This window comes from Halotia branconii CENA392, from assembly GCF_029953635.1.
Taxonomy (GTDB): Bacteria; Cyanobacteriota; Cyanobacteriia; order Cyanobacteriales; family Nostocaceae; genus Halotia; species Halotia branconii.
Genome location: NZ_CP124543.1, coordinates 1,557,133 through 1,787,818 on the forward strand (window position 1 = coordinate 1,557,133; position 230,686 = coordinate 1,787,818).

Annotated in this window: 197 protein-coding genes, 1 tRNA gene, 1 other RNA gene and 1 pseudogene (1 of these 200 cut by a window edge); 93 read left to right on the forward strand and 107 right to left on the reverse strand. The window is 40.7% G+C overall.

The window, feature by feature from the left end; all coding sequences use genetic code 11:
- The 3 genes from treY to treZ form a co-directional block, all read right to left on the reverse strand.
- Positions 1–1,924: the 5' portion of a malto-oligosyltrehalose synthase gene (gene treY / locus QI031_RS06910; protein ID WP_281484453.1), read on the reverse strand. 899 nt of this gene lie to the left of the window's left edge; the window shows 1,924 of its 2,823 coding nt (coding positions 1–1,924); the start codon lies at positions 1,922–1,924; its stop codon lies off the left edge, out of view.
- 45 nt (positions 1,925–1,969) lie between these two features.
- Positions 1,970–2,233 (reverse strand): hypothetical protein, encoded by a 264-nt coding sequence (locus QI031_RS06915; protein WP_281484454.1) that lies wholly within the window; start codon positions 2,231–2,233, stop codon positions 1,970–1,972.
- A 67-nt stretch (positions 2,234–2,300) separates the two neighbouring features.
- Entirely contained in the window at positions 2,301–4,145 is a 1,845-nt protein-coding gene (gene treZ / locus QI031_RS06920; protein WP_281484455.1) for a malto-oligosyltrehalose trehalohydrolase, read from the reverse strand.
- Between the two features lie 547 nt (positions 4,146–4,692).
- Here treZ and QI031_RS06925 point away from each other — a divergent pair.
- Positions 4,693–5,370: a class I SAM-dependent methyltransferase gene (locus QI031_RS06925; protein ID WP_281484456.1), complete on the forward strand. Its 678-nt coding sequence runs from the start codon at positions 4,693–4,695 to the stop codon at positions 5,368–5,370.
- Here the strand turns inward: QI031_RS06925 and trhO are convergent.
- Positions 5,300–6,253, reverse strand: coding sequence for an oxygen-dependent tRNA uridine(34) hydroxylase TrhO (gene trhO / locus QI031_RS06930; RefSeq protein ID WP_281485949.1), 954 nt, complete (start codon positions 6,251–6,253; stop codon positions 5,300–5,302). The genes QI031_RS06925 and trhO overlap by 71 nt on opposite strands.
- A 67-nt stretch (positions 6,254–6,320) precedes the next feature.
- On the opposite strand from trhO, the gene QI031_RS06935 reads away from it, so the two are divergent.
- Positions 6,321–6,393, forward strand: a tRNA-Ala gene (locus QI031_RS06935).
- Here the strand turns inward: QI031_RS06935 and QI031_RS06940 are convergent.
- Entirely contained in the window at positions 6,384–7,031 is a 648-nt protein-coding gene (locus QI031_RS06940; protein WP_281484457.1) for a DUF938 domain-containing protein, read from the reverse strand. The two genes, QI031_RS06935 and QI031_RS06940, sit on opposite strands and share 10 nt — an antisense overlap.
- A gap of 176 nt (positions 7,032–7,207) precedes the next feature.
- Between QI031_RS06940 and QI031_RS06945 the strand changes: the two genes are divergently transcribed.
- Positions 7,208–8,614, forward strand: a complete 1,407-nt coding sequence (locus QI031_RS06945; protein ID WP_281484458.1) for a lysophospholipid acyltransferase family protein — start codon at positions 7,208–7,210, stop codon at positions 8,612–8,614.
- Positions 8,611–9,567, forward strand: coding sequence for an Rpn family recombination-promoting nuclease/putative transposase (locus QI031_RS06950; RefSeq protein WP_281484459.1), 957 nt, complete (start codon positions 8,611–8,613; stop codon positions 9,565–9,567). Before QI031_RS06945 ends, QI031_RS06950 begins: the two co-directional genes overlap by 4 nt.
- An 87-nt stretch (positions 9,568–9,654) precedes the next feature.
- Here QI031_RS06950 and leuD read toward each other — a convergent pair whose 3' ends face one another.
- On the reverse strand, positions 9,655–10,263 hold the full coding sequence (leuD, locus tag QI031_RS06955) for a 3-isopropylmalate dehydratase small subunit (RefSeq protein WP_281484460.1): 609 nt from the start codon (positions 10,261–10,263) through the stop codon (positions 9,655–9,657).
- A gap of 178 nt (positions 10,264–10,441) precedes the next feature.
- On the reverse strand, positions 10,442–11,845 hold the full coding sequence (leuC, locus tag QI031_RS06960; protein WP_281484461.1) for a 3-isopropylmalate dehydratase large subunit: 1,404 nt from the start codon (positions 11,843–11,845) through the stop codon (positions 10,442–10,444).
- Positions 11,846–12,168: 323 nt separating this feature from the next.
- On the opposite strand from leuC, the gene QI031_RS06965 reads away from it, so the two are divergent.
- Positions 12,169–12,444: a UPF0175 family protein gene (locus QI031_RS06965; RefSeq protein ID WP_281484462.1), complete on the forward strand. Its 276-nt coding sequence runs from the start codon at positions 12,169–12,171 to the stop codon at positions 12,442–12,444.
- A gap of 9 nt (positions 12,445–12,453) precedes the next feature.
- Positions 12,454–12,948, forward strand: a pseudogene (locus QI031_RS31865) (PIN domain-containing protein).
- 187 nt (positions 12,949–13,135) lie between these two features.
- Here the strand turns inward: QI031_RS31865 and QI031_RS06980 are convergent.
- Complete coding sequence (locus tag QI031_RS06980) at positions 13,136–13,975, reverse strand: prephenate/arogenate dehydrogenase (protein ID WP_281484465.1); 840 nt, start codon at positions 13,973–13,975, stop codon at positions 13,136–13,138.
- Between the two features lie 82 nt (positions 13,976–14,057).
- Here QI031_RS06980 and QI031_RS06985 point away from each other — a divergent pair, with 82 nt between their 5' ends.
- The 3 genes from QI031_RS06985 (at position 14,058) to QI031_RS06995 (ending at position 17,322) form a co-directional block, all read left to right on the forward strand.
- Positions 14,058–15,623: a pentapeptide repeat-containing protein gene (locus tag QI031_RS06985; RefSeq protein ID WP_281484466.1), complete on the forward strand. Its 1,566-nt coding sequence runs from the start codon at positions 14,058–14,060 to the stop codon at positions 15,621–15,623.
- A gap of 180 nt (positions 15,624–15,803) precedes the next feature.
- Positions 15,804–16,394, forward strand: coding sequence for a DUF1517 domain-containing protein (locus QI031_RS06990; RefSeq protein ID WP_281484467.1), 591 nt, complete (start codon positions 15,804–15,806; stop codon positions 16,392–16,394).
- Positions 16,395–16,464: 70 nt separating this feature from the next.
- Positions 16,465–17,322 carry a hypothetical protein gene (locus QI031_RS06995; RefSeq protein ID WP_281484468.1) on the forward strand — a complete coding sequence of 286 codons (858 nt, stop codon included), beginning with the start codon at positions 16,465–16,467 and terminating at the stop codon, positions 17,320–17,322.
- A gap of 72 nt (positions 17,323–17,394) precedes the next feature.
- Here the strand turns inward: QI031_RS06995 and QI031_RS07000 are convergent, their stop codons facing one another.
- Both QI031_RS07000 and QI031_RS07005 read right to left on the reverse strand, forming a co-directional pair.
- The gene (locus QI031_RS07000) at positions 17,395–18,666 is read right to left on the reverse strand and encodes a TPR domain-containing glycosyltransferase (RefSeq protein WP_281484469.1); all 1,272 of its coding nucleotides are present in this window, start codon (positions 18,664–18,666) and stop codon (positions 17,395–17,397) included.
- Positions 18,667–18,688: 22 nt separating this feature from the next.
- Positions 18,689–19,105 carry a hypothetical protein gene (locus QI031_RS07005; protein WP_281484470.1) on the reverse strand — a complete coding sequence of 139 codons (417 nt, stop codon included), beginning with the start codon at positions 19,103–19,105 and terminating at the stop codon, positions 18,689–18,691.
- Positions 19,106–19,300: 195 nt separating this feature from the next.
- On the opposite strand from QI031_RS07005, the gene fdhD reads away from it, so the two are divergent.
- The 3 genes from fdhD (at position 19,301) to ylqF (ending at position 21,488) form a co-directional block, all read left to right on the forward strand.
- Positions 19,301–20,122, forward strand: a complete 822-nt coding sequence (gene fdhD / locus QI031_RS07010) for a formate dehydrogenase accessory sulfurtransferase FdhD (RefSeq protein ID WP_281484471.1) — start codon at positions 19,301–19,303, stop codon at positions 20,120–20,122.
- 94 nt (positions 20,123–20,216) lie between these two features.
- Positions 20,217–20,600 carry a VOC family protein gene (locus tag QI031_RS07015; RefSeq protein WP_425526013.1) on the forward strand — a complete coding sequence of 128 codons (384 nt, stop codon included), beginning with the start codon at positions 20,217–20,219 and terminating at the stop codon, positions 20,598–20,600.
- Between the two features lie 6 nt (positions 20,601–20,606).
- Positions 20,607–21,488, forward strand: coding sequence for a ribosome biogenesis GTPase YlqF (gene ylqF / locus QI031_RS07020; protein ID WP_281484472.1), 882 nt, complete (start codon positions 20,607–20,609; stop codon positions 21,486–21,488).
- A gap of 61 nt (positions 21,489–21,549) precedes the next feature.
- Here the strand turns inward: ylqF and aroA are convergent, their stop codons facing one another.
- On the reverse strand, positions 21,550–22,899 hold the full coding sequence (gene aroA, locus QI031_RS07025; RefSeq protein ID WP_281484473.1) for a 3-phosphoshikimate 1-carboxyvinyltransferase: 1,350 nt from the start codon (positions 22,897–22,899) through the stop codon (positions 21,550–21,552).
- 471 nt (positions 22,900–23,370) lie between these two features.
- Here aroA and QI031_RS07030 point away from each other — a divergent pair, with 471 nt between their 5' ends.
- A complete protein-coding gene (locus QI031_RS07030) occupies positions 23,371–23,883 on the forward strand; it encodes a hypothetical protein (protein WP_281484474.1) in 513 nt (170 codons plus the stop codon).
- Positions 23,884–23,945: 62 nt separating this feature from the next.
- On the opposite strand, the gene QI031_RS07035 is transcribed toward QI031_RS07030, so the two are convergent.
- The 3 genes from QI031_RS07035 to QI031_RS07045 form a co-directional block, all read right to left on the reverse strand.
- Positions 23,946–24,527, reverse strand: a complete 582-nt coding sequence (locus tag QI031_RS07035; RefSeq protein WP_281485951.1) for a thioredoxin family protein — start codon at positions 24,525–24,527, stop codon at positions 23,946–23,948.
- A 119-nt stretch (positions 24,528–24,646) separates the two neighbouring features.
- Positions 24,647–24,862, reverse strand: a complete 216-nt coding sequence (locus QI031_RS07040) for a chlorophyll a/b-binding protein (protein ID WP_281484475.1) — start codon at positions 24,860–24,862, stop codon at positions 24,647–24,649.
- A gap of 218 nt (positions 24,863–25,080) precedes the next feature.
- Entirely contained in the window at positions 25,081–26,217 is a 1,137-nt protein-coding gene (locus tag QI031_RS07045) for an NF038130 family PEP-CTERM protein (RefSeq protein WP_281484476.1), read from the reverse strand.
- A gap of 501 nt (positions 26,218–26,718) precedes the next feature.
- On the opposite strand from QI031_RS07045, the gene QI031_RS07050 reads away from it, so the two are divergent.
- Complete coding sequence (locus tag QI031_RS07050) at positions 26,719–29,271, forward strand: chloride channel protein (RefSeq protein WP_281485952.1); 2,553 nt, start codon at positions 26,719–26,721, stop codon at positions 29,269–29,271.
- Positions 29,272–29,550: 279 nt separating this feature from the next.
- On the opposite strand, the gene QI031_RS07055 is transcribed toward QI031_RS07050, so the two are convergent.
- The 9 genes from QI031_RS07055 to QI031_RS07095 form a co-directional block, all read right to left on the reverse strand.
- Positions 29,551–31,335 carry a M61 family metallopeptidase gene (locus QI031_RS07055; protein WP_281484477.1) on the reverse strand — a complete coding sequence of 595 codons (1,785 nt, stop codon included), beginning with the start codon at positions 31,333–31,335 and terminating at the stop codon, positions 29,551–29,553.
- Between the two features lie 141 nt (positions 31,336–31,476).
- Positions 31,477–32,160, reverse strand: a complete 684-nt coding sequence (locus tag QI031_RS07060; protein ID WP_281484478.1) for a Crp/Fnr family transcriptional regulator — start codon at positions 32,158–32,160, stop codon at positions 31,477–31,479.
- 198 nt (positions 32,161–32,358) lie between these two features.
- A complete protein-coding gene (locus QI031_RS07065) occupies positions 32,359–33,543 on the reverse strand; it encodes a pilus assembly protein PilB (protein ID WP_281484479.1) in 1,185 nt (394 codons plus the stop codon).
- A gap of 762 nt (positions 33,544–34,305) precedes the next feature.
- Positions 34,306–34,713 (reverse strand): hypothetical protein, encoded by a 408-nt coding sequence (locus QI031_RS07070; RefSeq protein ID WP_281484480.1) that lies wholly within the window; start codon positions 34,711–34,713, stop codon positions 34,306–34,308.
- A 10-nt stretch (positions 34,714–34,723) separates the two neighbouring features.
- Positions 34,724–34,927 (reverse strand): hypothetical protein, encoded by a 204-nt coding sequence (locus QI031_RS07075; protein ID WP_281484481.1) that lies wholly within the window; start codon positions 34,925–34,927, stop codon positions 34,724–34,726.
- A 344-nt stretch (positions 34,928–35,271) separates the two neighbouring features.
- Positions 35,272–35,613 (reverse strand): type II toxin-antitoxin system RelE/ParE family toxin, encoded by a 342-nt coding sequence (locus QI031_RS07080; protein WP_281484482.1) that lies wholly within the window; start codon positions 35,611–35,613, stop codon positions 35,272–35,274.
- The gene (locus QI031_RS07085) at positions 35,610–35,864 is read right to left on the reverse strand and encodes a hypothetical protein (protein WP_281484483.1); all 255 of its coding nucleotides are present in this window, start codon (positions 35,862–35,864) and stop codon (positions 35,610–35,612) included. The genes QI031_RS07080 and QI031_RS07085 overlap by 4 nt, the downstream gene beginning before the upstream one ends.
- Positions 35,865–36,176: 312 nt before the next feature.
- Complete coding sequence (locus QI031_RS07090) at positions 36,177–36,455, reverse strand: DUF433 domain-containing protein (protein WP_281484484.1); 279 nt, start codon at positions 36,453–36,455, stop codon at positions 36,177–36,179.
- A 377-nt stretch (positions 36,456–36,832) separates the two neighbouring features.
- Positions 36,833–37,501, reverse strand: a complete 669-nt coding sequence (locus tag QI031_RS07095) for a DUF1294 domain-containing protein (RefSeq protein ID WP_281484485.1) — start codon at positions 37,499–37,501, stop codon at positions 36,833–36,835.
- Positions 37,502–37,858: 357 nt separating this feature from the next.
- On the opposite strand from QI031_RS07095, the gene QI031_RS07100 reads away from it, so the two are divergent.
- Entirely contained in the window at positions 37,859–38,281 is a 423-nt protein-coding gene (locus QI031_RS07100; RefSeq protein ID WP_281484486.1) for a hypothetical protein, read from the forward strand.
- Between the two features lie 136 nt (positions 38,282–38,417).
- Here the strand turns inward: QI031_RS07100 and QI031_RS07105 are convergent, their stop codons facing one another.
- A complete protein-coding gene (locus tag QI031_RS07105) occupies positions 38,418–39,434 on the reverse strand; it encodes a ribose-phosphate pyrophosphokinase (protein ID WP_281484487.1) in 1,017 nt (338 codons plus the stop codon).
- A 931-nt stretch (positions 39,435–40,365) separates the two neighbouring features.
- On the opposite strand from QI031_RS07105, the gene QI031_RS07110 reads away from it, so the two are divergent.
- Positions 40,366–42,045 (forward strand): protein kinase domain-containing protein, encoded by a 1,680-nt coding sequence (locus QI031_RS07110; RefSeq protein ID WP_281484488.1) that lies wholly within the window; start codon positions 40,366–40,368, stop codon positions 42,043–42,045.
- A gap of 2 nt (positions 42,046–42,047) precedes the next feature.
- Here QI031_RS07110 and QI031_RS07115 read toward each other — a convergent pair whose 3' ends face one another.
- Positions 42,048–42,443, reverse strand: coding sequence for a hypothetical protein (locus tag QI031_RS07115; RefSeq protein WP_281484489.1), 396 nt, complete (start codon positions 42,441–42,443; stop codon positions 42,048–42,050).
- Between the two features lie 145 nt (positions 42,444–42,588).
- Here QI031_RS07115 and bioD point away from each other — a divergent pair, with 145 nt between their 5' ends.
- Positions 42,589–43,275, forward strand: coding sequence for a dethiobiotin synthase (gene bioD / locus QI031_RS07120; RefSeq protein WP_281484490.1), 687 nt, complete (start codon positions 42,589–42,591; stop codon positions 43,273–43,275).
- 116 nt (positions 43,276–43,391) lie between these two features.
- Here bioD and QI031_RS07125 read toward each other — a convergent pair whose 3' ends face one another.
- On the reverse strand, positions 43,392–43,700 hold the full coding sequence (locus tag QI031_RS07125; protein ID WP_281484491.1) for a DUF3067 family protein: 309 nt from the start codon (positions 43,698–43,700) through the stop codon (positions 43,392–43,394).
- A 229-nt stretch (positions 43,701–43,929) separates the two neighbouring features.
- On the opposite strand from QI031_RS07125, the gene petC reads away from it, so the two are divergent.
- From petC to QI031_RS07145, 4 genes are all read left to right on the forward strand, one after another.
- Entirely contained in the window at positions 43,930–44,469 is a 540-nt protein-coding gene (gene petC / locus QI031_RS07130) for a cytochrome b6-f complex iron-sulfur subunit (protein ID WP_281484492.1), read from the forward strand.
- Between the two features lie 111 nt (positions 44,470–44,580).
- Positions 44,581–45,582 (forward strand): cytochrome f, encoded by a 1,002-nt coding sequence (petA, locus tag QI031_RS07135; protein WP_281484493.1) that lies wholly within the window; start codon positions 44,581–44,583, stop codon positions 45,580–45,582.
- Positions 45,583–45,734: 152 nt separating this feature from the next.
- Positions 45,735–47,228, forward strand: coding sequence for a thymidylate synthase (locus tag QI031_RS07140; protein WP_281484494.1), 1,494 nt, complete (start codon positions 45,735–45,737; stop codon positions 47,226–47,228).
- Between the two features lie 20 nt (positions 47,229–47,248).
- A complete protein-coding gene (locus tag QI031_RS07145; RefSeq protein WP_281484495.1) occupies positions 47,249–47,821 on the forward strand; it encodes a deoxycytidylate deaminase in 573 nt (190 codons plus the stop codon).
- Between the two features lie 131 nt (positions 47,822–47,952).
- Here the strand turns inward: QI031_RS07145 and QI031_RS07150 are convergent, their stop codons facing one another.
- The gene (locus QI031_RS07150; RefSeq protein WP_281484496.1) at positions 47,953–48,489 is read right to left on the reverse strand and encodes a P-loop NTPase family protein; all 537 of its coding nucleotides are present in this window, start codon (positions 48,487–48,489) and stop codon (positions 47,953–47,955) included.
- A gap of 555 nt (positions 48,490–49,044) precedes the next feature.
- On the opposite strand from QI031_RS07150, the gene QI031_RS07155 reads away from it, so the two are divergent.
- From QI031_RS07155 to QI031_RS07165, 3 genes are all read left to right on the forward strand, one after another.
- On the forward strand, positions 49,045–49,659 hold the full coding sequence (locus QI031_RS07155) for an adenylate kinase family protein (protein WP_281484497.1): 615 nt from the start codon (positions 49,045–49,047) through the stop codon (positions 49,657–49,659).
- Between the two features lie 108 nt (positions 49,660–49,767).
- Positions 49,768–50,331: a peptide deformylase gene (gene def, locus QI031_RS07160; RefSeq protein ID WP_281484498.1), complete on the forward strand. Its 564-nt coding sequence runs from the start codon at positions 49,768–49,770 to the stop codon at positions 50,329–50,331.
- Positions 50,332–50,341: 10 nt separating this feature from the next.
- On the forward strand, positions 50,342–50,545 hold the full coding sequence (locus tag QI031_RS07165; protein WP_281484499.1) for a hypothetical protein: 204 nt from the start codon (positions 50,342–50,344) through the stop codon (positions 50,543–50,545).
- 189 nt (positions 50,546–50,734) lie between these two features.
- Here QI031_RS07165 and QI031_RS07170 read toward each other — a convergent pair whose 3' ends face one another.
- Positions 50,735–54,271, reverse strand: coding sequence for a WD40 domain-containing protein (locus tag QI031_RS07170; protein WP_281484500.1), 3,537 nt, complete (start codon positions 54,269–54,271; stop codon positions 50,735–50,737).
- A 297-nt stretch (positions 54,272–54,568) separates the two neighbouring features.
- On the opposite strand from QI031_RS07170, the gene QI031_RS07175 reads away from it, so the two are divergent.
- From QI031_RS07175 to QI031_RS07190, 4 genes are all read left to right on the forward strand, one after another.
- Positions 54,569–54,811 (forward strand): hypothetical protein, encoded by a 243-nt coding sequence (locus QI031_RS07175; protein WP_281484501.1) that lies wholly within the window; start codon positions 54,569–54,571, stop codon positions 54,809–54,811.
- A 25-nt stretch (positions 54,812–54,836) separates the two neighbouring features.
- The gene (locus tag QI031_RS07180) at positions 54,837–55,079 is read left to right on the forward strand and encodes a hypothetical protein (protein WP_281484502.1); all 243 of its coding nucleotides are present in this window, start codon (positions 54,837–54,839) and stop codon (positions 55,077–55,079) included.
- A gap of 114 nt (positions 55,080–55,193) precedes the next feature.
- Positions 55,194–55,412, forward strand: a complete 219-nt coding sequence (locus QI031_RS07185) for a hypothetical protein (protein ID WP_281484503.1) — start codon at positions 55,194–55,196, stop codon at positions 55,410–55,412.
- A 113-nt stretch (positions 55,413–55,525) separates the two neighbouring features.
- Positions 55,526–56,326 carry a PD-(D/E)XK nuclease family protein gene (locus tag QI031_RS07190; RefSeq protein WP_281484504.1) on the forward strand — a complete coding sequence of 267 codons (801 nt, stop codon included), beginning with the start codon at positions 55,526–55,528 and terminating at the stop codon, positions 56,324–56,326.
- A 187-nt stretch (positions 56,327–56,513) separates the two neighbouring features.
- On the opposite strand, the gene QI031_RS07195 is transcribed toward QI031_RS07190, so the two are convergent.
- Positions 56,514–56,897 carry a hypothetical protein gene (locus QI031_RS07195; RefSeq protein WP_281484505.1) on the reverse strand — a complete coding sequence of 128 codons (384 nt, stop codon included), beginning with the start codon at positions 56,895–56,897 and terminating at the stop codon, positions 56,514–56,516.
- A gap of 683 nt (positions 56,898–57,580) precedes the next feature.
- Between QI031_RS07195 and QI031_RS07200 the strand changes: the two genes are divergently transcribed.
- Positions 57,581–57,826, forward strand: a complete 246-nt coding sequence (locus tag QI031_RS07200; RefSeq protein ID WP_281484506.1) for a hypothetical protein — start codon at positions 57,581–57,583, stop codon at positions 57,824–57,826.
- On the forward strand, positions 57,826–58,089 hold the full coding sequence (locus QI031_RS07205; protein WP_281484507.1) for a type II toxin-antitoxin system RelE family toxin: 264 nt from the start codon (positions 57,826–57,828) through the stop codon (positions 58,087–58,089). Before QI031_RS07200 ends, QI031_RS07205 begins: the two co-directional genes overlap by 1 nt.
- Positions 58,090–58,302: 213 nt before the next feature.
- On the opposite strand, the gene QI031_RS07210 is transcribed toward QI031_RS07205, so the two are convergent.
- The 4 genes from QI031_RS07210 to QI031_RS07225 all read right to left on the reverse strand — a co-directional run bounded on the left by QI031_RS07210 (position 58,303) and on the right by QI031_RS07225 (position 59,694).
- On the reverse strand, positions 58,303–58,452 hold the full coding sequence (locus QI031_RS07210; RefSeq protein WP_281484508.1) for a hypothetical protein: 150 nt from the start codon (positions 58,450–58,452) through the stop codon (positions 58,303–58,305).
- Positions 58,453–58,472: 20 nt separating this feature from the next.
- Complete coding sequence (locus tag QI031_RS07215; RefSeq protein WP_281484509.1) at positions 58,473–58,787, reverse strand: hypothetical protein; 315 nt, start codon at positions 58,785–58,787, stop codon at positions 58,473–58,475.
- A gap of 174 nt (positions 58,788–58,961) precedes the next feature.
- Entirely contained in the window at positions 58,962–59,429 is a 468-nt protein-coding gene (locus QI031_RS07220; protein ID WP_281484510.1) for a PIN domain-containing protein, read from the reverse strand.
- A gap of 10 nt (positions 59,430–59,439) precedes the next feature.
- The gene (locus QI031_RS07225) at positions 59,440–59,694 is read right to left on the reverse strand and encodes a UPF0175 family protein (protein ID WP_281484511.1); all 255 of its coding nucleotides are present in this window, start codon (positions 59,692–59,694) and stop codon (positions 59,440–59,442) included.
- A gap of 246 nt (positions 59,695–59,940) precedes the next feature.
- Here QI031_RS07225 and QI031_RS07230 point away from each other — a divergent pair, with 246 nt between their 5' ends.
- Positions 59,941–60,168 carry an antitoxin gene (locus tag QI031_RS07230; RefSeq protein WP_281484512.1) on the forward strand — a complete coding sequence of 76 codons (228 nt, stop codon included), beginning with the start codon at positions 59,941–59,943 and terminating at the stop codon, positions 60,166–60,168.
- A gap of 127 nt (positions 60,169–60,295) precedes the next feature.
- On the opposite strand, the gene QI031_RS07235 is transcribed toward QI031_RS07230, so the two are convergent.
- The 3 genes from QI031_RS07235 to QI031_RS07245 all read right to left on the reverse strand — a co-directional run bounded on the left by QI031_RS07235 (position 60,296) and on the right by QI031_RS07245 (position 65,026).
- Entirely contained in the window at positions 60,296–63,997 is a 3,702-nt protein-coding gene (locus tag QI031_RS07235; protein ID WP_281484513.1) for an NB-ARC domain-containing protein, read from the reverse strand.
- Positions 63,994–64,377 (reverse strand): toll/interleukin-1 receptor domain-containing protein, encoded by a 384-nt coding sequence (locus QI031_RS07240; protein ID WP_281484514.1) that lies wholly within the window; start codon positions 64,375–64,377, stop codon positions 63,994–63,996. The genes QI031_RS07235 and QI031_RS07240 overlap by 4 nt, the downstream gene beginning before the upstream one ends.
- A gap of 106 nt (positions 64,378–64,483) precedes the next feature.
- The gene (locus QI031_RS07245; protein ID WP_281484515.1) at positions 64,484–65,026 is read right to left on the reverse strand and encodes a 2'-5' RNA ligase family protein; all 543 of its coding nucleotides are present in this window, start codon (positions 65,024–65,026) and stop codon (positions 64,484–64,486) included.
- A 293-nt stretch (positions 65,027–65,319) separates the two neighbouring features.
- Between QI031_RS07245 and QI031_RS07250 the strand changes: the two genes are divergently transcribed.
- The 6 genes from QI031_RS07250 to QI031_RS07275 all read left to right on the forward strand — a co-directional run bounded on the left by QI031_RS07250 (position 65,320) and on the right by QI031_RS07275 (position 67,750).
- A complete protein-coding gene (locus QI031_RS07250) occupies positions 65,320–65,586 on the forward strand; it encodes a YciI family protein (RefSeq protein WP_281484516.1) in 267 nt (88 codons plus the stop codon).
- Between the two features lie 38 nt (positions 65,587–65,624).
- Positions 65,625–65,721, forward strand: an RNA gene (gene ffs, locus QI031_RS07255) — signal recognition particle sRNA small type.
- A gap of 26 nt (positions 65,722–65,747) precedes the next feature.
- The gene (locus QI031_RS07260; RefSeq protein ID WP_281484517.1) at positions 65,748–66,128 is read left to right on the forward strand and encodes a phasin family protein; all 381 of its coding nucleotides are present in this window, start codon (positions 65,748–65,750) and stop codon (positions 66,126–66,128) included.
- 141 nt (positions 66,129–66,269) lie between these two features.
- Positions 66,270–66,668, forward strand: coding sequence for a hypothetical protein (locus tag QI031_RS07265; RefSeq protein WP_281484518.1), 399 nt, complete (start codon positions 66,270–66,272; stop codon positions 66,666–66,668).
- A gap of 103 nt (positions 66,669–66,771) precedes the next feature.
- The gene (queF, locus tag QI031_RS07270; RefSeq protein WP_281484519.1) at positions 66,772–67,188 is read left to right on the forward strand and encodes a preQ(1) synthase; all 417 of its coding nucleotides are present in this window, start codon (positions 66,772–66,774) and stop codon (positions 67,186–67,188) included.
- A gap of 31 nt (positions 67,189–67,219) precedes the next feature.
- Positions 67,220–67,750 carry a P-loop NTPase family protein gene (locus QI031_RS07275; protein ID WP_281484520.1) on the forward strand — a complete coding sequence of 177 codons (531 nt, stop codon included), beginning with the start codon at positions 67,220–67,222 and terminating at the stop codon, positions 67,748–67,750.
- A gap of 81 nt (positions 67,751–67,831) precedes the next feature.
- Here QI031_RS07275 and pstS read toward each other — a convergent pair whose 3' ends face one another.
- The 3 genes from pstS to QI031_RS07290 all read right to left on the reverse strand — a co-directional run bounded on the left by pstS (position 67,832) and on the right by QI031_RS07290 (position 71,165).
- Positions 67,832–68,884, reverse strand: coding sequence for a phosphate ABC transporter substrate-binding protein PstS (pstS, locus tag QI031_RS07280; RefSeq protein ID WP_281484521.1), 1,053 nt, complete (start codon positions 68,882–68,884; stop codon positions 67,832–67,834).
- A gap of 121 nt (positions 68,885–69,005) precedes the next feature.
- Positions 69,006–70,421, reverse strand: a complete 1,416-nt coding sequence (locus QI031_RS07285) for a cytochrome c biogenesis protein (protein WP_281484522.1) — start codon at positions 70,419–70,421, stop codon at positions 69,006–69,008.
- A 3-nt stretch (positions 70,422–70,424) separates the two neighbouring features.
- Positions 70,425–71,165, reverse strand: coding sequence for a cytochrome c biogenesis protein CcdA (locus QI031_RS07290; protein ID WP_281484523.1), 741 nt, complete (start codon positions 71,163–71,165; stop codon positions 70,425–70,427).
- Positions 71,166–71,571: 406 nt separating this feature from the next.
- Here QI031_RS07290 and glpX point away from each other — a divergent pair, with 406 nt between their 5' ends.
- Together glpX and QI031_RS07300 are read left to right on the forward strand one after the other, a co-directional pair.
- Entirely contained in the window at positions 71,572–72,609 is a 1,038-nt protein-coding gene (gene glpX, locus QI031_RS07295; RefSeq protein WP_281484524.1) for a class II fructose-bisphosphatase, read from the forward strand.
- Positions 72,610–72,925: 316 nt separating this feature from the next.
- Positions 72,926–74,212, forward strand: coding sequence for a glutamyl-tRNA reductase (locus QI031_RS07300; protein WP_281484525.1), 1,287 nt, complete (start codon positions 72,926–72,928; stop codon positions 74,210–74,212).
- 122 nt (positions 74,213–74,334) lie between these two features.
- Here QI031_RS07300 and QI031_RS07305 read toward each other — a convergent pair whose 3' ends face one another.
- Positions 74,335–75,465, reverse strand: a complete 1,131-nt coding sequence (locus tag QI031_RS07305; RefSeq protein WP_281484526.1) for an aldo/keto reductase — start codon at positions 75,463–75,465, stop codon at positions 74,335–74,337.
- A gap of 144 nt (positions 75,466–75,609) precedes the next feature.
- A complete protein-coding gene (locus tag QI031_RS07310; protein WP_281484527.1) occupies positions 75,610–76,107 on the reverse strand; it encodes a bifunctional nuclease family protein in 498 nt (165 codons plus the stop codon).
- A 338-nt stretch (positions 76,108–76,445) separates the two neighbouring features.
- Here QI031_RS07310 and QI031_RS07315 point away from each other — a divergent pair, with 338 nt between their 5' ends.
- Entirely contained in the window at positions 76,446–77,105 is a 660-nt protein-coding gene (locus QI031_RS07315; RefSeq protein WP_281484528.1) for a riboflavin synthase, read from the forward strand.
- 132 nt (positions 77,106–77,237) lie between these two features.
- Here the strand turns inward: QI031_RS07315 and QI031_RS07320 are convergent, their stop codons facing one another.
- Complete coding sequence (locus QI031_RS07320; RefSeq protein WP_281484529.1) at positions 77,238–78,923, reverse strand: M23 family metallopeptidase; 1,686 nt, start codon at positions 78,921–78,923, stop codon at positions 77,238–77,240.
- A 225-nt stretch (positions 78,924–79,148) separates the two neighbouring features.
- Positions 79,149–79,961, reverse strand: a complete 813-nt coding sequence (locus QI031_RS07325) for a biotin--[acetyl-CoA-carboxylase] ligase (RefSeq protein WP_281484530.1) — start codon at positions 79,959–79,961, stop codon at positions 79,149–79,151.
- Between the two features lie 76 nt (positions 79,962–80,037).
- Between QI031_RS07325 and pgeF the strand changes: the two genes are divergently transcribed.
- From pgeF to QI031_RS07350, 5 genes are all read left to right on the forward strand, one after another.
- Positions 80,038–80,820, forward strand: coding sequence for a peptidoglycan editing factor PgeF (pgeF, locus tag QI031_RS07330; RefSeq protein WP_281484531.1), 783 nt, complete (start codon positions 80,038–80,040; stop codon positions 80,818–80,820).
- Between the two features lie 155 nt (positions 80,821–80,975).
- Positions 80,976–81,245 carry a hypothetical protein gene (locus QI031_RS07335; RefSeq protein ID WP_281484532.1) on the forward strand — a complete coding sequence of 90 codons (270 nt, stop codon included), beginning with the start codon at positions 80,976–80,978 and terminating at the stop codon, positions 81,243–81,245.
- 96 nt (positions 81,246–81,341) lie between these two features.
- Complete coding sequence (gene def, locus QI031_RS07340; protein WP_281484533.1) at positions 81,342–81,875, forward strand: peptide deformylase; 534 nt, start codon at positions 81,342–81,344, stop codon at positions 81,873–81,875.
- Between the two features lie 238 nt (positions 81,876–82,113).
- A complete protein-coding gene (gene dhaK, locus QI031_RS07345; protein ID WP_281484534.1) occupies positions 82,114–83,181 on the forward strand; it encodes a dihydroxyacetone kinase subunit DhaK in 1,068 nt (355 codons plus the stop codon).
- Between the two features lie 402 nt (positions 83,182–83,583).
- Positions 83,584–83,964 (forward strand): hypothetical protein, encoded by a 381-nt coding sequence (locus QI031_RS07350; protein ID WP_281484535.1) that lies wholly within the window; start codon positions 83,584–83,586, stop codon positions 83,962–83,964.
- 466 nt (positions 83,965–84,430) lie between these two features.
- Here the strand turns inward: QI031_RS07350 and QI031_RS07355 are convergent, their stop codons facing one another.
- Positions 84,431–85,000, reverse strand: a complete 570-nt coding sequence (locus tag QI031_RS07355; RefSeq protein ID WP_281484536.1) for a Uma2 family endonuclease — start codon at positions 84,998–85,000, stop codon at positions 84,431–84,433.
- 229 nt (positions 85,001–85,229) lie between these two features.
- Here QI031_RS07355 and QI031_RS07360 point away from each other — a divergent pair, with 229 nt between their 5' ends.
- Together QI031_RS07360 and QI031_RS07365 are read left to right on the forward strand one after the other, a co-directional pair.
- Positions 85,230–86,735: a bifunctional metallophosphatase/5'-nucleotidase gene (locus QI031_RS07360; protein WP_281484537.1), complete on the forward strand. Its 1,506-nt coding sequence runs from the start codon at positions 85,230–85,232 to the stop codon at positions 86,733–86,735.
- 451 nt (positions 86,736–87,186) lie between these two features.
- Positions 87,187–88,749, forward strand: coding sequence for a hypothetical protein (locus tag QI031_RS07365; protein WP_281484538.1), 1,563 nt, complete (start codon positions 87,187–87,189; stop codon positions 88,747–88,749).
- Positions 88,750–88,813: 64 nt separating this feature from the next.
- Here the strand turns inward: QI031_RS07365 and psbA are convergent, their stop codons facing one another.
- The 3 genes from psbA to QI031_RS07380 all read right to left on the reverse strand — a co-directional run bounded on the left by psbA (position 88,814) and on the right by QI031_RS07380 (position 94,799).
- Positions 88,814–89,896, reverse strand: a complete 1,083-nt coding sequence (gene psbA / locus QI031_RS07370; RefSeq protein ID WP_281481055.1) for a photosystem II q(b) protein — start codon at positions 89,894–89,896, stop codon at positions 88,814–88,816.
- A gap of 194 nt (positions 89,897–90,090) precedes the next feature.
- Entirely contained in the window at positions 90,091–91,590 is a 1,500-nt protein-coding gene (locus QI031_RS07375) for an MBOAT family O-acyltransferase (RefSeq protein WP_281484539.1), read from the reverse strand.
- A gap of 218 nt (positions 91,591–91,808) precedes the next feature.
- Positions 91,809–94,799: a DUF1574 family protein gene (locus tag QI031_RS07380; RefSeq protein WP_281484540.1), complete on the reverse strand. Its 2,991-nt coding sequence runs from the start codon at positions 94,797–94,799 to the stop codon at positions 91,809–91,811.
- Positions 94,800–95,012: 213 nt separating this feature from the next.
- Here QI031_RS07380 and QI031_RS07385 point away from each other — a divergent pair, with 213 nt between their 5' ends.
- The 5 genes from QI031_RS07385 to QI031_RS07405 all read left to right on the forward strand — a co-directional run bounded on the left by QI031_RS07385 (position 95,013) and on the right by QI031_RS07405 (position 99,725).
- Positions 95,013–95,243 (forward strand): hypothetical protein, encoded by a 231-nt coding sequence (locus QI031_RS07385; RefSeq protein ID WP_281484541.1) that lies wholly within the window; start codon positions 95,013–95,015, stop codon positions 95,241–95,243.
- A gap of 107 nt (positions 95,244–95,350) precedes the next feature.
- Positions 95,351–98,473, forward strand: a complete 3,123-nt coding sequence (locus QI031_RS07390) for a phosphoenolpyruvate carboxylase (RefSeq protein WP_281484542.1) — start codon at positions 95,351–95,353, stop codon at positions 98,471–98,473.
- A gap of 146 nt (positions 98,474–98,619) precedes the next feature.
- The gene (locus QI031_RS07395; protein ID WP_281484543.1) at positions 98,620–98,877 is read left to right on the forward strand and encodes a 2TM domain-containing protein; all 258 of its coding nucleotides are present in this window, start codon (positions 98,620–98,622) and stop codon (positions 98,875–98,877) included.
- Between the two features lie 122 nt (positions 98,878–98,999).
- Positions 99,000–99,308 (forward strand): DUF3181 family protein, encoded by a 309-nt coding sequence (locus QI031_RS07400; RefSeq protein WP_281484544.1) that lies wholly within the window; start codon positions 99,000–99,002, stop codon positions 99,306–99,308.
- Between the two features lie 207 nt (positions 99,309–99,515).
- Positions 99,516–99,725: an acetyltransferase gene (locus tag QI031_RS07405; protein ID WP_281484545.1), complete on the forward strand. Its 210-nt coding sequence runs from the start codon at positions 99,516–99,518 to the stop codon at positions 99,723–99,725.
- A 94-nt stretch (positions 99,726–99,819) separates the two neighbouring features.
- Here QI031_RS07405 and cobW read toward each other — a convergent pair whose 3' ends face one another.
- Together cobW and QI031_RS07415 are read right to left on the reverse strand one after the other, a co-directional pair.
- Complete coding sequence (gene cobW, locus QI031_RS07410; protein WP_281484546.1) at positions 99,820–100,860, reverse strand: cobalamin biosynthesis protein CobW; 1,041 nt, start codon at positions 100,858–100,860, stop codon at positions 99,820–99,822.
- Between the two features lie 169 nt (positions 100,861–101,029).
- On the reverse strand, positions 101,030–101,746 hold the full coding sequence (locus QI031_RS07415) for a biliverdin-producing heme oxygenase (protein WP_281484547.1): 717 nt from the start codon (positions 101,744–101,746) through the stop codon (positions 101,030–101,032).
- 762 nt (positions 101,747–102,508) lie between these two features.
- Between QI031_RS07415 and glmM the strand changes: the two genes are divergently transcribed.
- Positions 102,509–103,972 (forward strand): phosphoglucosamine mutase, encoded by a 1,464-nt coding sequence (gene glmM / locus QI031_RS07420; RefSeq protein ID WP_281484548.1) that lies wholly within the window; start codon positions 102,509–102,511, stop codon positions 103,970–103,972.
- A 68-nt stretch (positions 103,973–104,040) separates the two neighbouring features.
- Here glmM and QI031_RS07425 read toward each other — a convergent pair whose 3' ends face one another.
- From QI031_RS07425 to surE, 5 genes are all read right to left on the reverse strand, one after another.
- On the reverse strand, positions 104,041–104,193 hold the full coding sequence (locus QI031_RS07425; RefSeq protein ID WP_281484549.1) for a hypothetical protein: 153 nt from the start codon (positions 104,191–104,193) through the stop codon (positions 104,041–104,043).
- A 284-nt stretch (positions 104,194–104,477) separates the two neighbouring features.
- Complete coding sequence (locus QI031_RS07430) at positions 104,478–105,386, reverse strand: AAA family ATPase (RefSeq protein ID WP_281484550.1); 909 nt, start codon at positions 105,384–105,386, stop codon at positions 104,478–104,480.
- 110 nt (positions 105,387–105,496) lie between these two features.
- Positions 105,497–106,528, reverse strand: a complete 1,032-nt coding sequence (locus tag QI031_RS07435) for a bifunctional riboflavin kinase/FAD synthetase (RefSeq protein ID WP_281484551.1) — start codon at positions 106,526–106,528, stop codon at positions 105,497–105,499.
- Between the two features lie 153 nt (positions 106,529–106,681).
- Entirely contained in the window at positions 106,682–107,578 is an 897-nt protein-coding gene (locus QI031_RS07440) for an MBL fold metallo-hydrolase (RefSeq protein WP_281484552.1), read from the reverse strand.
- Positions 107,579–107,846: 268 nt separating this feature from the next.
- The gene (gene surE / locus QI031_RS07445) at positions 107,847–108,644 is read right to left on the reverse strand and encodes a 5'/3'-nucleotidase SurE (protein ID WP_281484553.1); all 798 of its coding nucleotides are present in this window, start codon (positions 108,642–108,644) and stop codon (positions 107,847–107,849) included.
- Positions 108,645–108,859: 215 nt separating this feature from the next.
- On the opposite strand from surE, the gene QI031_RS07450 reads away from it, so the two are divergent.
- Complete coding sequence (locus QI031_RS07450) at positions 108,860–109,069, forward strand: hypothetical protein (RefSeq protein WP_281484554.1); 210 nt, start codon at positions 108,860–108,862, stop codon at positions 109,067–109,069.
- Between the two features lie 20 nt (positions 109,070–109,089).
- A complete protein-coding gene (pheS, locus tag QI031_RS07455) occupies positions 109,090–110,082 on the forward strand; it encodes a phenylalanine--tRNA ligase subunit alpha (protein WP_281484555.1) in 993 nt (330 codons plus the stop codon).
- Here pheS and QI031_RS07460 read toward each other — a convergent pair.
- Positions 110,079–110,210, reverse strand: a complete 132-nt coding sequence (locus QI031_RS07460) for a hypothetical protein (RefSeq protein ID WP_281484556.1) — start codon at positions 110,208–110,210, stop codon at positions 110,079–110,081. The genes pheS and QI031_RS07460 overlap by 4 nt on opposite strands.
- Before the next feature lie 17 nt (positions 110,211–110,227).
- Here QI031_RS07460 and QI031_RS07465 point away from each other — a divergent pair, with 17 nt between their 5' ends.
- The 3 genes from QI031_RS07465 to QI031_RS07475 are packed head-to-tail and all read left to right on the forward strand — an operon-like array spanning position 110,228 to position 111,163.
- Complete coding sequence (locus QI031_RS07465; RefSeq protein WP_281484557.1) at positions 110,228–110,458, forward strand: addiction module protein; 231 nt, start codon at positions 110,228–110,230, stop codon at positions 110,456–110,458.
- Complete coding sequence (locus QI031_RS07470; RefSeq protein WP_281484558.1) at positions 110,455–110,751, forward strand: type II toxin-antitoxin system RelE/ParE family toxin; 297 nt, start codon at positions 110,455–110,457, stop codon at positions 110,749–110,751. The genes QI031_RS07465 and QI031_RS07470 overlap by 4 nt, the downstream gene beginning before the upstream one ends.
- Before the next feature lie 55 nt (positions 110,752–110,806).
- Positions 110,807–111,163, forward strand: coding sequence for a hypothetical protein (locus QI031_RS07475; protein ID WP_281484559.1), 357 nt, complete (start codon positions 110,807–110,809; stop codon positions 111,161–111,163).
- A gap of 96 nt (positions 111,164–111,259) precedes the next feature.
- On the opposite strand, the gene QI031_RS07480 is transcribed toward QI031_RS07475, so the two are convergent.
- The 15 genes from QI031_RS07480 to QI031_RS07550 form a co-directional block, all read right to left on the reverse strand.
- Positions 111,260–111,898, reverse strand: coding sequence for a Uma2 family endonuclease (locus QI031_RS07480; RefSeq protein WP_281484560.1), 639 nt, complete (start codon positions 111,896–111,898; stop codon positions 111,260–111,262).
- A gap of 206 nt (positions 111,899–112,104) precedes the next feature.
- Positions 112,105–112,491 carry a hypothetical protein gene (locus QI031_RS07485; RefSeq protein ID WP_281484561.1) on the reverse strand — a complete coding sequence of 129 codons (387 nt, stop codon included), beginning with the start codon at positions 112,489–112,491 and terminating at the stop codon, positions 112,105–112,107.
- Between the two features lie 347 nt (positions 112,492–112,838).
- Complete coding sequence (nifJ, locus tag QI031_RS07490; protein WP_281484562.1) at positions 112,839–116,423, reverse strand: pyruvate:ferredoxin (flavodoxin) oxidoreductase; 3,585 nt, start codon at positions 116,421–116,423, stop codon at positions 112,839–112,841.
- Positions 116,424–117,394: 971 nt separating this feature from the next.
- Positions 117,395–118,540 (reverse strand): permease, encoded by a 1,146-nt coding sequence (locus QI031_RS07495; RefSeq protein WP_281484563.1) that lies wholly within the window; start codon positions 118,538–118,540, stop codon positions 117,395–117,397.
- Positions 118,541–118,860: 320 nt separating this feature from the next.
- The gene (locus QI031_RS07500; protein ID WP_281484564.1) at positions 118,861–119,835 is read right to left on the reverse strand and encodes a hypothetical protein; all 975 of its coding nucleotides are present in this window, start codon (positions 119,833–119,835) and stop codon (positions 118,861–118,863) included.
- Complete coding sequence (locus tag QI031_RS07505) at positions 119,832–120,419, reverse strand: IS630 family transposase (protein WP_343217867.1); 588 nt, start codon at positions 120,417–120,419, stop codon at positions 119,832–119,834. Before QI031_RS07505 ends, QI031_RS07500 begins: the two co-directional genes overlap by 4 nt.
- Entirely contained in the window at positions 120,404–120,904 is a 501-nt protein-coding gene (locus QI031_RS07510; protein ID WP_281480997.1) for a helix-turn-helix domain-containing protein, read from the reverse strand. The genes QI031_RS07505 and QI031_RS07510 overlap by 16 nt, the downstream gene beginning before the upstream one ends.
- A 624-nt stretch (positions 120,905–121,528) precedes the next feature.
- Positions 121,529–122,563, reverse strand: coding sequence for an Npun_R2821/Npun_R2822 family protein (locus tag QI031_RS07515; protein WP_281484565.1), 1,035 nt, complete (start codon positions 122,561–122,563; stop codon positions 121,529–121,531).
- A 16-nt stretch (positions 122,564–122,579) separates the two neighbouring features.
- Entirely contained in the window at positions 122,580–123,470 is an 891-nt protein-coding gene (locus tag QI031_RS07520) for an Npun_R2821/Npun_R2822 family protein (protein WP_281484566.1), read from the reverse strand.
- Positions 123,471–123,478: 8 nt separating this feature from the next.
- The gene (locus QI031_RS07525) at positions 123,479–124,447 is read right to left on the reverse strand and encodes an Npun_R2821/Npun_R2822 family protein (protein WP_281484567.1); all 969 of its coding nucleotides are present in this window, start codon (positions 124,445–124,447) and stop codon (positions 123,479–123,481) included.
- Between the two features lie 3 nt (positions 124,448–124,450).
- Positions 124,451–125,410, reverse strand: coding sequence for a glycosyltransferase family 10 domain-containing protein (locus tag QI031_RS07530; RefSeq protein WP_281484568.1), 960 nt, complete (start codon positions 125,408–125,410; stop codon positions 124,451–124,453).
- A gap of 5 nt (positions 125,411–125,415) precedes the next feature.
- The gene (locus tag QI031_RS07535; protein WP_281484569.1) at positions 125,416–126,630 is read right to left on the reverse strand and encodes a glycosyltransferase; all 1,215 of its coding nucleotides are present in this window, start codon (positions 126,628–126,630) and stop codon (positions 125,416–125,418) included.
- A 4-nt stretch (positions 126,631–126,634) separates the two neighbouring features.
- Complete coding sequence (locus QI031_RS07540; RefSeq protein WP_281484570.1) at positions 126,635–128,881, reverse strand: ABC transporter ATP-binding protein; 2,247 nt, start codon at positions 128,879–128,881, stop codon at positions 126,635–126,637.
- Positions 128,882–129,075: 194 nt separating this feature from the next.
- Positions 129,076–130,233, reverse strand: a complete 1,158-nt coding sequence (locus QI031_RS07545) for a glycosyltransferase family 4 protein (RefSeq protein WP_281484571.1) — start codon at positions 130,231–130,233, stop codon at positions 129,076–129,078.
- Positions 130,234–130,268: 35 nt separating this feature from the next.
- Positions 130,269–131,285 (reverse strand): glycosyltransferase family 2 protein, encoded by a 1,017-nt coding sequence (locus tag QI031_RS07550; RefSeq protein WP_281484572.1) that lies wholly within the window; start codon positions 131,283–131,285, stop codon positions 130,269–130,271.
- Between the two features lie 491 nt (positions 131,286–131,776).
- Between QI031_RS07550 and gloB the strand changes: the two genes are divergently transcribed.
- A complete protein-coding gene (gloB, locus tag QI031_RS07555) occupies positions 131,777–132,550 on the forward strand; it encodes a hydroxyacylglutathione hydrolase (RefSeq protein ID WP_281484573.1) in 774 nt (257 codons plus the stop codon).
- A gap of 359 nt (positions 132,551–132,909) precedes the next feature.
- On the opposite strand, the gene QI031_RS07560 is transcribed toward gloB, so the two are convergent.
- On the reverse strand, positions 132,910–133,998 hold the full coding sequence (locus tag QI031_RS07560) for an aromatic ring-hydroxylating dioxygenase subunit alpha (protein ID WP_281484574.1): 1,089 nt from the start codon (positions 133,996–133,998) through the stop codon (positions 132,910–132,912).
- A gap of 169 nt (positions 133,999–134,167) precedes the next feature.
- Between QI031_RS07560 and QI031_RS07565 the strand changes: the two genes are divergently transcribed.
- On the forward strand, positions 134,168–134,593 hold the full coding sequence (locus tag QI031_RS07565) for a heavy metal-responsive transcriptional regulator (RefSeq protein ID WP_281484575.1): 426 nt from the start codon (positions 134,168–134,170) through the stop codon (positions 134,591–134,593).
- A gap of 58 nt (positions 134,594–134,651) precedes the next feature.
- On the opposite strand, the gene QI031_RS07570 is transcribed toward QI031_RS07565, so the two are convergent.
- The 4 genes from QI031_RS07570 to rppA all read right to left on the reverse strand — a co-directional run bounded on the left by QI031_RS07570 (position 134,652) and on the right by rppA (position 139,189).
- Entirely contained in the window at positions 134,652–135,161 is a 510-nt protein-coding gene (locus QI031_RS07570; protein WP_281484576.1) for a cupredoxin domain-containing protein, read from the reverse strand.
- 19 nt (positions 135,162–135,180) lie between these two features.
- Positions 135,181–137,442: a heavy metal translocating P-type ATPase gene (locus QI031_RS07575; protein ID WP_281485953.1), complete on the reverse strand. Its 2,262-nt coding sequence runs from the start codon at positions 137,440–137,442 to the stop codon at positions 135,181–135,183.
- Between the two features lie 526 nt (positions 137,443–137,968).
- Entirely contained in the window at positions 137,969–138,163 is a 195-nt protein-coding gene (locus QI031_RS07580) for a heavy-metal-associated domain-containing protein (RefSeq protein ID WP_281484577.1), read from the reverse strand.
- Between the two features lie 327 nt (positions 138,164–138,490).
- Positions 138,491–139,189: a two-component system response regulator RppA gene (gene rppA / locus QI031_RS07585; RefSeq protein ID WP_281484578.1), complete on the reverse strand. Its 699-nt coding sequence runs from the start codon at positions 139,187–139,189 to the stop codon at positions 138,491–138,493.
- 123 nt (positions 139,190–139,312) lie between these two features.
- Here rppA and hisG point away from each other — a divergent pair, with 123 nt between their 5' ends.
- The 4 genes from hisG (at position 139,313) to QI031_RS07605 (ending at position 145,836) form a co-directional block, all read left to right on the forward strand.
- Positions 139,313–139,957 carry an ATP phosphoribosyltransferase gene (gene hisG, locus QI031_RS07590; RefSeq protein ID WP_281484579.1) on the forward strand — a complete coding sequence of 215 codons (645 nt, stop codon included), beginning with the start codon at positions 139,313–139,315 and terminating at the stop codon, positions 139,955–139,957.
- 258 nt (positions 139,958–140,215) lie between these two features.
- Positions 140,216–142,972 (forward strand): GAF domain-containing protein, encoded by a 2,757-nt coding sequence (locus QI031_RS07595; RefSeq protein ID WP_281484580.1) that lies wholly within the window; start codon positions 140,216–140,218, stop codon positions 142,970–142,972.
- A 141-nt stretch (positions 142,973–143,113) separates the two neighbouring features.
- Positions 143,114–143,539: a response regulator gene (locus tag QI031_RS07600; RefSeq protein WP_425526028.1), complete on the forward strand. Its 426-nt coding sequence runs from the start codon at positions 143,114–143,116 to the stop codon at positions 143,537–143,539.
- A 5-nt stretch (positions 143,540–143,544) separates the two neighbouring features.
- Positions 143,545–145,836: a hybrid sensor histidine kinase/response regulator gene (locus QI031_RS07605; RefSeq protein WP_281484582.1), complete on the forward strand. Its 2,292-nt coding sequence runs from the start codon at positions 143,545–143,547 to the stop codon at positions 145,834–145,836.
- A 277-nt stretch (positions 145,837–146,113) separates the two neighbouring features.
- On the opposite strand, the gene QI031_RS07610 is transcribed toward QI031_RS07605, so the two are convergent.
- Together QI031_RS07610 and QI031_RS07615 are read right to left on the reverse strand one after the other, a co-directional pair.
- The gene (locus tag QI031_RS07610; protein ID WP_281484583.1) at positions 146,114–146,620 is read right to left on the reverse strand and encodes an anthrone oxygenase family protein; all 507 of its coding nucleotides are present in this window, start codon (positions 146,618–146,620) and stop codon (positions 146,114–146,116) included.
- 51 nt (positions 146,621–146,671) lie between these two features.
- Positions 146,672–147,094 carry a Fur family transcriptional regulator gene (locus QI031_RS07615; protein WP_281484584.1) on the reverse strand — a complete coding sequence of 141 codons (423 nt, stop codon included), beginning with the start codon at positions 147,092–147,094 and terminating at the stop codon, positions 146,672–146,674.
- 191 nt (positions 147,095–147,285) lie between these two features.
- On the opposite strand from QI031_RS07615, the gene QI031_RS07620 reads away from it, so the two are divergent.
- Both QI031_RS07620 and gor read left to right on the forward strand, forming a co-directional pair.
- Positions 147,286–147,834, forward strand: a complete 549-nt coding sequence (locus QI031_RS07620; protein ID WP_281485954.1) for a peroxiredoxin — start codon at positions 147,286–147,288, stop codon at positions 147,832–147,834.
- A gap of 96 nt (positions 147,835–147,930) precedes the next feature.
- Positions 147,931–149,301 carry a glutathione-disulfide reductase gene (gor, locus tag QI031_RS07625; protein ID WP_281485955.1) on the forward strand — a complete coding sequence of 457 codons (1,371 nt, stop codon included), beginning with the start codon at positions 147,931–147,933 and terminating at the stop codon, positions 149,299–149,301.
- Between the two features lie 82 nt (positions 149,302–149,383).
- On the opposite strand, the gene QI031_RS07630 is transcribed toward gor, so the two are convergent.
- From QI031_RS07630 to QI031_RS07640, 3 genes are all read right to left on the reverse strand, one after another.
- The gene (locus tag QI031_RS07630) at positions 149,384–149,623 is read right to left on the reverse strand and encodes a hypothetical protein (protein ID WP_281484585.1); all 240 of its coding nucleotides are present in this window, start codon (positions 149,621–149,623) and stop codon (positions 149,384–149,386) included.
- A gap of 152 nt (positions 149,624–149,775) precedes the next feature.
- A complete protein-coding gene (locus QI031_RS07635) occupies positions 149,776–151,233 on the reverse strand; it encodes a sensor histidine kinase (protein WP_281484586.1) in 1,458 nt (485 codons plus the stop codon).
- Entirely contained in the window at positions 151,230–151,913 is a 684-nt protein-coding gene (locus QI031_RS07640) for a response regulator transcription factor (RefSeq protein ID WP_281484587.1), read from the reverse strand. The genes QI031_RS07635 and QI031_RS07640 overlap by 4 nt, the downstream gene beginning before the upstream one ends.
- Before the next feature lie 265 nt (positions 151,914–152,178).
- Between QI031_RS07640 and QI031_RS07645 the strand changes: the two genes are divergently transcribed.
- The gene (locus QI031_RS07645; RefSeq protein ID WP_281484588.1) at positions 152,179–152,949 is read left to right on the forward strand and encodes an intradiol ring-cleavage dioxygenase; all 771 of its coding nucleotides are present in this window, start codon (positions 152,179–152,181) and stop codon (positions 152,947–152,949) included.
- A gap of 286 nt (positions 152,950–153,235) precedes the next feature.
- On the opposite strand, the gene QI031_RS07650 is transcribed toward QI031_RS07645, so the two are convergent.
- The 4 genes from QI031_RS07650 to QI031_RS07665 all read right to left on the reverse strand — a co-directional run bounded on the left by QI031_RS07650 (position 153,236) and on the right by QI031_RS07665 (position 161,676).
- Positions 153,236–155,320: a pentapeptide repeat-containing protein gene (locus QI031_RS07650; RefSeq protein WP_281484589.1), complete on the reverse strand. Its 2,085-nt coding sequence runs from the start codon at positions 155,318–155,320 to the stop codon at positions 153,236–153,238.
- 30 nt (positions 155,321–155,350) lie between these two features.
- Positions 155,351–155,650, reverse strand: a complete 300-nt coding sequence (locus QI031_RS07655) for a hypothetical protein (RefSeq protein ID WP_281484590.1) — start codon at positions 155,648–155,650, stop codon at positions 155,351–155,353.
- A gap of 45 nt (positions 155,651–155,695) precedes the next feature.
- Positions 155,696–155,914 (reverse strand): type II toxin-antitoxin system VapB family antitoxin, encoded by a 219-nt coding sequence (gene vapB / locus QI031_RS07660; protein WP_281484591.1) that lies wholly within the window; start codon positions 155,912–155,914, stop codon positions 155,696–155,698.
- A 266-nt stretch (positions 155,915–156,180) separates the two neighbouring features.
- Positions 156,181–161,676, reverse strand: coding sequence for a trifunctional serine/threonine-protein kinase/ATP-binding protein/sensor histidine kinase (locus tag QI031_RS07665; protein WP_281484592.1), 5,496 nt, complete (start codon positions 161,674–161,676; stop codon positions 156,181–156,183).
- A 329-nt stretch (positions 161,677–162,005) separates the two neighbouring features.
- Between QI031_RS07665 and QI031_RS07670 the strand changes: the two genes are divergently transcribed.
- Complete coding sequence (locus QI031_RS07670) at positions 162,006–162,635, forward strand: hypothetical protein (RefSeq protein WP_281484593.1); 630 nt, start codon at positions 162,006–162,008, stop codon at positions 162,633–162,635.
- 509 nt (positions 162,636–163,144) lie between these two features.
- On the forward strand, positions 163,145–164,026 hold the full coding sequence (locus QI031_RS07675; protein ID WP_281484594.1) for a 2OG-Fe(II) oxygenase: 882 nt from the start codon (positions 163,145–163,147) through the stop codon (positions 164,024–164,026).
- Positions 164,027–164,238: 212 nt separating this feature from the next.
- On the opposite strand, the gene QI031_RS07680 is transcribed toward QI031_RS07675, so the two are convergent.
- Together QI031_RS07680 and QI031_RS07685 are read right to left on the reverse strand one after the other, a co-directional pair.
- On the reverse strand, positions 164,239–165,432 hold the full coding sequence (locus tag QI031_RS07680; protein ID WP_281484595.1) for a pyridoxal phosphate-dependent aminotransferase: 1,194 nt from the start codon (positions 165,430–165,432) through the stop codon (positions 164,239–164,241).
- A gap of 9 nt (positions 165,433–165,441) precedes the next feature.
- Entirely contained in the window at positions 165,442–165,780 is a 339-nt protein-coding gene (locus tag QI031_RS07685; RefSeq protein ID WP_281484596.1) for a carbon dioxide-concentrating mechanism protein CcmK, read from the reverse strand.
- Between the two features lie 426 nt (positions 165,781–166,206).
- Here QI031_RS07685 and QI031_RS07690 point away from each other — a divergent pair, with 426 nt between their 5' ends.
- Together QI031_RS07690 and QI031_RS07695 are read left to right on the forward strand one after the other, a co-directional pair.
- Complete coding sequence (locus tag QI031_RS07690; protein ID WP_281484597.1) at positions 166,207–166,770, forward strand: type 1 glutamine amidotransferase domain-containing protein; 564 nt, start codon at positions 166,207–166,209, stop codon at positions 166,768–166,770.
- Positions 166,771–166,934: 164 nt separating this feature from the next.
- Entirely contained in the window at positions 166,935–167,399 is a 465-nt protein-coding gene (locus QI031_RS07695; protein WP_281484598.1) for a YbhB/YbcL family Raf kinase inhibitor-like protein, read from the forward strand.
- 6 nt (positions 167,400–167,405) lie between these two features.
- Here the strand turns inward: QI031_RS07695 and QI031_RS07700 are convergent, their stop codons facing one another.
- The 10 genes from QI031_RS07700 to QI031_RS07745 form a co-directional block, all read right to left on the reverse strand.
- Positions 167,406–168,257 (reverse strand): SDR family oxidoreductase, encoded by an 852-nt coding sequence (locus QI031_RS07700; protein WP_281484599.1) that lies wholly within the window; start codon positions 168,255–168,257, stop codon positions 167,406–167,408.
- 107 nt (positions 168,258–168,364) lie between these two features.
- On the reverse strand, positions 168,365–169,090 hold the full coding sequence (locus QI031_RS07705; protein WP_281484600.1) for a DevA family ABC transporter ATP-binding protein: 726 nt from the start codon (positions 169,088–169,090) through the stop codon (positions 168,365–168,367).
- Between the two features lie 136 nt (positions 169,091–169,226).
- Positions 169,227–170,384, reverse strand: coding sequence for an ABC transporter permease DevC (gene devC / locus QI031_RS07710; RefSeq protein ID WP_281484601.1), 1,158 nt, complete (start codon positions 170,382–170,384; stop codon positions 169,227–169,229).
- A gap of 149 nt (positions 170,385–170,533) precedes the next feature.
- A complete protein-coding gene (locus QI031_RS07715; RefSeq protein ID WP_281484602.1) occupies positions 170,534–171,802 on the reverse strand; it encodes an ABC exporter membrane fusion protein in 1,269 nt (422 codons plus the stop codon).
- A gap of 7 nt (positions 171,803–171,809) precedes the next feature.
- The gene (locus QI031_RS07720; RefSeq protein ID WP_281484603.1) at positions 171,810–172,241 is read right to left on the reverse strand and encodes a reverse transcriptase-like protein; all 432 of its coding nucleotides are present in this window, start codon (positions 172,239–172,241) and stop codon (positions 171,810–171,812) included.
- Positions 172,228–173,637, reverse strand: a complete 1,410-nt coding sequence (locus QI031_RS07725; RefSeq protein ID WP_281484604.1) for an FAD-binding protein — start codon at positions 173,635–173,637, stop codon at positions 172,228–172,230. Before QI031_RS07725 ends, QI031_RS07720 begins: the two co-directional genes overlap by 14 nt.
- A 221-nt stretch (positions 173,638–173,858) precedes the next feature.
- The gene (locus tag QI031_RS07730; protein WP_281484605.1) at positions 173,859–174,497 is read right to left on the reverse strand and encodes a helix-turn-helix domain-containing protein; all 639 of its coding nucleotides are present in this window, start codon (positions 174,495–174,497) and stop codon (positions 173,859–173,861) included.
- Between the two features lie 477 nt (positions 174,498–174,974).
- Positions 174,975–175,979, reverse strand: coding sequence for an oxygen-dependent coproporphyrinogen oxidase (gene hemF, locus QI031_RS07735; protein WP_281484606.1), 1,005 nt, complete (start codon positions 175,977–175,979; stop codon positions 174,975–174,977).
- Between the two features lie 113 nt (positions 175,980–176,092).
- A complete protein-coding gene (locus QI031_RS07740; RefSeq protein ID WP_281484607.1) occupies positions 176,093–177,124 on the reverse strand; it encodes an aromatic ring-hydroxylating dioxygenase subunit alpha in 1,032 nt (343 codons plus the stop codon).
- A 42-nt stretch (positions 177,125–177,166) separates the two neighbouring features.
- Positions 177,167–178,234, reverse strand: a complete 1,068-nt coding sequence (locus tag QI031_RS07745) for an aromatic ring-hydroxylating dioxygenase subunit alpha (protein WP_281484608.1) — start codon at positions 178,232–178,234, stop codon at positions 177,167–177,169.
- A 758-nt stretch (positions 178,235–178,992) separates the two neighbouring features.
- On the opposite strand from QI031_RS07745, the gene QI031_RS07750 reads away from it, so the two are divergent.
- The 3 genes from QI031_RS07750 (at position 178,993) to aspS (ending at position 183,935) form a co-directional block, all read left to right on the forward strand.
- Complete coding sequence (locus QI031_RS07750; protein ID WP_281484609.1) at positions 178,993–179,196, forward strand: plasmid partition protein ParG; 204 nt, start codon at positions 178,993–178,995, stop codon at positions 179,194–179,196.
- Positions 179,197–179,603: 407 nt separating this feature from the next.
- Complete coding sequence (locus tag QI031_RS07755) at positions 179,604–181,916, forward strand: FdhF/YdeP family oxidoreductase (RefSeq protein ID WP_281484610.1); 2,313 nt, start codon at positions 179,604–179,606, stop codon at positions 181,914–181,916.
- A gap of 231 nt (positions 181,917–182,147) precedes the next feature.
- Positions 182,148–183,935 carry an aspartate--tRNA ligase gene (aspS, locus tag QI031_RS07760; protein WP_281484611.1) on the forward strand — a complete coding sequence of 596 codons (1,788 nt, stop codon included), beginning with the start codon at positions 182,148–182,150 and terminating at the stop codon, positions 183,933–183,935.
- A 301-nt stretch (positions 183,936–184,236) separates the two neighbouring features.
- On the opposite strand, the gene QI031_RS07765 is transcribed toward aspS, so the two are convergent.
- Positions 184,237–186,408, reverse strand: a complete 2,172-nt coding sequence (locus QI031_RS07765; RefSeq protein WP_281484612.1) for a recombinase family protein — start codon at positions 186,406–186,408, stop codon at positions 184,237–184,239.
- 77 nt (positions 186,409–186,485) lie between these two features.
- On the opposite strand from QI031_RS07765, the gene QI031_RS07770 reads away from it, so the two are divergent.
- The 5 genes from QI031_RS07770 (at position 186,486) to QI031_RS07790 (ending at position 192,379) form a co-directional block, all read left to right on the forward strand.
- Positions 186,486–187,814 carry a proton extrusion protein PcxA gene (locus tag QI031_RS07770; RefSeq protein ID WP_281485956.1) on the forward strand — a complete coding sequence of 443 codons (1,329 nt, stop codon included), beginning with the start codon at positions 186,486–186,488 and terminating at the stop codon, positions 187,812–187,814.
- A gap of 41 nt (positions 187,815–187,855) precedes the next feature.
- Positions 187,856–189,106: a murein transglycosylase A gene (gene mltA / locus QI031_RS07775; protein WP_281484613.1), complete on the forward strand. Its 1,251-nt coding sequence runs from the start codon at positions 187,856–187,858 to the stop codon at positions 189,104–189,106.
- A gap of 247 nt (positions 189,107–189,353) precedes the next feature.
- Complete coding sequence (locus QI031_RS07780) at positions 189,354–190,562, forward strand: tetratricopeptide repeat protein (RefSeq protein ID WP_281485957.1); 1,209 nt, start codon at positions 189,354–189,356, stop codon at positions 190,560–190,562.
- A 246-nt stretch (positions 190,563–190,808) separates the two neighbouring features.
- Positions 190,809–191,681 carry a helix-turn-helix domain-containing protein gene (locus QI031_RS07785; protein WP_281484614.1) on the forward strand — a complete coding sequence of 291 codons (873 nt, stop codon included), beginning with the start codon at positions 190,809–190,811 and terminating at the stop codon, positions 191,679–191,681.
- Between the two features lie 320 nt (positions 191,682–192,001).
- Complete coding sequence (locus tag QI031_RS07790) at positions 192,002–192,379, forward strand: hypothetical protein (RefSeq protein ID WP_281484615.1); 378 nt, start codon at positions 192,002–192,004, stop codon at positions 192,377–192,379.
- A gap of 148 nt (positions 192,380–192,527) precedes the next feature.
- Here the strand turns inward: QI031_RS07790 and QI031_RS07795 are convergent, their stop codons facing one another.
- The gene (locus tag QI031_RS07795; protein WP_281484616.1) at positions 192,528–193,808 is read right to left on the reverse strand and encodes a glycosyltransferase; all 1,281 of its coding nucleotides are present in this window, start codon (positions 193,806–193,808) and stop codon (positions 192,528–192,530) included.
- A gap of 788 nt (positions 193,809–194,596) precedes the next feature.
- Positions 194,597–195,856 (reverse strand): glycosyltransferase family 2 protein, encoded by a 1,260-nt coding sequence (locus QI031_RS07800; protein WP_281484617.1) that lies wholly within the window; start codon positions 195,854–195,856, stop codon positions 194,597–194,599.
- Positions 195,857–195,964: 108 nt separating this feature from the next.
- Here QI031_RS07800 and QI031_RS07805 point away from each other — a divergent pair, with 108 nt between their 5' ends.
- Entirely contained in the window at positions 195,965–196,114 is a 150-nt protein-coding gene (locus QI031_RS07805; protein WP_281484618.1) for a hypothetical protein, read from the forward strand.
- Positions 196,115–196,318: 204 nt separating this feature from the next.
- On the opposite strand, the gene QI031_RS07810 is transcribed toward QI031_RS07805, so the two are convergent.
- The 5 genes from QI031_RS07810 to QI031_RS07830 form a co-directional block, all read right to left on the reverse strand.
- Positions 196,319–196,786: a DUF2141 domain-containing protein gene (locus QI031_RS07810; RefSeq protein ID WP_281484619.1), complete on the reverse strand. Its 468-nt coding sequence runs from the start codon at positions 196,784–196,786 to the stop codon at positions 196,319–196,321.
- 209 nt (positions 196,787–196,995) lie between these two features.
- Positions 196,996–197,967 carry a glycosyltransferase family 2 protein gene (locus QI031_RS07815; RefSeq protein ID WP_281484620.1) on the reverse strand — a complete coding sequence of 324 codons (972 nt, stop codon included), beginning with the start codon at positions 197,965–197,967 and terminating at the stop codon, positions 196,996–196,998.
- Between the two features lie 49 nt (positions 197,968–198,016).
- Positions 198,017–199,009, reverse strand: coding sequence for an NAD-dependent epimerase/dehydratase family protein (locus QI031_RS07820; protein ID WP_281484621.1), 993 nt, complete (start codon positions 199,007–199,009; stop codon positions 198,017–198,019).
- Between the two features lie 41 nt (positions 199,010–199,050).
- The gene (gene devC / locus QI031_RS07825) at positions 199,051–200,229 is read right to left on the reverse strand and encodes an ABC transporter permease DevC (protein WP_281484622.1); all 1,179 of its coding nucleotides are present in this window, start codon (positions 200,227–200,229) and stop codon (positions 199,051–199,053) included.
- A gap of 183 nt (positions 200,230–200,412) precedes the next feature.
- A complete protein-coding gene (locus tag QI031_RS07830) occupies positions 200,413–201,615 on the reverse strand; it encodes an ABC exporter membrane fusion protein (protein WP_281484623.1) in 1,203 nt (400 codons plus the stop codon).
- Between the two features lie 797 nt (positions 201,616–202,412).
- On the opposite strand from QI031_RS07830, the gene QI031_RS07835 reads away from it, so the two are divergent.
- From QI031_RS07835 to QI031_RS07895, 13 genes are all read left to right on the forward strand, one after another.
- Entirely contained in the window at positions 202,413–203,729 is a 1,317-nt protein-coding gene (locus QI031_RS07835) for a ParB/RepB/Spo0J family partition protein (protein WP_281484624.1), read from the forward strand.
- A gap of 832 nt (positions 203,730–204,561) precedes the next feature.
- A complete protein-coding gene (locus QI031_RS07840; protein WP_281484625.1) occupies positions 204,562–204,858 on the forward strand; it encodes a hypothetical protein in 297 nt (98 codons plus the stop codon).
- 378 nt (positions 204,859–205,236) lie between these two features.
- Complete coding sequence (locus tag QI031_RS07845) at positions 205,237–210,588, forward strand: type I polyketide synthase (protein WP_281484626.1); 5,352 nt, start codon at positions 205,237–205,239, stop codon at positions 210,586–210,588.
- A 236-nt stretch (positions 210,589–210,824) separates the two neighbouring features.
- The gene (locus QI031_RS07850) at positions 210,825–210,965 is read left to right on the forward strand and encodes a hypothetical protein (RefSeq protein WP_281484627.1); all 141 of its coding nucleotides are present in this window, start codon (positions 210,825–210,827) and stop codon (positions 210,963–210,965) included.
- Position 210,966: 1 nt separating this feature from the next.
- On the forward strand, positions 210,967–212,700 hold the full coding sequence (locus tag QI031_RS07855; protein WP_281484628.1) for an SDR family NAD(P)-dependent oxidoreductase: 1,734 nt from the start codon (positions 210,967–210,969) through the stop codon (positions 212,698–212,700).
- A 602-nt stretch (positions 212,701–213,302) separates the two neighbouring features.
- Entirely contained in the window at positions 213,303–214,667 is a 1,365-nt protein-coding gene (locus tag QI031_RS07860; protein ID WP_281484629.1) for a beta-ketoacyl [acyl carrier protein] synthase domain-containing protein, read from the forward strand.
- A gap of 93 nt (positions 214,668–214,760) precedes the next feature.
- Positions 214,761–218,075, forward strand: coding sequence for a type I polyketide synthase (locus QI031_RS07865; RefSeq protein WP_281484630.1), 3,315 nt, complete (start codon positions 214,761–214,763; stop codon positions 218,073–218,075).
- Between the two features lie 421 nt (positions 218,076–218,496).
- On the forward strand, positions 218,497–220,179 hold the full coding sequence (locus QI031_RS07870; RefSeq protein ID WP_281484631.1) for a PfaD family polyunsaturated fatty acid/polyketide biosynthesis protein: 1,683 nt from the start codon (positions 218,497–218,499) through the stop codon (positions 220,177–220,179).
- A gap of 86 nt (positions 220,180–220,265) precedes the next feature.
- Positions 220,266–220,550 (forward strand): phosphopantetheine-binding protein, encoded by a 285-nt coding sequence (locus QI031_RS07875; RefSeq protein ID WP_281484633.1) that lies wholly within the window; start codon positions 220,266–220,268, stop codon positions 220,548–220,550.
- A gap of 69 nt (positions 220,551–220,619) precedes the next feature.
- Positions 220,620–222,509, forward strand: coding sequence for a TubC N-terminal docking domain-related protein (locus QI031_RS07880; protein WP_281484634.1), 1,890 nt, complete (start codon positions 220,620–220,622; stop codon positions 222,507–222,509).
- Positions 222,510–223,052: 543 nt separating this feature from the next.
- Positions 223,053–223,913 carry an SDR family NAD(P)-dependent oxidoreductase gene (locus QI031_RS07885; protein WP_281484635.1) on the forward strand — a complete coding sequence of 287 codons (861 nt, stop codon included), beginning with the start codon at positions 223,053–223,055 and terminating at the stop codon, positions 223,911–223,913.
- A 476-nt stretch (positions 223,914–224,389) separates the two neighbouring features.
- Positions 224,390–225,787, forward strand: a complete 1,398-nt coding sequence (locus QI031_RS07890) for an MBOAT family O-acyltransferase (protein WP_281484636.1) — start codon at positions 224,390–224,392, stop codon at positions 225,785–225,787.
- Between the two features lie 14 nt (positions 225,788–225,801).
- Positions 225,802–226,806: a hypothetical protein gene (locus QI031_RS07895; RefSeq protein WP_281484637.1), complete on the forward strand. Its 1,005-nt coding sequence runs from the start codon at positions 225,802–225,804 to the stop codon at positions 226,804–226,806.
- Between the two features lie 19 nt (positions 226,807–226,825).
- On the opposite strand, the gene hetI is transcribed toward QI031_RS07895, so the two are convergent.
- From hetI to QI031_RS07910, 3 genes are all read right to left on the reverse strand, one after another.
- Complete coding sequence (hetI, locus tag QI031_RS07900) at positions 226,826–227,545, reverse strand: 4'-phosphopantetheinyl transferase HetI (protein WP_281484638.1); 720 nt, start codon at positions 227,543–227,545, stop codon at positions 226,826–226,828.
- Positions 227,546–228,003: 458 nt separating this feature from the next.
- The gene (locus tag QI031_RS07905) at positions 228,004–229,317 is read right to left on the reverse strand and encodes a hypothetical protein (RefSeq protein ID WP_281484639.1); all 1,314 of its coding nucleotides are present in this window, start codon (positions 229,315–229,317) and stop codon (positions 228,004–228,006) included.
- 61 nt (positions 229,318–229,378) lie between these two features.
- Positions 229,379–230,209, reverse strand: a complete 831-nt coding sequence (locus tag QI031_RS07910; RefSeq protein WP_281484640.1) for a hypothetical protein — start codon at positions 230,207–230,209, stop codon at positions 229,379–229,381.
- Positions 230,210–230,686 lie beyond the last annotated feature (477 nt).

Genomic DNA, 230,686 nt, shown 5'->3' on the forward strand with positions numbered 1-230,686 from the left:
TAGCAGAGCGATCGCGGCGATGCTGTTGATTTAAATGGCTCCAAATATTTACTTGCTGTTCCCATTCTTCCGCCATTTCTGACAGTACATTTAATCTCGCCCGCATATCTTCGCCACGCTTAGTATCATGGGTGGCTGTAGCATTCATTGTGTGCGGCCAATGTTCTTGATGCTTATGATTAAATTGATGGAACTGATCTACAGAAATCCCAAAATGACTAGGATTTCCTCCCACTTCATTCAGCGACAATAAACGGTTATAAACATACAGCGTGGTGTCTTCTACACCTTTAGCCATGAGGGGACCGCTATATTGTTGCATCCGTTTCACAAAATATATCCACTGTTCGCGTTCTGTCTGAGTCAAAGATTCATCAAACTCCAGCAGCATTAACTTTTCAATAAAGGTTAACTCATGCTGCAACAGCGGTGTTTGTTCTCTGGCTTGGCGCATTACTTCTTGAATGCAGGCGCGATCGCTTTCTTGAATACCATCGGCAGTGATGTAGGTGCGATAAACAGGAAACAAAATCAAAACTTCTACGATCGCCCGTTTTAGTCCATTCAGGGTAAAGTCATTGCCATAACGATATTTGCTGGAAATATTCTTTAACAAAATCGCTAAATTATCAATGTCACCTGCGAGATTTCTTTCTAATATTAGGTGCTTTTTCTCTTTTACCAGCGAGGGATAGTCTACTCTTGCACCAATAAATCCTTGATAAATATTATTAAACCATGACTCAGTTTCAACTTGACAAAATACACCATTGACATAATTCAAAAAATCATATCCAGATGTACCTTGAATTGGCCAGTTTTCTGGTAAATCTTCGGTCAATTCTAAGATTTTTTCCACGGTGATATAAACGTCACCCATCTTTTCTCGCAGTCTTTCTAAATACTCAATGGGATTATAAAGCCCATCAATATGGTCAATGCGTAAACCTGTGAATTTACCTGAATCAACTAGCTTGTGAATTAAAGAATGAGTGTTATTAAAGACGCGCAGATCTTCTACCTTAACGGAAATAAGTTCGTTAACAGTAAAAAAGCGGCGATAGTTCATTTCTTCAGCCCCAACCTTCCAGAAAGCGAGACGATAAAACTGTTCTCTTAATAACTCATCTAAAAGGTTAAAGCTATCGGGATCACCCACCTTTCCATTGAAGATTTTCAGATTATCCTCAATAAAATCATGGATTGCATCATTTGTAGTGTAAAGTTCCCAAATTAATCCTTTGATAAATGCAATTTGGTCTTGTCGTTGTTTACCAACAACTTCTGAAGGAACATTTTTCAGAACGTAGAGAATCCCTAACAATTTAATGAAATCAGGATGATTGCGTCCTAAGGTACGGGTGATTTTGCCTAAATTGTAGGTAAGAAATTTCGTGTATGATTCTAAGCGCAGTGGTAATTTTAAACTGTAATAATTTATAGATATGCCATTTTGTTCATATTGCAGTTGAATATCTCCTTTTTCTAAGGATGCACCGTAGAAATCTCCTAATAAAGGAGCCAAAATTCGCTCTTGGCGATCGCTAAACGGAGCATTCCACCCTAGATCAAAATAATCGGTATAACTAGAATCTGGGCCGTGTTCCAATACATCCATTAAGTAGTGATTTTCACTACTATATGCCATGTGATTGGGTACAATGTCTTGCAACCAGCCCATACCCAAAGATTGGAGTTCACTGACTAATGCTTCAAATGCCTCAGTACTTCCCAATTGAGGATTAAGTTGAGCCGCATCTACTACATCATAGCCATGCGTACTCCCAGAACGAGCTCGAAAAATAGGGGAAGCATACAAATCAGAAATCCCCAAATCTGCTAGATAAGATGCGATCGCTTGGGCATTTTCAAAGCCAAACTCAGGTGTAAATTGAATCCGATAAGTAGCGTTGGGAACTCGCATGTGTTTTTTTAATGAAATTAGAAGTCAGGAATTGAAAGTTTGAAGTTATAAGCTTGAACTTTGAACCTCTGAAGTCGAAACTTGAACCTCTGAAGTCGAAACTTGAGCTTCTGAAGTCGGAACTTGAACCTCTGAAGTCGGAATTTGAGCTTCTGAAGTCGGAATTTGAGCTTCTGAAGTCGGAATTTGAACCTCCGAAGTCGAAACTTGAGCTTCTGAAGTCGGAACTTGAGCTTCTGAAGTCGGAACTTGAACCTCTGAAGTCGAAACTTGAGTTTTTAACTCTCCCATGAAGTAATTGAGCATCATTAATTCAAATATATTTTTCCATGCCCCATGCCCAATGCCCTATGCCCAATGCCCCATGCCCCATACACTATACTCCTTCATACAACACTAAACTTGTAGGTTGCAGTTGTAATTCTTCTCCCGCAGACAAATATTGTGGTGCTTGAGAACCAGACCCCTGCCATGACAGATCCGCAGAATCCAATAATTTTTCAGCATCATGCAGCACTGGCAAAGTCGTTGTTACGCTTGAGGAACTGAAATTCATCGCAAAGACTAACTCAGTTGATTCGCACCAACGACGCACAATTACTAACTGCTTGTCTTCATCGCTAGTGGCGTGGATGCTGTTACGGTCTTGGTTGAGTAGTACGGGATGGGATTTGCGTAAATTAATTAAATGACGATGCCAATCTAGTAATACTTTGTGCTGACCTTCGTTGCGTAATTCCCAGTTTAGTTGACAACGCAAAAAGGTTTCTGCGGATTCGGGATCTGGTGGATCTTCGTCGTAGTGAAAAGCGGCAAATTCTTGTTTACGTCCGGCGCGAACGGCTTGAATTAAATCAGGATCGGAGTGACTAACAAAGTACATAAAAGGTGCAGTTTCGCCGTATTCTTCCCCCATAAACAATAGCGGTAAGTAAGGTGACAGCAATAAAGCCCCAGCTGCTAACTTCAACCCTTCAAATGATAGACGTTGCCAGAGGCGATCGCCTTTCATTTGATTGCCGATTTGATCGTGATTTTGGATACATACCACAAACTGTGACAAGGGGCGATCGCGGCAATCAATTCCATGAAAGCGCATCCGGTGGGGGGCATATTTCCAATCGTAGACAAAGGTATCTTGATATGCTTTGGCTAAATCAGCACACTGCCCATAATCTTCATAATATCCCTGGCGATCGCCTGTTAAAAGTGCATGTAGTGCATGGTGAAAGTCATCACTCCACTGGGCATCAAGTCCATAGCCACCCAGTTCTGGCGGTCGAATAATTTGGGGATTATTCAAGTCACTTTCGGCAATGAGATGACGTTTCCATGTTTCTCCTTGGCAAAAGCTATGCACTGCTTCGGCTAGTTCCCACAAAAAATGCTTGGCTCCCAAGTCATAAATTGCTTGAATGGCATCAAGGCGTAATGCATCAATGTGAAATTCTCCCAACCAATACAATGCATTTTGGATGAAATAATTTCGCACACCCTGACTTAGGGCATCATCGAAATTCATTGCATTGCCCCAGGGCGTTTTATAGGTTTTGGTAAAGTAAGGAGCAAATTGACCCGTGTAATTACCTTCTGGGCCAAAGTGGTTGTACACCACATCCAGCACTACAGCAATCCCATGTTCGTGGCAAGCATTCACTAGTTGCTTAAGGTCGGCTGGACTGCCGTAAGAATTTTGCACCGCAAAGCAGTAAACACCGTCATAGCCCCAGTTGCGATAAGCTAGGCTAGCTTCAATGTGGGTATCTCCCGGAAACTGAGAGATGGGCATAATTTCAATGGCGTTAATTCCTAGTTCCCTCAAATCTGCTAGGCGGGGAATAATTGCGGTGAAATTTCCTTCTGGGGTAAATGTGCCAACATGAACTTCATAAAAAATCATCGATTCCAATGAAACACCAGTCCACCCTGCATCTGTCCACTCGAAATGATGATCGACAACTTGAGAAGCCCCATGAACTCCTTCTGGTTGATATTGCGAAGCAGGATCGGCAAAGGCGTTTTCATCATTTACGACATATTTGTAAAGCGTGCCTGGGTACACATCACTCACTTTTGCTTGCCAGTATCCCTCTGCTTGAGGTTTGAGGGGAATGACTTGCGGCTCTGGCGTTAAAATTTGCACAGCAACGCTATTTAAGGTTGGAGACCAAACTGTAAACTCGCACTCTCCATTACCTAAGTAGTGAGCGCCAATTTTCATGTAGTTTCCTCCAAATTAGATAATATATTTTGCGAGATCATGGCATAACCGTTAACAAGAGGCAGAGGAGGAGGGAGCAGAAGAAGCAGGGGAGCAGGGAGCAGGGAGACAAGGAGAGAAGTGCGGTCTTGGGGTCTCCCCCTTTGGGTACTCTTCGAGAACTCCTTCGGAGAACGGAAGTTTCAACTCGACGGGAAGCGGAGGCACTCCGTTGGACGGGTTTGCCGGCAGCCGCGGAAGTGCCGTCCAAGACTTGAACTTCCTCACCAAGTGGAGCAACTTCTCCCAAGGGGAGACGCTACGCGCTAAGCGTAGCTATGCCGCAGGCTTTACGGGAGAAAGAGGTAATTTTTCTTCATCCCCCGATCACTGAGCGTAGCCGAAGTAGCCGAAGTGTGCGCCCTGCCCCCTGCCCCTTGTCCTCTTCTCCATGCCCAATACCAGTGTTTACAAACATACCAGCTAGCATCATGGTCGTTCTACCAGACTATTCGCTAGCACCAGAAGACGTATCTTTATAAATATTCACACCGACCTACTTAATCTAATGGCAAATCACAAATCATTAATTGAGCCACAACTGTATAATTATTTACTATCTACTTCTTTGCGAGAAGCAGATATTTTAAGGCAATTGAGGCAAGAAACAGCTAACCATCCCATGAGTAATATGCAGATTGCTCCTGAACAGGGACAATTCATGGCATTGTTAGTGCAATTAATGGGAGCAAAAAAAACTTTAGAAGTAGGTGTATTTACAGGTTATAGTTCTTTAGTGGTAGCATTGGCATTACCGACTGACGGCAAAGTGGTAGCCTGTGATGTTAGTGAAGAGTTTACAGCGATCGCTCGTCGTTATTGGCAGCAAGCAGGGGTAGCAAATAAAATCGACTTGCACATTGCTCCAGCAATGGAAACATTAGATAATTTACTGGCAGCAGGAGCAGCGAACAGTTTTGATTTTGCCTTCATTGATGCCGACAAAAGTAACTATGATGGCTATTATGAGCGATCGCTGTTGCTAGTGCGTCCAGGAGGATTAATTGCGATCGATAATGTCTTATGGTCAGGTAGAGTTGCAGATCCCCAGGAACAAAACAATCGCACCAAAAACATTCGGGCTTTCAATGAAAAACTGCATCAAGACCAACGAATTAATCTGAGTTTAGTGCCGATTGCGGATGGTTTGACTCTGGCTTGGAAACGTCCTGAATCCGTTGATTAGCTAACTGCATTTGTCGCCATTTTTCCTGCTGACGCACTTTTTTATCTTCAGTGAGACTATCAAAGCAGTAAGTACAAGAAATACCTTCTTCATACTTAGGAGATATTTTATCTTCCTCAGAAATCGGACGGCCACAACAAAAGCACAACTCATGACTTCCTAGTGTCAATCCCTGACCGACGGCGACTCGTTCATCAAAAACAAAACATTCACCTTGCCATAAACTCTCTGCGGCTGGGACTGATTCCAAATACTTGAGAATGCCACCTTTGAGATGATACACTTCAGCAAAACCTTGAGCAAGCATCAAAGATGAAGCTTTTTCACAACGAATCCCACCAGTACAAAACAAAGCAACTTTTTTGTGTTGATTGGGGTCAAGGTGGTTACTGACATATTCTGGAAACTCCCGGAATGATTCAGTTTGCGGATTTTGCGCCCTTTTAAAAGTACCGATATTTACCTCATAATCGTTGCGGGTGTCAATCACGGTGACTTCTGGATCAGAAATTAAATCATTCCATTCTTGGGGATTGACATAAGTCCCAACTTGCTTATTAGGATCAACTTCAGGCAACCCTAAAGTGACAATTTCTGATTTTAAACGCACCTTCATCCGTTCAAATGGTGGCGTGTCAGTGTATGATTCTTTGTGTTCTAGGTCAGCTAAACGAGAATCAGAACGTAAAAAAGCAAGAACAGAATCAATTGCTTGCCGAGAACCCGCAATTGTACCATTAATACCTTCTGCTGCTAGCAAAATAGTTCCCTTGACACCCTGCTCTAGGCAGTAAGATAGCAGTTTGTCTTGTTTTTGGGTAAAATCTAGCAGCTTCACAAATTTATAAAAAGCTGCAACAACTTGAGTATTTTCTAGCATTATTCTTTTGGCGATCGCCCAATATTCAGTTACGATAACAATGGCGGCTGATAACTGATAACTGAATTTTGGGGGTTTAGCTCAGTTGGTAGAGCGCCTGCTTTGCAAGCAGGATGTCAGCGGTTCGAGTCCGCTAATCTCCACTACTAGAACGTTGAAATACTATTGAAAGATTATTGGCGGGCATTTGATAAGTTGCTTGCAAAACTAGGTTTTGGGCTTCAGCTGCGGCTACAACGTCTTCTAGGTTACGCACACCCCACTCTGGATTTTGCGCTTGTAAAGATTCGTCAAAAGCTGCGTTACTCGGTGCAGTATGTTCTTGATTTTTTTTGAACGGCCCATACAAATAAAGAATACCACTAGGAGGCAGAATCCGCCCAGCACCCGCCATCAATCCCAAACAAGCTGACCAAGGTGAAATGTGAATCATATTAATGTTGACTATGGCCACAATTGGCGAATCTGGTAAGTTTTCCCTTTTTTCTACTGGCCAAGCTGGCATACTAGCATCAAGTTCCAGCGGTGGATACAAATTATCACAGGGAAATTGTTCAGCCCAAGCTGCAATACTAGATCGTAATTGAGGATTTTGGTCAGAAGGTAGCCATTTACGAGGACTCAGACGTGGGGCAAAAAATACGGCATGTTCACCAGTCCCACTTGCTATTTCTAAAATAGTGCCACTTGCAGGCAGTACTTGTAAAAGCACCTCTATAATGGGTTGACGATTGCGCTGCGTTGCGGGTGCATATTGTCGTGCGTCTTGTGGTGTATTCATATAACAGGGAACGGGGAACAGGTGAGCCAGTGCGGTCTTAATCTTAATTAATTGATATCTACCAACAAGCCCTTAATTATCTACGCTAACTTTTAAAAGTGTCAGAATCAATGGGGCGATCGCATCGCAACTTTGGTAAATTTTATCCTTTGTAGCAAAATAATCTGGAGAGCAACTTGCCTAGATCGATTCAATCTACTCAACCACCACTAAAATTTATTACTCCCCGATTTAACCCGTTTGTACTCCAGATTATGCGGTGGTTACTGCCTTTTATCTTGAGATTCCGGACTAGACCTTGGCTACCTGCTGGTATTGTTCATATTGAAGGCAAGAATGCTGAGATATTAGCCAAACTTTATCAACAATTCCAGGCTGATGAAATTCGCTTTTTAATTGCGTTTCGTCATCCAGAGGTGGAAGATCCTCTTTGTATGCTGTATCTGCTCTCCCGGATTGTACCACGAGTAGCCCGTCAGCAAGGTATAGTGTTGCAACACCCAGTTCATAGCTATTTTGTTTATGACCGAGGTATGACTGTGTGGACTGGTAAATGGTTGGGTTGGTTGTTTTCTCGCATTGGTGGTGTACCGATTCATCGTGGTAGGCGATTAGACAGGCAAGCTATTCAAACAGCACGGGAGTTATTTGTTAACGGTAAATTACCGATCGCAGTTGCACCGGAAGGCGGTAACAATGGTCATAGTGGCATTGTTAGTCCTTTAGAACCCGGTGTCGCCCAAATGGGGTTTTGGTGTGTTGAAGACTTGCACAAAGCCAACCGTTCTGAGACTGTTTTCATTGTGCCAGTCGGCATCCAGTACAGCTACGCCCAACAACCTTGGTCGAAAATAGATTGGCTATTGAGTAAATTAGAAGCTGATAGCGGTTTGCCATTGCAAGAAATCGATGTGTCTGCAAGCCCCAATCAATCAGAAATTTACTATCAACGCATCTGTCGTCTTGGTGAATATTTAATTACTGAGATGGAAGAATTTTATCGTCGCTTTTATCATCAAGACATCCCCAAAACCATCGACTCTACTAACTTTAATCAAGCGTTAATTGATAGACTGCACCACTTAATGGATACGGCTTTAAAAGTTGCCGAACAATATTTTGGAATCCAACCACAGGGTAATTTTATAGATCGCTGTCGCCGTTTAGAAGAAGCAGGTTGGAATTATATTTATCGAGAAGATTTACCAGACATTGATGCTTTACCACCTTTCAAACGTGGACTAGCAGATTGGATTGCTGAAGAAGCAGACTTACGGATGCGACACATGCGTTTAGTAGAAAGTTTTGTTGCAGTTAATTCTACTTATATTCAAGAACAGCCTACTGCTGAAAGATTTGCCGAAACAACGCTGTTGATGTTCGATATGCTTTCTCGAATTAAGGATACAACATTTCCAGGGCGACCCCGTTTAGGTTGGAAAGAAGCGCAGATCACAGTAGGTGAGCCAATTTCAGTCACAGAACGCTGGAAAAATCTTTCAAGCGATCGCCATGCAGTTAGACAGGCGGTAAGTATTTTAACAAATGATTTGCAAGTTGCGTTAGAGAAATTGCTGGGATGATTGACCACGATCGTTTATTTAAAGAATTAATTTCAACGTTTTTTGTCGAATTTTTAGATTTATTTCTGCCACAAATTGCCAAAGATATCGATAAAGATGAAATTCAGTTTTTACCGCAGGAAGTGTTCAATGATGTTACTTCTGGAGAAAAGAAAGAAATTGATTTGTTGGCACAGGTACGTTATCAGCAGCAGGAAACTTATTTTTTAATTCACGTTGAGAATCAATCTTATAGTCAGTCAGAATTTGCCAAGCGGATGTTTAAATATTTTGCTCGACTGTATGAAAAATATGATTTACCAATTTATCCGGTGGTAATTTTCTCTTTTGATGAACCAAAACGTCTTGAACCGAGAAATCACCGTGTTACCTTTCCAGATTTAAACGTACTTGATTTTAATTTTGCTGCAATTCAATTAAATCAGCTAAGTTGGCGGAATTATTTAACGCAGTCAAATCCTGTAGCAGCAGCTTTGATGTCCAAGATGAATATTCCTAAAGAGGAACGTCCGCAGGTGAAAGCGGAATGTTTGCGGTTATTGACAACCTTAAAGCTAGACCCAGCAAGGATGCAATTAATTTCGGGATTTGTGGATGTATATTTAAATTTGAATATGACAGAAGAAGAAGTGTTTAAAGCCAATGTCGATAGAATGGGATTAACCAACGAGGAGGTCTATATGGAAATTGTCACAAGTTGGAAACGAGAAGGTCTTCGAGAAGGTCTTCGAGAAGGTCTTCGAGAAGGTCGTCAGGAAGGTCGTCAGGAAGGTCGTCAGGAAGAACGACGGGCTGGTATTACTAAATTTCTTCAGTTGCGGTTTGGGGAAATAGATGCTCAATTGGAGGCAATTATTCCCCAATTAATGGAGTTATCAACTGATGAATACATGAGTTTGATTTATCAAGCTAGCCGCGACGACTTATTGTCGCGGTTTCACGGCGAATCTTAAATAGTGGGATTTTTCAATGAAACGGTAGATAAAAAACTAGAGTAGCATGAAAAACATTATTTTGTGAAACACTCTGCATTCCCCACTCTAGTTTTTGCTTAACTTGCCCCAACTAACGTAAGGTAATTTTACAGCAGTTGCTCTAACTTGGTCAGCGTTAGCTACTAACTGACCGCAAGCATCCCAAGTTCCAGCAATGAAAGTACTTCTTGTCCCTTCACCGATCGCAACTGGGGCTGTATAATCATCAATTTGCACTTGCAAAGTTTCCAGATTCACTGTCACGGCTGCCTGGGGATTGCTAGCGACTAGTTTTTGGAGTTGTTTAACGGTAACAGCATCAGCTGTTAAACAAGGTATACCCATAGCCACGCAGTTACCAAAAAAGATTTCCGCAAAACTTTCACCGATTAAAGCTTGGATTCCCCATTTAGCGATCGCCTGTGGTGCGTGTTCCCGTGAGGAACCACAACCAAAGTTGCGATTGACAATTAAAATCTTCGCGCCTTGGTATTGGGGTTGGTCAAAAGGATGTTCACCTTTTAGGGCTGTGCGGTCATCAATGAACACACCTTCACCTAATCCATCAAAGGTGATAGCTTTCAGATAACGAGCAGGAATGATGCGATCGGTATCTATATCATTGCCTACCAAAGGTACACCACGCCCTGAAACTGCTTTAACTTCACTTACCATAAATTTTATTTATCACCTAAATGACTATTTGTTAGAAAATTTCGCCCTATTTTTTCAACTAGGACTAGTCACGGAAGAATAAAACAGCAGAGGAGACAGAAGAAAAGAAGTAATTTTTCTTCATCCCCCTTGCACCCCGCACCCTGCCCCAATTCCTCTTCTAATGCCCATTGAAAAATTACATCAATTCGCGCACATCAGACACTTCGCCTTTAATTGCAGCTGTGGCGACCATCGCCGGACTCATCAGTAATGTGCGACCAGAAGACGAACCTTGCCGTCCTTTAAAGTTGCGGTTAGAGGAAGAAGCGCTAATTTGTCTGCCTTGGAGTTTGTCGGGGTTCATAGCTAGGCACATAGAACACCCAGGTTCGCGCCATTCAAATCCCGCTGCTTGGAAGATTTTGTGCAATCCTTCAGCTTCTGCCTCTTGTTTGACGCGTTCTGAACCAGGAACAACAAAGGCTTTGACTCCCTCTGCGACATGGCGACCTTGGGCAATTTTTGCAGCTTCCCGCAAGTCGCTAATTCTACCATTGGTACAGCTACCGATAAAGCAGACATCAATTTTTGTGCCTTTAATTGGCTGACCGGGAAACAAATCCATGTAGCTGTAAGCTTCTTCAGCAATAAACCGATCTTCTTCTAATAAATCTTCCGGTTTGGGAACGAACTGATTAACGCCAATTCCTTGACCGGGAGTGATTCCCCAAGTGACTGTCGGGGGAATTTCGGCAGCGTCGAAAACGACCACATCATCATACTCAGCATCAGCATCACTCTTGATGGATTCCCACCAATTTACAGCTTTGTCCCAATCTGCACCTTTAGGAGCAAAGTCTCTGCCTTGTAAATAATCGTAAGTAACTTGATCGGGATTAACATAACCGCACCTAGCACCACCCTCGATCGCCATATTACAAACGGTCATCCTCTCTTCCATGTTCATTTGCTCAAAGGTAGTGCCTGCAAATTCATAAGCGTAGCCGACACCACCTTTCACGCCAAGGGTGCGGATGATATGCAAAATGACATCTTTAGCGTAAACACCAGGGTTGAGAGTGCCGTTAACTTCAATTTTACGGACTTTCAATTTAGCTAGGGCTAAGGTTTGAGAGGCAAGAACATCCCGCACTTGACTAGTACCGATACCAAAAGCGATCGCCCCAAATGCTCCATGACTAGAAGTATGGCTATCTCCACAGGCGATCGTCATTCCTGGTTGGGTAAGCCCTTGTTCTGGGGCAATCACATGGACTATTCCTTGACTGCCAGAACCAATGTTATAAAAAGTAATATTATTTTCTTGACAATTTTGTTCTAGGGCTTGGATCATATCTTCCGCCAAGCGATCGCTAAAGGGGCGGGCTTGATTTTCTGTCGGTACAATATGATCGACTGTAGCTACAGTTTGTTCTGGGAACAGTACTTTTAATCCCCTCTCGCGTAACATAGCAAAGGCTTGGGGACTGGTCACTTCATGAATTAAATGCAGCCCGATAAACAGTTGCGTTAGCCCTGAAGGAAGTGTACCAACGGTGTGTAAGTCCCAAACTTTATCGAACAAGGTACCTTTGCTCATACGTCAATGCTTATTTAACGAGTCAGAGTTTTTATAGTATCAAAAAACAGTCGGGCTTTGACTATATGAAAAATTCTACCCACAAGGGGATAGAGTTTTGTCAGTGCATCGCTGACAACTGATCCACATAAATAGGTCGATGTCAATAATTATCGTTGGGATAAAGCAGAGAAAGAAAGAGTTTGAGCCTTATTTACTTTTATTCACATAATTTGATTTTATTTCACCGACTTACTTAAGTCTTTAGAAGCGGACATTATGGTGATGTTGGGTGAAGTGGTTTAAGGACTAAAATAAAAATGTAGAGTTGGAATATTTTAGCAATGGTCTTAACAATTTCAGATGAAGACTTGGAAAGTATTCAGCTTTCGGCAGAGGTTCGAGAAAAGGCTTTGCATAAAGCTAAAGAAGGGTATGTAATGGCTTTGTTAGAGGTAGGAGAAATTACTAGTGGCAGGGCAGCAAAAATCCTTGGTATTTCTCGGCTAGAAGTTATCAAAATGATGAGTAAATGGGGTATTTCGCTTTTTGATGATTCGCAGAGTTTGGAGGAACTACGTCAAGAAGTAGAACAGGCGGAATTAATTTTAAATCAGTAAATGTCTTAAATGATTATTGTTTCTGACACTACGCCAATTAGTGAGTTAGCAAAAGTAGATCATCTTGATTTATTGCCAAAGCTTTTTGGTAAAGTTGTGATTTCCCAGGGTGTATTTAATGAATTACAGGTAGGTCAGCATCCAGCAGCAGAATTTGTAGAGAATTTGTCTTGACTGGAGGTTGTAACGGTAGAAAATCAGCAGGTAGTTGAGGAGTTACAAAAGTCCTTTAATTTACATTTGGGAGAATCAGAAGCTATTGCTTTAGCTGAGGAAATTGGTGCTTCTCAATTGTTGATTGATGAAAAGGCTGCTAGGAAAGTAGCTATGGCTCGAAAGTTACCTTTAATTGGTACTGTGGGGATTTTACTGTTAGCAAAACGTCGAGGTTTGTTAACAAGTGTTAAGGATGTTTTGGATGAGATGCAGTTACAGGAAACTAGAATTTCTAAGCGGCTTTATGTGCAGGTTTTGACTTTAGCTGAAGAAAATGAAGGGAAGTAATGATATTAAATCGCTGGAGTCAAGCATGATGATGTTGGGTGAAGTGGTTTAAGGATAAAATAATGAAGAATTTAAAGCAGTTGTATTTGAGAAATTGCTATCCAGTATTTATGAAGGTATCAACAATGAACAGTAATATTAAATATGTATAACTGGTGCGTTAACTGTAGCGTAACGCACCTAAAAATTATTCAACAAATTCAGGTCGCACTTTTTGATTTGACTGGAATTTTTGTTCTAAAGCCGCCCAATTTTCTTGTTCAATTAAGTTAATAAATTCATCAAGGTTATGGCGATATTGTTGTAATGATCTTAACAATGCTTGTCGATTATATTGTGCCATCATCACCCCTAATTCGGGATTGCCACCACCGACACGGCTAGTATCTCGAAAACCAGTACTAGCGAGATTTTTAGCTAGTTGTAAAACTTGAGGATCAGTCTCACCCATGCAAGCGGCAATCAATGAACCGCTGACCATTACAGGTAAGTGAGAAATCCAACTGACAGCGCGGTCATGTTGTTCTGGTTGACAATAATAAATATTAGCCCCAAGCGATCGCACAATTTCTTCTAAAATAGCGATCGCAGTAGTTGGTGTTGTCGCATCTGGTGTCAGTACGTAAGGTCTACCAACAAATAAATTACGTTGTGCAGCTTCAATACCGCTATCTGTTGTACCTGCCATTGGGTGGCCGCCGACAAAATTTTCCCACAGGGGAGCTAAGGCTTTAACTATCGGTGCTTTTACTGAACCAACATCAGTCACAATCGTCGCCGCAGACAGATGGTTAATAAGCTGCTTAAATTGGGGAACAATAAGCCCGATAGGCGTACAGATAAATACAATATCTGCGGCTGCTAACAGGCTCAGATTACAGGATGCCTCATCGATACTACCTAGAGCGATCGCTCTTTGGCAAGTAGAATCACGGCGGCTGACTCCCAAAACATAATGACCTTGCGATCGCAAATCATAGCCGAGAGAACCGCCAATCAGTCCCAGTCCTAAAATACCAATTTTCATTTTTGATTTTGACCGTTTATCTTTTAATTATTTTTTGCATACTTTACCAACTATTAAAGTTGGCATCCGAGGGGTAGCATCCATGACTGTAGAGGAATTGCTAGAACAATATGCGGCAGGAGTCACAAACTTTATTGGTGTTGACCTCTGTGAAGCTAACTTGAGTGGTGTCAAACTCAGTGGTATAAATCTCAGTACAGCCAACTTAAATATCAGTAACCTCAGTGGAGCGAATCTCAACGCCTCTAACTTGAGTTGTGCTAATCTCAATGTGGCTCGGTTAAGTGGTGCAAATCTTGACAGTGCCAATCTTAATAATTCCAGTCTCAATGTCGCTAACTTAATTCGCGCTGATCTCAGTCGCGCTCAACTGCGGAAAGCCTCATTAGTTCGGGCAGAATTAATTCGAGCTGATCTCAGTAAAGCTGATTTGTTTGAGGCTAATCTTAGCAACGCCGACTTGCGAGAAGCAACGCTGCGACAAGCTAATCTCCGTGGTGCTAACTTGAATGAAGCCAGCTTAAAAGGCTGTTCTCTGGCCGGAGCAAACTTAGAAATGGCTAATTTAAACGCTACTAATTTGAGTCGTGCTGACCTTAATAGTGCAAATTTGCGAGAAGCTGAACTTAAACAGGCAAACCTTAGCCATGCTAATCTGAGCGGTGCAGATTTAAGTGGAGCCAATCTCCGTTGGGCTGATTTAAGCGGAGCCAATCTCCGTTGGGCTGATTTAAGCGGAGCCAAATTAAGCGGGACTAACTTAATGGGCGCAGATTTGAGCAATGCCAATTTAACTAATGCCAGCTTGGTATATGCCGATTTGACCCAGGTAACTTTAATTAAAGCAGAGTGGGTAGGTGCAGATTTAACAGGCGCAATTTTAACCGGAGCCAAACTTTACTCTACTTCCCGCTTTGGTTTAAAAACCGAAGGTCTGACTTGTGAATGGGTTGATCTTAGCCCATCAGGCGATCGCTCGATCATTCAAAAATTCGACTTGGAAGATCCAAAGGAATTTTTTAATGAAACTTCACCAACAATTCGGATTATCGTTGATGCTGCTTTAGAACAAGAAGCAAACTTTGCCCTAGCTGGCGCTTATTACCACATTGCTCAAGAATATCGGGTGCTAAAACAACCACCTAGTATGGAAATTAATCGTCGCCGGACTGTTTTTACCTTCCGCGTAGATAGTGACGAAGCCCTATTTCCTACAGCTTGTATGGCGATTTTACCCTTTAGAGATGCCGTTAGTACCCAAAAGAATATTTACAAAATAGTAGAAATGCTGGGTAAAGAAGATCTACCTCAGTTGGGAGAAAAAACCTTCCATCGGCTGAAGCAATTAACGACTCTGACCCAAGAAGCTATTAGTCAGGCGAAGACTATTAGGCAAATGAAAAAAAATCTGGAATTGGCAGCAAAATTAAACTTCTTTAGAATGCCTACGCAGACAATATTAACAAATTCCAGCGCTCAAACGTTGGCAGTGCATTACAACCCAAACTTCGGTAAACGATTTATTGATCCTGCGGATCTCGATGTGGGATTTTTAGCAGATATATCCAGTGAATCTGCTACATCTATATTGCCTTCATTAAATATGATTATGGATTTTGTTAAAAGTTTCCACTATATCAGTCAATAATTAACGGTTAGTCGCAAATAACAACTGACAACTGACCACACTTCGACTACGCGGTAGTTGAGCGCAGTCGAAACTCAGTGCATCGCTGACAACTGACCCCTGACCACTGACAACTGACCACTGACAACTGACCACTGACCACTGACCACTGACAATTAATCAAACTCCAGGAGGAAGCAAATGCGCGCCTTTAATAAAATGATTGGTCGGACTCGCTATGTAGTCTGTCGTTTATTTCTGCATTTAGCTGGGTCAGACGTAGCACCAATTTTAGGAGTATTAAATCGTAACGCACGAGAAGCGATCGATTCTGATGGTGAAATGGAAGTTTTAGAAAAAGGATTGGTAGATCTTTGCGAAACTCTGTTGCGATATGATGAATACTGGCTTTCTTCTGCCAATGAAGGTGATGTATTTTGGGACGAAGGCGAGGCGGCAAATTATGTGGATGATTTATTTACCGACTCCGGCGAACGATATGGTGCTGAACTTGATTTAAATTCTGATTCTGACTTAGAGCAACCCTTATCTATACCTGTTACTCGTAATGTAGTTGTAATGATTACAGTAGCTTATGAGGGAGAAGTTCCAGATCTAGAAACTAATCTGTCTAATGTTCAAGCTTTGAAGGAAGCTTTAAAAGCCTTAATTAGTTTGCATTATAAGAACAAACTGCGGGAAATTTATGTGCATTTTGCACCAGCGCAATTAGGTGATGAACTGACCAACGATCAATTATTACAATATTACCCAGAATTGATCCCTTTGTAATTTGTAGGGTAGACCGTACCTATTACCCACATTGAGAACTTGTTAAGCTCAAAGATAATACAATAGCGCCATGATTATGAATGTACTGCGGAAAATTACAGTTGTTTTTTTAGCCATGACTTTGTGCTTGACAACTGTTGCTTGCGGGGGAGGAAATCAAACTAACTCTTCAGCTAGAAATGTTAGTCAAACTTCTGCTGCTACTAAATTAAGTGATGGGCAGTATCAAGTGCAACAAGCTACTTATGACGATGCCAATGGGGAATACACGCTGTTTTTACTCAACAGTACACCCCCAACCTTTGCAACCGAAAAGTTACAAATGGCACGGCTAACTGATGAAGAAATCAAAGAAGGTAAGAAAACTTATTTAAAAGTTGAGAACGGACAGCCAGTTTTATACTTGACTGAAGACTTTAAAATTGAGTACGTTCACAATGTCACCGAGACAAAAACTAATCCCCAAACTGGTCAACAAGAAACAGTCGTAGTCCGCCGAGAAAATAGCTTTTGGACACCCTTTGCTGGAGCCTTAGCAGGTCAAGCGATTGGTAGTTTGCTATTTAGACCCCAATACTATGTACCTCCAATGTATCAACCAGGAGGGTTATTAACAGGCTTTGGTGGGTATGGTAGAAGCTATGACCAGGCAGTGTCAAATTACCAGACTCGTCATAACACTCCACCCGCAGCTGTGCGAAATCGTAATACTTTACGTACCACGGGATCAATTAGAAGACCAAGTAGTTCCACTGTACGCAGTACAACACCACGCACAAGCACTGGTAGCCGTTCAACTGGTTCTGGTTATGGTAGTGGTACTTTAAGACGCGATAGCAGTACTAGGACTAGACGCGCTCCTAGCAGTAGTAGTTTTGGTAGTAGAAGTAGCTCTCCTAGACGTTCCGGTGGTTTTAGACGGCGTTAATCAAAGGTTTGTTTTTAGTAAGGGCTTTAGCCCTTTTTATTCGCGTCTCATAAGAGAGGACTAAAGTCCTCACTACATACGGGACTTAATTAATCCCATTTCGTATAACCCCTGTCGGAGTCTTTTGGCTTCTGCGGGGTTTTGTTGTTCGTGGAGGGCGATCGCATTTCTAAATGCGATAATACTAGCTTGCTGATTGCCAACTTTTAGCTGCACCACCCCTAAATTCTGATAGGCTTCTGCATAATAGGGGTTTAACTTGATGGCTTTTTGGTAAGAAGCGATCGCATCTGTAAATAAACCCAAAGCTTTTAACATCATCCCCAAATTGTAATGTCCAGCAGCAAAACTAGGATCTATTTTTAAAGCTGTTTCGTAAGCTTTTTTTGCACCGTTAAAATCTTTAGTTGCTTTGAGTAAGTTACCCAGATTGTTATATGCTCCTAATTTGAGCATGGGGTAAATCGGTAATTTAATAGCAGCTTGGTAATGATTAATAGCTTGTTGAGTATTTTGCAAATGACTATAGGCAATGCCTAAATGGTAATGCAGTTCATACAAAATCTCATAGTTTTCCTCTGGTTGTATAATCTCTCGCCTGACAGCATATCCCTGTTGACGGGTTTTGTCTGTGTTGCTGTTACCTCCAGTCGCTTGATTTAATCCTCGTTGTAGCAATTCTAGACCTGGAGTAATTTTGCCGACTTCTACATACAATGCCCCTAGCTTACTGCAAACATAAGGATCATTAGGATGGGTAGACAGAAACTCTGTCATCGCCGCTTGGGCTTTAGCATATTTATTATTTTGGGCGATCGCAGTTTTTTGATATCCTTTATGTAGAATTGCCACTCCTTGTAAATAACCGATTTGCCAATGTGGCTCCTGTTTTAAAATTGCCGATACGCTGTCATCAACCAAGGCATGGTAGGGACGTTCAAAGCGGATATGTGGATGTTTACGAAATAACCGAGAAACTAAAGAATAAGGTGATTGGGCTGCACCAACTTCTTGACGGATGAGGTTAATTAAAAGATATTCTTCACTTTGGATTGCTGACTTGAGTTGCGGCACAATACTTGGTGCAAGAGTTTCATCGGCATCTAATACCAAAATCCAATCACCAGTCACATACTTAAGAGCTGCATTACGAGCTGCACTAAAGTCATTACACCATTGAAAATTATAAATTTTAGCACCAAATTCTTGAGCAATATTAGGAGTGCGATCGCTTGAGCCTGTATCTAGTATTACTATTTCATCTACAACATCTTTAACACTGCTGAGACACTTAGGCAATGCAACTTCTTCGTTTTTTACAATCATGCATAGACTGAGACTCATAAGCTAATTGTCGTTTAATTTTTCAATCTGATATGCAGGTGCAGAACAAGTCTATAATCTTGCCTGTCAGTCCTCCAATGATAATCCCAGCCAACATAGAGGCTAAAACGGTCATCCAAAGGCTCTGAATGTTCAATCTTAAAAGCAAAAAGTACGTAACCGAGCCGAGTACTACATTAACTACAGCCCACAGTCCTGCTGCGGGAACTTGCTTTAGTCGTAGCACACTCCACTGGAACAAACTGACAACCACAATAAAGACAATAATTATTAAAACTATGAGCAGTTCAATGGGATTGCGCAACACATCATAATTAACTACCAAAAGCAAAGTAACGACAAGTGCACTGAAACCACCAACAATTAACCCAATGATATTGACAACAATCCACAGCCAGCTAGCAGAGCGAAGTCGATACCGCATTATCCAGGCTTGCATACTAGCCATTGTGATCCAGAAAATAAGTGTCCAGGGTGTAAAGCGATTAAAAAGCATTGATTATCGGTATATAGCGATTCTGGTTTTGGTGGGGTATATATATCGTTGAAATCAGGGACTAGGGGCTAGAGTTAGAGTACCTTATGTAATTGGGAACTGCTATATAGCGATTCTCATTTAAGTTCGGATTGCTATATGCCAAGTGGAAGCAAAACTAAAACCCAAATTTGGGTAGTCGAGAATAGCAAAAAGCGTCTTCGACAAGATTATCTCACCACCGAAGAACCTTTAGAAATTCGTTTAACATCTCCACGTCGCACAGTAGCTGTAACCATGCGAACACCTGGAGCAGATTTTGAATTAGCTGCTGGTTTCCTTTACGGCGAGGGAGTCATTAACTGTAAACAAGATATCCAACGCATCAGCTATTGTGTAGAGGGTGAACAACGCTACAACATTGTGAATGTGGAACTACGCCAGGGGTTGATACCAGATTTACAACCCTTAGAGCGTCACTTTTACACTAGTAGCGCTTGTGGGGTTTGTGGTAAAGCTAGTTTGGAAGCTTTGCGGCTGCGGGGTTGTCCAGTTGTTGCTTCGAGTTTGATGGTAACTCCTGAAATTATTTATAGTCTCTCCAATCAACTGCGAGCAGCTCAAGGTATTTTTACTGCTACAGGAGGGTTACACGCAGCAGGGTTGTTTGATGCTCAAGGACAACTTTTGCATTTGCGAGAAGATATTGGCCGTCACAATGCTTTAGATAAACTCATTGGTACAGCTTTGCTCAGTGACGAGTTACCTTTAAATAATCATCTGGTGATGGTTAGCGGACGCTCTAGTTTTGAGATTTTGCAAAAATCTACTGCGGCTGGAGTTCCTATTGTTTGTTCTGTTTCTGCACCTAGCAGTTTAGCAGTATCTGTAGCTGAAGAATTTGGGATTACCTTAATTGGTTTTTTGCGGGGGGAACGGTTCAATATTTATACTGGTTCACAGAGAATCAGCGTTGTTTAAAGATGGTTTGGCAATATAAAACTCATATTTGATTTTAGTACGTTTAATACATCTTTTTCTCTGTTCCCTGTTCCCTCCCTACACAGGTAATTTCATGAATCAAATCGAGTTTCTATATACTGAAGCATTCGTCACCATTGCATCAATGAATTTGGTCAATTTGGTGGATTTTTATACTCAATTTTTAGGAGAAAAACCAATTTCTCTAATTCCTAATGTTTATGCTGAGTTTCAGCTTTCTGGTGTGCGGTTAGGCATTTTTCAACCCCAGACAACACAAGAATCTGAATTTAACACCTCAGCTAAAAGTACAATGAGTTTATGTTTAGAGGTGAGTAACTTGGAAGATGCGATCGCTCACCTGAAAACTTTAGGCTATCCACCACTCGAAAACATCTTGATTGCTAGCCACGGTAGAGAAATTTATGCCTACGACCCCGATGGAAATCGTTTAATTTTGCATCAAAAAAATTTGTAATTAATTATGGGTATAACTGAAAACTATAAATTAAATATTATTCAATGGTATCCAGGTCATATTGCCAAAGCTGAAAAAAAGCTCAAAGAACAGCTGACGCGAGTGGATGTGGTATTAGAAGTACGAGATGCGCGGATTCCCTTAGCGACACATCATCCCCAAATCGATGAGTGGGTGGGAAATAAGGGGCGTGTTTTAGTGTTAAATCGCTTAGATATGGTTTCTTCCCAAGTGCGATCGCTATGGGTAGATTGGTTTAAAAGTCAAGGAGAAGTGCCATATTTTACCAACGCCAAACAAGGTCAAGGCGTGGCAGCAATTTCTAAAGCCGCCCAAGCTGCGGGTGTGGAACTCAATCAAAGAAGACGCGATCGCGGTATGTTACCCAGGCCAGTCCGAGCTGTAGTGATTGGTTTTCCCAACGTTGGTAAATCAGCTTTAATTAACCGCCTCTTAGGAAAGCGAGTCGTCGAAAGTGCCGCCCGTCCAGGGGTGACTCGTTCTTTGCGCTGGGTACGAATATCTGACGAGTTAGAATTGCTAGATGCTCCTGGTGTCATCCCCGTGAAGTTGGGAAATCAAGAATCCGCATTGAAATTAGCGATTTGTGATGATATTGGTCAAGCATCTTACGATAATCAACTAGTAGCATCTGCTTTAGTAGATATACTTAATTCTCTCCAAGCTACAGCCCCTAAATTATTACCAAAGCTACCATTGCAGTCACGTTACGAACTCGATTCTACACCCCACACAGGAGAGGCATATTTACACGCTTTAGCAGAGCATCGCTACAAAAAAGATGTAGAACGAGCTGCCAGACAACTTTTAACAGATTTTCGTAAGGGATTATTAGGCACAATCCCATTAGAAATACCCCCTGTGTAGATATCAAGAGTGCTGCTGTACAGCGCTCATGACAGCTATTTAATTGATGGTCTTGTTAAATTCAGCGACAAATTTGTTGTAAGGTAGCCGTGAAGTTGGGATAAGAAATCGCAGCTGCTTCTGCGCGGTGAATCGTGGTGATCCCCTTAGATACCAAAGCCGCGATCGCTAAACTCATGGCAATGCGATGATCTGTATAGCTATCAACATCAGTACCCGTTAAAGAAGTACCACCAGTAATCTCCATACCATCGGGTAATTCGGTGACTTGCGCTCCCATTTTATTGAGTTGTTGCGCCATTACAGTAATGCGATCGCTTTCTTTAACTCGTAATTCCTCTGCATCCCGAATAATGGTTGTACCTTCAGCAAACACCGCCGCTACTGCCAAAATGGGAATTTCATCAATTAATCTAGGGATAATATCCCCTGCAATGGTACAACTTTTTAAACGACTGGAACGCACCCTTAAATCAGCTACTGGTTCCCCAGCTACTTCTCGCTGATTTTCCAGTTGGATATCTGCTCCCATCAGCGCTAAGGCTTCTAAAATGCCTGTGCGCGTAGGGTTAACACCGACATTTTCCACCACCAATTCTGAATTTGGAGCGATCGCCCCAGCTACTAACCAAAAAGCAGCTGAACTGATATCCCCTGGTACAATTACTTTCTGTCCGTATAGTTGAGCAGGACCAGTCACAGTCACGCTGTTGGTTTCCGGCTCGATAGTGAGGTTAGCCCCAAAAGCGCGGAGCATTCGTTCGCTGTGATCACGAGAAAGGGCGGGTTCTGTGACGGTAGTTTGTCCTTCGGTCATTAAACCAGCAAGTAAGATGCAAGATTTAACTTGAGCCGAGGCGATAGGAGAGAAGTAGTGCGTAGGTTCAAGAGCTTGTCCTTGAATTGCTAGGGGTGCTAAAGAATTACCCTTACGTCCCCAAATTTGTGATCCCATTTGTAGTAAAGGTTTTACCACACGGGACATCGGCCGCGATCGTAAAGAACTATCGCCCGTGACAGTAAAAAAGCGTCCTGAATGAGATGCTAAAATTCCCAACATCAGTCGCAGCGTTGTACCAGAGTTACCAGCATTCAACACATCGACTGGTTCTTGCAAATTCCCTAGACCAATACCTTTAACTTTTACCAATTCCGTATTTAGTTCCGAAATTTCCGCACCCAAAGCTTGAAAACAGCTAGCTGTGCTGCGGGGATCTTCTCCCAACAGAAGACCTTGGATTTCAGTCTCACCTTGGGCTAAAGCACCCAACATCAAAGCCCGATGGGAAATAGATTTATCTCCTGGTACTCGAATGCGACCCTGTAACGATAGCCCAACAGAAGGTTGTTGGATGATTAACTTCTGAGAAAGGTCTTCTTGCGTTTCTACGGTAATAACAGCAGCCGACATTAGGATACACTGGCTTTTGAATACATTTAAAGTTTATCAGTAACTTAGTTGACTGTTACCGAAGACTTACTCTTTAGTATGGTATCGGTTTTGATTTTCTAAAATTTAATCAAATTTACCAAAAGTAATTTTAATATTCAGTTATTCTTTGAGCATGTACTTAAGTACTGTTTTGGTCTGCTGCAATGAATTAATTCCTTGACATTATGACTTCGTTTATTCACAAAAGTATAAGGATTCACAAGCTTTACTGACAGCCGACATTTCTGTAGGAAAAGTAAAGTATCGTTTTTAATATCTAGATTAATATTTCACTTGTTTTCATTTTTATTTACCTAGCTTCTTCAATAAGCATATTCAGTTAATATTAAGCATGTTTTATTCTTTTACTTGCTTATCCTGACCTGCTAGAGATACTAAGTGTTTATTGCATCTGCACTTGTTCAATAGCTTTTAGCCCTTATCGCTCCCATGCTGACCCATCACCGCAAGCCCGTGTGCTTATCAGTTATTTCCACTGACCTGCCATTTTGGTCTGTTGTTGAAACTGCCGGGACACTGTATCAAAAAGATACTGACCGCTTCCATTTACTGTTGACTGCACCGCCTTTAATTACTTGTGAACTAACAAGTTCTGTCAGTTCAGAAAATGCATTTCTCCCCAAAATGAGCGATGCTTACGCCCCCAGTAGTCCCAGAGTTTTGTGGCTGGAGATTTCTCCTTACCGGGTAATCATGACCATGCAAGGTAACGGTCAAGTCAGTTACCGTCATTTCTGGGAACAAGGCGTTTATGGCGTTAGCCGTTATTGGTTGCCAACTGAATCATTACAACCTAATAATCCCATCCGTTTACGCAATTTTACGAAAACTTTAATGCTTAATGGCAACCACTTACCAGAGCATCTGCGGGTGGAATACGAATTGTGGGCAGAAAAAGTCCAATTGGGAAGTTACATTCTCAATCTGGAAATTCAGCACTAGATGATCAAATTTTTTCTTCCTCCCCTATGACAATCTGTAATTGGATAGGGGAGGATATTTATTTAACCGAAATAACTAGGTTCGTTCCCTGGTTTCCATTTAATATTGCAACCAACGCTTGGTTTTTGTTCGCTTTCTAAAGGTTTACTCGCTAATACTGCCTCAATCGCTGCCCGTAAATCTGCACCAGTTACAGGTTTACCATTACTAGGACGACTATCATCTAATTGTCCGCGATAAAAAAGTTTGCGTTCGCTATCAAAGAGAAAAAAGTCAGGAGTGCAAGCTGCTGTATAAGCCTTTGCTGTCTCTTGAGTTTCGTCGTAGCATAAAGGAAATTTAAATCCTAGTTCTGTTGCCATTGCCTTTAAAGATTCTGGCGCATCATCTGGGTAATTTTTCGCATCATTGGTACTGATAGCGGCGATCGCCAAATCACTCGCAAAGTAATCTTCTCCTAACTGTGCCAATTCTTTTTGGACGTGTTTCACAAATGGGCAATGCCGACAAATAAACATTACTAATAGTGCTTTTTTATCAGCAAAAGTAGAAAGTGAAATTGTCTTATTAGATACTACTTCCGGTAGATGAAAATCTGGCGCTTTAGTGCCTACAGGTAACATTGTCGAAGCAGTTAAAGCCATAATTCGCCCGATATCCTTATCTTCAAAACGGCTTTTGCTATTAATCACTGCCAAAATAACATAAAAAACTACGCTTACGAGAAGCGTAGTTTTTGGGTATAAAGAATGAAAATCAATTTTTACAAGCTTGTCAAAAGACCAAAGACACCATTTCCTGTCAGTACCTCGAATGCAATCAAACAGACAAAACCAATCATTGCTAAACGACCATTGAGCAGTTCTGCATAGTTCGTGAACCCCGTGCGATTGCCTTGTTCGTCTACATATACCCGTGGCTCAATCGCAAAGTTGTTCAGTTTGCCTTGGTCGTCAACAATAGAAGCATTCGTACGCATAAGATTTTCCCAATTATTTTCCTTGTAACAGATTGTAACAATTATATTAAAATTTGTAAAATTTATGAATCTGTCTAAGGAGATAAGATGAAAAATCAGGTTCATAACTGTCCAATGTCATGGTGATGAAAAACAGCGTCTTCATAAAAAGTCGCTTGGAGGGCAACTCTGCAAGCGACTTTGAATATCACCTAAGTTATGAAATAGATTTGTAGTTTTTAGGAAATTACGGTTTTCCGAACTTTGCGCCTGAGAACAACTAAACCACCGACAACCATTAAACCAACTAATCCAGAAGGTTCAGGTACAGATGCGGTTGTGTAAGTCTTATTCCAGGAATAAATACCAGTGTGAGATGTGTTATCAGTAGTCTTGTTGCGATCGCCTGCGATCGCACCTGAATCTACAGCAGTAAAGCTAAAGGCATAGTCAACTTCGTTATTGAAAGTAACTTTAGCAATTTCACTAATTTGCAATGGTTTCTTTTGCAAAAATGCTGCTTTTGCTAAACTATACACCATCAAATCTAATAACTGATTGCCTGTGGAGTTACGGCTAAAGTTGGGCGAAAACCCTAGATAATTGGGGTTAGGGATACTTTTGTTGTAAGTTGGGTTAGCGACAGTTTTACCACTGATAACAATCGTTTGGCGGGTATCTACAATCGTTTTGCGGGTATCTACATAGTTGCTGGTTACATCCAAGTGTCCAACTAAGTCAAGTTTCAAATTACCAGTTTCTTGATTGTATGTAACATCCCCAATATTGGGATCGCCCGCGGAGTTGAAACCGTTAGTGCTGAGATAGGTGACTAAAGAAGAAAAATTAGAATTAAAATCGTTGAGCAAACTTGAACCACCAGTGGTTGGGATGCTTGACATGATTCCGCTGTAAGCATCACGGAAACCTGTTAGCCATCCTGTTGCTAATGTGCCATCAGCCCAGTCAGCTTTTGTGACACTCTCTATCTTGATGGTTTTATTGCCTAGATTAGCAGTAAACCCAACGTGGTCTGTAACTGTTTCACCTGATGTAAATAGTTCAACGTTAGTAGAACTATCATTATCTGTTAAAGCTGCGATCGCTTTGTTGATATTGCCAGTATTGCTGTAATCGTTTAAAACGTGTCTTTGTACGCCACCGATGCCAGTGCTATCGTACACAGGAGAACCCGGAGCGTAATTCCAGGTATTGATATTAGGCTGATTGGCAGAGGTGTTAGCGACACCATTAGTAGTAAATTGAATATTAGTAGGTCTGGTTAGGTTGACAGCGAAAGCTGGAGCTGTGGCGATCGCACTCATGCTTGCTGCGACTGAAGTACCAATCAACAGTTTTTTGATATATCCTGTCATCTTTATTACTTGTAAATAAACTAACTATTTCATTCGCTACTCTAATTTTTGTTTACTCTAATTGGGTAAAGTTAGAGTGAATTTATAGAAAGTTTTAGTTCAATAAAAGAGCTACAAATACTGACAGTATTTAGTGATTTTACGGAAAGTAGCTCTAAACTAAAGAATAATCATTTAATGCTGTACAAACGTTAAAAACTAAAAGACCGAGATTTAAGAATAATTAATCTATCTTTGAGCGTCAAAGCTATAGATATTAGAACTAGTATTTGATTTTTGAAAACAACTCAGTACATCTCATATCTTTTCTTCTTTGTTCCCTATTGCCTATTGCCTGTTGCCTGTTGCCTTCCTAGACAAGTAACTTCAGGAATCAAATCAGATTCTTATATGATTGAAAACAAGAAATTTGAAGTAGTTTAGACACTGTATCCATTAAAAGTGATTGCTAAAAAAATATTAAGTAGAGGCAAAATTTTTGGGCTGCGATTTTACCGTCAAATGCTTCGCCCCAAGCGTTTAGCTTTTTTTCAAGCTTGCTTGATTGGTTTAGTTTCTGGGCTAGCAGCGGTTCTTCTAGGACAGGCAGTAGAATGGGCGGGAACGTGGCGAGTTAATGAATCTTACCATTGGCCTGCTTACTTAGTATTACCCGCTATTGGTTTAATTGGGGGAATCCTAGCGGGCTGGCTAGTAGAACGTTTTGCACCTGAGGCATCAGGTAGCGGTATGTCTGAAGTTAAAGCAGTACTGGCTCGTGTGCCGATGCCGTTAAATCTGCGGATTGCTCTAGTTAAGCTGATTAGTGCTACCCTTGTGCTGGGTTCTGGAATGCCCTTAGGTCGCGAAGGGCCAACAGTGCAAATTGGGGCAGCTTTAGCAGCTAAACTAAGTAACTGGGTGCCTACTTCGCCAGAGCATCGCCGCCAATTGATTGCCGCCGGAGCCGGAGCCGGGTTGGCTGCTGCTTTTAATGCACCAATCGCTGGTGTTTTATTTGTATTAGAAGAATTACTCCAAGATGTTTCCGGCATTACTCTTGGGACTGCGATCTTAGCTTCTTTGATTGCTTCAGGACTCTCCCGACTTTACGGTAGCCACAGCCTTGATGTTGACCTTAACTTAATTGCTCATCACACAACCTTTTTTGCTCAAGAAATCCCTTTTTACTTAATTTTGGGATTGTTAGCTGGGCTACTAGGAATTTTATTTAATCAATGTGTTCTGGCCAGTTTGGCATTTAACCGTCATGTATTACGTTTGAGTTTGCCTTGGCGAATCGGCATAGCAGGACTGACCACTGGTATAGTCATAGCTCTTTTGCCTCTGGAGTTTCGCAACAATGCCGGATTAAGAGAACTGCTACTTACAGGACAGGCAGATTGGCTGTTTGCAGCGATCGCATTGCTAGTTCAGTTTACCCTTATTGCTGTTTGTTATGGTTCTGGCGCACCAGGAGGTTTATTAGTCCCAACCCTTGTCTTAGGAGCTGCCCTTGGCTATTTAGTAGGTTTTTGCGAGTATAGTTGGCTAGGAGTCGGTGTGGCAACAACTTATGCCCATGTAGGCATGGCAGCGTTTTTTAGTGCCGTTTCCAAAGTACCAATTACGGCAGTTGTCATTGTGTTTGAAATGACGACAGATTTTAATTTAGTGCTACCACTGATGATTGTGTCTGTAGTTGCTTATTTAGTGGCAGAAAAGCTTGACCATAGATCCCTCTACGATCTTCTATTAGAGTGGAAAGGCATTCACATAGAAAAAGAACCAACCACAGAGGGACTTTTAGCACAGCTGAGTGCTATGGATGTCATGCAACGGCGTGTGGAAACTTTATCTAGCCAAATGAGCATTGATGAAGCTGTACAGGCATTTTCTCATTCTCAACATCGCAACTTTCCAGTTTTAAATCGTGGCACGATTGTTGGGGTCGTGACTCAGAAAGATTTAGTCAATCTTGCCTCACAACAATTAGATCAAGATGCAACTATCAGTGAGATCATGACACCAGAGCCAGTAACAGTCAACCCAACAGCTACTTTAGCTTATGTACTGCATTTGCTCAACCGTTATAACCTGAGTTGTTTACCCGTTACAGAAGGTCGCAAACTAGTAGGAATTATTACACGCAGTGATATTATCCGCATAGAAGCAGAGCGACTCAGTGGCAATACAGAACAGGTGGAATGGAAATCTAAACCTTCCTATATAATTTATCAAAATCGCGCTCCTGCCACAGGCAAAGGAAGATTGTTAGTACCACTGTCGCATCCACAGACAACCCATACTTTATTAAAAATGGCAGCAGCGATCGCCAAAGGCAATAATTATGAAATAGAATGTCTGCAAGTAATTATAGTTCCACGTAGCCGCACACCAGCGGAAACCCCAGTACAAACCACTAAAAGTCATCGCCTTTTACAACAGGCTAGGCAGTTGGGAGAAGATTTGCGGATTCCCGTTCACACCCAGATTCGAGTTGCCCATGATGTGGCTGGGGCAATTTTAGAGACTGTAAAAGAGCGACACATTGATTTGGTGTTAATGGGTTGGAAAGGCAGTACTTTTACTCCCGGTAGAGTTTTCAGTCGAGTTGTAGACACTATGCTTCGACAAGCAGCTTGTGATGTTGTATTAGTTAAATTAGATGAGAAAAGAGCCTTTGATCGATGGTTACTCCCGCTAGCAGGTGGGCCTAATTCCAGTCAAGCAGTTGAACTTTTACCTGCCCTGACTTCTTTAAGCTCATCCCCTGAAATAAAGCTATGTCAAGTCTTCCAGCCGACTGAGTCTACTCTAGACACAACATTATTAGACAATTGTGTCCGCTTTTTGCAAACAAGAATCAGCGGTAATGTAGTTGCTAGTCCAGTCTGTGCAAGTTCTGTAACTGAGGCTGTAATTGAATGTGCTGCACAAGACCAAAGTGATGTGATCGTTTTGGGGGCTAGTCGTGAAAGTTTTTTGAAACAGACAATTCAAGGAAATATTCCAGAGAATATCTCTCAAATGAGTAATTGCACAGTTATTTTGGTGCGGAGTGCAACCACATAAATTAACTACATTATATCGTCTTGAGTTTCTTGCTCAACTCAACATGATTGAGAATTTCACCCATGTTATGGCGGTTTTCTGATGAATGAAATACACCACTCTAGCCCCTAGCCTCTAGTTCCTAGCCTCTTTTATTTCTGGAGTGTATTCCATGCAACCGAGAAGCGCTATAAGGTTGAGCAGTTAGCAAAACAGAATTGATAAATGGGTAGAGATGAGGAAATAAGGAAAGCTACGAGACAATAAATCTCCCTTATCCTCCTCAAATCTTGGCGACTATTAACGAAGAGTGACGATCGGCACACCTAGCCATCCCGCGAAGTTTTTTTTCTGTATAGGATCAGGATTCTGGATAGGAATCACTTGATATTTGTTAGGATGTGGTGTAGCCAGAGTCACAGCATAAGTACGCAGTTCATCTTGGTGAAAAACTGTTACTTGGATAATGTCGTTGGGCTGGTAATCTTGAAGGCGATCGCTTAATTGAGTGGCAGTGACTTTAATTCCTGCAATAGCCAACAACTCATCACCTGCATCAATTCCCGCTAGTTGTGCAGGGGAACCCGCTTCAACAAATTTGATGATTTCCCGTCCATGCTCGGTTTTTGCTTTTACACCCAAGTAAGGTTCTTCTTCTTGCTCTGCTGCTAAACGCAAACCAAAAGGTTCCAAATACTGATTAAAGGGTAATTCTTCAGTACCATCAATGTAGCGCTCAAAGAAATCAGCCAAATCTACTTCTGCTATAGATTCAATTACTTCCTGTAATTGTTCTGGAGTATAGCCAATTTCTGCTTGCCCAAATTGCTGCCACATTTGCCGCATTACATCATCTAGGGAACGTTGATTACCATGCCGCGCTCGAATCAGCAAATCTAGCAACAGAGAAACCATTTCTCCTTTCAAATAGTAAGAAATTTGGGAATTGCCACTATTGGCATCTGGACGATAAAGTTTGATCCAAGCATCAAAACTCGATTCAGAAAGGGGTTGCACCTTACGTCCTGGTGTAGTGAGAAACCGAGTAATTTCTTTACCCCAATTATTTAAATACGCTTTAGCATCATAAATTCCAGCCCGTAGAGGAATCAACAAATCGTAGTAACTGGTAGTTCCCTCACAGAACCATAAAGACGGTGTATAATTTTCGCGATCATAATCAAAAACTTCTAAAGCTTTAGGGCGAATACGTTTAACGTTCCATAAGTGAAAAAATTCATGTGCCACCAATTGCAGAAAGCGATCGTATTTATCCTGAGAGCGAAACCCAAAGCGCTGGTAAATTAAAGAACAACTGTTTTTATGCTCCAAACCCCCATAAGCTTGGGCAAATAAATGTAGTAAAAACACATATCGCTCATAAGGCAAGCCGCCAAACATCTGTGCTTCTACTTGAATAATTTTTTCGATATCAGCAATCATTCGCTGGACTTGAACATTTCCCTGTCCCCAAATTGCTAATTCATGGGGTTTGCCCAATACCTCAAAATGATGTAACTGGTGAGAGCCAATTTCAAAGGGACTATCTGCAAGAGTGTCAAAATCAGCAGCTAAGAAACTATTAGTTTGCTCACCAACTGCTGGTAAGGCAGTAGTTACCCGCCATTCTGGTCGTGGTGGTACGATAGTGACACTAGTTGGTAATTTTTCGCAACCTAGTAGTCTAAAAAACAGCGCAGCACCATTAAAATAGCCGTGGGTATTATCTAAGTGATTTGTCCGCACTGTTAACTCATTAGCAAAAACTCGGTAACGCACAGTTAATTCTGAAATACCGCTTTTATTGACTTGCCAGTGATTTTTGCTAATTTTCCGCCAAGGTAAAGGCTTATCCCCCACAAAAACAGCAAAATCTTGTAAGTTCTTGGCATATTCCCGGACTAAGTAGGAACCTGGTGTCCACACTGGCATTTTCAAGTCAAGAAGCGGCGATGAATAGTTAACAAGCTGCAATGTCACTTCAAACAGATGTGTTTCTGGTTGAGGCATTGCCACTTGATAATGAATCGTCGGCACGGTTTCTTGAACGCCAATTTCTAGACGAGGTGCTGTTGCTTCGGTCATCGGTAGTTAGGAGTGATAAATTCTGAGTCGATAGTTAATAGTCAATAGTTGTTAATAGTCAATAGTCAATAGTCAGTAGCAAAAAACTTTGGACTCAGCACTCAAAACTCTATCCTTCAGCACTCAACACCCCACATAGAACTAGACTTTGCCAGCCAAATTAAACAACTGTTTGAAATTGATCAGATAAATGATGTTGTTAGCGTTGTCAATTGCAATCCAACCTTTTTCATGTAGTTTTTCCATGATTTTGGTAGTTTCTTCTACGCCAATTTCTGTCACCTCTGCCAAATCTTTGAAAGGAATGTTAAAAATTTCCCTACCCTTATCTGATTCTAACCCATAGCTTTCACCCAAACTAACCAAAGTATGGGCAAGTTTGACGGCTGGAGGAGAAGTTCTAATTTGTAAGCGCTGGTTAATCTGCCGTAATCGTCGCACCATCAGTTGTAGCATCCGGTGATGTAGCTGCGGGTCTTTGAACAAAATTTGAATAAAACGTTCTCTAGAAATGCTCAGTAACTTGACTGACGACAAGGCAATAACATCGGTTGAACGCGGAGATTCATCCAAAATTGCCATTTCTCCAAAAAAATCACCCCGACCCAAAATTGCAATAGCTACAGAATCATCTCCAGAGGTACGTCGGACTTTAACCCAGCCAGAAACCACAAAGTAAACAGCGTTACCCCAGGCATCTTCCATTAACACAGCTCGTCCAACTGGATATTCATGTTCAATTGCAACGTTAAGTAGCCATTCCAAGGTTTGTGGGTTGGCTGTACTCAGTAAGGGAAAAAGTTCACAAAAAACCTCAGTCTGCATGAAATATCTGCAAAATTAATGAATTGGGGAGTGGAAAAATCAGTTATCTACTATAAGTTTTAAAACCGATTATTAGTATAAATACGGCATTAAAATGTTCTAAGTTAAACCAAAACTCTCAAACAAATAGTTCTGGTATTCATTACAACATAACAATTATGGATCAGATCGAAATCAGCGGTTTTACTGACAGCATTGTTATTCAATGTCTATCGATGACTGGTTATTTGCTGTCACTATCTTGATCTGTTGGTCTAAATTATCTACTAGTTGATTGAGGGTAGCGAAAGCTTCTATTTGCTCAGACTTAGGATTAGGATTAAGCAGAAATCGTTGATGGAGTTCGCGCAACTTTAAGCTTAGTTGTTGAGAAATTCCTAAAGCATCTCGACTGAGACCAGCTAACTGTTGTTGCTGATAAAACTTTAATGCTGCTCCCCGCAAAACTTGTAATGTAGCTTCTTCACCATACATTCCTGGCATTACACGCAGACGTAATAATAAGCGGTTTTGTTGATATAGGCATTCTTGTTCTACTTGTTTCGGTTCTGTAAATCTAGTAACAGGTAGAGCTGCAAATCGTTTTAATTCATTAAGTACGCCTTGAAAAACAAAGAGGGGTAGATTTTCTAGCACAGATTGCAAGACACCATTGTCACTCCAGAGTATTCTACCTTCGTAAGGTTGTCTTTCCAAATATAAACGACCAATTCCTCCGCTTAGTACTCGTCCTAGTAATTCTTCTAATAATTTTTTAGCTGGTAGTGTTGGCAGTGTTTCAATTGGATTGAATAGTTCTGGAACTTGCAGTTGTAAAACACTCAATTGGTTAGGAGATGCTATGTCAAGATAGTTTTCTTCTTTCTCTGCTGTTTGCTGGGAATATTGAGGGGTTTGTATCTGAGCTACAGTCGATTGTGGTTGTTGATTTTGCTTTGATAGGGAGGTTGCAGAGTGAATCAGATTCTCGGCAATGCTATTGGCCTTCTTTTCTAAAGTTAAGTTAGCTTTTAGTTGATTGATTTGTGTGGCATCTGGGCGGAATGTATTTTTATAGTTGAGATAAGCTGAAAGTATCATGCGATGAGTATCGGTGGCAACTTCTTGAGTTGTCATTGTGCAACTTATATAAGACAGTATGCGACTTACGTAATCTAACGCCCCAGTATCTTGGGGATAAACTATACCTAGTAGCAAATGCTTGTCTTCTAATCTAAAGGGAATAATTTGATAGTACAAACAAGCTTCAAAGGACAAGAGGCTATCAATTAATTGAAATATTTGTTGGCGTTCGTGTTCTTGTTCCCAATTTACTGGAGTGTTAGATATTACTTGCTGCCTACTGGCTTTGTTCTTAGATGGTTTGCCCTCTAATGACGACATAGGTTTGATTTTTGAATGTTCCTTGTCTTTATATTTTGCTCTAATTTTAGTTAGCAGTAAATAAAGATACTTTATGAACTTGTTAAAGGTTAAATTAATTACCAATACGTAAAGGGTTATTGCGGGACTGTGGATTAAAAATTTATTTTTAGTCCACAATCAATCATATTTAGCTTGGTGATAGTCATCCAGGGGTGTTTAAGCGACGGGAAACTCCAACCCAAGACCAACCCAAGAGTGGGTGGAGAGGGATAGTCGCACTTCGACTACTTCGGCTACGCTCAGGCTAAACTCAGCACAAGTTCGCTCAGTGGACATCCCGTCGCTTGGGGCTTATGGAATAGGGCATTGGTAACTTCTTCCCTATGACGGCAGTTGCTCATAGGGGAAACCACGCCACTTGCTCCACTTGCTCCACTTGGGGAGACCCCAAGACCGCAGTGGCTCCCCAAGACCGCACTGCCTCCCCCATTTCCTGTTCCATAAGCCCAAAAACTACATCCCCTTGTGGGTGAAGTTTTTTATTTGGTTGCTGTTGCTCAAATAAAGCAAATTGCCAATTTAACTAATGAAAGGCAATGGATTCTCCAGTTTTTTGGTGCTTTTTGTCGAAAATATTATTTTCTTTCTTAACTAACCTGCGGAATGTGGGATACAACCTAACTAGCTACTAATATAGTTTGATATTTTTTGCTAGAAGCGATCGCACACAAAAACCAGCACAGGCGATTAGACAATCTTGCAAGAGCTAAGTTTGGCTGTTCACTCAGACTTTGACTGAATCTCAAATTCAAGTTTGGAACGGTAGAAACACACATCAAACTCAAGGAAAAAGTTAGTCTGTCCTAAAATTAACGGTGTCTTCGCTCTTTTTACCCAAGTCAACACTAATTGAACTGGTGCAAAACCACTAATCTCAGCAGTTGCAAAAAATGGCATTGCTGGAAAATTGCTCAAGTTACCTGCTAATTGAATAATCGCCTTACTGTCATCCCAAATTGCACCTAACTCAATACCAATTTCATAAGGCAAAACATTTACAGTTGCGCCACTGTCCACCAGTCCAAGAACTTCAACAGTTCTATTGCCCTGACAAAGACGTAAAGGAATCCGTGGCAAACTATCAAACTCATTTTGGGAAGGGTTAGTGGTAGAGTATTTGAATCGCATTTGGTCAGACTTATTCTGCTTGTTTTAAAGCTTGCATCAGAATTTCACCTGCACCAAACGAATTGTAGGGTGTAGGTAAATCGTATGTCTTAAATGGTTCAAGAGGCGAAATCTCTTCTTTGATGTCCAATTCTTCCGCTAAGATACGAATTAGCTTAAGTTTTTCTGATACAGAGAGTTTACGAACAGCAGGAAGTAGCTCAGTGAGGGTCATTTTTTGCGCTCCGTTTCTCCAACTAGCACTACTTACAGCTTACTGGATCTGACATTCTTGATAGGAGTCTAAAAAATTAGAGCGATCGCACACAAAAACCAGCACAGGCGATCGCTAGTTGCAAGTTTAATAGCCATACTTTATATAGCTAAAGTTGTTGAAATACTTATAGATTTAACTCACTTTCAACTTAACCGACGGGAAGCACAAGGGTTAATTAAGTTAGCAAAATTTTTATCTTTGCTGCAATTGCGTGGGTGTAACCGTCCGCAGGTATCGCAGCCTTCTAACTAGAAGCATTGTACAGAACCAGCACAGGCGATCGCTTTAACAACTTAATTTAGTTAGTCAGTTTCCTCTGGATTTTCACCAAAAATTTGCTGTACAGAATGACGGATGTACAGAATACGCACTGTAAAGACTTCTGTCCCTTCCAAAATAGTAAAAAGGATTCGGGAAGAATTGCGTCCTCGACCATAAAGTAGTTGTCGAATCTCTTGAGTGAAATACTCGTTATCTCGTGCTAAAGGACAACATTTCGGCATTTGGGACAAGGAATCAATTGCTTGGAGTAATCCTGCATACCATTGACTTGCCTGTGAGGAGGATGTGAGTTGGGATAGTCTTAGAAAAGCACTGTCTGCTTCAGATTCAGCCACACTGGACATTTCGATGTGATATTTCATGAATCCGATGGCAAACTATACTTGCGGCGCTGTTCTTCAGCAAACTCATGAAAAAACCGAAAACGACCTGCATCAAAATCATCTAATCCTTGTTGAATACCCTTTACAGCCTCTTGTGATTCTTGCGCTTCCCACTTTAGAACACTGGCTAGTAACTCAGATGCAACAAGACTAATATCTTGACCTTGGCGAGCAGCTTTATCACGTAGTAATGCTTCTAGTTCTGGGGTAAGGGTAATAACAATTGACATTAAGCTACATCCTTTTTCCAAATGCGACGCATCTGCTCACCAACTGAATAATCTTGCGCCGAAATAATAATACCTGAATGAGTTCTTTTCTCGGTAATGTAGAGACTGTGTAACTGACACAAATCACTAACATTAAATGTGTAAAATACTCTTTGCTGTTGTGTAACGATAGTTAACTGTTTTTCATCATTAAAACCAGTTGTACTTAATTCCCGACAGTTGTAACATCTACCCCTCTTGCTCTTAATGCTCCTACGAATCGATGATCCATCGCATCTTCATCGATTAACAATCGTATTTCGCTCATACTAACTAACCCATCTGGGCAGCAAGTTGTTCATAGTTGGACTTTTCCACAGAAAGATATGCTTCAACTTCTTCTCGATTAGCATGATAGTAAGTCAAGGCTGCATACACTTGTACTAATGCTAAATTACCCATGCGTTCGACAATTTCTTCTGCATTCAAACCCATTTTGTACCAAGCGGCAATTCTTTGTACAGATATTCTGGTTCCTGCAATGCGAGGACGACCGTTAAGAGTTCCAGGTGTGCGAATAATTAATGTGCCAATGTCAGTAATAGTTTGCATACACTAAATTTCTCAGTTTTGCCCTTAATCATAGCTTAGACATGGTTAAGTACTTTGAGAAGAGCGATCGCCTTGGTGGGGCGTAACTTATTGTTCTGCTAATACAGCGCCACTAACTACTAGTATAATTTGATATTTTTGGCTAAAAGCGATCGCACAGAATGACTACAGGCAACTCAGTCGCAACCTCAAAGAACGGCGACAAAAATTGATGACGCAACAGGGAAAATTCACTCTAGTCAGCCTCGTATTGCCAAAGCTAAGAATAGTGATGTTTCGGTTTCTATTGAACTTTTAATACGTGCAATGTTAGCAACAGGTGCAACGCCTCAAGAAATAGGACAAGTAATGGTCAAAATAGGGTGACGAGTGATCAGCTAACTCAATTGAAATAGATTTATCAACGCTCTACTAAAAAGTAGCCACACTAACCAAAATACAATATGAAGAATTACTATCATCCAAAATACAACTTGATAAGAAACTTTACTACTTTTGTGATGTAATTTCCGTTGAGCAACAAACGCACCTAACCAACCACCTATAAATTCGCATAAATGTAAAGTCTTTTCTGATACTCTCCATCGCTTTTGTTTTGCACGAGATTTGTCGCTGGCGTAAAGTGCAAAGGTAATTAAACTCATAACCGGATAAAGGATTAAAGGAATTGGGTTACTAACAGTTATTGCAAAATGGATTGAACCCAACCCAGGTAGTAGAGATAGAAAAAATGTCTCTAACACTAATGATGAAAATTTCGCTATAGGCTTATATTTAAACTCTATCGGTGTAGTAGAAGACGAGGGCTGAAGTATAGGTTTTGATATAATTTTCTCCATTGAAGCATTACACGCGCGTGCCTTGCCGTCTTTATCAACTGTGAGTTGATAATAAATAAAATCACCAACTTGGGGACGACGGTTAAGGTGTTTAAATGCTGTGATGTGAACAAAGACTTCTTGGCTACCATTAGCGGGTTGTATAAAACCAAATCCCCGATCATCTTTCCACTTGGTTAGTTGCCCTTTGTGTAAAACAGGTTTCATAAATAAGTCGTATATCTATACTTATTTTATAGTTTGCCCCTGTTTCCACGGTCAGACAACACTAACTTAACCTTTACATGTTGTACGTAGACGCGCAGCAGCTTGTCGCTAAACATCTTTTTACCCAAATAGTCTGCAATAAGAACTCGCTGCTGTGCAGTTGCGATCGCCAATTGTTTCTCATCAACACAATAATAAAGAGCGATCGCTTTTACCAAAGATAATTTTTATTTGTAATGTCTCAAGATTGAAATATTTCTGCAAAAGCCGTAGCGTAACACACTAAAACTTCTATAAACAGTGCGTTAGGCTTGCCTTAATGCCCTCCAACCAAACAGAAATTTACACGGTAAGCTTGTGTCTGATATAGCGCTACACAAATATCTTTCTCGTCTTCCTGAAGCAGCACTACAAGAATTTATAGAATGGTGTGTTTTAGAGCAATCAAAATTAGCAGGATGTAACTTTACTCCAGATACAAGTAAGTTGAATAACTTACCACCAGCAGACTACATCCCAAAACTTGTTGATCAGTTCATGAAAGTTAAACCAGATCCAATTAAAGCAGGTCTTGTTGCAGCGATCGCTGGCAAGGAAGCTGATCAGCATGGTTTATCAGGTTTGGCGATCGTAGCCGATTTTGTCTCGCTTTATGTCAAGTATTTAATTCCTAAAGAAGGTAATACTCCACAACAAGCAGAAACCATCATCACTCAGGCATCACAAGAGCAATGTGAGAAATTTACTCAAATTGCGACCAAATATGGTGTACAGTTATAGCCTTTTGGGTAATAACTTAATTGCTTGAGAGCTTCTTGAAGGATGATTCGTAATTAATAAAAAATGAAGTATGAAATTTTTCATACTTCATACTTGTTTTTGCAAGACTATAGCAGGAATAACAGTGTTTTCATTTTTAGCGGAACATGCTACTAACTGAGGTATCTTCATGAATCCGCCAGATAGTCTCCCCTAACAGATTAGCTACTGAAAGCACCACTAATTGGGGAAATCGACTGGTTTCTGCTATAGGAATTGTGTTTGTCACAATGACTTCTTCAAATAAGCCACTAGACAAACGCTCAATTGCAGGTGGAGAAAAAACTGCATGAGTTGCACAGGCATATACCCGACTAGCTCCTTCTTCGCGTAGCAACCGCGCTCCTTCGGCAATTGTGCCACCAGTGTCGATCATGTCATCCACTAAAATTGCAGTTTTGCCCTTAACGTCACCGATAACATTCAAGACTTCAGCGACATTGTGAGCTTGACGACGTTTATCAATAATCGCTAGTGGAGCATCATCTAGCTTTTTCGCAAATGCCCTAGCTCGCGCGACACCGCCGACATCGGGAGAAACAACCACAATGTCAGAAAGTTGTTTACTCACTAAATAGTCGAGCAATACTGGCGAACCATAAACATGATCAAAGGGTATATCGAAATAGCCTTGAATTTGAGCCGAGTGCAAATCCATTGCTAGAACGCGGCTAGCGCCTGCTTTAGTAATCAGGTTAGCCACCAGCTTAGCAGTGATTGACTCCCGTCCTGCTGTTTTTCTGTCAGCACGAGCATAGCCGTAATAGGGAACTACTGCGGTGATTTGTCGCGCCGAAGCCCGACGACAGGCATCAACCATAATCAGCAATTCCATTAAGTGATCGTTTACGGGTTGACAAGATGGCTGGATTAAATAGACATCACAACCCCGAATCGATTCTTGGATTTGAACATAAAGTTCTCCATCCGCAAATCTTTTACGAATCATTGGTCCCAAGTCCATGCCCAGATAACGAGCAACTTCTTGAGACAGTTGTAAATTGGCAGAGCCAGAAAATAGCCGCAGGCGTTGATTTTCAGTCAGTCCTGTTGCAACTGGCTGCATTTTTAAAGTTGCAGAACTCAGCACAGCAGATCCTCGATGTGCATTCATGGCAATCCTATCATTAGATATTTAACAGATTGAACTCAAGTAACCTAAAAAAAACATCTGTGAGTTTTGTTAAAACTTTCATACAAACTTTAAACATTTATCTATAAAATTATCATTGGCTCATTTGTAGTCCTTGTGATAAATAACTTATACGATTGCTTAAATGAACATGAAGTTTTAGAGAAGTATTTCCATAGTTGAGATATTTTGGGCAAAGAGACTCTCAAAAACTCGAATCCTTGTAATTTGCTGAGGTAGAGTGTTTTTTCTACCCATTTACACGAGATTGAGAAATTATTGAACAATTACTCATCAAGTATAAACACTCATAAATTAATATCTTACAAAGCATAAGAATGTTAGCTAAATACTCTATAATTTTAGCTGCAAAAATTATAAACTAAGTAAACTATATTAGTAATTGTAAATCACGCAAAAAACTTAAATAACCTGCCGAACTAGCTAAACTCTCACAGTCAGAGGAAAGAGAAAAACCAAGGAAGCAGGAGAAATAAGGGAGAAATTATGGAAATTCATTTTTCTCAAATTAACCTTGCAGTTCTAACTAACGGTGTACCCAATGTGGTTTAGATAAGCTCTTGAACCAAGGGAAGAAAGGAAATTATTGCCTATAGGACTTACGTACTCATAATGAAAACTAAGCCTTTGCGATTACTACTTTTCTGCTTACGGAGATGCTTTGCTTGTAGATGAGGTGAAATCGTAGCCTGTGCATAAGTCTGTCTAGTATTCTTCGCCCCCTGCCCCGCTGCCCCTCTGCTCGCCTCAACAGATCAGTTTGTTAACCAAACAGTGGGGGTGTACCCGTAGGGTAGGGTAGAATATTGCCGCAGGTAACTGTTTGTCGCCGCTGGAACTTATCTTGGGGTTGACTTCCTTCTCAGTTGCCATCACACTAAACTGATCCATCATGCAACCACCTATTACAGTTGGCACTGTCCTGCAAAACCGTTACCGGATAATCCAAATTCTTGGACAAGGAGGATTTGGTAGAACCTATTTAGCAGAAGATCAGAGGCGTTTTAACGAACTGTGTGCGCTCAAAGAATTGATTCCGGCAACAACGGTAGCTTCTGACTGGGAAAAGGCACAGGAGCTTTTTGGACGAGAAGCTACTATTTTGTATCAAATTGAACACCCACAAGTGCCTAAGTTCCGAGAACGATTTGAGCAAGAGCAGCGCTTATTTTTGGTGGAAGACTATGTTGCAGGTAAAAGCTACCGGACTTTATTAAGTGAGCGCCAAGCTATTGGTCAAACTTTCACTGAGACAGAAGTATTACAGCTACTGCGCTCTTTGTTACCTGTACTAGAGCATATCCACAGTCGCGGCATTATTCACAGAGATATTTCACCAGAAAATATTATTTTGCGAGATAGTGATGGTAAACCTGTGTTGATTGACTTTGGGGTAGTCAAAGAATTGGCAACTCGTTTGCAATCTCCAAATAGTACCGCGCCAGTCACCACCGTCGGAAAATTAGGTTACTCTCCCAGTGAACAAATGCAAGCGGGGCAAGCTTATCCCAATAGTGACTTGTATGCACTAGCAGTTACAGCAATTGTTTTATTGACTGGTAAAGAGCCAAGCGAACTATTTGATGAAAACCAACTCACTTGGAATTGGCAAAGGTGGGTTAGTGTCAATCCGCAATTTGCCCAGGTTTTAAATCGGATGTTGCATCGAATACCAAGCGATCGCTATCAAAGTGCTGCGAATGTAGCCCAAGCGTTACAATCTTTAGATCGCCCCAGTATCTCTAGTCCTGAATTATCCAACCTGCAAACAATGGCTGTTGGTCGTCGCCTTGATCCCATACCACCAGTTACACCCAACAAATCGACTCCCGTAATTCCACCAAGCCGTTCTAGTTCAATTTTAGATAGTCCATTGGCAATCGGGGCAATTGGCAGTGCTGTAGTTATTTTGGCGGGATTAGGTTCATGGGCACTGGTCAGTTCTATCCGCAGTCAATCAAAATCACCAGGAGATGAAGCACCACCACAATCTTTTCCTTCGCCAGTCGTGTCTGGTGGCACAACATTTTCTCCCACCCCCACATCCACTACTGATCAACCAGTTATATCTAGTAAACGCTTGGTTATTAAACCAGATAGTACAACCATAGTTGAAGATACTCTCAAAGCAAATCAAGTTATCCAATACACCTTTTTTGGTGAAGAAGGAGCTAAGTTAACTACATTTATTAACCAATCAAACGGCGTATTGCTAACAATTTTAGATGCTAATCAACAACCAATTGATAACAGAACTCAACAAGTAACATCCTACACGGGTTTATTGCCAGCTAGCGGTAGATACACTATTCAGTTAACTCTGGTTCCCGAAATTACTGAAAGCTATTACAGCCTCAATGTTGCACTAGAAAACCCGATCGCACCAACCCCAACGCAAACACCAATACCTACAGAACCATTAACGCCAACCCCAACATTTCCAGAAATCTCAACACCAATACCAACACCAATAGAGACACCTACACAATTCCCAACTTTTGGCGGAGAAAATAACAACCTACCTAATGACAGCACCTTAGATTCAGTTCCTGATCCAAATAGTTCGCCTTAGCTTTAGGGGCAGAGGAGCAGCACTTCGGCTACTTCGACTACGCGGCAATCGAGTTTCGACTTCGCGGCAGTTGAGCGCAGTCGAAACTCGATTGCCGCGCAGCATTGCACTGAGCCTGTCGAAGTGTCGAAATTCAGCACAAGTTCGCTCAGTGACCAGGGGCTAAGGTGTACACACAAGTCATCTAAAACTGCCCCATTGACTAACAATGCGATTGTATCGGCTGACAGTGCCAATGTCTCGACTAACAATGCGATTGTATCGGCTGACAATGCCAATGTCTCGACTAACAATGCGATTGTATCGGCTGACAATGCCAATGTCTCGACTAACAATGCGATTGTATCGGCTGACAATGCCAATGTCTCGACTAACAATGCGATTGTACTGGCCTGCAAAAATTAACCCACCTGACGTTACACAGCAACTCTAAAAGACTTGTGTGTACACGCTAGGTGACCAGGGGAGGCAGGGAGAGTGGATTTGATTATTGGTTTTTGTGAAATGGTATTACTTCAGTAAAATTATCTTGTTTAAAAGAAATTGTTAAAATCACTACTAATTACTGGCACTGATACGGAAGCTGGCAAAACTGTTTTGACAACTGCATTGGCAGCCTATTATCAAAAATATTACCCGCAGCGTAGCTGGGGAATCATGAAACCAATTCAATCGGGAATTGGCGATCGCGAATGGTATCAAAGACTATTTTCTCTCAATCAATCGGCTGAAGAAATTACACCTTTGTACTTTCAAGCACCTCTAGCGCCTCCAGTTGCCGCAGCTAAGGAAAATCGCCGAGTCGATTTAGCTGTGGTTTGGCAAGCTTTATCAGAACTGCAAAAGCGTCGTGATTTTGTTCTTATAGAAGCTTTGGGGGGTTTAGGTTCACCAGTAACTGAGGAATTAACGGTAGCCGATTTAGCCGCAGAATGGCGTTTACCGACAGTATTAGTAGTACCAGTCAAATTGGGAGCGATCGCTCAAGCAGTAGCAAATGTAGCATTAGCGAGACAAAAAAAGATAAATCTCAAAGGCATTGTACTAAACTGCATACAACCCCGTTCCGATGACGAAATAGCCAACTGGACACCAGCAGATTTAATTCAATCGTTAACAAATACACCTGTTTTAGGCTGTTTACCTTATTTAGATAACCTAGATGATTTAGATAAACTCGCCCAAGTAGCATCAAATTTAGATTTAGAAACACTAACCTTGCTCAATTAAAAATTAAAAATTAAAAATTAAAAATTAAAAATTGATTCGATGTCATTTTTCATTCCCGAAAAGATGCCCCATACTTCGGCTACGCTCAGTACAAGTACCCCATGCCCCATGCCCCCTTAAATAATCCATTCTGAAGAACGTTCGCCCAAATCTAGAGGTATGCTGACAGCTTTGCCGAGTCGGGGGCGATCGCGTGTTTGATTAATAAATGTTTGTACTTGTGCTGTCCCACCAAGGGCATGGAGATAATTAGCAATACTATCTAGATGCTCTTGGTATTCTGCCTCACTCAAAGGAAAAGAAGCTTGTTCTAAGTACTTCCACATTATTTGGAGAAAAATTTTCCCCTGTGTCCGCCGAAACTGGACATCATAAGAATATCCCCACTTATCAAGTAACAGTTGGCGTAATTCCTGTCCTGTCATAGTTTTTCTCAATTAGATTTTACATTTAGTTATGATGTTAAGTTCCGTAACTCAAGTATGATAGGGATATAAAGAAATGTAATGCTAACAAAAAGGATGCTAAAAATATCTTGGAATAAAGAAATATGGCATCTTTGTAGGCGTTAGCATTTCAAGTCAGACAGGGGTTGATTAAGTACTGATACTCTTGTCAAAATGCTTAACAAAATACACAAAAAGCGCGTAGATTATGGCTCAATTTTCTGAATCAATGGACGTGCCCGATATGGGTCGTCGTCAGTTCATGAATCTGCTCACTTTTGGCACTGTTACGGGAGTGGCTCTGGGTGCATTGTATCCCGTTGTTAACTACTTTATTCCACCTGCTAGCGGTGGCGCTGGAGGCGGGACAACGGCAAAGGACGAACTGGGCAACGATGTTAATGTCAGTAACTTTCTAGAAGGCCATAATGTAGGCGATCGCACCCTAGTTCAAGGACTAAAAGGCGACCCCACCTATATTGTGGTGGAAAGCAAAGAAGCCATTGCTGATTATGGTATTAATGCTATCTGCACTCATTTAGGTTGTGTAGTTCCCTGGAACGTAGCTGAGAACAAGTTTAAATGCCCTTGTCACGGTTCCCAATACGATGCAACTGGTAAGGTTGTTCGAGGTCCTGCGCCACTGTCTTTAGCTTTAGCCCATGCCCAAGTAAACGACGACAAAATCGTCTTAACTCCTTGGACAGAAACCGACTTCCGCACAGGTGAAGACCCTTGGTGGGCTTAATGATTTTTGTTTTTTGTCCTTAGTTATTTGTCCTCTAATCAGGATTAATGACCAATGACCAATGACCCTTGACTAATTCATCAGAGAATCGTTGTCCTTATCCTTATAGAGATGAGAAATGCTTGTTCAATAGCGAGTTTAACTCGCAGTGCTAAAGCAATAGTCAAAACATTGCTAATAGCGATCGCTACTGTGACTTTTTTCTTCACCAGCGATCTAATTCTTCCTCAATCTGCTGCTGCTTATCCTTTTTGGGCACAGCAAACCTATCCCGAAACTCCTCGTGAACCGACCGGACGAATTGTTTGCGCCAACTGTCACCTAGCAGCCAAACCAGCAGAAGTGGAAGTTCCTCAAGCGGTACTACCTGACACTGTGTTTAAAGCTGTAGTAAAAATCCCCTACGACACCAACGTCCAACAGGTGGGTGCTGATGGTTCTTTAGTTGGTTTGAATGTTGGTGCTGTATTAATGTTACCTGACGGCTTCAAGATTGCTCCTGAAGACCGCATTTCTGAAGAACTGAAAGAAGAAGTCGGCGACACTTACTTCCAAAACTACAGCGAAGATAAAGAAAACGTCGTCATCGTCGGGCCTCTACCTGGTGAACAGTATCAAGAAATTGTCTTCCCTGTTCTTTCTCCTAACCCCGCAACCGACAAAAACATCCACTTTGGTAAATATGCGGTTCATTTGGGTGCTAATCGAGGACGCGGACAAGTTTATCCTACTGGTGAAAAGAGCAATAACTCAGTTTACAGCGCTTCCGCTGCTGGCACGATTAGCAAAATTGCCAAAGATGAAGACGCAGACGGTAACGTCAAATATACAGTGAACATCAAAACTGAGTCTGGTGAAGTTGTTGCTGATACTATTCCTTTAGGCCCAGAGTTGATTGTTTCTGAAGGGCAAGCAGTGAATGCTGGTGACGCTTTAACCAACAATCCCAACGTCGGCGGATTTGGTCAACAAGATGCAGAAATCGTGTTGCAAGATGCCAGTCGAGTGGGATGGATGGTCGCGTTCGTTGCTCTAGTAATGTTAGCTCAAGTGATGCTGGTACTGAAGAAGAAACAAGTTGAGAAAGTCCAAGCTGCCGAAATGAATTTCTAAATTCTTTGGTGAACTATCCATACTTACTGCATCATCAGTAAGTATGGGCTTTTGGTTTCATCGACAGTTACCTAATCATTACTGTAAAACTAGCGCTACTTGAGATTTAATGATATAATAGGAGGCTTTTATTTTTTGACTTGTGGCCAATCATGACAGCAACGGGTAAGGCAACCCAATTCGAGTACAAAGCACTGCACAAGCCTAACCAGCTTATTTATGGGCTAGGTCAGACGGCAGTAATTACAGGATGGACAGTCAAGCAGGCGATCGCTAAACATCTGCAAGTCGAAGATTATGCTGTAATTGGGCAACTTTATTCGCCCACAAGGGGAATAAACTTACTAGTTCGCAATTTGCTGTTTAATCCGCACGTCCATTTTTTGGTTGTTCTCAACGCTACAAAAGAAGACAAGAACGCTGGTGCTGGAGAGTGCTTACTAGACTTTTTTCGTCATGGTGTTGAAGAAGCTGTTAGCGATACTGGGCGCAAAGCATGGGTAATTCGCTCTACTATTCCTGGTTATATTGATATTGAAATTGATATTAATACGCTAGACAAACTACGTCATTCTATAGAGTGTAAAGAAGTAAAATCAATAGAGTCGGCAGTTAGTTTAATTAAATCTTATACAGAATTACAGCCGCTTTTACCTTGGGGAATGCCTGTAGAATTTCCCATGTCTATGGTTGAACCAACTGTTTTACCAGGGTCACGCTATGGACATCGAATAGAAGGCAAAACCATAGCTGAAACTTGGGTAAAAATCATTCATCGAATTAAGACAACAGGAACAATTAGACCAACTGGTTATGATGGGCAATGGCAAGAATTAATTGATTTAATGGCAATTGTCACTGATGAACCTGCCGACTTTTATTTTCCTGAGCCAAATTATTTGCCAATTGACCGTCCTTTTCTGGAAGAATACGTTTCGCAAATTTTAGATGATGCGTCATTAAGAGAAGGGTTGAAATATACTTATGGTCAACGTTTACGTTCCTGGTTTGGACGCGATCAAATTGACCAAGTAATTCATAAATTAATTGGAGAAATTGATGCTGCTAGTGCAGTGATGAATTTATGGGATGTGAAAGATCACGAAAAAGGTGGTAGCCCTTGTCTTAATCATATTTGGTTGAGAGTGGTTGATCGTGAATTATCGCTAACTGCGACTCTTAGAAGTAATGATATGTTTGCCGCATGGCCTGCAAATGCAATGGGATTGAGGGCTTTACAACAACATATTAGAAATGAAATTTATCAGCGTTCTGAGTATGACTTGAAAATGGGGCCACTAATTACTATTAGCCAGTCTGCTCATATTTATGATGATACTTGGGATAATGCAGAAAGGTTAATTACAAATCAATACGCTGCTATTTTTAATCAACGAAGCTATTATGACCCTTCTGGTAATTTCTTAATTGATGTTGATGGTAAAGAGATAGTCGTTACCCATACAACCCCTGGTAGTGGTGAGGTAATTAAGTCTTACCGTGGGAAAAACCCCCTCAACTTACTCAGAGAGATTTGTGCTACCTCTCCAGCGATTCAACCAGAACATACTGGTTATTTAGGTATCGAACTGCAAAAGGCAAGTAATTGTATTAAAAATAATAAGTCTTACATTCAAGATCAATAAAGTTTTAACTTATACAGATTATGCAAGATACTTCCTTAGCCAATGAAAGCCATCAAAGGCCAACATGGGATGAATACTTTTTAATGTTGGCTAAACTTGCAGCAACTCGGTCAACGTGTTTAGCCTTTCCTGTGGGTGCTGTGATTGTAAAAAACAAGCAGGTGGTAGCAACAGGTTATAATGGCTCACCATCGGGTTCGGCTCACTGTACGGCTCAGGGATACTGTTATCCAGGGTTAAATAGCTGTGATGCTAGTAAGACTTTACCATCAAGGGCTGTACACGCAGAAGCAAATGCGATCGCCCAAGCTGCAAAGCATGGAACTTCTACAGATGGTGCAAGTATTTACGTTACCCTAGAACCTTGTTTGTCTTGTTTAAAATTAATTATCTCCGCAGGGATTAAGGAAGTGTTTTATGAAACTTCTTTCAATAGCGGTGAGAAAGTCTTAGTGAGAGATTCCTTTGTCAATGAAGGTTTAGTCGCCCTCAAACAGATTCATTTATCTCAAGTAACCGCACAACAAGCTGCTCAATTTCTCCTCAATCCGACATCTGTTGCTAGAACAGCAAGGTGTGTTCATGAACTCTAACGGTTAACAGTTATCAGTAATGTATCTATCTTGGGTTGAAGTCTTTGACTTTTAACAAGTGGTAGGTTTCATTTGAGGATTTAACCCTGACTGAAACTGTGATAACTGATAACTGGTAATTGATAAATGATTTAAGGTCGATGGCTACGACGGATCTCTGTAATTTGATCTGCTACATCTAGCAGAGTTTTTGGCATTTCTGGCCCTGTAAGAATGATATCAACCTGAGGAGGACGCTTTGTTAAAAAATTTAAAACTTCAGCTTCCGCAACTAAACCAAAGTTAATCGCTAAACTTAATTCATCTAAAACAACGAGAGAATACTTACCTTCATACACTATATGTTGTGTATATTGCCACAATTTTTGTAAAGCTTGATTTTCCGCTTCATCTAAATGTGGTGTATCAATGCAGCGAGGTAAATCGCAGCGAATCCAATCTAAATTTTGTCCTAACTGAATTGGTCGCTCTTGTCCTTGATTGATACCGCCTTTGAGGAACTGCACTACTAAAACTGGTGTACCTTGTCCAGCAATTCTCAGTGCTTGAGCCATAACACTCGTAAAAAAGTTACGGTGCTGGCTAGTGAAAACCTGTACTAGTCCTTCAACTGGATGGGGTAAGCTAAGAGTCGAATTGACATTGGGGGTTTCTAACTGTGCAACCATAGTGGGAAGTTCAAAAAATTACAAAAAATTAAATAGGTTTACAGAGAATAGCTATTGCAAATCTAACTGTATAGTCAATGCTGCTTTAGACGACTGTAGTATATGTGAAAATCTGCTTTATTAGTCAAACACTAGATTTGTGCTGAAGTCAAGAGTAAGTGATATGGGACAAATGGAAAAACGTAGACCGAAGGGCTTGCCGTAGGCTACCGCCAAGGACGCAGCGAAAAGTGTGGTCTTGGGGAGCCAGTCCGTTGCGGGGGTTCCCCCCGTTGAAGGAACTGGCGTGGTTTCCCCCATGAACAACTTTTCAAGACAAAGAACACGAAGTTAAGAGGGTTTTAGGGAGTTATTGCGTAAGTCCCATAAGTGATATTGACATTTTTGTTTTTTGCATGAAACTAGTCATAACAATGAAAATACGTAATTGGTAATTTAATATATTTTCCAAATCTAGAGGTTAAAGATGAAAATAGCTATGTGTTAAATACCCACTCAATATTGGGCAGAACAATATTATGGTGTGATTATTTTTACTAATGAGGAGTAAAGTTTGTGAGATTGGTGATTCTGGGAGGCTCAGGGTCAGGGAAAAGCACTCAAGCACAAAGACTTTGTAGCCATTTGGATATTCCTCAGATTTCCACGGGTGAGATTTTGCGAGAAGCAATGTCTGACAATAAGTTGCTATTTTATCCTGTTAATTCTCCTTTGCAATACAATAACGGCTTTGCTAACGTTAACGATTTAGGTCGTCATGCACAACCTTATATAGCAAAAGGAGAGTTAGTCCCAGACGAAATGATGATTGACTTGATTCGGTTGCGGCTAACAAGACCTGATATCAATTGTGGTTGGGTGTTAGAGGGTTATCCTCGCACTGCCTTCCAAGCCGAAGAATTAGATTTTTTATTGGACAAATTAGGGCAAGAGTTAAACTGGGCAATTTATTTACAAGTACCAGAAGCAGTCATGGTTAGCCGTTCTTTAGGGCGATCGCGTCCCGATGATCAACCCGAAATCGTGCAGCGTCGGGTAGAAGTTTTTTACGATCGCACTGTTCCCATCTTAGAATATTACGACCGTCGCCGTCGTCTGTTGACTATTAACGGTGATCAGTTACCAGACATGGTACAGCAAAACATTTTAACATTGCTCTTAGCTCCTTAACAGTGAACAGTAAACAGTGATAACTGATTTAATGGTATCTGAATGACTACTGACGAGATTGATAGAATGAGATTAGTAGGAATTTTCACAATCTAGCCATCAATAACCATGCCCTCTGAAATTGCTGTAGAGAAGAAAAAATTAAAAAATCCGCCTTTAGAACTGCACTATCTAGGCGATCGCGTGCTACGTCAAGCGGCAAAGCGTATTAGCAAAGTAGATGACGAACTTCGTCAATTGATACGCGAAATGCTACAAACAATGTACAGCAAGGATGGCATTGGTTTGGCTGCTCCTCAAGTGGCAATCCACAAACAATTAATTGTCATCGACTGCGAACCCGATAACGCTGCTAATCAGCCACTAGTGTTGATTAACCCCACCATTAAACAAGTGAGCAAAGAAGTTTGCGTTGCTCAAGAAGGCTGTTTGAGCATTCCCAATGTTTATATCGATGTCAAGCGTCCCGAAGCCGTAGAAATTGCCTACAAAGATGAATATGGTCGCCCCCGGACATTAAAAGCTAATGACTTGTTAAGCCGCTGTATTCAACACGAGATGGATCACCTTAACGGAGTAGTATTTGTAGACCGTGTAGAAAATTCCTTGACTTTGGCACAGGAGTTATCTAAAAATGGCTTCTCGTATCAGGCAGTGAAACCAGTAGCATAGGGGGCTAGTAGTGTATTTAACTCCAAAAAGCGGTTTGTTTTTAGGTGGTTCTTGTGTAACTGCGATCGCAGCGGTAGGTTCAATTTTTGAACTAAGTTACGGAGAACCAGATTTAGGCGTTTTAGCAACTGCAATTATCCTAGGATTGAGCATTCCACTTACAGGATTATTTTTCTTTGCCGCAGTGAGGGACGCACGGGCTAACATGAAGTAAGCATCAGGTACATAAAAAAGGTAAAAGGATGAAGAAAAAAGGCAAAATTCATTCTTTTACCTTTTATTTTTATATTTTCTGCCCTTCTCTTCTCAAAGACACTACAGCAACAAGCAAGTTATCTTCTCTATGCCCAATGCCCCATGCCCCATGCCCCATGCCCTATGCCCCATGCCCCACGCCCTAAAACTATTCCTTTTCCACAGCCCCTAAAGCCAGTAAAGTGTTTTTCTGAGCTACTGTTAACCCTGTTACTCCTGTAATATTCATTCCTTCATAAGGTCTGGGCGGTCTTAGTGTTTTTGAACATTGCCCCGTCACTACATCCCAAACCTTGATCGTCTCATCTTGACTACCACTAACCACAGTTTTACCATCTGCACTGAAGGTCACTGATCTGACCCAACTAGCACCCTGCAAGGTTAATAAACACTGACCTGTGTTGACATCCCATAACTTCACTGTTTGGTCTTCACAGCCACTAGCTAAAGTTTGACCATTGGGACTAAAAGCCAATGACCAGATCCGATTAGTATGTTCTTTTAAAATTAACAGGCATTCACCTGTCTTGACATCCCATAACCTCACTGTTTGATCGTCACAGCCACTAGCTAAAGTTTGACCATTGGGACTGAAAGCTACTGACCTGACTCGATTACCATGACCACGCAAAATTTTCAGACACTTGCTTGTGTGGATATCCCATAACCTTACCCTTTGGTGTTCACTACCACTAGCCAAAGTTCGACCATCAGGACTGAAAGCTATTGACCTCACCCAACTAGTATGTCCTTTCAATGTTTTGAGAAATTCACCTGTGTGGACATCCCATAACTTGATTAGTTGGTCATCACTGCCACTGGCTAAAGTTTGACCATCGGGACTGAATGCTACTATCCTAATGCGACTGCTATGACCGCGCAAGATTTGCAGACAATTACCCCTGTGGACATCCCATAACTTGACTGTTTGGTTTTCACTACCACTGGCTAAAGTTTGACTATCAGGGCTGAATGCTAATGACCTCACCCAACTATTATGTCCCTGCAAAATTTTGAGACACTTACCCGTGTGGACATCCGATAACTTGACTGTTTGCTGTTCACTACCACTAGCTAAAATTTGACCATTAGGGCTAAATGCTACTGTCCTGACCCGATTGCTATTTCCCTGAAAAGTTTTCAGACACTGACCTGTATGGACATCCCATAATTTGACTGTTTGGTTTTCACTACCACTCGCTACAGTTTGATCATCGGGACTAAATGCCACTGACTTAACCCGGTAGGTATGCCCCTTTAAGGTTTTAAGACACTGACCTGTATGGACATCCCATAATTTGACTGTTTGGTCGTCACTACCGCTAGCTAAAATTTGACCATCAGGACTAAATGCTACTGACCATACTCGATTGGTATGCCCTTGCAAAGTTCTAAAAGACTCACCTGTGTAAACATCCCATAATTTGACTGTTTGGTCGTCACTACCGCTAGCTAAAATTTGACCATTAGGACTAAATGCCACTGACCTCACCCAACTGCTATGCTTTTGTAAAGTTTTCAGACACTCGCCTGTGTGGACATCCCATAATTTGATTGTTTGCTTTTCACTACCGCTAGCCAAAATCTGACCATCAGGACTAAAAGCTACTGACCTCACCCGATTAGTATTTTCCTCTAATGTTTTAAAGCAATTACCTGTGTGGACATCCCATAATTTGATTGTTTGGTCTTCACTACCACTAGCCAAAGTTTGACCATCAGGACTAAAAGCTACTGACCTCACCCAATTAGTATGTCCTTGCAAAGTTTTCAGGCAATTACCTGTGTGGACATCCCATAATTTGATTGTTTGGTCATCACTACCACTAGCCAAAATTTGACCATCAGGGCTGAAAGCTACTGACCTCACCCAGATGCTGTGTCCAGTACAAGTAAACAGTAGTTTTCTATCTTCAACTTGCCATAAGTAAGTCTGACCATCAGCATCACCTGTAGCTAAAATTTTTCCATCTGGGCTAAATGCCACCGATGAAATATAAATCAAGTTTTCAGAAAAAACTGATTTAGTTAGATCAGCATCAGCAAAATTGACATGATGTAAATTGACATCTTGTAAATTTGCTTGCCAAACATTGAGACAAGAAAAGTCATAGACGCTTAAATTAGCCTGTAGCTGACAAAGTATATTGAGAATATTTCCGCCAGCATATCCTGGTTCGGGTGGAAATTTTCCTTGCAATTTCGCTAAAATTTGAGCTAGCTGATATTCAATGTTTTGAGGAATGAAAAAAATAGTTAATAATCTATTAATAACTGGTTTAAGTATGAGGTTTATTTGTGCATTCTTAATAAAATCTTTTGCCGTAGCTTCAATCAAAGCATGACTCATGAATAGTTTGATTTTATCTTTGACAATTTCTTGACACACCTCTTCAACCAGCCGCTCAGTCATGTATTCCATGACTACAGGTTGCAGTGTAAACAGTGCAGCATTTTTCTCAATCAAAAATCGTCGCCGTAGAGATGCTAGCGCTTCCAATAATTGCCTTTTTGATAAAGGACTGACAATACTATCTAGTAAGTTTTCTAGCGAAACTGCCTCACGTTTGATTGCAAGCCAATACATAAAGTCTTGTTCTATCGCTGATAAACGTTCAAACTGTTGATCTAATAAATTACGAGTATCACCAAAAATTATTTCTCCTGCTTCCAAAAAAGCGGCAATATCACCACTAAATAGCTCTCGAATTGGCTCAGAAACTAACTTTAATGCTAAAGGATTGCCTGAATAATTCTCAATCAGCTTTGTCCAATCTTGTTTTGAACCAAATAGACCTTTATCTTTAAGAATTTCTTGTCCTTCTATTTCTCCTAAACCAGTTAAAGAAAGGGTTCTAATTAGTGATGTTTCACCTTCTAATGACGCAAGTTCTTGTGGCTTTTCTCTAGAAGTCAAAACCAAGCAACTTTTATGAGGTTCTTCTGCAATGCGTCTAATTAGTTGACCGTAACCTTCGTATTCTTGTTTATAATATCCGGCGCGTAGAGCGATGTCGTTACTGTAGGCATCGCCACCTTGCATAATTGTCTCTACATTATCCAGTACTAAAAGACACCGATGCTTTCGTAAATAATTAATTAGCAGCGTGATTTGATCGTCTAAGGTTTCTGGTAAATCCTTTTCCAGATCATCAGATACAAATCTGATGAAGTTCGCTAATAATTCTTCAATAGGTGGAGCATTGCGGAGGCTTCGCCAAATCAAATACTCAAAATGCTTTGTGACTTCGTCTGCCAATTTTACAGACAAAGCAGTTTTACCAATTCCCCCCATGCCCAAGATTCCCACAAGTCTGTAACTATCTTGGACAATCCATTTCTTCAATCGGGACAGTTCGGCAATTCTTCCATAGAAAACACGCATTTCAGGCGCTTGTCCCCAATCTTGGCGCTTATGAATTATAGGTTTGATGTTTTCTTGATATTCACTAGCGATAACTTGCTGTAACTTAGTGAGTTTTCCGGGACCAGTACCACTGACTTGAAATTTTTTATATACTTCGCTTAATCTTTTGCGTACAGCTTGGGCGCTAATACCCAATTCTTTCGCGGTCAGATTGGGTGATTTGCCTTGGATAGCAAACAATGCTACCTCTAGCTCACTACTAGATAAGCTCCGTTCTTGCGCTAAGTTTAACAGAAAGTCTTCAGGAACGACGCTCATACTCACACCACTCACATTGACACTGATAAAAACTACATTCCCAATGTTATCTCACTATGTGAGAATATAAATCTGTCAAAGTTTGATGACTATTATTTTAGAGTAAAACACCTATTTTAGGCTCTTTGCAGGTAATTTTTGCCTAAGCCTGCCTTGTTACATCTTGACTAGTAACTTACTTGTATATTATGCTTATTCCAGTAACTTAGTGAGAAAAGTTACGATCAACTTGAAAGAAACTTCGTGAATAAGAGGTAAGCTTAAGGCTAAAACCGTTAATTAACCGTTTAGGGGTTGATGCACGTAATTTCCGTTCTACATCATTACGGGCATGAAGCACCTAATTTAAATTTCTTGTTTCACCTTGTAATTGATCTAAGACAATCATTTTCACCATCTGCAAATACTAAGACAACTATTGTTACCATGCAAACTTTACTTAAGTTTGATGGAACTGCTACGTGCCTTGACTCACTAGGAGCAACGCCGTGGGCATTTGCTCCTTCTTTAGAGCAGTTGATGGTGCGTTTGTGCTTTTAATTCAACTCTCAAAAACAGGACAAAAATGATGAAAACAGAGCTTAAAAATAAACAAAACCGACTTTTAAAGTGGGCAAGTAAGGGACTTAAGTACTTTTTACTAGCTTTACTTGGTTGTGCGATCGCTTTTGTTGTCTCTCATGCTTTCAATATTGTCTTCATGATTAAATTACTGCAATCCTTAGAACTATGGACATGGTTTTTCAGGATTGCAGTATTTTTGTTTTGTTTGTTTGCGATCGCCATGATGATTGAGTCTTGGGGTTAATTTTTACCCCACTCATCAGCAGAAAGTTTGCTATTAGATACCCATGACGAATTTAGTCACCTTTGGCTAACTTGCACTTAGCCAGAGGTTTCCCACTAACTAGGAGATTATATCATGTCAAAGCACAAAAGTAACGGTTCTGACGGAGAAAATCTATCGCCAATTTTAGTTATTTTAATCGCAGGGTCAATCTCTTTAGCAATCGTTAATAAAGACAATCATCCTGCTTATTTTGACATTGTGAAAATAGCGATGGCTTATAGCTTTGGCTGTAGTAAGTCTACCCAAAAAACAAAACACTTCCCTGATCAAGATGAGCAAGACCAAAACTAGTTGAGATAGCAGTTTTGGAGGCTATCTATAAAATGTGTTATCCAGTACATAATTTTTATGGATAGACTCCAACAGGTGAGTTATATCTTGGCGATCGCTTCTAAAATATAATCATGGTCTCAACTCCTACTCAACTCTTACGACTGTCTCAAGGACATCTCAATTTACTAGCAACTTGTCCGCGTAAATTCCAACACACTTATCTAGAAAAGCTGCATTCCCCCTCAGACCCCGAACATGAACAAAAGCAGACTTTAGGTAGTCGCTTTCACTTGCTAATGCAGCAACAAGAAATGGGTTTGCCAATTGATAGTTTTTTAGCCACGGATACTCAACTACAAACCTGGATGACGGCCTTTGCTAATGCTGCACCAGAAATTTTAACGCCTGTAACTAATAACCAAACTTTCCGCGAAAGCGAACACTACCGTACTCTACAAGTTCAAGATTATTTACTAATTGTTGTCTACGATTTATTAATTGCCACTCACCAACAGGCACAGATTCTCGACTGGAAAACTTATCCTCAACCACCAAATAAACGCAAGTTAGAGCAGAACTGGCAAACGCGACTTTATTTGTATGTGTTGGCTGAAACGAGTCAATACTTGCCAGAAAATATTTCTATGACTTATTGGTTTGTGCAATCGCAAGGCAAACCAAAAAATACTAAATTCAATTACAATACTCGCCAGCACGAAGAAACGGCAAAAGAACTTAATCAACTGTTGAGTCAGTTAACTAATTGGCTAGAAGCTTATCAACATAACAAGCAATTTCCGCAAGTACGAATAGGTAGTAAAGCTTGTAATTATTGTCAATTTGCCACACGATGCGATCGCACACAAGTCACCGAAGAAATAGTAAAAGATTTGTTGCCTAGTCTTGACAACATCCAAGAAGTATCAATATAAAAAATCCTATCCCCTGGGATAGGATTTTGGGCATAGGGCATAGAGAACTTGTACTGAGTTTAGCCTGAGCGCAGCCGAAGGGCGTAGCCGAAGTATGGGGCATAAGGAAGAATCATCAATGTTTAATGCCCCGTAATATTTTTAGATAAAATTATGCGATCGCGTAGTTGTTAACTACATAATAGTTCTACGCACTTTTAGCATTTTCTTCTGCAACCGCTTTCAAACGGCTAAGGGTGCTTCTACGGATGCGATCGCTTTTACGAACACCACCAGCCATTTCATACTCACGGCTGTCTTTGCCGTATTTTACCGCAACTGCCAGCAGCATTTTTTCAGACAAGGTACTCAAGTTTTTTTCTAGCAGTTCAATATCAGTTCTAGAAGCATCAATCACAGCTAGGGCGGTATTATGAGTATCGAGTTTAGCAGTTAACTGTTCAATTTGTTGTATCATATTTTGCAAGCTATTAGCATCACCAAAATCTATATTTGGATCAATAGCTTTAAGTCCAGAAGCTCTGAGTTGAGCTTTTGCCAGAACGCGAGATGTGCGCTTTGCGCGAGGCATAGATTTACTCCTAATAAAGGTTCTAGTGTTAGCTTGTCTTAAACAAGCTGTAATCTGGCTCAGGGTAAATCACAAAAATTAGTGTTTTAATTAACAAAGCATTTTTTGAAAAATATGTAATTATGCTTAAGCTGCTAGTAGTTGCAACTCACCAAAGAAAACGCAACTATTAACCGCCTATGACAACATCTCAGCACATAAAATCAACACATTGATCACCAATGGGTTGAGGTTTTCTATGTATGAGGTAGCGTTAATAAGAAACTCTGCGTTGTTCGTCACAAATTAGTTAAGGTTTTCTATGTATAAGGTGGCATTAATAAGAAACCTTACGTCGTTCGTCACAAATCAGTTAAAGTTCTCTATGTATGAGGTACTGTTGCTAATGAAAGGTAAAGTTAGCAGTTGCTTCAGCAACGTTGACAGCGATAGTCGTAGGCGTAGGTTGGGTAGAACGTAGACACCCGAAAGGTGGCTTCCCGAAGGGTAGTGAAACCCAACATCTACAGGGTTTTAATGATCTATTTCCAATATGTTTGACAATAACATTGGCTGCGTAGGCGATCGCCTAATATTCTCTAGAAAAATCAAAACCTAAAAACTTTCGGCTTGACAAAAATATAACTGTTAAAATCAGCATAATGGTGTTAAAACGTGAGAAAAAAACACCCAGTAGGAGAAAAATGCCAGCCATTGTTAAACTACAACTCTCCTTAGAAGCATTAGCAGAAGCAATATCTTCTCTTGATTTACAAGAAAAACGTCAACTTCAAGAACTAATTGAGCAACAAATTTTTGAAGCCGAAGAAGCGTTGTACGAAGACGATGCAGAAACACTCGCAGAAATTGAAGGTGTTCGCGCTGAGTATAAAGATGGTGAGTCCGTGACTATAGATGAATATCTTGCTAACCGCTCAGAGCAGAGATAATGAGTTATACAGTCGTTATTTCAAGATCGGTACAAAAGCAGATTGATAATTTAACTGAAGATATTACCCTGCGTGTGATTGAGAAAATTCAAAATCTAGCTGCAAAACCGCGTCCCGATGGAGTTGTCAAGTTAAAAGGTGCTGATAACGAGTATCGTATCCGTATAGGTAATTACAGAGTCCGTTATGAGGTTGACGATGAAAGTCAGCTAGTACAGATTTTGCAGTGTAAGCATCGGAAAGATGTTTATAGAAAAAGTTAACGTTAAATTTAGTAGGAGACACTTAGGAGTATCAGCCTTGGCAACCATTACCGATATTGGCACACTAATTAACCATAACCCAGGTGGTATTTTTGGCGTTGCTGATTAATGGGATGAATTTTGTTTCGCGCAAAGGTGCAAGAAATTTAGGTTTACTATTGGTGAACAAGCTCAATTCATACCGCATTTATGCAATGCGGTATTTTTAAGTACTTAGATTGAGGAATAAGTTGAGCGATCGCATTTTGCCGAGAAGCGATCGCACTCAATACTTTTGAGAATGGAGAAGGCGATCGCATTCCCCAAATCCCAATGCTGTAAGTCCACAAATCCCGCCTGCATCACAAAAGCGTCAAACAGCAAGTGGATTGTTATGTCCCTAACTAACTTTTTTTTTGAGGAATTAGATGAATGAGTGTACGTAGTGCGTGATTTACTGCTTCTGCATTCGGAAAAAATTCTCGAACATCTGGATCGAGCATGATTGCACCTTCTGGCATTGTCAAGTACTGTACTACGGTTGTGCCATCTGCTTGATGAATTGTTACCGTATGTCCTTGTCGATAATCTTGATGATGTTTTCCCCGCACACCACCTGTAAAATCGTATTCAGGTAGCATATCGTTATCTGGGGTTTCAACATGAGAATTATTGTTGTTCATAGGTGCTTCGTTCTCTAGCTGTAGCTTTGTTTTCATCCCATTCAAACTCTAGTGCCACATTACTCCCTACAAGATTTTTATCCTAACTGGAAAATTCCAGATAGTTCTAATGAATTGCGATCGCCCAAACTCTATAATTTCCTAAATCGCCCAAAAATTCCGCCTGCATCACAAATACCGTCGGAATGCGATCGCTCGTCAGTAAATAAACTACTCACCAACAAGTTTCAGTGCTGACTCTACAACTTGTGTACTGACTCTAAAACCAACCTTAACCAGTTGTGTGAAAATCGGTCTAGCTGCTGGTACCTTTCCTTCCCGTTTAGCAAGTAGAATCACACCCAGAGTTCCCCGCACAGGAATCTCTAAAGCAAGTGCCGCAGTTTTTGCAACGCGGTCATCTAAAATTGCTTCAGAACCAGGATGGTGATAAATCCACGAGAGAACGTGACTTTCTCCCAAACCAAGACCCCATGCAGCAATCACCGGATCGACTTGTTCCACATCTTGAATATAGCTAGTTCCTGCATTCAAAATCCAGAGTTTTGCAGGATCATTATCCGGTGCAATACAGATTTCTTGAACAACGCCACTAGGAATAATAACTTGATCGCAAAGTTCAAACAGCAAATTAACTTGATTAATCTTAGTCAGTACAATCAATGGAGAAGTATTCACAACCCATCGTCTAGTCACGCGCTAACTCCTGAGCTAATTCTTCGGGAGTTACTTGAAAAGGTGAAACATTATAGCGATGGAGTGCTTCTAGGAATTGGTGACGGCTAACTCCAGCAATTTCAGCAGCCTTAGATTGAGAAACTGTACCAACTTCATACCACTTGACAGCCGCCGCTAAACGCATTTCTTGAACAAACGTTTCTGGATTACTGCGGAGTGCTGAAAATACATCATTGGGAAGGTCGATGCTAACTTGTATGGTCATAAATTCAGTGGAATTGGCAGTTTGTTTTTAGGCTAAGGCTAACATTACTTTTATTCAATACACAATGTTTAATGGTGATGTTGGTAAAGAAGGCTGATGAATGCGATCGCAGTTTGCAAGAGAAAACGCGTAGACGCAACGCGGCTTGTCGTAGACATCGCCTATTTTGGAATGTGGAGGTATGAAAGCATAGTAGGGTGAGCATTGCTCACCAGAACCCTAAACCAAACTACTATATAAATTCTTATGAACACTGCCAAACTTAGCACTGATGGCACACACCAAATTGTGATTTTGCCCGAAGATTTTCAACTCACTGGCACAGAAGTTTATATTAAAAAAATTGGTAATGCAATTATTCTTATTGCCAAAGATAACCCCTGGCGATCGCTTATTGACAGTCTAGACAATTTCTCTGATGATTTCATGACTAATAGCGATCGGCTACTCATCGACACCAGAGAGAGTTTATAAATGCGATACCTCGCATTCTTGGGCTGTAGTTATTAAAGAACTGGGTTGAGTATCTGTAAACAGGCACTGCACTTTGCCTTAAAACTATAAATACTGTTCTTTAAAATTACGAATTACGAATTACGAATTACTTCCACCATCGCCCTACATCTATAATTGCATGGGCAACTTCTGCCGTTGCAACTTCACCACCTAATGCAAAGATAACTGGAAACAATGCTTTGATATCTGCCAGCAAATTAGGACGAGTGCGAAGAGACAACTCATCAAGTGTATCTTGCCACACAGGGAAAAGTTTAGTATTCGGCATTTTTGACAGACCTGAAGCTAAGGCACCGAGGGCATCGGCACGATGTGACTCATCCTGAATCGCCCTAGCGGCGGTGAGTGCTTCTGGCAAAACCTCTGGCAGTTTGTCGGCTAAGGCACTGAGGGCAGAGGCGCGATATTTTTCATCCTGAATCGCCCTGGCGGCGGTGAGTGCTTCTGGCAAAACCTCTGGCAGTATGTCGGTGGCTAAGGCATTGAGGGCATAAACGCGATGTAACTCATACTGAATCGTCCTGGCGGCAGCGAGTGCTTCTGGCAAAACCTCTGGCAGTTTGTCGGCTAAGGCATTGAGGGCATAAACGCGATGTAACTCATCCTGAATCGCCCTGGCGGCAGCGAGTGCTTCTGGCAAAACCTCTGGCAGTTTGTCGGCTAAGGCATTGAGGGCATAAACGCGATGTGACTCATACTGAATCGTCCTGGCGGCAGCGAGTGCTTTTGGCAACAACTCTGGTGGCAGTTTGTCAGCTAAGGCACTGAGGGCATCGGCGCGATGTGACTCATACTGAATCGCCCTGGCGGCACTGAGTGCTTCTGGCAAAACCTCTGGCAGTTTGTCGGCTAAGGCACTGAGGGCATTGGCACGATATTTTTCATCCTGAATCGCCCTGGCGGCAGCGAGTGCTTCTGGCAAAACCTCTGGCAGTTTGTCGGCTAAGGCACTGAGGGCATTGGCACGATATTTTTCATCCTGAATCGCCCTGGCGGCAGCGAGTGCTTCTGGCAAAACCTCTGGCAGTTTGTCGGCTAAGGCACTGAGGGCATCGGCGCGATGTGACTCATACTGAATCGTCCTGGCGGCAGCGAGTGCTTCTGGCAAAACCTCTGGCAGTTTGTCGGCTAAGGCATTGAGGGCATCGGCGCGATGTGACTCATACTGAATCGTCCTGGCGGCAGCGAGTGCTTCTGGCAAAACCTCTGGCAGTTTGTCGGCTAAGGCATTGAGGGCATAAAGGCGATGTGACTCATCCTCAATCGCCCTGGCGGCAGCGAGTGCTTCTGGCAACAACTCTGGTGGCAGTTTGTCAGCTAAGGCACTGAGAGCATCGGCGCGATGTGACTCATCCTCAATCGCCCTGGCGGCAGCGAGTGCTTCTGGCAAAACCTCTGGCAGTTTGTCGGCTAAGGCACTGAGGGCATCGGCGCGATGTGACTCATCCTGAATCGCCCTGGCGGCAGCGAGTGCTTCTGGCAAAACCTCTGGCAGTTTGTCGGCTAAGGCACTGAGGGCATAAACGCGATGTGACTCATACTGAATCGTCCTGGCGGCAGCGAGTGCTTCTGGCAACAACTCTGGTGGCAGTTTGTCAGCTAAGGCACTGAGGGCATCGGCGCGATGTGACTCATCCTGAATCGTCCTGGCGGCAGCGAGTGCTTCTGGCAAAACCTCTGGCAGTTTGTCAGCTAAGGCACTGAGGGCATCGGCGCGGTCTAACTCATACTGAATCGCCCTGGCGGCACTGAGTGCTTCTGAAAATGCTAGTTTTTCTAAATTTGGTGGCAAATATTTGATTAGCTTTGCTAAGGCTTTGACTTTCCTTTCTAGTTCTGGATTTTGCAAAGCGTAAGCCAGACCTTGTTCAGCAGTCCACAGATTATTTTTGACTAATGCAATCAGCAATTCAACTGGTAAATTAGCTGCCAAACTATTCAGGGATGCAATCATCAAAGCATAGCGACACTGCAAACCCATCACTTGGGGCAATGTTGACTCATTCCAATTCGCTTGGGCTAATTCCCAAGCACGAGAAATATCCGTGATGTAACCTCCTGCTTGCCCCAATTTCTCCCGCATTTCATACCAGCCATTATTCCCACTCGCTGACTCTTCCCGCAATAACGAGTGAATCTCTTCAAAGAGTCCCGCCTTTTCCAAATGCCATACTAAATGCTGATGAATGTAACCATCATCAGCCAAGGTATGCCATAAATTATTGTGGGTTTTCTGGCGATATTTCTCCAAAAAAGCAGCGTGAGCAGCAATCAGATTTAAACCTAACCCTGGCAAATCTCCTGTCTGCCTTGGCTGTGGCGCAGCAGTTAACAAATTACAGGCTAAATCATGGAACAAGTCATGTAACCGATAGGTAGGCGTACCATCAGCAAGGGGTACTCCTGTTAATAACAATGCCTTATTCCGTAAATATTGCAACATCTTGGCAGCATCACGCTCATCCATCTGCCACAGCGTCGCCGCCATCATCCTATTAATGTTGACATCCTCCGGCAACACCCCCAACCAAGCAAAATGCTGTTGCTTTTCTAATGGCATTCGCTTGATACTCAAGTTTAATGATGCCGTTAAACTCAAGCGTTTTAAACTCGCCTCATCGGTAATTTCTTCAGCTTCCGGGCGGTCAAAACTGGTTAATCTCGCTACCTCCTGCCGAATATCCGCCAATAGTTCATCCCAAGTTGTACCACAAGCAACTTCGGCGGCTGCAAGTTCTAATGCCAAGGGGAGATAACCTACACCTTGAGCTAAATTTTGGGCTGACTGACGTTCTACACCTGTAATCTCCCGTCCTAATTTTTTTGTCAGCAATTCCATTGCCTGAGTATCTGTCATGATATCCAGGTTGTAGATGCTAGCTGCTAAGGCATCAGCAATTACCCTTTCACGGGTGGTTACTAAAACTTGACAACGCGACCCACCAACATTAAATGCTTGAGCATCTTGCGTATTCCAAGCATCGTCAACTACCAGTAATACAGCCTTGTCATAAAGCAGTGTCCGCAGATGGGTGGAAGTTGCTTCTACACTGGTAGGTTTAAAGCTATGGTCTCCTAGTTCCTGCACCCAACCACTCAATAAAGAAAGCACATTGGGTTCCTGTCCTAAAATTGCCCACAAGATACCGTCACAAAAGCAAGTTTGGATTGCTTCATCATGGGCTAAAGCCATTGCTAATGTAGATTTACCCACAGAACCCAAGCCGTGAATTGCAGTAATTACTAAAGCACGACTATCTAATGACTCTGTGAGGAGGCGAGTTTTTAAATCATCACTATATTCTGGGCGTTCTACAAAGTGTGTCGGTAAAGGTGGCGCTTGAAAGATACGGTAAGCAGAATGAGCAATATTAGTATTAAGAGGATAGTGCTTTTTAAGCGCAGCAATCAAATCCTCAATTGCTTTTGTAGGGTTTTGCCAGTAGAGAGCAATACATTCATCAAAACTAAATTTCCCGACATCAGCATCCTCTTCCATCTGAAGACAAAAAACCCGCGTTTGTCCACCATAAGTCTGCTGTCTGGCTGCGTTCACAATCTGAGATGCCCAAGTGGTTCCCAAGGCTCTACTCGTCCCACACAATATTACTGCCCCGCCAGCACTCAGAACTTTTGAGACTTCCTCGGTGAATGACTCCCCCACCATTACAGTTCCGCGATGCACTACTTCATAGCCAGCCTCACGGATGGGTGTTGCCAATTCTTCCGCTAAATCTTCTTCCTTTGGGTGATGGGCAATATAAACTTGCCAGTTGCTCTGACTCATTTGATTGCCCGCAGCAGTTCAGATATGCCTTGTGACCAGTCTTTAACTAAATCTGCATACTTAATATCGGCTAGAATAGCTGGTGGTTTTCCTCCTGTGAGCAAAATCGGCAATACTTTTACTTGGTGTCCTGACAACTGTCGGGCTAACACAGACATCCACTCACGGTTTACCCAAGGCGACATCTCAGACGAGGAATAACACAACACTAAATACTTAGACCCTTCTAGCCCTTGGTCAACACGCTCAACAATCGAATCGCCTATGTCTATCTTCCATTCATCAAACCATACTTCATGCCCAGCATCTTTTAATTCATTCGCCAGTCGTTCAGCTTGTTGAGCATCACTTTTACGATGACTGATAAAGACATTAGGCATAAGTAAATTCTTGACTTGAATGATATTAATTTAACAAATATATAGCAGCCCTAAATTATTCGTGAACAACAAACTAGATCCCCGACTTCTTTGAGAAGTCGGGGATCTAGAGTGAAAAACCAAACTCTGATTTAACATTCCAGCGCTTACCGTCGTGTAATAGCAGTGTTAAATTTTCAGCAATAAACTCAAAATGTAACTGACGTTGGGCAAACTCTGGCCAAGCAGCTTTAAAGTTTTGCCGAGTTAAATCTCGAAACGCAATCGTCATGTGAGGAGCAAAAGGGCGCGTTTGAGAAACTTGATCAACAATACTCAACTTACTTTCTGTATACGCCACCAAATCAGCTTGTAAATTCAAAAGCTCTTGACTTCTAATAACATTAATATAGATAACGCGGGGTGCAAAGGCTGCATAACCGCTGAGGGTTATAGGTATTGACTGCTGTTTTGTGGCAAACTCGCTTAAAGATGCTTCTAGTAGTGGCACATCTGCATCTGGCCATTCAAAGGGCGGTTGCAAGGTAATGTGAGGCGGAGATTTTTGGGCAGCGCGACTGCCATAGTTATCAGCAAAGTACTGTTTAACTTGTTTGGCATACTCTTGAATATGCCGAGGCGGTAGAAGGGCAATGAAAAAACGGCTCATCGCATTTCAGTGAACAGTCAAAAGAGGCAGGGGAGCAGGGGGCAGGGAGCAAGGGAGAAAGCAACAGACAAAGCTTGTTACTTTGCCCCAGCAAGAGCGCCCTTTTAGGGCGGGGCTTTATACCCATGTTCTGCTCTGCTCCACGGCTTCGGGCAGGGCTTGCTCCCCTTGTTCCCTGCCTCGACGAATAAATTTAATTTTGTCCAACTACTTATTAGTTTATTTTGAGCAGCGATCGCCTCAAAAATATACAACTATATTTACAATACAAAATTCTCAGAGGTTGCCAGCAGATGCCTTGGTTTGTCAAAATTGAAGCCGGTACAGTCGATAAACCCCTCTTTGACCAATACGTACCCGCCCATAAAGCCTACGTTAAAGAGTTAATTGCCAAAGGACACAAAGCCCGGACAGGTTATTGGGCGCAGTTGGGAGGAGGCATGTTGCTGTTTGAGGCGAACTCAATGGATGAAGCTCAAACGATTGTCGCTGCTGACCCATTGGTAAAAAACGGCTGCGTTGACTATCAACTTTACGAATGGAAAATTGTAGTCGAATAACACACACTTACTGAACTTTTGGTGTTATGCTTTTAGTAGACCTGGATCTATGCGACTGCAACGCCTAAACTTTGTCAGAACCGGAAGGTAGCAGCAATACGGGATGCTTGGGGTAGGCGTAGCCTCCGGGTCGCCCTATTTGTTAGGAGCGTTCAGCAGCAATGGCTGGTTTTGGTGATATTGTTCAAAAAGCTTTTTACCTCGGTGTCGGCTTAGCTTCTTACGCAGGTGAGAAAGCTGGGGGAAAATTAGCAGAACTGCGATCACAAGTCCAAAAACTGGCAGATGAAATGGTGGCAAAGGGCGAAATGAACACCGAAGAAGCCCGCCGCTTCGTCGAAGAAATGATGAAGCAAGCTCAACAGCCCCAACCACCCAGTGAAACCTCAGACAAAACACATCCTTCTGAACCTCGCCGCATCGAAATCTTAGAGGAAGACGAAGAACCAACTGTTAAACAACCCTCAACCGAGAATGTAGATCATTTGCGTCAGCAAGTGTTAGAACTGCAAGAAGAGTTAAAAAAACTGCAAAACGATTAAATCTAAAAGCGACTTTTTAGCTTGAGTGATCGTAGTCAGCAGGGCTTTGGCATGACGCTATGACCAAAGGCTTTATAATATACATTGCCTAGGGTGTACTTACAGTGCTTCACGCCGGGCAGCATTAAAGGCGTAAAGTTTATGGAACAATTGCAGAAAGATTTAACAGAAATTGTAGAAACAGTAGCTGGTGAAGTAGAGCTATTCTTCCTAGGAATGAGTGAAATGGTAGATGCCTTTTTTGATCTGACGGAAGAAATTACTGAACAAGTACAAAGTACTTTTGTCACTGAAGTTGATCAGTATTTACAGGAATTAGCTGAACCGTTTTTTTCGGAAACTTACTGGGAACTAGAAGACATCATGGCAGACTTAGATCCCGGTTTTCCTTACGAAGTTGAACCCACACCCGAAAAAAATGCAGCCTGTATAGGTTGTAATAACTACCACGGTCAAGTGTATGGCGGTAACTTGTTAGTTTGTGCCATGCATCCCCACGGATGGGACGATGAAAGTTGTCCAGACTGGGAACGGGAGTAAGAGGCAGGGGGGCAGGGAGCAGGGAGCAGCACTTCGACTACGCTCAGTGACCGGGGCAGGGGAGATAAATAACTACTGACAACTGACTATTGACAACTAACAAATGACTATTGACAAATCATCCGAAACTGTGTATCAGCCAAATTCAGAAATGAAGTATGGCGAACGGGAAATTGCCGAAGGGCAATTAATTACATTTCCTAATCCCCGTGTGGGCAGACGATACGATATTAGTATTAGTTTGCCGGAATTTACATGCAAATGTCCGTTTTCTGGCTATCCTGACTTTGCCACAATTTATATTACCTACATCCCTGACGAACGGGTAGTAGAGTTAAAGGCGCTTAAACTTTACATTAACAGTTACCGCGATCGTTATATTTCTCACGAAGAATCAGCTAATCAAATTTTGGATGATTTTGTTGCAGCTTGTGACCCTTTAGATGTGACAGTAAAAGCAGATTTTACCCCCCGTGGAAATGTGCATACTGTTGTAGAAGTACGGCATCAAAAGCAATAATTTCATTAACGTTTGTGTGAGGAAACGTTTAATGAATAGGGTCGCTGTATTTGGTAATGCTGGAGGCGGTAAATCTACTCTTAGCAAACGTTTGGCAGAAATGACTGGTTTGCCCTTGGTTGCTATAGACCTTCTAAAATATAAACCAAGCGGTGGAGAAGTCCCATACGAGGAGTATAAAGCTGTTCATGATCAACTCCTTCAGCAAAACCAGTGGATCATTGATGGATACGGTTCATTAGATACAGTGTGGGAACGCCTAGAAATTGCAGATACCTTAGTGTACTTGGATATGCCAGTTCTCCAACATTATTGGTGGGTAACTAAGCGATTCTTGAAAGGATTTCTAGTACCACCAGAAGGTTGGCCTAAGAATAGCCCGCTTTTGCAGGGTACACTGAACAGTTACTATACTGTTTGGCTGTGCAACAAAAAGCTAACTCCTAAGTACCGAGAGTATGTAAATCAAGCAAAAGAAACTAAGAGAGTTTACCATCTTCAGTCTCCTAATGATGTGGAAGAGTTCTACCGGACTATTAAAATAGTGAACAGTGAACAGTGAACAGTTATCAAGTAGCTTTTGACTGAAAACTGATAATTGTTAAAGGAGAACTAGCGAAATCAAGTTGTCGTCTCTTAGCTGCTATTCGGCAATCTTTTTGGTGGCAGACTGTATCTTAACTACAACTTTTTTAGATAGAGGAATATATCCCAGTTCCAGACTAGATTTTTGCCCCTCAGTTACAGCCCAGTTCACAAAGTTTTTTAATGCTTGAGCTTTAACTGGATCTTGATATTGTTTATAAGTTAACAGCCAAGTGTAAGTGACGATGGGATAAGATTGGGCATCTGTAGGATCGGTAATAAAAGCAATTAATTTATCGGCAGGTAATGTCACTGCTTCTAAAGTTTTAGCCGCCGATTCTGGTGTGGGTATGATGTAATTGCCAGATTTATTTTCTAAAGCAGCAATAGGGATTTTATTTTGTGTCGCGTAAGCGTACTCCACATAGCCAATAGCGCCTGAGATTTGCTGAACCTGGGCGGTAACACCTTCATTACCCTTAGCACCAATTCCTACTAACCATGCTATGGATTTACCAGCCCCGACTTTGCGTTTCCATTCTGGGTTGATAGCGCTAAGGTGTTGCGTCAATACGCTTGTAGTACCACTACCATCAGCTCGGTGTACAACTTGAATCGGGAGATTGGGCAAATTTATCCCTGGATTAGCTAAAGCTATTTGAGGATCATGCCAATTTTTAATTTTGCCTAAGAAGATATTTATGTAAACTTGGCGTGATAGCTTTAGGCCAGTTGGTATCTTAGGAAGATTGTAAGCTAAGACGATCGCCCCAGCAGTTACGGGTAAAGCAATTACTCCCTGTTTAATTTTAGCTGCTTGTTCATCGGTAATTGCTACATCACTAGCTGCAAAGTCTACAGTCCCATTGCTGAGTTGCTGCACACCAACGCTGCTCCCTACCGATTGATAGTTAATTTCTACGTTGGGGTTTTGCTGGTTGTAATCTGCAAACCAGCGTTGATATAAAGGTGCAGGAAAACTCGCTCCAGCACCAATCAAGGAAACATTCTTCGTCCTTCTATTTTCAGCCGTGCAGGATGTGATACTCAACAAGATAGCGATTATGCTCAGAAGGCAAGCTCGTCGCTGAAATAAAAGTTGAGCAGACATATAAATCTTTGGTTTCAATGTTTAATAAACAGCCTTTTTAATTCGTAATTCGTACCTCGACTTACTTCGACTACGCTCAGTACAAGTCGCTCGGCAACCTAATTCGTAATTTTTGCCTTTGCTAAAGTGGTGGATTAGATGCTAGAGATTCTGTTGTGTTGGTTTGATCGTCATTTTTTGATGGTGAACTTAGCTGATCTAAAATATCTAAAACTTCCTGTTCAAAAGCCACCTGAGCGCGATTTGTTTTACCGCCGACATACAAGCGATCGCCTTTTTGTAATGCCCAAATTTGTGAATGCGAAAAGTAGCTCATCACTGTACCTAACATCAGCACAGCAAACCCTGAGTAAACCATCGGTATACCTGGGTCGGATTTTATTTGCAAGCCTGTACTACCAATTACATCCACGATTTTGAGATTCACACCATTCACTTTGGCAGCCATGCCAGTACGCACAGTATCAACTAATTTCCCAGTGGCATCATAAATTAACACCATGCCTTGCAAGTCTTTGGCAATTAAAGACACACCCTCACTTAAATCTGGCTTTGTCGGAATCCAACTTCCCCAAATCCGTCCTTGACCGTTAGTGTTTAATAATGCCATTGGTAACTGAAAAATGGGGCTTTTATTAAATTGAATCCTAACTGCTGAAATTCCCCAATCAGTTTGATAGAAAGTTACGCCATGATAACGTAATGGCTGATTCACAAAAATCTTTTTGTGGTCAACTTCTTGTCCTTGATTATTCAAGACAGACATATCTGAATAAAACTGATCAATTCCGCCAGTGGGAGTGTAATCAATCCAAAAACGATTGACGCGCACAGACCAATCTTTCAGCATTTTAGTTGATGCCCAAGGCCCCGCATCGACGATATTTTGTACCTGAAATGTATTGCCACTAGCAACCATTTCCTGAGCCATAAATCCAGTCATTGCGCCCAAAATTCCCCCCAGCAAAATAGTCACAATGCCCACATGGACAATGATGGGGCCGATGCGTCCGACTATTCCTTTGCGGGCATAGAGAATATTACTGTTTTCTTGAAAAATTTTATAGCGGCGCTTTTGTAAGATTTCATTTAGAGAATTGAGAGAACCAGTATCTAATTCTGCGCTCAAAGCTAATTTTTGAAATTGTCGTGGTTCTTCATAATATTTCCAGCGACGGGCAGCTTTTAAGGCTGGTAACTGACGAGTGAAAGTACAAGCAGTTAAGCTAGTGCCGAACAAAATCAGTAATGACAGGAACCACCAAGTACGATACACATGGTCTAACCCGACTACTTGGATGACCTTCCAAGTCAAAAAACCAAATAAGGCAGGATGTTCAGGGTAGTTAGCTTGATAGAATGCGGGTGAGCGACCTTGCTCAATCACAGTACCGCTGATGCTGAACAAAGCGATTAATAACAAAAGGGCGATCGCTAGTCGTAAATTTGTCAGTACAGGCAAAAGCTCTTGCCGTAAAAATCGCCCAGGTATTGACCACCAACGTAACTCTGTGGACGGGGAATCATCTAAAGTCATTGCTTAAAAACTGCCAAAGGGAATGCGAGAAATTAAGGAAAACACGCCAAATCCTACCAACAGCACACCACTAACCGGGTTAATCCATCCAGACCAGCGCCGTAACTCCAGTAACTTTTTGATAGAAGCCGTAAAAGTGCCTGCCAAAATCAAAGGTGCAACATACCCGGCTGTATAAGTCAGCAGCAAAACAGCGCCTAAAATTAAATCTTGGGTGCTAGCAACCCAACCCAACAAACTAGCTAAAACCGGAGTGCTACAAGGAGATGCCACTAAACCAAAAGTCAACCCGATTGAGTAAGAACGCACTCCTGGCGGTAAATCCGGCGAAATCCAATTGGTTTCGCCTAAGGAAGGAAATTGTAGAGGCAATGCTTCTAATAAATTTAGCCCCATCAAAATAGCAATAATGCTGACAATAATTGGTAAACCAATTCCCACTTGACCATAGACTTTACCAACCACAGCCGCCGTAATACCCAATCCTGCTAATGTAGTAGCCAATCCCAAAGCAAACCATGTTGATTGAATCGCAGCTTGCAAGCGGTTTTTTGCTTCGTAACCGCCGATGTAGCCAATAGTAATAGGCAACATGGAAAGCATACAGGGCGTGAGACTAGTGAGTAAGCCAGCTACGAAAATAATACCAATACTCAGTAAACTCAGATGCGTTAATTGGTTCGCAACAAGAGAGTTGGCAAATTGTTCTAATTCGTAAAGTCGAGTTTGCAGATTTTCAAACATGGATATTCTTAAGCAGGAAATGCTTACTCTGCTTGAATTTTAACGTATTTTGTTTAGTTATGGGCATGGGGAAGAAAAGGCAAGGGGGCAGGGTGCGGGGTGCAAGGGGGATAAAGAGGAATTACCTATTTCTCCCTGCTCCCTGCCCCCTGCTCCCCTACCTCCCCTGCCTATTTACCTCGCCCCTAGCTCCTAGCCCCTAGTCCCTTCTAAAATTAGTACAATGTAATTGGTATAAAAGTACTGTTTTGGGCTGGTTTTGTTCACCATTAATATTAATAGCAGCAAAACTTAACACAGGTGTTACTACATAGTATTTCCCACAGGTATCCGCCCTTTGGTAGACTTGAAGACTGAAACGGCCAGATAAAACGACGCAAAAGCAAGCAGTTGAGAGGGCGAGTTTGTGGAAAATACACTTGGGTTAGAGATTATTGAAGTAGTAGAGCAAGCGGCGATCGCTTCCTCGAAGTGGATGGGCAAAGGCGAAAAGAACATTGCTGACCAAGTAGCAGTGGAAGCCATGCGGGAGCGAATGAATAAAATCTATATGCGTGGTCGCATCGTTATTGGCGAAGGCGAACGCGATGAAGCTCCGATGCTCTACATTGGGGAAGAAGTCGGTATTTGTACCCAACCAGATGCTAAAAACTTCTGTAACCCTGATGAACTAATTGAAATTGATATCGCTGTTGACCCTTGTGAAGGAACCAACTTAGTTGCTTACGGTCAAAATGGCTCGATGGCAGTTTTGGCAATTTCCGAAAAAGGCGGTTTGTTTGCTGCGCCTGACTTCTACATGAAGAAACTTGCAGCCCCAGCACCCGCGAAAGGTTTAGTTGACATTAATAAGTCTGCTACTGAAAACCTTAAAATTCTATCTGAGTGCTTAAACCGTTCCATTGAGGAATTGGTAGTTGTGGTAATGGATCGTCCGCGCCACAAAGAACTCATTAAAGAAATCCGTGACGCAGGTGCAAGAGTTAGACTGATCAGTGATGGTGACGTTTCGGCTGCTATCTCTTGTGCTTTTGGTGGCACTAACATCCATGCTTTGATGGGTATCGGTGCAGCGCCTGAAGGAGTGATTTCTGCTGCGGCTATGCGGTGCTTGGGAGGACACTTCCAAGGGCAATTGATCTATGATCCAAGCGTAGTGCAAACAGGTTTGATAGGTGAAAGCAGAGAAGGTAATCTTGCCCGGCTGAAAGAAATGGGTATCAATGACCCCGATAAAGTTTACGATGCCAACGAATTAGCCTCTGGCGAAACTGTTCTATTTGCTGCTTGTGGTATTACCCCCGGCACTCTCATGGAAGGTGTCCGCTTCTTCAACGGTGGTGCAAGGACTCAAAGCTTGGTTATTTCCAACCAGTCCAATACAGCCCGTTTTGTTGATACTATCCATTTGTTTGACGAACCTAAGAATCTGCAATTGCATTAGTACTTAGAGAATAGGAGCTAGGGACTAGGGGCTAGGGGCGAGGGAAATAGGCAGGGGAGGCAGGGGAGGCAGAGGAAGCAAGGGAAGACAAGAGGAAAGGGAGAAAGATTATGAACAAATTCAAGACATTCTTCATTCCCCGATTGCTGAGCGTAGCCGAATGCACCCTGCACCCCGCGCCTCTGCTTTCTTCCCCATGCCCCATGACGGCAGTTGTTACAAGTCGGCAGAGCCGCCCAACGCACTGCCTCCCCAATGCCCCATGCCCCATGCCCAATGCTCAATTTAATTACCCATTACCAATTACCGATAAGAAATGAATATTGCAGTGGTGGGGTTAAGCCATAAAACAGCCCCAGTTGAAATTCGGGAAAAGCTGAGTATTCCAGAAATACAAACTGAAAGCGCGATCGCTCACCTTAGCAGTTATCCCCATATTGATGAAGTCGCAATAGTTAGCACTTGTAACCGCATGGAAATCTACATTGTTACCAGTGAAACCGAGCATGGTATCCGTGAAGTTACCCAGTTTCTTTCGGAATATAGTAAATTACCAATGCTGTCTTTGAGACAACATCTGTTTATGTTGCTACATGATGATGCTGTCATGCATGTGATGCGGGTAGCTGCTGGCTTAGATAGTCTGGTACTTGGAGAAGGTCAAATTCTCGCTCAGATCAAGACAACTCATAAACATGGGCAGCAATACAACGGTATAAAAACAATTTTGAATCGATTATTTAAACAAGCAATTACGGCAGGTAAACGGGTTCGCACTGAAACTAGTATAGGTACTGGTGCTGTTTCTATCAGTTCAGCAGCTGTGGAGTTAGCACAGATGAAAATGGCAAATTTAGCCGCTTGTCGAGCCACAATTTTAGGTGCTGGCAAGATGTCACGGCTGTTAGTACAACACTTGGTTTCTAAAGGTGCTGCACAAATTAATATTGTCAATCGTTCCCGCGATCGCGCCCACGAATTGGCACAACAGTTTCCTGAGCAGCCTATACGTATTCACTTACTATCGGAAATGATGACCGTAATTGCCGATAGCGACTTAGTATTTACTAGTACTTCAGCAACTGAGCCAATACTTGACCGTGCCAAGCTAGAAATAATATTAGAGCCTAACCGTCCTTTAATGTTATTTGATATTTCTGTACCGCGTAATATTCATGGGGATGTGAATGAACTGGCAAATGTACAAGCTTTCAATGTCGATGATTTGAAGGCGGTAGTAGCGCAAAACTACGAAAGCCGTCGGAAAATGGCACAAGAGGCCGAAAGACTTCTAGAGCAAGAAGTAGAAACTTTTGATATCTGGTGGCGTAGTCTAGAAACTGTCTCCACGATTAGCTGTCTGCGGCATAAAATTGAAACCATCCGTGAACAAGAATTAGAAAAGGCTTTATCACGATTGGGGTCAGAGTTTGGTGACAAGCATCAAGAAGTCATCGAAGCCTTAACAAGGGGGATTGTTAACAAAATTTTACATGATCCGATGGTGCAACTGCGAGCGCAGCAGGATGTAGAAGCTAGACAACGTTGTATGCAAACATTGCAAATGTTGTTTAACCTAGATGCAGGCGAGCAATTTAGCTAAACAATCTTAAAAATCTATTAGCCAGAGTCTCAGGTGCGTTAGCTTGCTTTTTAACGCACCTACAATTTTTATTTTGAATTTTTCAAGTTCATACCTCGATTCAGCAACGCCCTATTTTTGAATTATCCCCACAATCTCCTACCTGCTTTGCCATTTAATCTTTCGTGGGTATCTTCTAATAAAGCTGGAATATCTAAATTTTCTGGACATCTAGGCAAGCAATCACCGCATTCTGTACAGCGGTTAGCTTTCATTCCCCCAAACCAGTGTCCGGCATTTTCAAACATTCCATAACGGTATTTTCCGTAGTTAGTCATATCATAAGCTACGGCCAGATTTCGTAATCGCAATACCTCTGGAATATTAATATTTTCTGGGCAGGGTAAACAAGCATAACACTGGCTACACTTATCAGTTCCTAATATAGTTTTTTGGTGATTTTCTAACCGTTCAAATACAGAAATTTCTGTTGGTGTTAACTCAATATCACTATTAGCAACCTGTAAAGGTTCAATTAATTCATTCGGGTTTGCTGGCCCGACACTGAGGGTAGTAATGCGGCTATCATTCAGCAAAAACCGATAATTTAACTCTAAAGGTGAAAACGGCTGACACAGATCTTTTAAAGATTGAGGCGGTGTATAAAGTCTTCCTCCCTTATCAGCAGGGGAAATTATAAAAATGCCCATGTCTTTCTCAGTTGCTAACTGAATCGCTGGTGCATTCCGTTGAAAGAAGTAGTAATAATGTAGATTGACAAATTCAAAAAAATCTGTATTTATTGCTGCTTGAATAACTTCTAATGATCCGTGGGTGGAAAAACCAACGTGTCGCACTCGACCATCAGCAACAGCTTCTTGCACTGCCGCCATGCAGCCATTTTTGGCTTGCACCCACTCTAGATGCTCCCAAGTATTTAAGCCATGAATCCCCAGACAATCTAGATAATCGAGGTTTAATCTTTCTAAAGATTCCCAGATGCACCGACGCATACTATCAGCGTTAGCTGTGGGCGGAATTTTAGTGGTGATGTAAAATTGAGAACGAGATTTTAACAACCCACTTTTAATTGCCTGGCCCAGATACTCCTCACTTTTGCCGTAACCTCTGGCTGTTTCTAGATGATTAATTCCTAGCGCCAAGGCTTGAGCGATTGTCTGCTGAGCATTTTCGACATCAGCCAGATAGCGCATGGTTCCCAAAGAAAAAACCGAGAGGCGTAGATTTGTTTTGCCAAAGCGTCGGTATTGCATCTTAAACAGAGTTAGAAGTTAACAGTTAAAAGTTGAAATCACTCATATAGCGTTTCTCGTTTTAGTGAGGTACATCTCGTTGAGATTAGGGACTATGTACCTCGTGTAATTGGGAACTGCTATAACTTCTAACTTACAACTTTTTTAACTGTCGCCATTACCGAAGCGCTTGATTAAATCTTCAGGACGGAGATTAGAAATAAATTCACGAAAGGCTTCTTGTTCTGCTTCATCCGCATCGCGATCAACAGGGATTGAAGCATCAGCAACGACTTCTTCCATTACCCAAATAGGGGTATTTGTACGGAGAGCGATCGCGATCGCATCGCTAGGACGTGCGTCAATTTCTTTTTTGACTTCACCTTGCTGGATAATTAAAGCTGCATAAAATGTATCCTTTTGTAAAGAATGGATAATGACCTTTTCTAAAGCCATATTCCATGTATCTAACATATTCACAATCAGGTCATGGGTTAAGGGTCTAGGAGGCTTTTGGTTCTCCAGCGCACCCATAATTGCCCTAGCCTGTTCTTGACCAATATAAATTGGCAAAGCGCGCCGATCAGAAGCATCTTTCAAAAGTACGATCGGGCTGCGGGTGATGGCATCTAATGCTATACCAGCGACTTTCATTTCAATCATTGGTTAAGCCTCTACAATCCTTTGAGCGCTTGGGTGCTATGTAACAAATAAAACTCTTTATTGAGCGAGTATGGGACACGAATAAACATAAGCATTGTTCTCTATAATTGCTTCTATTAAACTCCGAACTTGTTGTGAACACCAGAGTAAGTCAAATTGGTTCGTTTAGACAATAAGCTTCTTAACCAAGTATGCCTTGTGAAGGATGCGAATGTGTTATTATTCCTATTACGAATGAGGTCAGAAATTATACTTAGATTTTTGAAATTATTGTGAGAATCACCAGTGGATTTTAGGGAAAATTAAGCAATAAATAGAGTTAGTTTGACAAAAAAGCCGTGTTTACAGGATTAATCCAAGCTTTAGGAACGATGAAACCCTTAGAGGGCGATTCTTGGCAAATTACTTGTGTAAGTCAACCATCTATTGTCATTATGCAGGATCTAGCTTACGGTGACAGTGTTGCTGTAGATGGTGTTTGCCTGACAGTGGAAAAAGTCTTAAAAGACGGATTTATTGCTACTGCCTCACCGGAAACTCTCCGCCGCACTACTTTAGGAGGTGAAAACGTGCAACAGAGATACGTTAACCTAGAAACCTCTCTGCGCGTAGGTAGTAAGGTCGGCGGTCATTTTGTCATGGGTCATGTAGACGGCACAGGTCGATTACTAGAGGTGAAACAAACAGCTAGCTCTTGGGAAATGACTTTTATAGCATCCGAAGCGATCGCACAGTACATTGTCCCTAAAGGTAGCATTGCGGTGAATGGCATCAGCCTGACGGTAGCGGCATACGAGCCAGAAACATCTCAGTTCACAGTAGCAGTAATTCCTATCACTTATGCCGAGACAAATCTTCGTTATCTTGTCCCTGGTAATTGGGTGAATTTAGAAGGGGATATTCTAGGCAAATACGTAGAAAAATTCCTTCATCCTAGCCAAAGCAACCACATAGCCTCAATTACACCTGAATTTTTAGCAGAACACGGGTATCTGTAAAGAGGCAGGGGGCAGGGGAGGCAAGGGAGGCAAGGGAGGCAGGGGAGGCAGGGGAAGCAGGGGAAGCGGGGAGAAATAGGTAATTTTTCTTCATCCCCCTTGCACCCCGCACCCTGCCCCAATTCTTCTTTTCTAAGATCCAGGCTGCTGGGGTAGTTGGGCAGTTTGTAAGGTTTGGACTAACTGGCCAAGGGCAACCTGTAATTGAACTCCTGGGTCAACAGCAACCCAACCGTTTTGTGTGAGGTGACGGACTTCAAAGTGGAGGTGAGGCCCTGTGGAATTGCCAGTACTACCAACTCGCCCAATGACAGTTCCTGGTTGCACCATCTGACCAGGTTGAACAAAGATTTCTGACATGTGACCGTAAAGGGTTTGTTGAGCAGAAGTGTGATTTATGGTAACGGCTAAACCATAGCCACCCATCCAGTCAGCAGTTTCCACCTGACCTTTTTCTGCTGCCAAAACTGGTGTACCTAAAGGCGCACCCAAGTCTGTACCAGCGTGGAAGCGGCGATCGCCTGTAATGGGGTGTACTCGCCAACCAAACAATGAAGTAATCGGAGCAGCTACAGAAAGCGGATACATCATCCCCGAACCGCCACGATAGGCGATCGCACCAGTGTAAGGTATTTGTGGCAATACTGATGCTAAAGCAAAATCGTAAGACACGGTGCTGGGACGAGGAGCAACATTGCCTTCAGCCATTGGTGGGGGCAATGTACCACCACTCGGTGCAATTGGTGCTGCACTCACTCTTGTAGTAGCAAAATCGCTGGGTTTGGGGATAAACCTGTTAGGACGATACGCCGTCTTGGTGACATTAGTAGAATTATTCCCAGTCGCCCGCCATTTGCTGCTGTTGCTAGTAGTAGCCACCTGCCGGACTGGTGGAGTGGTTGCTAATTGGGCAGTTTGACTTTTCTTAAGCCAATTAGGTGCTGATTTTTGATTAGCTAAACGTTGAGTATTAGGTACTTTAGCACAAGCACCACCTGATACAGTTTGCCCTGAAGATAAAGTTGTGCGACAACCACTAGAGCGTTCTGTGAGTACTACCGAGTTAGGTGCTTGATAAGTAGCAGTAGTATCAGTGTTGTAATTGGTGGGGTCAATATAGGCGTTATTATAATCCTTGGTTTTTCCTGTTGTCGCCCTCACAGCGTTATTTGAGTTGTTTGATGGTTGGGCAACTTCAGGAAGTTTCTTAGGTAAAGAGCGAGGAGCAGTGGGTTTAGCTACTTCGGTTTGGGTTTTTTCTTGTCTATCTGCGACGCTTGCTTTGGGTTGAGAAAATTCTACTTGAGGTTTTTCTTCAACATGGACTGGAGCCACTCGCAAGTTTTCTGAGCGTTGGACATCTACAGCAGACTCAGTTTCAACTTTAGGCTTAGATTGTCTAACGGTTGCTGCTGATTGCTCAATTTTAACTTTGGGCTTGGATTGTCTAACGGTTGCTGCTGATTGAGAAACTTCTGATCTGCGAAGTTTCTGGATGAGTTTGGTTTGCCGTTGAGAAACACTCGGCTGCGATCGCACTGATTTAGGGACAGTAGTATCTTTTTTGACAAAATTTGTCGTCGCTGTTGGCTGGGAGTTTTCAATAGTAGGAACGATGTTATCTATTGATGCTTCCGTTTGGGCAAACGCCATGCCACCACTGAGGAAGCTAACACTACTTAATAAATAAAAGCTCTGGGCGGGTAAAGTAGAAAAATAGATCCGGAGCAATTTGCCACAAGAAAAGCGTCTTGTCATCAGATCTTGCTGCTTTGAGTTGTGCAAACGGTTATGGGCAGAGTTATTGCGCTGCGTCATTTGTTCTCTCAGTTGTTTTTAGAGTAATCGAAAGATAGACGTATTTACATTTATGCCAATTCAATTGAAGTTATATGAAGGAAGTATGAAGTCAAGACCCCACTAAAGGAATTTAGGCGGTTTGTATTTCAGACATTTTTGGCTTTTTTCATCCTTTATCCTGCATTTTTTCTTCAATCGGTGGTTTGTCTCGCCCTAAGAGCAAAATTTTAAACAAACCTCTAGTTAAACAGAAGTCTTGCTATATCCCAAACTGATTATACCGGGTTCAACAGAAATTTCTGGTATCGCTAGTTCATTTGTATTATCTATTACCATTTTTAGCCGGAGATTTCCCTGATCTGTTACCCCAACTACAATGCCTGAATGATTATTGACGCATACCCGATCGCCCATATTGGTCAGTAAATTGCAATAGCGAGACAAGAGTATGCTTATTCCTTCTTGGCAAAGGCATTGCACACCGGATTCTATTCCCAGTAAAACCGTGGAGGTGAGCATTTCCAGACAAGAAATAGATTTACTAGCCTGGGAAGCTTGCCATAATTCTAGATTAATTCCAGTTTCTGGTACTGGATTTGCCCAGTTAATACCAACACCGATGACTGCTTGAGTGATGCATCCCTTGTTTACTTTGGTTTCTGTCAAAATGCCGCCTAATTTGCGATTATTTAAGACTAAATCGTTAGGCCATTTAATCCCCACATTCACGCCACACTGACGCAATTGTGAGGCAATTCCCCAAGCAGTTGCTAAAGTTAGTTGGTAACTGGCAGTAGCTTCTAGTTTAGGAGCGATCGCCACCGAAAGATATAATCCTCCGGTGGGAGAAATCCACTGACGACCCCATTGTCCTCTGCCAGCGGTCTGTTGAGTAGCAATTACTACAGAACCACTTTCAGATCCTTGGTGAAGTAAATCCCAGAGAATTTGGTTAGTTGAAGAAACGCTTTCAAAAATGTGTAGAGAAAATGGTAAGAAATTAGACTTACGTCCTTTTTTCAAGGCAATTTCCAAGAGTTGCTGATCAAGTGCCACAATAATTAGCCCAAATTCCGTTGTTCAAGTTAGCATTAATTGGCTGATTTTGATTTCTGTTGAGATTTGGTTAAAGATGCACACTTGGCACTGGCACAATTGGCAAGGACTACCCTACCTGAGTTGTAGTCTTTTAGAACATTGGCATCATGGCTTTTTTACCCAGCAGTTTTGGCCGCGATCGCCACAAGAGTTAACAAACGTGCTGCACCCAGAGGCATCAGTTTATCGTTTAAAACAAGTTCATGGCAATACAGTTTTAACTCCCCAAGAAGTCGATCACCAAGTAAGCACGCTTGAAGATGATTTAGCCTCGGCTGATGGTCTAATTAGTCAACAGCCTCTACAAGCTGTGTGGGTAGCTAGCGCCGATTGTACACCTGTGTTAATTGGGGATGTGACAACTAAACAAGTAGCAGCAGTACATGCAGGTTGGCGGGGTACAGCAGCAAAAATTGTCCCTCAAGCGATCGCCCGACTGCAAGCGCAGGGTAGCAAACTCGATGATTTACGTATTGCAATGGGACCTGCGATCGCTGGGGAAGTTTACCAAGTTTCTGTGGATGTAGCGGCAAAAATTGGGTCTAGCATTGTATCTCACGAAGATGAACAAAAGATTGTCAATGCATTGCACGAGCTACCTAATTCTCCTTTACTTCTAGATCCTAATCCAGGTAAAGTCAAGCTGGATGTGCGGCGAGTAAATGTTTTACAACTAGAAAATTTAGGGATTAGTGCCGAACAATTGGCGATCGCTCCTTATTGTACTTTCCAAACTCCCGATCATTTCTTTTCTTACCGTCGCGAACAAGAGAAAAAAGTGCAGTGGTCAGGAATTGTCAGCGGCAAAATAAGTTAATAGCAGTATAAGTTGTTGGTTTAAAATCATGTCCGCGTAATTAGTCATAATTCCCGCATCTGTACAAAAACCATGAAACCCTCTTTCCCCCTAGTTACCTACCGTGTACACACAAGTCTTTTAGAGTTGCTGTGTAATGTAAGGTGGGTTAATTTTTGCAGGCCAGTACAATCGCATTGTTAGTCGAGACATTGGTATTGTCAGCCGATACAATCGCATTGTTAGTCGAGACATTGGTATTGTTAGTCGAGACATTGGTATTGTCAGCCGATACAATCGCATTGTTAGTCGAGACATTGGTATTGTTAGTCGATACATTGGCATTGTCAGTCGAGACATTGGTGTTGTTAGTCGAGACATTGGCGTTGTTAGTCAATGGGGCAGTTTTAGATGACTTGTGTGTACACCGTAGCCCTAGTTACTGAGCGCAGTCGAAGTATACTCCCTGCTCCCTGCCCCCTGCCCCCTGCGGTCTTAATGACAAGTCTCTAACCGGACACGATATACAAGGAGCTTTTTTCATGACGGAATTAAGGTCAATCATTCAATTAGGCGATCCTCAACTGCGGCAAAAAGCTGCTTGGGTTGAAAATATTCAAGATGAAAGTGTTCAACAATTAATTGATGAATTAATCGCTACAGTTGCTAAAGCTAATGGCGTAGGCATCGCTGCGCCTCAACTAGCACAACCTTATCGTTTATTTATTGTGGCATCCCGTCCTAACCCCAGGTATCCCAATGCCCCAGAAATGGAACCTACCGCCATGATCAATCCTAGGATAGTTAATCATTCGACTGAAGTTATAAAAGGCTGGGAAGGTTGTTTAAGTGTTCCTGGTGTTAGAGGACTAGTTCCCAGGTATCAAGCCATTGAAGTTGAATATAGCGATCGCTACGGTAATTTACAAAAACAAGAACTAACTGATTTTGTCGCGCGCATCTTTCAGCATGAATATGACCATCTTGACGGTATCGTATTTGTAGATCGCCTGGAAACTACTCTCGACATGATCACCGAGCAAGAATATCAAAATCGAGTAGTTAATAATGCTTAAACCAAAATATAGCGCTTCTCGGTTGTGTGCAATACAATCCAGTAAAAAAGGGACTAGGAACTAGAGACTAGGGGCTAGAGTGATGTATTTTATCCATAAAAAAATCGCCATAACACTGAAGCTATTGTTAATCTTGTTTGGTGCAACTACTCGGTTAAATAAGAAAATTATCAGTAACTGAAACCAGACCCGTAGTCATTTATCCTGGTTTTAGCACCTTCTCAACCAGACATAGACCATGAAAAAGCTGATCAACAAGCCAGAAGACTTTGTGCGGGAAAGTCTAGAAGGTATGGCGGCGGCTCATTCAGATATCATTAAAGTCAACTATGACCCGACTTTTGTCTATCGAACCGATGCACCTATACAAGGTAAAGTAGCAATTATTTCTGGTGGTGGCAGCGGACACGACCCGATGCACGCTGGTTTTGTGGGCAAAGGAATGTTAGATGCTGCTTGTCCTGGGGAGGTTTTCACCTCACCGACTCCTGACCAAATGCTGGCGGCTGCCAAACAGGTAGATGGTGGTGCGGGTATTCTTTATATCGTCAAAAATTATAGCGGCGATGTCATGAACTTTGAAATGGCGACGGAAATAGCCCGTACTGAGGGTATCCGAGTGCTAAATATCTTGATTGATGATGATGTGGCTGTAAAAGATAGTCTCTATACCCAAGGTCGCCGGGGTGTGGGAACAACGGTATTAGCAGAAAAAATTTGTGGCGCGGCAGCTGAGCAGGGATATGATTTAGGACGAATAGTAGATTTGTGCCGTCGGGTAAATCTGAATGGGCGGAGTATGGGAATTGCCCTCAGTTCTTGCACAGTACCAGCGAAAGGATCGCCAACATTTACATTAAGCGAAAGCGAAATGGAAATAGGTATTGGGATTCATGGTGAACCAGGTAGAGAACGTATTTCTTTAGAATCAGTTGATCGGATTACTGAAAGATTAGCACAATCAATCATAAATGATGCACCTTATCGCCGTATAGTCAGAGAATGGGACGAAGACCAACAAGAGTGGGTAGACGTGGAACTGATCAATCCATCCTTGCAAAAAGGCGATCGCTTGTTAGCTTTCGTCAACAATATGGGAGGTACTCCTGTTTCTGAGCTATATCTTGTCTATCGCAAACTAGCTAAAATCTGTGAACAACAAGGACTGCAAATTGTCCGAAACTTGATAGGTTCTTACATCACTTCTTTAGAAATGCAAGGTTGCTCAATTACATTACTGAAGTTGGATGATGAGATGATTCAGTTATGGGATGCACCCGTGAAAACAGCAGGTTTACGTTGGTAATCATAAATTTATGAGTTGGTCAGATCTTCCTAATCTTTGGATTCCCCTAGCATTGTTAGGTTTAATTGTTTTGGCTGCGGTGTTTTTCACTCGTAATAGTTAAAGTTCTCTAGGAAGAGTATCCCCCAGCAGACTTTTCGCTGTCTTGAAAAGTTGCTCCTCTTGGGTAGAACCCAAGACCGCACTTTTGGCTACTACTGATCACTGACAAAAATCTATCCCCTTGTGGGTAGAATTTTCAACTGAAAATAACTACATCGCAACTATCTGAGAAAATGCTGAGTTAAAAATTAATATTCTTACTGAATAAATTCAGATAGTTCATAGCTTGGTTTCAGATGAGCTTCAGCAACGGATGAGATGCTTTAGTGAGTCGGGAAACTTAGAGAATGAGAGTCACAAATGAAACTAACATCATCACTACTTGCAAGTACTGCCTTAGCTGGAATATTGACAGTTGGAAATATTCCACTTCAGGTTATAAATCCTTCATTAGTTCAAGCATCAGCCGCAGAAAAGAAAGATGCTACGGGCTTGAGTACACAACAAAAACTGGATATGCTGATCAAAAATAAGGGTCAGTTTGGTAGCGGCGATCAATTACGTCGTTTCTTTTTTGGTGATCTTGAACCGATCGCAGTTCAACCTGGTGGTGCAGGTATGGTAGTTAACCTTTACAATAAGGCCAATGATGTAACAATCTCCTACTGTGCAACTTATGATGTGGTAGTAGCAGTGAAAAAGGGCAAAATAACTAAATTTGCCCCTAGCGAAGTCAAGTAAAAGTATTTCCCAAACAAAGATTATTCAGTATGACCAGTTTTAATTGAATTGACAGGTAGACAAGAGCGATCGCTCTTATCTACCTTTGTAGTATAAAAGATTGATAAGCTTATAATGCTGAGTAATACCAATTCTGTATGAAGATGCGCTCAATTATCTCAGACTTAGTGTAAGAAATCAAAAACGAACCGCCAAGTACGCCAAGTACGCCAAGATTAGGAGTTCAAGAGAGTTTGGCGCAGCTTCACAAAGAAACGGTATAAGTACCCAGACAGAATTAATTACACATATTGTTTTTCTGTTCCCTGTTCTCTGCCTCGACGAATGAATTTAATTTTGTCCAACTATTTATTTGACAAGTTCAGGGACAAAAGAAAAGATGTTTTGCATAAAAAAACTCTATCCCTATCAAAACTAACTCACAACTGACTATTGACAACTGACCCGCGTAGCGTAAATAAACAACTTATTTAACTTTTAACCAACTAAATATATCTACTGGCGAAATTTGCCAATCTGCTAACACACGCAGAACAGGTAATTTATCATCATCATATTTCACCTCTGGCATTTGGTTAGGTTGAAATATCATTACAGATTTATCCTCAGGATCAATTAACCAACCTAGTGTTGTTCCTTGGTTAACACAAAAAATAATTTTATTAATAACGCGGTTAGCAAATTGGTCAGGCGAAAGAATTTCAATTATCCAATCTGGATATATTTCAAATCTATTGGCAATCTCTCCATGTTCATCGACAGGAAGGCGTGACCAATCAAATACAGCAATATCTGGAACTAAAGAACTTTCATCAAATGTACAGCGTAACTCGATTAGCGCTAATGCTTTACGCTCAAATTCACTGAGACTATTAATAGCAGATGATAACTCAGTTCGGATTCTGCTATGCTTTCCTTGAGGCATAGGTTTTTGGTATATTTTCCCATCAATATATTCACTAGCTGGTTTAGTTTCTGGCGACTTAAAAAACTCTGTAAAAGAAGAATTAGACGCTAAATGTGGAGATGAAGTCATAAATAAGTTGGATAAAAGGGGCTAAATTTGTGTATTGTATCCGTAAGAAAATTGCTATATTTCTTCATTCACGATATATGAATGGTCATCCGGGAGTAGTAGAGGGTGGAAAATAATAAATCCCATACTTATTGGTTAAGAATATTAGTTTAAAGTAATTTTTGGACTAGCTTTAATAAACAGTAACGCTTAAAATCGAGTCCGTAGATTACAGTTTTCAAAGCTAAATATGAAACTTATCCAGAAAGGGTTTAGCGTAGTTTTACAGGTGTTAGCGACAGTCACTTTAGCTACTCCTGCATTGGCAGAAATCGTTAATATTAACCTGCTGCAACTCAATGATATTTACGAAATTACTCCTGTAGAAGGGGGAACTCGTGGCGGTTTGGCGCGTGTCGCGACCCTACGACAACAACTTTATAAAGAAAACCCTCGTACTTACACTGTGTTAGCTGGAGATGCTTTTAGTCCTTCGGCTTTAGGAACTGCCAAAATTAATGGTATACCCTTAGCGGGTCAGCAAATGGTAGCTGTAATGAATACCTTAGGATTTGACTATGCAACTTTTGGCAATCATGAATTTGACTTACCAGAAAACCTTTTCTATCAACGATTGCAAGAATCTCGCTTTCGCTGGGTTTCCAGTAATGTATCAAATAGTAAGGGGCAACCTTTCACAGGAGTTCCCCGATCGCTAATATTAAATGTCAAAGGCGATCGTGGTGCTATAGTCAAGGTAGGATTAATTGGTGTCACACTCGGTAGTAATCAGCCTCAGTACGTTAGTTACACTGATCCGATTGCCACAGCTAAGCAGCAAGTACAGGTACTCAAAGGCAAAGTAGATATTATCGTTGCTATTACCCATCTTGCCATTGAAAGCGATCGCCAGCTAGCGGAAACTGTACCAGAAATTGATCTTATTCTCGGTGGTCACGAACACGAAAATATCCAGCAATGGCGAGGCCGGGATTTTACACCGATTTTTAAAGCAGATGCCAATGCTAGAACAGTATACGTTCATCAATTGAGTTACGACACAATTAAGCAAAGTCTTGAGATTAACTCCCGTCTTGTACCAATTACCGACAAAATACCCGACGAACCCAAAACAGCCAAAGTGGTTAAAGAATGGTTAGTACGGGGTTATCAAGCATTTCGCGCCAATGGTTTTGAACCAGAACAGGAAATTGCCAAAATTCCAGATGCTTTGGATGGTTTAGAGTCTAGTGTCCGCAATAAATCTACGAAGTTAACAGAATTAATTACTCAGGCAATGTTAAGGGAAGTACCAGATGCCGATTTAGCAATATTTAACGGCGGTTCAATTCGGATTGATGATGTAATTCCTCCAGGCAGAATTACTCAATATGATGTGATTCGGATACTACCCTTTGGCGGCAAAATAGTAGCAGTAGAAATGAATGGTGCATTGTTGAAAAGAGTATTAGAGCAAGGACAAGCTAATAAAGGCTCTGGTGGATATCTGCAAACAGCCAAAATTACTCAAAAATTTAACTCAGTTAATTGGTTAATTAACGGTAAACTTCTTGACCCTAAACAAACTTACAAAGTTGCTATCAATGACTTCTTACTCAGTGGTAAAGAACAAGGACTAGATTTTTTAAATCTTCAACAACCAGGGATTAAGCTAATTACAGAAAAACGAGATATTCGTTTTGCAGTGATTGACCAATTAAAGAGCCAAGCAGCTGCTAATCAGATTTTAAAATAAGCTGGGGAGATAAAGGCGATCGCCTGTAAAGAATGCGACAGATGTGTAGGTTGGGTTAAGCGCAGTGCAACCCAACATGGATGAAGGTCTTGGGTTTCCTTACGTCAAACGCCACTTACTTTAAGTCGGCAGAGCCGCCCAACGTAGTGGCTCCCCAACCTACATGTACGGCAAATATTTTTTAAATTAGTATGAGTTGAAAGCTGGCAGCTAAGTTAAAAAAGCTTAAAGCAATGTGCGACTTTTCTCAAGTTTTTTGTACTATAGGCATTATCGGCAGCTGCAAGCTATAATCTGAGCCTTTTTAAATTCTCACAATGTTTCTACGATTTGCAGAATTTGCATAAATTACCTTAAAAGAAGTGTGAAATTTATAGCAGTTCTTGTTTAAATGCAAAACGAGTAAACGCTAATAGATTGCAAACATCAAAAATCTTGAAAAACTAAAATTATGAAAATGAAGTACTTATTGATAGTTTGGGTACTTATATTATCATTAGTCATTCCCAGCGAGGCACTTGCCCAAACAAAACAGCCTGATAATTTGATATCTGGACTGGGAACACATCACCATGCAATTTCTACTAGTAATCCTGAAGCACAAAAGTTTTTTGATCAGGGATTAAATTTAATTTACGCTTTTAATCATGATGAAGCAGTACGCTCTTTTAAATATGCTGCTGAACTTGACCCAAAATTGGCGATGGCATATTGGGGAATTGCCCTTGGTGTAGGAGCAAATATTAACTTAGATATAAATCCCGAACGAGAACAAGTCGCCTATCAAGCTATACAACAAGCTTTAGCACTATCCCCCCAAGCACCACCTCCAGAACAGGACTACATCGCCGCTTTAGCAACGCGTTACTCTAATAATCCAGATGCAGATTTGCATCAATTGGCAGTAGACTATGCTAAAGCAATGGCAAATTTAACTCAGCGCTATCCTGATGATTTAGATGCAGCAACACTTTATGCTGAAAGTCTGATGGATTTGCATCCTTGGCAACTCTGGACTAAAGAAGGTAAACCACAGGGCGATACAGGCGAGATTGTAGCTATTTTAGAATCGGTTATGCAACGTGACCCCAATCATCCAGGGGCTAATCATTATTACATTCATGCTGTGGAAGCATCGCCTTTTCCAGAACGTGCCCTCCAGAGTGCTAAACGACTGGAAACTCTAGTTCCCGCAGCTGGACATTTGGTACACATGCCTTCCCATATTTATTTTCGCGTGGGAGATTATCAAGGAGCAATGCTTGCAAACAAGCGGGCGATCGCTCAAGATGATATTTATCTGCGTAATCATCAAGTCGAGGGTATTTATCCCTTGATGTACTACAACCATAATGTACATTTTCTGATGATAGCTAGCAGTATGGCAGGCAAATACCAAGATGCTCTACAAGCTGCCGATAAATTAGTCACAAATGCTGCATCTATTGATCCATATTTACCCATGCTTGAGGGATTTTTGGGCAATAAAATGCTCATTCAGACACGGTTTGGTGATTGGGATAGTGTTTTAAAGACTCCTGCTCCTGATGTCAAATTACCTACTACTACAGCGCTCTGGCATTTCACCCGCGGTATGGCCAATGCAGCTACAGGCAAACTGAAAGATGCAAGAAATGAAAGTCGTGCTTTGCTATCCGCCAAACAGAACATTTCCGCCGAAGCAACTATTGGGTTCACTCCCGCTAATCGCGTTCTAGATATTGCGACAAAATATCTGGATGCCAACATTGCCAAAGCCAACCATGACTATGATTGTGCGATTAATTTATTACAGCAAGCAGTCACACTAGAAGATGCCCTCGATTATGTAGAACCACCCGACTGGTATTTTCCCACACGAGAAGCACTGGGCAATGTGCTATTAGCTAAGGGTGATTATGCAGAAGCAAAGAAAGTATTTCAAGCCGATTTACAGAAGTATCCTCAGAATGGACGTTCTTTGTTTGGTTTGCAGGCAAGTTTGCAAGCACAGGACAAGGTTGAAAATCTCTAAAAACGTAAACAAAAACGCCCCCCATTTGTGGGAGGCGTTTTTTATTCAGCTAAGACTGAGAAGATTAGCCGTTGATTGCAGGCGCAGTTAAAGCAACAGGAGCAACGTCACCAGCAGCCAAGTCTAAGGGGAAGTTGTGAGCATTGCGCTCGTGCATCACTTCCATACCCAAGTTAGCGCGGTTGATCACATCAGCCCAGGTAGCGATAACGCGACCTTGAGAATCAATCACAGACTGATTGAAGTTGAAACCGTTGAGGTTGAACGCCATTGTGCTGATGCCCAATGCGGTGAACCAAATGCCTACCACTGGCCATGCTGCCAAGAAGAAGTGCAGTGAACGGCTGTTGTTGAAAGATGCGTATTGGAAGATTAAACGACCGAAGTAACCGTGAGCAGCTACGATGTTGTAGGTTTCTTCTTCTTGACCGAACTTGTAACCGTAGTTTTGTGATTCGGTTTCGGTGGTTTCACGCACCAAGGAAGAAGTTACCAAACTTCCGTGCATTGCACTGAACAAGCTTCCGCCGAATACACCAGCCACACCTAACATGTGGAAGGGGTGCATCAAGATATTGTGTTCTGCTTGGAACACGATCATGAAGTTGAAGGTTCCGGAGATACCCAAGGGCATACCGTCAGAGAATGAACCTTGTCCTAAGGGGTAGATCAAGAATACTGCGGTAGCTGATGCCAATGGCGCAGAGTAAGCTACACAGATCCAAGGACGCATTCCCAAGCGGTAGGACAATTCCCACTGACGACCTAGGTAGCAAGCGCAACCGATTAGGAAGTGGAAAATTACCAGTTGGTAAGGACCACCGTTGTACAACCACTCATCTAAGGAAGCTGCTTCCCAGATGGGGTAGAAGTGTAAACCGATAGCGTTAGAAGAAGGCACAACTGCACCGGAGATGATGTTGTTGCCGTAAATCAAGGAACCTGCTACTGGTTCGCGGATACCATCGATGTCTACTGGAGGTGCAGCGATGAAGGCGATGATGAAGCAGGTGGTAGCGGCTAGCAAGGTAGGAATCATCAATACGCCGAACCAACCGATGTAAATCCGGTTTTCGGTGCTGGTGATCCACTCGCAGAACCGTTCCCATACATTGGCGCTGGAGCGCTGTTGTAAGGTTGTAGTCATGTTTTTATGAGTGCTTTATGTTTCTTATGAATCAGGTGGATTAATTTCCTGCCTGTATTAACAACCTTAACATGTCTTTACGTATTTTTGAGTAACACTTATCTTATGTATTTTGGATTAGTGATTAAATCTACTTATGGATATCCACTAGATTGAGTAGACATTGCTTACCTTTCTTAGTCAAACCAAGTTTATTAAAAATCAAAGTATATATAAGGTAAGCTGCCTTCAGGAGCTAATAACCAAACAGCGTAGAGGCACAAAGGTACGAAAACAAGCTTGAGAGGCCAGTTTAACTCTAACTTCAACTTTCCATTGAAAGCATAAAGTATACCCATTACGGCAGCTAATATAAACAGCATTTCAGTCAGTTGGTATTGGCTCATGTTCAGGGCTTCTATATAAACCTTTTGAGCAAATTGGGCATCGGCAGCATGACCCCAAAGGTGTTGAATTACTAAAGAAGAGTCTTGGAGGTTGGGTAGACGAAACCAAATCCAAGATGTAAAAACCATTAATTGAGTTAAAAACCAAGCTACAACTATCCCTAAAGGATTTTGCCAGAAATGTGCTAGTTTTTCATAGCGATCGCTCATTGCATCTGTTAATCGATGCACTCCTAAAGCTAATCCGTGGTACGCACCCCAAACCACAAAACCCCAAGCGGAACCGTGCCAGATACCAGCTATTAACATCACAACAAATAAATTCCAGCAAGTGCGAGTCAAGCCTTGACGAGAACCACCTAAAGGAAAATAGACATAGTTACGTAGCCAATCTCCTAAAGTCATGTGCCAACGCCGCCAAAATTCGGCAATGCTGGTGCTGAAGTAGGGAAAGTCAAAATTCTCAGGTAAAACTAAGCCAAAAAGCAAAGCACTACCACGGGCAATGTCTACATAACCACTAAAATCTAAATACAACTGCAAACCATAAGCAAATGTAGCTAACCAAAGATCCGTACTACCCGCCCTTTGCAAATTACCAAAACATAAATCGACAAAAATCCCTAAATGATCTGCAAGTATACCTTTTTTAACTGCACCCCTAGCAATTAACCACATTGCCTCAGCTATTTTGTCAGATGTGGGCAAGTGCCTTGTGTTAAATTGAGTTACTAAATTGTGGTAGCGAGTTATAGGACCTGAAATCAGTTTGGCAAAGAATAATTTATAGGTGGCAAATTTGATAAATTGTTCAGCAGCAGGCGCACCACGATAAACATCTATTAAATAAGCAATGCACTCAAAAGTGAAAAATGAGATTCCTAAAGGTGCAATAAATTTTAAAGAGCCTTCTGGTGAGTTGATTTGCAAATGAAAAAACAACTTTAATATAGCAGGAAGATATTTAAAAATTAGTAATAGTAAAACATTTAAAACTATACCCAACCATAGAAGTTTTAGACGGCGACGATTCCAGTCTGCTTGAGCAAATTGCCACTCTTCATTAGAAATTTGCCAATCAAGAGAATGTTCTCCTGGTGAAGTGTTGTTACCAATTTCTCGTCCTAAGCGAAAGTTAATAAAAGTTAGTGCTAATAGTAAGGGTATGTATTGAACGCTCAAAGATGCATAGAAAACAAGGCTAGCAATTAGCAAAGTCCATAACCGCAAACGCTGACGATCTAAAGACCAATAAATTACTAGTACACTTAGTAAGAATAGTCCGTAAGTAATTGATATAAAGTTCATTGTTTAGTTATTGGGCATGGGGTATAATATCATGTTCGGTAAAAGGCTTATCATTAAGGCCGCAGGGGGGCAGGGAGCATACTTCGGCTACGCGGTAGTTGAATCTCGACTTCGCTCGATTGCCGCGCAGTCGAAACTCAGTAACCAGGGGGAAAGAGATTTTTAATATTTTTGCATGATGCCCGGAATCATAACTAATAAAGCGAACATGGTATAATTTATTTGGTAGACCAAGGAATCATGGGGTCGTTAGCTAACTTTTTCGAGACTTCGTAAGCACCGAAACGATTAAGGTGGCTGGGGTCAGAGAAGTAGTCATTTGCTTTAGGCCAAATTTCGCTTAAGTCTCGATAAATAAAGTTGGGATTGGTAGCTAAACGTAACATGTGTTGCTGAAATTCTTGTTCATGTTTTGTACGTACTGGATCTAAATAATCTGCTGTCAGAGGCATGTTGACAAATACTAAAGAAATTTTCTGAGATTGGGTAAATTGCAGCATTTCTTGAAAGGCTGCATCTTGTATTCCTCCTAATTGGAAAGATTTATAATCGTTGTCATAATTTCCGGTGACTCTGGAGTGCTTTTGATAGTACCTAGTAGGATTAAAACGTACAGATAAAGGTAAAAAACCATCAAAATCAACTGCTTGTTCCAAAGTTTCTGCTTCTAAAGCTTCAGTTTGAGATTGTGTTTGTGATGTCACTGTCTGATGATTACTTACCAAAGGCAAAGATATCAATTGTTTGTGCAGTAAATTTTTCACCTGATCACGATTGGGATAGCTGGCAGAAAGACTGGCTAATGCCTGATTTAATAATTGATTTACGGCCTGATAACTGCTAACCTCTAGTTTTTCTTCTTTCTTAGTTTCTTCGGCAGAGTTTGCAGGTTTTGGCAAGGAGTCATCACTATTTACAGTTGTTGCTGCTTTTTCTAACACTTGTTGATAACCGTTTGAAGCAGCGATCGCATTAAATGTGATATCTTCACGACCGCCGTTAAAAGCACGGGAACCATCTGCCCAAATAATCAGTTTTGGTAGTTCTGATGGTTCTAAAACTTGGCGAATCAAAAAGTCTACAACTTGGGCTGTAGCACCATTAATCCCAAAGTTGAATACATCAATATTTGAATAACCTTGATTGGCTAAAGCTTTAGAAAGGGCAACTGGATCAATTCCTCTTAAGGCGCGGGAAGAACCGACAATCAATACTTGTGGAGGATTACCTTTATTAGCTAGCCGCTGTTTATACAACGCCAACTGCTCATCTAACTGCCTAATATTAAAACTGGGTATTTGCGATCGCGCTGCTAACAAAATCGCTGCGGCGTTAGCTTTTTGTTTCAATGGTGCGGCTGTTAACTTCCGGGATTGGTTTTCACCATCTTGAGTAAAGCCAGAAGCATTAAATCCATCACCTTGACTCTGAGAAGATCTTGTTCTAGTAGTGCTGCTAAAAAATACTTCGCTTTGACTTTGGCTATCTTCAGATTTAAATGATGGAGACGAAACACTGGCTATTTGTGGCAAACTTGGTGTGGTTTGAGCTACAATTCGACCCAAAATCCAATCAGTTTGCAAAGTGAGCAATAATCCCAAAATTCCCCAAACCATTGCCACATTCAGCCCTTGATTATAATGGCTTTGCTGATTTGAGGATTCGGTTTCTGTAAATAATTGGGTTGCTAACAACCATTTTTTCACTTTGGCGGTTGCAGTTGTCGTCCAATCCCGCGCGACTTCTGCAACAAAATTGTGAACTTCTTCAGAAGTCAAATCAGCCCGGAGAATTGGTTCACTAGCCTCAGTACTTAAAAGATCGCTAACGTATTCTGATGTTGCAGCAAATTCTGGGGTAGCTTCTGGAACTAAACGTTGGCGTTGTAATAAATCCACGCCGTGATGCCAAAAAGGCTCTTTATTACCAGCACGGCGGCCGTAGACACGCACTCCTGTAATTCCAGGTAGTTTTAATTGGCGTACAAACTGGGTAACTTTATTGGCTACTTGTTTGCGTGTTGGGCAAACAGGCGCATCACACATAACATGTAATAAATCTTCTTTGCGAAGCAAAAGTACACGGATACCACCTGTTTTCAAACGCCAATCTAGGTCAGAATTAAGTAAACGTTCTAGTAAAAAAACGATCGCTGGTTCATCACCAGTAATCGCTAACTCTAAGGCTGAAGTTGCTAAAGCAGGATGTTCTGCGGCAGGTAAAGACAGCCAATCAATCCATCCTGGTTCTTTTTCGTCTGTTTTTTGTCCGTAAACAGTAGCGGCGAGAATGCCTTGGGGAGCGATCGCTTCTAGTTGAGGTAATATTGCTGCTAGACATTGTTTCTTATCTGGCTCTGGAGAGTCTCCTATTGGGGTGCAAAATAGATGTAAGGTTGATTCTTTCAAAGAAGCTTGCACAGCCACATTTAACTTAGATAATACCTCCGTTAATAGTCTGGCGATCGCTTGGATATCTCCCCAACGCGCCCATTCCTTAAGCATCAATTCTGGCGGCGTTAAATCAATCCGCAGCAGCCAATCGGGTGTGGTTTCACCATTCACTTGTAAGGCAATTACCGCATCCTGGTAGCCAGAGAGTTTGAGATGTCGTAACCGCTGCGCTACAGGTTCTGCTAACAATGAGGCATCAGGACTGTAGCTAGTCTGGCAAAATATCCACAGACGATTGACTTCAGTTTGAGCGCCATCTTGGGGCTGATACTGCTGACTTTTGACATGCACCGACACGCCTAATGGACTGAGAGTTTCGCTGAGATAGCGAGCGATCGCATTTAGGTCTCCTCGCCGTGCCAAACTCTCGTTAGAGACGATTAGCGCCCCGCCTACACCCGTAGACTTTTCTGAGTCTTTTAGGGCTAGTTCTACCTGTTCTATGTGGCGTTCTAGCTGATTTAAATAAACCCGGTGACACCATTTAGGGCGATATTCCCCTTTCTTCCGCCCGTAGACAAATACTTGGTATATTGAGGGTTGTTCTTTACTTGTTAAAACATCCAAGTCTGTTTGCTGTAGGGCGCGAAGCAAGTCAGACAGAGTGCGCCAACGTTGGGGACACTCTAAACCTTCACAAAGAATGTGTAGGTCGTTTCCCCGCAACCGGACTTTCACCCCGAAAGAGTTGATCCCTGTTGCTTGGCTGACCCATTGTACTAAGGATTGCTGGCTATCTGGTAACACTGTTTTCATGGGCAGTTAACTTTACAGGAAGCGAGTATTGGGGGGTAGTGCCTGCACTTGTAAACTAGAAACATAGGTTTATCATACTTTGCAGTTTTTTTTTTAACACTTTTGTTACCTTCTTAGCTTGCAAAATAGACCAAGATAGTCTTGTATGGTTGCAAGTTGTACAGAAATTAAGTTTTGCGTTTCATTTTACTGCCCAACAACTAAGAATTAGCAATGCCTCCTACAAATACAAACTCCTCACAGAACCCCGAACTAAATTTGACTTTTTTTAGCATTCCCCAATTTCTCCTCTCAATGGGTACAGGGTCTATACTACTGCTGCTCACCACCGGAAAAGTCACTGTAAAAGCACTAGATTCTATGGGACAAGCAAGTGAAGAATTGTTTCGAGGCGATCGCTTGCCCATTCTGCCTTTCCCAGATGACAATGAATCGAACCAATAAAGCTAAAAATTATACTTAAAACTTAAGTTATTCAAGGAAAACACTTGAATTTAAATCGCCGAATCTAAGACCTGTAACAATAATCAGCTTTACAACAGCAGAAAAGTATGAGTTCCCTTTTATACTCTTGGTCTCAAGCTGTAAATTTCTATCCCGCGTCGGAATTATTTTTGCGTCGTCGTCTCCAAATAGTGGAGGAATTGTGGGAGTCAGTACTCCGGCAAGAATGTGGCCAAAAGATGGTAGATTTATTGCGGCAATTACGCGATTTGTGTTCACCAGAAGGGCAAGCAACAAATGACCAAGTCGATTCTGTTGTTAAATTAATTGAACAACTGAACATTAACGAAGCAATTAGGGCGGCTCGTGCTTTCGCTTTGTATTTTCAGTTAATTAATATCATGGAGCAGGAATATGAACAACGGCAGCAATTAACCCGCTACTCCGAAACAGAAACAGAACTGGTGCATCAAGAAATTCAATCAAATATTACCTATTCCTCAAATCAAAAAGAAAATGATCCGATTGTCAGTAGAGGTATAGGTGCGGACTTGCTAGCTAAAAGCTGGGTTGCTAAAACCCCTGAAAAACCAAAAGGTACTTTTGCTAACTTGTTTCCTCATTTATTTAAATTGAATGTGCCACCCCAGCAAATTCAACGGCTGATTTCGCAACTAGATGTGCGCTTGGTATTCACAGCTCACCCTACAGAAATTGTCCGTCATACTATCCGCGATAAACAACGGCAAGTAGTAGAACTCCTACAAAAACTAGATGCAGTTGAAAACCACTCCGATGGTAGCTTAGGGGGATATCCTTGGGAATCGGCAGAAATCAGAGAAAAATTACTCGAAGAAATTCGTCTGTGGTGGCGTACAGATGAACTCCATCAATTTAAACCCACAGTTTTAGATGAAGTAGATTATGCTTTGCATTACTTCCAAGAGGTTTTGTTTGATGGTATTCCTCAACTGTATAAGCGTTTCAAGTACGCTCTAAGTCAAACTTTTGCTTGGTTAGAACCGCCGAGTAAAAACTTTTGCTCTTTTGGCTCGTGGGTAGGTTCAGATAGAGACGGTAATCCATCAGTCACACCTGAGACTACTTGGCGAACAGCTTGTTATCAGCGCAAAATGGTTCTGGAGAGATACATCCAGTCAGTAAAACAACTGATTGAATTATTGAGTATATCCATGCACTGGAGCGATGTCTTACCAGACTTGCTGGAGTCTTTAGAGTTAGATCAGTCGCAGTTGAGTGATATTTATGATTCCCTAGCGCTGCGTTATCGCCAAGAACCTTATCGGCTAAAATTGTCTTATATTTTAAGACGACTGGAAAATACCCGCGATCGCAATCTCGCTTTATATGACCGAGAAACACCCACCAATGATGATATACCCATGTATCGGTCGGGGTTAGAGTTTCTGTCAGAACTGCGGTTAATTCATCACAACTTAACTGAAACTGGTCTAAGTTGCAAAGAGTTAGAAAATCTGATTTGTCAGGTAGAAATATTTGACTTTAACCTGACTCAGTTGGATGTCCGCCAGGAATCATCTCGTCACTCTGATACGTTGAATGAAATTCTAGAATATCTGCAAGTACTACCCCAAGCTTATAACGAACTATCAGAAGCACAAAGAGTTGCTTGGCTGACTAGTGAACTGCAAACCCGTAGGCCGTTAATTCCAGCAGAATTACCATTTTCGGAAAAAACCAACGATGTTATTCAAACTTTTCGGGTTGTGCGATCGCTACAACAAGAGTTTGGTATCAACATCTGCCAAACTTACATTATCAGCATGTGCCGCGAAGTCAGCGACGTACTAGAAGTTTTACTCTTAGCCAAAGAAGCAAGACTTTTTGACCCCGCCATTGCTGTAGGCACAATTCAAGTTGTTCCCCTCTTTGAAACGGTAGAAGACTTACAGCGTTCTCGAAGCGTCATGCGCCAGTTGTTTGAACTACCCCTATATCGCGCTTTATTAGCTGGCGGCTACCAAAATATCGAAACAGCACATTCATCCCCCCCTGCCTCCCCTGCCTCCCCTGCCTCCCCTGCTTCCCCTGCTTCCCCTGCCTCCCCTGCCCCCTCTGCCTTTTCCCCCCCCCTCTCCCCCAACTTGCAAGAAGTAATGCTGGGGTATTCTGACAGCAATAAAGACTCTGGCTTTTTAAGCAGCAACTGGGAAATTCATAAAGCTCAAAAATCACTCCAGACAATTGCCGAAGAATACGGTCTAAATCTGCGAATTTTCCACGGACGAGGCGGTTCTGTGGGACGTGGTGGCGGCCCTGCTTATGAGGCGATTTTGGCTCAACCAGGTCACAGTATTAATGGACGCATCAAAATTACCGAACAAGGGGAAGTTTTAGCTTCTAAATACTCTTTGCTAGACTTGGCTTTATACAATTTAGAAACCATTACCACCGCCGTCATTCAAGCTAGTCTTCTACGAACAGGATTTGATGATATCGAACCTTGGAATGAAATTATGGAAGAATTAGCAGCGCGATCGCGTCAACATTATCGTAATTTAATCTACGAGCAACCAGACTTTATTGACTTTTTCCACCAAGTTACCCCAATCGAAGAAATTAGCCAACTACAAATTAGTTCCCGTCCGGCGCGTCGTCCATCTGGTAAAAAAGATTTAAGCAGCCTCAGAGCCATTCCTTGGGTATTTAGCTGGACACAAACACGATTTTTGCTACCTTCTTGGTATGGTATTGGCACAGCTCTACAAGAGTTCTTGAACGAAGAACCAGAAGAACACTTGAAATTACTGCGTTATTTTTATCTCAAATGGCCGTTCTTCAAAATGGTGATTTCTAAAGCAGAGATGACCTTGGCAAAAGTAGATATGCAAATGGCACATCATTACGTTCAAGAACTATCGAACCCTGAAGATATCGACCGATTTGAGAAAGTTTTTGAGCAAATTGCTAACGAATTTTATCTGACAAGGGATTTCGTACTCAAAATCACTGGTCACAATCAGCTTTTAGACGGTGATCCGGTATTACAGCGTTCAGTGCAGTTACGCAATGGCACAATTGTACCACTGGGATTTATCCAAGTTTCCCTACTCAAACGCCTGCGCCAATCCCGGAATATTACTGCTACTTCTGGGGTGATTCACTCTCGTTATAGCAAAGGCGAGTTACTGCGAGGAGCATTGTTAACTATTAATGGTATTGCTGCGGGGATGAGAAATACAGGTTAAATCAGCGAACACTTCGACAAACTCAGTGCATCGCAGTGAATAGTTATCAAGTGGCTTTTGACTGATAACTGGTAACTGATATTAGCAACTACACTCCCAGAAACCTTAGAATAAGTAGAGTGTATTTAAATTTATAACAAGTATTTATGCCTCCTCGCTGGCCTCGTAAACCTGATCGCAAAGACCCAGATTTCCGTAAATTAGATGACCGGATGAATTTTGCTGTGCATGTGGCAGCTGCCTGTGCGGTTAATTCCGGTTTATGGTTTGCCCAAAATTTGCAAGCTACTACTTGGGAGTGGTTGCCTTGGTTAACGGTAAGTTGGATAGTAATATTGTTGGTGCATTTAATTTATATTAATGCGATCGCCAACTACTCACAGACACCACCCAAATCCACCTGAAGATGGACTGCTAAAGCTAGGGCAATTGTAACCTGAGGTAGTTGAGTCAGTCTGATAAATTGAGCAATAATATTCAAGTAACTTGAGAGTTCGCGCTCTGTTCTTGATATAGGGTTATTTTGATGGCTAAAACTAACACCGCAGAACTACTAGAAGCCCTAGCAGCTGAAATTGGCGAAAACGTTTATATAGACATTGCAAAATGGCATCTTTATTTATCTGATGCCAAGTTACATACTGTTGTAGCTGAACAGTTGTATCCCTTAATTACTTCTAATGCTGTCAATGAAGATCGGGTTATCAAAGTATTAGAATCTATTTCAGTAAAAATAGGTGGTGGTAGAAAGGAATTATCTTTAATAGATTTACTACCATTGCAATGTCAGGTCAATTTAGTGGATATACTAGAAAAATATCAACGCGAGATGTAATTTATATCTTCTGAAATTAAATAAAACCACTGATAAACACAGGTTAAGTTGATTACTCTAGTGAAATATCTTTTTGTTTATTTAGATTCATATTTACTTTTAATAATTAAAAAGTTTTAGCATTCCGAACTAAAAAATATTAAATGTGGGCGAGTTTCTATTTCTATCCACGTTCAATTTTCATGCACACCTATGGAGTCTAGGAATATGTTTCTGCAACTTAAAGATACTGAAGATTTGGTAAAAATTCTTGACATTCAAGAATTGCTTGATCCAAATAACGATATTGTACACGCACAAGATCAAGAAGGACAAGAAGAACAGCAGTCTGAGACTTTTAAAAAAGAAAATCTGGTTTTCCCTTCCGGTGAAAAACTGCCACTTTGTTGGTTAGATGCCAACTATAAGAAAGGCTAAAGCTTCTTAATTTATAAATAGAGCTTTTTGTGTCTTAGTGTCTTAGTGGTTGAAGATCTGTTTACCACGAAGACACTAAGGATTTTTAAGTCAATTACAAAGCTACAAGCTGTGATTCTATTTCTGAGGATTTCAAGTCACGACCGATAAAGACTAAGCGAGTTTGTCTTGCTTCTTCTGGCTGCCAAGGGCGATCATAAAATTTATCGAATCGGGTTCCTACTCCTTGCATCACTAAACGCATAGGTTTGTTAAGTACTGCCACAAAACCTTTAATACGGTAAATTTCTTGTTGATTTGCTAATGTCTGCAACTGCTGTTGTAATTTTTCTGGGTCAAAAGCCCGGTCTAAAATGACGTGAGTTGAGGTAATTCCTTCGTCGTGGTCGTGTTCTTCTTCGTTGTCGTGATGACTGGGACGACTGTCTAAGTTGTTTTCGACTGCGGCTTGTAATCCTAATAATATAGATGGATCGAGTCTGCCGCGATCGCTCTCAACAATCTTTACAACTCTGGGCAATTCTTTTTTAATCAACTCTTCTACTTGCGCTAATTCTTGGGCATCTACCAAATCAGTTTTATTCAACACCACTAAGTCTGCACAAGCAAGTTGATCCTCAAATAATTCTTGCAAGGGTGTTTCATGTTCTAGACTATCATCTGCTTGTCGCTGGGCAGCGATCGCTTCTAAATCACTAGCGAAGGTTCCTGTTGCTACTGCTGCACAATCTACTACGGTAATCACTGCATCTACAGTTGCACCGTTACGAATTTCTTGCCAGCGAAAAGCCTTCACCAATGGTTTTGGTAAAGCCAACCCAGAAGTTTCAATAACAATACAATCAATGCTATCTCGCCGCTTTAGTAACTGCTGCATCGTCGGGAAAAATTCTTCCTGCACGGTACAGCATAAGCAGCCGTTAGTTAATTCAAAAATATTATTTTCTGATTCACTACCTTCAGGACAAATTTGACAGGATTGCAAAAGTTCGCCATCAATACCGAGTTCGCCAAATTCGTTGACTAAAACTGCAATGCGTCGTCCTTGATTGTTTTGTAGCAAGTGGCGAATGAGGCTAGTTTTACCACTGCCTAAAAAGCCTGTAATTACTGTAACTGGAATTTTTGTAGCCATTGTTGAGTTGAAGTTTCCCAGAGGTCATGATTTGCACCTCTTTGTATTTTGCCTTAATTGGGTAAACTTAAAAAACAGCAGGGGCAACTTCCATGCGATCGCCTAATTCTACCTCAGACGAACCCAGGGAAATTACCCCAATAATTTACAAAAATTGATTTGTGAAAATTTACTCAGCGGTTGCTAGTTCGGTGCTGCCACGTGTGCGACGGCGTGTTAGGCTGTTGTATACCATCACACCAATCGCTTTGATTAAATTGCCTTCTAATTCTTTGAACAACTTCATGTTCATGCCGAAGGCAGCGTTGGCTTCATCAACAATGCGATCGCTTGTTGCATCATCCAAGGGTAGTTCATCCAAAGCTTGACGATACTTAGCTTTGAATCCCTTTTCGTCAGTAATATCTGCAAATTCATAGAAGGCTGTACCTTGTCCATCAGACAAGTTCATTGCTGTGACAGCAATATTTTTGAGAATTTGTCCTCCAGATAAATCACCCAAATAACGAGTGTAAGAATGGGCAATTAGTAATTCTGGTTCTGTTGCAGATATTTCTCTGATGCGTTTTACATAAGCTTCACCGGCTGGTGATAGTTTAATTTGTTCGCGCCAGTTAGCCCCAAAATAGTAATTCAGGTCTTGCTCTAGGCTATGCTTACGATTGAGTTGAGGAAAGTAAATTTTAGAAACAATTGGGTGCTGACGGTGCTTTTCCATCTCCTCTTCCATTGCCGAATAGACGAAGTAAAAGTTAGCAACTAGCTTCCGGTAAGAGTTTTTCTCTACTACTCCTTTTAAAAAACACTTGACAAAACCCACATTTTCTGCCATCGTGTGTGCTTTTTTAGTGCCTACACGCAACTTGTTTGCTAAATTACTGCTCATACTAAATTTCTCAACTTTAAAGGGTCAACTACCAAAGTTTTGATTTACTAACAGCTACAAAAGGCCATTAAAAAGTTACCTTAAAACTATTTGATGAGAATTTATATTAAAATTTTTTAAGTAAAGGTAATTTGGTATCGTTGCTACCTTGTCATATCCTCTTCGGTGAAAGACTTATCATTTAGACCGCAGGAGGCAGTGAGCGTACTTCGGCTTCGCCCTTCGGCTTGCTTCGACTGCGCGGCAGTTGAGCGAAGTCGAAACTCAGCAACCAACGCTCAGGCTAAACTCAGTACAAGACGCTCAGTAACCAGAGGGAAAGAGGATTTTCCGATTTTTGCACACAAGCGGGAATTATAACTAATTAAGCGGACATGATGTCAAGAAGCAAAAGTTGAGAAACTTTGTGTCTGCGATCGCAGTTACTGCGCTTTTGCCTACAAATCAACAATTTCTATCTTAAAAAGCACCGATTGTTAAAGTCTACTTAGCCTTTGAGTAATTTTGAATTGTGTACCCTAGCGATCGCAATCGCAAGTTAAAGTCAGGAATATCACAGCTAAAGAAATATTTTATCTAAAAAAATATTAACAATAAAGTAGTGATAAATTTCAGTATTTTCACTTAAAAAATCTGTTGACTAACCGATGGGGATCAAAAAAAGCAGTATATAGTACAGATAAACGGTTATCTAACTTGAAATTTTTGAATTAGAGTGTAAAGTGATATTTTCCAGTGTGAGTGTGTGGAGTATTTAAATTTATGGTTTCATCTATAACTCGAACTCAAGGTCATTCTATTTCCAGATATGATGGATCTGAAAAAGGTCTAACAAGTAATTTTGGGCTTAATTTAATCTCTTTACCAGCAACTCCTTTATTTGGCACAGATGGTATTCGCGGCAAAGTCGGAGAATTACTGAATGCGCCCTTAGCATTGCAAGTAGGTTTTTGGACAGGTGTTGTCTTGCGTAATCATGCTGATAAATTAGGGCCAGTAATTCTAGGACAAGATTCTAGAAGCTCTGGTGATATGTTGGCAATGGCCTTGAGTGCTGGCTTAACAGCAGCGGGTTTAGAAGTTTGGCATTTAGGATTATGTCCTACTCCTTGTGTCGCCCATCTAATCAGTTTCAGTGAAGCCATCGGCGGAGTGATGATTTCTGCTAGTCATAATCCACCAGAAGACAACGGGATTAAAATTTTTGGTGGGAATGGTACTAAGTTATCTCAAGCATTACAGGCAGAAATCGAAGCGGGATTGCGTGGCAAAATATCAGATGCAGGTGGGATGAGTAATTGCGGACGGCATTACTCGCGTTTGGAGTTAATTGAACATTACAGCGAGGCATTGCAACAACCCTTTCACAATCAAGTTAATCTTCAGGGATTGAAGATAGTTTTAGATTTAGCATGGGGCGCAGCAGTTGGATTAGCACCAAAAGTATTTACAAAAATGGGAGCAGAAGTAATCTGCTTACATAATGAAGCAGATGGCGATCGCATTAACGTCAATTGCGGTTCTACTCACCTAGATATTTTGCAAGCAACAGTCAAGGAACATAACGCAGATTTGGGCTTTGCCTTTGATGGTGATGCTGATCGCGTGTTAGCTGTAGATCATATCGGACGAGAAGTTAATGGCGATTACATTCTTTATTTATGGGGATGCTATCTTCAACAACAGCACAAATTGCCAGATAACTTAATTGTTTCCACTGTTATGGCCAACTTAGGCTTCGAGAGGGCTTGGCAAGAACAAGGCGGTAATTTGATTCGCACCCCAGTCGGTGATCAATACGTGCAAGCAGAAATGCTGCGGACTGGGGGAATGTTAGGTGGTGAACAATCTGGGCATATTCTTTGCCGTCATTATGGCATTACCGGAGATGGCTTGTTAACAGCGTTACACATAGCAGCTTTAGTTAAACAAGCGGGTGTTTCTCTGAGCGAAATGGTAGACCAAAGCTTTCAGACTTATCCCCAATTATTGCAGAATGTGCGAGTAGTAGACCGCGATCGCCGTTTAGGATGGCAAGATTGTCAACCTTTACAACAAGCGATCGCTCTTGCCGAAGCCGCAATGGGTGATGCTGGTAGAATTTTAGTCAGAGCTTCCGGTACAGAACCACTGATTAGAGTCATGGTAGAAGCCGCTGATGCTGAACTTGCCAACCATTGGACAAATGAATTGGTATCCAAAGTTCAACAACACTTGGCAATCTGAATTAATTAAAAGTAACGCAAAATTCCCCACCCTCAAAGCTTCGTAGAGTGGGGAACTTTCATAATAAATTAGTTGCTCCAGCTTTGAGAGCCAATGCTGTTTAGCCTAGTTCCCGGTGCGAAACAAGCTAACTCTGTTTCTGCTGCTGACCAATCCCTTGGATCTGTTACTGGGTCAAACTCCTCTTCATCTGAGTTGTTTGATTGGCTTTCGTCAGTCATTTAGGCGTTGCATAAATGCGGGATGAATTAAAATTTTTGACCAAAGCAAAAGATTGATTCTTCGCGCCTTTGCGCCTTTGCGCGAAACAAAATTCATCCCTTGATTCAGCAATGCCGTCATTTACCATAATTTTGCCTGTTATTCATTTGGCCTAAGCAGTTGCTATAAAATTATTTCCAGCTTTTCTACAGCAGCATTAGTTAATATTTGATTATCTCGTAATTCAAGTATTACCTCATCAAATACACCATTCTAGCCTCTAGCCCCTTTTCCTACACACTTCTTAGGGAATAGAAACCGATCGCAATAATCGCTCAACCACAGTTCTAGCACTACGCCCACCCCTAGGAATCAGCCGATGGCAAAGAACGTGAGGGACGAGAAACTTTACATCATCGGGAATGGCATAATCACGCCCCAACAAAAACGCTAAGGCTTGGGTTGCCCGTTGTAGCGCCACAGTACCGCGGGGACTAACGCCCAATGTGATTTCTTCATCTTGCCTTGTAGCTCTGACCAACTCTAAGATGTACTGTTGTAAAGATGTTTCTACTCGTACCTGAGAACAGTATTCACGCAATTGAGCCACTTCTGCCAAGGTAATACAAGGTGATAAATCAGCTACTTTGGCACTGTATGTGCGTTTTTGCAGCATTTCTAGTTCTTCCGCCGCCGAAGGATAACCCAAACTCAACGACAACATAAACCGATCCATTTGCGCTTCTGGTAGCGGAAAAGTGCCTTGATACTCTATAGGATTTTGGGTAGCAATCACAAAAAACGGCTGAGGAACTGCACGAGAGACACCATCAACTGTAACTTGATATTCTTCCATCACTTCCAGCAAAGCTGACTGAGTGCGGGGTGTCGCGCGGTTAATTTCATCAGCTAGCAGTACATTAGCAAAGACTGGCCCAGAGAGAAAAGTAAATTCGCCGCTTTTGGGGTTCCAAATATTAGTACCTGTGATGTCAGTTGGCAGTAAATCGGGTGTACATTGTAGCCTTTTAAACTTGCCATCTACTGAACGAGCTAGGGATTTAGCAAGGAGAGTTTTGCCCACTCCAGGGACATCCTCTAATAGGGCATGACCACCACCTAAAAGGGCGACTAGAACTAATTGTATTGCTTCGTTTTTCCCAACGATGGTACGAGCCAGATTTTGAGTCAAAGCATCAATTTTTTCTCTCATGTACCACAGGGTAAGAAATTGATAATGGGGTAATTAAGAAATTGGAATGGAGAATAACCTATGCTTTGCTCTCCATTCCTGGTCTAGTGTTCCCACTTAGCAATCAAAAATCAGCATTCAGTGCGTAAAATTTCTCTAGCAATGGTGCAATCAAGTTGAATTTGTGTTTTCAAAGCTTCTAGATCAGGAAATTTCTGTTCAGGGCGCAAAAATTCGATCAATTGCACAGCTAGTTTTTTGCCATATAAATCATCAAACCAATCAAATAAATGTACTTCCACAGATAAACAAATACCATTTACTGTAGGGCGATCGCCTATGTTCATCACACCCAAGATTTGAGTAGATGTATTAGCATCTGGCGTTTCACTCACAATCAAAACGCGGACAGCATAAACACCTTTGCGGGGTAAAAACTTATCGGTTGGTAATTGCAGGTTAGCGGTAGGAAAACCAATAGTTCTGCCCAATTGTTGACCTTGAACCACAATACCGATCAGAGTGTAAGGTCTCCCTAGTAAAAGGTTGGCGTTTTTAATGTCACCACTTTCTAAAGAGTGGCGGATTAGTGAAGTGCTAATGGGTATATCTTGGGTAGGAGCGTCGTCAGCGTAAGTTTGCAAAGGAACGATGGTGACGGGAATTTGATAATTGGCAGCTAGTAATTGCAAGTCTTTAGCAGTACCACGGCGCTGTTTACCAAAACAAAAATCTTGCCCTACGCTAACTCGCTGGCATTGCAGTTGTTGCACGAGAATCTTTTTAACAAAGTCTTCAGGAGATAAAGCAGATAGTTCTTTGTCGAAGGGCAGTAGTACTAATTGCTCTACCCCAAGCGATCGCAATTGTTCAACTTTTTCATCCAACGGTGTTAATAAAGCCCGGCGCTGTCCCGTAAAAAACTCTTGTGGATGGGGATGAAAAGTTACAACTGTGGAGTATGTATGTTCTTGATTATTATCAGACTGTAGACTACTTTGCACTGACAACTGACCACCAGCATGTAAAACTGGTTGAATGACTCTATGATGGCCAAGATGCACACCATCAAATTTGCCAAGAGCAACAGCAGTTGGTGTTAGCAGCCCTTTGGTCGAAGAAGCAACCCACACAGAACATCCATTTTGAGACAAATTTAGCACTTGGATTCTGGGATTTTAGGTTTATTTAGCCATTAGCCAGAAGCTACCTGATGGAAAGCAAAAGGTAATTACGAATTACGAATTACGCTTTGTCGCTAACAGCTCTTGATCACCAATCTAATCTAAAATTGATGATTGCTTCGATAGCCACCTTTACCCAGAAAACTTGCTGATAGGAAAAGATTCTGATAAAGAAACTGAGCCAAGAACCTGGAGCCGCATTCCTTCTCTTGCCATAACTGCACCAGGAAATTCTTTGGCTGCTTGTTCGCCGACGCAATCTAAAAAGTCATCATTGTGAGCAGGATCGTGGTGATAAATCACTAGAGTTTTGACTTTGGCAGCTTTAGCCATTTTCACTGCTTCTTGCCAAGTAGAATGCCCCCAGCCGATTTTTGGTGATGATGGTGAGTGGTATTCTTCATCAGTGTAAGTGGAATCGTAAATCAAGATGTCCGCATTCCGAGATAACCACAAAATATTTTCATCCAACCGATCTGGAAAATGTTCTGTATCGGTGATATAAACAGCAGCGCCACCGTGCCAGTTAACTCGGTATCCGACAGCTTCACCTGGATGGTTTAACGATGCCGTTTCTATAGTAATATCATTAATATGTATTGGTTGTCCTGGCTTGATGTCGTGGAAATTTAAATTTGCCTGCATAATCTGCAAGGGTACAGGAAAATTTGGGTGAAGCATCTGGTCATTGAGGCGCTGCTCTATGGTAGAACCATCAGGAGCGATCGCACCGTAAATATGAAAATGATTTCCCTTGACAAAACCTGGCACAAAGAAGGGAAAACCCTGCATGTGATCCCAGTGGGAATGAGTAAAAAATATATGACCTTCTATCGGCATTTGGGGCAATAAAGATTGTCCCAAAACATGTAGTCCCGTGCCACCATCAAAAATTAAGCGTTTACCGCCCACTTGCATCTCAACGCAAGGGGTGTTTCCGCCATAACGAAGGGTGTGTGACCCTGGACTGGGGATGCTCCCACGAACGCCCCAAAATTGCACAGTAAATTGGTTCTCTATCCTGGACATGGGTATTGCTTGCTGGATTAAGCGGGCGATCAATAACTTTCTTTTTGGTTAAATCTATGCTGTTTTACTACATTTGAGCGAAAGGGTGTTTATTGGTAAAACAGCATACACTGTTTAAGATTGATTTTGTAAATGCAGGTGAGGTACTGTCAGGCAGTTACCTGTATTTTGCCAATGTAGGTGTATCATTAATATCAATAACGCTCCTACTTTATAGCCTAAATTTTGTGGTAATGCATTTAACTACACTTGATTTAAGGCAAATGATTTAGGGAAGCTGAAACTCCCAATGAGACAATTGCTCCAGTCCATTGGCATAGGTGAGATTGTATTGTAATGGCGTAATGCTAATGTAGTTTTTACGGATTACATGCACATCAATAGGTACGTTTTGCAGCAGATTTAAATTTTCTGGAGGTTCCACATCTTCTAAAACTTCTCCAGTTAACCAGTAGTAAGTTTTGCCACGAGGATCGACTCGTCGATCAAAAACATCAACATAGCGGCGTATTCCCTGACGAGTGAGAGTGACTCCGGCAATTTCTTCCCACTTCACGGCAGGAACATTGACGTTAAGTAACATTAAACTTGGTAAAGGTTTTAGCGTTAGTTGCTCCACCAGAATTTGGGCAAACTTGGCAGCAGATTGAAAGTCTTTAGATGTATGACTAGTAAGACTCAGCGCTATGCTGGGAATACCTTCAATAAGACCTTCCATAGCCGCAGAAACAGTACCGGAATAAAGAATTTCGGTTCCTAAATTTGCACCTTGGTTAATACCAGAGAGAACCAAGTCAGGCGGTGACTCTAGTAAAGCCCACAATGCTAACTTCACACAGTCCGAGGGAGTGCCATCACAAGCCCAAGCCTTAACGGCGGGATGAAAAATCGACTCCATAATTTCGGCGCGAATCGGTTGGTGCATGGTTAATCCATGTCCAGTTGCCGATCGCTCTCGATCTGGACAAACTACAGTTACATGATGACCTGCTTCTGCCAGGCAGTTGGCTAGGGTACGAATACCTAAAGCAGAAATTCCGTCATCATTACTAATGAGTAATTTCATGGATCAATAGTCAACGGTCAACAGTCAATGGTCAACAGTCAAGGGACAATTGTCTGTGTCTGTGATCACAAACATATAAAAAATTATGTTTGGGCATGGGGCATCTCTATCGGGAATTAAAAATTAAAAATTAAAAATTGAATTGATTCAATTTCATTTTTAATTGGGAATGGGGCACTTGTACTGACTTGTGCTGAGTTTCGACTGCGCGGCAATTGAGCGAAGTCGAAACTCAACTACCGCGCAGTCGAAGTAGCGAAGCCGAAGTATTGGGCATTGGGAATCGGGATCAGGTTTTTCACGGTTTTCAATCAAGGAAAAAGCGATCGCAAAACCAGATCACTTCTAAACTGGTAAACAGAAGTATAGTTTTGACTGAGGATTTTCCTGTTGCCCGTTGTCTGTTCCCTTTTAATATTGACTAATGACTATTAATTAATAACTAATGACTAGCAATTTAGAGGCTCAACTTTTAGCACTACGCCAAGAAGGAGAAAAAGCGATCGCCGCCACCGATACCCTAGAACATCTAGAAGAACTCAGAGTTAAATATCTGGGTAAAAAGGGAGAACTGGGGGCATTGCTGCGGAGTATGGGTCAAATGAGTGCGGAGGAACGACCGAAAATTGGGGCGATTGCGAATACTGTCAAAGAATCGCTGCAAACTAGTCTAGACCAGCAACGTGCCGCCTTAGAAGCTGCACAAATTCGCTCCCAGCTAGAAGCAGAAACTTTAGATGTAACAATGCCGGGAATTTTTTCCCCCCAAGGTCGGATTCATCCTCTCAATGGCATTATTGATCGAGCGCTGGATATATTTGTGGGTATGGGCTATACCGTAGCGGAAGGCCCAGAAATGGAAACAGATTATTACAATTTTGAAGCTCTCAACACCCCACCTGACCATCCTGCCCGTGATATGCAGGATACCTTTTACCTGCCAGATGGAAATCTGCTGCGGACTCATACCTCATCTGTACAAATTCGTTACATGGAAAAAGAAGAGCCGCCCATTCGAGTGATTGCTCCGGGGCGAGTTTATCGGCGAGATAATGTAGATGCCACTCACTCGGCAGTTTTCCATCAAATAGAACTTTTAGCAATTGATGAAGGACTAACATTTACAGACCTCAAAGGCACGATTAAGCTATTTTTGCAAGCGATGTTTGGCGAGTTACCAATTCGCTTTCGTGCTAGCTATTTTCCATTTACCGAACCGTCTGCTGAAGTGGATTTGCAGTGGAATGGTCGCTGGTTGGAAGTAATGGGTTGCGGTATGGTTGATCCGAATGTCTTAAAAGCTGTTGGTTATGATCCAGAAGTCTATACAGGCTTTGCTGCTGGCTTTGGTGTAGAACGCTTTGCGATGGTGTTACACCAAATCGATGATATTCGCCGCTTGTACGCTAGCGATTTGCGGTTTTTGCAACAATTTTAATTTTTCAGTATTACTACAACTGCGATCGCACTGCTAAATTTTTTGTCCGCTATTGTGGCTACCTTGGCAGATGCGGCGTGGGAAATTGCTAACCATTCTTTAGTCCAAAGTATAATGCAATTAGTCATCAAATCCTTAAATAGCCATGACACTTGAAAATCTTGAAGCTGAAGTCCTTTTGCTTCCGAGGGACTCTCAAGCAACACTATTAGCTCGACTTTTGGAGCGCTTGGGACAAAGCAATGAGATTGATCAAGAAGTTGCATCTGTCTGGGTTGAAGAGGCTGAACTGCGCGATCAAGCAATGGATGACGATCAAGCCGCTGGAATCCCTGCCGAACAAGTATTTCAGCGGATTCGTGCGTCTTTGCAATGAAAACCGTTGTATTTCATCCATTAGCAGAGCAAGAGTTAATTGATGCCGCAGCCTATCACGAACAGCAAAGACTTGGACTGGGGTTGGAGTATCTAGAAGAAGTAGAACACGCAGTCAACTTTCTCACACGATATCCTGAAGCAGGCTCCAAAGTTCGAGGTTCTGTGCGTCGCCTGACTTTACCTAAGTTCCCCTACTCGCTATTATACCGTGTGTTAGAAGATGCTCAGATTCGTGTTTTAGCAATAGCGCATCACAAGCGTAGACCACAATACTGGCTTGATCGAGAGTAGTTAATGGTGACACTTGCCGTTAGCTTGCAAAAAAGGTCATTTCTTCAAAACTACCATGACTGCGATCGCACTGCTGAGGTTATCGGGGCAGATCTCCAGCTTGAGGGATAAAAGCAATCACACCTGCGGAGTTCTTGAGAGATATTGGAGCATTGTAATGAGTCATCTGAATGTTCAACTTCCTGACTCTCTATACAAAAGCTTGCAGGCATTAGCTGAGCAAGATGGGATTTCGGTTGACCAATTTATCGCGACAGCAGTTGAAGAAAAGCTTGCGGCACTTATGACTGAAACCTACTTGGAAGATTTAGCGAAGCATGGAAATCGGAAGAAATACGAAGCAGTTTTAGCTAAGATACCAAATGTTGAACCGGAACCATACGACCAGTTACCGCCAGCAGAAGAAGTTTAATATTTGTATTATTTGTTAGCTATTTTTACTTTTTAACAAGTTTAGCCTTTTAGCGACGCAGCACAACAAAGCGTTTGTGCGATCGCACTGCTAAGGTTATCTTGGCAGATTTCCAGCTTGAAAAATCTCTTCAGCGGTTAACTTCAACTCCGGGAAAATTGATGATTGGATACGTTCCCCGGAGTTATCACCGCTTCGGAACTGCCTGACTTGGTATTCTCCCTCAACTAACGAGTAAATCGAGATAGTTGGTTGCTTGGGATTGCCGATAAACCGCCTACCACCCAAAGCAGCATAATCTATAATCCAGTATTCTAAAATGCCTACTGTTTCATAGTCAGCTGCTTTTTTTAAATAATCATCTCTCCAATTAGTACTAACTACCTCAATTACTAAGGGAATTGATGCAGTTTGGCTAACAGTTGATTCTTTTTTCCACAAAGGTTCATGTACTAAATTAGGACGGTTTAATATCAGTACATCTGGTGAATAGGCTGACTCACCTGACAATGGTTTGATGAATGCTGTTTTGGGAATAAAGTAGGGAAGTTTTAGTCGTTTGATTTCGGCAGATATTTCTAGCGTCAAAAAACCGACAACTTCTTCATGGTCACCTGTTGGGGGTGGCATTTCAAAAATTACTCCGTCATAAAGCTCATAGCGTCGTTGTGAATTTTCTGGATACCAAGTGATAAACTCATCAAATGTTACTAATTTGCGTAAGGCTTGAGTCATAGTTATTGCCTCTTACCCTTTTTATTCAACTAGATTTCTTATATATTAATTAACTATAGCAGTAGACAGATAGTTTAGAACTATCCCTTTGAAGGTGACTTGTAAAATCTATTTTTCTCTTTGATATTTCTGTGCCTCTGCGGTTTAAAAGTAATTTTTTAATCACAGAGACGCAGCGAAAAGTTTTTAGGATAGTTTTCCTTTTTTTAAAGACTACAACTAATAGATTGAATACCATCATTTGAAACTGAAAAATATACTCTGTACTCTGCTGGGCATGTTTCAATTGAGTTACCGTTTCTAATTTGAGTGTCTTGTGAAAGTCGGCAACTCTGAAACTGTGCTTTTTCATCAAAAGATATATATTCTTTAGCTTGGCAATAAAAATTAGATGAGCCTGAACTAGGGTTGTAAACCTGCACAGTCATATTTTGACCTAGTATACAATTTGCCAATGAACCATTTGAATAATTACTAATTGTCCCTGATTCACATACAATCGATGCTTGAGCAGGTGAAGAAACAGCCAAATTAACTGTAAATAAACTTAGAGAAGAAGTTAATATTGCAAAAGTTTGGTTAGGGAATTTCATAAATGAAAGACTGACTGATTAATTGTAATCATTTTATTAATTTCATTGTTGAAACTCCAATGATTAATTCACCGAAAAAAAGTAAATATAGCTTTAAATTAGTTTAATATTTCCAATTAATCAATTGAGTATTGATGATGAGCTTTAACTGTTCTCAAACCTTACATCAGCAATGTGAGGTTTTACCAACAACAAATAAAATCATGATAAAGGTAAAAACTACGTAGAAAAGCAACCAGTATCAAATAGCATTATTATATTACCTGTATCTACGGATTAAACATTGAGCAGTTGATGTTTCATTCCTATTTTATGCAACACTGAGGCATGAGTAACATCTCTAGCAACTACCTGATTATTTTCCTTTCTGCCAAATATTGATACATTTGCCAACGAGCATCGACTTCAGTTTGTGCTTGTTCTAACAACTGTTGAGCAAGTTCAGGTTTGCTTTTTGTGAGCATTTTGAAGCGATTTTCTTGATACATTGATTGTTCTACTGATTTTGTCGGCGATCGCATATCCAATTGCAAGGGATTTTTTCCTTGTTTGACTAACTCTGGATTGTGACGATACAACAACCACCGTCCTGATTCTATCAGAGCTTTTTGGTGATTCATGCCTGTAGTCATGTTGATCCCGTGGGCTATGCAATGGCTATAAGCAATAATCAACGAAGGACCATCGTAAGCCTCTGCTTCTAAAAATGCTTTCAGGGTATGTTCATCTTTTGCACCGAGGGCTATACTTGCTACGTAGACATTACCGTAGGTCATGGCAATCAAGCCTAAGTCTTTTTTGGGTGCAGGCTTACCACTGGCGGCAAATTTAGCGACTGCGGCGCGTGGTGTGGCTTTGGAAGATTGACCGCCTGTGTTGGAATATACTTCTGTATCCATCACCAAAATATTGACATTACGACCACTGGCAATTACATGATCGATACCGCCAAAATCGATATCATAAGCCCAACCATCACCGCCAATAATCCAGACGCTTTTTTTAACTAAATAATCAGCCAGGGATTTGAGATTAGCGATTTGAGATTTTAAATTGAAGTCTATTTCTGTAGTTAAAATTTGATCTAAATTTTGTTTTAAAAGTTCTACTCTTTCACGCTGTTCCCAAATATCAGCTTCAGATTTTTGTTCAGCAATGAGGATAGAATGAACAAGTTTTTCATCTATTACACTGCTTAATTTTTGTAATAATTCTGCCGCAAATTCTGTTTGTTTATCCACCGAGAGACGAAAGCCTAAACCGAACTCGGCGTTATCTTCAAATAGACTATTCGACCATGCAGGGCCGCGTCCTTCAGTGTTTGTTGTCCAAGGTGTAGTAGGGAGATTACCACCATAAATTGACGAACAGCCTGTAGCGTTGGCAATTACGGAGCGATCGCCAAACAATTGTGTTAATAATTTTAAATAAGGTGTTTCGCCACAACCCGCACACGCGCCAGAAAATTCAAATAAAGGTTCTTGTAATTGTTGTTGCCGAATTTGGTTTAATTTTAATTGTCGTCGGTCAGGATTGGGCAAATTCAAAAAGAAATCCCAGTTTTTGCGCTCTTGCTCTCGTAAAGGCAACTGTTGTGCCATATTAATCGCTTTACGCAATGGCTCATTTTTACTTTTAGCAGGACAAATCGTTACACAAATAGTACACCCCGTACAGTCTTCCGGGGCAACTTGAATCGTAAATTTTTGGTTAGCAAAGTCTTTATCTCTGGTATCGGTTGACTTGAAAGTAGGGGGTGCATTGATCAACTCATTTGGTTGATAAGCCTTAGCCCGGATGGCGCTATGGGGGCAAACCATAACACATTTACCACACTGTACGCAGACATCTGGTTCCCACACAGGTATTTCTTCGGCAACGTTACGTTTTTCCCATTTCGCTGTACCTGTAGGAAAAGTCCCATCGACTGGTAAGGCACTGACAGGCAATGTATCACCTTGCCATTCCATAATTCGCCCTAGCACTTGCTGGACAAATTCGGGGGCATTTACAGAAATAGGAGATTGTTTAATGATAGTGCTGCTGATTTGACTTGGTATGTCTACCTTATGCAAGTTAGCCAGGGTGTTATCCACAGCTTGCAAGTTCATCTGGACAACTTCTGCCCCTTTCTTACCATAAGTCTTTTTGATCGCTTGTTTAATTTTGGCGATCGCTTCTGCTTCTGGCAAGACACCTGCTAAAGCAAAGAAACACACCTGCATAATGGTGTTAATTCTTCCCCCCATGCCGCTTTCGCGGGCAACTTGGCTGGCATCAATAACGTAAAACTTCAGATGCTTATCAATAATTTGCTGCTGTACTTTTAAAGGCAAATATTCCCAGACAGTATCAACATCGTATGGACTGTTAAGGAGCAAAGTTGCCCCATTTGCAGCAGCTTGTAAAACATCAATGCGTTCTAAAAAGCCCCAGTGATGACAACCGATAAAGTTAGCTTTGTCAATCAGGTAAGTAGAACGAATTGGTTGGGGGCCAAAGCGCAGGTGAGAAACAGTGATTGAGCCGGATTTTTTGGAGTCGTAAACGAAGTAACCTTGGGCGTAGTTATCGGTTTGTTCACCAATAATCTTGATCGAGTTTTTGTTAGCCCCAACTGTACCATCAGAACCTAATCCGTAGAACATTGCTCTGACAACGCTATCAGGTTCTGTGGAGAAGTTAGGATCAAATTCTAAAGATGTATGGCTAACGTCGTCATGAATCCCAACGGTAAAGTGATTTTTCGGTTGGGGTTGGTTGAGGTTGTCGAAGACACCCTTCACCATCGCGGGCGTAAATTCTTTGGAAGAAAGACCATAACGACCGCCGACAACTTTGGGAAAACGAGTAATTCTGCCACTTCCCCTTTCATCACATACCTCATGGATAGCGGTTACTATATCTAGATACAATGGTTCGCCGGCGCTACCTGGTTCTTTGGTACGGTCAAGAACAGCGATCGCTTGTACGCTGATAGGCAATGCTGCCATAAATCTGGCAACATCAAAGGGGCGATAAAGTCGCACTTTCATCACTCCCACTTTTTCACCACGAGTGTTGAGATAATCTACTGTTTCATGGACGGTTTCACAGCCTGAACCCATGAGTACAATGACGCGCTTGGCATCAGGTGCGCCGTGGTATTCATAAATTTGATAATGCCTACCTGTAAGTTCTCCAAATCGATCCATAATCCGTTGGACAATCCCCGGACAAGCATTGTAGTAAGGGTTAGCACCTTCACGGGCTTGGAAATAAACATCAGGATTTTGGGCTGTACCGCGCATTACAGGACGGTCTGGGGTGAGAGCGCGATCGCGATGAGCCTGTACTAACTGGTCAGGAATTAGCGATCGTAAATCCTCATCCAAGAGCAATTTCACCTTCTGCACTTCATGGGAGGTACGGAACCCATCAAAGAAGTGCATAAACGATACTCGCGCTTCTAGAGTCGCTGCATGGGCGATGAGAGCAAAGTCTTGACTTTCTTGTACCGAAGCAGAACACAGCAAAGCAAAGCCAGTAGCACGAGCCGCCATCACATCGCTGTGATCACCAAAAATCGAGAGAGCGTGTGTAGCTAAAGAACGCGCAGCCACATGAACCACAGCACTAGTTAGCTCTCCAGCAATTTTATAAAGGTTAGGAATCATCAACAATAATCCCTGAGAAGCTGTAAAGGTGGTACTCAAGGAACCCGTTTGTAATGCTCCATGCACAGCACCAGCAGCTCCCCCTTCACTCTGCATCTGGATGACACTGGGAATTGTCTGCCAGAGGTTGGGACGACCTTCTGCTGACCAAGCATCTGCCCATTCACCCATTGCTGAAGATGGGGTAATAGGATAAATGGCAATTACCTCGTTTAATTTATAAGCAACACGGGCGACAGCCTCATTACCGTCAATGGTTGCAAAGGTTTGGTTCATGATTTTTCTTCCTGTCTCACTTTCTATCAATTGCTTGGTCTTCTAAACTGCGTGAAGAGAAGAGTTAGAAATAGCCAAAGCCAGGAAGTTAGTGTGTTATACCAATTCGTACCTCGGCTTACTTCGACTACGCTCAGTACAAGTCGCTCGGCAACCTAATTCGTAATTCGTAATTACGAGAGTCTGACAGAATCTAGGTTTACAGGTTTGAATCTGTTGCCGAATTTTAGAGAATTGGTGTTTTGTTTTTTACTTTGAAGTGCCAACAGAAAATTGCTGAGTTAAAAAAGGAATCTCTTCCTTAACTCAAGCTTTCTAAAGTTTGCCACAGAGGTAAACTGACACTAGTTGCCTGGGTCAGCAGACCCTCCTACAGCACTGGCTCCTGTTTGCAACTTCTCTCTAGCTTTGGCTATGGAGTAGAACTCAGCACTACTGAAACTCAATATTGACTTAAATGATTTTTTTGAGGGCTTTCGGCTATTAATTGTAATTTCCAGAAATGCGTCTTCCATGAGTGTCTCATCCCTACTAATTCATCTATTAATAAGTATTAATAATGTACTCAAAAGCTGAAGTCTATAAATGATGAGACTTGTAGAAAAATTTTGATTGTTTGTGGGGTAGAGGTTCGGGAATGCTTTAAATTTTTATTTTCTGTGAATAATCAGTTTAGTAATGGTTAAATAAATCAAAAAAAATATATTTTTGTAGCAATTTTATTAAACTTATGAATAATTTAAGATAAATATAGCAATCCGATTTTATGAATGAACATATTTGCATAGGGAGGGAACAGGGAACAGGAAAAAAGGGATTTAGGGGTGTACTGAGTTTTTCCATAAATTAAATATGAATCCTATATTTTGGCATTACTGAGTTTCCTTGCAGGCAGTGCCAAAAAGCTGCCAGAGGTTAATATAACAGGGCATTAACAATTATTTTCCATGCCCAATGCCCCATGCCCCAAATTATCTTATCTGTTCATGTTCATGGTGATGCTGCCCAGAACCTTTATTTTGGTGATTTTGCCAATGTATATACAGTAATACAGCACCAATAATTGCAAAAACTATATTTAGCCAAAATGTGTAGTCTATTTGAAAGCGCACGATTTCAGCTAGATTAGGTCGTTCGCTGGGCAAGATGCCAAAAAAAGCAAATATTCCATGTACAGTTATACCAGCCGCCACCATACAAACATAAAGTAAACCTGAAAGATAAGCCGCATACTTCCAGCCGTAGTATTTAGCTTGCAAATAAACTACAGTCGCTGCTACTAAGTCAGCACCTAAAAAGCTCATTACTCCACCAAATGAAGCATTTTTACTCCAAAGCATGGCGGCTAAAGGGACATTTCCCATTGAGCCAATGAAAGTAAAAAAGGCAATAATCGGTGCGATCGCGGCATTCTCTAAAACTACTAAAAAAGATGGTGAGTTGTTACCTGTGTGCAGAAATAAAGAATCCCAAAAGCTTTGAGGCACAAACACAGAAATAAATCCCGCAACCGTAAAGCCAAATAATATTTCTTTGTATGCCATCTTCCATTCCATGAAAAATGCATCTGCGATCGCTTGCCATCCTGACCGTGAGGTAATTTTGTCCCACCAACTTCTTCTTCCTTCACCAGACATGTCATGATCCATGCCTTCATGGCTTTGCTGTTGTTCAGCATGATCACGAGCAGATTGAGCTAGCTGGTCAGGAAACCAAAATTTGGTAATCAGATAAGCATAGACAATCATTAAGATTCCCAGCAGAAAATTACCAACTACAAAATGCCAACTCAGTAATACCCAAAGAACGATGCCCAGTTCAATTACCAAATTGGTCGAAGCAATTAAAAAAGATAGTGCATTGACTGGATGCGCTCCTTTGGTTAACACCGAACGAGATGCAGCCAGGGCAGCAAATGAGCAAGATGAAGAGACAAAGCCAAAAAAGCTTGCCAATATTGCCCGTTTTGGACCACGCTTACCCAGCAAACGTGCCATTTGTGAACGAGTAATCAGTACTTGAATCCCAGCCGAGATGATGTATCCAAACATCAATGCCCAAAAGGCTTTCCATAAAATTCCGGCGCTGGTCTTTAAGGCTTCAAATACTAGATCCATAGTGCTATTCCCTAACTTTATTTCGTTTATCCCGAATTGCTTAAGGTTTTCTTGTTAAGCTCATCCCACCCCTGGAAGGGGCGGGATTTCGTGTCAGTGGTCAGTAGTCAGTAGTCTAGTTGACGAGTGCTACTGACCACTGACTACTGACACTTGACGGTGGCGGGGCGATGGTTACTGAGCGTAGCCGAAGTACTATCCCGGACACTCCTTGAAGAAGTGAGCTTCCCGTCGCCTTTTGGTGATTTCACTTTTACAGCTGTTGGGACAGTCGCAACATCAGCCTTAATGCAGGTGTGTAGAGAATAGCAAGGTATAGATTATCGATAGTAAAACTTATAATCCTTTAACAGGGTACTGATTTTCAGTCGAACTGCATGATAGAAATATTCGGAATGTTTAGTAAGTTTTTTCAAAACTTTTTGAGAAATTGAATTATGAGAGTTCTCAATTCTTTGCTGGGTTTCAAAGTAATTAAGCTTTGCGTTACGCTGCGATTGTCCTGATGCAATTCTAACTTTTTCAATCCTATCATCGAAAAAGTCAAGTCCTGTCATCACATCATGCCTGACTGAAAAACCAGCTTTTGCAGCTGCTAATCCCATAGCATAAGCTGGATGTTTATGTAGATTATTTAATTCAGCATAAAGTGCTAGTTTTTCCCAGTTTTTGAGAAACTGCACTTCTTTACCAGAATCTCGTGTAACCACAAATAAAAATTCATTGATCCATGTAATATTCTCAGTATCTATATTTAAATTTAATTTTCTAGCCATTTTTTTGAGCATTTCAAATTGTTGAATAACGCTTGCTGGCGGTGGATTTGTTTTATTCATGCGTTCTTGAAAATGCTTTAACATGCTGGTACAACTTCTTGCTGTTATTCCAGGTAGCCATTGCTGATATTGCGGTACTGGGGCGCAGATTCGTACATCCGCATCAAGATACATACATGAATTAAACATTAATAAAGCTTTAGCAATGGCAAATCTGCGCTCATGGTAATGTAAAACTCCTTGTCTATGATGTCCAAATACTAAAATGTTTTGATTAAATTTATATTCGTTAAAATCTTGGGGTCTATCAGTATAAAGTATCACAGGAATATGAGGCGCAAATTTTTCTATATCACTGAGAAGATTTTTTGCTAAAGCACGATAAATCTTCCCCGCAGCATAGGTACAAAAGCAAAAGTTTCTTTCCCCTGAATCCATGTCGAAGATACTCCCGTTTTCAACTGTCAGCCTTTCCCTGTTTAATATTTTGACAGAAATTGGGATGTTATACCATTTCACGAAAAGCCTGATACAAATAAAGCATCCAGAATAAAACCCCAACCTGTAATATTCGCAACAATTGATGTGTTTAATTCCTCAAGACGTTGCCAAATAACTGTTCTTAACTCGTCCAAATTAGCAAAGCATTCCCAACTTAAATTCCTTTTTACTTCTTCCCATAAACGTTCAATGGGATTGACTTGGGGAGTATGTGGAGGTTGAAATAATAAAATAATATTTTCTGGAATTTTAAGAGTCTGGCTTAAATGAAAAGCACCATTGTCTAATTGAAGTATGTGTATATCTTCCGGATACGTAGCTGCAAACTGTTCTAAAAAGATATTGAAGCAAGCTGTGTTGAGATGAGAGAATTCCCAAATATAATACTCACCAGTTAACGGCTCTACTAAACCATATAAATAGAAATTTTCTCGTTTCCATTGCATGATGCCAATAGGTTTAATGCCACAAAGCGTGATCAGTCTTCCTAATTCTGTTTTTAATCCTACACGGCTTTCATCACCACACCAGTATCTAATTTCTTTATGTTTATCTTTTGGCTCTATGACGTGTTTTTTTATAACTTCTAGGTATTGTGGCAGTTTTTTTTAAATTCTAATTCTGCTTCTTCATTGTGTTTTATCCCTACTGCTCTTGGTACTTTTAACTTCGCTTTCATTCGATAGCGTACTGTATCATGTACTACTTTATACGACGCTCTCACACCTTGAACCGCTTTCAACCATGTTCGGATTTCTTCATAGCTTTTAAATCCAAATGGCTGTTCAAGTTCTTTTAAAAGTTGTTCTTTGGTCGAACCATCAATAATTGGCGGTCGCCCTGGACTTTTTTTTGTTGACAATAGACCGTTTATTCCCGACTCTGTATATGTTTTTAACCATCTTTGCACTGTCACTCTTTCTCTGCCTACGACAAAAGCTGCATCCTGTACCGTTCTTACTTGCCCCATTTTCAGTAAATACAAAGCTTGAACTCGTTCACGGCTTGATGCTGTTTTCTGTTTGACGAGCAGTTCATGCAACTGTTGGACTGATTCTTTTATTTCGACTTTGGTGACTCCAACCATTTTTACCCGTTCATATTTATTCCTAATTTATCTGTATCATACTTTTAGTGAATTGGTATTACCAGTCGTTGGGTTGTGAAAAAGCAGGGGAGCATCGGTAAATTTGTCGATGTGTTCGGCAAGTATCATCATATATGAGAGAGATTGTACAACTGAATTATGCCGATTTGATTTTGAGCAAATCTAACGTTTAATGAATAGTTGTAGCGGGGCGATCGCTACACAAGTAATAGCAGTTGCAGTAACAGAAGTATGAGATAGTTTAGCCATTACTTTAAACAAATCATTCTATAAAAATGAATGATGATTAATTTATTAGGGGGTGCATCCCAGTTTTTATTTGACAACAAGAGAATAAGTGTCATTGCGAGGAGGAACGACGAAGCAATCGCATTGACTTGTTTTTAGTCAGAGATTTTGCGATTGCTTCACTCCACTTCGTTACGTTCGCAATGACGTTCAAAAAAGTAGGATGCTCCCTTTATTAGGTCTCTTGCATAAATATTTTTTACCTCACGCAGAGGCGTAGCGAAAAGTTCCTCGAAGCCGGGTTTCCCGGCGTAGGAAACTTTTCAAGACAGAGACGCAGAGAAAAAGTCTAAAATCAGGACTTTTGCAAGAGGTCTATTGAGCGAGTTTATCTTTAAAATTACGATATTTCAGCTTAATGTTACCGACTTTTTTATTGAAAAAATTTGTGCTATTTTTTTGCAGATTCATTAGCAAACTGGGATGCCTAAAACTTTTAGGTCTTTGTTCTGGTGACTTGAAATAACGATAATGTAAAAACACATCTCGATATGGAATATTCATATCTTCACCTAGGCAGAGTTGAGTAAATGCTGATGCACCTATACTCATATAGTGTAGATATGTCAGCCGACGTTCTTGGTCGTATAAAACATTATTTACCACATCAAACTTAGAAGACCAGTGACTACCTGTTGCCTTCTCTAAGTCATGATAAGCAAAGTTATAGTATGAGATACCACTTTGCAATACCATATAGTTAAATAAAGATTGATCTGGCCCTCCCAAAGCCATAACTTCAGCTTCACCAGCCTTTAACTTTTCCAGGAGATTTGCTAATATTTCTTGAGAAAAAACATGTTTTTTGGTCGCAAACCAACCGGCACAAAACACTTTATTTTGTAAGTTTTCTTCAGCAAAAGTCTGGTGTAAAAATTCTAACGGTGCGTCAAAAATATATTTTAAGTCTGATTTATATTGAAAATCGTGTACTACCCAATCAAAGCTATCTAACTTTTCATAAATGTAGTCTATAGGACTCATTAATAAAGTATCGGCATCAAAATAAATAAATTTATCAAAAGAACCATCTAAACCACAAAGTTTGCGGTGCATTGGTAAACGATAAAGTTCTGACAAGCCCCGTTTTCGCCAATTTGTTTGCGCCCTGGGGTAATTTTTCCATACCTGGGTGGCAAAGTCATCCCAATAAGCTATGGAATTAGAATTTTCAAATAGGGTAACATTTTTTCTACAGGCAATTTCTGCCCGCACTTTGTCTAGGCGTTCATCGTAAGGAATTACACAAACCGGAATTTCTCTACCAGCATTAACTTCGATGCTGTTAAGCAAAGCTACTAATTGGTCGTAGACAACATCATTAGCCAGAGTGTAAATACCATTAATCATGGGGATACTCCTAATATCAAGTGCGGGCAACAATAAAGGGAAATAAACGGCGAGTCAGTTTTGGCACAAAGGCGAATTTACCTTCATGTAGATAACGATAGTGTTCCCACAATTCCCAATAGGGACTACCTTTTTTCATCCGCGTTCCAGCCCAGTGGAGATATTTGAGTCGCTGTTCTCGGTCATAAAGGATATATTCTCGCTGCTGAAAATTTCGAGAACCAGCCCAGCTACCAGCACCTCCCCCTGGAATTTTCACGAGATTGCCACGTTTAGCAATCAGTTTGAGAACGAGATAATTAAGAATCGGTTGGTCTGTAACTCCTTCAGAAAAATCAAAATATTCGCGATGTGTAGCACACTCGCACAAAGCATCATCCATTTGTTGTTCGGTAATAGTTCCTTTTTTAGAAGCCCAAAAACCACTGTTAAAAACGTCTTCTAGTTGCTCATCTGTAAATATTTTTTGTTCTTTTACTAGAGGAGAAAAAATGTTTCGCAACTTATCATTAGCATGGTGATAATCACAACAAAAGAAGTCAACTTCTCTTAGTTTGTCTAAATTTTCGGCAATTTTTTCAAAGACAACAATATCTGTGTCGATATAAATAAATTCATCTAACGGGCCAAACCAGGCAACTAGCTTACGCATTTTGTTAGGTAAGGCTAAAAAATCTCGATCAAAAATTTCGCCGATACGATTGGTAAATTTTTCAATTAGTTGGAGGTCAGGAAAAATTTGCACGTTATGTAAAGTTGCCAGCGTATCTAAAACTTTATGATAATTTTCGTTAAATGGAATGAGATAAACTGGAACTTCTGTGTCGTAACAGCGAATACTATTGAGTAGTGCGATCGCATTATCAATTACGCGGTCATTAGCAACTATATAAATTCCCCGATTCATAAATATCCTTAGTTAATCAAGTGGAGTTTCTTTAAAGCTTTAGTTAGCAAACTTGGCGGTGGAGCGTTATAAGGTTTGGGAGGATTTTTAAAGATAGGACGCTTCTGTGGTTCGTGGAGATAACGATAATAAAGAAATAAATCCCGATAGGGAAAATCAATATTTTCTCCGGCACATACTGCTTGATTAACTCTGGGAGGAATACCAATATAATGGATGTAAGTTAATCGATTATCTTGGTCATAAAGAATATTGTCTTTTTCTTGAAAATGATTAGAAGTAACAGAACATCCAGTTATTTGATTACTTGGTAAATGATGAGCCAAGTTATAAACTTGTATACCCGATCTCATAAACATATAGTTGAGAACTGGCTGATCTCCTGTAGGATAAAGTATTTCTTGCTCACCTGCTTTGAGATATGATGATAATTTGGCTATTTGTTCTTCCGGAAAAAGGCCTTTTTTAGAAGCGTAAAATCCTGAACAAAATATTTCTTTTTGAATACGTTCTTCGTCAAAAACTTGGAATAATTTAGATGAATTAACGTTATAAACTTTATCTGGATGTTTAAATTGAAAATCATAAACTACACAATCATATTCATTTAATTTATCAAAAACTAAATCTAGTGAGTTCATCACTAAAGTATCAGCATCCATATAAATAAAGTTATCAAAGGGGGCATCAAAAGCACAAAAGCGCCGATGTCCGCCATAAATTCGGTATTTATCTCTATTCATGCTAGCAGGACTAGCCTCTAACATAAATTTATCCCAGCGATTGATGACATCTTGATCATCGTAAATAAATACATTGGGACGATGAGCTATTTCTTGAGAAATGCGTTGTATTTGCTCATCAAAAGGATAGATACAAACAGGTGTTTTATCTCCTAAAATTGCATCAATGCTGTTAAGCAAAGCCACGAGTTGATCAAAAACATAATCATTACCAAGAGTACAAATACCGTTCATAATTTATGAGTGTTTATCAACAAAGTTTGATAGCCAATTTAAAAGATTAAGTTTGTGTAAAATGATTTGACGTGCTTCCGCGATCGCATCTTTGGCAGCATACCAAGCATCAGGTGTAGCAGTCACTTCTTGAATGTAAGCTATACCTTTGGCATCTAAGCTGGGTAAGCGCAAAAAACTACCAGGTGGTAATAATTTATCAGCTGCTGAACCGCCATAATAAATAGGCAAACACCATGCTAATAATGCATCCCACATTTTCTCACTGACATACCAATTATTTTCGGCATAGTTTTCAATTGCCAAATTGTAATAATAAGGAGCCATACCATACCATTTATTACCTAATTCTCCAGATTTATTTGCCCATTGAGGTAAGTCGCGTCCATACAAATCAAATTTAATCTTGCTGGATTGTACCAATTGTAAAAAGTCTAATCTTTGACGATGATTTGCTGTACGATTAATACCAGAAGTAATCCAACTACAATCAGCAACTTTTTTTGGTGGTGGCATTTCATTTAACTCTCGAAATGAGTTGTTGTGATACCAAATTGCTGGCATATAGTCTGGAATAGAAACAAAATCATCGGGGCCGGAAATATAGCCACAATATTTTTGTGCTTCTTGATAATTGCGTTTATTGATGTCGATGACTTCATCTAAGGGTGGTTCTCGTAAAAGATAAATTACCCGTTCTGGAGGCACACCACGCAGAATAGAATTAATATTAATTTGTGGCTTTTGCTGTTTGCGACGTAATTTATCTAATAAAGATTGCGGCTGAGGAGGTTTAGGAAAATCAAACTGATACATGAGCAGAAAATCTGGTTTGGGCGCGATCGCTTGCATTTGCATATTGCCCCAAACGCCGAATTGATCAGGGGTTTGTTGCCATAACCAATCGGCTCTTTGATCAAGGCTTCGATAGCTGCTAATCATTCCCACAGTTTTTAGATTCATTTGATTCAATTGTCAGTTGTGATCATAGATGGACGTAAAGATTCATCGACATAACTAATAATTTTTTCGGCTCGATTTTCCCAAGAAAATTGCTTAACAAATTCAATAATTTCTGGATATCCGTCTACTTGGCGAGGATAATTTTCTAAAACCCATTGCAGTGCTTCAGCGAATTTGTGGGGATTATCTGGTTCACACCAAGCTGCGATCGCCTGAGTATTTTTAAACTCAGTTAATGAAGAAATTTCTGTAGCCACAATGGGATTTCCAGAGGCTAAATAGTCAAATAATTTCATTGGAGAAGTGAAAGTTGCCGCTTTCCCCGAACAATGGGGATGAGCTAAAACATCGGCTGCTTGTAGTAAAGATGCTAACTCATCATGCAAAATGTAGCCTAAAAATAAAATATTATTAACTTGTTTTTCTTTAGCTAATAGCTGATAATGTTCTACTTCGTGAAGCTTACCACCTGCACAGACAAACTGTACATGTGGCATTTGACTAGCGACATCAATTAAGATATCAATACCTTTAAATTTTTGTAATGCTCCTGCATAGACTACTAAATATTTTTGGTTGTTTTTAAGTAATTTTTCTCGCCATATTACGGCTTTTTGTGGCTGTCTAATTATGAACGATTTATTATAACCATTATGCAGTTTAATTAATTTTTCCGGTGGCATTCCATGTTCAATCATGCTCTCTCGGACTGTATCGGCAACTGTCACAGCAACTTGAAATAGGGGATGATTGACAATTTCTGGCTCGAATTTTTTATCTTCGTGGTGATGATGTTCGTATATCGCTGGGATACCATTTTTAATAGCTGCTTTTACAAAATTCCAGTTCCAAGCATGAACAAGTTTAGTTGTGGCTAAAATATGAAATGGAAAATAATATTTTGTGGTAATGGTATTCGAGTTGGTAAATTTATTTTTGTAATAATCAATTGGCCAGGGCATTGGCAGAGTCGCCACTTTTAATTTATCTTGGAGATTATAATATTTAATGAGATTTTCTGGTACTTTTCGGGGTTGGAAAGGACGCAGTAAATTAAAAGGATTAATCGCTTGAATGCCTTGAGTAGGATATATTAATATAGTTGAATAACCCAAGTTTGCGGCTCCGTTGGCTGCATTTGCCGACTGGATTAAGTGAGCTTCTGGCTTAGGCAATTCTTCTGTGAGAAAGAAATTATAGTTTTTTTGGTTTTTAATCATAATTTTAAACTTTAATAATACTTTCAAATTTTTCTAAATTATTGAGTAAATTAATTGCCGATTGATAAGCTTCGGTAATTAATTCATGTTCTTCTGGTGGCATTTCCATGAGATTTTCAGCTATAGAATTAATAGAAAAACGCATGGGTTTGAGATACTCTTGGAACTTAACAGCGAAGTGAGCAAAGTTTTGATAATGGGTAACACCATTGCGACTTGTACCTGACAATGTGTGTAATTGTGTTTTCATTTGCAGATTAACAAGATCTTCTAAAACATCAATAGCATTGATAATTCTAAAGGCTGATTTATAAGAATCTTCGATTAATTCTTGCCGTTCTTGAGAATTATCGACCATATCATCCAGTAATAAGAGTAGGAAACCAATCATGGAATTAAGCCTTGTCCGAATTTCATGACAGATGCGGACTAAGCTTTGTTGTTGTTTAATGGTAGCTTCTGCCCGATCGCCAAATTGCATCGAGTAGAGGCGTGAGTAGTAACCATTTTTTTGTAAAAGCTCGTCGTGAGTTCCTACTTCTACTACCTGTCCTTGATCTAATACGGCAATTTGATCGGCTTTTTGGACTGTCGAAAGGCGGTGAGCAATTACCAACGTTGTGCGATCGCGACTTAGATCGTCGAGTGCAGCTTGCACTAAACGTTCGGAGACAGTATCTAAAGCGCTGGTAGCTTCATCTAAAATTAAAATATCTGGATTTTGTAGTAAAGCACGAGCGATCGCTAATCTTTGTCTTTGTCCTCCAGACAACATTACACCGCGATCGCCAATTAAAGTATCAAATCCTTGAGGTAATTTACTAATAAACTCATAAGCATTGGCTCGTTTGGCGGCTGAGATAATATCATCTTCAATCGCATCAACTCGTCCGTAGGCGATATTATTTTTTACTGAGTCGTTGAACAAAAAAGTATCTTGACTAACAATTCCCATTTGAGCGCGTAAAGATGTCAAATCGAAGTCGCGCAAATCTTTACCATCGATGGTAATACAGCCAGATAAGGGATCATAAAATCTTGGTAATAAGTCTGCAAGGGTTGACTTTCCAGCCCCAGAACTGCCTACCAAAGCTAAAGTAGTACCATGCGGTAAAAATAGGTCTACCTTTTTTAATACCAACTTTTCGTGACCAGGATAGGCAAAAGATAGAGAATTAAAATGTATTCCTTTTTGTAATTTTGTGTAGGGAACATTACCCCTACTCATTAATGGCTTGTCATAGGGATTTAAAAACTCAGTTACCATTTCTACACTTGTAGAGGTATTAGCAAAGCTACTACGAACAGAATTTAACTGAGAAATTAAAGGTAGCACCCGCAGGAGAATCAATAAATATGTCAGTAATACTGCTGAAAGGGAAGCAATTTGGTTGGCAAAAAAAGTCTTACTTAAAAATACAATTAGTAATAAGGCGGTAATTCCCATCACCTCACTTAAAGGTGCGATCGCTTCGGAATTTACCTGAGATTGAAAATCTGCTTTTTCGCGATCGCGAATTAGTTTTTTGATTCGCAGATATTCTCTTTCTTCGTTTCCTGTGGCTTTGACTAATCGAATCCCATTTAAAGTTTCCAAGACAGCGATTGAATATGCTTTCGACATATCACTAAGCTGCTTACCAAACTTCTTGGAACGGGAGATAGCATATTGATTTATTAATGTCACAAAAGACAACAAAATTGTTGCCGCAATTGTTAACTGCCAAGAAATTGACAGCAACAATCCAATAAATACTAAAATTGTAATTCCTAGAATAATTAACCTAATTGTATTACTTATAGCACTCGCAGCCCGACCTATTTCTCCACCAAGACGGTTGATTAAATCACCAACTTTCATCTTGGCATAATAATCTATATCAACTTCTAGTAATAATTTTAGTCCAGCTTCTCGGATATCTGAGGTCAACATTCTTGATAAAGAACTTGATACCAATGAGCTTGTATAATTAGCCAAGTTTTTTAAACAAATTGTCAATATAATCGCCCCAGCCATCACTAAGATGCGATAATCTTCTGGAATACTATCAAAGGGTTGCATAACAGTTTTAATAATAGGAGGCGCACCAGTTAAATCGACTTCTTGCCCCACAATTCTTAAAACTACTGGCACAATCAAAGCTGTGCTGACCCCATTAAATAAGGCTCCAGAAAATCCTAACAATATAGTTAGTAAAATCCAGCCTGGATAGGGTTTAGCAAATTTTAGTATTAGTTTCCTGGTAGACATGTAGGTAATAAATCGCAATAATGTTTGATATATAAATACTATAAATTGGATATCATTCTAGCCTCTAGCCCCTAGTTCCTAGTCCTTTTCCTTACTGAAGTGTTTGGATATCATTCTAGCCTCTAGCCCCTAGTTCTTTTCTTACTAAAGTGTATTGTACACAACCAAGAAGCGGTATATTAAAAGTCATCTAATTACAGCTGAGAAATTAATAACTCTAAGGTAGAAGCCATCGCCTCTACACTATATTTTTCTAGACATCTTTCTCTAGCTTTTTGACCTCGTTCGTTAGCTAAATCTAAATTTTTAAATATCAAATTAATTTGTTCAGCAATTTGTTCGGGTGCAACAGGTTCAACTAAATAACCAGTATCGCCTAAAATTTCGGGGATATCTCCAACTCGCGTTGATAATACAGGTTTAGCCATTGCCATCCCATCTGTCAACTTTAACGGAAATTGGGCGCGAGCAGTCAAATTATCTCGCTGAGGAACAACTACAATATGAGCCGCTGCTACTACATCAGGCATAGTTTCTACAGGACATTTGGGTAATTTGATAATCCAATGTCCCCATTTTTGAATCAGGCGATCGTCATAATTATCATAAGGACTACCACCGACAATTACTAATCTTAAATCTGGCTGATTTAACTGATCTAAAGCTATTAAAACATCTTCAACTCCTTTATGTGGTCGTGGTGCGCCAGGAAACATCAAAACTCGATAATCAGAAAGACCATAACGCTTTCTACTTTCATCAGCATCATATTTATGGGGATCAAACATGGCAGTATCTTTACCATTAGGTACGTAAACACCACCAAAGCGTTCTTGCAAAAATTGAGTATCTATTGTGATGGCATTGGCACGATTTACTAAACTTTCCATCCACTTAAGATAAAGCGGATGATCGGGAAATCTTAATGCACCATCTTTTTTAAAGAGATCTCTATATAATTGCTTCAAATTGGGGCGATATTTCCAGTCATCACCTCCATACCAACTGAGTTCCCAATCATCCATATCTAAAATTACAGGACGACTGCTACCGAATTTTTTAATTAAAGATAAACCAAAACTTGTAGGCTTAGGTTTTACTGCATAAATAATATCTCCATCTAACTTATTTAAAACTTTTTGAGCTGCTAGAAAAAACTCAGGATATTTTTTGCCATTAATGGAAATAACCGAGATGTTAGCCGGAGGAATCGCATAGAGTTCTTTACCGAATAATAATCCTACAATCTCTACTTGATAATTCAGCTTGTTTAAGACTTGACCTAATAAAAACGCTCGAATTGCACCTCCTCCAGATAAATCACTTACAACTAACGAAACTTTAGTTTTCATTATATTTACTCACTATGGCTATGATTAATCACCTCTTACACAGCTTTTGTTTGCTTTTTAATTCCAGAAAACATAGAGATGATTTTTTTTAACCGTGGGCCTCTATATTGTTCATAGAGTAAAGATTGAGGAATAATTAGTCTAATTAGGTAAATAATTTTAATTAAAATATTATGATTAATTTTAATATTGTTATTTAATAAATAAAAAGGAGGATAAAATATTTTTATAAGTCTATCAAAACTATTTTTATCTTTTTCTTTAATTGCTTCTTTGATTAAAAAAGTAATCCCAGGTTGGCAAAAAGTAATCAAATTTTTATGCTTTTTAGCAACTGTTTCATATAAAATAGTATAATAATTCTTCATGTAAAACCAATTATTAGTTCTGTTAGATTCATGTTTTGTATAAAACGTTCCTACTATAGGTGTATATACAAAATTAACTTCTGCGACTAAAAGATCTAATGTAAAATCTCTATCTTGTAGAGCTTTAAGATCCTCATCAAACATTTTTTTATTGAAAACGCTTCTGTGCATTAATAAACATTGCTGAAGCAAAGGAAATGGAGAATCTGCTAAAAAATCGGGCAGCAGTAAGCGTTGTATCAATTTTTCTTTTGCTAGAGAGGAAATAATGTTAGTTTCTCGCTTAATAATATTCTGATTACTATCTAAATACACTCTTTCATAATCGCAGTAAAATATTGTATTTTCTGCCGCGACGTTGCTTAAATAATTTAATTGAAATCTGGTTTTATCTTCATGAATCCAATCATCAGGATCTAAGCATTGAATCCACTCGCCTTGAGATTTATTAATACCTAAATTTCTGGCAGATGACACTCCTCCATTTTCTTTATAAAAATACTTGACTCGTGAATCTCTACCCACTAAATCTTCACTTACTTGACGAGTGTTATCAGTTGAACCATCATCTATAATCAGACATTCTAAATCAGTTAATGTTTGGTTCAGAACACTTATAACACACTTTTCTAAATAGTTAGCTCGATTAAAGCAAGGTAAAATAAATGAAACTAATGGAGCCATAATAGATAATTTAATCCTTTAACACTTCTCATAAATTAATGTATAAAAATAATAAATTTACCCATTGTTAACTAATTTAAGCTATAGTATTTTTAATTAATTTATGTATGCGATCGCTCCTTGCTAATTGTTGAAATATATAAAAAATTTTTCAATTGAAGGAAACACCTTAAAATGAATAATTCTATCAAAAAGGTATTGTTTTTCTGAGTATTTTGAAAGTAGAAAACGACACAACAAATTTAACTTCATATTTGTTTTTTACCTAGAGAAATTTCACTGATAAATCAAAAAAGGTTTAGCTATTTTTTATTATATTTTAAGTGTAAGTACGGTTGTATATTATCATAGCCAATGGTTAACAGAGTAATAAAATTATACTGAACAACTTATAAGTAGTTAAAATAGCTAGTGAATCTAGTTTAGTTACTTACTGAAGTATACAGTTGTAACGTAATACCGAGTATTTATTGTTAAGGGAGGCAGAAGTAATGCAGGTAATCCGTCTAGCGGTACTTTCAGATAACTACATATTCTTACTGCACGACCGCAAACAAAATATTGCCGCTGTTGTTGATCCAGCAGAAGCTGAACCAGTACTTAAACAGCTGAAAGATTTACAAGCAGAGTTAGTCGCAATTTTCAACACCCACCACCATAGCGATCATGTGGGTGGTAATCGCCAGCTTATAAAACAATTCCCCCAAGTGACAGTTTATGGTGGAGTCGAAGATCAAGGCAGGATTCCTGGACAGCAGGTATTTTTACAACAAGGCGATCGCGTCAAGTTTGGCGATCGCACAGCTGAAATTATTTTTGTTCCCGGACATACCCGCGCTCACATCGCTTACTACTTTCCTGCCGACACATCAGACGAACCAGGGGATTTATTTTGTGGTGATACTCTGTTTGCTGGAGGTTGCGGCCGCTTATTTGAAGGAACACCTACGCAAATGCTGGAATCCTTGAGTAAACTGCGGGCTTTACCAGATAATACCCGTGTTTGGTGCGCCCACGAATATACTTTAAAGAATCTGCAATTTGCCCTAACTGTAGATAGTGAAAACACTAATTTACAAAGGCGCTTTGATGAGGTGAAAACCTGCCGTAGTCAGGGAGAAGCTACTGTTCCTTCACTTTTGGGTGTGGAGAAAGACACCAATCCTTTCTTACGTTGGGAGCAAGCATCATTACAATCTGCTGCCAAAAGTAGCGATCCAGTACAAACATTTGCCCGGATACGGGGAATGAAAGATAAATTCTAGTCAATATGGTTTAGATAAGGCTAAAAACTCAGAATAAGGTAGGTTGGGTTTCCTAACGTCAACCCAACCTACTTTACCAGACTGTGCTGCATACACATTTATTAAAAATACAGTTATTTGCTGGATGGAAACTAGGTTTTTTCATCTAGCAGACAAACATAACAGAGATATCAAAATAATCAGTGTTAGTTTATACTATTTTCAATTTTGATAGTGGTTATACTGATTCTTAGGTTCTACCTGGGAATTAGGAAGTGGCTTTGCCACTTCTTTTTGTAAGTGGACTATTGTACCAAAAAAGAAATCAAAAAACTAAAAAGCAATTGAAGTTTACTTTTTAGTTTCTTGACTTAACTTGATTAATCGTTAGACATTGATTCTCGCCATTTTTCGTGATTTTCTTTGATTTCTCCATGATGCGATCGCACAAAGTTCCAAGTCCCCCATATCAGCGGTTTTTGTCTTTCTAGATGATTGATAAACTGCATAATGGATTGATCTGCTTTGAGTGGAGTTTTCAACTCATACCGAATTGTTTGAAAAATCTTGATATCATCCTGAATAAAGTGGCTACCCACAATTTCAGTTAGCTTTAGCACAATTCGATTGTATAGCCAACCTAAAATTCCTTTACGTTTCTTAATTATTGCCCAGGTCTGAGCTTCTGTTTTTCCTCCTTCGAGGAGACGCATGGCATACATAACATGGATACGCAGAAAATCAACACTAATCGTCACCATGCCAATAGTGCCATACCAATAGCAAATACTACAGGTGACAGGACTTTTAGAAAAAGGACGGATCAGTTTAATCAAAAAAGAATCTTCACCACTGTATGTAGTATTGCTAAAAGTAATAGCATTATGATTCAGTTCCTGTTTCTCAAAAATAATTTCTGATAACATCTTGTGAACTGTACCGAAATGTTGAGCATCAATACCATTAATTGCTACTACATGAGGGTGACAATTCATCACCAACCGGGGGCCAAAACTAACATCACAATCTTTATGTTCTAACTCAGGAAAAAACGGTAGAGGTTGTTGCGGAAATTCTCCAGTCCATACCCAAATCATGCCGTATTTTTCAGCAGTAGGCCATGTTTTTAACTTTATTGGTAACGGCTCATCTAAACAGGGAATATCAATACATATCCCTTCAGCATCAAACTTCCAACGATGGAATAAACAGCGTAATTCATTACCTTCAACTTTACCTTCAGCTAAGTGAGCGCCCATGTGTGGACAGTAAGCATCACAAGTAACTACTCTTCTATCTTTACCACGATAGATTACTAGTTCTCTGCCCAAAAGAGTCATAGGTTTTACTTCACCCACCCGCAGATTTCGAGAAGGTATTACCCAATACCATCCCTCAATAAAACGCTCTGGGTTATTGAAAGTTTTAGATTTACGGGATGAGATAAAAGTCTGCGAGTTGAAATTCATTTTTAAGGTTTCACTTGAAGTGAAGCGGTTGATCTAGAAGTAACATGAGAACTTGATAAAAACAGTTACTTTTAGTACTTAGAGGCTAAGATCCCCGACTTCTTAAAAAAGTCAGGGATCTTGTAGTTGACAATATGTAATAATAGTTACGAGACTTGGGAAATCTGCTATGTTAACTCAAAATGAAAAACCGCTTTTAATTGGTCAAGTTACAGATTTGAGTGGAATCCCTATCAGGACAATTCGCTATTACGAAAGTTTAGGTTTACTCCAGTCTTCAGGACGCACAGAGGGAGGTTTTCGCCAATTTTCGTCTGACGTGATAACTAGGTTAGCTTTCATTAAAAGGGCGCAACATTTAGGTCTGAGTTTAGAAGAAATTGGAGAGATTCTTCAAGTTTATGACCAAGGTCAACCTCCATGCGGTGATATTAAAGAAAAATTAGAAGAAAAGCTTTCACAAATTGATTACCAAATCAATCAACTGCTAACTTTACGGTCTGAAATTGGGGAGTTATTATCTGGCTGGAAATATATAGATGGCAAACAAGATGATACAATTTGTCCGATTATCCAGCCAAATACTAATTCGTAATTCGTAATTACGCTCACGGACTTGCTATTTTTGTTTTTTTGACATTTGTGCAAGAGATTTAATCTTTTACTTCCACGATTCCTCGAAACATATTCATGCCACAGGTAAATTGATATTCTCCTGATTTTAATGGTGTAAATTCAATTGGAGTAACATTATTGAGAGCTAAATCAGAAGCAATTTGAAAATCAGGTAGCAAAACTTTTTCTAGACAACTGCTGGGATCACGTCGCCAAAAATTGAGGCGCACAGGTTGACCTGCTTTGACAACTACACGGGCTGGCTGATAACCTCCGTCTACTGTAATTGTCAATTCTTGAATACCCTGATTTGCTTGTGCTTGTTGTGCTGGCGATTTACTCAAAAGAAACCACCAAAGTTCCATGCCAATTAATGCTAAACCACCGATCGCCACACCAACTTTTAACGCCAAAGGTTGCTCAATCCGGCGAAATTGGCTAGTTGATGCTGATGAAGGGGGTGTTGCTGCTAATGCTGTACTCGATGTAGTTCCTAAAAGTAGCCCTAAACCAGCCAGGCTTCCCCAAAGCGTTTTTTTGTTGAACATTGCCTAAACTCCTCTGCAATTATGAGGTGATCTTTGGTTGAAAATTACGTAATCTTAGAGCATTAGTCACAACGGAGACTGAAGATAAAGCCATCGCCGCCCCAGCAATAATCGGATTGAGTAACCAACCAAAAATCGGGAAAAGAATGCCCGCTGCTACAGGAATGCCGATGATGTTGTAAATAAAAGCAAAAAAGAGATTTTGCTGGATATTACGGATAGTGGCACGGCTGAGTTGAATTGCGGTGATAATTCCTTGCAAGTCTCCAGAAATCAAGGTGATGTCGCTAGCTGCGATCGCTACATCTGTGCCTGTGCCAATAGCAATCCCCACATCTGCCTGGGCTAGTGCTGGGGCATCATTAATCCCATCACCCACCATCGCCACAAGAGATTTCTTTAATCCTTCTTGCTGGAGAGATTGAATCATTGCTGCTTTTTGATCTGGTCGAACTTCTGGAAAAACTCGCTCAATGCCAACTTGTTGAGCGATCGCTTCCGCAGTTTGACGGTTATCACCAGTCAGCATTACTACTTCTAAACCTAACTTCTGCAAAGCTTTTACTGCTGTGGCTGAGGAAGGTTTGAGCGCATCGGCAATACCCATGACTCCTTCGATTTCTTTATCGACGGCAATCAAAATCACTGTTTTACCAGCGGCTTCCCAAGTGTCTTTGTATTGCTGGATTGCATCGGTATTAATTCCCAACTCATTCATCCAGCGTTGTGTGCCAATTTGCACAAGTCGATCTGTAACTACGCCTTGGACACCGCTACCAGCGTTAGCCTCAAAGTTCTTTGCTTGGGTTAAATTCGCTTCTTGAGACTGAGCATACTTCACAACCGCCTCTGCTAGAGGATGCTCAGAATTGCGTTCCACTGAAGCAGCCAACTGTAAAAGCTGCATTTCATTGGCTGTACCATTAACAGCTACAAAATCGGTAACTGTGGGTTTGCCTTGAGTCAAGGTTCCGGTTTTATCCAGCACTATAGTCTGAATTTTGTGCGCTTGTTCTAAACTTTGAGCGCCTTTAATTAAAATGCCATTTTCTGCACCTTTACCAGTTCCCACCATCACAGAAGTCGGAGTAGCTAAACCCAAAGCACAAGGACAAGCAATAATTAAGACACCCACTGTTGTAATTGTGGCGAGGGTAAAGTTACCCATGAAATTAAACCAAATGACAAAAGTAGCGATCGCAATGGCAATAACAACTGGTACAAACCATCCTGTTACTTGATCTGCCAACCGCTGAATTGGTGCTTTAGAACCTTGTGCTTGTTGCACCAGTTTGACGATTTGCGAGAGAAATGTATCCTTGCCGACTCGTGTTACTCGAAACTGAAAACTGCCAGTTTTGTTAATCGTTGCCCCAATAACTTCGTCTCCTGGCTGCTTCTTAACTGCTAAACTTTCACCTGTTACCATCGCTTCATCGACTGTCGAAGTGCCTGTAGTCACTTTGCCATCTACAGGAATTTTTTCACCAGGACGAACCAAAATCACATCGTTGACTTGAACTTCGGCAATGGGAATATCCATTTCCACACCATCGCGGATGACTCTAGCATCTCTAGCTTGTAGTCCAATGAGTTTACGGATGGCTTCAGAAGTTTGTCCTTTAGCACGATTTTCTAATAATCGCCCTAGTAAAATTAAAGTAACTACAGTTGCGGCAATTTCATAATACACATGAGGCTGCAAGCCTTGAGCAATAAAGAATCCAGGGAAAATAGTCACAAACAACGAATATAGATAAGCTGCACCTGTACCTAAAGCAATTAATGTATCCATCGTCGCCGCACGACGTTTAAAAGCTTTCCAGCCATTTTGGTAAAAAGCACCACCACACCAAAATTGCACAGGTGTTGTCAACACTAACTGCACCCAAGGATTATGCAAAAAAGCTGGAATTAGAGGCAAACTCAGACCAGTCATCATCGGTAGTGACCCTAGCATCAGCACAACACTAATTACAGCCCCTACTACAACTTTTAGGGTAAGTTGACGCTGTTCTGCTAGCCTACTCGCCTGTTCAACATCATCTTCCCCCGATCGCATTTCTTCTTGGAGTACAGAAGATGAGTATCCCGCAGCATCAATGGCGGCTTGAATTTTTGTTAAGTTAGTTCGCTGTTGATCGTAACTGATGGTGGCTTGCTCTGCTCCGAAGTTAACATTGGATTCAATTACTCCTGGAACCGAGTTAATTGCTTGTTCAATATTGTTAGCGCAAGAGGCGCAACTCATCCCTCGAAGTTTAAGTGTGAGATTATCCATCATCGGTGAACCCCTGTAACTGATTGAGAAAAGAAATCAATTTACCAAATAAGGCAAAAGTAAAAAGTAAAAAGGCAAAAGAAAGAATCAGGACTTACGCAATAACTCTCTGAAACTCCTATTCCTCTGCGTCGCGCCAGTTGCTACAAGTCGGGGAACCCGCCCAACGCACTGGCTTCTCTGTGTCGCGCCAGTTGCTACAAGTCAGGGAACCCGCCCAACGCACTGGCTTCTCTGCGGTTAGATTTTCCGTTACCTGTGCGTAAGTCCTGAGAATAAGAAAAATAGTTAAAAGCTCGTAAACTTAAACTACGCCCTTCTCCTGTCAAAGACACTGCGCGCTAAGCGTAGCTTATGCCGTAGGCTTTACGACTGCGCCCTTTGGCTTGCTTCAACTGCCGCGTAGTCGAAACTCAGCAACCAACGCTCAGGCTAAACTCAGTACAAGTCAGTGCATCGCTGACAACTGACAACTGATCACTGACACGAAATCCCGCCCCTTCCAGGGGTGGGATGAGCTTAAAAATTAAGTTGCTGGATAACCAGCAGCAGCTAATGCATCCTTGATTGCTGTTGCTGAAGCTTGAGTATCTACACTTACAAGCTTGGTTGTCGGATCAGCTTGAATGATCGCACTAGCATCAATTGTCTTCACTGCATTAGTAATGTTGTTGGCACAAGCAGAACAAGCCATGTTGGGAACTGTGAGTTGGAGTGTCATAGATTTACGTCCGATAAATGTCAGCAGTTGGCGATTTGATAATAACTCCAGCAAATTTGGGAATCTGTGGCTGAGAAGACTTATACGCCATCGCAGACATTTATTCCTGCTGGAAGTCGTCTTAAGTTTTATCCTAATCTCTCTAGTTAACTAGAGAGTCTATTAATATTTACAAATCTTAAACTAAATTTTAAATCTGGCGATCGCATCATCAATAACCGTGTATTTAGTGAGAAAATAACCAGAAAAAAGCGATCGCGTCCAACAATGCTATCAAGAGTTGAACTGCCTACGAAATTTGGTAGTGCTGAGTAATTAAAGAAGAGTTCAAACTAACTCTACTGAAGCAGTGCCGAAGCGATAGCCTTTACCATAGACTGTGTGAATCAGTGGAGTTTCACTACCTACCTCAATCTTGCGACGTAGTAGGCGAATTAATGCTGCTATTACATTGCTACTTGGTTGCTCGCCATCATGCCACAGATTTTGCATAATTTGGGCGTGAGTCAAAAGCTGTCCAGTGTGTTCCATAAAATATTGTAATAACTGGCTTTCCTTTTGAGATAGTTCAATGATCCGTCCTTGGCGATAAGCTATTTGGTTTTCGTAATCAAGTTCTAAGTCAGCTACAGTTAAATGTCCTGTTGGAGTACTGTATACCTCCACACCAGAACGCCGTAATAACGCACGGACTCTAGCTAGTAACTCTCGCAGTTCAAAAGGTTTAACTAAATAGTCATCTGCACCAGCATCTAAACCTTCTACACGGTCATCTAAAGTATCTTTAGCTGTGAGAAACAACACAGGAGTAGCTTTACCTTGGCGACGTAATTCTTGGCAAATTTCCAATCCTGTTTTTCCTGGTAGCATCCAATCTAGAATTAGTAGGTCATAACTGCCTACTTGGACAAGCTCACTGCCACTTGTACCATCATAAGCGGCATCTACAATGTAACCCTCACGAGTTAACACACGACTCAAAGGGTTAGTTAATTCAACTTCATCATCAACTAATAAAATTCTCATGCTGCTTGTGGTAAGCAATCGAGATATTCTCAATATAAATGAACTGCTAAGACAAAGACACTTGCATTTATGGGTTTTTCCGATTGAGCAAAGTGTCCATAGCTAAGGATACCAAGAAAAATAATGCTAACTGTTGCGTTACCAAAAGGGGAACTACTTAAAAATAGCATCCGCCTACTGCAATCTGTAGGATTGGATTTTAGTGCTTTTTTAGATTCAACAAATCGCCAACTGCAAATTACTGATGCTAGTGGGCAAGCTAAAGGCTTACTGGTACGAGGACAAGATGTACCTGTGTATGTAGAATACGGTCAGGCACAACTGGGTATTATCGGTTACGATGTACTGCGAGAGAAAAAGCCGCAAGTTGCACATTTAGTTGATTTGCAATTTGGGTACTGTCGCATGTCAGTAGCAGTCAAAGCATCTAGTGCTTATAAATCGCCTTTAGATTTGCCAGCTCATGGTAGAGTAGCCTCTAAATATGTCAATTGCGCTCGTGAATATTTTCACAGTCTAGATTTACCTGTAGAAATAGTTCCGTTGTATGGTTCAGTAGAACTAGGGCCGATTACAGGAATGTCAGAGGCGATCGTGGATTTGGTTTCTACAGGGCGAACTTTGCGCGAAAATGGCTTAATTGAGATTACAACTTTGTATGAAAGTACAGCACGATTAATTGCCCATCCTCTCAGTTATCGCCTGAATATGGGTAATCTCAGCGATTTAATAGAGAAACTGCGAAAAACAGTTTTAATACCGATTTAACCTTGTTAAAAATATCTCAAGAATCATGGGTCTGCCATGATTCTTGTCTGAAATAATAGTAAACAACTTTTTGATTCAAAGGAGCTAATTAATTTGTTTACACTATAATTGTCCTTATAGCAAAAATTCGGTACTTGCTTAATAAAATTTCAATTTTTTTTTAAATCTATAAATAACAAGATAATTAATCTTTAATTAGATTAATCATCCAAAATACTTACTAAATTTTTTTAACAACTTTTTAATACAAATAAATTAATGGAATTTGAATTTAATAACGAAGAGGTGAGACTTGCAGCTTTGCGCCAGTATCAGATACTTGATACTGAACCCGAAAAAGCTTATGACGATATTGCCCAGTTAGCTGCCTTTATTTGCGGTACACCCATAGCCTTGGTAAATTTTCTTGATGAAAATCGTCAGTGGTTTAAGGCAAAAATAGGGCTGGATGTCCCAGAAATGCCCCGTAGTGTAGGTTTATCTTACCTTTGCCAAGAGCGAAGAGATATCGTTATAGTTCCAGATACGTGGGCTGACAAAAAGTTAGCCATAAATCCAGCAGTAACTGACTATCCGTATATACGATTTTATGCCGGAGTACCATTAATCACTCCTCAAGGAGATATGTTAGGAACTCTCTGCGTAATTGACCATATTCCGCGAGAATTAAACCAAAAACAAATAGATGCACTGCTAGCTTTGAGCCGTCAGGTTATTAGTCAACTAGAGCTAAGGCGAAATTTAGCTGAAGTATGTCATGTTTCTGCGGAACAAAAACAAACAGAAGCACTGCTACAACGCAGTCAGCAAGAACTAAGAGACTTTGTAGACAATGCTACTGTAGGAATGCACTGGGTACAAGCAGATGGCACAATTGCTTGGGCAAACAAAGCAGAATTAGATCTTTTAGGCTACACACCTTCTGAGTATATCGGGCATTCAATTACTGAGTTTCATGTTGATCCAGATGTGATCGATGATATTCTGCAAAGGTTGAACAGAAATGAGATATTACAAAATTATGAGGCTCGGCTGCGATGTAAGGATGGCTCAATTCGCTATGTTTCGATTAACTCGAACGTATTTTGGGAAGATGGTAAATTTATTCATACGCGGTGTTTTACCCGAGACATTACTGAGCGTAGACAAGTAGAAATTGCTTTAAAAGAAAGCGAACAACAATTAAAGTTAGCTTTTCAGGCTGCTAAACTTGGCTCTTGGCAACTAGCTTTACAAACAGGAGAGTTATCTATATCTAATCAGTGCAAAGAAAACTTTGGCTTGTCTTTAGAAGCGGCATATTCATATAATGATTTACTGGCATGTATTTATCCTGACGATCGCTCCTACATGCAAGATTCAGTTAAACAAGCTCTTAAGAATAAGTGTGATTATGAAGCAGAATACCGCAGTATCTGGTCTGATGGTAGTATTCATTGGATATTAGCTAGAGGCCGAGGAATTTATTCCCCTGATGGTAATCCTACCCGCATGATTGGTGTAACAATGGATATCACCGATCGCAAGAGTGCAGAAGAGGAATTAAAACGGCAAAACCTGCGATCGCAATTATTCGCAGAAATTACTCTGAAAATTCGTGAATCTTTACAACTCGAAGAAGTTCTGCAAACCACAGTCACAGAGGTACAAGAACTACTTCAAGCTGACCGAGTTTTAATTTTTCGACTCCAAGCTGATGGTTCAGGAACAGTCGTACAAGAGGCAGTGCTACCTAGTTGGCCTGTAGTTCTAGGACAAAATATTCTCGACCCCTGTTTTCGGCAAGATTATATAAAAAAATACCGTCAAGGAAGAGTCAGTGCCATTGTAGATATTAAACAAGCTGATATCCAAGACTGTCATCGAGAATTTCTTCAGCAGTTTGGTGTCAAGGCTAATTTAGTAGTACCAATTCTTGTAGGGGAAGGTATTTGGGGCTTGCTAATTGCCCATCAATGTGCATCACCCCGGCATTGGAGCAACTTTGAACTAGAACTATTGCAACAGCTAGCAAACCAAATTGGTATTGCTTTATCTCAAGCACAATTATTAGAACGAGAAACTTGTCAACGCCAAGAACTAGCTCGGTCTAATGCCGAATTGGAACAATTTGCTTATGTCGCTTCCCATGATTTGCAAGAGCCGTTGCGAATGGTAACTAGTTATTTGCAGCTATTAGAGCGCAAATACAAAAGTCAGCTAGACAAAAATGCAGAACAGTTTATCAGCTACGCTGTGGACGGGGCGCGGCGGATGCAGTCTCTAATTAACGATTTGTTGAATTATTCCCGTGTTAGTACCCGTGGACAACCCTTCGAGCAAGTCGATTGTACAGCGGTTTTTGAACGGGCGATCGCTAATCTGAAATTTGCTATTGAACAGAGTGAAGCAATCATCACCCACGATCCTTTACCTGTAGTCATGGCCGATCCTACCCAACTGACACAGGTATTTCAAAATCTCATCAGTAATGCAATTAAATTTCGTCAAGAATTGCCACCACAAATTCATATTAAAGCAATAAGAAAAATAAAAGAAGAAGAGCAAGAAAATAAAAAACTTTACCCACAAGGAGATAAAGTTTTCGGGCATAGGCAACAGGGAATGGGGCATGGGGAAGAATTTACCAATGATGCCAGTTGCCTTACGTCGGAAAACCCGCCCACGGCACTGACTCCCCTATGCCCTATGTCCCAAGCGGCGGGAGGAGCAACCTCGACCATCCATGAAGGAATGGAGTTTCCCACCGCTTTCAATGAATGGTTGTTCTCAGTGAGCGATAATGGAATTGGTATAGAAAGCCAATATGCAGAACGTATTTTTGTGATTTTTCAACGTTTACACGGTAGAAGTAAGTACTCAGGCACTGGAATTGGCTTGGCAATTTGTAAGAAAATTGTAGAACGCCACGGCGGTCGTATCTGGGTCGAGTCGAAACAGGGTCAAGGCTCAACTTTTTACTTCACTATTTCAGATCAAGCAGGTCAAACTACTTTACAAGGGATTTGTAATTAGAAACTTCCAAGCAGGTAAGCCAGACCCGCGAAACAGTATGCTGGACTCACCATAAAAAATGCCTAAAATTCTCCCAAAAAGCTAATTACGAATTAAAAATATCCAGTCCGGTTAACAATAGTGAATAATACATCAGCAATTATGCCTATTGAGGTTTTGTTAGTAGAAGATAATCCTGGCGATGCCCAACTCACGCGGATTGCTCTGGAAGATAGCAAAATCTCGGTTAATCTGAATGTGGTTGAAGATGGAGTGGAGGCAATGGCATTTTTGCGAAAACAAGAAAAATATGCTAAAGTTCCACATCCGGATATTGTGCTACTCGATTTAAATCTACCTAGAAAAGATGGACGAGAAGTACTAGCAGAAATCAAAACTGATGCTACTCTCAAGCGAATCCCTGTAGTTGTTTTAACAACTTCCCAGGCCGAAGAAGACATACTCAAAGCTTATAACCTTTCTGCTAACTGTTATATAACCAAACCCGTTGACTTCGATCAATTCGTTAAAATTGTACAGTCCATAGAAGATTTTTGGTTTGCGATTGTAAAACTGCCACCGGAGTAATGGCAATGGCAGGTGAAATTATTAAAGTTTTATTAGTTGAAGATAACCCTGGTGATGTTTTTTTATTGCAAGAGTTATTAAAAGAAGTAACTACTGTGAGGGTGGAGTTGCAGCCAGTCGAGCGACTGTCTGAAGCCCTTGAGTGCTTAGTTAGCAAGAGTTTTGATGTGATGCTGTTAGACCTTTCTTTACCTGATAGCCAGGGAATAGAAACTTTTCTCCAGGCGACTCGCCAGGCGAAAGCAACTCCCATTATTGTACTAACAGGTTTAGATGATGAAACCTTAGCACTCCGGGCAATGCAACAAGGAGCGCAAGATTATTTAGTTAAGGGAAAAGTTACAGGCGACTTGTTAGTGCGTTCTATGCGTTATGCTATCGAGCGTCAGCGGGTAGAAGATGCACTGCGACAAAGTGAAGAACGCTTTCGGGTTGCTCTAAAAAACTCCCCCATTTTTGTTTTCAACCAAGACAAAGATTTAAATTATACCTGGGTTTATAATCCCATTTCTGGATGGACAGTCGAAGAAATGTTAGGTAAACATGATTTCGATTTGATTCCAGCTAAAGATGCTGAGCGTCTAACTGCCATTAAACATAGTGTGCTGATCAATGGTATTAGTACCAGAGAGGAAATATCTATAACTACTCCCCAAGGAATTAAATATTATGATTTGACCGTCGAACCATTACGCAATGAATCACAAGAAATTATCGGCATCACCTGTGCCAGCATTGATATTAGTGAACGTCAAAATGCACAGCGCGATCGCCTATTAGCTGAAGAAAAAATCCGCCAACAAGCAGCACTATTAGATGTCACCACTGATGCTATTTGTTTGCGTGATTTAGAAAATAAAATTATCTTTTGGAACAAAGGTGCAGAAAATCTCTATGGCTGGAAGGCTTACGAGGTTTATGGTAAAAATGCCAGCGAGGTTTTACTTAATGAACCTTCTCCAGAATTTGATGCCGCTTTATTAAATGTGATTACCAAAGGCAAGTGGCAAGGCGAGTTAACAAAAGTTACCAAAACAGGTAGAGAAATATTAGTTGCTAGCCGTTGGAGTTTGGTAAGCGATGCTTGGGAGAAACCTAAATCAATTCTTTCTGTAGATACAGACATTACTGAAAAGAAACAACTAGAAGCACAATTGTTTCGTGCCCAACGCTTGGAAAGTATTGGTACCCTAGCTAGTGGTATTGCTCACGACCTTAACAATATCCTGACACCGATTTTAGCCGGGGCGCAACTTCTACCATTAAAATTCCCCGATGCAGATGAACGAACTCGACATCTTTTGGAGATTTTGGAAATTAATGCCAAACGTGGGTCAGATTTAGTCAAGCAGGTTTTATCGTTTGCAAGGGGTGTAGAAGGTAAGCACATCACCTTGCAAATCAGACATTTAATTACAGAAGTAGCCAAAATTCTCAAAGAAACGTTTCCCAAATCTATCGAAATTTCTATCAATGTTCCGCAAGATTTGTGGCTAGTTTCTGGAGATACTACTCAACTCCATCAAGTGTTGATGAATTTGTGCGTTAATGCCCGTGATGCTATGCCTAATGGTGGTATTTTAACCATCTCTGGGGAAAATCTTTTTATTGACGAAAATTATGTTCGCATGAACCTGGAAGCAAAGATAGGATCATACACAGTGATTACTGTTGCAGATACGGGAATTGGGATTCCTGCTGAAGTTTTAGATAGAATTTTTGAGCCATTCTTCACCACAAAAGATGTGGGACAAGGTACAGGTTTAGGGCTTTCCACTGTACTGGGTATTGTTAAAAGCCACGGTGGTTTTGTAAATGTTTATAGTGAGGTAGGAACTGGAACTTATTTTAAAGTGTACTTACCAGCCGTTAAAGGAACAGAAACATTCAGCACAGAAGTAGCTAAACCACTTTTAGGAGATGGGAAACTGATTTTAGTTGTAGATGATGAGTCTGCAATTCTAGATATCACCAAAACATCCTTACAAACTCACCAATATCAAACTCTGATTGCGAATGATGGTATTGAGGCGATCGCCCAATATGCCCAACATGCAGATAAAATCAGTGCTGTACTCATAGATATCATGTTACCGACATTAGACGGTTTTACTGCGATCCGCACTTTGAAAAAAATTAACCCCCAAGTCAAAATTATTGCTACTAGTGGACTAATGTCCAGCAATAAACTAAAAGTATTGACCGACATTGGTGTAACTACTTTTTTATCAAAACCCTACACTATTAATGAATTATTGCTGACTTTGCAAAAGGCACTCAATCAAAAAAGGCGATAAAAACTTCATCCACAAGGGGATAGAGTTTTGTTAGTGGTCAGTGGTCAGTGGTCAGTTGTCAGTTGTCAGTAGTGTAATAAAGATGTTTTTAATATCATGTCCGCGTAATTAGTTATAATTCCCGCACCTATGTAAAAAGCATGAAACCCTCTTTCCCCCTGCCCCCTGCTCCCTGCTCCCTGCTCCCTGCTCCCTGCTCCCTGCTCCCTGCTCCCTGCTCCCTGCCCCCTGCCCCCTGCGGTCTTAATGGATAAGTCTTTACCCGAACACGATATGATTATTGTCTGCTGAGTGTTTGATTACAGAGGGCGATTGTAAATGCCGTTGCTGCTGCCAGTGCTGCTACTGTGCGGACATGGTTCCAAAATGTCCAATTGGTGAGGTATCTAGCCCACAGGTTAGCACCTTCAACGCTATCTGGTTTAGCGATCGCTAGTGCATCGTTCAGTGGTACATTAAACGCGATCGTCACTAAAATAGTGCCAATTAAATAAAGCAAGCTGCCGATAAGTAAGTAGGTAGCACTAGGTTGATGCCACTTTAATATCGAGTCAATTCCTAGCAAAATGCAAGCTGTAGCCGTTCCAAACAGCGCCACCATAAACAACGGATTAATCGCTGTGATATTAATGGATTGCATCGCAGTAATACCCTCTTTCGGTTCTAATCGTGCAAGGGCATTCATCACGAAAGTCGAAAAGGCAAAGAAGATGCCAGCCACCAACCCACAGCCTAGGGCTGCAAAAAGCGTCACAGGAAAACGCAAATTGTCAACAATCATCATACTTTAGTTTGATTTTAAAGTTGATATTAATTCATCTATCGTAATCAGGAATTAATCAACTATACAGCGATCGCACAAACCCTGAACTGTGACTTCATAAGTCTCACCACGCAAACCAGGGCGGAGATTTTTCATTTCTATACACTGAAAATTATTCCAGGCGATGTCTTCAATAGCACCACATTGGCGACAACAAAAGTGATGATGAGGCTCCACTTTGGCATCATAACGAGAAACCCCTTGCTCTAGCAACACCTCCCGCACCAGACCTACTTCTCGCAATGCCTGCAAAGAACTATAAATCGTCGCCTGCGATGAGACGGGAAAATCTTTATTGAGTTCGGTGAGGATTTGCTCAACTGTAGGATGGTCGGCACGAGATAACAAATTTGCATAGACCGCAAATCGCTGAGGGGTCACTCTCAAACCCCTAGACTTTAAGGTTTGAACAATTGCGCTTGCTTGTTGCTGCATACTTGCTGCTGCATTTGATGATATATTACCTAATTATAATTCATATTAGTAATAAATTAATATTATGTTTAACTTAAAAATATGCTTAAGTATTTATAACTATTGAATATTTATTAAATCAGAATTATTCTGATTTACAAGCTGTAAAACGCAACCACAAGCTAACACACCCATTAATTGAGAGGTTCAATATAGCTATGATCACAAAAGTTCCTAACGTTGTATTTAAAACCCGCGTTCGTGATGAGTCCATTGGTGGATCAAATCCTTTCCGTTGGCAAGATCTCACCACTCAAGAAATTTTCGGTGGTAAGCGTGTTGTTGTATTTTCACTACCTGGAGCTTTTACTCCTACTTGTTCCACCTCACACCTTCCCCGTTATGAAGAACTCTACGCAGATTTTCAAGCTTTAGGGGTGGATCGAGTAATCTGTGTATCTGTGAATGATGCCTTCGTCATGTATCAGTGGGGTAAACAACAAAATGCGAAGAATGTTTTCTTGCTTCCTGATGGCAATGGTGAGTTTACCCGTAAAATGGGGATGTTAGTTGATAAACATAACTTAGGCTTTGGAATGCGCTCTTGGCGTTATTCAATGGTAGTTAACGACGGTAACATCGAAAAAATGTTCGTTGAGCCGGGTTTTGAAGATAGTTGCGCCACAGATCCGTTTGAAGTCTCAGATGCAGACACTATGCTGGCTTACCTCAAAGAAGCTAAGACCGCCGTTGCTGTTTAAACTTTGACAGAATTTAAATACTTTACACGATATCAATAATATGTAGAGGTGTGGCAATGTCGCATCTCTACAAAAAATCTCAACCCTGGTGGATACATGAGTTACGATTTCGACCTATTTGTAATTGGTGCAGGTTCCGGTGGTATTGCGACTGCCAGACGAGCCGCAGAATATGGTGCTAAGGTAGGGATTGCTGAGTTTGACAGACTAGGCGGAACCTGCGTTAATCGTGGCTGTGTTCCTAAAAAGTTAATGGTTTACGCCTCTCATTTTCCTGATTTATTTGAAGATGCCCAAGGCTATGGCTGGAGTCCAGTCAAAAGTACTATGGATTGGGAAAAGATGATTACGGCAGTCAACAATGAGGTGATTCGCCTGAATGGGATTTATCAAAAAATGCTGGATAACTCTAAGGTGGAACTTTTAGAGGGACACGGCAAATTTGTGGATGCTCATACAATTGTAGTTGGCGAACGCCAAGTAACCGCAGATAAAATTTTGATTGCCGTTGGTGGTCATCCCATTAGACCCAATATTTTGGGAATTGAACACGCCATTACTTCCGATGATATTTTTCACCTCAAACAACAGCCCAAACGCATGGTAATTTTGGGAGGAGGTTATATTGGTTCAGAATTTGCCTGCATCTTAAATGGCATGGGAACTGAAGTTACCCAAATAATTCGGAGTGACAAAATTTTGCGTGGCTTCGATGATGATTTGCGGACTGAAATTCAAGAAGGAATGGCTCATCATGGAATCAAGATTGTCCACAACAGCGAACTGATTGCGATCGAAAAAGATTCAGAAGGAATTAAAGTTACAGTCCGCGGGAATGCTAAATCTGAGGAATCCGACGAATTTGAAGAAACAGTTGTGACTGATGCAGTCAGTTTAGCCGCGGTTGGTCGCAAACCAAACACTCACGAATTAGGTTTAGAAAATACCAAAGTCAAGCGTCACGATGGAGCAATTGTAGTTGATAAATACAGTCAAACAACTGAAGAAAATATCTATGCAGTTGGAGATTGTACAAATAACATTAATCTAACTCCAGTAGCAATTAATGAAGGTCGGGCTTTAGCAGACACCTTATTTGGTGGTAAGTCTCGGATCATGAGTTATGAAAATGTCCCTACAGCTATCTTTACAACCCCAGAAGCGGCAACTGTCGGACTAACTGAGGCAGAAGCCAGAGAACAATACGGTGATGCGGTGAAGATTTATAAAAGTCGCTTCCGACCAATGTATTACACCTTAGCTGGTAAAGACGAAAAAACCATGATGAAATTGGTAGTCGATCAAACTACCGATAAGGTGTTAGGAGCGCACATGGTAGGCACAAGTGCCGCAGAGATTATTCAAGGTGTAGCGATCGCTGTTAAAATGGGCGCAACCAAAGCTAACTTTGATGCCACAGTAGGGATACATCCTACTTCTGCTGAAGAATTTGTGACTATGCGATAAGAGCCTGTTGAAACAACTAGGGTTTACACCATTTCACTAAATATTTGAAACAAATGATTGGTCTTTAATTCTTTCCCCCTGGTTACCTACGGTGTACACACAAGTCATCTAAAACTGCCCCATTGACTAACAATGCGATTGTATCGGCTGACAGTGCCAATGTCTCGACTAACAATGCGATTGTATCGGCTGACAATGCCAATGTCTCGACTGACAATGCGATTGTATCGGCTGACAATGCCAATGTCTCGACTAACAATGCGATTGTATCGGCTGACAATGCCAATGTCTCGACTAACAATGCGATTGTACTGGCCTGCAAAAATTAACCCACCTGACGTTACACAGCAACTCTAAAAGACTTGTGTGTACACGCTAGCCCTGGTTACTGAGCGTCTTGTACTGAGCGAAGCCGAAGTAAGTCGAAGTATGCTCCCTGCTCCCCTGCTATCTACTTGTATCAATTTAACGGTATTAGGTCATCGGCAATGTCAAGGTAAATGCGGTTTGCTCGTCAGATATGGAATTTAGGGTAAGATCGCCCCGATGGGCGCGGGCAATTTCACGAGCTAAACTCAGTCCTAGTCCAATTCCTTCAACTTGTCGAGTACGCGCCGGATCGCCGCGATAGAAGCGGTCAAACAGGCGATCGCGATCGCTTTGGGGAATGTTTTTTGATGCATTGGCGATCGTAATCTGGATATTTGTGTGCATTTTCTTTACGTAAATCTTGATCCAGCCGTTGGTAAGATTGTATTTGATGGCATTACTCAACAGATTTTGCAGAACTTGCATGAGTAAATCGCGATCGCCTTGTACCTTTAGTCCAGCAGGAATGTCAGTTTGCAAACTTAAGTGAGGAGCCAACAGTTCCACATCCTCAACCATCTCCATCAGCAACTGAGAAATATCCACTTCAACTAAATACAAGCTCATTTGTCCTGCATCTGCTAGAGATAGCAGCAAGAGTTTCCGTATAATTCCACTCAGGCGGCGTACTTCATCCAAAAGATTGCTTAAGCGCTGTTGCACTTCACTTCCTGAGTCAACTTGTTGCAAAGTTCTTTCTAGTTCGCCTTGCAGAATAGTCAGCGGGGTTTTTAGTTCGTGGGCTGCGTCAGCACTAAAACGGGAAGCTTGAGTAAAACTGCGTTCCAGGCGTGACAGCATTTGGTTAAACACCTGAATCAATTCGACAAACTCAACATCAGTTGTACCAATGGGAATCCGCTGATCTAGCCCTTTAACTGTCACCTGTTGAATTACACCCGTTAATTGAGCGATAGGACGCAAAGCCCCAGCAGAAATTAACCATGCTCCCACCGCAACGAGTAGCAACGCTATCGGAATGGAAACAAAGAAGATATTGCGAATGCTAGCCATCTCTTGATTGACCAATTGCAGGCTCACAGCCAGAGCAACCTGACTATTAGGAAATTTAACGGTTCCAATTCGCCAAGTTGTTTTTGTTGTTTGTAAAGTCACCAATTGCGGAGCAAGTGGGCGAAAGGGCGGTATATCTAAGGATGGATTTGGTCGTTCTCTAGTTGGGGGTGGTGGTATGGGTGTTAATTGAAGACGCTGAAGTAATAGGCGGTTCACCTCACTATCCGCAGGTAAAGAGTTAAATTTATCAACTGTCTTACCGTCGGCATCAAGCACTAACAAGGCGATAGGGGTTTTGGTATTGGTTCCGAAGCCGGGTAATAATTCTGGGCGCAGAGGCGTTAGCGCAGCCTCTCGTAAAGATCGCTTTCTTTCTGGTGGGCGACTAGCGCGCATTAACTGATTTAATAGTTCTGCATCAAGGCGGCTAATCTTGGCATTGTAAATCTGAAACCAGGAGACTGCACCAAACCCAACTAATGTACTGCCAGCCAGAGCCGCAGACAATAGAGCAATTCGGAGTCGAAACGATCGCAGTTGTTTCACAATTGAGATTCTGGTTTGCGAAACCGATAGCCAACACCGCGAATACTTTCAATCCAACTGACTTCATTGATGGGGTCAATTTTTTTACGGATGCGCTGGATACATACATCCACAACATTGGTGTTGGGGTTAAAGTCGTAACCCCAAATATGTTCTAGGATTTGGGTACGGGTAAAAACTCGTCCGGGAGAGCGCATCAGATATTCCAACAAATTAAACTCGCGGCTGGTAAGTTCAATTGCCTTTTGATTGCAAGTAACTTCTCGCGCGATGCGATCAAGTTTGATTGGCCCAACCGCTAAGAGATTTTGGCGTTCTCCCACACTCCGACGCACAACCGCATGAATCCGAGCCGCTAACTCTTCTACAAAAAACGGCTTGGCAATGTAATCATCGGCTCCTAAGTTTAAACCTTCCAGGCGATCATCAAGTTCATTACGAGCCGTCAACAAAATTACTGGAGCATTACGACCTTCTCGCCGCAGTTGTTTGAGAATCGATAATCCATCTTTTCCCGGAACCATAATATCCAGAATAATCGCATCATATTCGTTATCCAATGCTCGCAGATATCCTTCATCACCATTGTCACAGTAGTCTACGACAAATCCCTGCTCCTTCAGCCCAGCCCGGACGAAGTTAGCAATTTTTGCTTCATCTTCAACAAATAGAACGTTCACAAGTATTTATTACTTTATTTATTGCTTTATTTTAAATTGATTACTCTTAAGCTGAAATTACAAAAGTGTAATTGAGAAACTAGGTCAGCTGTCATTTTGGGGTGGCTTAATCAAAAATGTAAACACAATAATTTTTGAGGTCAAAGAAGAGGCAGAGGGGCAGGGAGCGGGGAGCAGGGGAGAAGACCCCATCTATGAATGGAAGGGCTTGGTGGGGATTAAATCCCCGTCCGAGAACAAATTATGAATACTTACAATAGACATCATGAAAAACAAAAATCGCCCATTAAGTAGGATTTTGAGCCGAAGAGAAGCACTCGCTTTATTTAGGGCAGCCGGAACTGCAATACTTGTAGTGGGATGCATACCCAGAAAGTCTGGTTCTACACAAGCCCCATCTGGTGCAACTGTCCTAGCATCATCATCTACACCTGCCTGTGTTGTCAGTCCAGAACAAACTGAAGGGCCATATTTTGTAGACGAAAAGCTCAACCGTTCCGATATCCGTACTGATCCAACGGATGGTTCGGTGAAAGAAGGCGTACCACTACAACTGACGCTGAACGTTTCTCAAGTTGGTAGTAATGGTTGCACACCTTTAGTGGGTGCGATTGTGGATGTTTGGCACTGTGACGCGTTGGGTGTCTATTCGGATGTGACAGACCGCAGTTTTAGCACTGTCGGTAAAAAGTTTCTACGCGGCTATCAAGTAACCGACGCGAAGGGAAATGTGCAATTCACAACCATTTATCCTGGTTGGTATCAAGGTAGAACTGTGCATATCCATTTTAAAGTCCGCACAAATGGTACATCACAACAAGATTACGAATTTACGTCACAGCTATATTTTGATGATGCAATCAGCGATCGCGTGTACACCCAAGCACCCTACGCCAGTAAGGGACAGCGCACACAAAAGAATGCTGATGACGGAATTTTTCAAGATGGTGGCGAACAAATGTTGCTCAAGCTTACCCAGAACGGACAAGGTTATGCAGCGACCTTAAATATTGGGCTTGATACCGTTTCACTTTAAAGTTGATACATTTGGGCAAGCAGGGGGCAGCACTTCGACTACGCGGCAGTTGAGCGTAGTCGAAACTCAGTGACCGGGGCAGAGGAGGCAGGGGGAGCAGGGGAAGCAGGGGGCAAATGGTAATTTTCACGCCTTTATTTTCTAAAATTAAGTAGAACGGCGTAAATAATTAAAGGTTTGTAGTGAGGACTTTAGTCCTCAAAGAAGGGCTTCAGCCCTTACTACGAACTGAATTTTAATTCTTTTATATTGCTTAACATAGTTTGGTTTTTTCTCGCCGACTTACTTATCCCAAACCGAATAGTTGAGAAATTATTGGTAATAATTTATTCGCTTCTTCTACCAATTTAGCGACAGTAGGTAAGCCAGAAAATAAACCTTTCAACATCGTGATGGCTTTTTTTGCTGTCTTTTGCTTAGTGGGTTCTTGTTGCGGATTTTTACCAGCTTCGGCTAGAGTTTGCACTTGTTCTAAAGCATCGGCTTTGTCTTCATCAGATAATTCTGATGACTGAGAAATTGTCGCTTGTAACTGTGTCAGTAATTCTTTAATTCCTGGCTTGTCACCATCTGAGGAATCAGGTAACTCATTAATCGCAATATTCACATTGCCGCTAATTGTTCCCAGATTGGCAACAGAACCACCACCCGCAACACCGCTAACATTACTGCTATTTTGAATATTAATGCCGCTAATATCAGACACTTTATTATCTCCTGCTATATGATATTTGGACTGCTGGAGTGCAGTTGTGAGCATAATTTCTAAACTACGAATGCGATCGTCTTTTTCTATAAGTAGTAATTGCTGACTTTGAGATAAAGCTTTGAGTTGATTATAATCATCAAAATATTCTGCGCTCAATTGTGATTTATTAATTCCTGCCGCAGTTGTGGCGCGGAGTAACAAGTTATCATCGCCGCGTTTCTCCATTGCGACGATTTCTAACTCAGCTTCGGGATGATTTTCAACAAGGTTTTTGAAGGCAATAGCAACAGCGCGGGGGTCAACGCCTTGATTGTGATAAAGGTCGAGGGTGTCAAAAATTGGCTTGATAAATTCTGCAAAGTCGCCGTCTTGAAATACTTCTTGGTGATTATCTGGTTTGCGGAGGGGGTCGGGGTTGGTTTTAGTGGGTAAGCGCATGAAGATATATTCACACCTCACGCCATGCAGTTTAGTTTCATTGGTAATGCCCCAATCTTCAATGAATGCACCTGTGAGGGTTGCGCCTGTGAAATCGGTTGCGTCAAGTTGGGTTTGTTTGAGTTTCGCTCTGGATAAATCAGCATCTTGCAAATTAGCTTCGCTGAGGTCAGCACCGATAAAGCTGGCATCTGCTAGGTTAGCTGATTGTAAGTTGATACCCCGTAGATTTTGGCGATCAAAGTTTTTATCTTGTCCTTGTCCGGTAACTAGCAGTTTACGTACTTGTGAGTTTTGCAGATAAGTTGAACCAGAGCGAACGCGGTCAAGCATTTTGACTTGATGCCAATAGGTAAGGGTAAGGGTGGCGTTGCGGAAATCTGTACTTTTGAGTTTAGCTTGGGTGAAGTCGGCATTGGTCAAGTTAGCGTTACGAAAGCTTGTACCACCTGTAGCGGCGAATGCAATAGCGACATCACGAATTAGGGAATATTTTTCGTTTCCTTTCATCGCTTGCCAAGCGATGTAAATGCTCAATAACATTCCGGCAAAGGCTCCGGCAAAGGCTCCGGTGATGGCGAAGGTGAAGGCGACAGAGAAAGCAAAGGCTCCGGTAAAGGCTCCAGCAAAGGCAAAGGCGACAGCGAAGGCAAAGGCTCCTGCGACAGCTCCGGCAAAGGCAAAGGCTCCGGCGAAAGCAAAGGCTCCTGCGACAGCGAAGGCGATAGCGATAGCGATGGCTCCTGCGACGGCAACGGCGATGGCGATGGCAATGGCTCCTGCGACGGCGACAGCGACGGCAACGGCGATGGCTCCGACGACGGCAACGGCGACGGCAACGGCGACGGCGACGGCAACAGCGACTAAACCAGCTGTTAATCCCTGACGAGTGGTGATGAAGTAGAAGGCAATCAAGACGATTAAAGCAACCCAGCCTGGAATTTGGTTTTCTAGAGATGAGCTAAATACCTGCGACACTAAGAAACCATTAAAAGCCGATAAATATCCTGATAGTTCCGACAATAAAAACGAAACAAGAACTAAACTAATTACCCAACGTTTTTGTAATCCAGCTTGAGAGTAACTGAAGTTTGCATCTGTGAGGTTAGCACCGCTAAAGTTTGCCCCTCGAATATCGGCATAGCTAAAGTTTGCACCTACAAAGTCTTGTCTACCCTTGAAGTTGCGTCCTCGGAGATTTTGACCGGAGAAGTCTAAAGCCATGTGTAGTTTGACGGGGTTGAGCAAATTTTACTACACGCTTAAGTTTGTTAATTCCAATATTTCTCTATTTAGCCTGATTAGTCCTACGTGAAGGCAAGGGAACAGGAGAAATAAAAACAGGCTTATCTGAACTGTATTGACTATTAATACATCGCCTTGCATTGTTAATGTATCGTCCTGCACTGTTAATGTATTGCCCCGCATTGTTAATGCATCACCCCGCATTGTTAATGTATTGCCCCGCAATGTTAATGCATCGCCCCGCATTGTTAATGTATCGCTCTGCATTGTTAATGCATCACCCCGCATTGTTAATGTATCGCTCTGCATTGTTAAATTGAACAAAAATATTTACAGTTATTGCAAACGTCATAGCTACATGCAGTCTTTGAGGTCTTCTAAGGGTGCGTCAAAGTCAGCAGCCATAGTAAACATACCTTTCATGGTTCCCGCTTGGCGATATTTTTGGGGCGGCGTTTCGGAGGGTGATGTCTCAGCATATTTAGCTGCAAGGTATTCGGCATAGTGAAGAATTTCGACTTGGAGATTTGGAGGAAGTTTATCGAGAGTTGCAATTAGTTGAGGTGGGATCATCGGCTTATCTATAGAAGTGTATATATTTTTTATGATGATCGATCTTGCGACGGAGGCTTTAAGAAGCGCCAGCATTGCCTCTACCTAGCTGGGCAAATAGGCGCTAAAACATAAAAATCATTGCGATAGTCAATCTCCCTGTTCATTCTTCCAGTTTGTTCCAAAAGACAAACTTTAGACCTCTTGCAAAAGTCGTTACTTGCGCTCTTTTCTTTGCGCCTTTGCGCCTTTGCGTGAGACAAAAAAATATTTATGCAAGAAGTCTTTTATACAGGAATCTCAATCAAAAATTCTGTCCCTTCACCCAAAACTGAATTGCAACTCAATTTACCAGCATGAGTTTCTTCAACAATTTGTCTGGCTATGGCTAATCCCAATCCCGTCCCTTTACCAACAGCTTTGGTTGTAAACAAGTGGTCAAATATTTTTTGTTGTACTTCTTCACTCATTCCCTTTCCATTATCAGTAATAGCAATTTTCACACCTTCATTCTCTTGGAAGGTTTTAATTGTAATTTGATTGGGATTAGCTTTAATTTCCGGTAAACTTCGACCTATATTTGATTCATCTAAGGCATCAATGGCATTAGCAAGAATATTCATAAATACCTGATTTAACTGCCCAGGAAAACATTTAACTTGGGGTAATTCCCCATAATTAGTTATCACTTCAATTGCTGGGCGTTGTGCATTTGCTTTCAGGCGATGTTTGAGAATTAAAATAGTACTATCGATACCTTCATGAATATTAAATGGCACTTTGTAATCTTTATCAGCGCGGGAGAAAGTTCGTAAACTGGTGCTAATATTTGTTAATCTGTCACACGCCATATTCATGGAATCAATCATCTTGGGTAAATCTTCTAAGCTATAATCCAAGTCGATTTCTTGGGCGTGGTTGATAATTTGATTGCCTGGATTGGGAAAATTTTCTTGATAAAGTTTTAAATGTTCGATAATATCCATCAGGCTGGGTTTTGCTTGTTGCAGACTAGCATAAATAAAACCCAAAGGATTATTCATTTCATGGGCTACCCCTGCTACTAAGTTCCCCAATGCCGACATTTTTTCGCTTTGGACAATTTGTAATTGTGCTTGTTGTAAATCTTGTAATGCTTGCCCGGTTTGTTGATAAAGTTGAGCATTTTCTAAAGATATCGCTGCTTGAGAAGACAGTAAGTTAATTACGCTCAGGCGATCGCCCTTGGCGTTGGCGGAGCGATCGCTGTTAAATACCCCTGGAATCATTTTATTTTCTAAATAGAGAATCCCCAGAAAATGACCTTGATTAATAATCGGAGTACAAAATACACTTTGGGGTTGGTGTAACAACATATATTGGCCAATTAAACCGGGAATATCTGTTTTGCAATTATCTATGACAACTGAATTTTGAGTATTTTTGACGTAATTGATAATATTTACGGGAATATCTGGACAATTATCTAATGGTTGCGCTCGGAGACTTGTTTCAATTTCCTCGTGCTGGATAAAAGTAATTGCTCGTACTTGCCAAATATCGCCGGACACTTGCTTTAACGGGCAGGCAAGTCCATGAGTTGATTTCTCAACTTGAACGGACTGCCCTTGTTCTTGGGGAAGTAGCAATACAGCTTTTCTCGCGCCAGAGTTTTCTAAGATAATCCGGGTGAGACTGGCGATGAGTGTATTTAATTCCAAAGTACTGGAAATAGCTTGAGCCGCTTTCAGGGCAGAGGTAAAATCTAAAACGTCGGAAATATTGGTGCTGTCGGTGCTATTGTTACAGGTAGATAAGAGACTCCCATGAGTAAGAGTTTCTTGAGGGTTGGGGTTGAGTCGTTGCTGTTGCAGAATAAGTTGCAGTAATCGGGGATAGCGTTGTTCTAAATCGGTAACTTTGGCTTTTGCTCCCCACCGGGAATAAGCATAGTAGGCGGCAATTAAATAATCTTTGGCAATGCGTTCTTTGCCCCATTCGAGATAAAATTTGGTGGCGAGTTCGTTGGCGAGAGCTTCTTCATTAATATATTCGTGTTTCTTGGCAAGAGCGATCGCGCGATCATAGTTTTCTATCGCTTTGGCTCTATCTTCCAAGACTCGACAACGTTCTGCAACAATCAAGGTGCAACGGTGAGCTTGATTGCTCGATGCATAAGCTGTCCACCCGTTAAGTTTTTCTAGGTTAGCAGCAACCCGCTCTAGAATACTTGACTGTTCGGTTTCGCTGGCATTTGCATAAAGCGCTAATTGTACTAAGGCATCGTAGAAGTAAAAAAGCGGAACGCTCATCAATCCTGCCATGCCGCGCAAATACGGGGCTGCTAGATTGGCGTTTTCCAACGCTTGTTCGTAGTGTTGAAACAAATAGCAAAGTATCAGCTTATTTAAATAAACTTGGTGCAGTGCCGTTACTTCACCCGTTTTTTGGTAAAGCTGAATCATTTCTCGCTCGTCGCAGTATTCACCAATTAACACCTCTGGCTGGGTTGACTCTCCTAATAAATTCACGACTACCTGATGGTAAAGACTTTGGGTGTGGAGATAAGTATGCTGGCGTAGTTGCTGCATCACGCGGCGATGATCTTCTAGTATTTGCTTGAGGTCAGACAGTTCGCCACCAGTAAAATAAGTATTATGGTCGTACACGAGCAGGCTGAGTGCTGCCAGATTGAAATCACCAACTTCTAATGCACTGGTGTATGCTTGCAGTAGACCTGCTAGAGAAGTTTTTGCAGGTTCTTTCCAATGTTTGAAGAAGCAATTAAAGTCAAACAGGGCTGCGGCTATATGCTTGGGTGACTGGAGGTATTGCAGGAGTTTCATCTCCAGCTGTCCAAAGCAATAGCCCGCTTCAATATTACCCAATATGGCAATCAACATTAACCCATACAAACCGTAGGCATGAATCGATTCTGATGAATTTCCGTACTGCACCGATAGATCGAACTGCGCGAAGACTACTAGAGGCATGAGGTTGGGAGCAGCTTGATAGGCAGGCGACATGATGGTAGACAGAATCATCATTGCTGCTTTTTTGTCCGGCGCAGTCATTGGGGGTAAATGCAACAAAGATTCTATCGCGCGATCGCTTAGTTGAATTTGGGTATGCTGGAGTGCTTGTCCAATGTCGGCTGGGGTGGGCTGCTCTGGCAAATGTACCCCCAGAGGTTCGAGGACTTTTCGCGCCAGTTCCAGGGCTTCTAAAAGTTGGTTTTGCGCCATATAAGCTCGAATCTTCGTGTCGTAAACGTTAATTCGATCAAGCCAAGAACGGGCATGAGCGAGTACAATCTCAGCGAACTGCTCCATTTGTTCAAAGTTAGCGTACAAAAAAGCACAATTAGCTGCACCTTCATAGAGAACGAGGGCGAGGGTATAGTGGTTCTGCCAGCAATCGCCCTTCAATAAAGAAATGCCCGTGTTGAAATAGTCTAAAGCTGCCCCATAAGCCGTTGCACCCTTAGCTTTCTGTCCAGCCATCAAATTTAACTGTACGAGTTCTTGTTGTTCTGTTTCATCCTCAATCAGAGATATCCCCTTGTTGAGATGATTAGCGATCGCAAAAATCTGTTTATCCAGTTCGTTGACACTGGTTGCTTTTTGCAGCAAACGTCCAATCTGGAGGTGAGTAATTTGCTTTTCGGCTTCTGGAATTAGAGAATACGCTGCTTGCTGAACGCGATCGTGCAAAAACTTGTATGTCACAGTCTCTGGAATTTCTGGAGTAACTATTTGACTTTCTTGCCCGACATAAAACTTATAAACTTCACTAATCGGTAAAATCAACCCTTCTTGCAACGCTTTCCACAATTCACCAGCTATTTCTATCTCTGAGTGTTGCGAAACAATTGCCAAAGTTGCTAAATCAAATTGACTACCAATACAAGCAGCTAACTGTAATATGTGTTGAGTAGATGGCGGCAGTTTTCGTAATTGCAATGCCATAAATTCAACAACATCATCTGTAACTGCTTGCTGAGTTACTCGTGCAATATCGCATTGCCAAAACCCTGACTTAAAGTTAAATTCAATCAGTTGCTCTTGATGTAGCGCTTTGAGAAACTGCGTCGCAAAAAACGGATTACCTTGAGTTTTTTGATATATCAATTTAGCAAGAGGCAAGGCTAAATTTTCTGTACATTTGAGCGTGTTAGCAACTAACTGATTCACTTGAGCGTGATTTAGAGGTGCTAAAGTAATCGTATTAATCGCTGCTTGGGTTTTTTGAATATCGCTCAAAGTCAATATTAATGGATGTGCTGGATTAACTTCGTTATCGCGATATGCACCAATTAATAAAAGATGACTTGTATCAGTCATTAATAGCTGCATTAAATTTAGTGATGCCGAATCTGCCCATTGCAAATCGTCTAAAAACATCACTAACGGATGTTCGGCGCTAGTAAAAACTTTAGTAAACTTTTGAAATAATAAATTAAATCTATTTTGGGCGGCAATTTCTGATAATTCTGGCGCAGATGATTGTTCGCCAATAATTCTTGATAATTCGGGGATAACTTCAATAATTACCTGGGCATTTTCTCCCAGTGCTAATAATATTTTGTTTTTCCATTGCTGAATCTGGACATCGCTGAGAGTTAATAATTGTCCCATTAAATCCCGGAATGCTTGCACAAAAGCACTAAAGGGGATATTTCTTTGAAATTGGTCGTATTTACCTTTAATAAAATAACCGTGTTGCCGCACAATTGGTTTATGAACTTCGTTGACAACCGCTGTTTTCCCAACACCTGAAAAACCTGCTACCAGCATTATTTCTGTCGCGCCTTGACTGACACGTTCAAATGCTTGGAGTAGAGTTTCTACTTCGGTTTCTCGTCCATAAAGTTTATCGGGGATGATGAAGCGATCGCACACATCCCTCTGTGCAATTGCAAAACTTTCAATTATGCCAGTTAAACGCAGTTGAGTTAAACAATTCTCTAAATCAAATTTCAGCCCCAATGCACTTTGATATCTATCTTCAGCATTTTTTGCCATCAATTTCATGACGATATCCGAAATCACCTGCGGAATTTCTTCCCCCTGCCCCCTGCCCCCTGCCCCCTTTCCGAACCCCCTTGGTAGTTCCTTAGCGATGTGACAATGCACCATCTCCATCGGATCGTTTGATTGAAAAGGTAACTCTCCTGTGAGTAATTCGTAAAAAGTTACACCCAAAGAATAGAAATCTGTGCGATAGTCTATTCCTCGATTCATTCTGCCAGTTTGCTCTGGTGAAATATAGGCTAACGTCCCTTCTAAAACATTGGGATTGATTAAGATTTGAGTTTCTCTTGGCAGCAAAGATGCAATACTAAAGTCAATTAATTTAACTTGTTTGGTTTCGGGATTAATTAAAATATTGGCAGGTTTAATATCTTTATGAATAATGCGATTGCGGTAGAGTATATCTAAGGTGTCGCAGAGAGCGATCGCAATTTGTAAAAACTCATCTAGAGACGCTATATTATTTTTGTTGGTAAAATAATCTTTCAGAGAAATTCCCCCAAAATCTTCCATCACCAACGCATAGCCATTTTGAAGCGGTTCGAGACTATAAGTTTGGACGATTAAAGGTGAGTTAAGATTTTTGGCAATAGTGTATTGATTACGAAATTGTACTAATTCACTAAAGCTAGGATAAGGATTTTTTAGTAGTTTAATCACTACTTTGAAAAAGTCAGTATCCCGATACCCTCGATAAACCTGAGTTCTCGAACCATTGTAGATTTCTTCACTGATACGATATCCAGGAAGACTGATAAGAGTGCTAACCATACCGTCTAATCTTGATGATTTACAGATTTAGTATTCCCAGATGTATGAAGTGTTTTTATAATCTACAAGGGAATGGGGCATTGGGTACTTGTACTGAGCGAAGTCGAAGTATTGGGCATGGGGAAGAATTTACTAACGCTCTATGCCCCAAGCAACAGGAGGAGCAACCTCGACTATCCATGAAGGGATGGAGTTTCTCGCCGCTTTCAATGGATGGGATAGACCACTAGGCACAAAAGTTACAAAACTGTAATTCACAAGCAAGGCAAACTGTAATTTTGAGTCGGTTAAATCAGAAATATCAACAACTTATCTTTCTGAGGATGACCATGAATATTAATAAAGCAGTAGTCGTAACAGCAATTTCCGTTCTGGCTGGTACATTTGGTTTGATTTCGGTGAATCAGGTAAATGCCGCTAATCCATCTGCTCGGCTTGCCCAAGCTTCACAACAGCCCAATCAGCGACCAGACGGACAACGACGACCACACCATCCTGATTTTAAAGCAGCAGCAGCGAAGTTGGGTGTAACTGAACAACAATTAAAAGATGCACTAGGTGTACCTGCTAATCCTCCTACTCAAGGTGACAGAAGTCAGCGTCCGCCTCGTCCGGATTTTAAAGCAGCAGCAGCGAAGTTGGGTGTGACTGAACAACAATTAAAAGATGCCTTAGGAGTACCTGCTAATCCTCCAGGCGATCGCAATCATCAGCGTCCGCTTCGTCCTGATTTTAAGGCAGCAGCAGCGAAGTTGGGTGTAACTGAACAACAATTAAAAGATGCACTAGGAGTACCTGCTAATCCTCCTACTCAAGGTGATAGAAGTCAACGTCCGCCTCGTCCAGATTTTGAAGCAGCAGCAACGAAGTTGGGCGTGACTGAACAACAATTAAAAGATGCACTGGGTGTACCTGATAATCCTCCTAATAATCGCCCAGAGCCTCCTGCAAATAGATAATACTTCTTGTAGAAGTGGGGAAAAGGCTTCGCCGTAAGCGTTCCCTAAGGATACGGTTGAATGGCACTAAGTTTAATTATTTATTAAGGCAAGCAGAGGGAGCTGAGGAAGCAGGGGGTGCAGGGGGAGACAAAAAACAAGTGTATTCAATGATGTTGCAGTCACAAAAATTACTAGTAATTATTCTTTGCCTCCCCAGCTTTCCCTGCTTTTCTTAGTGCCATTCGGATACGGTTAAAGGTTTTTCTCTACCCTTTCCCCCTCACCCAAAAGCTATTTTATGTGGAATTTGCTGAATGACAATACTGAAAAAGATGTGTTAAAACAATTTACTAATGATACTTCTCTATTTTTAATTAATACAGTAATTATATTTTTTTTGAATCAAGTCTAATAGTAGATGAGATTGAAATTCTGAGCTTGTTATTAATTAACTTTAGAAATACTGTATTAATCTGAAAAAATTTTTAAGTTTTTCTCTGTTATCAACATCATATAACGGAAAATATATGCAACTAGCTTCACAGCAACTTGAGTCGAAAGATGTCAAAGTTCAGCTTCTTTTAGCCGGAGGTTATGAATACACCGTTTATTTAAAATCGGATGCACCTTTACTGCATAGTCTTTTAACAACAGTTGTAGCTCGTGCCTATAATAAAGAAGCTGCTGAGCATAATTTATTTCAAATTCCCATAGATGCAGGTCATTCTGCTTTGTGTTTTTCAAGCGATCGCCTTGTAGGTGTAGTGACAGAACCTCCTGTGTGGATACAGCAAATAGAAGAAGTAAAGCCACCATCTCTTGATATTTTAAATTCTCATTATATACAAATCGAGAATTTCTTACCGCCCCAAGAATACGAGCAATTAATCAACTATGTTCTAGACAAAGAATCAGATTTTGTAGCTACTAGTACTTCCACTAAAGATCAGGATTATCGCCGTTCAATGGTTCTTTATTCTTTTCCCGAATTTACTGAACTGATTGTAAAGCGGATTCAGGAAATAATGGGTGATGTAATAAGTAAGTTAGGATTACCTTCATTTGTAATATCTCAAATCGAATGTCAATTAACAGCACATAATGATGGTAACTATTACAAAATGCATAATGATAATGGCAGTCCAGAAACGGCTACCAGAGAATTAACCTATGTTTATTATTTTAATAAACAACCAAAGGCTTTTTCTGGAGGTGAACTAATAATTTATGACAGTAAAATTGAAAATAATTTTTATGTAAATGCAGAATCTTATAAAAAATTAGAACCACTAAATAACAGTATTGTGTTTTTCATCAGCCGATATATGCATGAAGTTTTACCTGTGATTTGTCCCTCTAAAGCTTTTGCCGATAGTCGTTTTACTATTAACGGCTGGGTACGCCGATAATTTAATTCAGTCTCAAAGCTGAATATTAGTAAATACCTAAGCAGAATTAATTAGGACTTACGCAATAACTCTTTGAAAGTCCTATTTCTCTGTGTTCTCAGCGTCCTCTGCGGTTAGATTTTCCGTTGCCTGTGCGTCAGTTCTGTTAATTACACAGATTGTTTCTCTGTCAATAGTTCCCTCTCTCCACAAATGAATTTAATTTTGCACGACTACTTATAATCAATATTTTCTTTAATACTATTCAATATAGTTTGCAAACCTTGTACTAATCTATTCATACCTTCTTTGGCAGTGTGTTTTTGCAATGCACCATAAGCAACTCTAAGATAACATCCGTTGTTGATGCCAAAGGTTGTACCGGGAATCACTGCTACTTTATATTCTTGAATTAATCTTTTGACTAATTCCAAAGCATCCATTTGAGTGTGAACTTTTAGGAAAAAATAGAAAGCACCATCGGCAGGAGTAATACTACATAAGCTTTTTAATCTATGCAAATCTGCTATTACTAGTTGCCGGACTTCAGCGATCGCACCAATATTTTCTTTTAAATAGTCATCTTTTGCTTGCAATGCCCCTAAAGCCGCATACTGAGAAATTACTGGCGGACAAATCAAAATTGTATCTTGGACTTTTTTGACAGCCACCAGCAGGTGTTGAGGAATCACCATATAGCCAATACGCCAACTAGCAAAACCATAAGCTTTAGAAAGGCTGTAGAGGGAAATTGTATACTTACTACTGCTAGCAAATGCGCCAGGAGAAACGTGTTTGACTTGGTTATAAGTAAAATATTCGTATGCTTCATCGCTAATGTGGTAAATGCCAAGTTCGCCACAAATTTGATTTACTTGGTGTAATGCGGCTTGAGAATAAACAACTCCTGTGGGATTATTAGGAGAAATGGTGACGATCGCTCGTGTTTTGGGTGTAATTGCTTGAGCGATCGCTTCTAGACGTAATTGGTAATTTTCGTCTGTCTCTACTAATACAGCTTGACAACCCGCCATTGCGATCGCCATTTCATGATTGAAATAATAAGGTGTATTGAGAATAATTTCATCGTCTGGGGAAGTTATAGCTAGAATGGCGTTCATAAACCCCATATTGCTACCTGCGGTGACAACAATACAGTTTTCGCTGTTGATTTCAATACCGTTAAAAGTTGACAATTTTGCTGTCAGTGCTGCTAATAAAGGAGGAATACCCTCCACTGGTTGATATAAATTATTCGTGGGTTCGGCGAGAAATTTGGGTAAAAGTTCTATTGCTTCTGGTGGTGGATTATACGAAACTACACCCTGTCCTAAAGATATAGTTCCAGGAGAGTTTTTAATTAATTCCCCAATTATAGGAATAATTGGCGACTGTACCGCCTGCATACGGGAAGTGAAAAATGTCATATCGAATTTTTACGCTGATAAAGGTGGAGGAAACCGGATATCTGCCGCAAATTGCTCCACATTGGCACTGCGATGAATCGGTAAAACATATTCTAAATTTTCATGGGGACGAGGAATAACATGATTGCTCAGTATCTCGCCTCCGTTAACTTGCTTTACTGCTGCCAATCCTGCACTTACAGCCACATTCACCTCACCCACATTTCCCCGAATTAAGACAGTAATTCGTCCCAAATCAGTATTTTCATAACCAACCAAAGTGACACGAGCAGCTTTACACATAGCATCCCCTGCTTCTATTGCTGCGGGAATGCCATAGACTTCAATCATACCTAGTGCCAGTGTCATACCGCAGGTTTTAGGTTGTTGTAATACAATCAAAATCCTATCACCTTATACCGTTTTACTTTAAAGTTGATACATTTGGGCAAGCAGGGGAGGCAGGGGAAGTAAGAAAAGTAATTTGTATCAGTAATTTCGTGAAATGGTATTAGGACTTATACCAATTCTTTAAAATTTAGCAACAATTTAGAAATCAAACCGGATTATTATATGTGTAGATAGATGCCAGATTTATAAAATTATTTAAAGCTTAATAGCCGCATACCGACAGCTTGCCATACTGACTTCTCCACCATGCATGATACTTAATCAGTCGTTTAATAGAAATAAGCGATCGCTACAAACACCCCTGCGCTAGAGGTGACTAATAAAGTATTTTTCTACGATCAAGTAGCATTAAGAACCCTATTTGCAACAAACTCCAGGTGTATCATGCGTGAGCTATCAAATTTACGTGTAGCGGTTATTGCAACCGATGGTTTTGAAGAATCAGAACTTGTTGAGCCAGTGCGTGCTTTGAAAGAAGCTGGTGCAACAGTAGAAATTTTGTCAGCCAAGTCAGGTCAAATTCAAGCATTTCGACATCATGACAAAACCATTATGGTTAATGTTGACCGAGTGCTTGATCAAGCTAAACCCGATGAGTATGATGCTGTACTATTACCAGGAGGCGCTCTGAACGCAGATACCCTCCGCATGGAGTCAGCAGTCCAATCTTTCCTGCGTCAAATACAAGAGGCAAACAAACCAATTGCTGCAATTTGTCATGCTCCGTGGGAGTTAGTTTCCGCTGATTTAGTGCGTGGACGAACGCTGACTAGTTACTATACTATTCAAGACGATATTCGTAACGCAGGCGGCAATTGGGTAGATCAAGAAGTTGTGGTAGATGGCAACTGGGTAACAAGTCGCCAGCCAGATGATATACCCGCATTCAATCGAGAAATGTTAGAGCTATTATCGCGCTTAGTTTCTTCTGGTTCTGGCACTCGCTAAATATAACAGGAGGCAGAGGGCAGGAGGTAAAAACATGACTATATCTTGACTTCACGCTTTTAAAATGTCCTAACCTTTGCTTCCATTGCCATACATCTAAACTTTAGCCAAATCGTTCATCAAAAAACTCTCAAGCTTTTTGTAGAAATATTCCTAACAAAACTATGGAAATTAGAAGCTCAGCTTTTTTTATCGGCAACACTATTCCCTTTAAATACACTTGTGATGGAGATGATATTTCTCCTCCTATACATTGGGAAGCACCACCTCAACAAACAAAGAGTTTTGCCTTGATTGTTGATGACCCTGATGCACCCGACGAAACGTTTACTCATTGGGTTATTTACAATATTCCAGCGGATACTCGCGAATTACCAGAAGATGTTCCTAAGCAGTCTCAACTTCCTGACGGCGTATTGCAAGGAGAAAATAGTTTTGGCAAGGTGGGCTTTGGAGGACCTTGCCCACCAAAAAATGAGACCCATCGCTACTTTTTCAAAATCTATGCGTTAGATCAAATGCTCGATTTGCCAGCAGAAGCAAACAAACAACAGCTACTAGCAGCCATAGATAACCATGTATTGGATAAAGCAGAAGTTATGGGACGCTATGCTAGGGAAATTAAGTAAACACTGTTATAACCAAAACTGTTGATAATTCTCGACATACTGCCGTATATTCAACGGTGAACGATTGAGCAATTGTTCTACATCAGATGTAATGTTGCCTGCCAATCCTAAACGGGTGGTAGTGTAAATTCCTACCATTATTAAAACAAAGTTCATGGGTAATCCCGATGAGTGCATTTGTTGCACAAACTTGAATAAAGAGGGACTATAGCGTACTAGTTTACCTAAAACCGATGTGAAGATGTCTGCAACTTCGTAATAGGTTAAAGCTTCTCCACCTGTAAGCTCATAAGCTTTTGCTTGATGCCCATCTTCCATTAAAGTACGAACTGCAACAGCAGCAACATCCCGCACATCAATGAAACTTGTTTTACCATTACCTGCTGGCATTAGTAATTCACCACGAGTTTTAATGTCTTGGAGGTGGGTGGTATTGAAATTTTGCATGAAAAAGCTAGCCCTTAAAAAGGTGGCAGGAATACCCAATTGTTCGATATAGCGTTCAATTTTAGAGTGGGGCAAAAAACGGTTACGTTCGGCTCCTTGTATTGATAAAAATATGATATGCTCAACGCCAGCAAGTTTTGCAGCATTAAGGACTGGGGCAATTTGTTTGCGAATATTGGCAAGGGCAGGTGGACGTACTAAAAAAAGCTTATTGACTTGAACAAAAGCATTTGCAAAGGTGTCGGGATTGGTAAAATCGAAGGAGACACTTGGGATATTACTGCCTAATATCTGTTTAGCACTGTTGGGATTTCTAACTGCGGCACAGATATGACAATCGTAGGATTGTAGTAAGCGAATAACTTCTTTACCGACATTTCCAGTTGCACCTGTCACTAAAATTTTTAGCATTAATCAGCGATGACTGTTATGACTGAAGTTTATCCTAAATAATTGACTTCAAATCAAAAAATAGAGATGATGATTTTCCTTTACTTTCTTATTCTCAACTTCTAACTTCAATCAACTACTAAATAACCATCTTCCATATAAATAACCCGAAGGGCAATATCTAGAATGCGATTGTCATGAGTCACAAGTAAAATAGTACAGCCTTGTTCTTGGGCGAGATTTTGCATTAGTTCTACTACATCTCGCCCTGATTTCTTATCAAGTGAAGCTGTCGGTTCATCAGCAAGAATAATTTTAGGATTTGCTACTAAGGCACGGGCGATCGCAACTCTTTGTTTTTGACCTCCAGATAAATTTTCTGGATAAGAGTTAATTTGATTTCCTAATCCTACTGCTTGCAGCATTCGTCTTGCTTTTGCCTGTCTTGCTTTCCCAGACGAGTGATTATGTAGTTCCAAAGACAACTCGACATTTTGCCGTGCTGTTAAGCTATCTAAAAGATTATGCCCTTGGAAAATGTAGCCAATCTGTCGTCGCGTTGCGATTAGTTGATTTGGTTTAGCATTGCAGAGTTCTTGACCAATAACTTTTAAGCTGCCGCTACCTGGTTGACAAGAGCGCAATGCCCCAATTAATGATAATAGGGTAGTTTTTCCTGACCCAGAAGGGCCAGTCATAATTACTATTTCGCCTGGATAAATATCTAAATTGATGTTATGTAAAACTTTTTTACGTATGCTGCCTTTACCAAAGTAATGATTAATATTGCGGATGAAAATGACAGGTTCATCAGTTATCAATTGATTTAAATTTCGTCGATTGATTATTTGCATATAATAGTGCTATCTAATTATTAAAAAAATTAGTAAATAAACCGCAGAGGCGCAGAGTAAACAGAGTAAAATGCCCCATGCCCCATGCCCTGACTTGTGCTGAGCGTAGTCGAAGTAAGTCGAAGGGATGCCAAATTTAAAAAATATCTGCTGGGTCTGCTGTGTTCAACTTTCGCATGGCGATCGCTCCAGAAATTAGGCACATAATAATCGTCAATATTAAAACTTGAATAACGCGCTCGGTAGTCATAAATAATGGTAATTTTGTAGCATTCCGAGTTACTGTATACATGCCAAAGGAAATTAAACAGCCAGGAATATAACCAAGCACTGCTATAATTAATGCTTCTTGAAATACAACAGATAATAAGTATCTATTACGAAATCCCATTGCTTTTAATGTGGCGTATTCAGCAATGTGATCCATCACATCACTATAAATAATTTGATAAACAATAATTACACCAACTAAAAAACCGATTGTGACACCTAAAGAAAAAATAAATCCAATTGCACCACTTTCTTGCCAATATTTCTTTTCAAAATCAATAAATTCTTGACGGGTAAGAACTTTCACATCATCTGTAAGGTAAGACTGCAATGCTTTAACTACGATATTGGCATCACTGTGAGGTTTTAGCTTAATTAAACCAAGGTTGACTTTACCTGCTGACTGTGATGAAAAAATTCGTAAAAAGTTTTGGTCACTGGTAATCACACTCGCATTAGCTACAAAAGATGCGCCAACTTCGTATAAACCTTTAATTGTGACTTTATGTCCTTGCATTTCTGTTGTGACAGATTGACCTTGAGTTATAGAGGCGATCGCTTGTTGGTATTTTCCGTTGGCATTACGATCAAATAACAATGTATCTGGATATTTAATTAAATCTAAATTTCTATTGACTTCTGGCAAGTTAAATGCAGGTTGTTCTGGATTAAAACCAATCACCAAAATAGATTCATCCAGCTTAGTCTCTAGACTTTTCCAAACACCTAAGCGGATATATAGGGGATTGACTGATTCAACTTGGGATAAATTTGCAGCTTGAAATAAACGCCGCCGAGGAAAACTACTGAGAAGTCCTAAGTTTTGTGCTTGACGACTAATTATTACTAAGTCTGTTTGTAAAAGCAGATGAAAGCGTGTATTGCTGTCATATAAAGCAGACTGAAAGCCCAACTGCATTAACATGAGAAAGTTAGCAAAAGTAATTCCGCAAAGAGCAACAATAAAACGCCCCCTTTGCTTTTTTAATTGCAACCAAGCTAATGGAATTTTGTGTTTAAACATATAGTAAGAAGTCAGGAAAAGAGACTAGGGGCTAGGGAAAGCAGGGGGGCAGGGAGAAGAGGAAAGAGTGTTAACCACAAATGAATAAATGGGAAGTAGTTTCAAACTCCCCCTTGCACCCCGCGCCCTGCCCCTCTGCCTTTTCTTCCCTATGCCCCATTCCCATTAGTATTAATCTCGACGTTGACTTGAAGGTTGGTTAAGTGAGCTACTTTTTGACTGGCAGCTTTATCTAAACGAATTTTGACTTCAATTACTCTGGCATCTGTTGCAGCTGTGGGATCGCTGTCTAGTACGTCTTTTTTTGCTACTGTTAAGCCAATTTGATCAACAGTGCCGCTTAATTTACCACCAAAAGCATTGCTGGGGCTGGTAATACTGGTAGTTTGACCAGGGCGAATCTTGGTAATATCACTTTCGTAAATCTCTGCGATCGCATACATTTGATTAGTTTGCCCAAGTTCTACCACTCCTTGATCGCCGACTGTTTCTCCGGGATGAGTTTGAATCCGCAGAATTTGGCCAGCTTGTGGCGCTCGGACATAAGCTAATTTCAATTCAGATCGCATTTTACTAACTGTAGCAATGGCACTATCTATTTCTGCCTGGGCTGTTGCTACGTCTGTAGGACGTACCTGGGCTGTTTTTTCCCAGGTGGCTTTGGCTTCTTGAATTTGGGCTGTTAAGGTGCGTTTAGTGCGCTCTAAGTTGGCTTTAGCGCTGTTTAGTTGTTCTTGGGCGGTTGTTAGAGCTAATCTGCGACTATCTAATGTTGCAGCTGCGATCGCTCCTTCATGATAAAGTGCTTGATTGCGCCGAAATTCGATGTCTGCATTCTGTAACTCTGCTTTCGTACGAGCAATGGTGGCTTCTTGGGTTTGGATTTCACCATCTAGTTGGGCTTGTAAGTTTTGCACATTTGCTTGAATAGCCGCTAATTCTGCTGGTTTTGCCCCTGCTTTAACTTGAGCCAAACGATATTGGGCGACTTGAACTTGCTTTTGTGCTTCTATTAAGTTAGCTTGTAGGCGATCGTAATTATCTAAAATAGCAATCACTTGTCCTGCTCGTACCTGATCACCTTGATCTACTAATAATTTCACGACACGGCTACCACTACCAATACTGGGATTCGTAGGAGCAGAAACCTTAATCACTTCACCTGCTGGTTCTAATCTTCCTAACGCATTTACTTTGGAAATGATCGGTTGTTTAACTTGTGTAATTGCTACCGACTTTTTAGTTGTAGCCGATAAACGAGCTAAATATAAAACTCCTATTCCTATCCCCACTATACAAATAAGACCCAAAGCAACTAACCAACGAAATTTAGGTGAAAATAGAAACGCTTCACTAATTTCTTCAGACTCTTGCAACATCTCGACGTTTTTGTGCTTATGTGTGAGTGAGATTTTCATACATTTATTATTTTTCAGTCATGTCCAAAATAGTGCTAAACATCACTTTCATTTCAGACCATGATCTATACTCCAACTTATAAAACTGAAAGCGACTGAGGAGAAGAATTACTTGATGATAAAGTGGCATTAAAGCTAAATCGTCAACCTCACCAAATCCTTGCAATTGATTGATAACTCGCAGATTATTACTACAAAGCATCACATTACGAAAGTTCAATTCTTGGGATTTTTTCAATCCCAAAATAATACTGTGATATTCAGCAATGTTCTTTGGTACATCTCCCAGGTATTGGCGTGTTGTTGCGAGGATTTTTCTATCTAAATTGTACGTGGCAGCAATAGACCAACCTGGATTTTTCTTAGATATGGCATAACAGTAAACAGTAACCTGACTACTCGAAATATGATTAAATCCAGGGTGACTATAATAATGCATGAGATTCATGTTTTTGCTCAACCTCTTCATACTTAAAAAAACCAGGATTTAATATCTTATGAGGGTCATATTTACGCTTAATCTCGTTAACTTTAGACCAATAATCACCATATTGCAGTCGCCATCGTGGTAAATCAAAGTTTGCCCAGGTAGCCATATATCTTTTACCACCCATCTGCAAACCAAGGTCGGTCAAAAAATTTAACTGTTCTATAACATGTTGAATTTGAGATTTAGGGATAGTCGGATATAGCCCTAATCCAATAACTAAATCTTCTTGAGGTAAAGGGAACATAGGCATTTTCATATTGCGAGTAAGTAAGCAAAATGAACCTACGGGTACAGTCCGAAAATCAATGAAAGAAGGTAAGTGTTGGAGAGCAGTATCTATATATTTTTTTGCTATTGAACTCGGCAAAATCACATCTATCCAGGAATTAGCAGTATCTACAGGATGAGATACTTGTGCTATTGGTTGGATAAATTTATTAAAAGTCAGATCTTCAGTGTGAATGTGGCGATAAAAATTCAAACTAGAGAGCAATTCTATCTCATTGATATCATCAATAGAATCTACTTCTAAAGTAATTTGCATCCGATAAAACCACTGAATTAGAGGTTTAATTTTATTTCCATTTGCTCTCGATACTCCTAATAAACAGGGAGAAAATAAAGATACTAAACCATCAATACGTTCTTCTGATGTTAGTAAACGCTGATCATTCAAAAGGATATCTAAATCGTCATAACAAAGAAAATAACTACGAGTCAAAGGACGATATTTTCTTAATCGATTTTGTACTTGAGTAATGATGCCAAATTGACCATAACCACAAAGAACATGATTAAAAAGTTCACTATTTTTTTCTGGCGTACACCAGACTATATCTCCTGTTCCGGTTACAACTTCCAAACCTAGACAATTATCAGCTTGAGAACCGTGACGAAAAGAACTCAATCCCAAACCACCTGCTGAGAGGGTTCCCCCCAAAGTAACTTCAAAGTTATTTGTGAGAACAGGAGGAATCACACCATACAGTAGTGAAGTATCAATAACTTGCTTCCAAGTAACACCAGCATCGGCTTTAAACCAAAGTTTATTTGAGTGAAACTCATGAATTTGATTAAGATTACTCATATCTAAGAGAATGCCATCTTGGTTTAAAGATTGACCACTTAATGTATGTCCTGCTGCTCTTGAAGAAATAGTTAATCCTTGCTTGGCGGCGTATTTAATAGCTTTAGCAACATCATGACAATTTTGAGGACGAACAATTATTTGAGGTTGTTTTTGAATAATTCCACCAAAGTCATGAGAAAGTGCTTCTAACTCTGCTTTTGTATTACTAACTTCACCTTCAATGATGTGTTTTAAATCTGAAAAAATACTGTTCATCTAAATTAAACTATGTTAAACAATTTTAAAAAGCGAAAACAGCTTGTAGTAAGGACTTTAGTCCTGTCTCTTCGCGCAACGTTTTATGGAGAATATTAAGCTAATTGACTATAAACTTTTAACTTAATCAGGACTTACGCAAAAATGACCAAAAAGCTTAATTTATCGAACCGCCAAGATGCCAAGAACGCCAAGAGTTGGTAGAATGTACATAAGTTTTATTAATGTAATAAACGCATTTTTAGCATCTTTATACCAATATTAATAAAACTAGGAATCAATCTAATAACCTCTACAAAGCGATTTATTAAATGAGAATTAACATGTTTTATTTGGCTATTTGATGCTATCACCTGATTTGTAGGTCTTTCATACTTAAATACACAAACACAGTCTCCTTCTGATTGTTTACTCAAAATTTCAGCCTTTATCCCCGGAAAAGCTCTTCTAGTTGCTTCTTGTTCCATTTCACAAAAAACACGACACGGACTATTAAAACCGTATTCTTGAGCTATAGATAATACTGGGCAAACTCTCTGAATTTCTAATGCTGCATCAGTTCCATTTTGAGAAATATCTACTACTTCCATGACAAAGCCCATCAGTCCCAATAAAGGAGACGCTTTTTTGAAACCTTGAGCTAAAGTGTTTTTATCTATGAAAGTACCCATCAGCGCTTTTTGTTGTTGAGGATATTTTTTCATCATCTGTTCAAAAGCAGCAGCTTCACCTAGCTGTTCTACTAAATTTTTGTATCTTTTAAATCTGTTTCTAAACAGTTTTATGGCTTTCGATTCATCAATATTGATGATATCTTCCATCCGGAGATTGCCCGTTACTAAATCAGTTTCTACTTTCATTCTTTTGGTTGTACACTCATTAAAACCAACTAATATAGCAGTCCTAAATCATTTGCGAAAATTATCTATCTCTTTCTTATTTCTTATTTCTTCACTTTGCGTCCTTGGCGTTCCCGCAGGGTAGGGCGGTTAGTTTCTTTATCTATGTTTTTCACAAATCAAATAGGATTGCTATAGTTTTAAAATTCGTCTTTATATACTGGAATACAAGCAAAGACAAATTATCCAAACAAGTATGTATTTACAAGAGTTTAGACAAAGTAATACAAGATCTATTTCGAGTTCACCTGTTACATATTTTTGCCGTCTTATCTTATTATTGGCAAAGCTATTTGCTATTTCATGTAACGGATGTTTGTATGTTTCAGTTCGATTTATCAACATACTTGTGGCTTTGGATTGCCTGACTTTCAGCAATTTTTTCTTCCTCATATCACCAAAAATTATCTGTTATAAAAAACATCAAATACAGACGATTTATAGCCACTCTCTAGGATTTTTTAGTACTTCTTTTAGCATTGCTTCTTTACTACCTGGGACAGGTTGATCATCATATTCCCAACTAGCAGCAGGAGGCATACAATTAAATACACTTTGTTGCTTAACCATGCCGCTTGCCAGACCAAAACGTAGACCGCGATCGCATGACAAGATAAACTCTACATAACGCCCACGCACAAGACGTTGCCAGTATTTATTTTGTTCTGTAAAGTTCATATCTTTGCGTCTTTCGACAATTGGCATATAAGCAGGAAGGAAAGAATTAGCACAATGACTTACAAGCGCCAAAAGTTCTTGGGGATTACCTTGATTTAGATGATCAAAGAAAATTCCACCAATACCTCGGCTTTCACCACGATGTGGGATGTGGAAGTACTCGTCACACGATTTTTTAAAGCGGGGGTAATAAGAAAAATCATACTGATCACAAACTTGTTTATGTACCTGATGAAAATGCACTGCATCTTCTTCAAAAAAGTAAGCTGGTGTAAGATCTGCACCGCCGCCAAACCACCAATAAATGGGTTGGGTATCATGATTGATCTGAAAATAGCGGTAGTTGACATGGGCAGTAGGAGCCATCGGGTTACGGGGATGGATCACAAAGCTAGAACCTGTAGCGAAGAAGCGGTTCCCTTTGTTAGTAGTTATTAAATCTGCTTTTTTCGTGTCCAAAGCCCCTGATTGCTGAAAAGACATCCCAGGAGGTAATTCACCTTCTATTGCGACATAGTTGGCTCCTATTTTTTCTAAGACATTGCCATTGTGCAGAGCGCGATCAATATATACAGCGCCTTCTTTACTTTCACCAACCGTCCAGATATTATGGCGATCGCGGTTCCAAGATTTTTCTTCTAAATCCTTACCCTCTAACACCTCAAGAGCTTGGCAAGTATTTTCAAACATCTGTCTGAAAGTCTTGTCGATTACCCCACGCATTTTTGGTTGTTGTAGCACTGATTTCTCTAGCAAATCTGTCATAACTATCTCCTCACTTCTTAATTCAGTCTTATCCTGTAGCAACTACATTGTTGCTTTGAGATATTGATAGCTTAGGGAACACTTGCAATCATTCCAGTAGGGTATTACCCTACTTACAGAGTTTTCGAGGGTTCATTGACAAAATTGGGCTGCAATGGCGAAGATTGTGCCAAATGCTTTTGAAGTAACTGACGAAAAGTAATATCTAAAGCATCAGCAGCTACATGAAGTTCTGCTGATATTTTGGGCATTGGTTGAGAGTTTAAAGTTGCGACTACTACTGTATCTTCTTGGGCGAGTTTATGGTCAAGCTTTCTAAAAAAACCATCTAACCAAGGTAAGGGGAAAATGTTGCGATATAACACACGTTTGACAACAGTTGTATTGTCATCAATTGGCAGATGAGCAACTAAAATACCAAACTTGATATCAAAGCTTTCATCTCTACCTATACTGATTTCTGCTAAGGTAACATTAGGTAGATATAAACTCAATCTTGTTTTTAATTCTGGTCGCCCACCAAGTAAAAAGTTTAAAACGCTTTTTGATTTTCCTAATGATTCATATTTAACTTTGGCAACTGCACCCCAATCATATTTTTCCACATTATACTTAATAGTTTTATTAATAGGAACTCGTTGACCAAATGATTTTCTATGAACCGCGATTACATGGGTAAAATCAAGATTAGCTTCCATAAGACGGGCATAGTTAGCATTATCTATACCCTGATCGTAAACAGGACGCATAGTCGAAACCATGTATTCTGGAAATATTGGCAAGGCAGGGCGTTGTTCTGCTGGTAAATCTCCGTAAAATATCCAGACAAAACCATATTTTTCTTGGACTGGGTAACTTTCTACATTAGCTTTTTTGGGAATTGATGTTCCAGCTGCATTAGAAGGAATTTCAATACATTGCCCATCAGCTTGAAACTTCCAGCCATGATAAGGACAATGGATACAATCATCTTTAACCCAGCCGAGAGATAAAGCAGCACCACGATGTGGACACTGATCTTTTAAAGCTACGATTTGTCCTTGAGTGTTGCGATAGAGAACAAATCTCTGATTTAACATTACAATTTGCTTGGGCTGATGAGTGACAGCAAAGCTAAATTCACAAGCATACCAGAAGTTTTTCAAGGTATCTGCCTCAAATACAAAATATATCTCTGTAAATACGACTTAGTTAACTAACGAAGCGCAAACAGGTCGTATTTGGTCACAATTAATATTGTTTGATTCACTTTTATTAAACTTCAAACCCCAACCCATAGCCAGATATTTTTGGCGAAGCTGACGATAAGCAATAGTCAAAGCATCAGCCGGAACATGAATTTCATCTGATAAAGTGTCTGGGATAAATTTGGGATATTGAGACTCGGTGACAATTCTATCTTCCCAACCAACTTGATGATGAAATCTCACAAATAAACTATCTGCCCAGGAGTAAGTGAAAAAATTACGAAATTGAATCCGCTTACTAATAGTTGTGTTGGGATTAACAGGTATATGGACAGCGTAATTAATCATCTTGCCACGACCAAAATCACTTTCAATTTTGGTTATGTTAGGCAAATAGAAACTAGTTGTTGCATTCAATTGTGTACGGGCTGGACGAAAGAAAGATTTAAATACTCCATTTTTGGGCTTAGTGTAATTTTTATAGGTAATTTTGGCACTGATACCCCAATTTTCATCTTGAATTACATAGTCTTCTACTCTGGGATCTTGTGCGAATCCTGCCCCAAAAGAATTAGCATGAACTGCATGTAAATGAGCCGGATCAAGAGCGTTTTCTATAACACGAGTATAGTGAGTTTGCATCTCATATTCTAAGTAAATAGGATGCATCGTTGGATCTTCATATTCTGGCAAAGGAGGAATTGGTGGGCATTCTTGAGATGATAAATCCCCATAAAATAGCCAGACAAAGCCATATTTTTCCTGCACTGGATAACTCTCTACATTAGCTCTTTTAGGAATTGGTGTTCCAGTTGCATTAGAAGGAATTTCAATACATTGTCCATCAGCTTGAAATTTCCATCCATGATAAGGACAACGAATACAGTCACCTTCTAGCCAGCCCATAGAAAATGCAGCACCACGATGAGAACATTGGTCTTTCAGCGCTATAACTTGCCCTTGAGAATTGCGATAAAGAACAAATCTCTGATTTAACAACACAATTTGCTTGGGCTTATTAGTAACAGCAAAGCTAAATTCACAAGCATACCAGAAGTTTTTTAGCACACCTAAAGCTCCTCATCCTCAACAAATTAGTTTACTAAAGTAGTTTTTGATACTAAACAAAACAGGAGCATCCCACTTTTTTGAACGTCATTGCGAACGTAACGGAGTGGAGTGAAGCAATCGCAAAATCTCTGACTACAAACAAGTCAATGCGATTGCTTCGTCGTTCCTCCTCGCAATGACACTTATTCTCTTGTTGTCAAATAAAAACTGGGATGCACCCAACAAAACTCTCTGACTCGGTTTTTACGTTCTTAATATTTGACGGTGAATGTAAGTAATAAACAAGGTTTACGCAACTTTAAAGCTTTTTTTATTACCCTTGGTTAAAAAATCACCAACCATGACAGATACATAGATATGTTTAGTTAAAAAAATGTTTTTTGGACAATTGCAGGATAAAAGAAGCTCAAACAGATAGTGAATAATGCGTACAGGCTATTTATTCACTATCTGTTTTGGAAGTATAGTTTGTAGTTTTTTTTGCAAATAATTATCTGGCTCCATGCTGACATCAAAATATTGATTTCATGACAATAAAGCTAATTTAAGCTAAAAAATAGCTCAAATAGCCGATTAGGTATTTGTTTGCCCCCACTGACACTTTCTAGCGTCTATTGCCTTTGTTGCGTGTCTTTCTTCGGGTATAGGTGATACTATACCAATGCACTAGTGCATTAGTCAACCAATGTATAATTTTTCTCTATTAACCATTGCACCAATAAACTAGTGAATAGGTTCATTAGTTGGGGTATAGTGTGGCACAAGGAGAAGCTTCAATCAGGGTTTACCTGTCGCCTGAAACAAAAGACAGGTTTAAAACAATTTGCTTTTTTAAGGGACTCAATATGTCTGACGTTACAGCTGAACTTATTGAAGACTGGTTAGCCAAAAATAATATGGATTTGCCTATTTCGCAAAAAAATGACCCTTCACCTAAAAGCAAAAAGAGTGGAGATTAGGATGATACAAGAACAATTAATATTGTTGCCTTGGAGTCAAAGTACTTTTATTTTGAACTTTTTGACGTTGTTACGTACTAGTGTTCTGTCACACCAACAAAGATGTAATTTTACGATAATTATTCTCAGCCAACAGGAATTGAGGTAATGACGAAATTTATAGCAGGTGATTATATAGCGTCTGGTTAAAAACCTCTTATTAAGATCGCAAGGGATTAGAAAAGAAGGAAAGCAGGGGTGCAGAGAAGAAAATTATTCCCTATTCCCAATGTGTATATAGTGTTTATGTACTATCGCTATTTAGAGATAGTCAATGCTGAGTGTCCAGACTTTTAATTTTTTCTGCTCATTTTCTACTCAAAACGGTAGCCTTAAAGTGGGAGTTTGATTGAGTTATCAACGTCTTTATGTTGCCTAAACCCAAGAAATATTGGACACCTCAGCATTGGGCTAGTTGGAAGCCTTTCGGCATTGGCGAACAGTACCCGAATAACTACTGGGAAGTATTTCGGGCAATTTGGCTGTCTCGTGACCAGCTACCATACACTTGGAATATCCTGAACCAAGGGGTTTGCGATGGTTGCGCCCTCGGAACAACAGGCATGAAAGATTGGACATTAGATGGTATTCATTTGTGTAATGTCCGGCTGCGGTTATTGCGGATGAATACGATGCCAGCTTTTGACCCGGTACTGTTGGCGAATGTTTCCCAATTACAACAGCAAAAAAGCGCTCAATTACGTGATTTGGGAAGACTTCCTTACCCCATGATCCGAGAACGAGGTGAAAAAGGCTTTCGCCGCATCAGTTGGGATCAAGCTTTAGAAGTAATTAGCGATCGCATCCAAGCTACCACACCAGATCGTCTCAGTTTTTACATTACTAGTCGTGGCACTGTTAACGAAACTTATTACGCTACCCAAAAAGCTGTGCGGGCTATGGGATGCAACAATATTGATAATGCTGCCCGAATTTGTCATTCTCCCAGTACGGCAGGATTGAAGGCGGCTCTTGGTGCAGGAGCTACTACTTGTTCTTATAAAGACTGGATCGGTACGGATTTATTAGTTTTCATTGGTTCTAACGTCGCCAACAATCAACCCGTCACCGTTAAGTATTTACATTACGCTAAAAAAGCAGGTACTAAAATTGTCGTCATTAACACCTACCGCGAGCCAGGAATGGAACGGTACTGGATTCCTTCAATTGTCGAAAGTGCCATTTTTGGAACTAAATTTGCTGAAGATTTCTTCTTGGTGAATGCCGGGGGAGACATGGCATTTTTGCATGGCACTATTAAAAATATGATTGCTTACGGCTGGGTAGACCAGTCATTTATTGATCACTATACTACTGGTTTCGAGGAACTTAAGGCATTTTTAGAAAGCCAATCTTGGGAAGAATTAGAGCGCCTTTCTGGCGCTTCTCGTTATGAGATGCACGCTTTTGCCAAAATGGTTAAAGAAGCTAAAACTGCTGTATTTGTATGGAGTATGGGTATTACTCAGCACGAGTACGGCGAAGATAACGTGCGAAGTATTATCAATTTAGCTTTAACCAAAGGTTTTGTCGGTCGGGAAGGCTGCGGTTTAATGCCAATTCGCGGTCATTCTGGAGTACAAGGTGGTGCAGAAATGGGCTGTTATGCCACAGTATTTCCTGGTGGTAAACCTATCACCCCAGAAAATGCTAATTCTTTAAGTCAGCTTTGGGGTTTTGAAGTACCTGCAACTAAAGGTTTAATTGCTCCAGAAATGATTGATGCAGCACATCAAGGGCAATTAGATGTGTTGTGTTCTGTGGGGGGAAATTTCTTAGAAGTACTCCCAGAACCAGATTATGTAGAAGACGCGCTGAAGAAAATACCATTGCGAGTCCATATAGATATTGTTCTCTCCAGCCAGATGCTAGTGGAACCAGCTGAGGTAGTAGTATTGTTACCCGCTACTACTCGCTACGAAATACCAGGAGGAGTTACAGAAACCAATACCGAACGCCGAGTAATTTTCAGCCCCGAAATTCCTGGGCCACGCATTGGTGAGGCGCTTCCAGAGTGGGAGGTGTTTTTAGAATTGGCTAGGCGAGTGCGACCAGATTTAGCAGAGAAGCTGAGTTTTGCCGATACAGCCGCAATGCGCCAAGAAATTGCCCAAGTCATTCCCCAATACGCTGGGATACAACATTTGCAAGTGGCAGGAGATCAATTTCAGTATGGCGGCTCACATTTATGCTTTGGCTGGAACTTTCCCACACCCGACAGCAAAGCTCACTTTGGGGTTTTGTCACTACGCCAAAAAGAATTACCAGAGGGCTGTTTTTTATTAGCAACACGCCGGGGCAAGCAGTTTAATAGTATGGTGCAAGAGCGTAAGGACGCAATTACTGGAGCAGTACGAGAGGCTGTATTCATTAATGCTGGGGATGCTGCTAAATTGGGTTTAAAAAATGGCGATCGCGTTGTGCTGAAAAATGAATTAGGCGAGTTATCAGGACAAGTGTATGTTGCCCCGATTCAGTCAGGCAACTTGCAAGTGCATTGGCCAGAAGGAAATATCCTCCTAGATAAAACTAAGCGATCGCTTGAAGGTGTGCCAGACTATAACGCCGTAGTCCGCCTAGTGGTCTGTCAACCCAAAAATGACGGGTGGAGGCAAGCAGGGGAGGCAGGAGAGGCAGGGAAGGCAGGGAAGGCAGGGGAGGCAGGGGGAGAAAAGAACTGAACTTTTTCCAATTAACCCAGTAAAGTTCCCTTGGCAGAGTACTAGAAAAACAAAGCTAACCACTGACCACTGACAACTAACAACTAACCCACGTAGCGTCAATAAAAAACCTTGTAAAATTATTGCATTTTTTCTGGAACCGGAACTACTACAATTACTATTGATGCTGGATAATGGGAAAGCTTTGACATTTCTTTGCCAATCTAGCCCGGAAGAACACAACTAACACCTATGCGAACTCACTATTGCGGCGAACTCCGAAAATCACATATTGGAGACACTGTTACTTTGTACGGTTGGGTAGACCGTCGCCGCGATCATGGGGGCGTGATATTCTTAGATTTACGCGATCGCTCTGGCATCCTCCAAATTGTCAGCGATCCCCAACGCACCCCAGACTCTTACGAACAAGCAAATGCCCTACGCAATGAATACGTTGTTAAAATCACTGGTAGGGTAACGCAACGTCCTGAAGAATCTCTCAACTCCCGCATCCCTACAGGCGAAGTGGAAATCTACGCCGATAAAATTGTCTTGCTCAATGGCGTTCGTAAACAGTTACCTTTTCAAGTTTCCACCGCCGACACCGAAAATGTCAGGGAAGACTTGCGATTGAAATATCGTTATTTAGATTTGCGACGTGAACGCATGGCAAATAATATGCAACTGCGCCATCAAGTCGTCAAAGCTATGCGTCGCTATTTAGAAGACTTAGAAGGTTTCATTGAAGTCGAAACCCCCATACTTACCCGTTCTACCCCAGAAGGTGCTAGAGATTATATTCTCCCTAGTCGTGTTAACGCTGGTGAATGGTTTGCACTACCACAATCACCCCAGCTGTTTAAACAGATCTTAATGGTATCTGGGTGCGATCGCTATTATCAAATTGCCCGTTGTTTCCGCGATGAAGATTTACGCGCCGATAGACAACCAGAATTTACTCAGTTAGACATGGAAATGAGTTTCATGTCTCAAGCAGAAATTATTGAATTAAATGAAAAGTTAGTTGCTCATATCTTCAAAACCGTTAAAGGCGTTGAGTTAAATCATCCCTTTCCCTGTCTTACTTACGCCGATGCAATGGAACGCTACGGTAGCGATAAACCTGATACTCGCTACGGTTTAGAACTAGTTAATGTTTCAGATATTTTAAAAGACTCTGGCTTCAAAGTCTTTCGAGATGCTGTGGCTAATGGTGGAATCGTCAAAATTTTGCCAATTCCCAACGGCAATGAGGCAATTTCTAATGTTCGTATCAAACCAGGCGGTGACTTATTTAAAGAAGCCAGTGAAGCAGGTGCTAAAGGTTTAGCTTTTATTCGCGTCAGAGAAGATGGTGAAATTGATACCATTGGCGCAATTAAAGATAACCTCAGCGCAGCCCAAAAACAAGAAATTTTCAGCCGCACAGGTGCAAAACCAGGGCATTTACTATTATTTGGCGCAGGTGATGCTGCAACTGTGAATAAAACTTTAGACAGACTACGGCAAGTGGTAGCTAGAGAGTTTGGGTTAATTGATCCAGAAAAAATTAACTTGCTGTGGATTACAGATTTCCCCATGTTCGAGTGGAATGCTGACGAAAAACGCCTCGAAGCATTACATCACCCCTTCACTGCACCTCATCCTGATGATTTACACGATTTGAAGTCTGCACGCGCCCAAGCTTACGACTTAGTTTTTAATGGTTTTGAAGTTGGTGGCGGTAGTCTGCGGATTTATCAGCGGGAAATTCAAGAACAGGTGTTTGAAGCCATAGGGTTGTCTCCCGAAGAAGCACAAAGCAAATTTGGTTTTCTTTTAGAAGCATTTGAATATGGTACACCTCCTCATGGGGGCATCGCCTACGGTTTAGATCGTTTGGTGATGTTGTTAGCTAGAGAAGAATCCATTCGAGATGTTATTGCTTTTCCGAAGACACAACAAGCCCGTTGTTTGCTGACAGATGCACCTTCAAGTGTAGATGCGAAGCAGTTGAAAGAGTTGCATGTTGCTTCGACTTATAAACCAAAGTCTTAGCACAGTGAACAGTTAACAGTAACTGATAAGGTACTCCTGTGGGAACTTGACTGTAGCTTTTAGTGGCTATTTTGAGTGGGACAAATACATTTTCTAAGTTGGGTATTGTTGGGGGACTTGCAGAAATTAAATTATTCAATTGTGAGAGCGAAAACGATTGTAAAATTCCTCCTCCCCTGCTTCCCCTGCTTCCCCTGCTCCCCCTGCTCACCAAAGCGATAAGATATTTTTTTAGTTGGAAGTCCCTAGCGCAAGATTAAATCTCTCTGTTTTCAACTTTTGATAGCGAACATGATATGACTCAAGAATACGGCACACAAGCATGTACTAAAGGTAACAACGGCCCTAGCTGCTCTTGTCCGTTGACGGCCAAATCACTGTGACACAAATATACTTGCTCTGATACACGCGAAAGCAAGTCTACTAAAATTCTTCGCAATCTTTCTTCCTCAGCCAATTTTTCATCTTCGGCTGTCCAAGGTTCGCCTAATCTGTCTTGGAGGAAGAATGGCGCACCAAATAAAGTAGCTGCACCACCTTTTGCCCATAAAGGGGAACCAGCATCCAGCCAAAAATGCCAGCGATGAGATTTTCTACTAGAGCGATATTGAAAGATAGTCGCTAAGGTGATAGCCTTTTTAGCTGGACCAATGGGACTTAGTGGGTATGGGTTGGCGGTGATAGTGCCACGTCGCAATAGTTGAATAAATTCAGCAATGGTAGTGTTGATTTCTGTTCCTACTTGTTTGGGAGATGTTTGTCTTAATCTAGTGTCAATTTCCCAATAGTGTTGGGCTGTTTCTAACAATTCTCGCAGTGCTGCTAATTGGTCGTAGGGAAGATTACTACCATTCCATAAAAAGCGCTGAATTGCCCTATCTAAAAGAGAAATGGGACTAGGAATCAAACGTAATTCTTGTTGCGATCGCTGTTTCTCTAACCACTCTAAGATCTCACTATACGCGGTTGTGGCTGCATAGCCAATTCTATCCCAGCGCTCAAATGCTGTTACGGGCAGCAAGTTGGGATGTTCAGGATGAGGTACGAAGCAGTAATCGGCAATTAATCCTGCCCGTACTGGGTCAATATCAGTCGATGGCTGTGAAGTATTTTGATTACTGGGTTCTATGGAAGTATCTGATTTTTTACTCAATATTACAAGCATTTCTGCCACGGCATCTCGGTCTACTAAGCGTCCCAAACCGGGATACACTAGTGCCAAAATAGTCAGCAATGCCCGAATCACAGGTGAACTAATTAAGGGACGTTGGTCGTTGAGTGATTCGACAAGAATGTTTTGCTTAACCAGGATTTCTACTATGGTATAACGAGCGATCGCATCTAAACCTGGGGCAATAATCGCCACTTCGTCTGCTTCTACTTGTCCTGATTTGATCGCATGAGCAATTACTTCTGCTGTTTGACGCAATAATTGAGCGCGGGAGGTAGTTTGTATTGACTGTACCATCTCTGGTAAACTTAGCATCACCATCGATTCTGTGACTATTTCCACCATTGATGTAGCTAATCTCGGTGCTAAAGATTCCAGGGGCGGCTCACTCAAGCTTTCTACCTGACAACGATTGGCTAACCCTTCTAAATATTTGGGGTCTGCTCCCAATCCCAGGCGCACCGCACCATCGAGATTATAGCTAAACGCTCCTACCGCCCCTTGATCTAAGAGAAAATCGAACAATTCCCGCGCTACCCCTGGATAATCATCGATATCATCTGCTAATATTGCCTGATAGCGTTGAGTTAGATGCTGTTGATAATGGCGATCGCTTAACAAGTTCTGACTATAAAGTTCGGTAATAATACCATAAGTCAGTAATCCTCTTTCTAAGCACCAATTGCGCCAATTTAGTAGTAAAGATGCTAAAAATTCCGGCTCTAAATCTATGGCGTTTTCCTGTAGACCTTTTTGCAAAATCTCAGCAATATCTTCGCAAGGAGTGTTGCTATACGCCGCTAATTGCAATAAGTCCAAGATACGTCTGACCAAACGGTACTCATTTACTCCTGCACGGCGTAAAATTTCTTCGTCTAATTGAGAACGCCAGAGTTTTGTTGCTAATTCCTGCTCTGTTTCTGGACGTAATCTGACTGGAAATTGTGCTTTTAGATTCAACGATTGAATTAATAAAGGCCAAAATAAAATAACTTCATCTTGAAAAAACCCCAGGGGTGTCTTTGCACGAACCGGATATTTTCCTAAAGTAGCTGTAACAATTTTATCTCCTAATATCCGACGATTTGCATCATTGGCAGCTAAAACTAATACTCCTGGTTCTACTTTCGGAAGATACAAGGGTTTTAGCGTATGGTTGTCTGCTTTTTCTTTGCGGTTTTTAGTATAAAATGTTTCTAAAGCATGATTTTCATTTTGTAACCAGCTACAAAAATGCTCTACTAAGCGAGTAGTCTTACCACTGCGGCTAGTGCCAAGAATCCAAACAGAATCAAAAACCACAAATCTTCTCCTTGTAGATTTGCTAGTGTACCTTGTGCGTTAACTTAAGGTTAAGAATTACCACAAATGCTGGATGACTGCCCACAATGAAAACCTCTGTTTTTAGCCAAAAAATTTATCTTTTCTTATTATCTGCTTATCGCTGGTACTTAAAAACTCCAGAGCGTTCCCTAGAAGAAGCTTACAATGCTGCATTACAGATTAAGGCAATAGAAGACGAGCATTTCAATGGTAATAAAATAGACTTCAACTCAGCCATCTATAGCCACAGTGTGATGGATTATTTTGAATCAGAGTTGAAAAAACAATTAAAAATTGTGCGGATGCGATTGACAGAATTTAGAGCTAGCCGTTGGTTCTCAAATGAATCTCATCAAAAAGCTGCTCAGAAAACTGGTATAGAATATCCCAGCCCTGCTTTAATTTTAGAAAAATTACAATTCATCGATGAAATTACAAATAAATACACTAATTTGAATTATGCAATAATTGCTCCAGTTGAAGTTAATCAACCTCAAATGGTTAAAGCTGAACCGATAATTGCTCAACCATTACAACCGAAACTATCAAACACGAATCAAGAAAATATTCCCAAAAAGCGAGGGAAAACTAACACAACAGGTATATTACCTCGATCAATTTTAAGTACTATCAGTCGTTTGCAAGTTGAATTAGATCCTAATTCCGAACAAGACGTTGTTCAAAACTTTCGTCAAACTCAAAAAAGAACAATAATATCTATTAGATTTCTTTTATTACTAATTATTATACCGCTTTTAACTCATCAAATATCTAAAGTTTTATTAGTAGGTCCACTAGTTGAAAACTTTAGAAGTTCTGAAACAGTGCAAATTTTCCTCAATACAGAGATGGAAGAAGAAGCATTGGTAGAACTACAAAGATTTGAAGAAAGAATGAAATTTGAAAATTTGATTAGTGATGCTCCACCTTTATCTTCTGAAGATCTGGAAAATCAAATGAAAGAAAAGGCTGATGAAATTGCTAAACAATTCCGTGTTGAAAGTGCCAATGCAATTAAAAATGTTTTTTCAGATATTTTTTCTGTTGGGGCTTTCATTTGGTTATTACTTGCTAGCAAACCTTCTATAGCAGTAGTAAAAGATTTCTTTGATCATGTTGTTTACGGTCTGAGTGACAGTGCCAAAGCTTTTATTATCATTTTATTTACTGATATATTTGTGGGATTTCACTCTCCTCACGGCTGGGAAGTCATACTAGAAGGAGTATCACGCCATTGGGGTTTACCAGCAAATAGAGATTTTATCTTCTTATTTATTGCCACCTTCCCAGTAATTTTAGATACTATTTTTAAATATTGGATATTCCGCTATTTAAACCGGATATCGCCATCTGCGGTTGCTACTTATCATAATATGAATGAATAGCTCGATTAAGCATTAAAGGATAAAAATTCAAGATTTTTTCCATGACTAAAAAACTTGTATTTATCAGTATTAGTCTAACTGTAATTTTATCAGTTTTTCTCATCCGTATCCAACCTTTAGGACATCTAGCACTTAGTCCACCAGAATGTCGAGTCAAAAAGTGGGATGTACCAGTTGCCGATCAAATAAACATCCCAAATCAATTACTTATCCAGAGATTACCAATTACTTGTTGTCAAGATGATCTATCTTGTTTAGATGAAGTTATTTATGAAGAAAAACTTTCTAAAAAAAGCTTAATTGTTGCAATTGATCGTAGTCTGCAATATTTACAAACAGATAAAGCTACTAAAGCTTATCAAAAGTATCAGGTGGCTGATATTACACGCGATCGCGTCATTAATAGTTTAAAAAGATTTCGCGAATTAATCCTAACAACTAATTCTGCCACAGAACTACATGCAGCCATAGAAAAAGAATTTGTTTTTTACCAATCAGTTGGTAAAGACCAAAAAGGTGGGGTTTTGTTCACCGCTTATTACGAACCTCTTTATTTTGCTAGCCGCTTTCCTACAAGCGAATACCGCTATCCCGTTTATCGATTACCTCCCGATTTAAAATCATGGAATCGACCTCATCCTACACGTCTGGATTTAGAAGGAGCAGACGGTTTGCAAGGTACAAAAGGTAAATTACGAGGATTAGAGTTGTTTTGGTTTCGCGATCGCCTAGAACCATATTTAGCACAAATACAAGGTTCTGCTCGATTACAATTAACTGACGGCAACCAAACCACAATCGGCTACGCTGGTGATACCGCCTATAACTACAAAAGTATTGGTCGAGAATTGGCAAATGATGGCAAATTACCCCTAGAAGGTATGACTATGCCTATTATCCTTGACTATTTTCACAAGCATCCCCAAGCATTAAATATTTATATCCCCCGCGATCCTAGTTTTGTGTTTTTTCAAGAAAACCACGGTGAGCCAGCACAAGGTTCAATTAATGTACCACTTACAGCAGAGCGTTCTATTGCTACAGATAAATCTTTGATGCCTCCTGGCGCTTTAGCGTTGATTCGAGCTGCTATTCCCTTTGCCAAGACGAATAATCAGCTAGAACATCGCATCGTTAGTCGTTATGTACTTGATCAAGATACAGGAGGCGCTATTCAAGGTGCCGGTAGGGTAGATTACTTTTTAGGTACTGGTAAATTGGCAGGCGATCGCGCTGGTGTTACAGTCAGCAATGGACAGTTATACTACTTACTGCTTCAGCCCAAAAATTAAACCGAACCTCTAGTAGTTTACCAACCCAAAATTGCCATGTAGGTCGAGCAGGGGGAGCAGGGGGAGAGAAGGAGCAGGGGGAGCAAGAATTGTTATTCAATCAGGCTTTTACCACCCCTGCCACCCCTGCCGTTCATTATGCAAAGATGACTTGGTGTACTACTAGGTTTTCATAAATCAAATAGGATTGCTATAAGTAATTACTAATGACCAATTTCCCATGCGAGTTATTTTAGGCAAAATACCTATGCTACGGCGCTTAAGTCTTACTATCACTGCGGTTATCCTGTTTAGCGGTTCCTTGACACTGGCAGAGACTAAAGATCAAGATCCTCAACAAGCTGATAAATTTCCTCCTAGCCCCTTAGAAATTACTACACCTGATCCACTGCTGCCAAATTTAACGAATAAACAGCCGTTAACTCTCCAGGAACAGCAAAGATTGGCGGTAGCGCTAGATTTATTAAATCAAGACGCGGCGGCAAAATTGCAAGCAGGAAATAAGGTAGCAGCGTTTGAAATTTGGAACCGGGAACTACGCTTGCGACGCTTTTTAGGTTCTTTGGCAGAAGTACAAGCATTGTCGCGGGTTGGTGCGATCGCCTGGAATGAAAGCGATCGCCAAGAGGTACAATATATTACTCAGCGATTGCAAGCGATTCAAAAACAGACACAATCTCAAAAAGCTGTTGATATCCCACTTTTGCGATCGCTAGGTGAAGCTTACCAAAAAGTGCGATCGCCTCAACCTGCTTTGGAGGTTTATAACCAAGTTTTAGCAGTAGAACGTCAGCAACAAGATACAGCCGCAGTAGTACAAACTCTCAAGACAATTGGAGAACTACATTTAGCTTGGTTTGATTATCCCCAAGCTGCCACTGTCTACGAGGAATTGTTAAGTTTAGATTCAGGCGATCGCTTAAATCAGCTAGCATACTTACAACAGCTAGCTTATATTTACGAACAGTCAAAGCAACCGCAGCAAAGAATAAATATATTAAATAAGCTTGCAGCAATTTACACAAATGAAAATAATCTTACTGAAATACCCGAATTAAAACTAGCGATCGGCTCAAGTTATCAATCATTAGGAAAGACAAATCCTAATTTACTGCGAGAAGCTTTCAATAATTATCAAGAAGCTTATAATACCTCATGGCAATTACAGCAGTACGCTCGTGCTGGCGAAGCTTTGCAAAAGTTAATCGCGCTATATCGTTCTCAAGGACAAACAGAAGAAGCTTTACAAACTAGCCAAATTCTTGTAGAAACACAAGAGCGAGCTGTCAATTTTTACGGGGTAATGCAAGCTTACGATCAAATTGGGCAAATATATGTAGAACGCAAAGATTATCCTCAAGCCCAAACTGCATTTAAAAAAGGATTAGAATTAGCAAAACAATTGAAGCTTGAAGAGTCATATTTTAATCAGCAAATTGAAAAGCTACCAAAATAAATACTAAGTAAGTCGGTGAAATAAAATTAAACTATGTAAATAAAAGTAAATAAGGCTTAAACTCTTTCTCTCCCTGCCCCCTGCCCCCTGCTTTTTTTAGCCTTCAAATTAATGGTTATATACCAATAAAACAGTCAAGGGTCTCTTCTGTCTCTAAATAAGATAAGTTCATCAAATCTTTACGAAATTATCTAAATAGTAGTTGTATTTCCTCATGACACAATTCTTCCGTCTGGAGATTATTTAATGAGTTTTCAACAACACTATAAAGCAATTTCACAGCTTTTTCCTTATCCATCTTTACTTTCGAGCAGTTGGACAACTTGGAAAGGAATTGGTTTGGAACACCTTCAGTTACCATTTGGGGAGACTCCTGAGTATTCTCTTAAACAATTTGTCATTACAATTAATCTTGGTCAGAGTTTTAAGGTAGAACGAACTTTGGATAGGCATCTGCAAACAGGAATAATGTTTACAGGTGCTGTGGCGCTTTGTCCAATGCATACTTCCCAAAGCATCTATTGGGATAAAGATGCTAATATTCTTTGGCTCAGTTTAGAGCATGAATTATTAACTCGTAATTCTATAGAATTATTGGACACAGATGAGTATGAAATATTACCGCACCTGATCACTCAAGATGCACTTATTTACCAAATTGGATTAGGACTGAAAGCACAACTTAAAACCAATGGCTTAGATAGTTGTATGTATGCTGAATCAGCCGCAACTTTTTTGGCTGTCCATCTTTTGCAAAACTACTCAACTCAAAAATCTTCTATACAGGAGTATGCAGGAGGTTTACCTCTGCAAAAGCTAAAACAAGTAGTTGACTATATTCATGATCATTTAGCACAAGAAATTTCTCTTAATGCGATCGCTAATTATGTTGGTATTAGCTGCTATTACTTTTGCCGATTATTCAAGCAATCTACAGGTCTTACCTTACATCAATATGTGATTCAACAACGAGTAGAACGGGCAAAGCAATTATTATTGCAAGGTGAGATGAGTATTGCCGATATTGCTTTAGCCTGTGGCTTTTCTCATCAAAGTCATCTCAATCGTCATTTCAAACGCCTAACTGGGGTTACACCGAAAACCTTAACCAATCGATAGCAAGATTAGGCAAAAACGATAAGAATGTGCAAGACATGTAAGTGTAGTTTTTGTAACCCTAAGTAATACCAATTTGTGAAGCAAATGTACAGTGACCAATTAAACGACGTTGAGACAAATTTGTGTCGTCGAGTTAAGGCTTATCCACTTTAGGCTTGCAACAAAGCCGTGTTGATATAGCTTATAAATTCTCGGTGCTACTTCTTATGCTTAATGCTCTTTGAGTGCAAACTTTACACCCTCAATGACATTAATTTGACGCAGCGACAAATAAAAAGTCACTTTGCAACTCAATTGAAACGTAAGCTGAGGAATAGAAAATGAAATTCAATCTTTTATCTATCGCAACCACTTTCTTTAGTGTATTGGCATCCAATGTTTTACTTGCATCAGGTGCATCAGCCCAGGTTACTGAAGTGTATTCTCCAGGAGCAAGTACAGGTTCAGTCACAGATATTAAGTATTACACCACTCCTTACCTTAATGCTGCACCAGGATCATATTATTATCAAACTTACACTTGTCCTTCTGGTTATGTTGTAGGAGGTGGGTTTCAGACATCTGGTAACTTAGTAGGAAACGATGGACTTACTCTGATAGCTAGTTATCCTAGTACAACTAGACAATGGACATTACGTTATAAAAATACAGATAATGAAAACCGTTTAGTACGGATGTACCTCATTTGTCTAATCTAATCTTTTTTCACTATTTTAGGGATTTCCCGAAAAATAAAATCTCCAAAAAAAGAGTGATAGTAAATAATTGTAACTAAAGTGTTATTTATTACACTCTTAAAAGCAGGTGTGGGGTATTTAGAAGAACAAAATACCCACACCCTGCCTTTTACATACTTCTTGTTAACCCTACTGTTACATCTATCGATTCAGATGCATCTATCAGTTGGTAGAGTTTGTCTTCAAACTTGGTCATACATGCCGACCAGTCAAATTCTAGAATAGATGGACGAGCATGACGAGTTAAATCTGCTTTAAGGTCGGGATTTTCTAGAATTTCAATTACCTTTTGAGCAAAATCTGTGGGGTTATTGGGTTTAGCTAAAAAGCCATTACGACCAGGAAATACTTGTTCAGAAGTCGAGGGGGCAATCACCGCCACTACAGGAGTTCCAGAAGCTAAAGCTTCGTTATTTGTGGTGCAGAAGTTTTCTGTAACAGAGGGGTTAACAAATACATCGGCTCGTGCAAACCAACCCAGTAATTCTGTACCGTGGGACTCACCCCAAATCGTCACACCGGATGCAAATTGTTGGGCGCGCCGCCGAATTTCTTCATCTAAAGGTCCACTACCAACAATGACTAAATGCACGTCAGGAATTTTGGCAGCAATTAACGGGTATGCATCTAGAAGTTGGTCAACATTTTTTTCCGCAGTCACACGTCCGACAAATAAAATAGTCGGTCGATGGTCATCGGGAATCGGGTCATAACAGATATTTTGCGGATGAAATTTATCGCAATCAATACCTTGATAAGGAACGTATTCACTGCGTTGAGATTTCAGACTTGTATATTTAGCAAGCTGTTCTTTAGAAGAAAAGAAATTAGCGTCGTAAGACTCACTAAACTGCTTGATAAAAATTGGCAAAATGGGGCGAAGAAAGCCAAACAAGTAATCTCCCAAGTAATATCGAATATAAGCAACGATATCAGTATGGAAAACAGAGATAATGGGTGTACCTGTGCGCTTACCATATTCAGCTCCCACAGGACGACCATAACCCTGGAGGAAAAGTGAGTAGAAACCTCTCATTGCAGGTGCTTCTTCTACTACCACAACATCAGGCTGAAAATCTAACAGTAATTCTGTATCATCCCAATGCCGATGGTGTAATGGTTCGGGGAGAGACTTGTAAAAAAGCAGAGGTTTTGTGGGATATGCATAGGCAGAAAAGTTGGGATATAACTTTAATTCTGCCAGTCCAGGTACACGGCGATCGCGCACTTCTTGAGGAAATTTGGCGTTAATTTCTGGATGGATGAGAAATACTTCATGTCCTTGCTGTAACAACCAGCGGACTCGTTGATGTACTGCAACTCCTACCCCTGATAAAAACGGAGCATACACTCCTGTCATAATTGCAATGCGAAGTGATTGTTTTTTCATAATTTGAGGAAATCTTTCATGAAAATGCTGGTTGGCAATTTAGGACTTACGCAGCAAATCTTTCATGAAAATCCTGATTTCTGTATCAATTATGAACTGCTGGTGATGGAAAATATACCCAGCTATTCCCAATAATACAGTTGGATTTAGGACTATCTTTGTCAAGGTTTTTCTTAGTGTCTTAGAGAAAAATTAGCTTTTTAACCACTAAGACACAAAGACACCAAGATGAAAAGTCCAAAACTAAGTAAGTTTTTTGGGACTTTACTTATCTTGACAAGGCTAGATTTAGGACTTACGCATTGACCAATGATTTCAACTCTAGATTAGCGAGTGTATGTTTCTCATCTTGATTCCAAAACTTGCAAAACATCAAACTATTTAGCCGCAATTCCCCTTTAAATATTTCTTTAAACCCTTGCTATAATCCAAATACATCTTTATAACTAAACTGTATTTTGATCGAAGCTGAGGTTCTGGCTAATCTGAACTTATTAGCCATCAAATAATATAATTACTGGATATAGTTGTAGAATGCTTAATACTGTAGTTAAGAAAACAGTAGGTTGGGTTAAGCGTAGCGCAACCCAACATGATCAAAACTTGGGCGTTGTCGATTGATGGGATGAGTTGTGTTTCGCGCATACCACTAAGGCGGAACCCGGAAAGTAGGCGCAAAGGCGTGGAAAATCAATCTTGAGTCTTGGTCAAACATCTGTGTTCATCCCGCATTTATACAACGCCAAAACTTGGGATGTAGTTCATAGTTAACGAAGTACTTATTGAGATCAAAGAGAAACTTTGCTATCAACAGGTTGATCCAACAAATCATAAGGATGGTATTCAACCAGTCGGATATTCCAGGGTCCTTGAATGCGATAGATTATGCCGCGCCATTTAACTGTAGAGATCCAAATAGACGATAGCATTGCTAAGCCATATACCCACTGTGTTAGGGGAATTGCTAGCAACATTTTCACTACCGTTGCAACTGACAATTTAGTGACTGGCTGACCTTGGGCAGAAACTACTCGTTGTACTCCTTGTTCTACCATCAGCATTAGTACAAGTAATCCTAGAGTATAAATGCTGTAGGAGGCAAGTAATAGACCAGCCGCTTCCCATTGGGCATCCCCTAACGATATTAGAAACACCAATATAGCCATAGTAGGAAACAGGATGCTAGAAACAGCTTCACTTACTAAAGCTAACCAACGGGGATGATACAACCGAGAATAAAGTACAAGGCGCTTGAGATAGTCTAGTAAGCCCAGTAAATCACATTCTTCACGATTCAACATCACTAGAGAAGGCACAAACTTGATCTGCATCTGATGTTTTTTGAGAACATTGTGCATCATCATATCTTCGCCAAAGGCTTGCCCCCATTTATCTAGTAATTCTGTTTGGTGCAGTACTTCTGTTTTTATTGCTAAAGTCCCGCCCCAAGGAACACCAAATAAATACATCTGCACAATAGTAGAGACATTACCAGCGTACCGTACTAAAGAACCCCAATAATTACCTGTTGGTACATACCAACGATTACCTGTTGTCGCCCCGACTTTGGGGTTAGTTAAAGGACTAACTAATTCACGCAACCAGTTCGGATGGACTACAGTATCGGCATCCACTAAAGCAACTACCTTGTAGGTATCATCCAAGTCTGAAATAGCTTGCACTAAGGCACTACATTTGAGACTGCAATTGTGGCGGATAATTCTCAAATGACTGATTTGGACGTTAGTGACTGCTAGTTTATTGATGGTATCGCTAGCAATTTGCCAAGCAGGATCTTCTTGGCTATCGATGATCAGTTTTAAATCGTATTGTGGGTAATTCTGCTTTAAGAGTGCTTGCAAGCAGTTGGATAGATATGGATCTGCTCCACGTAGGCAAAGAACCACTGCTGTTTTAGGTAACTGCTCATCAGGTAGTGACTTTTTGGGGCGCGATCGCAGATACAATAAAAAAGCTAATGTAATACACGCCTGAATACCCAGCCAACCCAGCAAAGACTTAGACAAAAATATCGCTAACTCTTTCATGAAATCTATAGTCTCCGGCAAATTTGGCTTTGTGTAATACCGATAACCGATATGGGGCATGGGGCATAAGAAAGAGGAATTGGGGCAGGGTGCAGGGTGCAGAGGGGAATGAAGAAGAGGAATTGGGGCAGAAGAGAAGTGCGGTCTTGGGGAGCCAGTCCGTTGGGCGGGTTTCCCGACTTGAAGGAACTGGCGTGTCTCCCCAAGTGGAGCAACTTCGGGGTGCGGGGTGCAGCACTTCGGCTACGCGGCAGTTGAGCGTAGTCGAAACTCAGCAATCGGTGAGTTAAGAAAATGCCTTGAATTTAAAGATGTGTACCTAATCTTTAATCTTTCTCCTTTCCCCCTGCTCCCTGCTGCCTTCCTTCCTCTGCCCCTCTGCCCCAATCACTGAGTGTAGTCGAAGTGCTGCTCCCCTGCTCCCTGCTCCCTGCTCCCTGCTCCCTGCTCCCCTGCTATCTTTTAGGGGTCGAGTGAGTATTTCATGAAAATGTTAACTGTTGTACTTTTAGTCATTGAAAAACTCGACTTGCTAAACTTTGGTGTTCCCGTTGTGATTGATACAGTCGGATTATTGGAAATACCAAAACCTTCTGTAGGAATACCAAAGAAATCTGTGTCAAGTTTCTTATTGCCGTTTTGGTCATCAACTACAGCCACAGCATAATTACCAGATTTCAAGCCATAGAAATCTTTTCTTACAGACGAACCTGTAATTTTAGTGCAGCCACTTTGGACTTCACTAGTATCACTCATCGGAAAGCCTTTTTCACTAGAATATACTCTCAAACAAATCTCACCTTTTTGGTGACGTATACCACCCACTAAAATAGTTAGCTTTGTGGTAGGCTCGGCATGTGCAATGCCAGTACAACTGATACTTAATAAAGTAGTCAATAGAAAACGAGAAAAATGAGCTATTTTCAGCATGATTTATTAGTTATCAACAGGTGATTTTTGTTTTGGCATTGATACTTAATACCAATTTGACAAATATGCGATGCACCTAACTTTTAGTAAAAACTTGACCTCAACTCCTTAGCATTGGCTTTCAAATTTTCAGTAGCCAATGAATCAGGGCAATCTTACAAAAGATTGATCTTAAAAAAACTAGTTTGCCCAGTTTTAAGGACATGTCCTTATTTAACTGATGCTATCTGCCAACGACGTTGCCAAAGTGTTTTAAATACTCTTAGCAAGTCTTTCATTAACAGGTACTCTGTACCTTTCAATTGTATATATAGATTGAGATGACAACGTAATCGCTCATACAAACTTAGTTCAAACAGCCATATTGTGATTGTATATTCCCATAAAACTCTCCAATGTGGTAATAAAATTTTTCCTTCATTTGCTGAGTCAAACCAGATAGAATATGCATAAAAATCAGGAAGTGTTTTTAATGATTCTGTGGGTTTTTTGTTAATAAATGACAGGTAATTATTGGAGATAAACATGCTCATTGATTGTTGTGGATGATATCTGGCAAAAAATAGATATTCAGGAATTTCGTAAAATCGACCAAGTATACCAAGCCTCAACAATAAAATTCCATCAGCAAGAGCATAACTACCCATCGGTGGTATCTTTTTCAAAGCGCTGGCACGGACTACTCCATAAGATTGATAACAAAGATTTTTAGCCAGTAATTCATGAAAACGCTCGTGTGGTTTTGGGGAATCTACCTGAAGTTGGATATCATAGTTTTGAAGAAACTTTCCATGTTCATCAATGAAATATATTTGGGAATAGCACAAGATTATGCCAGGGTCTTGGTCAAGTACTTCAATACATTTGCTAATAAACTCTGGAGCATGTAAATCATCATAAGCAGCCCATTTAAAGTACTCGCCTGAAGATAATTCAAAAACTCGATTAAAGTTACGAGCGCAACCAAGGTTTTTTTCATTACGGTAATAACGTATACGTTTGTCTTGGTTAACGTAGGCTCTACAAATCTCCTCAGTTTTGTCTGTAGAGGCATTATCTGAAATAACTAGCTCAAAATCTTCAAATGTCTGAGCTAACAGTGAATCTATGGCTTCTTTGAGAAATTTTTCACCATTGTATACAGGCAACCCAATACTCAACCGTGGCTGATTGTTACTCATAGGAAGGAAACAACTTTTGGGGAAATTTGTAGACAATTTTATCAATACTTTACTTTTGGATATCAGTTTGTTGCATCCATTCTTTTGTCAGCCTCATTCCTTCTTCCAAATCAATTTTTGGTTTATAATCCAACAGGCTTTGGGCTTTAGCAATCGAATAAGTATAAGGACGAGTCATAAAATCTACAGACTCAGGGAGGATATCGGCTTTTTGGCGAAAAAGTTTTTGTCCTTGATAGCGCAGTCGCAAAAATAACTTCATTTCATCTTTTGGTAAAGACATAGGTGCAGGTAAGTTTTCCATTGCGGCTAAACGCATGAAATACTCTTTCCAAGAGGTGTTTTGTCCATCGGTAATATTAAAAATTTCTCCGTATGTTTCTTTAGCGATCGCGAGAAAAATTCCATCGATTAAATTATCTATATAGACATGATTCATTACTCCTTTGCCTTCATTAGCATAAGCAAATAATTTTTGGCGCATCATCAAAATTGGTTTGACTATCCAAGGCATACTTCCAGGGCCGTAAACATCTCCGGCTCGAATAATAATCACACCAAAATCTGGTGGATTATTTAGAGGTAAAAGTTCTGTTTCGGCTTCAATTTTTGTCTGACAGTAAGGGTTATTATCACTAGCAAGTGGCCCAGATTCGCTAACATCATCAGGATAGTTAAAACCATAAACCATCACACTAGAGAGATGCACAAAAGTTTTGACTCCTGCATTTTTGGCAGCTTTCGCCATATTGACTGCGCCCTTAACATTAACTTCTCGAAAATGCTTCAGTGACCCACCCTCTTGGGTAACTTGCGCTGTATGTAAAACAATGTCTACTCCCTGACAAGCCTTTTGGGCAGTAGTAGGATTGGTGATATCGCCAACAATTACCTCAATACCCAAATGTTGGATTTTTTTGTGGTTGTTAGAACTTTGTAGTCCACGAACCTTCATGCCCTGCGCTATGGCTAACTCGGCTGCACGCAAGCCGATAAATTCATCAATTCCAGTGATTAGGAGGGTTTTATTTTGGAGGTTCATAGAAAATGAAGAATGAAGAGTGAACAATAAAACTTTATTCTTTAGAAAATATCAGCCGGATCTGCGGAACGTAGTTTATTGATAGCAAGTGCGCCAGAAGTCATACACATTAAAACTGCCGACACTAAGACAATTAATGCATTATTAAAAGTCATCATGATGGGTAATTTAGTGGCTTCACTGGCAAAGTCATATAAAATCACAGAAAATAGAAACCCCGGTATATAACTTAGTAATGCCAAGATTAATGCTTGTTGAAAGACCACCTTTAATAAATAGGTATTGGGATATCCAATCGCTTTGAGCGTTGCATAAGCAATAAATTGAGTGGCAATATTGCTGTAAAGAATTTGATAGACAATAACTACACCCACAGCAGAAGCCATCGTCAACATGAGGTTTAGAATAAAACCAATCGGTGTCCTTAAAGACCAATAATTTTTCTCAAAATTAATAAATTGTTGGCGAGTAAAAATTTGCACATCATTAGGTAAACTCGCTTTCAAATTTTTGAGAATGTTTTCTGGATCAACACCTGGTTCTAAGGAGATGACACCTATATCTATCTTCTCTGCGGGACGGGTGTTGGGGTTAATTCTCAGAAACGTTGAATCACTGACAATTAAATTGCCATCTACACCAAAGGAAGGCCCTAAGCTAAATAAGCCACCGACTCGCACTCTGTAACCAATTTGGGCATCAAAGGGAAATATTTCAATTGTTTGCTCGGTATCTCCTTTGTTAAAATTGGCAGCAATTGGGCCAAATTCTGGGCGAGAATCCCGGTCAAAAAGCATGACATCGGGTATTTTGAGTTTGTCTAAATTCTGCTCAACTTCAGGTATATTCATTACAGGTCTGCCCGGATCAAACCCAATCACATAGATTGAATATTTCTCTCCAGAGACAGGATTTTTTAACTTAGCAAATTGCAAATACATGGGGCTAACTGACTCTACGCCATCAAACCCCAAAGCTTGATATAATCGAGTCCGCGAAAAACTTTGACTTGATGTCAAAGATTTATATTGAGAACTGACTAAAAATAATTCACCTCTAAGACTTTGATGCACTGCTGTTGCACTAGAATAAAGAGCATCTTGAAAACCAAGTTGCACAAACATCAAAAGAACAATAAAACCAATCCCAGCTATAGCTACTAAAAAGCGAATTTTTTGCTGGGCTAGTTGTAGCCATGCCAAAGGAATTTTGAAATTCATGGATTAAATTGTTATTTGTTAGTTGTCAGTTGTTAGTTGTCAGTTGTCAGTTGTCAGTTGTTTTTTAGGCGTTGCTGAATTACGCCTACGCTGCAAAAATGCCTAAAGATCTATATGATCAAGAAACATTTATGTAAGAGGTCTATAGCTTCTCACTACTGACTACTGACTACTGACCAATGACTATAGTTGAATGGCAACATCAACCTGCAAATTCGTTAAACGAGCTACCCGTTGACTATCTGCGGAATTATCGATGGATATTTTTACCTCGACTATTCTGCGGTCTGTGTCTGATCTGGGGTTAAGACTAAAGATGTTTTGTTTGTCAACTTGCCAACCAATCTGACGCACGGTTCCATGCAGTTTTCCAGGAAATGCACTGCTAGTAATGATGGCTTTTTGACCTACACGCACTTTCTGTACATCGGTTTGATATACTTCTGCAACCACGTACATTTGAGATATCTTGCCGATTTCAGCGAATCCAGTACTGTCAATTACTTCTCCGGTTCTAGCGTGGATTTTGAGGACTTTGCCATCTATAGGAGACTTAATGTACGTTAATTCCTGGTCGGCTTTTGCTTGTTTAATAGAAGTTACAGCACTCTTAACATCGGCTTGTGCAAGTTCAACATCGACGCTACGCACTTCTTTAACACTGTTAAGTTTGGCTTGAGCTTCTTTGGTTTGGTCTTGGTAGGTGCTTTGAGTCCGGTTGAGAGCTGCTTTGGCTTCTGTTAATTGCTGTTGTGCAGTTTTCAATTGCAAAGCTTTAGTATCTGCTACAGAAGCCGCGATCGCACCTTGCCTGTATAATTGCTGATATCGATTGTTTTCAGTCTGAGCATTTTCTACTTCAGCCTGAAGACGGTTGATTGTAGCTTCTTGAGTAGCAATGTCTCCTTTATATTGAGACTCTAAACTTGCGATCGCAGCTTTTTGAGCATCAATATCTCCCGATTTTGCCCCTGATTTCACCTGTGCTAATTTCGCTTTCGCAATTTGCAGTTTATCTAAAGCTTGTTGTAAGGCAGCTGTAGAACGAGCATAATCTTCTAAATACGCTAATACTTGCCCTTTTTTTACTTGTTCTCCTTCTTGCACCATCAGTCTTTCGACTCGAACACCATTGGTCGAACTGGGAGCAGATAAAGTAGTAACTTCGCCATCAGGTTGCAAACGTCCCAAGGCTGTCACAGCAACTTTAGCAGGAGTAACTGGTATAGGTTTGGCTGGGGGAGTTTCAACTTGAGGACGGAACTTGGTTGGGGGAAAAAGAGACAAATATAAAAGTCCGGTAGCTAAAGTAATAGAAGCTGCCAAAATTATCTGCCACCGACCTAGGGGTTTTGTAAAGAACTGGCGTTCCTTATTTAGTGCCATATTTTCATTCCAATTATGCTATACCAAGGAATAGCCTTGATGGCTAAAGTGCAACTTTGAATTGACGAGTTGAAATAGAACAAGGTAAAAAGTCTGTTTAACAGTTAACAGTTATCAGTTAACTGTTATCAATTTTCAGTCGAAAGACATAGTTGGGTTTAACAGTTATCAGTTACTGTTCACTGGTTTAATTGATTTTGTATGAATTGTTGTGTGCCTTTACGTCTAACGTAAATTAATAATTTGGCGACAAAATTAATGGTGACTTCACTCCAAACTTTCTCAGTTTTACCCTAATTAGACATCGAATCAAGTAGCGTAAAATACGATATCGCTAACTAGAAAGCTCAAATCTCAAGAAGAACGAAGCGTTAATAAAAATGACTGGGAAAAATTTGGATAAACCTGCAATCAAGTATGGCAAAAGACTTTTATTTTGTCAACTAGAATTGGGTATTGGGCAAGTGGGGCATGGGGCATGGAGCTATAGATATTATTATTCTCCTCTGCTCCCCTGCTTTTCCTAGTTCCTAGGCCCTAATTCCTAGCCCCTAATTCCTAGCCCCTAGTTCCTAGCCCCTAGTTCCTAGCCCCTAGTTCCTAGCCCCTAGTTCCTAGCCCCTAGCGAGAAGCGTTACAAGTAGTTTTGATATTATTAAACAATTGCTGTAATCATAGTTGTGTACCATAAGACATTCTCATTGGTTTGTCAGCCAAATTATAATATTGAGCATATATTAGGTGTATCTTAATCGTCTTGTTAGTGTTTTGAGTGACTGCTTTGAAAAATAATAATTATGCCTAGAGTGCCTATAGATAAGATTCAAGTTGGTCTTAACCGCCGTCCAGTTAAGGGCGAAAAAGTTAAAGAGTTAAAAGAGTCAATTAAAACTAATGGTTTATTAAATCCAATTACAGTAGATCAAAAATACAATTTGATTGCCGGGCTACATCGGTTGACTGCCTGTAAGCTGTTAGGGCTTGAGGTGGTAGAGTGTAATGTTGTTAACTATCAAGATTCTGACCAATCTCGTTTAGCGGAGATTGACGAAAATTTAATTCGCAACGAGCTAGAACCGTTGGAGCGTTCGGAACTATGGTTAGAACGAGACCAAATTCTAGATCGTATGGGGCTGAGGGCGAAAGTTGGTGATAATCAGCATACCCTTAAAGGTGGTGAAATGATTTCACCACCTCCCAAGCGAACTTTAGAGTTTGCCAAAGAAGTAGGATACTCTGAGCGCACCTTTCAGCATGGAAAGCAGATTGCTAAAGGCATTCACCCAGAAGTGAAACGAATAATTAAGGGTACTACGATCGCTGACAGTCCTACAGCACTATTAAAGATAGCTAGGGCTGGTAGTAAAGAGCGTACCTTGGCAGAAGCAGCAAAAAAGTCTTTAGAGTTAGCCCAAGCCCAAGGAGACGTTCAAGAAGCCGAGCGACAAACTCAACTAATTGCTGAATTGCAGAATCAGCAAAAAGAGTTACAGACGTTAGCACATAAAAGTGCTTTGGCGCAACGAGAAGCTAAATTAGTTATCAAAAAAAGCCAAACTCAGCCAAGTGAACAAACTGCGATCGCTTTAGTTAAAGTTGACGAAGAATGGATACTCGGTAGACATTTGGTGTATTGTGGCGATACTGCAAGTCAACAATTTCGTAACTTACTACCTTCAAATGCAGCGCTGGCTATCGCTACTCTTTCTCATAACTGGGAGCATAATTACTTAATAGATGAAGCGCGGATTGTGGCTGTGCTGCGTTCTGAGGGTAACATTTATGAATTTTACAGACGTAGTCAGATGCCCTTTCAATATGAATTAATTTTGGGTAATCTTTACGTAGGCATTTTTTCTCACCAATCAATAGCTAAACCACAGACACCAATTAATATTGAAGGAGTGGAGGGTATTGTCAATTACTTGATCAATTTATACACCAGTCAAAATAATTTCGTTATTGCTCCATTTATGGGACACGGCGAAATTCTCGTTGCTTGCGAAAGGATGGGACGTATCTGTTTTATGGGAGATACTCATCCCGAATTGGTGAGTCGTGGTATTTTACGGTGGCAAAAATGGACTGGAAAGCAAGCACAGAAGATTCATTAGGTCATGGATATTGTTATTTATTATTTTCTCCTTACTTTGCTTACTTATATTTGCAAATATGAGTATTTATCTTTAATTTATGACTCATAAAATTACTTGCAAATCTGTAACTTGCTTGTCAAATATGTAATTTTCATTTCTTTAGCTCATACCTTTCTTCCTTTGCGCCTTTGCGCCTTTGCGTGTTAGCGAAGCGGGGCGTAGCCCGATAAAAAAGATGTTGTTTATAACGCACTATTTTACAAATTAAGATTTGCTTTATAAATAACTACTTGTTTCTTGTGAGCATTTTATATTTAAAATTCATCAAATAGGATTGTTTAATTATGATGTTCTGCTGAGAAACCACTACTGATAGTTAATAACTCTAATATGTGTATTTATTTAATTGCTATGTTCTTAACAATATATTTGTCATGCTTGATAAATCAAAGAATAATTGACTTCACAGTCCTAGTTAAATATCGAGTTGATTACTGGTTTAGAGTCATGAATTATACTTGTACTTGATATTTTATTAACGCTTTTCATTAGCAAGTAGTCAGTTTTTTTCTAAAATTACTTTAAATAAATGATTTAGTTTCTATGAAGTATGCTAATCTTTTTATTAATTCAAACGTTTTAAAGCGGCAAGGAAAATTAGTTATTTGATTGAGCATAAAAACGCAAAAACTAACCAAAACCGCCTTGACATCACCTTACAAATGATTGAGTATTTGTTCACAAACATGAACTAATTACAAGTAAAAATGATGTCTTTTCTGTAACGAACTTGTCAACTCTTCTTGGTCAAATTCCATAAAATACATTATCCTGGACGTTGAAACTAGCTATGGCATTTATCAAGATACAGAACGTTGTCATTAACACCAGCTACGTTGCTGCGGTTCGGCTAGATAATCAAACTAGTTTGGGAGAAAAAAGCGTTTCTGTCTTAATAGCTACTCCTAAGTTTCCATTGTTCCAGCAGGATACAATTACTCCAGAAGTTTATCATTACGAATGGACTGAATTTACTGGTCAAGCAGCTAACGCGCTCCAAGACTATTTTACCAGTTTTAACAACGTCATCGACTTGCTGCCACAATATGAAAAAGCAGGGGAGCAGCACTTCGGCTACGCTCAGTGACCAGGGGCAGGGAGCAGGAGATTTTTCACCCATAAGCAATGAGGTTTGTACCTTCTTCTTCCTAGCTTGTGGCAACGCTGACACGAATGCTTTCTGCTTTTTTTATTATCAAGAGTCGAGCGCTGTTTGAAGGATCAAGGATGAAGTGTGAAGTATTAATTTTTATCCTTCTGCTTTGATTATTACTCTGGGATTGTATCTATTTGTTATCGTCTTTTTTGATCCTTTAGCATTAAGCCTTACCTGTGGCGCGCCCGCACCGAAGCGATCGCAGATAAGATAACTAGCTGCTTACAACAAGAGATAGTTCATTTTTAGTAAGCAACAGCAATAACTGTAGCTTCACTATCCACAGTACTCAAGAATAGTCTATGTCCTATGTCTGCTTATTCAATTGATACTGCTTTGGCGGAATTAGAAGCTCAGATCAACAGTTGTGAAAAAGATTTGATTAGGTTTATCGAGGGAAAAAAAATGAAGGTGGAAAAACCAGTGTCAGTCAACAAAATTAACAAACAACTACAACAAAATCCTATAGCGATTGTGGGTATGGCTTCGCTGTTTCCCCAAGCAAGAAACTTACGGGAATACTGGCAAAATATTGTTAACAAACTCGATTGTATTACCGATGTACCTGACACACATTGGAGCGTAGCAGATTACTACGATCCAAATCCCAGAACACCAGAAGATAAAACCTATTGTAAAAGAGGCGGGTTCATTCCAGAGGTGGACTTTAACCCAATGGAGTTTGGTATTCCTCCCAGCATTTTAGAAGTTACAGATGTATCGCAACTATTAAGTTTAGTAGTAGCGAAAGAAGCAATGGAAGATGCTGGCTATGGTGAATCGCGTGAATTTAGCCGCGAGACTACAGGGGTAGTTTTAGGCGTGGCTATGGCCAAGCAATTGGGAATGCCACTTTCAGCTCGTTTAGAATATCCGATTTGGGAAAAAGTCCTCAAAAGCAGTGGCTTATCCGCAGAGGATACCCAAAAAATTATTGAGAAAATCAAAAGCGCCTACGTCAAGTGGGATGAAAACGCTTTTCCGGGGATGTTGGCTAACGTCGTAGCTGGTAGAATTGCCAACCGCTTAAATTTTGGCGGGATGAACTGTGTAGTTGATGCTGCTTGTGCGAGTTCCTTCGGCGCTTTAAAAATGGCGATTAGCGAATTGATAGAACATCGCTCCGATATGATGCTAACTGGTGGTGTAGATACTGACAATACCATCATGGCTTATATCTCTTTCAGTAAAACCCCAGCAGTTTCTCCTAGCGAAAGCGTCAAACCCTTCGATGCTAAGTCTGATGGGATGATGCTAGGTGAAGGTATCGGCATGATTGTGTTGAAGCGTCTAGAAGATGCAGAACGCGACCAAGATAAAATCTACGCCGTCATCAAAGGTATCGGTATTTCTAGCGATGGACGCTACAAGAGCATTTATGCTCCCCGCAAAGAAGGTCAAGTCAAAGCCTTAGAACGTGCTTATGATGATGCCGGTTTTTCTCCCGCCACCGTTGGTTTAATGGAAGCACACGGTACAGGTACGATGGCTGGCGACCCCACCGAATTTGGATCTTTAAAAGATTTCTTTGGTGAACACGACCCCAAAAAACAACACATCGCTTTGGGTAGCGTCAAATCGCAAATTGGCCATACAAAAGCGGCTGCGGGTGCAGCAAGTCTGATTAAAACCGCTTTGGCACTGCATCACAAAATCTTACCAGCCACAATTAATATTACCGAGCCAAACCCCAAACTTAATATTAAAAACTCGGCATTTTATTTGAATACCGAAACCAGACCTTGGATTAAGGCAGAAGGCGATACACCAAGACGTGCTGGTGTAAGTTCTTTTGGCTTCGGCGGTACTAACTATCACGTCATTTTAGAAGAACACGAAACCGAACAAAACCGTCCTTACCGCTTACATAACAGCCTCCGCGAGGTGCTGTTATTTGCTCCTAATGCTGCCCAGCTATTGAGCAAATGCGAAGAAAGTTTAGGTAAGTTGCAATCAGAAAATGGAGATAGGCATTACGCAGAATTAATCCAAGAGTGCCAATCAATAGAAATTCCCTTAGTAGCAGCCAGAGTAGGATTTGTCGCCGAAAGTCTGCAAGAAGCCTGTAAACTGATGCAAGTTAGTATTGACTGGCTCAAACAAAAAGGTGTAGCAGTATCTTGGGAGCATCCCCAAGGAATTTATTATCGCTCCTCTGGTATAGAATTGGGCGGTAAAGTTGTAGCTTTATTCTCTGGGCAAGGTTCGCAATACTTGGAGATGGGGCGGGAATTGGTGATGAACTTTCCCCTGATGCGCCGCCTACATGGCTACATGGATAGCTTGTTAATCAAAGATAACTTACGGCCACTCTCAGAAATTGTTTTTCCCAATCCTGTGTTTGATGAGGCAGAAAAAAATGCCCAAATTGCTGCTCTGCAACGCACCGAATATGCTCAACCTGCCATTGGCATATTGAGCGCCGGACTTTATTCGATATTGCAACAAGCTGGATTCAAATCAGACTTTGTCGCTGGACACAGCTTTGGTGAACTTACAGCATTATGGGCTGCGGGTGTTTTGAATGACCAAGATTATTTATTCTTGGTAAAAGCCAGAGGTCAAGCAATGGCAGCCCCAAAAGACCCCGACCACGATGCGGGTAGTATGTTGGCTGTCAAAGAAGATATCAGCAAAATAGAAGCAGTCCTGCGGCATTATCCCCAAGTTAAAATCGCTAACTTCAATTCTCCCGTGCAGTTCGTCTTGGCAGGGCCAACCGCAGAAATTGCCAAAGTTCGTCAAACTCTGCACGATCAAGGATGCGCGGCTGTATTATTACCCGTCTCCGCCGCTTTCCACACACCGCTGATTGCCTTTGCTCAGAAATCCTTTGCGATCGCAACTAAATCAGTTAAGTTTAATAATCCTCAAATTCCAGTTTTCAGCAACGTTACTGGTAAGCCGTATCCCCAAGAACCCCAAGGGATGCAAAAAATCCTCGAAACTCACCTATCTAACTCGGTGTTGTTTAAACAGGAAATTGAAAACATTTATGCGGCTGGCGGTACTTGCTTCGTCGAATTTGGCCCCCGGAAAATTCTTACCAACTTAGTCAAAGATATCCTGAGCGATCGCCCCCATATTACCGTAGCCTTGAACCCCAGCCCCCAAAAGAACAGCGATCGCTCCCTCAAAGAAGCAGTGGTGCAGTTGCGTGTATTGGGTTTAGATTTGAAAAATCTCGATCCTTATCAAGCTCAACCCGCACTTCCTCCAACCGAGAAAAAGAAAGCGTTGAATGTACGCTTAAACGGCATCAACTATCGCTCCGAAAAAAGCAAAAATGCCTTTGCGGAAGCTTTGCAAAACGGGCATCAAGTTAGTTTACCTGCGGCGAATGTTCCAGCACCATCTAACCCTGAATTTTCTGAAACTGCTGCTCCTACTCAGTCGAGCAAAGAAAGTAATGGTTATAGGCGTGCTACTCCTACACCCATAGTTACCGAACTTTCTGCTAACGCCACCAACTCCTCCGCACCTAGTATTACCACTCTACAAAAGCCTGATATGAATCCTGCGACCCTTTCCCATCAACTAGCCCAGGAGTCAAAGATGCAAACAACACCAGAAAAACCTGTAAATTACCAGCGGATGCTAGAAAGTCTAGAATATCTGCTGACACAGTTTCAGCAAAACCAAGCTGATAATTTACAAGTTCACGGGACTTACCTCAACCATCAGATGGAATACACTAAAACGTTTTTCCAACTGATGCAGCAGCAGCATTCTTTGTTAGCTAACGCTAAATCTTCGGTAGAAACAACGGCGCAACTGAAGCTAGTTGTGAAGGAAAGTGTAGAACGTAGCATGATGCAGTTTCACGCCCAACAAGGTGAAACCCTACGTATTCATGAAAAATATCTTTTGGAACAAGTAGAATACGCCAAAAACTTCTTCCAACTAATTCAACAAGAATATGCTCAGATCCTCTTTGGTGAAGTAACTACTCAACCAGCCGAGACAACAAGCAATCGCCAACAGTTCGTAAATTTCACTGATACACCAGTCACCAACAATGGTTCAAAGGTAGCTGACGAACCTGTAAGTTGGGAAATTCAACCCCAGCCTGTAACTCCCACCCCCGCAACTTGGGAAATTCAGCCAGAGCCTGTAATTGCCGCACCTCCTGTACCAGTTGTAGAAACTCAACCAGAGCCTGTAGTTGCAGCACCAGTTATAGAAACTCAGCCTGAACCTATTGTTTCCTCAGTTCCAGAGACAGTCGCATCCGCACCTGTATCTACGGTTGATATCACTAACTTAAGTGCAAATTTATTAGCCATCACCAGCGATAAAACTGGCTACCCAGTAGAGATGCTGGAAGTAGACATGGACATGGAAGCAGACTTAGGAATTGACTCAATTAAACGAGTGGAAATCCTGGGAGCGCTACAGGAAATGTATCCTGATTTACCTCAGCCCAACCTAGAAGAATTGTCTGAAAAGCGCACCATCGGTCAAGTTGTCGAATATCTGCAATCCACTATTAGTAACAGCGGCTCTGTAAAAGTAGCAGTTTCTCCAACACCTGAAGTAGTTGAAGCATCTATCCCATCTTTAATTTCTACCCCCCCTACGGAAACACTGCCTCAATCTCCAGTCATCATAGAACCAGAAACCATAGATACTAGTGAGTATGCAGACTTAGGTCAAACTCTTTTAGCCATCACCAGTGATAAGACAGGCTACCCAGTAGAAATGCTGGAACTGGAAATGGATATGGAAGCAGACTTAGGAATTGATTCCATCAAGCGGGTGGAAATCTTAGGGGCAATGCAAGAAATGTACCCCAACTTACCCCAACCTAACATCGAAGAACTAGGAGAACTCCGCACCATCGGTCAAATTGTTGATTATCTCCAGAAGTTAGCTGGAGGCGAAAAAAAAAACTCTCAGCCTAAGCTTGACTACCAGCCAGTCCAGATAATCGATAACGTTAGCCGTCGTCCAGCCAAACTGAAATTTCTACCTCCACCAGATAGCTTAGATTTCACGTTACCAGAGGGACACATCGGTTTAATCACTGATGATGGTTCCCTCACCACCTCTAAAGTAGCTCAATCTTTAATTGATCGCGGCTGGAAGGTAGTAGTTTTAAGTTTCCCCCAATCCCTTGTGCCTCAGCAATCGCCATTACCCGCCGGAGTAGAACGCGTAGTATTAGCCGATATGAGTGAAGAACTACTACAACACAAATTAGGTGCGATCGCTACTAATATTGGCACGATTGGCGCATTCATCCATATCCATCCTGTATTTGCAACGAGTCACACCAAAGGAATTTCTTATCTAGAACCAGAAAAAGCGATCGTTAAACACGTCTTCTTCATGGCCAAGCATTTGAAAAAATCCCTCAATGAAGCAGTCCGTTACCAACGTAGTTGTTTCTTAAGTGTGACTCGTTTGGATGGAGCCTTTGGATTAGAGCATAACAGTAACTTCGGGGCGATCGCGGGTGGTTTATTTGGATTAGTCAAGACCCTGAGATGGGAATGGCCAAAAGTCTTTTCTCGCGCGATCGACTTGAGTCCTACCTTAGATACTCAACAGTCAGCACAGCATATCATCGCCGAGCTACACGACCCGAATCTGTATATTTCCGAAGTTGCTTACGGTTCACAAGGACGCGTTACCTTAACTGCTTCCTTCGATAAATAAACGGGACTCACGCAAAAACTCTATGAAACTTTTCTTCCTTTGTGTTCTTTGCGTCCTTGGCGGTTCGTTTCCATTCAAATCTGAGTACGTAACAGAAGAACGAAATAGTCCTGAGAAATAAAAGTCTCTGCGTCTCGCAGAGAATTTAAGAGAGTTTTAGAGAGTTATTGCGTAAGTCTTAAAAAGGGAACTCCTGCATCTAAACATCCTACTCTGCACCTTCACTACAAAAGAGTATGCAACCAAATTTACCGGAGTTCCCTCCTTTACCAGATCTTCCTACTGCACCTAAACCTAAGCCTAAACCTGCCACTGTACCGGAACTTCCTCCACTACCGGAACTTCCCCCTTTACCCGATCTTTCACCATCAAATTAATATGACTATACCAACCCAGGTTCGTCCTTCATCGGTTTTTCTTGTCAGCGGTGGTGCAAAAGGAATTACTGCTCAATGCACCATCGAAATGGCACAGCATCAACCTTGCAAATTTATTCTGCTCGGACGTTCTGAAGTCTTGGACAATGAGCCGGATTTTGTTCAAGATTGTTTGGAAGAATCGGCGTTAAAAAAACGCATCATGGAGAATCTACTCGCTCAAGGTGAAAAGCCTACACCGATGAGTGTACAGAAAATATACAATAAGATTGCTTCCAGCCGAGAAATTAAAAAAACCCTAGCTGCTATTCAACAAACAGGCGCTCAGGCAGAATATATTAGTGTTGATGTCACAAATGTCGCCGACTTACAAACAAAATTAGCCGCAGCAGTTGAACGTACAGGAGCGATTACAGGCATTATCCACGGTGCGGGAAATTTAGCCGATAAATTGATTGAAAAGAAAACCGACCAAGATTTTGAAAAAGTTTATACAGCCAAAGTTCAGGGACTAGAAAATCTACTTAGTTGCGTCAACCCCAGTCAATTACAACAGCTAGTACTGTTTTCTTCCGTCAGTGGCTTCTACGGTAACATGGGGCAATCCGATTATGCGATCGCTAACGAAATTCTCAACAAATCAGCCCATTTAATCAAACAAAACTATCCTCAGTGTCACGTCGTAGCGATTAATTGGGGAGGCTGGGATAGTGGAATGGTGACACCAGAACTCAAAAAAGCCTTTGCGGAACGAGGAATTGAGATTATTCCTGTAGAAGTTGGCACAAAAATGTTAGTCAACGAACTGCATCCCGCCTTTCATGAAGCGACACAAGTAGTTATCGGTAGTCCCAGCATTCGACCACCAGCACCCCTAGATCCAGAACTAAAAAGCTACCGTATCCGTCGGCGGATGACAGTAGAAGCTAATCCCTTTTTACATGATCATGCGATCGCTGGTACTCCAGTCTTACCCGCAACCTGTGCCATGACCTGGATGATTAACGCTTGTGAAGAACTTTATCCAGGTTATCGATATTTACGTTGTAAAGATTTCAAAGTTTTGAAGGGAATTACTTTCGGCGAAAACTCTCCCAGTGAACACATTCTCGAACTACAAGAAGTTGCCAAAACTGATGCTGAATTTGTAGAATTTCAAACTACTATCCTCAGTAAAAATGCCACCGGAAAAACTCATTTTCATTACAAATCGCTGATTAAACTGGTGCGACAAATGCCAGATGCTCCCATTTATGAATCTGCAAATTTCACTGAAGATCACACCATTACCACTACTGGTAAAGATTTTTATCAAAATGGAGATTCGTCCTTATTTCATGGGCCAGCATTTCAACAAATCACCAGAGTTTTAAATATTAGTCCCCAAAAAATTACTATCGAATGTTGTTGGCCAGAAATCACAGCCCAACAACAAGGACAATTTCCTGTCCAATGGCACAATCCTTACACAACTGACTTGAGTACACAATCCTTATGGATTTGGTTAAATCACTATCATCAAGAAGTTTGTTTACCAGGACAGTTAACACATTCCGAACAGTATAGAGCCGTACCCTGTAACGCACCTTTTTATGTTTCTTGCGAAATTGAAGGCAAAACAGCCACTAGCGCCACAGCTAATTTTATCCTCCACGATCGCCAAGGAAAAATATATTCACGCATCTTAGGAGCAAAAGCAGTCATTGCACCAATGAACTTACACAAACCGAAGTAAATACTACTATAGCAATTCTATAAAAAGGGGCTAGATTTTTGTCAGTGGTCAGTGGTCAGTGGTCAGTTGTTAGTAGTTAAAGATGTTAGGACTTACGCAAGATCTCTCTAAAACCCTCTTAACTTTGTGTTCTACCCTGCGGGAAGCCGCTGACGCGTCTATGCGTCCTTGGCGATAGCCTACGGCAAGCCCTTCGGTCTACGTTTTTCCATTTCTTTGCGTAAGTTCTAGATGTTTTAAGACCACCCACTCTTAGGTTGGAGTATTAAACCAAATGACAACTAACAACTGACCCGCATAGCGTAGATAAATCTCAGTAGCAGAGCCGCTACTAATAAACTTCGTTGAGACATAGAAGACACAACGAAAAAATCAAAGTGTCAAAAATTCACCAACTCTTTAGGATTGCTATACTAAACTAGTATTATATCTCCTCCTTCTTCTCTTTTTCTGCGCCTTTGCGCCTCTGCGTGAGACAATCATCCTATCACCTTCGGGGAATAGCGTAATCCTTTCAAGTTTGGAAATATTTAGGGAGCGTAAATCCTACTGGCTTTCCTAAAAATTCTCCTATCGCCTAATACCCAACAAGGATATTAATAGTGGAAAAAATAGCCATCATCGGATTATCATGCCTCTTTCCTGACGCTAACAATCCTGAGCAATTTTGGCAGAATATTAGCCAAGGGAAAGACTCAACATCATCTGTAACAGTTGACGAAATGGGTGTAAACCCGACAATATTTTACGATTCAGTCAAAGGTCAACCGGAAAAATTCTACTTTCGTAAGGGAGGATTTATTCGCGACTTTAAATTTAATCCTAGCGAATATAATCTTCCAGAAAAACTACTAGAAGGATTAGATAACAGCTTTAAATGGTCACTATATGCTGCCAAACAAGCAATTATCGATAGTGGTTATCAAGATAACAGTAATATTCTCTCCAAATGCGGCGTAATTTTAGGAGCATTATCTTTACCTACCAAATTTTCCAATCAATTAGTTTCGCCCATTTATCAGCAAACAATGAATGGTGCGATCGCCGAACTTTTACAAGATCAAGATTTTCATTTAGCTGGCTTACCAACAACAGCTAAACCAGCCTTACACAATGCGAATATATGTGGTTTTCCAGCCGCCCTCATTGCTCAAGCTTTCTCATTATCTAGTACTCATTTTTGTATAGATGCAGCTTGTTCCTCGTCATTTTATGCAATTAAAATGGCATCTCATTACCTCAATTCCGGCAAAGCGGATTTGATGTTAGCTGGAGCCATCAGTTGTACAGATCCTCTATTTCTACGGATGTTATTTTCTGGTATTCAAGGATATCCAGACAACGGTATTAGCAGTCCTTTAGATAGAAAATCACGAGGATTAGTGACAGCCGAAGGCATTGGCATGGTTGTATTAAAAAGATACAGTGATGCCGTCAGAGATGGCGATCGCATCTTAGCCACCGTTTGCGGTAACGGACTTTCCAACGATGGCAAAGGTAAACACTTACTTAGCCCTAATTCTAAAGGGCAAACCTTAGCCTTTAAAAGAGCCTACACCGAAGCTCAACTTTCTCCTCAAACTATCGATTATATGGAGTGTCACGCTACCGGCACTTTGCTAGGAGATACCACCGAATTAAACTCCATAAAAACCTTTTTTGGTCAACACCAAGCAGCCCCTTTAATGGGTTCAGCCAAAGCAAACGTCGGACACTTACTAGTTGCCGCCGGCATGGTCAGCTTAACTAAAGCCATACTCAGCATGTCTCATGACACAATTCCACCAACCATCAACGTCACAGAACCCTTAGAAGACGAGAATAACGTTATTTCTCCCGAAAAAATAGTCACCACTCCCACCCCCTGGCCTAATAATTCCGTTAAAAAATATGCCGCCTTAAGCGCCTTCGGCTTCGGTGGAACCAACTCCCACCTGATTATAGAACAAACCAAAAACGAAGGATGAAATAAATTCTTCTTTGCGCCTTTGCGCCTACCGCAAGCGGAACGCCTAGCGGCGAATGCGTGAGATAAATCCATCCCTCCCACCTTGTTCATAATGTTAAAACCCCAAAATAACACCACCGATAAAATCGCCATCGTCGGCATGGATGCCTTTTTTGGCGAATGCAAAGACCTAGATACCCTTGAACGCAGTATTTACGAAGGCAAACAGCACTTCATCCCCCTACCTGCTCAAAGATGGTACGGCATAGAAGAACAAAAAGACTTACTCCAAGAATACGGATTAGCAGACGGCAAAGCCCCAATTGGAGCTTACATCCAAGAATTTGATATTGATACCTTAGCTTACAAAATCCCACCCAACGAAGTAGAAAAACTCAACCCCCAACAACTACTACTACTGAAAGTAGCCGATCGCGCCCTCAAAGATGCCAACATACCAGAAGGGGGTAACGTCGCTGTCATTATCGCTGCGGAGACAGAACTATCTGTACATCAGCTACAACAACGATGGAACTTATCTTGGCAAGTTAAAGACGGCTTAAATGCTGCGGAAATTACTTTACCTCCAGAGCAAATTGCCCAACTAGAAACCATCGTCAAAGATAGTATTCATCATCAAGTAGACATTGGTGAATATCTCAGTTACATCGCCAACATCATGGCCAGCCGGATTTCCTCTTTATGGAATTTTAGCGGGCCAGCATTTACCATCACGGCGGTAGAAACCTCAGCCTTCAAAGCCTTAGAAGTAGCGCAAATGCTTTTAAATACTGGCGAAGCAGATGCAGCCGTTGTTGGTGCTGTCGATTTGGTTGGTGGAGTAGAAAGCGTTTTACTACGAAACCAATGGTCAAAAATTAACACTGGTGCTAACACCTTGAGTTATGACCAAAAAGCCAACGGTTGGACAGTAGGAGAAGGGGCTGGTGCAGTCGTTCTCAAGCGTCATGATATCGCTAAAGCCAACGGCGATCGCATCTATGCAGTTGTTGATGCTGTAAGCTTTGGGTCAGTTTCTACTACTCCTGAAGTTTGTAATCAAGCTTTCCAAACAGCCGGGATTCAACCTGCCGAAGTTAAGTATGTAGAGGTTTGCGGTAGTGGTGTTCCCCAAGAAGACGCAGCCGAAATCACCGGATTGGTACAAGCTTACCCATCTGTAGGTAATGGTCTGCACTGTGCAATTGGCAGTGTCAAGGCCAATATCGGTCATACTCACGTAGCCTCTGGTATTGCCAGTCTGATCAAAACAGCTTTGTGTCTATATCACAAATACATTCCCGCTACCCCTAACTGGTCTGGTGTCAAAACCCCAGAAGTATGGCAGGGTAGTCCTTTCTATGTCGCTACCGAGTCTAGACCTTGGTTTTTGGCTAAAGACTCCACAAAGAGAGTCGCAGCAGTCAATGGTATGGGGTGTGATGGCACTCATGCTCATGTGATCTTGTCGGAAGAATCTGATCAAAAAGAGTACAGCAGTAAGTATCTAGAGCAAATGCCTTTTTATCTGCTGCCGATAGCAGGTGATGGACGCTCAAGTTTATTAGAGGCTCTAAATAGTCTCCAAGAAAGCATCGAAAACAGTTCTAACTTGTCCACTACTGCAAGTCAGATTTTCGCTAACTTTCAGCGTGAGTCTAAATACACTCTAGCGATCGCCGGACGTAACCAAAAAGAATTACTCAAAGAAATTGAATCTGCTCGTAAAGGTGTCAATAGTGCTTTTGAACGAGGTACAGATTGGCAAACACCTGTTGGTAGTTACTTTACAGCTAACCCACTAGGTAAAAAAGGGGCGATCGCTTACGTTTATCCAGCTGCGGTCAATTCTTACATTGGTATCGGTCGTAATTTCTTTCACTTATTTCCCAGAGTCCATGACGACTCAATGGTGAGAAGTATCTACAAACGTGCGGCTGATGTTGAGAGACTAGTTTTCCCCAGAAGCTTAAATAAGTTATCCATGAGACAACTAGAAACTCTCGAAAAGCGGTTGCTAGATGATTCTCTGGCCATGTTTGAAGCGGAAATGTTTTTTACCAGAATCATCACTACGATTATTCGGGATGATTTTCAAGTCAAACCCAAATATGTGTTTGGCTATAGCTTAGGTGAAACCAGCATGATGGTTGCTCAAGGAGTTTGGAGCAATTTTTATCAAGGTAGTAATAGCTTTAACTCGTCGGCTTTGTTTGGCGATCGCCTATCAGGGCCAAAAAATGCCGTGCGTGAATATTGGAACTTACCAAAAACATCTACAGCTTCCGAACAAAACCTCTGGGCTAACTATGTACTCATGGCTAGTCCATCCCAAGTGGTTGCCTGTCTTCAAAACGAGCAGCAAGTGTATTTAACTCAGATTAATACACCAGAAGAAGTATTAATTGCTGGGGAACCGACAGCTTGTCAGCGAGTGATTAAAGCTTTAGGTTGCAATGCCTTTCCGGCTCCTTTTGATCATGTCATTCATTGCGAAGCCATGCGATCGGAGTACGAAGAATTGGTAAAACTCAACACTTTACCATCACAAACAATTCCCGGTGTTGTATTTTATTCTGCTGCTGAGTATCAACCTATTACCCTTGATGATGGCACTGTGGCTCGGAGTATTGCTACAGGTTTGTCTCAACAACTTGATTTTCCCCGCTTAGTTAATCGTGTCTACGATGATGGGGCAAGAATATTTATTGAAGCTGGTGCTGGTAGTGTTTGTTCTCGATGGATTGATAAAATTCTGGAAAATAAAGAACACCTGACAGTATCACTTAATCGTAGAGGTATGGATGATCATACTTCTATTATTAAAGCCTTGGCAAAACTTGTAAGTCATCAAGTTGCCGTGGATTTATCGCCAATTTATAGTCCCGTCTTGGCAACTACCAATCAAAATAAAGCAACCCTCAGAACTGTAACATTGGGCGGTAATTCAATTACAGCGGCGATTTTAAGTGAAGAAAACCGTAAACTTTTCCAAAATCTAGCTGAAAAATTACGGCGCGATCGCTCCCAAAGACTGCATCAAAACATACCGTTTTCCCAACAAGTTGCTAGTAGTGACAGTCATCTTCATAACATTTCATCATCTCCAAATCAGCCAGCAGAAGTCCCAATGAAAAATATCATTGAACACGGTTTTCAATTTTCAGAACAATTACAATCTTCTGAGTTAACTACCACTCAACAAAAAACTTCATCTTCACCTGCTACAAATCACGAATTTGGTCACACAATCAGCATGTTTGATGTCAATCAATCTCAGTATCAAAAGCTGACTACTAACAATTCTCGGATAACCAAATCCCATAATGCTTTTTTACAAGCTAGACAAGATTTTAGTAAACAAATGAGCGAAATCATTCAACTACAGTTAGCGTGCGCTGAAAACTTATTGAATGAAGAACCCTAAAAATTTCAGCGTGAAGGACGAAGACTAAAAAAACTTCATCCTTCAGCTTTCATCCTTTCTAGGACTTACGCAATAACTCTCTAAAACCCTCTTAACTTTGCGTACTCTGTCTTTAAAAGTTTGTCACGGAGGGAAACCAACGCCACTTGCTACAAGTCGGGGAACCCGCCCAAAGCAGTGGCTCCTCCTTACAACTTTTCGCTGTGTCCTTTGCGGTAGCCTGCGGCAAGCCCTTCGGTCTACGTTTTTCCGTAGTCCTGTTTTATAGCTGGCGTAGGTTGGGTTGAGGAACAAAACCCAACATCCTCAAGACTTTGTTGGGTTTCGCTATCGCTCCACCCAACCTACTTTAAACTGCTTCACCGCTTGAGCGTCTACATTTTTCCATAATCCATTGCTTTTAATCCGAGGGATAGCTACTGTGACCACTGTAGATACACTACAAAACAAACACGATCATGGTCTTGATTTTTCCGCCTATGCCTACAATCAAAACTTGGGCTGGAAAGGATCTTTAGATGATGTATCTTTTGAACAAACAACCATTAAAGATAAATTACTAGCCTTAGAAAAACCTTGTTACATCGTCAAAGTTGCCGGAAAAATTGGTGTAACGAACGAAGGCTATTTATACCCTAATGAAAATAATACAACAGCACAAGTAGAACTAATAACTTCCACTGCCCCAATTAATATTCAACAGTTAGGAGATGCAAACTTTCTCTCCTTTCATGGTGTCAAATATGCTTATATGACTGGGGCAATGGCTGGCGGTATTGCTTCCGAAGAAATGGTGATTGCTTTAGGCAAAGAAAAGATTTTAAGTTCTTTTGGGGCTGGCGGTTTATCTCCAGAACGTATAGAAGCCGCAATTAATCGCATTCAATTAGCTTTACCTCATGGCCCTTATGCTTTTAATTTAATTCACAGTCCTAATGATATGGCGATTGAACGCCGGGCTGTGGATTTATACTTAAAATATCAAATCAGAACTGTAGAAGCTTCAGCATTTTTAGACTTAACGGCCAACATTGTTTATTATCGTGTTGCTGGCTTAAGTTTAAATGATGCCAATCAAATTGAAATCAAAAACAAAGTCATTGCTAAAGTTTCTCGTCGAGAAGTAGCAACTAAATTTCTGCAACCAGCACCAGAGAAATTCCTCAAAGAGCTTGTAGAACAAGGACTAATTACTCAGTTGCAAGCAAAGCTAGCGGCTAAAGTACCAATGGCTGACGATATTACTATTGAGGCTGATTCTGGTGGACATACAGATAATCGTCCTTTAGTTTGTTTGCTGCCTTCTATTATTGCTTTGCGCGATGAAGTTCAAGCACAATATAATTATGAACAACCCATTAGAATAGGCGTAGCAGGGGGAATCGCTACACCACAATCAGCCTTAGCAGCTTTTATGATGGGTGCTGCTTATGTGATGACTGGCTCAATTAATCAATCTTGTGTTGAATCTGGAGCTTGTAAACATACAAAGCAACTTTTAGCCCAAGCAGAAATGGCTGATGTCATCATGGCTCCAGCCGCAGATATGTTTGAAATGGGGGTAAAACTTCAAGTCCTCAAACGAGGTACTTTGTTTCCCATGCGGGCGCAAAAACTGTATGAAATATACAGAACCTACGACTCAATTGACAGCATTCCTCTCCCAGAAAAAGAAAAAATAGAAAAACAAATTTTCCGTAAGACAATTGCTGAAGTTTGGGAAGGAACAGCAACTTATCTATCACAGAAAAATCCTGAAAAATTAGGTAAGGCTGTCAACAATCCTAAATTAAAAATGGCATTGATTTTCCGTTGGTATTTAGGATTATCTTCTCGTTGGTCTAGTTCTGGAGAAAAAGGTCGAGAAGTCGATTATCAAATTTGGTGCGGCCCAGCAATGGGCAGCTTTAATGATTGGGTGCGTGGTTCTTATTTATCAGAACCAAACAATCGTCGAGTTGTTGATGTTGCTCATCACATCATGACTGGAGCAGCATTTTTATATCGGATTCAAAGTTTGAAAATTCAAGGAATGCAAATTTCTGATTACTACAGTCAGTATATTCCAGAGCCTTCCGTTCATTTTTCAATAACTGAGGTTTAGCATTTTTTTGTGTCTTAGTGTCTTTATGGTTAATCAAACACAAAGACACGAAGTGAAATCAACAAAACTACTTTCAAGGACGACAAATGAGTTCACCACATTCTCATACCGCCGAAGAAATTCAAGCATGGTTGACAGGGCATCTAGCTGAGATTTTAGGAGTTAAAGCAGCAGAAATAGATATTCGAGCGCCTCTTGATAGTTATGGTTTAGATTCTGCACAGGGGATGCTTTTAGCTGCCAAAGCAGGTAAATTTTTGGGCTTTCAGTTATCTCCTCTACTTTTATGGCATTACCCGACTATCGAATCACTTTCCCAACGTTTAGCAGAAGAATCTCAAGCGTCAGATTCGGAAGTATTTGAGATTTAAAAATTAAGAGTAGGAAAGTTGGGTGAGGTCATTAGATAAACAATTGGATTGGAAAACTTGGAAAATACTATGAATGCATCCGAAATTTTAGCAAGTCTCACCCAACAAGGTGTACAAATTTGGGTGGAAAATGAAAAGTTAAATATTCGTTCACCAAAGGGTGTATTAACTCCAGATATCCATGCAGAAATTACTGCACGCAAGCCAGAGATTTTAGAATTTTTACGCCGACGTAATACTACCAATACCTTTCCTACAGTACCATTACCTCAAGGTTTAAGTTTGCAAACTATTGGGCGATTAATTGGTGAAACTGGTGATCAATTAAATCCAGAATGTAAGGAACCAATTATTGATCCTAAACTCATGGCTCAAAGGCTAACTGTTACTTTTAGACCTTTGCCGAAGGGATATAAAAATGCAGAAATTCTCAAATTTCGGGCCGATTTAGAACAAAAGTTGCAAGAATACGGAGTGAACGTTACACCTTGGCAACAAGCCACAACTGAGTTTTGTTATCAATTCAAGATACCATTAATTAATCTCAAACAAAGTATTAAAACCAGGGTAGTTAAAACTGGTATTAATGCTGTAATTGATGTTGATAGACCACCCTCTGTCAGAAGTCGTTCTGAGACATTTGTGGCCGAGAAGCTTTATCAATTATATTCGCGCTTTATTTTAAAAGAGCGCAAAATTTCAGTTTCTCGAATTGCAAGTTTAATTGGCTGGGCGGAAGAATGCGCTGCCAAATATATTGAAGACCCTACCAATACTCAGGTCATTATTCTTACCAAATTAGATCAGGACTTTATCAATTTTCAAACTCCTTATCAGCAAAAAATTAAGATGGGTTTGAATACTCTAGTCAGAACATTTTCGGAAATTGTGATTGGAGTTTCTGATTCTCAATTCTCGATTTTAAATATGAATCTTTCCGATTCAGTCTTTGCTAGAGATGAGATTGATGGTTTTGTTTTAAAATCACTCATTCCTAAAGTTTATGTTCCTATTTTACCGTTGCCCTTGAGCAAATTTAAATTAGGTCAATATAACCCCCTGTCATCAAGTTACGCACAAAAGTTAGTTAGCTTAAGTACTCAGTTAGAGCATACTAATCTTTTTCCTCCTGGTTCTAAGCTGAGTGAAGTAATTAAAAGACAATCCCACAGAGATATTGTCAATGTAATTGTTAATGGCAGAACTGGTGTTTCTTACGGTTTTGTCGCTTATGCAGAACCACCACAATACGTTGGCGACATTGATATTCCTGAATATGAATGGGAAAACTTAGCGCCTGTTACTGGATTTAGTAGTAATGAAGTCCGCCAAAATGACGTTGGTAGACGATATTTAAAAACCAAAATAGGAGCAGAATATAAATTTAAGCAAATTCCTGATATTTGGATTTGTAGCGCTCGTTCTGGCTCTAATAAAACCAATTTGAATTTAGAAAGTGACATTCTCAGAATTGGTTTGACTGATAGATTATTGCTCGATTTACCACAAGGAGTTGATCCGACATTAGCAGATATTAAACCATCTTATGATGTTTATGTCATGCTAGCGATCGCCATGTCCGCATCTTTGTATGCACCCAACTTAATCAACAACGGTATGCCGATGATTCACTTCCACGGATACCCCTCTGTTGAGTGGTTGCAACAGCATGAATACTTCATGGGAGTCAACAATCCTTCTGTACCTTGTGGCACTTATGAATCAGGGGTATTTAACTTTTTAGGTATTTATAATTTGGTCAATCAATATGGCACAGATATTAATTTAGCCTGTTTGATAGAACCAGACCACGGTACTAATATCATCACTCCTGATTTGGAGTATCTCTTAACAAGATTAAAAGCTGGTTGTGAACAATCAGCAATTGAATTAGGCGGCAAACATTTTGCATCTTTAAAAGACAAACTAGCACTCGAACAACCCCAAGTTAACGCATAAAGACAAGCAGATGTGCAGGAAAAGAAGCAGGGGAGCAGGGAGCAGGGAGACAAGGAGAGAAGTGCGGTCTTGGGGTCTCCCCCTTTGGGTACTCTTCGAGAACTCCTTCGGAGAACGGAAGTTTCAACTCGACGGGAAGCGGAGGCACTCCGTTGGTGAAGCAGCGCGGTCTTGGGGAGCCAGTCCGTTGCGGGGGTTCCCCCCGTTGAAGGAACTGGCGTGGTTTCCCCCATGAGCGACTGCTGAAAGGGTTTCCCGGCAGCCGCGGAAGTGCCGTCCAAGACTTGAACTTCCTCACCAAGTGGAGCAACTTCTCCCAAGGGGGGACGCTACGCGCTAAGCGTAGCTATGCCACAGGCTTTACGGGAGAAAGAGGTAATTTTTCTTCATCCCCCGATCACTGAGCGTACTTGTGCTGAGCGTAGCCGAAGTAGCCGAAGTGTGCGCCCTACCCCCTGCCCCCTGCCCCTTGTCCTCTCCATTCCCCCTGCGCCCCGCACCCTGCCCCAATTCCTCCTTCCCATGCCCTATTCCTAATTTAAAATGACAAACCTTAAAGGTAAAACAGTACTTTTGACCGGAGCTTCACGCGGTTTGGGATTGTATTTTGCCCGCGCTTTGGCAAAAGAACAAGCAACTATAATCTGTGTTTCTCGTTCTCAAGCAGGACTAGATACAACATGTGATGAAATTAAAGCTTTGGGTGGGCAAGGAATTAGTATTCCTTTTGATATGAAAAACATAGCAGAGTTGTCAAACCTAACCCATCAAGTTCAAGAAACTGTCGGCTCAGTTGACATCTTAATTAACAATGCTGGCGTAGAAATTCATCGAGCTTTTGTAGACTATTCTACAAAAGAGATTGAGTCAATATTAGTTACTAATCTCATATCCGCTATGGAATTAACTCGTTTATTACTGCCAAACATGATAGAACGGGGTAGCGGTCGCATCATTAATATTGCTTCTTTAGCAGGTAAAAAAGGAGTTGCTTACAATAGTATTTATTCTGCAAGTAAAGCAGGTTTAATTATGTGGAATGATGCTATGCGTCAAGAATTTGCAGGTACTGGCATTCATTTCTCGGCAATTTGTCCAGGATATATCTCAGAAATTGGCATGACCGCTGATAGTCGCATTCCTGCACCCAAGTTAGCAGGAGTTTCTATACCAAAACGCGTAACGGATGCTGTTATCTGTGCGATTAAGCACAACAAAGCAGAGGTAATTGTCAACGAAAATCTGATTACCGAAAGCTTAACAAAACTGATGTTTGCGATTGGACAAATTTCTCCTTCTGTTGTCGATATGCTTTATCGCTGGTTGGGTGTAGTCAAATTAAACAAACGACGGGTAGAAGATTGGACTCCCAATCGTGTGGAAATCGGAAACCATCATAAATAATAAAAAATTATGGAGGGTTAAATACAGTTATTAGTTATCACTGTGTCAGTCGAGGATTTAACTCTGACTGAAACCTACCAGTTGTGAGAAGTCGGGAACTTTAACCCAAGATTAAATACTACTGATAACTGTTTACTGTTCACTGTTAAAACCCATCCATAATTTTTTGGCTTGTAACCCAATTCATCGTACCTTTTACTTCCTGAGAAGTGCTTTTACTTAAAAAGCAAAAAAAGTTAAGCTATCATGAATCTTTTATGAAGTTTTAGTAAATTAAGTAATTTTACTAGGAAAAAGTTGACTGTTATGGTAGCTTTCTATCAAAATGTTGTTTGCTTGATTAAAAATATAAAAAATGCATTTAGCCTATATTATTTAATTCACCAGAGTTTATATTTCTGTTCTTACCAATTACTCTTGTAATATTTTTCTCTTTTGGTAAATATGGTTATCATAAATTAGCGATCGCTTTCTTAGTGATCGCTTCTTTATTTTTCTATGCTTGGTGGAATCCCAAGTATTTACTATTGCTTTTAGTGTCAATTAGCTTTAACTTCTTTATAGGTCATACACTAAACCAAAATTTGCGATCGCCAGCTAGAAAAAAAGCATTACTCATTTTGGGTGTAACAATTAATCTTGTCCTTATTGGTTACTTTAAATACGCTAATTTTTTTGTTGCAAACGTTACAGATATTTTAGGTATAAACTTTAATTTACAGAATATTATTCTGCCGTTAGGTATATCCTTCTTTACTTTCCAACAAATTGCATACTTGGTAGATTCTTACCGTAATGAAACCCAAAATTATAATTTTGTAGATTACTGCCTATTTATTAGCTTTTTCCCTCAACTAATTGCAGGTCCTATTATTCACCACTCAGAGGTGATGCCGCAATTTAATGATAAAACTGTGTATCGGTTTAATTCAGAGAATTTGGCAGTGGGTATAACTATTTTTACTTTAGGGCTATTTAAGAAAGTTGTACTTGCAGATAACATTGCTATCTATGCAAGTCCAGTATTTAACGCTGCTGCTCAAGGTGTATTACCTACATTTTTAGAATCTTGGGTTGGCGCACTTGCTTACACATTACAGCTATACTTTGATTTTTCTGGTTATTCTGATATGGCAATTGGTATAGCTAGAATGTTCGGTATTAAATTACCAATTAACTTTTTTTCACCTTATAAAGCTTCAAGTATCACCGATTTCTGGCGCAGATGGCACATCACCCTCTCTAACTTTCTTCGAGATTATATATACATTCCTCTAGGTGGTAATCGCCAAGGTGAGATGAGACGTAATTTGAATTTAATGATAACTATGCTGTTAGGAGGACTATGGCATGGCGCAGGCTGGCAATTTATCTTTTGGGGTGGGTTACATGGGTTTTATTTAGTTATTAACCACCAATGGAATGCTTTACAAAAGAGTTACAATTATAAAGTAGATAACTGGTTAAGCTTGAAAGTAAGTTGGTTCATAACATTTATAGCAATTGTCTTTGCATGGGTATTCTTCAGATCTGAAAATATGAGTACTGCATTGATAATTATAAAAAGTATGGTTGGATTAAATGGTCTATCATTCAGCAATGAACTTATAATGATAGGACGCAAGAAAATAGTTTTTGATATTTTGATTTTACTGGCGATCGCATGGTTTATGCCTAATGTCCAAGAATGGATGAGTAAGTATGAACCTGTATTAAACTATGATAAAGTCAAAAGATTATCTTCTAATAACATTGTTTGGTCTAGACTACAATGGCAGCCTAATCAAATATATGCTGTAGTGACTTCAGGCTTAACTGTAATTGCATTTTTGCACCTTGCCAAAGTTAGTGAATTTTTGTACTTTGACTTCTAGGATAATCAAAACTGATGCTTGGTTATTTTAAAACGTATTTTACTGTAGTAGGTGTGCTTCTTTCGTCTGTTGGAGCAATTAACTTAGCAATTGACCCACTTTGGTATTTCAACGGCAATAAATTAACACATGTAAATAGAGCTTTTAATGAAAGACTTACTAAGACTAACCTACTTTTACATAGTAATAGACAGAAATATGATTGCCTGATATTTGGTAGTTCTCGTGTAACTTTATTAAATAGTAAATTATTTAAAAATAATCATTGTTTCAATTATTCTTTTAGTGCTGGAAGAGCTGAAGAGTTTGCCAAATATGCTGCATACGCTAAGAATAAAGGTGTGAACCCTAAAACAGTATATGTAGGTATAGACGCATTTAATTTTATTATAGATGATAGGCCACTAAAACAAAATGTTGAGGTGGCAGAGCCAAAACCTATTTATCAATCTTATTTATTGTCTTTTGAAACTTTGGAGTTTTCTTTAAAAACAATTGCTGGAATTTGGAATACTTCAGAGGTTAGATTTTATGATCAATTTTTCCAGGGTAGAGTTAGTAAGCATACCTCACATTATAAACCCAAATTTTCCGATAAAAGCTATAAACAGAAGTGCGAATTTTCTCGCATACCTTATTACACAAAAATACAACAAATATTTCCAAATGCTAAAATTATCAGTTATGTACCACCCATTTCAGCTTGGAAGGTTTTTAATGATAGTTATGCTCGTGGTTTGTTGGACTGTCAGTTAGCAGGAATTTATCAAGTAGCAAAGAGCTTTGATGTTACATACGATTTCTCATATCCTTCTAAGCTAACAACAAGAACAGATAATACTTATGACGGTAGTCATTACTATCCCAATGTAAACGACCAAATAGCAAAAGTTTTGGAAGGGGAACAAACAAATCTTGGCATTCGTGTTAATCAGTATAGTTTAAATGAATATCAGCAGTTTCATAGAACTAAACTAAAAGAGTTTTTGCAAAAGCAAGGTGAAGAAAGCCGTTGGTAAAAAGACTATTGCATAAATATTAATATTGCCAGCATTTCAATTGCCAACCGAAACCTGCCACAGCAACAGCAGCAAGATAATTCTCAGCAGGTACTATTTCTAAAAGACTCCAGTCTTTGATTGTCTGCAACCTAGCTGGTTCTGTAGGAGTTAGTACTATTTCAATTTTTTCTAATTGCGCTATTCCTTCGCCAGTGGCTTTTAAGTAAGCTTCCTTGCAAGTCCAGTAACGGAAAAATATTTCTTGCTTTTGCTCAGCAGGAAGCGATCGCATGAGATCATATTCTCTAGGTAAAAAGAATCTTTGCGCCAAAGCCTCCACATCAGACATCGGGCGGATATATTCTAAATCTACACCGATTAGGCGATCGCAATTCACCGCACACAGAGCTAACCCTTGCGAGTGAGACAAGTTAAAAAATAGTCCAGTACTAGCCAAAGTATCTGCTAATACTGGCTTTCCACGGTGTTGATAATCAAACTGTACTTGTTGCGGCTCGATACCTAAATAGCTACCCAATATCTGGCGAAGGATTCCGCGACCTGCAATAAAACGCTGGCGATGTTCTTGAAAATGAAACCTGTGAGCGCGAGTTAGTTCATCACTAGAAAGAGTTGCGGCCAAATTCTCTAGCTGTGCTTCAGGTCGGTCAAGTTCAATTCGCCAGATATGAACATCATTCGGTAATAAAGTTAAATCTGTTGGTGCAGACAGCCACATACAATTAAGACCACTCATTACTAAAACTGGAGGCTAGGGAGCAAGGGAAGCAGGGGAGCAGAAGAAGCAGGGGAGCAAAAGAAGCAGGGGAGCAGGGAGCAGGGAGCAGGGAGACAAGGAGAAAGAGGTAATTTTTCTTCATCCCCCAATCACTGAGCGCAGCCGAAGTGTGCGCCCTCCTGCCCCTTGTCCTCTTCTCCATGCCCCATTTCCAATCCTTTTTATAATTTCAAAAATTAGCCATTTTGGCACACCTTTTTTTGCCAAGACAGCTATGCTTTGGAAGTGGGATACATTTCATGTAAAAAGTATTGGAAAACATAATCCCTCAGTTAACCACTGAGGGATTTTTCGCTATGCAGCAGGGGTATAAGTCTAGTACAGCCAAAAATCTCAGCAAGATAGTCCTTTAGTTTGAGAAACTTCTTCATCTAAGTTTTAACTGTAATCAATTTTGCTTGACTTATCTCCACGCTTCAGTTAGATAAACTTTTTATCTGCCTAGTCCGTTGTTTGCGATTGAGTATACACATCATTAAAGTTAGCAAGACTATAGCTTTGAGTGCTGATGGTTCCATTACTCTCTTGACTTCGGGTGGTGGAGGAGGAACATTGTTGTCACACGGAACTCCGACGACTTGGCCATTCCCACCAGGAGTAAGATCACACTCAGGGGGATTAGGGTTAGGGCTAGGAGGTGGAACGATAACACCAGGAGGTATGTCTCCTCCAGGAGGAATGGGCTGACTTGAAGAACTATCTCCATTATCTCCACCTCCAAGGCTTAATAGCAGTGCTAAAAGACCAAGACCTCCAAGTACTGGTAAAACTGGAAAACCAGCACCTCCGGCGGGTTGGATAAAATCTTCAAAAGCTAAAGGAGTATCTGGGGGTGCAACTACATCTACTCCCTCTGAGAATATTGGATTGATGCTGATGACTTCTCCTGGTAGCGGTATCCCCTCCGCTATTTGGTCTGGAGGATTGATTGGCACACGTCCGAACTCGCCGCCAACAATAGAGGTTGGTGAGTATGGAAAGGAAAATATTTTCAAAATGCTGTTTTGCAGTCCCTGCTCATTTCCAGCGTTTAACGCCCGTAAACCGCTAGAGATGGTATTGAAATAATATTGCCTCATATCTGGAGGCAAATCTAAAGAGTCAATCTGCTGCTTGAGGTTAGGAACTTTTGCCACCTCATTTAAAAGCACACGACCATAAGAATATTTCAAGTCGAGCAAACCATCACGGGGACTGAGTGAATTACTATTTCTTGATAATGGGGCCCAAGCGAAATTCTTAGTTACAGTTCCTAAACCTTGTACAGGACTGCGACTTACAGACTGCCCAAGAACATATTGATACCTATCTACAATTGAGGGAGACGGTTCTTGCCAAAACGAAGCGTAGGGAATTTGATCAAGATTAGGATCATTACCGTAAAAAGTAGCGAAATTACTGTAGTTTTGTTGCCCACCAGCCGCACGTATTAACATTTCCTGGTAGCTAGGGCCGCCATTAGAACTAATTATTCGCTCTAATACTGTTCCAGTTTTGTTACAACTTAGACCATATCCTACACTACATCCAGGGATAACTCGTATCTGGCGTAGATCATTGTTATGTTCTAGTTGATACCGAAGATACTCTGGCTCCTGTCCTGGGGGAATACGATAACGCCCACCAACATCCAGCCCGACTGGTTGTGCAGTAGCAGCTTGACACGCAGAAAATGCCACCGCAACAGACGAAAATAAAATTGTAATATTTTGAACAGTTGACTTCAACAAGATGCACCTCAGATAAACGAAATAAGAAGTTTCCTGCCCATGATTAACAATGGGGCATGATTTATCGATTTTGTTTTAAAGAATTTCTTAAAGATGATGGGAATTTTCTTTTTACAGAATTGGAACTTAAGCTATTGGGCGATTGAATATTGATTGTAATTGCTGTACCTTTAAGTTCTCCTGTTGGGAGTGTGTGGTATAAAAGTAATGCTCGGTTAGGTTGATCAAAGAGAAAGCCACGCCGTGACGGTTGTATTTTTCCTTCTTTAACTAGAGCAACAAAGCTTTCCAAATATCTACGTATACTTTGAAGGTTTTCTGGAGTAGTATTCATGTGACGCTCAACAAGGGTCATAAAGAACTCAACACTACGTTCTTCTTGTCCCTTAATTAAACTTCCGTTATCAAGAAAAGAACTTCCTATGAGTTTTCCATCAAGCTCTTGAACTTTAAAAAGGGTATAGTAACGTCCATCTTTTTTAGGATCATTTACATAACAAACCCAACCACCACCTTGGCTCTGGGTAAAACCTTCTTGAGCGAGGTAAGAAAGCAAAGAATTACCTTGCTGACTTTGTTGGGGTGGAGGTAACAAATCCTCAACCGGATCTAAAGAGCAAATTCTTTGAGTTGTTCCTTGGGGAGGTTCAACAGGAATTTCTTGTTGTTGAGTTGTTCCTTGGGGAGGTTCGACAGGAATTTCTTGTTGTTGTGTTGTTCCTTGGGGAGGTTCGACAGGAATTTCTTGTTGTTGTGTTGTTCCTTGGGGAGGTTCAACAGGAATTTCTTGGGCGTAGACTCGTAGCGGTTTATAATAAGATATCGCAACACTAAACATTGCAGCGATCGCAAATACTTGGGGAGCAAATTTTCTAAACAAATTTATATTCATCTTTTTAACTTTTCAGACATCCTCTAAGGTTTGAATATATACCATAAAGTGAGAGTGACACTCAACTTGTTTTGTCTCATCAGTAATTTCACTACTTGGTCACACAAACAACAAGTTTTTATAAAGTACGAAGGCAATAAAGAACTAAGTAGATCAGCGTAAATAATTCTCTTTGAGATAAGACAGGGGGCAGCGGGAGAAAGAGTTTGAGCTTTGTTTACTTTTCTTCACACAGTTTGTTTTTTTTGTGCCAACTTACTTACACTCAAAAACTACGTAACTTTATTTAAAAACTGTTTTATTAGTTACAAAAATATCTTTTGTGTACTGCACCTTGATGTATGGAATTAATTAAGCTTTCAACAAGCTATTTGCTTGACAGTAAATTGGTAACTCTCGGTTTGCCATTTGAGTTGTCAAAAATTATTCTTCAGTGGACTGACTTTACCATTGGGCAATGACCAGGAAAATGTTGTA

Bases quoted from the DNA above. Each gene is read 5' to 3' on its own strand.
- QI031_RS06915 (WP_281484454.1), bottom strand. From the start codon at position 2,233: ATGATGCTCAATTACTTCATGGGAGAGTTAAAAACTCAAGTTTCGACT.
- treZ (WP_281484455.1), bottom strand. From the start codon at position 4,145: ATGAAAATTGGCGCTCACTACTTAGGTAATGGAGAGTGCGAGTTTACA.
- QI031_RS06925 (WP_281484456.1), top strand. From the start codon at position 4,693: ATGGCAAATCACAAATCATTAATTGAGCCACAACTGTATAATTATTTA.
- QI031_RS06940 (WP_281484457.1), bottom strand. From the start codon at position 7,031: ATGAATACACCACAAGACGCACGACAATATGCACCCGCAACGCAGCGC.
- QI031_RS06950 (WP_281484459.1), top strand. From the start codon at position 8,611: ATGATTGACCACGATCGTTTATTTAAAGAATTAATTTCAACGTTTTTT.
- leuD (WP_281484460.1), bottom strand. From the start codon at position 10,263: ATGGTAAGTGAAGTTAAAGCAGTTTCAGGGCGTGGTGTACCTTTGGTA.
- leuC (WP_281484461.1), bottom strand. From the start codon at position 11,845: ATGAGCAAAGGTACCTTGTTCGATAAAGTTTGGGACTTACACACCGTT.
- QI031_RS06965 (WP_281484462.1), top strand. From the start codon at position 12,169: ATGGTCTTAACAATTTCAGATGAAGACTTGGAAAGTATTCAGCTTTCG.
- QI031_RS06980 (WP_281484465.1), bottom strand. From the start codon at position 13,975: ATGAAAATTGGTATTTTAGGACTGGGACTGATTGGCGGTTCTCTCGGC.
- QI031_RS06985 (WP_281484466.1), top strand. From the start codon at position 14,058: ATGACTGTAGAGGAATTGCTAGAACAATATGCGGCAGGAGTCACAAAC.
- QI031_RS06990 (WP_281484467.1), top strand. From the start codon at position 15,804: ATGCGCGCCTTTAATAAAATGATTGGTCGGACTCGCTATGTAGTCTGT.
- QI031_RS06995 (WP_281484468.1), top strand. From the start codon at position 16,465: ATGATTATGAATGTACTGCGGAAAATTACAGTTGTTTTTTTAGCCATG.
- QI031_RS07000 (WP_281484469.1), bottom strand. From the start codon at position 18,666: ATGAGTCTCAGTCTATGCATGATTGTAAAAAACGAAGAAGTTGCATTG.
- QI031_RS07005 (WP_281484470.1), bottom strand. From the start codon at position 19,105: ATGCAAGCCTGGATAATGCGGTATCGACTTCGCTCTGCTAGCTGGCTG.
- fdhD (WP_281484471.1), top strand. From the start codon at position 19,301: ATGCCAAGTGGAAGCAAAACTAAAACCCAAATTTGGGTAGTCGAGAAT.
- QI031_RS07015 (WP_425526013.1), top strand. From the start codon at position 20,217: ATGAATCAAATCGAGTTTCTATATACTGAAGCATTCGTCACCATTGCA.
- ylqF (WP_281484472.1), top strand. From the start codon at position 20,607: ATGGGTATAACTGAAAACTATAAATTAAATATTATTCAATGGTATCCA.
- aroA (WP_281484473.1), bottom strand. From the start codon at position 22,899: ATGTCGGCTGCTGTTATTACCGTAGAAACGCAAGAAGACCTTTCTCAG.
- QI031_RS07030 (WP_281484474.1), top strand. From the start codon at position 23,371: ATGCTGACCCATCACCGCAAGCCCGTGTGCTTATCAGTTATTTCCACT.
- QI031_RS07035 (WP_281485951.1), bottom strand. From the start codon at position 24,527: ATGGCTTTAACTGCTTCGACAATGTTACCTGTAGGCACTAAAGCGCCA.
- QI031_RS07040 (WP_281484475.1), bottom strand. From the start codon at position 24,862: ATGCGTACGAATGCTTCTATTGTTGACGACCAAGGCAAACTGAACAAC.
- QI031_RS07045 (WP_281484476.1), bottom strand. From the start codon at position 26,217: ATGACAGGATATATCAAAAAACTGTTGATTGGTACTTCAGTCGCAGCA.
- QI031_RS07050 (WP_281485952.1), top strand. From the start codon at position 26,719: ATGCTTCGCCCCAAGCGTTTAGCTTTTTTTCAAGCTTGCTTGATTGGT.
- QI031_RS07055 (WP_281484477.1), bottom strand. From the start codon at position 31,335: ATGACCGAAGCAACAGCACCTCGTCTAGAAATTGGCGTTCAAGAAACC.
- QI031_RS07060 (WP_281484478.1), bottom strand. From the start codon at position 32,160: ATGCAGACTGAGGTTTTTTGTGAACTTTTTCCCTTACTGAGTACAGCC.
- QI031_RS07065 (WP_281484479.1), bottom strand. From the start codon at position 33,543: ATGTCGTCATTAGAGGGCAAACCATCTAAGAACAAAGCCAGTAGGCAG.
- QI031_RS07070 (WP_281484480.1), bottom strand. From the start codon at position 34,713: ATGCGATTCAAATACTCTACCACTAACCCTTCCCAAAATGAGTTTGAT.
- QI031_RS07075 (WP_281484481.1), bottom strand. From the start codon at position 34,927: ATGACCCTCACTGAGCTACTTCCTGCTGTTCGTAAACTCTCTGTATCA.
- QI031_RS07080 (WP_281484482.1), bottom strand. From the start codon at position 35,613: ATGAAATATCACATCGAAATGTCCAGTGTGGCTGAATCTGAAGCAGAC.
- QI031_RS07085 (WP_281484483.1), bottom strand. From the start codon at position 35,864: ATGTCAATTGTTATTACCCTTACCCCAGAACTAGAAGCATTACTACGT.
- QI031_RS07090 (WP_281484484.1), bottom strand. From the start codon at position 36,455: ATGCAAACTATTACTGACATTGGCACATTAATTATTCGCACACCTGGA.
- QI031_RS07095 (WP_281484485.1), bottom strand. From the start codon at position 37,501: ATGAAACCTGTTTTACACAAAGGGCAACTAACCAAGTGGAAAGATGAT.
- QI031_RS07105 (WP_281484487.1), bottom strand. From the start codon at position 39,434: ATGAATGCACATCGAGGATCTGCTGTGCTGAGTTCTGCAACTTTAAAA.
- QI031_RS07110 (WP_281484488.1), top strand. From the start codon at position 40,366: ATGCAACCACCTATTACAGTTGGCACTGTCCTGCAAAACCGTTACCGG.
- QI031_RS07125 (WP_281484491.1), bottom strand. From the start codon at position 43,700: ATGACAGGACAGGAATTACGCCAACTGTTACTTGATAAGTGGGGATAT.
- petC (WP_281484492.1), top strand. From the start codon at position 43,930: ATGGCTCAATTTTCTGAATCAATGGACGTGCCCGATATGGGTCGTCGT.
- petA (WP_281484493.1), top strand. From the start codon at position 44,581: ATGAGAAATGCTTGTTCAATAGCGAGTTTAACTCGCAGTGCTAAAGCA.
- QI031_RS07140 (WP_281484494.1), top strand. From the start codon at position 45,735: ATGACAGCAACGGGTAAGGCAACCCAATTCGAGTACAAAGCACTGCAC.
- QI031_RS07145 (WP_281484495.1), top strand. From the start codon at position 47,249: ATGCAAGATACTTCCTTAGCCAATGAAAGCCATCAAAGGCCAACATGG.
- QI031_RS07150 (WP_281484496.1), bottom strand. From the start codon at position 48,489: ATGGTTGCACAGTTAGAAACCCCCAATGTCAATTCGACTCTTAGCTTA.
- def (WP_281484498.1), top strand. From the start codon at position 49,768: ATGCCCTCTGAAATTGCTGTAGAGAAGAAAAAATTAAAAAATCCGCCT.
- QI031_RS07170 (WP_281484500.1), bottom strand. From the start codon at position 54,271: ATGAGCGTCGTTCCTGAAGACTTTCTGTTAAACTTAGCGCAAGAACGG.
- QI031_RS07175 (WP_281484501.1), top strand. From the start codon at position 54,569: ATGCACGTAATTTCCGTTCTACATCATTACGGGCATGAAGCACCTAAT.
- QI031_RS07180 (WP_281484502.1), top strand. From the start codon at position 54,837: ATGATGAAAACAGAGCTTAAAAATAAACAAAACCGACTTTTAAAGTGG.
- QI031_RS07185 (WP_281484503.1), top strand. From the start codon at position 55,194: ATGTCAAAGCACAAAAGTAACGGTTCTGACGGAGAAAATCTATCGCCA.
- QI031_RS07190 (WP_281484504.1), top strand. From the start codon at position 55,526: ATGGTCTCAACTCCTACTCAACTCTTACGACTGTCTCAAGGACATCTC.
- QI031_RS07195 (WP_281484505.1), bottom strand. From the start codon at position 56,897: ATGCCTCGCGCAAAGCGCACATCTCGCGTTCTGGCAAAAGCTCAACTC.
- QI031_RS07200 (WP_281484506.1), top strand. From the start codon at position 57,581: ATGCCAGCCATTGTTAAACTACAACTCTCCTTAGAAGCATTAGCAGAA.
- QI031_RS07205 (WP_281484507.1), top strand. From the start codon at position 57,826: ATGAGTTATACAGTCGTTATTTCAAGATCGGTACAAAAGCAGATTGAT.
- QI031_RS07215 (WP_281484509.1), bottom strand. From the start codon at position 58,787: ATGAAAACAAAGCTACAGCTAGAGAACGAAGCACCTATGAACAACAAT.
- QI031_RS07225 (WP_281484511.1), bottom strand. From the start codon at position 59,694: ATGACCATACAAGTTAGCATCGACCTTCCCAATGATGTATTTTCAGCA.
- QI031_RS07230 (WP_281484512.1), top strand. From the start codon at position 59,941: ATGAACACTGCCAAACTTAGCACTGATGGCACACACCAAATTGTGATT.
- QI031_RS07235 (WP_281484513.1), bottom strand. From the start codon at position 63,997: ATGAGTCAGAGCAACTGGCAAGTTTATATTGCCCATCACCCAAAGGAA.
- QI031_RS07240 (WP_281484514.1), bottom strand. From the start codon at position 64,377: ATGCCTAATGTCTTTATCAGTCATCGTAAAAGTGATGCTCAACAAGCT.
- QI031_RS07245 (WP_281484515.1), bottom strand. From the start codon at position 65,026: ATGAGCCGTTTTTTCATTGCCCTTCTACCGCCTCGGCATATTCAAGAG.
- QI031_RS07250 (WP_281484516.1), top strand. From the start codon at position 65,320: ATGCCTTGGTTTGTCAAAATTGAAGCCGGTACAGTCGATAAACCCCTC.
- QI031_RS07260 (WP_281484517.1), top strand. From the start codon at position 65,748: ATGGCTGGTTTTGGTGATATTGTTCAAAAAGCTTTTTACCTCGGTGTC.
- QI031_RS07265 (WP_281484518.1), top strand. From the start codon at position 66,270: ATGGAACAATTGCAGAAAGATTTAACAGAAATTGTAGAAACAGTAGCT.
- queF (WP_281484519.1), top strand. From the start codon at position 66,772: ATGACTATTGACAAATCATCCGAAACTGTGTATCAGCCAAATTCAGAA.
- QI031_RS07275 (WP_281484520.1), top strand. From the start codon at position 67,220: ATGAATAGGGTCGCTGTATTTGGTAATGCTGGAGGCGGTAAATCTACT.
- pstS (WP_281484521.1), bottom strand. From the start codon at position 68,884: ATGTCTGCTCAACTTTTATTTCAGCGACGAGCTTGCCTTCTGAGCATA.
- QI031_RS07285 (WP_281484522.1), bottom strand. From the start codon at position 70,421: ATGACTTTAGATGATTCCCCGTCCACAGAGTTACGTTGGTGGTCAATA.
- QI031_RS07290 (WP_281484523.1), bottom strand. From the start codon at position 71,165: ATGTTTGAAAATCTGCAAACTCGACTTTACGAATTAGAACAATTTGCC.
- QI031_RS07300 (WP_281484525.1), top strand. From the start codon at position 72,926: ATGAATATTGCAGTGGTGGGGTTAAGCCATAAAACAGCCCCAGTTGAA.
- QI031_RS07305 (WP_281484526.1), bottom strand. From the start codon at position 75,465: ATGCAATACCGACGCTTTGGCAAAACAAATCTACGCCTCTCGGTTTTT.
- QI031_RS07310 (WP_281484527.1), bottom strand. From the start codon at position 76,107: ATGATTGAAATGAAAGTCGCTGGTATAGCATTAGATGCCATCACCCGC.
- QI031_RS07320 (WP_281484529.1), bottom strand. From the start codon at position 78,923: ATGACGCAGCGCAATAACTCTGCCCATAACCGTTTGCACAACTCAAAG.
- pgeF (WP_281484531.1), top strand. From the start codon at position 80,038: ATGCACACTTGGCACTGGCACAATTGGCAAGGACTACCCTACCTGAGT.
- def (WP_281484533.1), top strand. From the start codon at position 81,342: ATGACGGAATTAAGGTCAATCATTCAATTAGGCGATCCTCAACTGCGG.
- dhaK (WP_281484534.1), top strand. From the start codon at position 82,114: ATGAAAAAGCTGATCAACAAGCCAGAAGACTTTGTGCGGGAAAGTCTA.
- QI031_RS07350 (WP_281484535.1), top strand. From the start codon at position 83,584: ATGAAACTAACATCATCACTACTTGCAAGTACTGCCTTAGCTGGAATA.
- QI031_RS07355 (WP_281484536.1), bottom strand. From the start codon at position 85,000: ATGACTTCATCTCCACATTTAGCGTCTAATTCTTCTTTTACAGAGTTT.
- QI031_RS07360 (WP_281484537.1), top strand. From the start codon at position 85,230: ATGAAACTTATCCAGAAAGGGTTTAGCGTAGTTTTACAGGTGTTAGCG.
- QI031_RS07365 (WP_281484538.1), top strand. From the start codon at position 87,187: ATGAAAATGAAGTACTTATTGATAGTTTGGGTACTTATATTATCATTA.
- psbA (WP_281481055.1), bottom strand. From the start codon at position 89,896: ATGACTACAACCTTACAACAGCGCTCCAGCGCCAATGTATGGGAACGG.
- QI031_RS07375 (WP_281484539.1), bottom strand. From the start codon at position 91,590: ATGAACTTTATATCAATTACTTACGGACTATTCTTACTAAGTGTACTA.
- QI031_RS07380 (WP_281484540.1), bottom strand. From the start codon at position 94,799: ATGAAAACAGTGTTACCAGATAGCCAGCAATCCTTAGTACAATGGGTC.
- QI031_RS07385 (WP_281484541.1), top strand. From the start codon at position 95,013: ATGCCTCCTACAAATACAAACTCCTCACAGAACCCCGAACTAAATTTG.
- QI031_RS07390 (WP_281484542.1), top strand. From the start codon at position 95,351: ATGAGTTCCCTTTTATACTCTTGGTCTCAAGCTGTAAATTTCTATCCC.
- QI031_RS07395 (WP_281484543.1), top strand. From the start codon at position 98,620: ATGCCTCCTCGCTGGCCTCGTAAACCTGATCGCAAAGACCCAGATTTC.
- QI031_RS07400 (WP_281484544.1), top strand. From the start codon at position 99,000: ATGGCTAAAACTAACACCGCAGAACTACTAGAAGCCCTAGCAGCTGAA.
- QI031_RS07405 (WP_281484545.1), top strand. From the start codon at position 99,516: ATGTTTCTGCAACTTAAAGATACTGAAGATTTGGTAAAAATTCTTGAC.
- cobW (WP_281484546.1), bottom strand. From the start codon at position 100,860: ATGGCTACAAAAATTCCAGTTACAGTAATTACAGGCTTTTTAGGCAGT.
- QI031_RS07415 (WP_281484547.1), bottom strand. From the start codon at position 101,746: ATGAGCAGTAATTTAGCAAACAAGTTGCGTGTAGGCACTAAAAAAGCA.
- glmM (WP_281484548.1), top strand. From the start codon at position 102,509: ATGGTTTCATCTATAACTCGAACTCAAGGTCATTCTATTTCCAGATAT.
- QI031_RS07425 (WP_281484549.1), bottom strand. From the start codon at position 104,193: ATGACTGACGAAAGCCAATCAAACAACTCAGATGAAGAGGAGTTTGAC.
- QI031_RS07430 (WP_281484550.1), bottom strand. From the start codon at position 105,386: ATGAGAGAAAAAATTGATGCTTTGACTCAAAATCTGGCTCGTACCATC.
- QI031_RS07440 (WP_281484552.1), bottom strand. From the start codon at position 107,578: ATGTCCAGGATAGAGAACCAATTTACTGTGCAATTTTGGGGCGTTCGT.
- surE (WP_281484553.1), bottom strand. From the start codon at position 108,644: ATGAAATTACTCATTAGTAATGATGACGGAATTTCTGCTTTAGGTATT.
- pheS (WP_281484555.1), top strand. From the start codon at position 109,090: ATGACTAGCAATTTAGAGGCTCAACTTTTAGCACTACGCCAAGAAGGA.
- QI031_RS07460 (WP_281484556.1), bottom strand. From the start codon at position 110,210: ATGACTAATTGCATTATACTTTGGACTAAAGAATGGTTAGCAATTTCC.
- QI031_RS07465 (WP_281484557.1), top strand. From the start codon at position 110,228: ATGACACTTGAAAATCTTGAAGCTGAAGTCCTTTTGCTTCCGAGGGAC.
- QI031_RS07470 (WP_281484558.1), top strand. From the start codon at position 110,455: ATGAAAACCGTTGTATTTCATCCATTAGCAGAGCAAGAGTTAATTGAT.
- QI031_RS07475 (WP_281484559.1), top strand. From the start codon at position 110,807: ATGACTGCGATCGCACTGCTGAGGTTATCGGGGCAGATCTCCAGCTTG.
- QI031_RS07480 (WP_281484560.1), bottom strand. From the start codon at position 111,898: ATGACTCAAGCCTTACGCAAATTAGTAACATTTGATGAGTTTATCACT.
- QI031_RS07485 (WP_281484561.1), bottom strand. From the start codon at position 112,491: ATGAAATTCCCTAACCAAACTTTTGCAATATTAACTTCTTCTCTAAGT.
- nifJ (WP_281484562.1), bottom strand. From the start codon at position 116,423: ATGAACCAAACCTTTGCAACCATTGACGGTAATGAGGCTGTCGCCCGT.
- QI031_RS07495 (WP_281484563.1), bottom strand. From the start codon at position 118,540: ATGGATCTAGTATTTGAAGCCTTAAAGACCAGCGCCGGAATTTTATGG.
- QI031_RS07510 (WP_281480997.1), bottom strand. From the start codon at position 120,904: ATGGTTGGAGTCACCAAAGTCGAAATAAAAGAATCAGTCCAACAGTTG.
- QI031_RS07515 (WP_281484565.1), bottom strand. From the start codon at position 122,563: ATGATTAATGGTATTTACACTCTGGCTAATGATGTTGTCTACGACCAA.
- QI031_RS07520 (WP_281484566.1), bottom strand. From the start codon at position 123,470: ATGAATCGGGGAATTTATATAGTTGCTAATGACCGCGTAATTGATAAT.
- QI031_RS07525 (WP_281484567.1), bottom strand. From the start codon at position 124,447: ATGAACGGTATTTGTACTCTTGGTAATGATTATGTTTTTGATCAACTC.
- QI031_RS07530 (WP_281484568.1), bottom strand. From the start codon at position 125,410: ATGAATCTAAAAACTGTGGGAATGATTAGCAGCTATCGAAGCCTTGAT.
- QI031_RS07535 (WP_281484569.1), bottom strand. From the start codon at position 126,630: ATGATTAAAAACCAAAAAAACTATAATTTCTTTCTCACAGAAGAATTG.
- QI031_RS07540 (WP_281484570.1), bottom strand. From the start codon at position 128,881: ATGTCTACCAGGAAACTAATACTAAAATTTGCTAAACCCTATCCAGGC.
- QI031_RS07545 (WP_281484571.1), bottom strand. From the start codon at position 130,233: ATGAAAACTAAAGTTTCGTTAGTTGTAAGTGATTTATCTGGAGGAGGT.
- QI031_RS07550 (WP_281484572.1), bottom strand. From the start codon at position 131,285: ATGGCTCCATTAGTTTCATTTATTTTACCTTGCTTTAATCGAGCTAAC.
- gloB (WP_281484573.1), top strand. From the start codon at position 131,777: ATGCAGGTAATCCGTCTAGCGGTACTTTCAGATAACTACATATTCTTA.
- QI031_RS07560 (WP_281484574.1), bottom strand. From the start codon at position 133,998: ATGAATTTCAACTCGCAGACTTTTATCTCATCCCGTAAATCTAAAACT.
- QI031_RS07565 (WP_281484575.1), top strand. From the start codon at position 134,168: ATGTTAACTCAAAATGAAAAACCGCTTTTAATTGGTCAAGTTACAGAT.
- QI031_RS07570 (WP_281484576.1), bottom strand. From the start codon at position 135,161: ATGTTCAACAAAAAAACGCTTTGGGGAAGCCTGGCTGGTTTAGGGCTA.
- QI031_RS07575 (WP_281485953.1), bottom strand. From the start codon at position 137,442: ATGGATAATCTCACACTTAAACTTCGAGGGATGAGTTGCGCCTCTTGC.
- QI031_RS07580 (WP_281484577.1), bottom strand. From the start codon at position 138,163: ATGACACTCCAACTCACAGTTCCCAACATGGCTTGTTCTGCTTGTGCC.
- rppA (WP_281484578.1), bottom strand. From the start codon at position 139,189: ATGAGAATTTTATTAGTTGATGATGAAGTTGAATTAACTAACCCTTTG.
- hisG (WP_281484579.1), top strand. From the start codon at position 139,313: ATGCTAACTGTTGCGTTACCAAAAGGGGAACTACTTAAAAATAGCATC.
- QI031_RS07595 (WP_281484580.1), top strand. From the start codon at position 140,216: ATGGAATTTGAATTTAATAACGAAGAGGTGAGACTTGCAGCTTTGCGC.
- QI031_RS07600 (WP_425526028.1), top strand. From the start codon at position 143,114: ATGCCTATTGAGGTTTTGTTAGTAGAAGATAATCCTGGCGATGCCCAA.
- QI031_RS07605 (WP_281484582.1), top strand. From the start codon at position 143,545: ATGGCAGGTGAAATTATTAAAGTTTTATTAGTTGAAGATAACCCTGGT.
- QI031_RS07610 (WP_281484583.1), bottom strand. From the start codon at position 146,620: ATGATGATTGTTGACAATTTGCGTTTTCCTGTGACGCTTTTTGCAGCC.
- QI031_RS07615 (WP_281484584.1), bottom strand. From the start codon at position 147,094: ATGCAGCAACAAGCAAGCGCAATTGTTCAAACCTTAAAGTCTAGGGGT.
- gor (WP_281485955.1), top strand. From the start codon at position 147,931: ATGAGTTACGATTTCGACCTATTTGTAATTGGTGCAGGTTCCGGTGGT.
- QI031_RS07645 (WP_281484588.1), top strand. From the start codon at position 152,179: ATGAAAAACAAAAATCGCCCATTAAGTAGGATTTTGAGCCGAAGAGAA.
- QI031_RS07650 (WP_281484589.1), bottom strand. From the start codon at position 155,320: ATGGCTTTAGACTTCTCCGGTCAAAATCTCCGAGGACGCAACTTCAAG.
- QI031_RS07655 (WP_281484590.1), bottom strand. From the start codon at position 155,650: ATGCAGAGCGATACATTAACAATGCGGGGTGATGCATTAACAATGCAG.
- vapB (WP_281484591.1), bottom strand. From the start codon at position 155,914: ATGATCCCACCTCAACTAATTGCAACTCTCGATAAACTTCCTCCAAAT.
- QI031_RS07665 (WP_281484592.1), bottom strand. From the start codon at position 161,676: ATGGTTAGCACTCTTATCAGTCTTCCTGGATATCGTATCAGTGAAGAA.
- QI031_RS07670 (WP_281484593.1), top strand. From the start codon at position 162,006: ATGAATATTAATAAAGCAGTAGTCGTAACAGCAATTTCCGTTCTGGCT.
- QI031_RS07675 (WP_281484594.1), top strand. From the start codon at position 163,145: ATGCAACTAGCTTCACAGCAACTTGAGTCGAAAGATGTCAAAGTTCAG.
- QI031_RS07680 (WP_281484595.1), bottom strand. From the start codon at position 165,432: ATGACATTTTTCACTTCCCGTATGCAGGCGGTACAGTCGCCAATTATT.
- QI031_RS07685 (WP_281484596.1), bottom strand. From the start codon at position 165,780: ATGACACTGGCACTAGGTATGATTGAAGTCTATGGCATTCCCGCAGCA.
- QI031_RS07690 (WP_281484597.1), top strand. From the start codon at position 166,207: ATGCGTGAGCTATCAAATTTACGTGTAGCGGTTATTGCAACCGATGGT.
- QI031_RS07695 (WP_281484598.1), top strand. From the start codon at position 166,935: ATGGAAATTAGAAGCTCAGCTTTTTTTATCGGCAACACTATTCCCTTT.
- QI031_RS07700 (WP_281484599.1), bottom strand. From the start codon at position 168,257: ATGCTAAAAATTTTAGTGACAGGTGCAACTGGAAATGTCGGTAAAGAA.
- QI031_RS07705 (WP_281484600.1), bottom strand. From the start codon at position 169,090: ATGCAAATAATCAATCGACGAAATTTAAATCAATTGATAACTGATGAA.
- devC (WP_281484601.1), bottom strand. From the start codon at position 170,384: ATGTTTAAACACAAAATTCCATTAGCTTGGTTGCAATTAAAAAAGCAA.
- QI031_RS07715 (WP_281484602.1), bottom strand. From the start codon at position 171,802: ATGAAAATCTCACTCACACATAAGCACAAAAACGTCGAGATGTTGCAA.
- QI031_RS07720 (WP_281484603.1), bottom strand. From the start codon at position 172,241: ATGCATTATTATAGTCACCCTGGATTTAATCATATTTCGAGTAGTCAG.
- QI031_RS07725 (WP_281484604.1), bottom strand. From the start codon at position 173,637: ATGAACAGTATTTTTTCAGATTTAAAACACATCATTGAAGGTGAAGTT.
- QI031_RS07730 (WP_281484605.1), bottom strand. From the start codon at position 174,497: ATGAAAGTAGAAACTGATTTAGTAACGGGCAATCTCCGGATGGAAGAT.
- hemF (WP_281484606.1), bottom strand. From the start codon at position 175,979: ATGACAGATTTGCTAGAGAAATCAGTGCTACAACAACCAAAAATGCGT.
- QI031_RS07755 (WP_281484610.1), top strand. From the start codon at position 179,604: ATGTTGCCTAAACCCAAGAAATATTGGACACCTCAGCATTGGGCTAGT.
- aspS (WP_281484611.1), top strand. From the start codon at position 182,148: ATGCGAACTCACTATTGCGGCGAACTCCGAAAATCACATATTGGAGAC.
- mltA (WP_281484613.1), top strand. From the start codon at position 187,856: ATGACTAAAAAACTTGTATTTATCAGTATTAGTCTAACTGTAATTTTA.
- QI031_RS07780 (WP_281485957.1), top strand. From the start codon at position 189,354: ATGCTACGGCGCTTAAGTCTTACTATCACTGCGGTTATCCTGTTTAGC.
- QI031_RS07785 (WP_281484614.1), top strand. From the start codon at position 190,809: ATGAGTTTTCAACAACACTATAAAGCAATTTCACAGCTTTTTCCTTAT.
- QI031_RS07790 (WP_281484615.1), top strand. From the start codon at position 192,002: ATGAAATTCAATCTTTTATCTATCGCAACCACTTTCTTTAGTGTATTG.
- QI031_RS07795 (WP_281484616.1), bottom strand. From the start codon at position 193,808: ATGAAAAAACAATCACTTCGCATTGCAATTATGACAGGAGTGTATGCT.
- QI031_RS07800 (WP_281484617.1), bottom strand. From the start codon at position 195,856: ATGAAAGAGTTAGCGATATTTTTGTCTAAGTCTTTGCTGGGTTGGCTG.
- QI031_RS07805 (WP_281484618.1), top strand. From the start codon at position 195,965: ATGAAGAAGAGGAATTGGGGCAGAAGAGAAGTGCGGTCTTGGGGAGCC.
- QI031_RS07810 (WP_281484619.1), bottom strand. From the start codon at position 196,786: ATGCTGAAAATAGCTCATTTTTCTCGTTTTCTATTGACTACTTTATTA.
- QI031_RS07815 (WP_281484620.1), bottom strand. From the start codon at position 197,967: ATGAGTAACAATCAGCCACGGTTGAGTATTGGGTTGCCTGTATACAAT.
- QI031_RS07820 (WP_281484621.1), bottom strand. From the start codon at position 199,009: ATGAACCTCCAAAATAAAACCCTCCTAATCACTGGAATTGATGAATTT.
- devC (WP_281484622.1), bottom strand. From the start codon at position 200,229: ATGAATTTCAAAATTCCTTTGGCATGGCTACAACTAGCCCAGCAAAAA.
- QI031_RS07830 (WP_281484623.1), bottom strand. From the start codon at position 201,615: ATGGCACTAAATAAGGAACGCCAGTTCTTTACAAAACCCCTAGGTCGG.
- QI031_RS07835 (WP_281484624.1), top strand. From the start codon at position 202,413: ATGCCTAGAGTGCCTATAGATAAGATTCAAGTTGGTCTTAACCGCCGT.
- QI031_RS07840 (WP_281484625.1), top strand. From the start codon at position 204,562: ATGGCATTTATCAAGATACAGAACGTTGTCATTAACACCAGCTACGTT.
- QI031_RS07845 (WP_281484626.1), top strand. From the start codon at position 205,237: ATGTCTGCTTATTCAATTGATACTGCTTTGGCGGAATTAGAAGCTCAG.
- QI031_RS07850 (WP_281484627.1), top strand. From the start codon at position 210,825: ATGCAACCAAATTTACCGGAGTTCCCTCCTTTACCAGATCTTCCTACT.
- QI031_RS07855 (WP_281484628.1), top strand. From the start codon at position 210,967: ATGACTATACCAACCCAGGTTCGTCCTTCATCGGTTTTTCTTGTCAGC.
- QI031_RS07865 (WP_281484630.1), top strand. From the start codon at position 214,761: ATGTTAAAACCCCAAAATAACACCACCGATAAAATCGCCATCGTCGGC.
- QI031_RS07875 (WP_281484633.1), top strand. From the start codon at position 220,266: ATGAGTTCACCACATTCTCATACCGCCGAAGAAATTCAAGCATGGTTG.
- QI031_RS07880 (WP_281484634.1), top strand. From the start codon at position 220,620: ATGAATGCATCCGAAATTTTAGCAAGTCTCACCCAACAAGGTGTACAA.
- QI031_RS07885 (WP_281484635.1), top strand. From the start codon at position 223,053: ATGACAAACCTTAAAGGTAAAACAGTACTTTTGACCGGAGCTTCACGC.
- QI031_RS07895 (WP_281484637.1), top strand. From the start codon at position 225,802: ATGCTTGGTTATTTTAAAACGTATTTTACTGTAGTAGGTGTGCTTCTT.
- hetI (WP_281484638.1), bottom strand. From the start codon at position 227,545: ATGAGTGGTCTTAATTGTATGTGGCTGTCTGCACCAACAGATTTAACT.
- QI031_RS07910 (WP_281484640.1), bottom strand. From the start codon at position 230,209: ATGAATATAAATTTGTTTAGAAAATTTGCTCCCCAAGTATTTGCGATC.